Origin of the sequence: Nonomuraea sp. NPDC050153 (assembly GCF_044460125.1) — a bacterium.
Classification (GTDB): Bacteria; Actinomycetota; Actinomycetes; order Streptosporangiales; family Streptosporangiaceae; genus Nonomuraea.
Genome location: NZ_JBITJQ010000002.1, coordinates 261,882 through 489,122 on the forward strand (window position 1 = coordinate 261,882; position 227,241 = coordinate 489,122).

At 71.2% G+C, this 227,241-nt stretch carries 197 protein-coding genes and 1 tRNA gene (1 of these 198 cut by a window edge); 96 read left to right on the forward strand and 102 right to left on the reverse strand.

Annotation, left to right across the window (positions count from 1 at the left end):
* Window positions 1-21: 21 nt before the first annotated feature.
* On the forward strand, window positions 22-1,533 hold the full coding sequence (locus ACIBQ1_RS05500) for a glycosyl hydrolase family 18 protein (RefSeq protein WP_397275537.1): 1,512 nt from the start codon (window positions 22-24) through the stop codon (window positions 1,531-1,533).
* A gap of 39 nt (window positions 1,534-1,572) precedes the next feature.
* On the opposite strand, the gene ACIBQ1_RS05505 is transcribed toward ACIBQ1_RS05500, so the two are convergent.
* The 3 genes from ACIBQ1_RS05505 to ACIBQ1_RS05515 all read right to left on the reverse strand — a co-directional run bounded on the left by ACIBQ1_RS05505 (window position 1,573) and on the right by ACIBQ1_RS05515 (window position 6,909).
* Window positions 1,573-2,430 (reverse strand): aldo/keto reductase, encoded by an 858-nt coding sequence (locus ACIBQ1_RS05505; RefSeq protein WP_397274776.1) that lies wholly within the window; start codon window positions 2,428-2,430, stop codon window positions 1,573-1,575.
* 70 nt (window positions 2,431-2,500) lie between these two features.
* On the reverse strand, window positions 2,501-3,445 hold the full coding sequence (locus tag ACIBQ1_RS05510; protein WP_397274777.1) for a hypothetical protein: 945 nt from the start codon (window positions 3,443-3,445) through the stop codon (window positions 2,501-2,503).
* Window positions 3,446-3,456: 11 nt separating this feature from the next.
* Complete coding sequence (locus ACIBQ1_RS05515) at window positions 3,457-6,909, reverse strand: protein kinase (RefSeq protein WP_397274778.1); 3,453 nt, start codon at window positions 6,907-6,909, stop codon at window positions 3,457-3,459.
* Between the two features lie 228 nt (window positions 6,910-7,137).
* On the opposite strand from ACIBQ1_RS05515, the gene ACIBQ1_RS05520 reads away from it, so the two are divergent.
* The 7 genes from ACIBQ1_RS05520 to ACIBQ1_RS05550 all read left to right on the forward strand — a co-directional run bounded on the left by ACIBQ1_RS05520 (window position 7,138) and on the right by ACIBQ1_RS05550 (window position 14,841).
* On the forward strand, window positions 7,138-8,139 hold the full coding sequence (locus ACIBQ1_RS05520; protein WP_397274779.1) for a LacI family DNA-binding transcriptional regulator: 1,002 nt from the start codon (window positions 7,138-7,140) through the stop codon (window positions 8,137-8,139).
* A 16-nt stretch (window positions 8,140-8,155) separates the two neighbouring features.
* On the forward strand, window positions 8,156-9,433 hold the full coding sequence (locus tag ACIBQ1_RS05525) for an extracellular solute-binding protein (protein WP_397274780.1): 1,278 nt from the start codon (window positions 8,156-8,158) through the stop codon (window positions 9,431-9,433).
* The gene (locus ACIBQ1_RS05530) at window positions 9,430-10,302 is read left to right on the forward strand and encodes a carbohydrate ABC transporter permease (RefSeq protein ID WP_397274781.1); all 873 of its coding nucleotides are present in this window, start codon (window positions 9,430-9,432) and stop codon (window positions 10,300-10,302) included. Before ACIBQ1_RS05525 ends, ACIBQ1_RS05530 begins: the two co-directional genes overlap by 4 nt.
* Window positions 10,302-11,108 (forward strand): carbohydrate ABC transporter permease, encoded by an 807-nt coding sequence (locus tag ACIBQ1_RS05535; protein ID WP_397274782.1) that lies wholly within the window; start codon window positions 10,302-10,304, stop codon window positions 11,106-11,108. The genes ACIBQ1_RS05530 and ACIBQ1_RS05535 overlap by 1 nt, the downstream gene beginning before the upstream one ends.
* A gap of 16 nt (window positions 11,109-11,124) precedes the next feature.
* Window positions 11,125-12,486 (forward strand): sulfatase-like hydrolase/transferase, encoded by a 1,362-nt coding sequence (locus ACIBQ1_RS05540; RefSeq protein ID WP_397274783.1) that lies wholly within the window; start codon window positions 11,125-11,127, stop codon window positions 12,484-12,486.
* Between the two features lie 78 nt (window positions 12,487-12,564).
* Window positions 12,565-14,073, forward strand: a complete 1,509-nt coding sequence (locus tag ACIBQ1_RS05545; protein WP_397274784.1) for a multicopper oxidase family protein — start codon at window positions 12,565-12,567, stop codon at window positions 14,071-14,073.
* Between the two features lie 42 nt (window positions 14,074-14,115).
* Window positions 14,116-14,841: a TetR/AcrR family transcriptional regulator gene (locus tag ACIBQ1_RS05550; RefSeq protein WP_397274785.1), complete on the forward strand. Its 726-nt coding sequence runs from the start codon at window positions 14,116-14,118 to the stop codon at window positions 14,839-14,841.
* Window positions 14,842-14,916: 75 nt separating this feature from the next.
* On the opposite strand, the gene ACIBQ1_RS05555 is transcribed toward ACIBQ1_RS05550, so the two are convergent.
* Window positions 14,917-15,900, reverse strand: coding sequence for a helix-turn-helix transcriptional regulator (locus ACIBQ1_RS05555; protein WP_397274786.1), 984 nt, complete (start codon window positions 15,898-15,900; stop codon window positions 14,917-14,919).
* Between the two features lie 61 nt (window positions 15,901-15,961).
* On the opposite strand from ACIBQ1_RS05555, the gene ACIBQ1_RS05560 reads away from it, so the two are divergent.
* From ACIBQ1_RS05560 to ACIBQ1_RS05575, 4 genes are all read left to right on the forward strand, one after another.
* Window positions 15,962-16,534, forward strand: coding sequence for a DinB family protein (locus tag ACIBQ1_RS05560; RefSeq protein ID WP_397274787.1), 573 nt, complete (start codon window positions 15,962-15,964; stop codon window positions 16,532-16,534).
* Between the two features lies 1 nt (window position 16,535).
* Window positions 16,536-16,973, forward strand: coding sequence for a VOC family protein (locus ACIBQ1_RS05565; protein ID WP_397274788.1), 438 nt, complete (start codon window positions 16,536-16,538; stop codon window positions 16,971-16,973).
* A gap of 73 nt (window positions 16,974-17,046) precedes the next feature.
* Window positions 17,047-18,303, forward strand: a complete 1,257-nt coding sequence (locus tag ACIBQ1_RS05570) for a lamin tail domain-containing protein (RefSeq protein ID WP_397274789.1) — start codon at window positions 17,047-17,049, stop codon at window positions 18,301-18,303.
* Window positions 18,304-18,494: 191 nt separating this feature from the next.
* Complete coding sequence (locus ACIBQ1_RS05575; protein WP_397274790.1) at window positions 18,495-19,817, forward strand: glycoside hydrolase; 1,323 nt, start codon at window positions 18,495-18,497, stop codon at window positions 19,815-19,817.
* A gap of 67 nt (window positions 19,818-19,884) precedes the next feature.
* On the opposite strand, the gene ACIBQ1_RS05580 is transcribed toward ACIBQ1_RS05575, so the two are convergent.
* Genes ACIBQ1_RS05580 through ACIBQ1_RS05590 form a run of 3 tightly spaced genes read right to left on the reverse strand, consistent with a single transcriptional unit; the run spans window position 19,885 to window position 23,351 of the window.
* Window positions 19,885-20,997 (reverse strand): 5-methyltetrahydropteroyltriglutamate--homocysteine S-methyltransferase, encoded by a 1,113-nt coding sequence (locus tag ACIBQ1_RS05580; RefSeq protein WP_397274791.1) that lies wholly within the window; start codon window positions 20,995-20,997, stop codon window positions 19,885-19,887.
* Window positions 20,998-21,003: 6 nt separating this feature from the next.
* A complete protein-coding gene (locus tag ACIBQ1_RS05585; protein ID WP_397274792.1) occupies window positions 21,004-22,494 on the reverse strand; it encodes a long-chain fatty acid--CoA ligase in 1,491 nt (496 codons plus the stop codon).
* Window positions 22,495-22,544: 50 nt separating this feature from the next.
* Window positions 22,545-23,351, reverse strand: a complete 807-nt coding sequence (locus ACIBQ1_RS05590) for a PaaX family transcriptional regulator C-terminal domain-containing protein (protein ID WP_397274793.1) — start codon at window positions 23,349-23,351, stop codon at window positions 22,545-22,547.
* Between the two features lie 234 nt (window positions 23,352-23,585).
* Here ACIBQ1_RS05590 and ACIBQ1_RS05595 point away from each other — a divergent pair, with 234 nt between their 5' ends.
* From ACIBQ1_RS05595 to ACIBQ1_RS05630, 8 genes are all read left to right on the forward strand, one after another.
* Window positions 23,586-24,731: an ABC transporter substrate-binding protein gene (locus tag ACIBQ1_RS05595; RefSeq protein ID WP_397274794.1), complete on the forward strand. Its 1,146-nt coding sequence runs from the start codon at window positions 23,586-23,588 to the stop codon at window positions 24,729-24,731.
* Window positions 24,732-24,734: 3 nt separating this feature from the next.
* On the forward strand, window positions 24,735-25,490 hold the full coding sequence (locus ACIBQ1_RS05600) for an ABC transporter ATP-binding protein (RefSeq protein WP_397274795.1): 756 nt from the start codon (window positions 24,735-24,737) through the stop codon (window positions 25,488-25,490).
* Complete coding sequence (locus ACIBQ1_RS05605; protein WP_397274796.1) at window positions 25,487-26,146, forward strand: ABC transporter ATP-binding protein; 660 nt, start codon at window positions 25,487-25,489, stop codon at window positions 26,144-26,146. The genes ACIBQ1_RS05600 and ACIBQ1_RS05605 overlap by 4 nt, the downstream gene beginning before the upstream one ends.
* A complete protein-coding gene (locus ACIBQ1_RS05610) occupies window positions 26,143-27,003 on the forward strand; it encodes a branched-chain amino acid ABC transporter permease (protein ID WP_397274797.1) in 861 nt (286 codons plus the stop codon). The genes ACIBQ1_RS05605 and ACIBQ1_RS05610 overlap by 4 nt, the downstream gene beginning before the upstream one ends.
* A complete protein-coding gene (locus ACIBQ1_RS05615; protein ID WP_397274798.1) occupies window positions 27,000-27,971 on the forward strand; it encodes a branched-chain amino acid ABC transporter permease in 972 nt (323 codons plus the stop codon). Before ACIBQ1_RS05610 ends, ACIBQ1_RS05615 begins: the two co-directional genes overlap by 4 nt.
* Window positions 27,972-28,040: 69 nt before the next feature.
* On the forward strand, window positions 28,041-28,973 hold the full coding sequence (locus tag ACIBQ1_RS05620) for an alpha/beta fold hydrolase (protein WP_397274799.1): 933 nt from the start codon (window positions 28,041-28,043) through the stop codon (window positions 28,971-28,973).
* A 232-nt stretch (window positions 28,974-29,205) separates the two neighbouring features.
* Window positions 29,206-29,976 carry a sulfite exporter TauE/SafE family protein gene (locus tag ACIBQ1_RS05625; RefSeq protein WP_397274800.1) on the forward strand — a complete coding sequence of 257 codons (771 nt, stop codon included), beginning with the start codon at window positions 29,206-29,208 and terminating at the stop codon, window positions 29,974-29,976.
* 107 nt (window positions 29,977-30,083) lie between these two features.
* Window positions 30,084-30,581 (forward strand): S26 family signal peptidase, encoded by a 498-nt coding sequence (locus ACIBQ1_RS05630; RefSeq protein WP_397274801.1) that lies wholly within the window; start codon window positions 30,084-30,086, stop codon window positions 30,579-30,581.
* Here the strand turns inward: ACIBQ1_RS05630 and ACIBQ1_RS05635 are convergent.
* The 3 genes from ACIBQ1_RS05635 to ACIBQ1_RS05645 all read right to left on the reverse strand — a co-directional run bounded on the left by ACIBQ1_RS05635 (window position 30,488) and on the right by ACIBQ1_RS05645 (window position 33,257).
* Entirely contained in the window at window positions 30,488-32,359 is a 1,872-nt protein-coding gene (locus ACIBQ1_RS05635) for an ABC transporter ATP-binding protein (protein ID WP_397274802.1), read from the reverse strand. The genes ACIBQ1_RS05630 and ACIBQ1_RS05635 overlap by 94 nt on opposite strands.
* Before the next feature lie 62 nt (window positions 32,360-32,421).
* Window positions 32,422-32,949 (reverse strand): TlpA disulfide reductase family protein, encoded by a 528-nt coding sequence (locus ACIBQ1_RS05640; RefSeq protein WP_397274803.1) that lies wholly within the window; start codon window positions 32,947-32,949, stop codon window positions 32,422-32,424.
* A 134-nt stretch (window positions 32,950-33,083) separates the two neighbouring features.
* On the reverse strand, window positions 33,084-33,257 hold the full coding sequence (locus tag ACIBQ1_RS05645) for a hypothetical protein (RefSeq protein WP_397274804.1): 174 nt from the start codon (window positions 33,255-33,257) through the stop codon (window positions 33,084-33,086).
* A 798-nt stretch (window positions 33,258-34,055) separates the two neighbouring features.
* Between ACIBQ1_RS05645 and ACIBQ1_RS05650 the strand changes: the two genes are divergently transcribed.
* The 3 genes from ACIBQ1_RS05650 to ACIBQ1_RS05660 are packed head-to-tail and all read left to right on the forward strand — an operon-like array spanning window position 34,056 to window position 35,542.
* Entirely contained in the window at window positions 34,056-34,451 is a 396-nt protein-coding gene (locus ACIBQ1_RS05650; protein ID WP_397274805.1) for a hypothetical protein, read from the forward strand.
* A 17-nt stretch (window positions 34,452-34,468) separates the two neighbouring features.
* Window positions 34,469-35,011 carry an SMI1/KNR4 family protein gene (locus ACIBQ1_RS05655; RefSeq protein ID WP_397274806.1) on the forward strand — a complete coding sequence of 181 codons (543 nt, stop codon included), beginning with the start codon at window positions 34,469-34,471 and terminating at the stop codon, window positions 35,009-35,011.
* A 57-nt stretch (window positions 35,012-35,068) separates the two neighbouring features.
* The gene (locus tag ACIBQ1_RS05660) at window positions 35,069-35,542 is read left to right on the forward strand and encodes a hypothetical protein (protein WP_397274807.1); all 474 of its coding nucleotides are present in this window, start codon (window positions 35,069-35,071) and stop codon (window positions 35,540-35,542) included.
* A 501-nt stretch (window positions 35,543-36,043) separates the two neighbouring features.
* Here the strand turns inward: ACIBQ1_RS05660 and ACIBQ1_RS05665 are convergent.
* On the reverse strand, window positions 36,044-37,183 hold the full coding sequence (locus tag ACIBQ1_RS05665) for an acyl-CoA dehydrogenase family protein (RefSeq protein WP_397274808.1): 1,140 nt from the start codon (window positions 37,181-37,183) through the stop codon (window positions 36,044-36,046).
* Window positions 37,180-40,545, reverse strand: a complete 3,366-nt coding sequence (locus tag ACIBQ1_RS05670; protein WP_397274809.1) for an indolepyruvate ferredoxin oxidoreductase family protein — start codon at window positions 40,543-40,545, stop codon at window positions 37,180-37,182. The genes ACIBQ1_RS05665 and ACIBQ1_RS05670 overlap by 4 nt, the downstream gene beginning before the upstream one ends.
* Before the next feature lie 156 nt (window positions 40,546-40,701).
* Here ACIBQ1_RS05670 and ACIBQ1_RS05675 point away from each other — a divergent pair, with 156 nt between their 5' ends.
* Window positions 40,702-41,160 carry an Lrp/AsnC family transcriptional regulator gene (locus ACIBQ1_RS05675; RefSeq protein ID WP_397274810.1) on the forward strand — a complete coding sequence of 153 codons (459 nt, stop codon included), beginning with the start codon at window positions 40,702-40,704 and terminating at the stop codon, window positions 41,158-41,160.
* Between the two features lie 3 nt (window positions 41,161-41,163).
* Here ACIBQ1_RS05675 and ACIBQ1_RS05680 read toward each other — a convergent pair whose 3' ends face one another.
* A complete protein-coding gene (locus ACIBQ1_RS05680) occupies window positions 41,164-42,330 on the reverse strand; it encodes a hypothetical protein (RefSeq protein ID WP_397274811.1) in 1,167 nt (388 codons plus the stop codon).
* 179 nt (window positions 42,331-42,509) lie between these two features.
* Between ACIBQ1_RS05680 and ACIBQ1_RS05685 the strand changes: the two genes are divergently transcribed.
* Entirely contained in the window at window positions 42,510-43,253 is a 744-nt protein-coding gene (locus ACIBQ1_RS05685; protein WP_397274812.1) for a class I SAM-dependent methyltransferase, read from the forward strand.
* On the opposite strand, the gene ACIBQ1_RS05690 is transcribed toward ACIBQ1_RS05685, so the two are convergent.
* On the reverse strand, window positions 43,222-43,875 hold the full coding sequence (locus ACIBQ1_RS05690) for an adenylate kinase family protein (RefSeq protein WP_397274813.1): 654 nt from the start codon (window positions 43,873-43,875) through the stop codon (window positions 43,222-43,224). The genes ACIBQ1_RS05685 and ACIBQ1_RS05690 overlap by 32 nt on opposite strands.
* 323 nt (window positions 43,876-44,198) lie before the next feature.
* Here ACIBQ1_RS05690 and ACIBQ1_RS05695 point away from each other — a divergent pair, with 323 nt between their 5' ends.
* The 3 genes from ACIBQ1_RS05695 to ACIBQ1_RS05705 all read left to right on the forward strand — a co-directional run bounded on the left by ACIBQ1_RS05695 (window position 44,199) and on the right by ACIBQ1_RS05705 (window position 51,075).
* Entirely contained in the window at window positions 44,199-45,443 is a 1,245-nt protein-coding gene (locus ACIBQ1_RS05695; RefSeq protein ID WP_397274814.1) for a C39 family peptidase, read from the forward strand.
* A gap of 145 nt (window positions 45,444-45,588) precedes the next feature.
* A complete protein-coding gene (locus tag ACIBQ1_RS05700) occupies window positions 45,589-49,863 on the forward strand; it encodes a hypothetical protein (RefSeq protein WP_397274815.1) in 4,275 nt (1,424 codons plus the stop codon).
* Window positions 49,864-50,010: 147 nt separating this feature from the next.
* Entirely contained in the window at window positions 50,011-51,075 is a 1,065-nt protein-coding gene (locus ACIBQ1_RS05705) for a LacI family DNA-binding transcriptional regulator (protein WP_397274816.1), read from the forward strand.
* 409 nt (window positions 51,076-51,484) lie between these two features.
* Here the strand turns inward: ACIBQ1_RS05705 and ACIBQ1_RS05710 are convergent, their stop codons facing one another.
* From ACIBQ1_RS05710 to ACIBQ1_RS05735, 6 genes are all read right to left on the reverse strand, one after another.
* Complete coding sequence (locus tag ACIBQ1_RS05710; RefSeq protein WP_397274817.1) at window positions 51,485-51,901, reverse strand: prevent-host-death protein; 417 nt, start codon at window positions 51,899-51,901, stop codon at window positions 51,485-51,487.
* A 207-nt stretch (window positions 51,902-52,108) separates the two neighbouring features.
* Window positions 52,109-53,128: a LacI family DNA-binding transcriptional regulator gene (locus tag ACIBQ1_RS05715; RefSeq protein ID WP_397274818.1), complete on the reverse strand. Its 1,020-nt coding sequence runs from the start codon at window positions 53,126-53,128 to the stop codon at window positions 52,109-52,111.
* A gap of 368 nt (window positions 53,129-53,496) precedes the next feature.
* Complete coding sequence (locus tag ACIBQ1_RS05720; protein ID WP_397274819.1) at window positions 53,497-53,913, reverse strand: hypothetical protein; 417 nt, start codon at window positions 53,911-53,913, stop codon at window positions 53,497-53,499.
* A gap of 76 nt (window positions 53,914-53,989) precedes the next feature.
* Window positions 53,990-54,202 carry a DUF397 domain-containing protein gene (locus ACIBQ1_RS05725; protein ID WP_397274820.1) on the reverse strand — a complete coding sequence of 71 codons (213 nt, stop codon included), beginning with the start codon at window positions 54,200-54,202 and terminating at the stop codon, window positions 53,990-53,992.
* 127 nt (window positions 54,203-54,329) lie between these two features.
* Window positions 54,330-54,581 (reverse strand): hypothetical protein, encoded by a 252-nt coding sequence (locus ACIBQ1_RS05730; protein WP_397274821.1) that lies wholly within the window; start codon window positions 54,579-54,581, stop codon window positions 54,330-54,332.
* A 1,370-nt stretch (window positions 54,582-55,951) separates the two neighbouring features.
* A complete protein-coding gene (locus ACIBQ1_RS05735) occupies window positions 55,952-58,906 on the reverse strand; it encodes an endo-1,4-beta-xylanase (RefSeq protein WP_397274822.1) in 2,955 nt (984 codons plus the stop codon).
* A 433-nt stretch (window positions 58,907-59,339) separates the two neighbouring features.
* On the opposite strand from ACIBQ1_RS05735, the gene ACIBQ1_RS05740 reads away from it, so the two are divergent.
* The gene (locus ACIBQ1_RS05740) at window positions 59,340-60,062 is read left to right on the forward strand and encodes an SDR family oxidoreductase (protein WP_397274823.1); all 723 of its coding nucleotides are present in this window, start codon (window positions 59,340-59,342) and stop codon (window positions 60,060-60,062) included.
* 38 nt (window positions 60,063-60,100) lie between these two features.
* On the opposite strand, the gene ACIBQ1_RS05745 is transcribed toward ACIBQ1_RS05740, so the two are convergent.
* The gene (locus ACIBQ1_RS05745; protein WP_397274824.1) at window positions 60,101-63,340 is read right to left on the reverse strand and encodes an MGH1-like glycoside hydrolase domain-containing protein; all 3,240 of its coding nucleotides are present in this window, start codon (window positions 63,338-63,340) and stop codon (window positions 60,101-60,103) included.
* On the reverse strand, window positions 63,337-64,725 hold the full coding sequence (locus ACIBQ1_RS05750) for a glycoside hydrolase family 43 protein (protein WP_397274825.1): 1,389 nt from the start codon (window positions 64,723-64,725) through the stop codon (window positions 63,337-63,339). Before ACIBQ1_RS05750 ends, ACIBQ1_RS05745 begins: the two co-directional genes overlap by 4 nt.
* 327 nt (window positions 64,726-65,052) lie before the next feature.
* Here ACIBQ1_RS05750 and ACIBQ1_RS05755 point away from each other — a divergent pair, with 327 nt between their 5' ends.
* Both ACIBQ1_RS05755 and ACIBQ1_RS05760 read left to right on the forward strand, forming a co-directional pair.
* Window positions 65,053-65,844, forward strand: a complete 792-nt coding sequence (locus ACIBQ1_RS05755) for an intradiol ring-cleavage dioxygenase (protein WP_397274826.1) — start codon at window positions 65,053-65,055, stop codon at window positions 65,842-65,844.
* A gap of 108 nt (window positions 65,845-65,952) precedes the next feature.
* A complete protein-coding gene (locus tag ACIBQ1_RS05760; RefSeq protein ID WP_397274827.1) occupies window positions 65,953-66,837 on the forward strand; it encodes an intradiol ring-cleavage dioxygenase in 885 nt (294 codons plus the stop codon).
* Here ACIBQ1_RS05760 and ACIBQ1_RS05765 read toward each other — a convergent pair.
* The gene (locus tag ACIBQ1_RS05765; RefSeq protein ID WP_397274828.1) at window positions 66,834-68,936 is read right to left on the reverse strand and encodes a GTP-binding protein; all 2,103 of its coding nucleotides are present in this window, start codon (window positions 68,934-68,936) and stop codon (window positions 66,834-66,836) included. The two genes, ACIBQ1_RS05760 and ACIBQ1_RS05765, sit on opposite strands and share 4 nt — an antisense overlap.
* Window positions 68,937-69,226: 290 nt before the next feature.
* Here ACIBQ1_RS05765 and ACIBQ1_RS05770 point away from each other — a divergent pair, with 290 nt between their 5' ends.
* Complete coding sequence (locus ACIBQ1_RS05770) at window positions 69,227-71,209, forward strand: amino acid transporter (RefSeq protein WP_397274829.1); 1,983 nt, start codon at window positions 69,227-69,229, stop codon at window positions 71,207-71,209.
* Window positions 71,210-71,254: 45 nt separating this feature from the next.
* Here the strand turns inward: ACIBQ1_RS05770 and ACIBQ1_RS05775 are convergent, their stop codons facing one another.
* From ACIBQ1_RS05775 to ACIBQ1_RS05800, 6 genes are all read right to left on the reverse strand, one after another.
* On the reverse strand, window positions 71,255-71,389 hold the full coding sequence (locus tag ACIBQ1_RS05775) for a hypothetical protein (protein ID WP_397274830.1): 135 nt from the start codon (window positions 71,387-71,389) through the stop codon (window positions 71,255-71,257).
* A gap of 56 nt (window positions 71,390-71,445) precedes the next feature.
* Window positions 71,446-73,920, reverse strand: a complete 2,475-nt coding sequence (locus tag ACIBQ1_RS05780) for a PEP/pyruvate-binding domain-containing protein (RefSeq protein WP_397274831.1) — start codon at window positions 73,918-73,920, stop codon at window positions 71,446-71,448.
* Window position 73,921: 1 nt separating this feature from the next.
* A complete protein-coding gene (locus ACIBQ1_RS05785; protein ID WP_397274832.1) occupies window positions 73,922-74,647 on the reverse strand; it encodes a TetR/AcrR family transcriptional regulator in 726 nt (241 codons plus the stop codon).
* A 45-nt stretch (window positions 74,648-74,692) separates the two neighbouring features.
* A complete protein-coding gene (locus tag ACIBQ1_RS05790) occupies window positions 74,693-75,691 on the reverse strand; it encodes a MerR family transcriptional regulator (RefSeq protein ID WP_397274833.1) in 999 nt (332 codons plus the stop codon).
* A gap of 106 nt (window positions 75,692-75,797) precedes the next feature.
* Window positions 75,798-76,376 (reverse strand): DUF2867 domain-containing protein, encoded by a 579-nt coding sequence (locus ACIBQ1_RS05795; RefSeq protein ID WP_397274834.1) that lies wholly within the window; start codon window positions 76,374-76,376, stop codon window positions 75,798-75,800.
* A complete protein-coding gene (locus ACIBQ1_RS05800; RefSeq protein WP_397274835.1) occupies window positions 76,373-78,307 on the reverse strand; it encodes a fumarylacetoacetate hydrolase family protein in 1,935 nt (644 codons plus the stop codon). Before ACIBQ1_RS05800 ends, ACIBQ1_RS05795 begins: the two co-directional genes overlap by 4 nt.
* A 90-nt stretch (window positions 78,308-78,397) precedes the next feature.
* Here ACIBQ1_RS05800 and ACIBQ1_RS05805 point away from each other — a divergent pair, with 90 nt between their 5' ends.
* Window positions 78,398-78,970, forward strand: coding sequence for a TetR/AcrR family transcriptional regulator (locus ACIBQ1_RS05805; RefSeq protein WP_397274836.1), 573 nt, complete (start codon window positions 78,398-78,400; stop codon window positions 78,968-78,970).
* 104 nt (window positions 78,971-79,074) lie between these two features.
* On the opposite strand, the gene ACIBQ1_RS05810 is transcribed toward ACIBQ1_RS05805, so the two are convergent.
* Complete coding sequence (locus ACIBQ1_RS05810; protein ID WP_397274837.1) at window positions 79,075-79,248, reverse strand: hypothetical protein; 174 nt, start codon at window positions 79,246-79,248, stop codon at window positions 79,075-79,077.
* Between the two features lie 50 nt (window positions 79,249-79,298).
* The gene (locus tag ACIBQ1_RS05815) at window positions 79,299-84,254 is read right to left on the reverse strand and encodes a tetratricopeptide repeat protein (RefSeq protein WP_397274838.1); all 4,956 of its coding nucleotides are present in this window, start codon (window positions 84,252-84,254) and stop codon (window positions 79,299-79,301) included.
* 302 nt (window positions 84,255-84,556) lie between these two features.
* Here ACIBQ1_RS05815 and ACIBQ1_RS05820 point away from each other — a divergent pair, with 302 nt between their 5' ends.
* Window positions 84,557-85,105 (forward strand): hypothetical protein, encoded by a 549-nt coding sequence (locus tag ACIBQ1_RS05820; RefSeq protein ID WP_397274839.1) that lies wholly within the window; start codon window positions 84,557-84,559, stop codon window positions 85,103-85,105.
* On the opposite strand, the gene ACIBQ1_RS05825 is transcribed toward ACIBQ1_RS05820, so the two are convergent.
* Window positions 85,102-85,902, reverse strand: a complete 801-nt coding sequence (locus ACIBQ1_RS05825; protein WP_397274840.1) for a 1-aminocyclopropane-1-carboxylate deaminase/D-cysteine desulfhydrase — start codon at window positions 85,900-85,902, stop codon at window positions 85,102-85,104. The two genes, ACIBQ1_RS05820 and ACIBQ1_RS05825, sit on opposite strands and share 4 nt — an antisense overlap.
* A gap of 43 nt (window positions 85,903-85,945) precedes the next feature.
* Between ACIBQ1_RS05825 and galK the strand changes: the two genes are divergently transcribed.
* Window positions 85,946-87,058, forward strand: a complete 1,113-nt coding sequence (gene galK / locus ACIBQ1_RS05830; protein ID WP_397274841.1) for a galactokinase — start codon at window positions 85,946-85,948, stop codon at window positions 87,056-87,058.
* Between the two features lie 4 nt (window positions 87,059-87,062).
* Here galK and ACIBQ1_RS05835 read toward each other — a convergent pair whose 3' ends face one another.
* From ACIBQ1_RS05835 to ACIBQ1_RS05855, 5 genes are all read right to left on the reverse strand, one after another.
* Complete coding sequence (locus tag ACIBQ1_RS05835) at window positions 87,063-87,836, reverse strand: enoyl-CoA hydratase-related protein (RefSeq protein WP_397274842.1); 774 nt, start codon at window positions 87,834-87,836, stop codon at window positions 87,063-87,065.
* Window positions 87,837-87,839: 3 nt separating this feature from the next.
* A complete protein-coding gene (locus ACIBQ1_RS05840; protein WP_397274843.1) occupies window positions 87,840-89,015 on the reverse strand; it encodes a nitric oxide synthase oxygenase in 1,176 nt (391 codons plus the stop codon).
* A 213-nt stretch (window positions 89,016-89,228) separates the two neighbouring features.
* Window positions 89,229-89,633 (reverse strand): hypothetical protein, encoded by a 405-nt coding sequence (locus tag ACIBQ1_RS05845; protein WP_397274844.1) that lies wholly within the window; start codon window positions 89,631-89,633, stop codon window positions 89,229-89,231.
* Between the two features lie 140 nt (window positions 89,634-89,773).
* Window positions 89,774-90,388, reverse strand: coding sequence for a response regulator (locus tag ACIBQ1_RS05850; protein ID WP_397274845.1), 615 nt, complete (start codon window positions 90,386-90,388; stop codon window positions 89,774-89,776).
* A complete protein-coding gene (locus ACIBQ1_RS05855) occupies window positions 90,376-91,518 on the reverse strand; it encodes a sensor histidine kinase (protein ID WP_397274846.1) in 1,143 nt (380 codons plus the stop codon). Before ACIBQ1_RS05855 ends, ACIBQ1_RS05850 begins: the two co-directional genes overlap by 13 nt.
* Window positions 91,519-91,593: 75 nt before the next feature.
* Here ACIBQ1_RS05855 and ACIBQ1_RS05860 point away from each other — a divergent pair, with 75 nt between their 5' ends.
* The gene (locus ACIBQ1_RS05860; protein WP_397274847.1) at window positions 91,594-91,770 is read left to right on the forward strand and encodes a hypothetical protein; all 177 of its coding nucleotides are present in this window, start codon (window positions 91,594-91,596) and stop codon (window positions 91,768-91,770) included.
* A 16-nt stretch (window positions 91,771-91,786) separates the two neighbouring features.
* On the opposite strand, the gene ACIBQ1_RS05865 is transcribed toward ACIBQ1_RS05860, so the two are convergent.
* Together ACIBQ1_RS05865 and ACIBQ1_RS05870 are read right to left on the reverse strand one after the other, a co-directional pair.
* Complete coding sequence (locus ACIBQ1_RS05865; RefSeq protein ID WP_397274848.1) at window positions 91,787-92,395, reverse strand: flavin reductase family protein; 609 nt, start codon at window positions 92,393-92,395, stop codon at window positions 91,787-91,789.
* 116 nt (window positions 92,396-92,511) lie between these two features.
* Window positions 92,512-92,583, reverse strand: a tRNA-Asn gene (locus ACIBQ1_RS05870).
* A gap of 125 nt (window positions 92,584-92,708) precedes the next feature.
* Between ACIBQ1_RS05870 and ACIBQ1_RS05875 the strand changes: the two genes are divergently transcribed.
* Window positions 92,709-93,023 (forward strand): YtxH domain-containing protein, encoded by a 315-nt coding sequence (locus ACIBQ1_RS05875; protein WP_397274849.1) that lies wholly within the window; start codon window positions 92,709-92,711, stop codon window positions 93,021-93,023.
* A gap of 20 nt (window positions 93,024-93,043) precedes the next feature.
* Here the strand turns inward: ACIBQ1_RS05875 and ACIBQ1_RS05880 are convergent, their stop codons facing one another.
* From ACIBQ1_RS05880 to ACIBQ1_RS05890, 3 genes are read right to left on the reverse strand one after another with little or no spacing between them, the layout of a single operon-like run.
* A complete protein-coding gene (locus tag ACIBQ1_RS05880) occupies window positions 93,044-93,520 on the reverse strand; it encodes a hypothetical protein (RefSeq protein ID WP_397274850.1) in 477 nt (158 codons plus the stop codon).
* Window positions 93,517-94,791: an amylo-alpha-1,6-glucosidase gene (locus tag ACIBQ1_RS05885; RefSeq protein WP_397274851.1), complete on the reverse strand. Its 1,275-nt coding sequence runs from the start codon at window positions 94,789-94,791 to the stop codon at window positions 93,517-93,519. The genes ACIBQ1_RS05880 and ACIBQ1_RS05885 overlap by 4 nt, the downstream gene beginning before the upstream one ends.
* Window positions 94,792-94,823: 32 nt before the next feature.
* Window positions 94,824-94,982: a hypothetical protein gene (locus ACIBQ1_RS05890; RefSeq protein ID WP_350725179.1), complete on the reverse strand. Its 159-nt coding sequence runs from the start codon at window positions 94,980-94,982 to the stop codon at window positions 94,824-94,826.
* Window positions 94,983-95,161: 179 nt separating this feature from the next.
* On the opposite strand from ACIBQ1_RS05890, the gene ACIBQ1_RS05895 reads away from it, so the two are divergent.
* The 7 genes from ACIBQ1_RS05895 to ACIBQ1_RS05925 all read left to right on the forward strand — a co-directional run bounded on the left by ACIBQ1_RS05895 (window position 95,162) and on the right by ACIBQ1_RS05925 (window position 103,551).
* Window positions 95,162-96,328, forward strand: coding sequence for a hypothetical protein (locus tag ACIBQ1_RS05895; protein ID WP_397274852.1), 1,167 nt, complete (start codon window positions 95,162-95,164; stop codon window positions 96,326-96,328).
* The gene (locus ACIBQ1_RS05900) at window positions 96,325-98,475 is read left to right on the forward strand and encodes a tetratricopeptide repeat protein (RefSeq protein WP_397274853.1); all 2,151 of its coding nucleotides are present in this window, start codon (window positions 96,325-96,327) and stop codon (window positions 98,473-98,475) included. The genes ACIBQ1_RS05895 and ACIBQ1_RS05900 overlap by 4 nt, the downstream gene beginning before the upstream one ends.
* A gap of 68 nt (window positions 98,476-98,543) precedes the next feature.
* Entirely contained in the window at window positions 98,544-99,455 is a 912-nt protein-coding gene (locus ACIBQ1_RS05905) for a PP2C family serine/threonine-protein phosphatase (protein ID WP_397274854.1), read from the forward strand.
* Entirely contained in the window at window positions 99,448-100,737 is a 1,290-nt protein-coding gene (locus ACIBQ1_RS05910) for a VWA domain-containing protein (protein WP_397274855.1), read from the forward strand. Before ACIBQ1_RS05905 ends, ACIBQ1_RS05910 begins: the two co-directional genes overlap by 8 nt.
* Entirely contained in the window at window positions 100,737-101,366 is a 630-nt protein-coding gene (locus ACIBQ1_RS05915; RefSeq protein ID WP_397274856.1) for an FHA domain-containing protein, read from the forward strand. The genes ACIBQ1_RS05910 and ACIBQ1_RS05915 overlap by 1 nt, the downstream gene beginning before the upstream one ends.
* Entirely contained in the window at window positions 101,363-102,748 is a 1,386-nt protein-coding gene (locus ACIBQ1_RS05920; RefSeq protein WP_397274857.1) for a hypothetical protein, read from the forward strand. The genes ACIBQ1_RS05915 and ACIBQ1_RS05920 overlap by 4 nt, the downstream gene beginning before the upstream one ends.
* Window positions 102,745-103,551 (forward strand): transporter substrate-binding domain-containing protein, encoded by an 807-nt coding sequence (locus ACIBQ1_RS05925; RefSeq protein ID WP_397274858.1) that lies wholly within the window; start codon window positions 102,745-102,747, stop codon window positions 103,549-103,551. Before ACIBQ1_RS05920 ends, ACIBQ1_RS05925 begins: the two co-directional genes overlap by 4 nt.
* 123 nt (window positions 103,552-103,674) lie before the next feature.
* On the opposite strand, the gene rpoD is transcribed toward ACIBQ1_RS05925, so the two are convergent.
* On the reverse strand, window positions 103,675-104,778 hold the full coding sequence (gene rpoD / locus ACIBQ1_RS05930; RefSeq protein WP_364748160.1) for an RNA polymerase sigma factor RpoD: 1,104 nt from the start codon (window positions 104,776-104,778) through the stop codon (window positions 103,675-103,677).
* Window positions 104,779-105,327: 549 nt separating this feature from the next.
* On the reverse strand, window positions 105,328-107,169 hold the full coding sequence (dnaG, locus tag ACIBQ1_RS05935; RefSeq protein WP_397274859.1) for a DNA primase: 1,842 nt from the start codon (window positions 107,167-107,169) through the stop codon (window positions 105,328-105,330).
* Between the two features lie 169 nt (window positions 107,170-107,338).
* On the opposite strand from dnaG, the gene ACIBQ1_RS05940 reads away from it, so the two are divergent.
* Entirely contained in the window at window positions 107,339-108,220 is an 882-nt protein-coding gene (locus ACIBQ1_RS05940; protein ID WP_397274860.1) for a M23 family metallopeptidase, read from the forward strand.
* Here ACIBQ1_RS05940 and ACIBQ1_RS05945 read toward each other — a convergent pair.
* Together ACIBQ1_RS05945 and ACIBQ1_RS05950 are read right to left on the reverse strand one after the other, a co-directional pair.
* Window positions 108,186-109,343 carry an NAD(P)/FAD-dependent oxidoreductase gene (locus tag ACIBQ1_RS05945; protein ID WP_397274861.1) on the reverse strand — a complete coding sequence of 386 codons (1,158 nt, stop codon included), beginning with the start codon at window positions 109,341-109,343 and terminating at the stop codon, window positions 108,186-108,188. The two genes, ACIBQ1_RS05940 and ACIBQ1_RS05945, sit on opposite strands and share 35 nt — an antisense overlap.
* A gap of 66 nt (window positions 109,344-109,409) precedes the next feature.
* On the reverse strand, window positions 109,410-110,630 hold the full coding sequence (locus tag ACIBQ1_RS05950) for a deoxyguanosinetriphosphate triphosphohydrolase (RefSeq protein WP_397274862.1): 1,221 nt from the start codon (window positions 110,628-110,630) through the stop codon (window positions 109,410-109,412).
* A gap of 80 nt (window positions 110,631-110,710) precedes the next feature.
* Between ACIBQ1_RS05950 and ACIBQ1_RS05955 the strand changes: the two genes are divergently transcribed.
* Together ACIBQ1_RS05955 and ACIBQ1_RS05960 are read left to right on the forward strand one after the other, a co-directional pair.
* Entirely contained in the window at window positions 110,711-112,231 is a 1,521-nt protein-coding gene (locus ACIBQ1_RS05955) for a M48 family metallopeptidase (protein WP_397274863.1), read from the forward strand.
* Between the two features lie 89 nt (window positions 112,232-112,320).
* Entirely contained in the window at window positions 112,321-112,764 is a 444-nt protein-coding gene (locus ACIBQ1_RS05960) for a DUF6194 family protein (RefSeq protein ID WP_397274864.1), read from the forward strand.
* A 45-nt stretch (window positions 112,765-112,809) separates the two neighbouring features.
* Here ACIBQ1_RS05960 and ACIBQ1_RS05965 read toward each other — a convergent pair whose 3' ends face one another.
* Together ACIBQ1_RS05965 and ACIBQ1_RS05970 are read right to left on the reverse strand one after the other, a co-directional pair.
* On the reverse strand, window positions 112,810-113,346 hold the full coding sequence (locus ACIBQ1_RS05965) for a GNAT family N-acetyltransferase (RefSeq protein ID WP_397274865.1): 537 nt from the start codon (window positions 113,344-113,346) through the stop codon (window positions 112,810-112,812).
* Window positions 113,347-113,398: 52 nt separating this feature from the next.
* Window positions 113,399-114,304 carry a protein-L-isoaspartate O-methyltransferase gene (locus tag ACIBQ1_RS05970; protein WP_397274866.1) on the reverse strand — a complete coding sequence of 302 codons (906 nt, stop codon included), beginning with the start codon at window positions 114,302-114,304 and terminating at the stop codon, window positions 113,399-113,401.
* A gap of 246 nt (window positions 114,305-114,550) precedes the next feature.
* Between ACIBQ1_RS05970 and ACIBQ1_RS05975 the strand changes: the two genes are divergently transcribed.
* Both ACIBQ1_RS05975 and ACIBQ1_RS05980 read left to right on the forward strand, forming a co-directional pair.
* Window positions 114,551-116,368, forward strand: coding sequence for a serine/threonine-protein kinase (locus ACIBQ1_RS05975; RefSeq protein WP_397274867.1), 1,818 nt, complete (start codon window positions 114,551-114,553; stop codon window positions 116,366-116,368).
* 79 nt (window positions 116,369-116,447) lie between these two features.
* Window positions 116,448-117,221, forward strand: a complete 774-nt coding sequence (locus ACIBQ1_RS05980) for an FHA domain-containing protein (RefSeq protein WP_397274868.1) — start codon at window positions 116,448-116,450, stop codon at window positions 117,219-117,221.
* An 88-nt stretch (window positions 117,222-117,309) separates the two neighbouring features.
* Here ACIBQ1_RS05980 and ACIBQ1_RS05985 read toward each other — a convergent pair whose 3' ends face one another.
* Complete coding sequence (locus ACIBQ1_RS05985) at window positions 117,310-117,885, reverse strand: TetR/AcrR family transcriptional regulator (RefSeq protein WP_397274869.1); 576 nt, start codon at window positions 117,883-117,885, stop codon at window positions 117,310-117,312.
* A gap of 63 nt (window positions 117,886-117,948) precedes the next feature.
* On the opposite strand from ACIBQ1_RS05985, the gene ACIBQ1_RS05990 reads away from it, so the two are divergent.
* Window positions 117,949-118,992 carry an FAD-dependent monooxygenase gene (locus tag ACIBQ1_RS05990; RefSeq protein WP_397274870.1) on the forward strand — a complete coding sequence of 348 codons (1,044 nt, stop codon included), beginning with the start codon at window positions 117,949-117,951 and terminating at the stop codon, window positions 118,990-118,992.
* A 147-nt stretch (window positions 118,993-119,139) separates the two neighbouring features.
* Here ACIBQ1_RS05990 and ACIBQ1_RS05995 read toward each other — a convergent pair whose 3' ends face one another.
* Both ACIBQ1_RS05995 and ACIBQ1_RS06000 read right to left on the reverse strand, forming a co-directional pair.
* The gene (locus tag ACIBQ1_RS05995; protein ID WP_397274871.1) at window positions 119,140-119,889 is read right to left on the reverse strand and encodes an HD domain-containing protein; all 750 of its coding nucleotides are present in this window, start codon (window positions 119,887-119,889) and stop codon (window positions 119,140-119,142) included.
* A complete protein-coding gene (locus ACIBQ1_RS06000; RefSeq protein WP_397274872.1) occupies window positions 119,886-120,899 on the reverse strand; it encodes a GlxA family transcriptional regulator in 1,014 nt (337 codons plus the stop codon). Before ACIBQ1_RS06000 ends, ACIBQ1_RS05995 begins: the two co-directional genes overlap by 4 nt.
* Before the next feature lie 237 nt (window positions 120,900-121,136).
* Here ACIBQ1_RS06000 and ACIBQ1_RS06005 point away from each other — a divergent pair, with 237 nt between their 5' ends.
* From ACIBQ1_RS06005 to ACIBQ1_RS06015, 3 genes are all read left to right on the forward strand, one after another.
* The gene (locus tag ACIBQ1_RS06005) at window positions 121,137-121,928 is read left to right on the forward strand and encodes an arginase family protein (RefSeq protein ID WP_397274873.1); all 792 of its coding nucleotides are present in this window, start codon (window positions 121,137-121,139) and stop codon (window positions 121,926-121,928) included.
* Window positions 121,929-122,209: 281 nt separating this feature from the next.
* Window positions 122,210-122,575, forward strand: a complete 366-nt coding sequence (locus tag ACIBQ1_RS06010; protein WP_397274874.1) for a type II toxin-antitoxin system RelE/ParE family toxin — start codon at window positions 122,210-122,212, stop codon at window positions 122,573-122,575.
* Window positions 122,575-122,883, forward strand: a complete 309-nt coding sequence (locus ACIBQ1_RS06015; protein WP_397274875.1) for a helix-turn-helix domain-containing protein — start codon at window positions 122,575-122,577, stop codon at window positions 122,881-122,883. The genes ACIBQ1_RS06010 and ACIBQ1_RS06015 overlap by 1 nt, the downstream gene beginning before the upstream one ends.
* Before the next feature lie 287 nt (window positions 122,884-123,170).
* Here ACIBQ1_RS06015 and ppdK read toward each other — a convergent pair whose 3' ends face one another.
* Window positions 123,171-125,804 carry a pyruvate, phosphate dikinase gene (ppdK, locus tag ACIBQ1_RS06020; protein WP_397274876.1) on the reverse strand — a complete coding sequence of 878 codons (2,634 nt, stop codon included), beginning with the start codon at window positions 125,802-125,804 and terminating at the stop codon, window positions 123,171-123,173.
* 228 nt (window positions 125,805-126,032) lie between these two features.
* Between ppdK and ACIBQ1_RS06025 the strand changes: the two genes are divergently transcribed.
* Window positions 126,033-127,412, forward strand: a complete 1,380-nt coding sequence (locus ACIBQ1_RS06025) for a cytochrome bc complex cytochrome b subunit (RefSeq protein WP_397274877.1) — start codon at window positions 126,033-126,035, stop codon at window positions 127,410-127,412.
* On the opposite strand, the gene ACIBQ1_RS06030 is transcribed toward ACIBQ1_RS06025, so the two are convergent.
* The 10 genes from ACIBQ1_RS06030 to ACIBQ1_RS06075 form a co-directional block, all read right to left on the reverse strand.
* Entirely contained in the window at window positions 127,409-128,575 is a 1,167-nt protein-coding gene (locus tag ACIBQ1_RS06030) for an ATP-binding protein (protein ID WP_397274878.1), read from the reverse strand. The two genes, ACIBQ1_RS06025 and ACIBQ1_RS06030, sit on opposite strands and share 4 nt — an antisense overlap.
* A complete protein-coding gene (locus tag ACIBQ1_RS06035; RefSeq protein ID WP_397274879.1) occupies window positions 128,572-129,237 on the reverse strand; it encodes a response regulator transcription factor in 666 nt (221 codons plus the stop codon). The genes ACIBQ1_RS06030 and ACIBQ1_RS06035 overlap by 4 nt, the downstream gene beginning before the upstream one ends.
* A gap of 10 nt (window positions 129,238-129,247) precedes the next feature.
* A complete protein-coding gene (locus ACIBQ1_RS06040) occupies window positions 129,248-130,147 on the reverse strand; it encodes a S1C family serine protease (RefSeq protein ID WP_397274880.1) in 900 nt (299 codons plus the stop codon).
* On the reverse strand, window positions 130,126-131,070 hold the full coding sequence (locus tag ACIBQ1_RS06045) for a VWA domain-containing protein (protein ID WP_397274881.1): 945 nt from the start codon (window positions 131,068-131,070) through the stop codon (window positions 130,126-130,128). Before ACIBQ1_RS06045 ends, ACIBQ1_RS06040 begins: the two co-directional genes overlap by 22 nt.
* Window positions 131,067-131,999: a DUF58 domain-containing protein gene (locus tag ACIBQ1_RS06050; protein WP_397274882.1), complete on the reverse strand. Its 933-nt coding sequence runs from the start codon at window positions 131,997-131,999 to the stop codon at window positions 131,067-131,069. Before ACIBQ1_RS06050 ends, ACIBQ1_RS06045 begins: the two co-directional genes overlap by 4 nt.
* A complete protein-coding gene (locus ACIBQ1_RS06055) occupies window positions 131,996-133,003 on the reverse strand; it encodes an AAA family ATPase (protein ID WP_397274883.1) in 1,008 nt (335 codons plus the stop codon). The genes ACIBQ1_RS06050 and ACIBQ1_RS06055 overlap by 4 nt, the downstream gene beginning before the upstream one ends.
* Window positions 133,000-133,146 (reverse strand): hypothetical protein, encoded by a 147-nt coding sequence (locus tag ACIBQ1_RS06060; protein ID WP_397274884.1) that lies wholly within the window; start codon window positions 133,144-133,146, stop codon window positions 133,000-133,002. The genes ACIBQ1_RS06055 and ACIBQ1_RS06060 overlap by 4 nt, the downstream gene beginning before the upstream one ends.
* 90 nt (window positions 133,147-133,236) lie before the next feature.
* Complete coding sequence (locus tag ACIBQ1_RS06065; protein ID WP_397274885.1) at window positions 133,237-133,779, reverse strand: gluconokinase; 543 nt, start codon at window positions 133,777-133,779, stop codon at window positions 133,237-133,239.
* Window positions 133,779-134,768, reverse strand: a complete 990-nt coding sequence (locus ACIBQ1_RS06070) for a D-2-hydroxyacid dehydrogenase (RefSeq protein WP_397274886.1) — start codon at window positions 134,766-134,768, stop codon at window positions 133,779-133,781. Before ACIBQ1_RS06070 ends, ACIBQ1_RS06065 begins: the two co-directional genes overlap by 1 nt.
* Before the next feature lie 112 nt (window positions 134,769-134,880).
* A complete protein-coding gene (locus ACIBQ1_RS06075; RefSeq protein ID WP_397274887.1) occupies window positions 134,881-135,576 on the reverse strand; it encodes a FadR/GntR family transcriptional regulator in 696 nt (231 codons plus the stop codon).
* A gap of 157 nt (window positions 135,577-135,733) precedes the next feature.
* Here ACIBQ1_RS06075 and ACIBQ1_RS06080 point away from each other — a divergent pair, with 157 nt between their 5' ends.
* From ACIBQ1_RS06080 to ACIBQ1_RS06095, 4 genes are all read left to right on the forward strand, one after another.
* Window positions 135,734-137,023, forward strand: coding sequence for an ABC transporter substrate-binding protein (locus tag ACIBQ1_RS06080; protein WP_397274888.1), 1,290 nt, complete (start codon window positions 135,734-135,736; stop codon window positions 137,021-137,023).
* Between the two features lie 92 nt (window positions 137,024-137,115).
* The gene (locus ACIBQ1_RS06085; protein WP_397274889.1) at window positions 137,116-137,952 is read left to right on the forward strand and encodes a carbohydrate ABC transporter permease; all 837 of its coding nucleotides are present in this window, start codon (window positions 137,116-137,118) and stop codon (window positions 137,950-137,952) included.
* A complete protein-coding gene (locus tag ACIBQ1_RS06090) occupies window positions 137,949-138,827 on the forward strand; it encodes a carbohydrate ABC transporter permease (RefSeq protein ID WP_355373144.1) in 879 nt (292 codons plus the stop codon). The genes ACIBQ1_RS06085 and ACIBQ1_RS06090 overlap by 4 nt, the downstream gene beginning before the upstream one ends.
* Complete coding sequence (locus tag ACIBQ1_RS06095) at window positions 138,824-140,428, forward strand: alpha-amylase family glycosyl hydrolase (RefSeq protein ID WP_397274890.1); 1,605 nt, start codon at window positions 138,824-138,826, stop codon at window positions 140,426-140,428. Before ACIBQ1_RS06090 ends, ACIBQ1_RS06095 begins: the two co-directional genes overlap by 4 nt.
* A gap of 48 nt (window positions 140,429-140,476) precedes the next feature.
* Here ACIBQ1_RS06095 and ACIBQ1_RS06100 read toward each other — a convergent pair whose 3' ends face one another.
* The 3 genes from ACIBQ1_RS06100 to ACIBQ1_RS06110 form a co-directional block, all read right to left on the reverse strand.
* Window positions 140,477-143,587: a M14 family zinc carboxypeptidase gene (locus ACIBQ1_RS06100; RefSeq protein ID WP_397274891.1), complete on the reverse strand. Its 3,111-nt coding sequence runs from the start codon at window positions 143,585-143,587 to the stop codon at window positions 140,477-140,479.
* Window positions 143,588-143,929: 342 nt separating this feature from the next.
* Window positions 143,930-145,315 carry a glycine--tRNA ligase gene (locus tag ACIBQ1_RS06105; protein ID WP_397274892.1) on the reverse strand — a complete coding sequence of 462 codons (1,386 nt, stop codon included), beginning with the start codon at window positions 145,313-145,315 and terminating at the stop codon, window positions 143,930-143,932.
* Window positions 145,316-145,410: 95 nt separating this feature from the next.
* Window positions 145,411-145,698, reverse strand: a complete 288-nt coding sequence (locus ACIBQ1_RS06110; protein ID WP_397274893.1) for an antibiotic biosynthesis monooxygenase family protein — start codon at window positions 145,696-145,698, stop codon at window positions 145,411-145,413.
* A gap of 91 nt (window positions 145,699-145,789) precedes the next feature.
* Between ACIBQ1_RS06110 and ACIBQ1_RS06115 the strand changes: the two genes are divergently transcribed.
* The gene (locus tag ACIBQ1_RS06115) at window positions 145,790-146,140 is read left to right on the forward strand and encodes a DUF6703 family protein (RefSeq protein WP_397274894.1); all 351 of its coding nucleotides are present in this window, start codon (window positions 145,790-145,792) and stop codon (window positions 146,138-146,140) included.
* Here the strand turns inward: ACIBQ1_RS06115 and ACIBQ1_RS06120 are convergent.
* From ACIBQ1_RS06120 to sucC, 6 genes are read right to left on the reverse strand one after another with little or no spacing between them, the layout of a single operon-like run.
* Entirely contained in the window at window positions 146,137-147,702 is a 1,566-nt protein-coding gene (locus ACIBQ1_RS06120; RefSeq protein ID WP_397274895.1) for an aldehyde dehydrogenase family protein, read from the reverse strand. The genes ACIBQ1_RS06115 and ACIBQ1_RS06120 overlap by 4 nt on opposite strands.
* Window positions 147,703-147,712: 10 nt before the next feature.
* A complete protein-coding gene (gcl, locus tag ACIBQ1_RS06125; RefSeq protein WP_397274896.1) occupies window positions 147,713-149,416 on the reverse strand; it encodes a glyoxylate carboligase in 1,704 nt (567 codons plus the stop codon).
* 47 nt (window positions 149,417-149,463) lie between these two features.
* The gene (locus tag ACIBQ1_RS06130) at window positions 149,464-150,324 is read right to left on the reverse strand and encodes an NAD(P)-dependent oxidoreductase (protein WP_397274897.1); all 861 of its coding nucleotides are present in this window, start codon (window positions 150,322-150,324) and stop codon (window positions 149,464-149,466) included.
* On the reverse strand, window positions 150,321-151,103 hold the full coding sequence (locus tag ACIBQ1_RS06135) for a hydroxypyruvate isomerase family protein (RefSeq protein ID WP_397274898.1): 783 nt from the start codon (window positions 151,101-151,103) through the stop codon (window positions 150,321-150,323). Before ACIBQ1_RS06135 ends, ACIBQ1_RS06130 begins: the two co-directional genes overlap by 4 nt.
* Window positions 151,100-151,987, reverse strand: coding sequence for a succinate--CoA ligase subunit alpha (gene sucD / locus ACIBQ1_RS06140; RefSeq protein WP_397274899.1), 888 nt, complete (start codon window positions 151,985-151,987; stop codon window positions 151,100-151,102). Before sucD ends, ACIBQ1_RS06135 begins: the two co-directional genes overlap by 4 nt.
* A complete protein-coding gene (gene sucC / locus ACIBQ1_RS06145; RefSeq protein WP_397274900.1) occupies window positions 151,987-153,117 on the reverse strand; it encodes an ADP-forming succinate--CoA ligase subunit beta in 1,131 nt (376 codons plus the stop codon). The genes sucD and sucC overlap by 1 nt, the downstream gene beginning before the upstream one ends.
* Before the next feature lie 89 nt (window positions 153,118-153,206).
* On the opposite strand from sucC, the gene ACIBQ1_RS06150 reads away from it, so the two are divergent.
* The 3 genes from ACIBQ1_RS06150 to ACIBQ1_RS06160 all read left to right on the forward strand — a co-directional run bounded on the left by ACIBQ1_RS06150 (window position 153,207) and on the right by ACIBQ1_RS06160 (window position 155,739).
* A complete protein-coding gene (locus ACIBQ1_RS06150) occupies window positions 153,207-154,538 on the forward strand; it encodes a hypothetical protein (protein ID WP_397274901.1) in 1,332 nt (443 codons plus the stop codon).
* A 204-nt stretch (window positions 154,539-154,742) separates the two neighbouring features.
* Window positions 154,743-155,480, forward strand: a complete 738-nt coding sequence (locus tag ACIBQ1_RS06155) for a GntR family transcriptional regulator (protein ID WP_397275539.1) — start codon at window positions 154,743-154,745, stop codon at window positions 155,478-155,480.
* A 79-nt stretch (window positions 155,481-155,559) separates the two neighbouring features.
* Window positions 155,560-155,739 carry a hypothetical protein gene (locus tag ACIBQ1_RS06160; RefSeq protein ID WP_397274902.1) on the forward strand — a complete coding sequence of 60 codons (180 nt, stop codon included), beginning with the start codon at window positions 155,560-155,562 and terminating at the stop codon, window positions 155,737-155,739.
* Between the two features lie 58 nt (window positions 155,740-155,797).
* Here the strand turns inward: ACIBQ1_RS06160 and ACIBQ1_RS06165 are convergent, their stop codons facing one another.
* From ACIBQ1_RS06165 to ACIBQ1_RS06195, 7 genes are all read right to left on the reverse strand, one after another.
* Window positions 155,798-156,787 carry a TerC family protein gene (locus ACIBQ1_RS06165; protein WP_397274903.1) on the reverse strand — a complete coding sequence of 330 codons (990 nt, stop codon included), beginning with the start codon at window positions 156,785-156,787 and terminating at the stop codon, window positions 155,798-155,800.
* On the reverse strand, window positions 156,784-157,272 hold the full coding sequence (locus tag ACIBQ1_RS06170) for a hypothetical protein (protein ID WP_397274904.1): 489 nt from the start codon (window positions 157,270-157,272) through the stop codon (window positions 156,784-156,786). Before ACIBQ1_RS06170 ends, ACIBQ1_RS06165 begins: the two co-directional genes overlap by 4 nt.
* Window positions 157,272-158,762, reverse strand: coding sequence for an Nramp family divalent metal transporter (locus ACIBQ1_RS06175; RefSeq protein WP_397274905.1), 1,491 nt, complete (start codon window positions 158,760-158,762; stop codon window positions 157,272-157,274). Before ACIBQ1_RS06175 ends, ACIBQ1_RS06170 begins: the two co-directional genes overlap by 1 nt.
* Before the next feature lie 153 nt (window positions 158,763-158,915).
* Complete coding sequence (locus tag ACIBQ1_RS06180) at window positions 158,916-161,033, reverse strand: acetate--CoA ligase family protein (RefSeq protein WP_397274906.1); 2,118 nt, start codon at window positions 161,031-161,033, stop codon at window positions 158,916-158,918.
* Between the two features lie 72 nt (window positions 161,034-161,105).
* Window positions 161,106-162,329 carry a formyl-CoA transferase gene (frc, locus tag ACIBQ1_RS06185; RefSeq protein ID WP_397274907.1) on the reverse strand — a complete coding sequence of 408 codons (1,224 nt, stop codon included), beginning with the start codon at window positions 162,327-162,329 and terminating at the stop codon, window positions 161,106-161,108.
* Between the two features lie 27 nt (window positions 162,330-162,356).
* On the reverse strand, window positions 162,357-164,063 hold the full coding sequence (locus ACIBQ1_RS06190; RefSeq protein WP_397274908.1) for a thiamine pyrophosphate-binding protein: 1,707 nt from the start codon (window positions 164,061-164,063) through the stop codon (window positions 162,357-162,359).
* A 48-nt stretch (window positions 164,064-164,111) separates the two neighbouring features.
* Window positions 164,112-165,314 (reverse strand): molybdopterin-binding protein, encoded by a 1,203-nt coding sequence (locus ACIBQ1_RS06195; protein WP_397274909.1) that lies wholly within the window; start codon window positions 165,312-165,314, stop codon window positions 164,112-164,114.
* Window positions 165,315-165,381: 67 nt separating this feature from the next.
* Here ACIBQ1_RS06195 and ACIBQ1_RS06200 point away from each other — a divergent pair, with 67 nt between their 5' ends.
* The 9 genes from ACIBQ1_RS06200 (at window position 165,382) to ACIBQ1_RS06240 (ending at window position 174,936) form a co-directional block, all read left to right on the forward strand.
* The gene (locus ACIBQ1_RS06200) at window positions 165,382-166,359 is read left to right on the forward strand and encodes a 2-dehydropantoate 2-reductase (protein ID WP_397274910.1); all 978 of its coding nucleotides are present in this window, start codon (window positions 165,382-165,384) and stop codon (window positions 166,357-166,359) included.
* Window positions 166,360-166,397: 38 nt separating this feature from the next.
* The gene (locus tag ACIBQ1_RS06205; RefSeq protein ID WP_397274911.1) at window positions 166,398-168,299 is read left to right on the forward strand and encodes a molybdopterin oxidoreductase family protein; all 1,902 of its coding nucleotides are present in this window, start codon (window positions 166,398-166,400) and stop codon (window positions 168,297-168,299) included.
* Window positions 168,300-168,303: 4 nt separating this feature from the next.
* On the forward strand, window positions 168,304-170,097 hold the full coding sequence (locus ACIBQ1_RS06210) for an NAD(P)H-dependent oxidoreductase subunit E (RefSeq protein WP_397274912.1): 1,794 nt from the start codon (window positions 168,304-168,306) through the stop codon (window positions 170,095-170,097).
* Window positions 170,094-170,936 carry a 2Fe-2S iron-sulfur cluster-binding protein gene (locus tag ACIBQ1_RS06215; protein ID WP_397274913.1) on the forward strand — a complete coding sequence of 281 codons (843 nt, stop codon included), beginning with the start codon at window positions 170,094-170,096 and terminating at the stop codon, window positions 170,934-170,936. Before ACIBQ1_RS06210 ends, ACIBQ1_RS06215 begins: the two co-directional genes overlap by 4 nt.
* A 41-nt stretch (window positions 170,937-170,977) precedes the next feature.
* Window positions 170,978-171,838: a formate dehydrogenase accessory sulfurtransferase FdhD gene (gene fdhD / locus ACIBQ1_RS06220; protein ID WP_397274914.1), complete on the forward strand. Its 861-nt coding sequence runs from the start codon at window positions 170,978-170,980 to the stop codon at window positions 171,836-171,838.
* Window positions 171,839-171,993: 155 nt separating this feature from the next.
* On the forward strand, window positions 171,994-172,911 hold the full coding sequence (locus ACIBQ1_RS06225; protein ID WP_397274915.1) for a metal ABC transporter substrate-binding protein: 918 nt from the start codon (window positions 171,994-171,996) through the stop codon (window positions 172,909-172,911).
* Window positions 172,908-173,687, forward strand: a complete 780-nt coding sequence (locus tag ACIBQ1_RS06230) for a metal ABC transporter ATP-binding protein (protein WP_397274916.1) — start codon at window positions 172,908-172,910, stop codon at window positions 173,685-173,687. Before ACIBQ1_RS06225 ends, ACIBQ1_RS06230 begins: the two co-directional genes overlap by 4 nt.
* Window positions 173,688-173,689: 2 nt before the next feature.
* Window positions 173,690-174,562 (forward strand): metal ABC transporter permease, encoded by an 873-nt coding sequence (locus ACIBQ1_RS06235; protein WP_397275540.1) that lies wholly within the window; start codon window positions 173,690-173,692, stop codon window positions 174,560-174,562.
* Window positions 174,559-174,936 (forward strand): Fur family transcriptional regulator, encoded by a 378-nt coding sequence (locus ACIBQ1_RS06240; protein ID WP_397274917.1) that lies wholly within the window; start codon window positions 174,559-174,561, stop codon window positions 174,934-174,936. Before ACIBQ1_RS06235 ends, ACIBQ1_RS06240 begins: the two co-directional genes overlap by 4 nt.
* A 78-nt stretch (window positions 174,937-175,014) precedes the next feature.
* On the opposite strand, the gene ACIBQ1_RS06245 is transcribed toward ACIBQ1_RS06240, so the two are convergent.
* A complete protein-coding gene (locus ACIBQ1_RS06245) occupies window positions 175,015-175,944 on the reverse strand; it encodes a DMT family transporter (RefSeq protein ID WP_397274918.1) in 930 nt (309 codons plus the stop codon).
* Window positions 175,945-176,036: 92 nt separating this feature from the next.
* Between ACIBQ1_RS06245 and ACIBQ1_RS06250 the strand changes: the two genes are divergently transcribed.
* The 3 genes from ACIBQ1_RS06250 to ACIBQ1_RS06260 all read left to right on the forward strand — a co-directional run bounded on the left by ACIBQ1_RS06250 (window position 176,037) and on the right by ACIBQ1_RS06260 (window position 178,395).
* Entirely contained in the window at window positions 176,037-176,564 is a 528-nt protein-coding gene (locus ACIBQ1_RS06250) for a CGNR zinc finger domain-containing protein (RefSeq protein ID WP_397275542.1), read from the forward strand.
* A gap of 179 nt (window positions 176,565-176,743) precedes the next feature.
* Window positions 176,744-177,865, forward strand: coding sequence for a helix-turn-helix domain-containing protein (locus ACIBQ1_RS06255; protein WP_397274919.1), 1,122 nt, complete (start codon window positions 176,744-176,746; stop codon window positions 177,863-177,865).
* Complete coding sequence (locus tag ACIBQ1_RS06260; RefSeq protein ID WP_397274920.1) at window positions 177,862-178,395, forward strand: hypothetical protein; 534 nt, start codon at window positions 177,862-177,864, stop codon at window positions 178,393-178,395. The genes ACIBQ1_RS06255 and ACIBQ1_RS06260 overlap by 4 nt, the downstream gene beginning before the upstream one ends.
* A gap of 133 nt (window positions 178,396-178,528) precedes the next feature.
* Here ACIBQ1_RS06260 and ACIBQ1_RS06265 read toward each other — a convergent pair whose 3' ends face one another.
* Window positions 178,529-178,921 (reverse strand): nuclear transport factor 2 family protein, encoded by a 393-nt coding sequence (locus tag ACIBQ1_RS06265; RefSeq protein ID WP_397274921.1) that lies wholly within the window; start codon window positions 178,919-178,921, stop codon window positions 178,529-178,531.
* A gap of 59 nt (window positions 178,922-178,980) precedes the next feature.
* On the opposite strand from ACIBQ1_RS06265, the gene ACIBQ1_RS06270 reads away from it, so the two are divergent.
* Entirely contained in the window at window positions 178,981-179,262 is a 282-nt protein-coding gene (locus ACIBQ1_RS06270; protein WP_397274922.1) for a hypothetical protein, read from the forward strand.
* A gap of 6 nt (window positions 179,263-179,268) precedes the next feature.
* Here the strand turns inward: ACIBQ1_RS06270 and ACIBQ1_RS06275 are convergent, their stop codons facing one another.
* From ACIBQ1_RS06275 to recO, 4 genes are all read right to left on the reverse strand, one after another.
* On the reverse strand, window positions 179,269-180,030 hold the full coding sequence (locus tag ACIBQ1_RS06275; RefSeq protein ID WP_397274923.1) for a phosphotransferase family protein: 762 nt from the start codon (window positions 180,028-180,030) through the stop codon (window positions 179,269-179,271).
* Between the two features lie 42 nt (window positions 180,031-180,072).
* Window positions 180,073-181,698, reverse strand: coding sequence for an ABC transporter permease (locus ACIBQ1_RS06280; RefSeq protein ID WP_397274924.1), 1,626 nt, complete (start codon window positions 181,696-181,698; stop codon window positions 180,073-180,075).
* 217 nt (window positions 181,699-181,915) lie between these two features.
* Complete coding sequence (locus ACIBQ1_RS06285; protein ID WP_397274925.1) at window positions 181,916-182,689, reverse strand: isoprenyl transferase; 774 nt, start codon at window positions 182,687-182,689, stop codon at window positions 181,916-181,918.
* The gene (gene recO / locus ACIBQ1_RS06290) at window positions 182,686-183,420 is read right to left on the reverse strand and encodes a DNA repair protein RecO (RefSeq protein ID WP_355373055.1); all 735 of its coding nucleotides are present in this window, start codon (window positions 183,418-183,420) and stop codon (window positions 182,686-182,688) included. Before recO ends, ACIBQ1_RS06285 begins: the two co-directional genes overlap by 4 nt.
* A gap of 140 nt (window positions 183,421-183,560) precedes the next feature.
* Here recO and ACIBQ1_RS06295 point away from each other — a divergent pair, with 140 nt between their 5' ends.
* The 3 genes from ACIBQ1_RS06295 (at window position 183,561) to ACIBQ1_RS06305 (ending at window position 187,606) form a co-directional block, all read left to right on the forward strand.
* The gene (locus ACIBQ1_RS06295) at window positions 183,561-185,081 is read left to right on the forward strand and encodes a CDP-alcohol phosphatidyltransferase family protein (protein ID WP_397274926.1); all 1,521 of its coding nucleotides are present in this window, start codon (window positions 183,561-183,563) and stop codon (window positions 185,079-185,081) included.
* Window positions 185,078-185,800, forward strand: a complete 723-nt coding sequence (locus ACIBQ1_RS06300) for a DUF5941 domain-containing protein (protein ID WP_397274927.1) — start codon at window positions 185,078-185,080, stop codon at window positions 185,798-185,800. The genes ACIBQ1_RS06295 and ACIBQ1_RS06300 overlap by 4 nt, the downstream gene beginning before the upstream one ends.
* Window positions 185,801-186,220: 420 nt before the next feature.
* Window positions 186,221-187,606 carry a glycoside hydrolase family 16 protein gene (locus ACIBQ1_RS06305; protein ID WP_397274928.1) on the forward strand — a complete coding sequence of 462 codons (1,386 nt, stop codon included), beginning with the start codon at window positions 186,221-186,223 and terminating at the stop codon, window positions 187,604-187,606.
* A 5-nt stretch (window positions 187,607-187,611) separates the two neighbouring features.
* On the opposite strand, the gene ACIBQ1_RS06310 is transcribed toward ACIBQ1_RS06305, so the two are convergent.
* Together ACIBQ1_RS06310 and ACIBQ1_RS06315 are read right to left on the reverse strand one after the other, a co-directional pair.
* Window positions 187,612-188,574, reverse strand: coding sequence for an isopenicillin N synthase family dioxygenase (locus ACIBQ1_RS06310; RefSeq protein ID WP_397274929.1), 963 nt, complete (start codon window positions 188,572-188,574; stop codon window positions 187,612-187,614).
* Window positions 188,575-188,650: 76 nt separating this feature from the next.
* Complete coding sequence (locus tag ACIBQ1_RS06315; protein WP_397274930.1) at window positions 188,651-190,996, reverse strand: GH1 family beta-glucosidase; 2,346 nt, start codon at window positions 190,994-190,996, stop codon at window positions 188,651-188,653.
* Between the two features lie 92 nt (window positions 190,997-191,088).
* Here ACIBQ1_RS06315 and ACIBQ1_RS06320 point away from each other — a divergent pair, with 92 nt between their 5' ends.
* From ACIBQ1_RS06320 to rocD, 3 genes are all read left to right on the forward strand, one after another.
* The gene (locus ACIBQ1_RS06320) at window positions 191,089-191,574 is read left to right on the forward strand and encodes an Lrp/AsnC family transcriptional regulator (RefSeq protein ID WP_397274931.1); all 486 of its coding nucleotides are present in this window, start codon (window positions 191,089-191,091) and stop codon (window positions 191,572-191,574) included.
* 124 nt (window positions 191,575-191,698) lie between these two features.
* Window positions 191,699-192,496 (forward strand): dimethylargininase, encoded by a 798-nt coding sequence (ddaH, locus tag ACIBQ1_RS06325; RefSeq protein WP_397274932.1) that lies wholly within the window; start codon window positions 191,699-191,701, stop codon window positions 192,494-192,496.
* Window positions 192,497-192,498: 2 nt separating this feature from the next.
* A complete protein-coding gene (rocD, locus tag ACIBQ1_RS06330) occupies window positions 192,499-193,716 on the forward strand; it encodes an ornithine--oxo-acid transaminase (protein ID WP_397274933.1) in 1,218 nt (405 codons plus the stop codon).
* Between the two features lie 156 nt (window positions 193,717-193,872).
* Here the strand turns inward: rocD and ACIBQ1_RS06335 are convergent, their stop codons facing one another.
* The 4 genes from ACIBQ1_RS06335 to ACIBQ1_RS06350 form a co-directional block, all read right to left on the reverse strand.
* A complete protein-coding gene (locus ACIBQ1_RS06335; RefSeq protein WP_397274934.1) occupies window positions 193,873-195,168 on the reverse strand; it encodes a CU044_5270 family protein in 1,296 nt (431 codons plus the stop codon).
* The gene (locus tag ACIBQ1_RS06340) at window positions 195,161-195,739 is read right to left on the reverse strand and encodes an RNA polymerase sigma factor (protein ID WP_397274935.1); all 579 of its coding nucleotides are present in this window, start codon (window positions 195,737-195,739) and stop codon (window positions 195,161-195,163) included. The genes ACIBQ1_RS06335 and ACIBQ1_RS06340 overlap by 8 nt, the downstream gene beginning before the upstream one ends.
* Window positions 195,740-195,830: 91 nt before the next feature.
* Window positions 195,831-196,544 carry a class I SAM-dependent methyltransferase gene (locus tag ACIBQ1_RS06345; RefSeq protein WP_397274936.1) on the reverse strand — a complete coding sequence of 238 codons (714 nt, stop codon included), beginning with the start codon at window positions 196,542-196,544 and terminating at the stop codon, window positions 195,831-195,833.
* A gap of 5 nt (window positions 196,545-196,549) precedes the next feature.
* Window positions 196,550-198,097 carry an alkaline phosphatase D family protein gene (locus ACIBQ1_RS06350; protein WP_397274937.1) on the reverse strand — a complete coding sequence of 516 codons (1,548 nt, stop codon included), beginning with the start codon at window positions 198,095-198,097 and terminating at the stop codon, window positions 196,550-196,552.
* A gap of 217 nt (window positions 198,098-198,314) precedes the next feature.
* Between ACIBQ1_RS06350 and ACIBQ1_RS06355 the strand changes: the two genes are divergently transcribed.
* Complete coding sequence (locus ACIBQ1_RS06355) at window positions 198,315-199,592, forward strand: Glu/Leu/Phe/Val dehydrogenase (protein WP_397274938.1); 1,278 nt, start codon at window positions 198,315-198,317, stop codon at window positions 199,590-199,592.
* An 87-nt stretch (window positions 199,593-199,679) separates the two neighbouring features.
* On the opposite strand, the gene ACIBQ1_RS06360 is transcribed toward ACIBQ1_RS06355, so the two are convergent.
* Window positions 199,680-200,126 (reverse strand): MarR family winged helix-turn-helix transcriptional regulator, encoded by a 447-nt coding sequence (locus ACIBQ1_RS06360; RefSeq protein ID WP_397274939.1) that lies wholly within the window; start codon window positions 200,124-200,126, stop codon window positions 199,680-199,682.
* A 49-nt stretch (window positions 200,127-200,175) separates the two neighbouring features.
* Between ACIBQ1_RS06360 and ACIBQ1_RS06365 the strand changes: the two genes are divergently transcribed.
* Genes ACIBQ1_RS06365 through ACIBQ1_RS06380 form a run of 4 tightly spaced genes read left to right on the forward strand, consistent with a single transcriptional unit; the run spans window position 200,176 to window position 204,555 of the window.
* Window positions 200,176-201,255 carry a substrate-binding domain-containing protein gene (locus ACIBQ1_RS06365; protein ID WP_397274940.1) on the forward strand — a complete coding sequence of 360 codons (1,080 nt, stop codon included), beginning with the start codon at window positions 200,176-200,178 and terminating at the stop codon, window positions 201,253-201,255.
* A 52-nt stretch (window positions 201,256-201,307) separates the two neighbouring features.
* Window positions 201,308-202,675, forward strand: a complete 1,368-nt coding sequence (locus tag ACIBQ1_RS06370; RefSeq protein WP_397274941.1) for an APC family permease — start codon at window positions 201,308-201,310, stop codon at window positions 202,673-202,675.
* Complete coding sequence (locus ACIBQ1_RS06375; RefSeq protein ID WP_397274942.1) at window positions 202,672-203,676, forward strand: acetamidase/formamidase family protein; 1,005 nt, start codon at window positions 202,672-202,674, stop codon at window positions 203,674-203,676. Before ACIBQ1_RS06370 ends, ACIBQ1_RS06375 begins: the two co-directional genes overlap by 4 nt.
* Before the next feature lie 57 nt (window positions 203,677-203,733).
* Window positions 203,734-204,555, forward strand: coding sequence for a trypsin-like serine peptidase (locus ACIBQ1_RS06380; protein WP_397274943.1), 822 nt, complete (start codon window positions 203,734-203,736; stop codon window positions 204,553-204,555).
* Here ACIBQ1_RS06380 and ACIBQ1_RS06385 read toward each other — a convergent pair.
* Genes ACIBQ1_RS06385 through ACIBQ1_RS06395 form a run of 3 tightly spaced genes read right to left on the reverse strand, consistent with a single transcriptional unit; the run spans window position 204,539 to window position 206,690 of the window.
* Window positions 204,539-205,426, reverse strand: a complete 888-nt coding sequence (locus tag ACIBQ1_RS06385; protein ID WP_397274944.1) for a Gfo/Idh/MocA family protein — start codon at window positions 205,424-205,426, stop codon at window positions 204,539-204,541. The genes ACIBQ1_RS06380 and ACIBQ1_RS06385 overlap by 17 nt on opposite strands.
* Window positions 205,423-206,334, reverse strand: a complete 912-nt coding sequence (locus ACIBQ1_RS06390; RefSeq protein WP_397274945.1) for an NAD-dependent epimerase/dehydratase family protein — start codon at window positions 206,332-206,334, stop codon at window positions 205,423-205,425. Before ACIBQ1_RS06390 ends, ACIBQ1_RS06385 begins: the two co-directional genes overlap by 4 nt.
* A gap of 2 nt (window positions 206,335-206,336) precedes the next feature.
* Window positions 206,337-206,690: a YrdB family protein gene (locus ACIBQ1_RS06395; protein WP_397274946.1), complete on the reverse strand. Its 354-nt coding sequence runs from the start codon at window positions 206,688-206,690 to the stop codon at window positions 206,337-206,339.
* A 114-nt stretch (window positions 206,691-206,804) separates the two neighbouring features.
* Between ACIBQ1_RS06395 and ACIBQ1_RS06400 the strand changes: the two genes are divergently transcribed.
* A complete protein-coding gene (locus ACIBQ1_RS06400) occupies window positions 206,805-207,497 on the forward strand; it encodes a TetR/AcrR family transcriptional regulator (protein ID WP_397274947.1) in 693 nt (230 codons plus the stop codon).
* Window positions 207,498-207,874: 377 nt separating this feature from the next.
* On the opposite strand, the gene ACIBQ1_RS06405 is transcribed toward ACIBQ1_RS06400, so the two are convergent.
* Together ACIBQ1_RS06405 and ACIBQ1_RS06410 are read right to left on the reverse strand one after the other, a co-directional pair.
* On the reverse strand, window positions 207,875-209,167 hold the full coding sequence (locus ACIBQ1_RS06405; RefSeq protein ID WP_397274948.1) for an MFS transporter: 1,293 nt from the start codon (window positions 209,165-209,167) through the stop codon (window positions 207,875-207,877).
* Between the two features lie 35 nt (window positions 209,168-209,202).
* On the reverse strand, window positions 209,203-210,609 hold the full coding sequence (locus tag ACIBQ1_RS06410; protein ID WP_397274949.1) for a M20 family metallopeptidase: 1,407 nt from the start codon (window positions 210,607-210,609) through the stop codon (window positions 209,203-209,205).
* Between the two features lie 137 nt (window positions 210,610-210,746).
* On the opposite strand from ACIBQ1_RS06410, the gene ACIBQ1_RS06415 reads away from it, so the two are divergent.
* Complete coding sequence (locus tag ACIBQ1_RS06415) at window positions 210,747-211,655, forward strand: LysR family transcriptional regulator (protein ID WP_397274950.1); 909 nt, start codon at window positions 210,747-210,749, stop codon at window positions 211,653-211,655.
* A 45-nt stretch (window positions 211,656-211,700) separates the two neighbouring features.
* Here the strand turns inward: ACIBQ1_RS06415 and leuA are convergent, their stop codons facing one another.
* Together leuA and ddaH (ACIBQ1_RS06425) are read right to left on the reverse strand one after the other, a co-directional pair.
* Window positions 211,701-213,407, reverse strand: coding sequence for a 2-isopropylmalate synthase (gene leuA, locus ACIBQ1_RS06420; protein ID WP_397274951.1), 1,707 nt, complete (start codon window positions 213,405-213,407; stop codon window positions 211,701-211,703).
* A 191-nt stretch (window positions 213,408-213,598) separates the two neighbouring features.
* Entirely contained in the window at window positions 213,599-214,345 is a 747-nt protein-coding gene (gene ddaH / locus ACIBQ1_RS06425) for a dimethylargininase (RefSeq protein ID WP_397274952.1), read from the reverse strand.
* Window positions 214,346-214,527: 182 nt separating this feature from the next.
* Between ddaH (ACIBQ1_RS06425) and ACIBQ1_RS06430 the strand changes: the two genes are divergently transcribed.
* The 6 genes from ACIBQ1_RS06430 (at window position 214,528) to ACIBQ1_RS06455 (ending at window position 221,486) form a co-directional block, all read left to right on the forward strand.
* The gene (locus tag ACIBQ1_RS06430) at window positions 214,528-214,773 is read left to right on the forward strand and encodes a DUF2630 family protein (protein WP_397274953.1); all 246 of its coding nucleotides are present in this window, start codon (window positions 214,528-214,530) and stop codon (window positions 214,771-214,773) included.
* A 42-nt stretch (window positions 214,774-214,815) separates the two neighbouring features.
* A complete protein-coding gene (locus ACIBQ1_RS06435) occupies window positions 214,816-215,790 on the forward strand; it encodes a GNAT family N-acetyltransferase (protein WP_397274954.1) in 975 nt (324 codons plus the stop codon).
* Between the two features lie 34 nt (window positions 215,791-215,824).
* Window positions 215,825-218,035: a glycoside hydrolase family 6 protein gene (locus tag ACIBQ1_RS06440; protein ID WP_397274955.1), complete on the forward strand. Its 2,211-nt coding sequence runs from the start codon at window positions 215,825-215,827 to the stop codon at window positions 218,033-218,035.
* A 137-nt stretch (window positions 218,036-218,172) separates the two neighbouring features.
* A complete protein-coding gene (locus tag ACIBQ1_RS06445) occupies window positions 218,173-219,486 on the forward strand; it encodes an MFS transporter (RefSeq protein ID WP_397274956.1) in 1,314 nt (437 codons plus the stop codon).
* A gap of 9 nt (window positions 219,487-219,495) precedes the next feature.
* On the forward strand, window positions 219,496-220,161 hold the full coding sequence (locus ACIBQ1_RS06450) for a response regulator transcription factor (RefSeq protein WP_192791128.1): 666 nt from the start codon (window positions 219,496-219,498) through the stop codon (window positions 220,159-220,161).
* Complete coding sequence (locus ACIBQ1_RS06455) at window positions 220,158-221,486, forward strand: ATP-binding protein (protein WP_397274957.1); 1,329 nt, start codon at window positions 220,158-220,160, stop codon at window positions 221,484-221,486. The genes ACIBQ1_RS06450 and ACIBQ1_RS06455 overlap by 4 nt, the downstream gene beginning before the upstream one ends.
* Here the strand turns inward: ACIBQ1_RS06455 and ACIBQ1_RS06460 are convergent.
* Window positions 221,477-222,382, reverse strand: a complete 906-nt coding sequence (locus ACIBQ1_RS06460) for a TAXI family TRAP transporter solute-binding subunit (RefSeq protein ID WP_397274958.1) — start codon at window positions 222,380-222,382, stop codon at window positions 221,477-221,479. The genes ACIBQ1_RS06455 and ACIBQ1_RS06460 overlap by 10 nt on opposite strands.
* Here ACIBQ1_RS06460 and ACIBQ1_RS06465 point away from each other — a divergent pair.
* Together ACIBQ1_RS06465 and ACIBQ1_RS06470 are read left to right on the forward strand one after the other, a co-directional pair.
* Window positions 222,381-223,133 carry a Mut7-C RNAse domain-containing protein gene (locus tag ACIBQ1_RS06465; RefSeq protein WP_397274959.1) on the forward strand — a complete coding sequence of 251 codons (753 nt, stop codon included), beginning with the start codon at window positions 222,381-222,383 and terminating at the stop codon, window positions 223,131-223,133. The two genes, ACIBQ1_RS06460 and ACIBQ1_RS06465, sit on opposite strands and share 2 nt — an antisense overlap.
* A gap of 56 nt (window positions 223,134-223,189) precedes the next feature.
* Window positions 223,190-225,760: a BTAD domain-containing putative transcriptional regulator gene (locus tag ACIBQ1_RS06470; RefSeq protein WP_397274961.1), complete on the forward strand. Its 2,571-nt coding sequence runs from the start codon at window positions 223,190-223,192 to the stop codon at window positions 225,758-225,760.
* Here the strand turns inward: ACIBQ1_RS06470 and urtE are convergent.
* The 3 genes in view from urtE to urtC are tightly spaced (each overlapping or abutting the next) and all read right to left on the reverse strand, a layout consistent with a single transcriptional unit that may run on beyond the window.
* Window positions 225,757-226,446 (reverse strand): urea ABC transporter ATP-binding subunit UrtE, encoded by a 690-nt coding sequence (gene urtE, locus ACIBQ1_RS06475; RefSeq protein WP_397274963.1) that lies wholly within the window; start codon window positions 226,444-226,446, stop codon window positions 225,757-225,759. The genes ACIBQ1_RS06470 and urtE overlap by 4 nt on opposite strands.
* The gene (urtD, locus tag ACIBQ1_RS06480; RefSeq protein WP_397274964.1) at window positions 226,424-227,173 is read right to left on the reverse strand and encodes an urea ABC transporter ATP-binding protein UrtD; all 750 of its coding nucleotides are present in this window, start codon (window positions 227,171-227,173) and stop codon (window positions 226,424-226,426) included. The genes urtE and urtD overlap by 23 nt, the downstream gene beginning before the upstream one ends.
* A protein-coding gene (urtC, locus tag ACIBQ1_RS06485; protein WP_397274966.1) for an urea ABC transporter permease subunit UrtC crosses the window boundary here: on the reverse strand, window positions 227,157-227,241 show its final stretch. Its footprint extends 935 nt past the window's final position; only the last 85 of its 1,020 coding nucleotides appear in the window; the start codon falls outside the window, past its right edge — the gene reads right to left on this strand; the stop codon is at window positions 227,157-227,159. The genes urtD and urtC overlap by 17 nt, the downstream gene beginning before the upstream one ends.

Below are 227,241 nucleotides of genomic sequence, written 5' to 3' on the forward strand. Positions count from 1 at the left end.
ACCACCCACACCGACACCGGACTGGCCGCCAACACCGCCTACAGCTACACCGTCCGCGCCCGCGACGCCGCCGGCAACCGCTCCGCCAACAGCAACACCGTCACCGCCACCACGACGGGCGGCGGCGGCACCGACACCACCGCCCCATCGGTGCCCGGCAACCTGCGCTCGACCGGCGTCACCGGCAGCAGCGTCTCCCTCGCCTGGAACGCCTCCACCGACAACGTCGCCGTCACCGGCTACGAGATCTACCGAGGCGGCACCCTCATCACCACCGTCACCGGCACCACCCACACCGACACCGGACTGGCCGCCAACACCGCCTACAGCTACACCGTCCGCGCCCGCGACGCCGCCGGCAACCGCTCCGCCAACAGCAACTCCATCACCGCCACCACGACGGGCGGCGGAGGCGGCGGGAACAAGGTGCTCGGCTACTTCGTGCAGTGGGGCGTCTACCAGCGCGGATACCACGTCAAGAACATCGACACGAGCGGCTCCGCGGCCAAGCTGACCCACATCAACTACGCGTTCGGCAACGTGCAGAACGGCCAGTGCACGATCGGCGACAGCTACGCCGACTACGACCGCTTCTACCAGGCGGGCGAGAGCGTGGACGGCGTGGCCGACACGTGGGACACCGGCGCGCTGCGCGGCAGCTTCAACCAGCTGCGCAAGCTCAAGAAGAAGTACCCGAACCTGAAGGTGCTGTTCTCCTTCGGCGGCTGGACCTGGTCCGGCGGCTTCACCCAGGCCGCGCAGAACCCGACGGCCTTCGCCAACTCCTGCTACAACCTGGTCGAGGACCCGCGCTGGGCGGACGTGTTCGACGGCATCGACATCGACTGGGAGTACCCGAACGCCTGCGGCCTCACCTGCGACTCCAGCGGCCCGGCGGCGTTCAGGAACGTCATGTCGGCGCTGCGCACGCGCTTCGGCTCCGGCAACCTGGTCACCGCGGCCATCACCGCCGACGGCACGAACGGCGGCAAGATCGACGCGGCCGACTACGCCGGCGCCGCGCAGTACGTCGACTGGTACAACGTCATGACGTACGACTACTTCGGCGCCTTCGCACCGCAGGGCCCGACCGCCCCGCACTCGCCGCTCACCTCCTACACCGGGATCCCGACCCCGGGCTTCTACTCCGACGCCGCGATCCAGAAGCTCAAGAGCAAGGGCGTGCCGGCCGGCAAGCTGCTGCTCGGCATCGGCTTCTACGGCCGCGGCTGGAGCGGGGTCACGCAGGCCGCGCCCGGCGGCACGGCGACGGGGCCCGCGCCGGGCACGTACGAGCAGGGCATCGAGGACTACAAGGTGCTCAAGACCCGCTGCCCGTCCACCGGCACGGTCGCGGGCACGGCGTACGCGTACTGCGGCGGCCAGTGGTGGAGCTATGACACGCCGAGCACGATCGGCGGCAAGATGAGCTACTCGAAGAACCAGGGCCTCGGCGGCGCGTTCTTCTGGGAGCTCAGCGGCGACACCACGAACGCCGAGCTGCTCACGGCCATGAAGTCCGGCCTGGGCTGATCCGGACCCGGCGGGCCCCCTGCGCGAGCAGGGGGCCCGTCAACGGGCGGCGGCGGTCAGCTCGCCCACCTGCTCGGCCGTCAGCCTCACGGTGGAGGCGGCGAGGTTCTCCTCCAGGTGGGCCACCGAGGAGGTGCCGGGAATCGGCATCACCACCGGCGAGCGGGCCAGCAGCCAGGCCAGGCTGACCTGCGCGGGCGTGGCCCCGACGGCCTTGGCGACGTCGTCCACGGGGCTGCCGGGCACCGCCAGTGCGCCCTTGGCGATGGGGCTGAAGGGGATGAACCCGATCCCCTGCTCCTCACAGTGCACCAGCACGTCCTCCGAGAACGCGTTGGTGAGGCTGTAGCGATTCTGCACGGTGACGATCTCGACGATGCGCCGCGCCCGCTCCAACTCCTCGACGCTCACCTCCGACAGGCCGACGCTGCCGATCTTGCCCTCGTCCCGCAGCGCCTTCAGCTCGCCGAGCTGGTCCTCCAGCGGCACCTCCGGGTCGATGCGGTGCAGCTGGAGCAGGTCGATCCGCTCCACCCCGAGCCGCCGCAGGCTCATCTCGACCTCCTGCCGCAGGTACGCGGGCCGCCCCACGACCACCCACTGCCCCGGCCCCGTCCGCACGAACCCGGCCTTGGTCGCGATCAGGAGCCGCTCCGGGTACGGGTGCAGCGCCTCCCGGATGATCTCCTCGCTGACGTACGGCCCGTAGGAGTCGGCGGTGTCGATGAGATCGACGCCCAGCTCGACGGCCCGGCGCAGCACCCGCACGGCCTCGTCGTGATCGCGCGGCGGCCCCCAGACCCCGGGCCCGGTGAGACTCATGGCCCCGAAACCGAGCCGGTGGACGGTCTTGTCACCGATGGCGAACGTGCCGGTGGACTGGAGGTCTATGGACATGCGGGTTCCCCGTTTCGCTGTCATCTGAGCCGCTTACGCGCTTCCCATCTTCGCGGATCCTCGATGACGGTCACGGCGCGGGCCTGGCCGCGCTCACTGCGCCCGCCGCCAGGTTGGTGCCGAAGTACTCCACCCGCCACGCGCCCCCGTTCTTCGACCCGGTGCGGACCTCGAAGCGGCCCTTGCTGAGGATCGGGCTGTCCCGGGTCAAAGTGCTCTTGTTGACCGAGTTGAACGCTCCGGACGGCGCGCCCGGCTTGCGGTAGAAGACCCAGATGCGCTGGTTCCCCAGCCCCTGCCAGGACGAGCCCGGCTTGCCGCGCAGCCGTCCCGAGTGCACGGTGTTGCCGCCCGCCCGCAGCACCTCGTAGTCGAGTCGCGTCGCGAATTTCTGCTCGGCCGTCGCCTCCACGAACACCGGCGCGCTCAACACCCCGATCACCTCGGGACCGCTGCGGACCTCGGCCCGCCACTCGCCGCTCTCCATGACGGGCGCCTGCGCGGAGAACCGGCCGAGGTCGTCGGTGACCGCCTCGGCGAACCGGCGCCGGCCGCACGTCTCCTGCTCCTGGAACGTGATCTCGACGGGGAGGCGCGCCCCCGGACCGGAGGCGCCGTTCTTGACCAGCTCCACCCGGCCGAGGAGCCGTACCAGGTCGCCTCTGGGGACCTGGCGGGGCTCCGCGTCGAAGGACTCGAACCGCGCCTCGGCCTTCGTCCCGCGCCGGTCGACGTCGAACTCGTACCCGGCCACCGCCCGGCCGGCCCGTGCCTCGACCCGCCACGTCCCCTCCCGGTCGGCCGGCCGGAGCGTGTGCGTGGCCAGCCAGTTGCACGGCGGCGGCTGGGCTGTGAAGTCGAGCGGCACGGACGTCCCGTCCGGGCTCAGCAGCCGGCCGCGCAACCGGGTGGCGTTCACGGTGGACGCCTCGATCCGGAGCGCGACCTCGCCGGTGTCCAGGACGACCGGCTGCGGCGTCACCTCGATGGCGACGATCTCGGGTGCGGGCTGCATGTCTCCTCCTGTCAGCAGATCTCGCGGTAGGGAGTGCCGGGGATGAGCCGTTCCCAGTCGCTCCGGGAGAGCGAGCGCCCGGCCCTGGCGCACAGAGCGGCGGTCACGCCGCCGGAGGTGGCGGGCTGACCGCCGAGCGTGCCGTCGGTCCGCAGGGTGAGCAGCTCGCCGGCGTCGAAGGCCAGCGTGACCACCTCGCCCGCCGGGTACACGATGGGCGCGCCGAGCGGCGCGCGTTCGGTGACGTCCCAGAGCTGGACGCGGTTCGAGCCGCCGACGGCCAGCGTCCGCCCGTCGGGCGAGAACGCCAGCACGTCCACCGCCCCGAACCCCTTGAGCGGCAGGTGGGCCAGCTGCCGCCGGTCGGCGGCGCTCCAGAGGGTCACCCCGGCGGCCAGCGCGCCGGTGGCGACGACCCTGCTGTCCGGGCTGTACGCGATGGCCCGCACGCCGTCCGCGCTCTCTCCGAACGGCCTGGTGACGGCCGCGGCCGTGTCCAGCGACACGAGCGCGCCGTCCACGCCGTTCACCGCCAGCTCCCGCCCGTCGGGGCGGAAGACCAGGCCGGAGCCGCCGGGGACGCCCAGCGTCCGGGTCCTGACCCCGCGGCGGACGTCCCAGAGCTGGACGTCGCGCCAGTTGTTCGCGGGCGGGGTGACGGTCTCCTGGAAGGGGGCCACCGCCAGCGTCGTGCCGTCCGGGCTGAACGCGAGCCCGCCCACCTCGCTGGCGCCCTGGACGGGGATCGTCCGGTCCTTCGTGCCCGTCGTCAGGTTCCAGAGCGTCACCCGCGCGGGACCTGCCGTCCCCACGGCCAGGAGGGTGCCGCCGGGGCTCAGCGCCATGGCGGCCGGGGAGACCGGCAGGGCCGCCAGGCGTTCCAGCCCGCCCAGCTGCCAGACCTCGGCCTGTTGCCGCCGTACGATCACCGTCCGCCGCGCGGGGTCGATCAGCCCGGCCTCGACTCCGGGCGCCAGCGTGCGCGGGCGGGTGAGGTCGGAGACGTCCAGGGTCACGACCGTGCCGTCGAGCAGGCCGAAGGCGAGCGTGCCCGGACCCGGCCGGAGCCCCGGCACGAGCTCGCCGACCGGATAGGTGAGCAGCCGGGTGCCGTTCCTCGACCAGAGCGCGAGGGCCGACCCGTCGTAACCGGCCAGGAAGCGGCCGTCCTGGCTGAAGCGCAGCTCGCGGGCCGCGAACCCCTTGAGCACCGGCCCTCGCCAGCGCCGCGCGTTCAGGTCCCAGAAGCGGACGCCGTCGCCGGTTCGCACCGCGAGCTCGCGCCGCGCCGGGTCGAACGCGAGCGCCGCGCCGGGGAGCCGGGCCTGGACGCCCCGCCAGTCGCGCAGCTCGATCCGCCCGCCGGGCAAGGTGGCGGCCATCAGGCCGTCGTCGGCGGAGAACGCGACCTCGCGGGCGTCGCCGACGTCCAGCGGACGCCGGCTGGTCAGGTCCCACACCTGCGTGCGGCCCTCGGGCGTGGTGGCCGCCAGCAGCAGCCGTCTGGGGCTGAACGCCAGCCGCTGCGCGCCCGCCCCGAACTCCGCGACCCGCACCCCGCGCTCGACGTCCCAGACGGAGATCGACCGCTCGCCGGCCACGGCCAGCCTGCGGCCGTCGGCGCTGAGCGTGATCGCGCTCGTCGGCCCGCTCACCCCGCCGAAGGCGCGGCCGGGCCGCCCGGCGCTCACGTCCCACAGCGTGAACCGGCCCTCGTCCAGCACGGCCAGCCGCGTGCCGTCGTCGCCGAGGTCGAAGCGGGCCGAGCCCGAGACCGGCGCGGGGCGAAAGGCCGAGCGCTCGCGCTGGGCCAGCGAGGCGTACATGGCCGACCGCGCCTCGGACACGGGCGCGATCCGCCACGCGGCCACGCTCAGCAGCAGCGCCGTCAACGGGTCCCGGGCACGGGTCCGGTTCGCGAGCGAGGCCACCCGGCGGGCGGCCTCCGTGTCCCGCTGGCGCGTGCCCAGCACGTTCTGCGCGACCACGACCCCCACGGCGGCCAGCAGCACCGCGACGAGCGTCGCGATCGTGCCCCTGACGCGCCGGCGCCGCCTGGCCACGTCGCGGGTGCGCGCGCGGGAGGCGTCGAGGAACGCCTGCTCGCGCAGGTTCGGCCGGAGCGGCCCGCGCCCTTTGACGGCCCAGTCGAGGGTCTCGTCCAGGACCGTGCCCCGGTAGAGGTCGTCGGGGCGGCGGCCGTTCGTGTGCCACAGGGCGGTCGCCCGGTTCAGGGCGTGGTGGACGGTCAGCGCCTCGCGGTCGGCCTCGACCCAGCCCCGCAGGCGCGGCCACGCCCGCAGCAGCGCCGCCCCCGCCAGCGTGATCGACTCGCCCCTGCGGACGAGCAGGCCCGCGTCCGTGTACGCCTGGAGCACCCGCTCCACCCCGGCCGGGTCCCGGGCGCCATCGACGAGATCCCGGGTAGCCGCCTCCCTGAGCGCGCTGTCGGCGCTCTCGTCGGAGCGGACCATGCGCAGCAGGGCCGAGGGGACGAGCGCCTGGTCCTCCGGGCTGAGCCGCCCGTAGACGGCCTCGGCGAGCGCGGCGGGCGACGGCGCGGCCGCTTCGGCGGGCGGCCGGACCTCGCCGGCGGCCCGGCTCCCGCTGCTGAGCAGCCCGGAGAGCCCGCCCTGCCAGGCGTCCGATCCGTCGGCGACGGCGCTGTTCATGGCGATGAGGTCGAGCAGCAGCGAACGCGCCGGCGGGCGGGCCGCCGCGTCCGGCGACATCGCCTCGGCCACCAGCCGCCGCAGCGGCTGCGCCAGCACGCCGAAGTCGGGCCGCGCGGCGGCCACCTGGTAGCGCAGGAGGGCGAGGTCGCCCGAGAACGGCGGCCGCCCGGTGGCCGCGTACAGCATCACCGCGCCCCACGCCCACACGTCCACGGCGGATCCGCCGCGCTGCCCGGCCAGCCGCTCGGGCGCCATGTACGGCGGCGTGCCCGCCGCGAACTCCCCCTCGGTCGTCTGCGACATCTCGCCCGTCCTGGCGAGCCCGAAGTCGATCACCCGTGGCCCGTCGGGCCCGAGCAGCACGTTGCCCGGCTTCAGGTCCCGGTGCACCACGTCGGCGTCGTGGATGGCGGCCAGCGCCGTGGCCACCCCGACGGCCAGCCGGTGCAGCCGGTCGGCGTCGAACGGCCCGTGCCGCTCGACGGCCGTGCGCAGGCTAAGGCCCTCGATGTGTTCGCTCACGATGTACGGCGTGGGCCCGTCGAGGTCGGCGTCGAGGATGCGGGCCGTGCAGAACGAGGCCACCTTCCGCGCGGCCGTCACTTCCTTGACGAAGTCGGCCCGGGCCCCGGCGTGCTCCAGGAACTCCGGGCGGATGACTTTGACCGCCACGCGCCGGCCGACGTCGTTGTAGGCGTCGTACACGACCCCCTGCCCGCCCGCGCCCAGCCGGCCCGCCAGCCAGTATTCGCCCAGTTGCGCCGGGTCGCCCGGTAAGAGAGGCGTCACGGATACCCAAGCTAGCGATTGCCCTCGACCGTCCGCCACCAGGAGAGCCCTAGGGAAAACCCGAGCCGTGGGGTTGATCTGGCGGACGCCCGAGGCATACGGTGCTAATCGATTAACACGTCATCGAGCAGCCAGGTGAGAACCACCGAACCGCTGACGTCCCTATCCACATCAGAGGCCAGGGATTTCCCTTTTTCTCTATAGGGAATGCTAGGTTATACGACTAACATGAGACCTACAGCGCGACAAGTGGCCGAGCTGGCGAACGTGTCCGTGGCGACCGTCTCCTACGTGCTCAGCGGCCGGGACCGCCCCGTGGCCGCCGAGACCAGGCAGCGGGTGCTCGAGGCGGCCAGGCAGCTCGGCTACACCCCCAACCAGGCCGCCAGAAGCCTGCGCAAGCGCCGCACCCAGCGGATCTGCCTGGTGCTGAGCTCGCTCGGCGGCGTGCCGAGCGACGAGCGCCTGGCCACCGACCTGCACGAGATGGCCGACGCCCGCGGCTACTCCGTGGTGACGCTCGCCGTCTACTCGGAGGCCCGCGCGAAGGCCGCCGTCGACGTGCTGCGCGGCGGCATCGCCGACGGCGCGCTGATCAACGTCGTCGGCGACCATCTCACCCGCGACCTGCTCACCGGGCTGGCCGGCACCGGGCTGCCGATGGTGGTCCTGAGCAACGAGAGCGGGCTGGAGGGCTGCGACGTCGTCCGCACTCCGGAGACGGAGGCGTGCGCGGAGGCGGTCGAGCACCTGCTGGCCCAGGGCCGGCGGCGCATCGCGTTCCTGGCCCACCGCCACGAGCTCTACCGGGAGCGGCCCGTGGGCCGGTTGCTCGGCTACACGACCGCCCTGGACCGGCACGGCGTGAGCGAGCGGATCATCACCACGGGCGCGGACGACCGCGTGGCGGCCTACCAGACCGCCGCCGAGCTGCTGCGCTCGCCCGACCGCCCCGACGCGATCTTCGCGGCCTCGGACCGGGCCGCGATCAGCGCGATCTGGGCCGCCAGGGACGCCGGGCTCAGCGTGCCCGGCGACGTCGCGATCGTCGGCGCCGGCAACATCGACGAGGGTCTCATCAGCAATCCGCAGCTCAGCACCGTCGGCCCGCTCCGCCACGACTACACCGACGTCGCACGCCTGCTCTTCGACCGCCTCCAGGCCGAGGAGCAGCCACCCGCCCGCGAGATCGTCCGCACCTGGACCTTCCTGCGACGGGGCTCTTCGTAGAAGGGAAACCCCCGAGATGTCCTCCCCCCTGTCTCGCCGTGACCTGCTCCGCCTGACCGCCGCCACAGCCGTCACCACCGCCGCCGTGCCCGTCCTGTCGGCCTGCGCGGGCGCCCCCACCACCCAGGCCTCCACGCCCGGGACGTTCACCGTCTACTGGAACGCGGGCCACGACTACCAGGCGTACCGGAAGGTGATCGCCGAGTTCGAGCAGGCCAACAAGGTCAAGGTCAACCTGCAGAAGTACCAGTGGCCCGACCTGCGCACCAGGCTGCTCGCCGACTTCGCCTCCGGGACCGTGCCCGACCTGGTGGAGGAGCCCGGCGGGTGGGTGCAGGAGTTCGCCGTGTCCGGCAACGCCCGCTCGCTGCAGGACTACGTCGACCGCGACGGCCAGGCGATGGGCTTCCCCTCCGACTGGCAGCCCGTCACCGTGGAGCGCAACTCGTACCAGGACAAGGTGTACGGCGTGCAGCTCCACCTGACCTGCAACACGCTCTTCTACAACAAGGCCATGCTCAGGGACGCCGGGGTGGAGGCGCCGACGACCTGGGAGGAGTTCCTGGCCGCCGCCAAGAAGCTGACCAAGGACGGCGTGTACGGCGTCGCGCTCAACCAGGACCACACCTACCTCTGGCCCTGGCTGACCCAGGCCGGCGTCACCCCCTACGACCCGTCGACCGGCAAGGTCATGACGCCGGTCGCGGACGCGGTCGCCGCCCTGCAGTTCCAGGCCGACCTGGTCCACAAGCACAAAGTCGCCCCGGTGCCGGTGTCGGGCACCGACTACTCGGGCCCGCAGAAGCTGTTCTCGGCCAAGCGCGCCGCGATGATCTTCACGGGCCCCTGGGACCTGGACCCGATCAGGAAGACCAGCCCCGACATCGAGCTCGGCGTCGCGCCGCCGCTCAAGCACAGGGCGCAGGCCACCCAGGCGGCCGGGGTCAGCATGTTCGTGCCCGCCAAGGCCGCCAGGCCCGACCTGTCGTGGGACTTCATCAAGCGCATCACCGCCATCGAGGTCGAGCAGGCCGCCACCAAGGAGACCGGCATGCTCATGCCGCGCGTCTCCTGGACGAAGCTGCCCGAGGTGGAGTCGAACGAGGTCACCAAGGTCTTCGCCGACGCCCTCTCATACGCCAAGGACTCCTCCCAGCAGGTGCGGCTCACCGGGCAGCTCGGCAAGTGGGAGGAGCAGCTCAAGGTCATGTACCAGCAGGTGCTCATCCAGAACCGGCCGGCCGCCGAGGCGCTCGCGGCGTTCACCGAGTCGGCGGAGGGCTTCCTGCGGTGAGGCCCCGCACGCTCTCCGGCCGTTACGCGCGGACCGCCTACCTGTTCCTCCTGCCCGCCATCCTGTTCTTCGCGGCCTTCTTCTACCTGCCGATCGGCAACGTCGTGGCCACCAGCCTGCGCACCGGGCCGCAGGCCGACCAGTGGGCCGGGCTGGGCAACTACGCGCAGGCCCTGGCCGACCCGGCGGTGCGGCACTCGTTCCTGGTCACGGCGGCCTTCGCGGTGGCCGTGGTGGCCGGCTCGATCGTGCTCGGGCTGGCCCTGGCGATGGCGCTCGACCAGCCGCTCAAGGGGCGGGTGGCGTTCCGGGTGCTGCTGCTGGTGCCGTACCTGACGTCCGTGGCGATCGTCGGCCTGCTGTGGCGCAACATCCTCGACCCCGAGCTGGGCGTGCTGAACCGGGTGCTGCTCGCGGCCGGGCTGCCCGCGCAGCAGTGGCTCAACACCGCGCCGCTGCTCACGATCGCCGCCGTGACGCTGTGGCAGAGCGTGGGCTACACGATGGTGCTGTTCCTGGCCGGGTTGCAGGGCATCCCCGAGACGTACCACGAGGCCGCCAAGATCGACGGGGCGGACGCGTGGCGCCGGTTCTGGCGTATCACGCTGCCGCTCCTGGCGCCCACGACGCTGTTCGTGTCGGTGATGGCGGTGATCTCGGGGCTGCAGGCGTTCGGGCAGGCGTACATCATCACGGGCGGCGGGCCCGGCGACGCCACCGACCTGTCCGTCTTCCACATCTTCAACGTGGCCTTCCGCACCAGGGACTTCGGCTACTCCTCGGCGCAGTCGGTGCTGCTGCTGATCGTGATCGTGGCGTTCACGCTGGTCCAGCTCCGGGCGGGGCGGCGCGGAGAGGTCGTGTACTGATGCGCCGCACGCTGCTCTACCTCCTGCTCGGGCCGGCCTCGCTCGTCATGGTGCTGCCGCTCCTGTACATGCTGTCGCTGTCGCTCCAGACCGAGGCCGAGACGCTGTCGGCGGAGGCCGTGCTCTGGCCCGGGTCGCCGCAGTGGGGGAACTACGCCGAGCTGTTCGCCCGCGCGCCGTTCGGGAACTTCATCGTCAACAGCCTCGTCGTGGCCGGCGCCATCACGCTGGCTCACCTGATCTTCGACCCGCTGGTCGGGTACGTGTTCGCCAAGTTCCGCTTCCCGCTGCGCAACACCTTGTTCGTGGCGCTGCTGGCCACGCTCATGGTGCCGTTCTTCGTGCGGATGATCCCGCTGTACGTGCTCATGGCCAACATGGGGTGGCTCAACACGTACCAGGGGTTGATCGCGCCCTTCCTCATGGACGCGTTCGGGATCTTCCTCATGCGGCAGTTCATCCAGCCCATCCCCGACGACCTGATCAGCGCGGCCCGCATCGACGGGGCCTCCGAGCTGGGCATCTACCGGCGGATCATCCTGCCGCAGACGCGGCCCGCGCTGGCCGTGCTCGGGCTGTTCACGTTCGTCTTCCAGTGGAACGAGTTCCTCTGGCCGCTGGTCGCCACTACGACGCCCGAGATGCGGACCATCCCCGTCGGGCTCACCCTGTTCAACCAGGAGTACTTCACGTTGTGGCACCTCACGGCCGCGGGCTCGGTGATCCTCTTCGTCCCCACCGCCGTCCTGTTCGTCTTCACCCAGCGATACTTCGTGCGCGGCATCGCGCTGACCGGCCTCAAATAGCTAAGGAGCCCTTTTCTTGCGTCCGAACGTGATCGTCGTCTTCACCGACCAGCAGCGGTGGGACACCGTCGGCCCCTTCACCCCCAACCTCGACAGGATGGCCAGGCACGGCACTCAGGCCACGGTCGCGCTCACCCCGCAGCCGGTGTGCGCGCCCGCTCGCGCCGCGCTGCAGACGGGCCGCTACCCGACCACGACCGGCGTCTATCGCAACGGCCGCGTGCTGCCGCCCGAGGAGCGCACGCTGGCCCACCACTTCGGCGCGGCCGGCTACGCCACCGGCTACATCGGCAAGTGGCACCTCGGCGGCAGCGAGCCGGTCCCGCCGGACCAGCGCGGCGGCTACCGGTCGTGGCTGGCCGCGAACGCGCTGGAGCACACCTCGGACGCCTACCGCACGATCGTCTACGACGAGGCGAACGACCCCGTGCTGCTGCCCGGCTACCGCTCCGACGCCATCGTGGACGCGGCCATCAGGTACGTCGCCGACCACCACGAGGAGCCGTTCTTCCTGTTCCTGTCGTTCCTGGAGCCGCACCACCAGAACGAGGTGGACAACTACCCGGCGCCCGACGGCTACGAGGAGCGCTACCAGGGCCGCTGGATGCCGCCGGACCTGGCCGCCCTCGGCGGCACCGCCCACCAGCACATGGGCGGCTACCTGGGGCAGGTCAAGCGCCTGGACGAGGGCCTCGGGCGGCTGCTGGACGCGCTGCGCAGCATGGACCTGCTGGACGACACGATCGTGGCGTACACCTCCGACCACGGCAACCACTTCAAGACCCGCAACGGCGAGTACAAGCGCTCGTGCCACGACGCCTCGCTCCGCGTGCCGCTGGCGCTGCGCGGCCCCGGCTTCGACGGCGGCGGCGCGATCTCCCGCCCGGTCAGCACCATCGACCTGCCGCCCACGCTGCTGGAGGCCGCCGGACTGCCCGTCCCCGGCTCGATGCAGGGCCGCTCGTTCCTCCCGCTGGTCAGCGACTCCCGGGCGGCGTGGCCCGAGGAGGTGTTCTTCCAGGTGAGCGAGTCGGAGGTGGGGCGCGGCATCCGCACGTCGCGCTGGAAGTACTACGCCGTCGCCGAGGACGCCCACCCGTGGGACGACCCGGCCGCCGCCCGCTACCGGGAGCAGGCCCTGTACGACCTGGAGAACGACCCGCACGAGCTGGCCAACCTGGCCGGATTCCCCTCGCACGCCGGGGTCGCGGCCGAGCTGCGGGAGCGGCTCGTCCGCCGGATCGCGGAGGCCGAGGGAGCCGAGCCGGCCATCGAGCCGGCGGACGAGCGCCCGGCCCCGCCGCAGGCGATGACCGACCCGAAGGCGCGGCTGGGCGGCTCCAAGCCGGTCCGGTTCGGCCACCAGCGCCCCCACTAGAGATCCCCGTCGGCGTGGCGAGGGGTTTTAGCCCGTTACCCTCCGTAATCTCGCCTGGTGGACGAAGGGAGAGGTGTCGTGGGTAGTTGGTCGCGTTCGTGGGGTGCCGGCGGGCGGGTTTCCCGTCGGAGGTTCGTCACCGGGACATTCGCCAGTGCGCTGGCCGGCGCGGTCCCCCTGCTGGGCGCGCCGCCCGCGGCGGCGGCGCAGCGGGCCCGGGGGATACTGCTGCGGGCCCGGCCCACGACGGTCTCCCTGGGGAAGCGCACGGTGCGCACCTGGACCTACAACGACGAGGTCCCGGGCCCGCAGATCAGGGTCATGGCCGGCGAGCGGGTCCGCGCGCGGCTGGTCAACGAGCTGCCCGCGGCGACCACCGTGCACTGGCACGGCATCAGGCTCGACTTCCCCATGGACGGCGCGCCCGGGTTCAGCCAGGAGGCGACCCAGCCCGGCAAGACGTTCGACTACGACTTCACCGTGCCCGACGCCGGCACGTACTTCTACCATTCGCACGTCGGCACCCAGCCCGACCGCGGCCTGTACGGCACGCTGATCGTGGGCGACCCGCGGGAGCCGCTCGGGTACGACGAGGAGTTCACCGTCGTGCTCGACGACTGGCTGGACGGCATCGACGGCACTCCCGACGACGCCCTGGCGCGGCTGAACGCGTCCACCGACCACGACGACACCCTGCGCAGCGAGGCGCTCGGCGGTGTGGCCGCGGAGATGGTGCACCCGCTCTACCTGGTCAACGGCCGGACGCCCGACGCCCCCGCGAGCTTCAGCACCGCGCCGGGCCGCACGGTCAGGTTCCGGGTGATCAACGCGGCCTCCGACACCGCCTTCCGCGTGGCGCTCGGCGGGCACACCATGACCGTCACCCACACCGACGGGTTCCCGTGCCGGCCCGTGAAGGTGGACACGTTCATCATCGGCATGGGCGAGCGCTACGACTTCCTGGCCCGGCTCGACTCGGGCGCGTTCCCGCTGGTCGCGCTGGCGGAGGGGAAGCGGGGGCGGGCGTTCGCGGTCGTGCGGACGAGTCGCCGGGCGGCCCCGCCGGCCAGTGACGTCCAGGTGCCGGAGCTGACCGAACGGATGCTGGCCTATCAGGACCTGCAGGCCCCGTCGTCCCTCGATCTCCCCCGCCCGTCCAGGTCCATCACCGTGACGCTCGGCATGCGCCCGTCCGGCAACGAGTGGACGATGAACGACAAGGTCGCGAGCGACCATCTGCGACTGCGCGTGGACCGGGGGGAGACGGTCCGGCTGGTCATGGACAACCAGTCGCCCATGTGGCACCCGATGCACCTGCACGGCCACACCTTCCAGCTGCGCCTGCCCGACGGGCGCGGGCCGCGCAAGGACACCGTGAACATCAAGCCGCGCCAGCGCCTGCATCTGGACGTGTTCGCCGACAACCCCGGCGAGTGGATGTTCCACTGCCACAACCTGTACCACCAGGAGCAGGGCATGATGGGCGCCATCGGCTACGGCCCCGCCCCCACTGGCCACACCGGCCACACCGGCCACACCGGCCACCGTCCCCAGCAGCGCGACCGCAGGCGGAAGCACCGACGCTGACACCGTGCGCACATGCGTACAATGTGCGCTATGGTGAGTGACATGGCGAAAGACGAGCAGCCCATTGCCTCGGTGTGGGCGCGGCCCCGCCGCGAGCGGGAGCAGCCGGCGCTGAGCCGCGAGCAGATCGTGGCCGAGGCCGTCCGGCTGCTCGACGAGGAGGGCATCGACGCCCTGAGCATGCGCCGCCTCGGCAGCCGGCTCAACGCCGGGGCGACCTCGCTCTACCGGCACGTGGCCAACAAGGACGAGCTGATCGAGCTCGCCGTGGACGCGGTCTACGGCGAGCTGCCGCTGCCCGAGGAGGCCGACGCCACCCGGTGGCGGGCGACCATCGAGCGCGTCGCCCACGGCCTGCGCGCCACGATCCTGCGCCACCCCTGGATCGCGGCCAAGCTTGGCGAGATGGGGCTGGCCTACCTGGGGCCCAACATGCTGCGGCAGACGGAGCACATGCTCGGCGTCTTCGAGACCGCCGGCTTCCCGCTCGACGAGGCCGACCACGCGATGAGCACGCTCATCGCGTACGTGCTGGGGGTCTCCACCAGCGAGGCCGCGGTCCTGTCCATGATCGCCCGCAGCGGTCAGACCGAGCAGGAGTGGGTGGAGCGCCTGTGGCCGGCGGCCGAGCGGGCCGTCCAGGACTACCCGCGCCTGCGCGCCCGGTACGCCGCGCAGCGCGGCCAGGTCTCCTCCGAGGCCAACCAGGACGGCTTCGACTACGGACTCCAGCGGGTGCTCGACGGCCTCCAGTCCCGTCTCGGCTGAATCCCCGTTTCAGCCTCATCAAGCGAGGAACCCCTGGCGTTTGCGACTCCGTCGCGGCCTGCGGCCTCGCCGGATCTACAGCAGTCGGCGCCGGTCGTCCTCACCGGGCCCGGCCATCGCCGCGAGGCGGCGGGCGAGCCGGGCGACGGCATCCCGCAGCTCCGCCGGCTCCAGCACCACCGCCTCGAAGCCCAGCCGGGCCACGTGCACGGCGAGCCAGTCGAGGTCCTCCCCGCCGGCGACGAGCACGCACCACCCGTCGCGATCGTCCTCGACCCGCCCCACCTGGGGCGGCACCAGTTCCCGCACCTGGTCGGGCCGGGCGCGTAGCCGCACCCGGGCCACGTACCGGTACGGCGCCTCGGTCACGGACCGCTGCACGTAGGCGACCGGGTCCGGATGCTCCCGCGCCCGGAAGCGCCAGGTCGTCGCCACCACCTCGCGCATCCGGTCCAGCCGGAACGTGCGCCAGTCGTCGCGGTCGACGTCCCAGGCCATCAGATACCAGCGGCGGCCGGTGGAGACCATCCGCACCGGCTCGACCGCGCGCTCGCGCTCCCCGCCGTCGCGACCGGCGTACCGGAACCGCACCCGTACGGCGTCGCGGCAGGCCCGCGCGAGCGTCACCAGCACCTCCGCGTCGATCTCGACCCCGGGGCCGACCAGGGTCTCGGTGGCGCCGTACACCGCCCGCACCTCGGCTCGCAGCCGGGGCGGCATCACCTGGTCGAGCTTGGCCAGCGCCCGCAGCGCCGCCTCGCCCGTCCCGGCGACCGTGCCCCCCGACGCCAGCCGCAGGGACACCGCCGTCGCTATCGCCTCCTCGTCGTCGAGGAGCAGCGGCGGCAGCCGGGTGCCCGCGCCGAGCTGGTAGCCGCCGCCCACGCCCGCCGTCGCGTGCACGGGGTAGCCGAGCGCGCGCAACCGCTCCACGTCGCGGCGCACCGAACGATCGGTCACCCCCAGCTCGGCGGCCAGCTCGGTGGCGGTCCAGGACGGGCGGCGCTGCAGCAGCCCCAGCAGCCGCAGGACCCGCTCGGTCGTCGCCTCGACAGTCACGCGCTCATCGTTCCACACATCACGGAACGATCCTGTCCGCTATTCAGGCAAGACTGAACCCATGACCGACCAGACCTGGAATCCACTGCTCCGAGATCAGATCGCCTGGCACTGGACCCATCAGCTGCGCGATCGCCTCGACGGGCTCACCGATGACGAATACTTCTGGGAGCCGGCGCCCGGCTGCTGGAACGTGCGCCCGCGCGGCACCGGCGACGCACCGGTGCGGGCCGGGTCCGGCGCGATGACAATCGACTTCGCGATACCGACGCCCGACCCGCCGGCGTTCACGACGATCGCCTGGCGGCTCGCCCATGTCATCGTCGGCGTGCTCGCGATGCGCAACGCCTCGCACTTCGGCCGCACGCCCACCGACTACCGGTCGTTCGAGTACGCCGGGACCGCGGACGCGGCGCTGGCCCAGCTCGACGCGGAGTACGCCACCTGGCTGGCCGGGGTCGAGTCCCTCGGCGAAGCCGGCCTCGCCCGCCCGTGCGGGCCGGCGGAGGGTCCGTACGCCGAGTATCCGCTGGGGGCGCTCGTGCTGCACATCAACCGCGAGCTGATCCACCACCTGTCGGAGGTGTGCCTGCTCCGCGACCTCTACCTGCACACCCAAGGGAAGGCGAGCTGAGATGGCCCGCGACGTACAGATCACCTTCGACTGCGCCGACCCGGCCCGGGTGGCCGCGTTCTGGGCCGAGGCCCTCGGTTACCGGCTGCAGGACCCGCCCAAGGGCTTCGAGTCGTGGGAGCAGGCCCTGGAGGCGATGGGCGTGCCGCCCGAGCGCCGCAACGACGCCTCGGCGGTGATCGACCCCGACGGCTCCGGGCCGCGGCTGTTCTTCCAGCGGGTGCCGGAGGGCAAGCAGGTCAAGAACCGCGTGCACCTCGATGTGCGGGCCGCCCCCGGGCTGGAGGGCGACGCGCGGATGGCGGCCCTGGAGGCGGAGGCCGAGCGGCTCGTCTCCCACGGCGCCACCCGGCTCCAGCGCCACGAGCCCGCTCCCCCGCTCGGCGGCGGTCACATCATGATGGCCGACCCCGAGGGCAACGAGTTCTGCCTCGACTGACCGGCCGCACGCCCCATGGACGCCGTCCGGTGCGCGGGTTACGCTCCGCTCGCCACAAGATGGGGGGCAATCCATGACTTACACGCTTTTACGCGGGAACTTTGTGATCCGGTACGCGGATCTCCCGCGGCAGGGTCCCGAGCCCGACGGCGACACCGTGAAGTTCCTGCCCGACTCGCCCGCGCTGGTGGAGGCGCTGCCGCGGCGCTCCGGCCACCCGCCGAAGATCAACCGCCGCGGCGTCTCCGTACGCCTGGAGGCCATCGACGCGCTGGAGACCCACTTCGAGGAGACGCACCAGCAACTGGCCGGGGCCGACGCGGCCAGGGACGAGCTGCTGCGCCTCCTCGGGTTCACGAACGTGCGGTACTGGGACGACCTGCCGAACAAGGTGCGGTCGGCGGACCAGGACTCCATCCGCGGGCACGTGCTCACGAACGGGGTCGACGCGAACGGCCGGCTGATCGGGTTCGCCTACGCGGGTGACCATCCGGGGGCCGACGGGGCCTCGGTGTTCCTGGACCCGCCGCTCGCGGACGCGTCCGTCAACGGCACGCTGCTGGCCGGGGGGCTGGTCTATCCGGCGTTCTACGCGACGCTGCCGGCGGAGCTGCGGACGCACCTGGCGGAGGTGTCGCAGGCGGCCAGGCGCAAGGCCGCCGGCATCTGGCCCGGCTCGACCGCCGACCCCAACGGCGCCGCCACCGTCACCGGCCTGGCGGATGCCGAGCTCCTGGTGATGTGGCCGAAGCTGTTCCGGCGCCTCGTGCCGTACTTCGCGGCGGGTTTCACGGACTTCGACGGCTTCGACGCCTGGCTGCGCGCGGACCCGGTCAACCGGGACGACGAGGTGTTCCTGCTCGGCAAGCTCGAACGCGGCAACCTGCACGACGTGGTCAAGGGGGCCGGGCAGCAGATCCAGCTGACGGTGTGGCCGGAGGACTTCATCATCGCCCCGGACCCGGCGCCGCCGGGCACCGTCGTCAAGCCACCGCCGCTGGTCGCGGCCGGGGACCTGCTGATCGTGGCGGCCCTCCCCGACCCGGCGGGCGCCGATCGCGGCCACGAGACGGTCACCCTGCTGAACCTCACCGCGACCCCGATCGACCTGGAGGGCTGGACCCTGTCGGACGCCGCCGGCGGCCGCAATCCCTTGACCGGCAGCATCGACGGCGGCGCCGCGCTGCGGGTGACGCTGGACGGCGGGGTGCGGCTGGACAACGACGGCGACACCATCGTCCTGGTGGACCCGAAGGGCATCTCAATCGACCAGGTGACGTACCAGGCGGACCGCGTCAAACCCGGCCGCACCATCACCTTCGCCCGCTGACCCCGAACGGGCCGGGTCCCTCAGGCCCCGGCCCGCGAGCGCGGGGCGGCGGAGCACCTGGACCCCGGCCGGTCGAAGACCCGGGGGCGCTGAAGGCTGATCACCTGTTGACGGGAGGCCCCTCGACCGCTTACGGTTCCGGCGATATCGGTGAAACATATCGATACAATTCCGAAACTTTCGGAGGCGTCATGTTTCGTGGAGTCGTCGCGGTCGCCCTGCTCGGCCTCCCTGCGGTGAATCCCTCCCAGCCCCCCGCCATCACCGTGAACGAGCACGTCAGGCACCAGGAGATCGACGGCTTCGGCATCTCCCAGGCGTTCCGGCGCAACGAGCTGCTCAAAGCGCTGCCGGAGTCGCAGCAGCGCGAGGTCCTGGACCTGTGGTTCGACCGGGAGAAGGGCGCCGGGCTCAGCATCCTGCGGCTCGGCATCGGCTCCTCCCCCGCCGGAAGTCCGTACGACCACATGGTGTCGATCCAGCCCGAGGACCCCGGCGGCCCGGACGCCCCGCCCGAGTACGAGTGGGACGGCGACGACAACAGCCAGGTGTGGGTGGCCAAGGCGGCTCAGGCGTACGGCGTGAAGCGGTTCTTCGCCGACGCCTGGAGCGCGCCCGGCTACATGAAGGACAACGGCGACGACAAGGGCGGCGGCACGCTGAAGCCGGAGTGGCAGCAGGCGTACGCGAACTACCTGGTGGCCTACACGAAGTTCTACGCGAGGGAAGGCATCAAGATCACCGACCTGGGGTTCACGAACGAGCCCGACTGGACGGCCACGTACGCCTCCATGCGCTTCACCCCGGAGCAGGCCGCCCAGTTCGCCAAGGTGCTCGGCCCGGTGGCCAAGGGCGTGCACGTGGTCTGCTGCGACTCGTTCGGCTGGAACCAGGCGAAGGCGTACACGGCCGCGATCGAGGCCGACCCCGAGGCCCGCCGCTGGGTGAAGACCCACACCGGGCACACGTACGCCAGCCCCGTGGACGGCCCGCTGCCGACGACCAGGAGGACCTGGATGTCGGAGTGGAACCCGAACGGCAGCACCTGGAACGAGAACTGGGACGACGGCAGCGGCTACGACGGCTTCGCCATCGCGCGGGCCGTGCACGACGCGCTCACGCTGGGGAACGTCAGCGGCTACGTCTACTGGCTGGGCGGCTCGCGCGGCGCGACCCGGGCGCTGCTGCAGCTCGACGACGTGGCGAAGACGTATCACGTGTCGAAGCGGCTGTGGGCGCTGGCGGCGTACAGCAGGTTCATCCGGCCGGGGGCGATCCGGCTGGACGCGGCGGCGGCGGATCCGGCGCTGAAGGTCTCCGCGTTCCGCAACCCGGACGGCTCGCGGGTCGTCGAGGTGCTCAACACGGGCACCGCGCCCGTCACCTGGCAGGGCGTGCGCGGGCGGGCGACCGCGTACCTCACGGACGGCGCCAACTCGCTCTCCCCGTCCCCGGTGACGGGCCGCACGGTGACGCTGCAGCCCCGGGCGCTCACCACGATCGTCATCCGATAGCGGGACCGCGGGAGCCCGGGGCAGGTGCCGGCCCGGGCTCCCGTCACGCACGGCCCGCCGTCCCCGCTCAGCCCCAGACCTCCTGGGCCGTCTCGACGATCAGGCGGAGCTTGGCGAACTGCTCGTCGGCCGTGAGCTGGTTGCCCTCGACCGTGGAGGAGAACCCGCACTGAGGCGACAGGCAGATCTGGTCGAGGTCGACGAACTTGGCGGCCTCGTCGATCCGCCGCTTGAGCGTGTCCTTCGACTCCAGCTCGCCCCGCTTGGTCGTGACCAGCCCCAGCACCACCATCTTCCCGGGCGGCACGAAGCGCAGCGGCTCGAAGCCCCCGGACCGCTCGTCGTCGTACTCCAGGAAGAACCCGTCCACCTTCAGCTCGCCGAACAGCGCCTCCGCCACGTAGTCGTAGCCGCCCGAGGCGGCCCAGGAGGAGCGGAAGTTCCCCCGGCACATGTGCGTGGTGATGGTCATCCCGCCGGGCTTGGCGGCCAGGGCGGCGTTGATCTGCTTGATGTAGCGCAGATGCATGTGCTCGGCGTCGTCGCCACGCGAGCTCAGCTCCGCCCGCTGGGCCGGATCGTTCAGGTACGCCAGGCTCGTGTCGTCGAACTGCAGGTACGTGCACCCCAGCGCGCCGATCCTGCGCACCTGCTCGGCGTAGGCCGCGCTCAGGTCCCGCCAGAACTCCTCCACGTCCGGGTAGACCTCGGGGTCGATGGCCGCCGGCCCGCCCCGGTAGTGGACCATGCTCGGCGAGGGGATGGTCAGCTTCGGCACGACCCCGCTGTTACGGCTGGTGACGGTGTCGCGCAGGAACGTGAAGTCGTCGGCGAAGACGGGCTCGTTCAGCCGGATCCGCTCGTGCACGCGCAGCGCCGCCGGGGTGAACTCGATGTCACCCTGCTCGTTGTGGAAGCGCACCGTGATGTGCTCGTCGGTGGCCTGGCCGATGCCGCCGAGCCGGTAGATGAAGTCCATGTGCCACGAGGCCCGCCGGAACTCGCCGTCGGTGGCGCTCTGCAGCCCGATCTCCTCCTGGCGGCGTACGACCTCTCTGATGGCCGCGTCCTCAGCCTCCCGCAGCGCGTCGCCCGTGAAGGTCTCGCGGGCGCGGAGCAGCGCGGGCGGGCGGAGCAGGCTGCCGACGTGGTCCGCGCGGAACGGCGGCGAGGTGCGCATCGCAGATCATCTCCTGTGGTCGTGGAGGTTGTGCCCGTAGAGCCGTCTGAGGTGGGCTTTGAGCAGCTTGCCCGCCGCGTTCTTCGGCAGTTCAGGGACGAATTCCAGATATTTCGGGATTTTGAAACGGGCCAGGCGGCCGTCCAGGTACGCCAGCAGTTCGCCGGGCTCGACCTCGGCATCCGGCGCGGGCACGACCAGCGCCTTGCCCACCTCGCCCCACGTGTCGTCCGGCACGCCGATCACCGCGCACTCGGCGACCGCGTCGTGCCCGAACAGGACGCTCTCCACCTCGGCCGGATAGATGTTCTCGCCCCCGGAGATGATCACGTCCTTGAGCCGGTCGGAGATGCGCACGTAACCGTCCTCGTCGGCGACGCCGACGTCGCCCGAGCGGAACCAGCCGTCCGCCGACAGCACCTTCGCGGTCTCCTCCGGCCGCCGCCAGTAGCCGGCCATGACGTTGGGCCCCTGTACGTACACCTCGCCCGGCTCGCCGGGGCCCGCCGGGGCGCCGTCGGGCGCGACCAGCCGCACGTCGGAGAAGAAGCACGGCACCCCGGCCGAGCCCGCCTTGGCGATCGAGTGCTCGGGCCCGAGGAAGAGGGCGCCGGGCGCCGTCTCGGTCATGCCGTACCCCTGCAGGAACGTCAGCCCCCGATCCTGGTAGATCCGGATCAGCGGCTCGGGCACCGGCGCGCCCCCGCACAGCAGGTGCCGCAGGCTCGACAGATCGGCCCCCGCCCAGCGCGGCGAGCGCGTGAGGAAGCCGAACATCGACGGCACCCCGAACATCACCGTCACCCGCTCCGCCTCGATCAGGTCGAACGTCCGGTCCGCGTCGAAGGAGGGCTCCAGGACGACCCGGCCGCCCTTGAGCACGGTCGGCACCAGCGTCTGGGCCAGCGCCGCGATGTGGAACAGCGGCGCGCTGACCAGCGTGACCTCGTCGTGCGCGAGCGGCACGTCGACCAGCAGGTTGAAGGTGTTCCAGGTCAGGTTGGCGTGGGTGAGCATGGCCCCCTTGGGGCGTCCCGTGGTCCCGGACGTGTACATGATCAGGCACACGTCGTCCTGGCGCACCGGCTCGTCGATCGGCTCGGGCGAGCCGGAGGCGAGCAGCGCCTCGTAGTCGGCGGCCCTGATGTGCCGGCCCGGCAGCCCCTCCCCGTCCTGCTCCTCGCCCAGCACGAGGACGGACGCCTGCGCGTCCTCCAGGATGAACCGCAGCTCCGGCCTGGCCAGCCGGGCGTTGAGCGGCACGAACACGGCTCCGACCAGCCCCGCCGCGAAGAACGTCTCCACCGTCGCGGGCTGGTTGACCCCGAGGAAGGCGACCCGCTCGCCGCGCCCCACACCCAGCGCCGAGGCCAGCCGGTACGTCCGCTCGCTCAGCTCACGGTACGTGCGATCGTGTCCCCGGTACGTCACCGCCACCCGTTCGGGCGTCATGCGGGCCCGGCGCGCGGGCCACGAGCCAATCCCCTGATTCCGCATCGCGCTCCTTGACGCTCAAGCCCTCAAGTTAGGCCACTGGGCAATAGCTGTCACCGTTCTGCCCGAGTTTCGTCCGGCACAACATCAAGAAGCCGCTCCGCGATCCGCGCCGCCTCCGGCCTGAACCGCTCGTGCAGCGTGTGGCAGACGCGCTGGGCCTTCTCCGCCGGCCAGTCGTGCGGCAGGTAGCGCAGCGGCAGCCGCGGATCGGCCCTGATGATCTGCAGCCAGCCGGTCAGCAGGGTCAGCGAGCGCGCCAGGTCGTCGGGCGCGTCCGGCGCCGGGTCGGCCCGGTCCCAGTCGCGCAGGAACTCCCGGTAGCGCTCACCCAGGCCCGACAGGTCGTAGGCGTCCCCGACCAGCGCCTGCATGTCGGTCGGATGCCGGGGCTCGGCGGAGAAGACCTTCACGTTCGCGCCGAGGTCCTCGATCACGTGCGCGGCGTCCACGTCGCCGGGAGCGATCCACAGGCCGTTCTGCAGCGGCCCGAACCCGGCCCAGACCAGCCGCGAGCGCAGCTCGTGCCGCTGCCGCTGCCAGGACTCGGGCAGCGAGAAGCCGATCAGCGTCCAGCGGTCCTCGCCGGCGTCGTTGACCACGCCGCTGTGCCAGATGCGCCGCTCGCCGTCCCTGAGCACCTCGGTGCTCGTCGGGGTGAGGCCGAAGTACATGCGGCGCCCCGAGCGCTGGCGGCGCAGCAGGCCGCGGCGGACCATCCGGGTCAGCGTCGAACGCGTCGCCTCCTCCGAGATCCCGACCTTGGCGAACGCCTCGATGAAGCTGCCCGAGGACACGCAGATCCCGCGACCGTACACGTGATCGCCGAGGAACGTCAGAATCACCGACTGAGGTCGCATCGAAGCCCTCCCCGTATCTTGGGCATTGTATTGACAGCCGTAATATAACTGCCTACATTCAGGGCCACGCGAGGGAGCGCCGTCGCCTGGACTGAGGAGCGTCGGGAGCGTAGCGACCAGAGCGACGAGGGAAGGCGACGGCTCCCCAGCGACCGAGCCGCCTCCACGGAGTGGAGGCCATAAACGCAGAGGTCCTGAATGAACAGGCTTCTTCCTTCTCTGGTTTGTCTCGCGTTGGCCGCGACCGCCTGCGGCGGTGATTCCGGCGGCGGTGCCCAAGACCCGATCCAAGTCGGCCTGATCGTCTCCCTCACCGGCAACTACACGCCGCTGGGCAGCGAGGACAAGAAGGCCGTCGAGCTGGCCGTCGAGCAGGTCAACGCGCAGGGCGGGCTGCTCGGCCGCAAGGTGGAGCTGGTCACGCGCGACGACAAGACCGCCCCCGACCAGGGCATCGTGGCCTACAACCAGATCAAGGCCGACATCGACGTGCTGATCGGCCCGGTGTTCTCCAACTCGGCGCTGGCGGTCGAGCCGCTCGCGCAGCGCGACAAGATGCCGTACCTGTCGCTGGCCCCGGCCCAGGAGCAGGTGGAGCCGATCAAGTCGTACATCTTCGTCACCCCCGCCCTGTCCAGCATGTACGCCGAGCGCTACCTGCAGTACATCCAGGCCAAGGGCATCAAGACGATCGCCGTGGCCTGGGACTCCAAGAGCGCCTATTCGGTCTCCGGCCACAAGTCGATGGTCGCGCTCGCGTCCAAGTACGGCGTGAAGATCGCCGTGGACGAGCCGTACGAGACGACCACCTCCGACTTCAGCCCGCTCTTCACCCACGTGCGCGACTCCACCGCCGAGGCGCTGGTGTTCTGGGGGTCGGGCGCGCCCGGCGTGACGGCGGCCAAGCAGTACGGGGCCTCGGGGCTCAAGACGCCGCTGTTCCTGACCGCGTCGCAGGCCAGCAAGCTGTGGCTGGAGCCGATGGGCGGCGCGGCCGAGGGCATGACCGTGCAGAGCGCCATCGGCGTCGTCGGCGAATACCTGCCCGACGGCAAGCAGAAGCAGATCATCGAGCAGATGGCCAAGCCGTACCAGCAGAAACACGGCTATCCGCCGCCGCAGTTCGCGCAGGACGGTTACAGCGCGAGCCTGCTGCTGTTCGAGGCGATCAAGAAGGCGAACAGCACGGACAAGGCCAAGGTGCAGCAGGCCCTGGAGAGCATGGACCTGGTCACGCCCAACGGCCGCTTCCGCTACTCCCCCACCGACCATTCCGGGCTCTCCCCCGAGTTCATCTCGGTCAACACGGTGCAGAACGGCAAGTTCGTTCCCACCGACTGGGCCAAGGAGCAGCTCGCCAAGACCGTCGGCGCGGGGTAGCGCGTGCTGACGGTCACCGGGCTCTCCCGCTCCTTCGGGGGCGTCTACGCCGTCCGCGACGTGTCCCTGACCGTCGCGGACGGCGAAGTCTGCGGCGTCATCGGGCCGAACGGGGCGGGCAAGTCCACGCTGTTCAACCTGATCACCGGGCATCTGGCGGCCGACCACGGCCAGATCTCGTTCCTCGGGCACCGGGTGGACCGGCTCGCGCCACACCGGCGGGCCAGGCTCGGCATGTCGATCGTGTTCCAGGCGGCCAGGGTGTTCCGCGGCATGACGGTCAGGGAGAACGTCATGGTCGGGATGCACGGCCGTACCGGTGCCGGGTTCGTGTCGGCGGCGCTGCGGCTGCCGCGGCACCGGCGCGACGAGCGCGAGATCACCGCCGAGGCGGACGCCGTGCTGAGCCGCGTGGGGCTGGCCGAGTGGGCGGACCGGCCCGCCGAGCTGCTGCCCATCGGGCAGCAGCGGGCGCTCCAGCTCGGCCGCGCCCTGTGCGCGCGGCCCCGGCTGCTGCTGCTCGACGAGCCCGCCTCCGGGCTGCGCGGCCAGGAGCGCGAGCGGCTCGCGGCGCTGGTGGAGGAGCTGCGCGCGGACGGGCTGACGATCCTGCTCGTCGAGCACGACGTCGCGTTCGTGACCCGGCTGGCCGACCGCGTCGTGGTGCTCGACCTGGGCCGGGTCATCGCCGAGGGCTCGCCCGCCGAGGTGCGGGCCGATCCGCTGGTGCTCGCCGCCTATCTCGGACAGGCCTCATGATCGACGTCAAGGACCTGGTCGTCTCGTACGGCACCGCGACCGCGCTCGAACACGTCACGCTCACGGTGGGGCGGGGCGAGATGGTCGCGCTGCTCGGCCCGAACGGCGCGGGCAAGTCCACGCTGGCCAACACCCTCGCCGGGCTGCTCCGGCCCGCCTCGGGCACGGTGGAGATCGAAGGCAGGCTGGCGCTCATCCCCGAGGGCCGCCAGCTCTTCCCCGACCTGTCGGTCGCCGACAACCTGGCGCTCGGCGGGTGGCGGTCGGGCCTGCGGGATCCCTCGTCCGTGTACGAGCTGCTGCCCCGGCTGGCGGAGCTGGCCGGGCGCCGGGCCGGGGTGCTGTCGGGGGGCGAGCAGCAGATGGTGGCGTTCGGGCGGGCCCTGATGTCGCAACCTTCGGTGCTGGTGGTGGACGAGCTGTCCCTGGGGCTCGCGCCCAACGTGACCGCCGACCTGGCCGAGCACCTCGCCGAGCTGAACCGGGAGCAGGGGCTGACCGTGCTGCTCATCGAGCAGAACGCGCGGCTGGCGTTCGACCTGTGCCGGCGGGCGTACGTGCTGGAGGCAAGCCGGGTGGTGACCGAGGGCGAGTGCGCGGAGCTGGCCGACGACCCTCGGGTGGCCAGCGCGTACCTGGGCGGGGCGATCACATGAGCGCCTTCCTCACGTACCTGCTGAACGGGCTCGCGGTCGGGTGCGCGATCGCGCTCATCGCCAGCGGCCTGGTCGTGATCCACCGGGTCACGGGCGTGGTGAACTTCGCGCAGGGCACGTTCGCGGTCGTGGCCGGGCTGTGCACGTCCTCGCTGCTCGGGCTGGGGTTCCCGCACGGGCTGAGCGAGATCGCCGCCGCCCTGGTCGCGGCGCTCGCGGGGCTGCTGACCGGCCTGGCCGCCATCGGCCGCCGGGGCACCACGCAGCTGTCGTCCCTGATCGTGACGCTCGGCGTGGGCGTGCTGGCGTACTCGGTCGAGATCGTCCTGTGGGGCGACCAGCCGCGCTCGGCGCCCGGCCTGGCAGGCTCGGTGACGCTGGCGGGCGCGCGCATCCAGACGCAACACCTGCTGGTCATCGGCGTGACGGCGGCGGCCTTCGCCCTGCTGGCGCTCTTCTTCGGGCGCACCTACCTGGGCAAGGCGCTGACGGCCTGCGCCTCCAACCCGTACGCGGCCCGCGTGGTCGGGATCGACACGCGGCTGATGGGGCTGCTGGCGTTCGCGCTGGGCGGGCTGCTCGGCGGGATCGCCGGGGTGCTGGTGACGCCGCTGCGGCCGATCTCGTTCGACACCGACGTCACGCTCATCGTGAACGCCTTCGCCGCGGCCGTCTTCGGCGCGCTCACCCGGCCCGTGATCACGCTGGCCGGGGCGCTGCTGCTGGGCGTGGCCGAGACCATGGCCGCGGGCTACGGCTACGGGTCGCACCAGCTGGAGGTGGCGCTGGGTCTCATGATCGTCGTCATGATCGTACAGGCGAGCCGGCGTTCCACTCTCTCCCAGGAGCAGGCGTGATCCGCCTGGCGGCCGGGCTGACGGCCGCGGCAGCGACGCTGGCGCTGCCCCTGGTGCTCGACGACAGCGCGCTGGCCGTGTACATCCTGCTCGGGCTGGCCGCGATGGTCACGGTCGGGGTGTCGCTGCTGATGGGCTACGCCGGGCAGGTCTCGCTGGGTCAGGGCGCCTTCTACGCCGTCGGCGCCTACACCGCCGCGCTGCTGACGCTCAACGGCGTGCCGCCGCTGGCCGGGCTGGTCGCCGCGCCTCTGGTGGCGGCCGGGTCCGCGCTGGTGATCGGCGTGCCGCTGCTGCGGCTGCGCGGCCACCATCTGGCGTTCGCCACGCTGGCCATGCAGCTCATCCTGCTCTCGCTGGCCGGGCAGCTGGAGTTCACCGGCGGGGACATCGGGCTGCAGGCCATCCCGCAGTTCTCGATCGGGTCGTTCGAGGCGGGCGACGCGTCCGCGTACGCGTACCTGACCTGGATCGGGCTGGCGCTGGTCATGCTGGTGACGCGGAACGTGATCGCCTCGCGGCCGGGCCGCGCCCTGCGCGCGCTGGCCACCAGCGAGACCGCCGCCGCGTCCTCGGGGATCCCGGTCGGGCGGTACAAGCTGGTGGTCTTCGCGCTGTCGGCGGCGTTCGCGGGCCTGGCGGGCGGGATCTACTGCTTCTACACGGGGTACGTGGCGCCGGGCTCGTTCCCCGTGCTCATCTCGATCCAGTACATCGTGATGGCCGTGGTCGGCGGGCTGGGCACGATCTGGGGCGCCGTAGCGGGCGCGACCGCGATCACGCTGCTCGTGCAGGGGCTGAACAGCCTGGCCGCGCTGCCGGGGATGCCGTCGTACGCGCCCGGCGTGCTGTCGTACGCCGTGTACGCGCTCGTCCTCATCCTGGTCGTGCTCTTCCTGCCCCGCGGCCTGCTGCCCGCCGTCTCCGACCGCCTCAACCGGGACCGCCCACCCCTCGAAACCCGCTGACCCTCCGCCCCCGCCGGCCGGCGTGGAGTTCCACGGACGTGCCCGGGGCTTTCGGGGGATGATTCATCGGTGACCGTTGAAAAGGCGCCGAACGTCGGCCCGTCGGCCATCGAGGTCGCCTACGAGCGCCTCGGCGACCCCCAGGCCCCGCCCGTGCTGCTGGTGATGGGCCTCGCCGGACAGCTGATCAACTGGCCGGACGGCTTCTGCGCGGAGCTCGTCGACCGCGGCCTGCACGTCATCCGGTTCGACAACCGCGACTGCGGCCTGTCCACGCACCTCCACGACGCGCCGGAGCCCGACCTGGCGGCGGCGCTCGCGGGCGACGCGTCCTCGGCCTCGTACACGCTCTCCGACATGGCGGCCGACGCCGTCGGCCTGCTCGACGCGCTCGGCCTGGACAGCGCCCACGTCGTCGGCGCCTCGATGGGCGCGATGATCGCCCAGACGATCGCGATCGAGCATCCCGGCCGGATCCGGTCGCTGACGTCGATGATGTCCGCCACGGGCGACCCTTCCGTGGGCCAGGCCCGTCCCGAGACCATGGCCGCCTTCGCGGGGCCGCCGCCGACGACCCGCGAGGAGGCGATCGAGCGGTCGGTCACGATCTTCCGCCTGGCCGGCTCGCCCGGTTTCGAGTTCGACGAGGCCGCGCTGCGCGAACGCGCCGGTCTCACCTACGACCGCGACCACGACCGGACCGCCGTCGCCCGCCAGGCCGTCGCGGTCGTCGCCTCGGGCGACCGCACCGCCCGGCTGCGCTCCGTCGGCGTCCCCACGCTGGTGATCCACGGCGCGGAGGACGCCATGTGCGACGTCAGCGGCGGCCGCGCGACGGCCGCCGCCATCCCGGGCGCCGAGCTGGTGGTGATCGACGGCATGGGCCACGACCTGCCCCGCGCCCTCTGGCCCGACCTCGCCTCCCGCATCACCACCCTCGCCCACCACGCCGAAGCCGCGAGCCGGCCGTACGACACGCCTCAACCCCCACCCACCCGCTGAGCGACTCATCCACCCACTGAGCGGCGCCACCCACCCACTGAGCGGCGCCACCGCCGGCTCGACGGTGACACTCGGCGGACACCCACTCGACGGCAGCACCGACACTTCGCCGAGCGCCGAAGCTTTTCCCGTCTAGCGTCGGCCGCATGACGATCCCGCCGGCCATGAGCAGCCTCTCCCCGGACCGATGGGCCGGAGGTGGGCACCCGGCCCATCGGTCGGCCGGGACGGCATGACCCCCTGGGAGATGCTCGCCGTCTTCGCGACGAGCATCGGCGCCGGGGCCCTCAACACCGTCGTCGGCTCCGGCACCCTCATCACCTTCCCCCTGCTGCTCGCCATCGGCCTCCCACCCGTCACCGCCACGGTCACCAACGCGCTCGGCCTGATCCCCGGCTCCATCAGCGGGGCCGTCGGGTACCGCCGAGAGCTCCGCGGCCAGTCCCGCCGCCTGCGGAAACTGAGCGTCGCCGCCCTGCTGGGCGGCCTCGGCGGCGCCACGCTCCTGCTCGCCCTGCCCGCCACGGCGTTCGAGATGATCGTGCCCGTACTAGTGGGCCTGGCTCTCGTCCTGGTCCTCCTCCAGCCCCACCTTGCCAAGCTCCTACGCCACCGCCGCCCCGAGGCCCCCGGCACCCCGCCCCACCACGACGGCGGCCGGGGCCTCTTCGCCGGGCTGCTGCTCGCCGGCGTCTACGGCGGCTACTTCGCCGCCGCCCAGGGGATCATCTACATGTCCCTCATGGGGCTGCTCCTCGACGAAACGCCCCAACGGCTCAACGCCGCCAAGAACGTCCTGGTGGCCGTGGTCAACGCCGCCGCCGCACTCGTCTTCCTGCTCGTCGCGGACTACGACTGGACGGCCGTCGCCCTCATCGCGACCGGCTCCGCCCTGGGCGGCCACCTCGGCGCCGAGGCAGGCCGCCGCTTCCGCCCCGCGACGCTCCGCTTCCTGATCGTGGCCGTGGGCGGGGTCGCCCTCGTCCATCTGCTCGTCCGCTGAAATCCTGGCAGCCGTGCCCACGGGCGGGAGTTGAGCGGGGTGTCAGATGAAGAGATCGGGCGCTAGTGTCGGCAGTCCGGTGGTGGTGATCGATTTTGGAGGGCGCCGTGCGGCGCGTCATGATCCTGCTGGCCCCGATCGCGGCCTTGGTCGCCGGTCTGGTCGTCGCCCGGCGGCGGTTCGTCATCGTCCGGATCAGCGGGACGAGCATGCTGCCCACCTACCGCACGGGCGACCGGGTGCTCGTTCGCAGAACCACGGGGGCGGGCGTCGGGCGCGGCCAGGTCGTGGTGCTGCAGACGGCGCTGCCCGGGGGAAAGTGGCGTACGGAGCCGCTGCCGGCGCCAGGGGCGGCCAGGTGGTTCATCAAGCGGGCGGTGGCCGTGCCGGGCGATCCGGTGCCCGCCCAGGTCATGGCTCGGGTGGGGGCGTCGCCGGGCGACACCGTGCCGGCGGGCCGGCTGGTCGTCCTCGGTGACGGGCCGGTCAGCGAGGACTCTCGGGTGTGGGGTTACGTGCCCTTCGACCGCGTGCTCGGCGTCGTCGTCCGGGGGCTCGCCCCTTCCCGCGAGTCAGGAGAATCGGGGGACTCCGTCGGCTCGTAGCCTTGCGCCTGGAGGGTGAAGAGGCCCGCGTACTCCCCTCCGAGCGCCATCAGCTCCGCGTGCGAGCCGTGCTCGGCGATCCGGCCCTCGGCGAGTACGACGATCACGTCCGCCTCCCGCACCGCGCCGAGCCGGTGCGAGATCAGCAGGCTGGTCCGCCCCGCGCGGTGGCGGCGCAGGCTCTGATGGATGGCGTGCTCGGCCTGCGCGTCCAGGCCGGAGCTCGGCTCGTCGAGCACGAGCAGGTCCCGCCCCTCCCGCATCAGGGCGCGGGCCAGCGCGAGGCGCTGCCACTGCCCGCCGGACAGCACCACTCCGGCCTCGGGGCTGTCCCTGTCGCCGAAGAAGATCCGGCTCAGCAGCGTGTCGTAGCCCCGAGGCAGCCCGTCGACCGTCTCGTGGACCCCGGCCAGCCTGGCGGCGGCCTCGACCCGGTCGCGGTCGTCGAGTGCCGTGACGTCGCCGAGCCCGATGTTCTCGGCCGCGGTCAGGTCGTACGACATGTAGTCCTGGAACACCGCGCCGATGCGGCCCCGCAGCTCGGCGGGATCCATCTCCCGCAGGTCGACGCCGTCCCAGTGGATGGACCCGCGCACCGGGTCGTACAGCCGGCAGATCAGCTTGACCAGGGTGCTCTTGCCCACGCCGTTCAGCCCGACCAGGGCCAGGGAGCCGCCGCGGGGGATGAAGAGATCGACGCCGCGCAGCACCCATGGGTGCGCGTCGTCGTACCTGAACCACACGTCGCGCACCTCGATGCCCTCGCGCAGCGAGGGGACGGGGCGCGGATGCCGTGGGACGGGCAGGTCCGGCGCGTCGGCCACGACCTCGAGGTAGTGCCCGAACATCAGCAGCGCGTTGTGCGCGTCGGCCGACTGGCCGACGATCGACGCGAGCGCGGACTGCACCCCGGCGACGGCCGCCACGAACACGGCGACGTCGCCGACGCTCAGCGTGCCCGACGCGGCGGCGGTGATCGCCCAGAGCAGGCCGAGCGCGGCGACGGCCGCCCCCAGCAGCGACAACGACCCCTGGGTACGCAGCGTCCTGCGGGCCAGCCCCTGCTCGGCGGCGTTCACCGCGCGCAGCTCGCCCAGCATCCTGGCGCGCAGGAAGTCGCCGAGGCCGAACAGCCGGATCTCCTTGGCCGCGTCGGGGCTGGTGAGAAGGCTGGCGAAGAAGATCTGCCGCCTGGTCCTGGAGCTGACGCCCCACAGCATCCCGGCGCGGCGCCGGGACAGGTCGAGCTGGGCGCGGACCGAGGGGACCGCGGAGAGCGCCACGACGAGGATCATCCCCGGAGCCATCACGGCCAGCGCCGCGGTGAATCCGGCGAGGGTGACGGCTCCCTGGGCGATCCCCAGGGCGGAGCGGACGATCCGCTGCGGCGCGTTCTGGCCGGCCTCCTGCGCCAGCCGTACGCGGTCGTGGAAGACGGGGTTCTCGAAGCGGCTCAGCCCCGGGTGGGCGTTGACGGCCTGGAACAGCCGATCCTGGATCAGCACCTGGAGCGCGCGGCGCAGCTGCTCCTGGGCGTACTCCGCGACCGCGGGCAGGGCCGCGCCCGCCAGGCCGGTCACGCCGAGAGCCACGCCGTACGGGAGCAACTCAGCAGGCCCCGCCCCGGCCGCCAGGCCGTCGAGAACGAGCTTGGTCAGCCACGCGGCGACCACCGGGACCAGACCCATGAGCAGCACCGTGATCCCGGCTGCCAGTACGGCGGCCGGATGCGCCCGCCAGGCCAGCGCCGCGGCCGCGCGAAGACGCCGTCGCCGCACGGCACCGCCGTCCCCGGCGTCCCCTCCATCCCCGGCGTCTCCGGCGTCTCCGGCGGGAGAGGTCATCGGCGCGTGGCCGCCGGCAGCCTGCCCGGGGCGGTGTCGGCCGCCACGACCACCGCGTCACCGTCGACCAGGTAGAAACTGGGGAACTGGGAGACCTGCAACGCCCTGCTCACCGGGCCGCCCATCGGTTCGACCACGACGGTGGCCGCGGTCAGCTCACCGGTGAACCGCCGGGCCTCGTCGGGGTCGCCCGTGACCACGGCCAGCACGCGTTCGGGACGGGTGTCGGCCAGGTAAGACGTGAACTCGGGCAGCCGCTCGTGGCAGGACGCGCATTCGGTGGAGAACACCGCCACCACGGAGGGCCCCGAGAAGAACGCGCGCGACACGGTCTCGCCATCGACGGCGGTCGCGCTGAAGTCGCCGAGCGTCGTTCCCGGCCGCACCAACGGGGCCCGCGCCGGTGCCAGCTCGGCCAACCGCAGCGTGTGCACGCGCAGGCGGCGGATCACCGCCAGGGTCAGCACCAGGTCCACCAGGCACAACAATCCGACGACGACCACGGCGGCGACGAGATAGGGCATGGGAGCTCCTCAGGGACGGCGCGGCTGGGTGGCGAATCTGTCGCGGGGATCGCCAGCAGTACGACGACGCCTGTCGCCACCCGGCGGCCGGCCCGCCGTACTGCATGGCTGTCAGTAGGGATCGGAAGGACGGGTCAGCAGTAGTCGAAGCTGCTGCAGTTGGTCGTGTTGGTGGCGTCGTGGTAACAGCAGGTCCGGCAGAACTTGCCCTGGCAGCACCAGTCGGTCCAGCACACGGCCGAAGCGTCCGCCGACGGCAGGAGCCTCTCGAGGAGGCGGTCTCCCAGCTTGTTGAGTGCGCGGATCATGGCGACCTCCTTGCGGGGGGATCTTTACGCGCCACAGTCACCCGGCAGGAGCACCGTGTTAATGGAGAGATTGGACGACTATGCGAATCACGTTTGTCGGTTCACGATCTTGACAGAGGCCACTTGGCCAGGTGACGGCTGAGAGCTCGCAGCTCAGCTTCACCGTCGAGCGAGCCGAGAAGCCGGGACGCGTTCTCGTGGTGTCACTCCCCTGCGCCCGGCCGGACCACCGGCCGGCAGAACGAACGATCGCGATCCGTCCTGCCCTGGTCGCCGAATGCGTCCGGCGGGCCGCCGAACAAGGATGAAACCCGGGCAACCCGGCTCGGGATCCACCCTCACCGTTGCCGACGACGAACTGGCCGCCTCAATACCGGATCTGAGCTTCTCACCGAGCACCAATCAGGCACCTTCTGATCCGTGGTGAGAACACGACTGTCCACAAATGTCCGCCGAACTCTCGGACGCCTGCTCTGACGATGGGGAAGAGGGGCACCGGTCCCCAGCCGCCCATGGTTGTCCGGAGCCGTTGTCAGCACCTCCGTCAGCAGCGCCGCGAGCCTGGAGCAGGCGAAGCCCAGGAGATTCGAACTCCTGACTTCATGCTTGCAAATCGGCCAGATCGTGTGAGTGAACGGCTCCTACCTCGGCGATCGACCTACCAAGAGTGACCGCTGTTGACCGCCCTCAATGGCACGCCAATGGCAGGTGATCAGCACGATCACCGGGCGGGTCGTACGGTTCTCGCCACGCTCCAGGCTGAGATACCCGGTCGAGATCAATCGGGAGAGTTCAAGGATGGACCAGTTAGCGTCCTCGAATCGCCGCTTCGATCCGCAGGCCCAGACCAACCAGGGTCATGAGGCTGAAGACGCCAAGGACCTGCCACGGTGGCTCGCCATCCTCAAAAAGCAGCGCACCACTGCAGAGAGCGGCACCAAGGACGAGAATCACGCTGCCAAGTGTGCGTACGGTCTCAACCTCGTCGCGATCGTTGGACGCCGCCTGACGAAGTACTGGCTCTTCCGGTTCGGCCACGGCGGAGAGCCTTACACATTGGCCCAACAATGCGGAAGCCCCGCAAGGCACTTGTACTTTGCTCCGCCCGATCTTCCCGTCTGCCTCGCCCACCCGCTGGGCTCTGCCTGGACGTGGCATCGTGCGGGACAGCTCCACCTCGACCGCTTCCAGTGATCGTCTAATCTTTCGGGGTGGCGAACGTGTCTGAAGATCTCGCATTGCCCACTGCCCTGGCCGAGGTGGTCGAGGTCGGCTTCGAGTGGGAGTGGGACGAGGAAACCGACGAGGCCCGTGGCTGTGACTTCGAGCCATACGACCAGTTCGAGGAGCCCGATCGGACAGCGTGGTGGTTCCGCCTGTGGACCGGCAACCAGGAGGTCGACGGGAGCGAGTTCCGCTTCTTCGGTACGACCGGGGCGGGTGACTACACCGGCTTCTGGCTCGTACGTCCCGATGCGGCGATCACCGACCAACCCGTGGTCTACCTCGGTTCCGAGGGTGAGCGCGGTGTGATCGCCCGCGATCTCGGCGACCTCCTCTGGCTGTTCGCCGCCGGTCTGGGCCCCGCCGAGGCCTTCACGGATCCCGACTCCCCCGCACAACCGAACGAGGCCTTCCATGCCATCGCCGAGCGACACGCACCCGGCCGCCGCCGGTCCCCTATCCAAATCGTGACCGCCGCACGAGCAGAGTTCCCGCATTTCCCGGATCTCATCGACGCGATGTGCCGCTGAGCGGGAATCACCTGGCCTTTGGAATCCGGGTTCGAAGACGCCCACTACGATCGGGCCATGGGTGTCCAGCTCACGCAGTTTCGTTTATATCGGTACACGTGCGCCGAAGAATGTCAGCACAAATTGCTGGTCCGCGTGAGTCGGCCGAGCTATCCGAACTACGATCAGTCGGCCGAAGACGCGGCCGAGGATTTCGCGGATTCCACGGCCAACCACCTTCGGGCCTGGTGGCAGCGCTGGCTGTTGCCCCGTGACTGCCGCCGCGAACACGGGTCTCGGCTGATGAACGTCTTGCACGAGGTCGTTTCGGAAGAACTCGACGGCCCGGGCCTGAGAGAAATGCTGGTGTGGGAGACGGTGATCGACGACGTTCCGATCATCGGCGCGGCCGCTGCAGAAGAAGACTTCTGGCGCCAATTGAACGACTACTACGGGCCGGACGACGTACCCACCTCCAAGCGGCAGGTTGTCTCCCACTCCGTCTATTTCCTGACCGAGCAAGACGGAGCAGGTGATCTCCGCGACGCCTGACACCCAAGCCCAGCATCAGACTCCCGAGCGGGATCACGCGGTCGGCCAAGGAACGTCCGCCATCGGTTCTACCCCGCCACCGCCACACTGCGGCACGCGGGGAGCAGCCGCAAGACATGCGACCGCGCGACGCGCACACCCCGCGTGCACCTTCGCCCGCCGCCGATGCCCCGGCCGGACTCTCCTTGCGGCCGGCTCTGTAACGGTGATCATTCGCCAGACAGGCCATAGGCAGTATGAGCGGCGTTCTGGAACGTGATGGTCGGCCGTGCCTGTCGTAGCTCAGTCAGACCCCAGCGCCGACCGAACTGAAGCTGGACAGGTCCTGAACTTCCTCGTGAGGAGCCGGGTCGGCGTCGAGGCCCTCGGCGCTCATTAACGCGCTCGGTCAAACGGAGAGCCACACAGGGGATGCGCTGTGGATCGTGATGAGTTGGCCTATCTCCAGACAGCGAACCCCGCCTCCCAACATCGGGAGGCGGGGTTCGCGCACGTCAGAGGTTACTTGGCGAGGTGGCGGCTGATGACCAGGCGCTGGATCTGGTTGGTGCCCTCGAAGATCTGCATGATCTTGGCCTCGCGCATGTAGCGCTCCACCCGGAACTCGCGCGTATACCCGTACCCGCCGAACACCTGCACCGCGTCCGTCGTGACCTTCATCGCCGTGTCCGTCGCGACCAGCTTCGCGATGCTGGCCTGCTTGCTGTACGGCAGGCCCGCGTCGCGGCGGCGGGCCGCGGCGAGGTAGGTGGCGCGCGCGCTCTCCACCCCCGCCGCCATGTCCGCCAGCAGGAAGCCGAGCCCCTGGTGGTCGATGATCCGCTTGCCGAACGTCTGGCGTTCCTTCGCGTACGCCACCGCCTCGTCGAGCGCGGCCTGCGCGAGGCCGGTGGCGCAGGCGGCGATGCCGAGCCGTCCGGAGTCGAGCGCGCTGAAGGCGATCTGCAGCCCCTGGCCTTCCTCGCCGATCAGCCGGTCCTCCTCCAGGATCGCCCCGTCCCAGTGGGCGCTGGTGGTCGGTACGGCGTGCAGCCCCATCTTCTCCTCGGGCCGTCCGAACGTCAGCCCGTCGGCGGCCCCCGGCGCGAGGAAGCAGGAGATGCCCCGCGAGCCCTCCCCGGTCCGGACGAACAGCGCGTAGAAGTCGGCGAGGCCGCCGTGGGTGATCCACGCCTTGTTGCCGGTGATCCGGTAGCCGGTCTCGACCCGCTCCGCCTTGCAGGTCAGCGCCCCGGCGTCGGACCCGGCCTGGGGCTCCGACAGGCTGTAGCCGCCGATCAGGCGTCCGGCCAGCATGTCGGGCAGCCACCGTTCGCGCTGCGCCGGGGTGCCGTAGGCGGAGACGGGGAAGCAGGCGAGCGTGTGCACGCTGGTGGCGACCGCGACGGCCGCCCACCGCATCGCCAGCTCCTCGATCACCTGCAGGTAGACCTCGTACGGCTGCCCGCCACCGCCGAGCTCCTCCGGGTACGCCAGCCCGAGCAGCCCCGCCGCCCCCAGCGTGGCGAACAGCCCCTCCGGGTAGGTCTCGGCGCGCTCGTGCTCGTCGACCCGGCGCGCGAGCTCCTTGTCGGCGATCTCGCGGGTCAGCTCGATGAGATCCCTGGCGTCCTGGTCGGGCAGGAGCCGGTCAACGGTCACGATCCCTCCTGGCTCATAACGGGCTCGTCCAGCCGGGCGAGCGCGGCCTTGGCGCGGTCGCGGAACTCGGCGACCCGGGCGAGCTTGATGTCCTCGTACCCTCGGATCAGGTCGGGCAGGGCCGCGATCTCGGCGACCGTCCCGGCGCTGCCGGGGGTGAGCTTGGCCAGCGCGGTCCGCACGAGGTCGCGGTATTCGGTGACCAGCTCGCGCTCGACCTTCCGTACGTGGGCGAGGCCGAAGACGTCGAACGTCGTCCCGCGCAGCACCCTGGCGGCCCGCAGCCCGCGGAACAGGATCCCGGCGGAACGGCGTACCTTGATCTTACGCTTGAGCCCCATCGCCCGCAGCAACGGCGGGTGCAGCAGCACCGACACGACCGCGTCCGGGCCGTACTCGCGCTCCCTGCGCTCCTTCTCCACCGGGTCGAGGTGCAGGCGGGCGACCTCGTACTCGTCCTTGTAGGCCATGAGCTTGTGCAGGGCGCGGCCGTACGCGAGCCCGATCCGGGTGCCGGCCTCCTCGCCCGCCCGCTCGACCGCGGCCGCCGTCACCTGCCGCACGTCCTCCTCGTACGTACGGGCGTACGCGGCGTTCTGGTAGCCGGTCAGGTCGGCGACGCGGGTGGCCAGCACCTCGTCCAGTCCCTCGGGGACCGTGCCCTCGGGAGAAGGGGCCTCGGGGGAAGGCGCCTCGACCACGCTCGCGCGGCCCCAGCGGAAGGCGGCGAGGTTCTGCTCGACGGCGGCCCCGTTGAGCGTGATGGCCCGCTCGATGGCGGCGGCGGAGACCGGCAGGCAGCCGTGCTGGTAGGCGGCGCCGAGGAGGAGCAGGTTCACCGGCATGTGGTCGCCGAACAGGGTCTCCGACAGCCCCTGGGCGTCCATGCACTCGACGCGCCTGGTGGCGGACTCGACGCGGGTGACCGCGTCCGCGTGCCCCGGCACTGCCACGCGGCCCGTGACCATGGCGGCGGTCGGGACGACGGCGGTGTTCAGGATGGCGACGGTGCGTTCCGGCGAGGCCACGGCCAGGTTCGGCTCGGCCGCCGCGCCCAGCAGGTCGAACCCGATCAGCACGTCCACGCTCCCAGGCGTGGCCCGCACGGAGCCGTCCAGGGGCCGGGCCGAGATCCGCACGTCGCTGACCACGGGCCCGCCCTTCTGCGCCAGCCCGGTCTGCTCAAGCCCGGCCGCGTGCAGCCCGTCGAGGTGGGCCGCCATCTGCAGGATCTGCGAGACGGTGACGACGCCGGTGCCGCCGATGCCGGGCATCCGGATCAGGGCCTCGCCGGGCCTGCTCGCGGGCTCCGGCGCCTCCGCGGGCGGCGGCGGCGCCTGGCGCCGGCGCACGGTGCCCGGCTCCACCAGCAGGAACGACGGGCAGTCGCCCTTGAGGCAGCTCAGGTCGGAGTTGCAGGAGGCCTGGTGGATGCGGGTCTTGCGGCCGTACTCGGTCTCGACCGGCTGCACGGACAGGCATGTCGACGCCTCGCCGCAGTCGCCGCAGCCCTCGCAGACCCGCTCGTTGATCACGACCTTCTCGGTGGGCACGGGCAGCTTGCCGCGCTTGCGCAGCCGCCGTTCCTCGGCCGCGCACCGGTCGTCGTGGATCAGCACGGTCACGCCGTCGAGCGCGGCCAGCTCCCGCTCCACCTCGGGCAGGTCGTCGCGGTGCCGCACCGACGCGACCCCCGCCAGCCGCACGCCCCGGTACGTCTCCGGCTCCGGCGAGGTGACCACGATCCGGCGCACGCCTTCGACGGCCAGCTCGTGCGTCAGCGCGGGCACGTCCAGCCGGCCCTCGGCGCGCTGGCCGCCGGTCATGGCCACGGCGTCGTTGTAGAGCAGCTTGTACGTCATCGTCACCCCGGCGGCGACGGCGGCCCTGATCGCCAGGGAGCCGGAGTGGTGGAAGGTGCCGTCGCCGAGGTTCTGGACGAAGTGCCGGTCCTCGGTGAACGGCGCCAGCCCGATCCACTGCGCGCCCTCGCCGCCCATCTGCGTGATGCCCACCTGGGTGCCGCGGCCGTGCCCGTCCAGGGCGATCATGGCGTGGCAGCCGATGCCGACGCCGACCAGCGTGCCGTCGGAGGTGCGGGTGGAGGTGTTGTGGGGGCAGCCGGAGCAGAAGTACGGGGTGCGCGCGGCCACCAGGGGCAGCATGCGCCTGGGCCGGACCCTCTCGCGCGGGGCGAGCTCGATGCCCAGGCAGGCGGCGACCGCCTTGGCCACGTCCTCGGCCCCCAGGGTGCCGCGCGCGGTCAGCAGCTCCCGGCCCACGATCGCCGGCACGCGCTCCCGCCCGTACAGGGCCTGCTTGAGCTGCCCCTCCAGGAACGGCACCTTGTCCTCGACCACCAGCACCTTGTCCAGGTCGGCGGTCATGGCGGCCAGGTCGTCGTACGCGAGCGGGAACGGCATCCCGAGCCTGATCAGCCGGATCCCGCGCGCGTCCAGCGCCGCCTCGTCCAGGCCGAGGTCGGCCAGGGCGCGCAGGACCACCGCGTACGTGGTGCCGGAGGCCAGGATGCCCAGGGCGGTGTTGCCCGCGCCCGACATCACCCGGTTGAGGCCGTGCGTGCGGGCGTACTCGCGGGCCAGGTCGAGGCGGCGGGTGAGCAGGTCGTGCTCGGCGTCCAGCGCGGCGGGGCCGAGCAGGATGGGGACGGCGCCGCGATCCCTCTTGTCGGGCATCGGGATGCCGTCGCGGAGCGGGCCGAGGTCCACCGTGGCGGACGCGTCGGCGATGTCCGCGACGATCTTCAGCCCGGCCCAGAGCCCAGTGGCGCGCGACAGGGCCACCGCGTGCAGCCCGAACTCGACGATCTCCGCGACCGAGCCGGGCGCGAGCAGCGGCATGGACAGGCTCTGGCACATGGGCTCGCACGAGCTGGGCAGCGTGGAGGACTTGCAGCCGGGGTCGTCGCCGATCCAGGCCACCGCGCCGCCGAGGGGCGCCGTGCCAGCCGTGTTGGCGTGCCGGATGGCGTCGGCGGCGCGGTCGAGGCCGGGGTTCTTGCCGTACCAGAAACCGGTGACGCCGTCGTGCCGCCGGCCCGGCAGCTGGTCGAGCAGTTGGGTGCCGGCCACGGCCGTGGCGGCCAGCTCCTCGTTCAGGCCCGCCTGGAAGACCACGCCTGCCGGGTCCAGGAAGGGCGCCGCCCGCTTCATCTCCAGGTCCACGCCGCCCAGCGGCGAGCCCTGATAGCCGGTGACGAACACGCGCGTGTCCAGCCCGCGTTCCTCGTCCAGCCGGCGCTGCTCCAGCGTCAGGCGCACCAGGGCCTGGATACCGGAGATGAGCACCCGGCCGTCGTGCGCCGTGTACTTGTCGTCGAGCGACACTGCCGGCTCGCTCACGCTCGAACCTCCTGGCCTCGTACTTGTGTGCCAAGCACAGCAACGCGGGCATGATATGCGCAAGTATTAGATGAGAAAGTGCCCGTAAGACGCAAACTATGTGAACGCTTGGGCTTGTCGGCTGATGTTCTTTGCGCCTGACGAAGGGGTTCTCGCATGCCTGATGTGGACGACATCGATCATCGCATCCTGCGGCTGCTGCGAGAGGACGGGCGCAGGACGTTCTCGGAGATGGCCGAGCTGGTGGGGCTGTCGGTCGCGGCGGTGAAGCGGCGGGTCGACCGGCTCAGGGAGCTCGGGGTGATCACGGGGTTCACGGTGCAGATCGACTACGCCAAGCTGGGGTGGGGCATCGAGGCGTTCACGGAGCTACGTTATCCGGGCACGACTCCCGTGAGCGAGATCGTCCGCACCGCCACGGACGTGCCCGAGGTGCAGGCGGTGTTCACGATCGCGGGCGACCCCGACGCCCTGATCCACGTACGGGTACGCGATCTCGGGCATCTGCAGCAGGTCATCGACCGGCTCCGGCGGGCGGGCGACGTGACCGGGACCAAGACGCTGCTGGTGCTCGGCTCGTGGACCCGCGACGCGCTGTCCTCCCGCACTCGCTGAACCTCACCGCCCCTTGCCGGCCGGGACGCGGGGGGCCTTCTCCTGGGTTTGTTCGCGGCGGGAGAAGTGCCGTACGAGCAGGCTGATCGCCAGGAGCACGGACAGGCCCAGGCCGAGCAGCCAGCCCGACACGCCGGCCAGGGGCAGGTCGTCGCCCGCCGGCTCCGGCGTCTCGCCGCCGGACGCCGGCCGGGGCTCGCGGCGGGCGGGTCCCCCGGGGACCCCCACCTGGTATCCGCCCTCGTGGAGCCCTTCCGGGTACGGCACCTCGCCGGGCCGGGCCTTCCCGCCGGAAGCCGGCTGACCGGGGCTGGGCAGGAGCGCGCCCTGGTCGGCGCCGGGCGGGAGCGCATCCTGGCCGGGCAGCGGCGGAACGTAGCCCTCGCCGGGGACGGGCTGCGGAGGCCCGGCGTCGTCGCCCGCCGTGGGGCCCGGAGCCGGGCCCGCCTCCGCCGTGGCCGACGGCACCGGATCGGCCGTGGGCCCGGGGTCCGGATCCTTCGGGGTGTCGGGGCTCGGCGTCGGCCGGGGAGCCGGGACCGGCTCGGGTACGGCGGAGGCGCAGTCGCCCCCGGGGCCCTCCACCGGCGCGTCCTCCGAACCGCCCTTGTTGGCGGGCACGCAGTCGTCGACCGCGCCGCTGTCCGGACCCACGGCCCCTGGACGGCCCCGGACCAGCGCCCGGGTCGGGCTGATCATCCGGGTCGAGCCGCCGCCCATCCCCCAGGCGGAGACCTCGACGCGGTTGAGGACGTGCGCGCCCTCCGGGAGCCCCGGGTCGATCGTGACCGGGATCTCGTAGCTCACGCTCTGCCCCGCGGGGAGCGTCAGCCCCGGTCCGCCGCAGGCGATGGCGCCGCCGTGCCTGATGAGGGAGCAGTCGTCGGGGACCGGCCCCGGGATCGCGTTCCGGTCGAGCGTGTCGATGACCGTCACGTCCTCGGCGGGCCGGCCTCCGGTGTTCGTGACGGTCACCGAGTAGACCGACTCCCCGCCGATGACCATCGGCTCCGGGCTGACGGTCCCGGTGATCCGCAGGTCCGGGTTCCGGGGCGCGCGGGACGCGGCCGCAACGGCGCCGGTCGCCGGGGGCGAGGCGGACCCGTACGCTCCGGTCCACCCGCCCAAGGCGACGAGCGCGATGACCGCCGCGATCCCGGGCATGCCCATGTCCGTCCTCCCGCGCCGTGCCGCTTGACCAGGGATGATCCTCCTCTCACCGGCCCCGCCCCCGGGGCGGCCCGACCGGAACCATGCGCCGCCGTGGCCAACCCTTTGCCCGGCCACGCGGAAGGCGTTCCGCGCTCGACGAACACCCGCCCCTACGCGGATCGAGGAGGCGTAGCGTCATGGACATGCCCGGTGCCGCGCGCTACGACGAGATCGCCGACTTCTACGCCACCGGCTGGGCCGACGTGCTCGACGACCCGGCCTCCTTACGCCTGCTCGACCTGCTGGGGCCGGTCGCGGGCTCGCGGGTGCTGGAGCTCGCCTGCGGCCACGGCCGCGTCAGCCGCGAGCTCGCCCGACGCGGCGCCGCCGTCGTGGGCGTGGACGTCTCACAGGCTCTGGTCGCGAAGGCGAGAGCCGCCGAGCGAGCCGCGCCGCTGGGCATCCGTTACCTCCACGCGGACGCCGCCCGGTCCGACCTCGGGGAGCTGCGCGACCTTCCCCCGTTCGACGCGGTGGTCTGCAACTTCGGCCTCTCCGACATGGACGACCTCGAAGGCGCGGTCGCGACCGCCGCCCGCGCGTTGCGCCCCGGCGGTGCCTTCGCCTGCTCGATCCTGCATCCGTGCTTTCCCGGCGGCCAGGGCGTGTCCGGCTCGTGGCCGGGGGGCGCGGGTTACCACGCCGAGGGCTGGTGGCGCGCCGACGGGGAGCTTTCGGCGCTACGCCGCCAGGTGGGCGCCAACCACCGCACGCTCTCGACGTACGTCAACACCTTCCGCCGCCACGGTCTGTGGATGGACGAACTCGCCGAGCCCGAGCCGGCTCCCGAATGGGCCGCGAAGCGACCGGACGCGGCGCGGTTCCCCGTGTTCCTCGTCATGAGGTGCGTCAAAGATGGGGGGTGTAGGGCGGGAGGTTGAAGCGGGTGCGGATGGTCTGCTGGACCGTCGTCTTGTCGGCGCGGGCGTCGATGGTCATCACGTACTCCTTGCGCCGGAAGAGCTCCACCACCGGGTCGATCTTGCTGTGATAGTCGCGCAGGCGTCTGGCCAGGGCGTCCGGGGTGTCGTCCGCGCGGGTGACCAGTTCGCCGCCGCACACGTCGCACCGGCCCTCCTCCGACGGGCGGTGGGCGATCAGGTTGTAGTCCATGCCGCACCGCGAGCACAGGCGGCGGGCCAGGACGCGGCGGCGGACCTCCTCGTCCGGGAGGTCCAGGTGGATCACGCCGTCGATGTCGTAGCTCTCCAGGAAGAACTCCGCCTGGCGGCGGTTGCGGGGGAAGCCGTCGATGACGAAGCCGTAGTTCCAGTCGTGCTGCTGGAGCCGTTCCCTGACCACGGCCTCCACCAGGTCGTCCCCGACCAGTTCGCCGGCCGCGACCAGGCGGCGGACCTGGGCGCCGAGCTTGGTGTGGTGCTTGACGTGCCAGCGGAAGATGTCGCCGACGCTGATGTGCACGAGGTCGAGGTCGTCGGCGAGCAGGGTGCTCTGGGTGCCCTTGCCGCTGCCCTGGACGCCCAGGATCACGTATTTGCGCATACGTCCCAGGTTCCCACCGTCAGACCGGTCCGCCCGCCAGATCTCGTTCGGGAAGGTGTGTGGTGCGGCGGGCACCCGGAGCTCACCGCACCACACACGTCCATCACCGAGGGGGTGACTGCCAGTCTGAAGAAATGTCCGAAATATGTCAATAAATCATAGAAAAGTTTCGGCACCAGAGATTCCCATGATCTGTAATTACCTGCCATAACGTGGGAGAACTCTTACCGAAACCTTTCGTTACTCATGAAACTTGCGCAGCGGGAGTTGATACGTAGATTTCCGGATGCTTCACACAGTGGTTGTGCCAGAAGGTGGGGTTCATGCGCGCGCTGACCGTGTTCCTGTCCGGTCTCATCCTGGCCACGACGCTCTCGGCCCCCGCCGGGGCGAAACCGCTCGCCCTCACCTCCGACGTCGTCTTCCAGCGGGCCGACTTCGCCACCGGCACGTACGAGGGCACGACGGCCGGCGGCGGCCTGTCGTTCGGCACGGCCGCCGGGACCGTCTCCTACACCGACGCGCTCGGCACCAGGACCTGGGAGTACGCCCGCTGGACCGGCCCCGAGCAGGCCATCGGGTTCGAGGCCACCCAGCTGATCGCGTCCTGGACCGCCGACGTCCCCCCGGGCAGCTGGATGCAGGTCGAGGCGCGGGCCAGGAACGCCGAGGGGCTGACCAAGTGGTTCTCGCTCGGCCGCTGGGCGTACGCGGAAGGCGACATCCGCCGCACCTCCGTGCCGGGACAGGGGGACGCCGACGCGAGCGTCGCGACCGACACGCTGGTCGCGGCGGCGGGCAAGCCGATCAGCGCCTACCAGCTGCGCCTGACCCTCTACCGCGCACCCGGCTCCGCGGTCACGCCGCGCGTGCGCACGTCCGGCGTCATGGCCTCCAACGTGCCCGAGCGCAAGACCGTGCCGGTCAGCCCGGGCGGCGGCGCCTGGGGCATGGAGCTCGACGTGCCGCGCCGCTCCCAGAACGTCCACCAGGGCCACTACCCCGAATGGGACGGCGGCGGCGAGGCCTGGTGCAGCCCGACCTCGACCGCCATGGTCCTCGGCTACTGGGACAGGTGGCCGAGCGCGCAGGACACCTCCTGGGTCGACCCCTCCGACCCCAACCCCGAGGTCGACTACGCCGCCCGCTACACCTACGACCACGCCTACCGGGGCGCCGGCAACTGGCCGTTCAACACCGCCTACGCCGGACGGTACGGGATGGACGGGTTCGTGACGCGGCTGCGGTCGCTGACCGAGCTGGAGTTGCTGACCAAGGCGGGCATCCCGGTCATCACGTCGCAGTCGTTCAAGAAGGGCGAGCTGCCCGGCGCCGGGTACGGCACCAACGGGCACCTCATGGCGATCGTGGGCTTCACCTCGACGGGCGACGTGATCGCCAACGATCCGGCGTCGTCCGGCAACGCCGCCGTGCGGCACGTCTATCCCCGGGCGGCGTTCGAGAACGTGTGGCTGCGGAGCTCCAGCAGCGGCGGCGTCGCGTACATCATCCACCCGCCGGGCCACGCGCTCCCCGCCACGACGCCGGGGCTGCCCGCCAACTGGTGATCCCCGACCCGGCAAGGATCTCGACGGCGGGCGGGAAAGGTGCGTACCCTAGCAACCGGGAGTTGTCGGGGGATTACGAGGCGCACTCGGGGTGGCGCCTCTCAGCACGTGCCGCCCATCGACCTTCCACGCCGTGGAGCGCCGGATGACCGAGGACGATTCTGCGACGATCGAGCGACCGCGCCCGCACTGGAACGGTCCACCCCTGCTGTTGTCGTCCGAGGGCGCCCGCGTGCTGGTGGCGGGAACGGGGCGGCATCTGCCCGAGTCGCGGCTGCCCGAGGTGCCCGCCGTGCCGGCGACGGTCGCGGACGTCGGACGGTGCCTGGTCGAGCGCGGCGGGCTGGCGCCCGCCCACCTGACCGTGCGGCTCGACCCGGGGACCCCCGCCGAGCTGGGGCTGGCGCTGGACCGGCTGGCCCGGGAGGCGACGTCGGTCCTGATGTTCTACTACGTCGGCCACGGCCTGGTCAGCCCGGACAACGAGCTGCACCTGGCCACCCGCGCCACCGTGGACCTCACCCAAGGGGTCCCCGGCTACCAGGCGCTGCCGTACGGCATCGTGCGCCGGATCCTGTCCGCTTCGCGGGCCGAGCTCGTCGTCGTGGTCCTCGACTGCTGCTTCGCCGGCCGTGCCCACGGGGCGTCCTCGCAGGCGGTGGAGCGGGTGTTCGACTCGATGTGGCAGGGCGCGTACCTGCTCACGTCGTCGAGCAGGGAGGAGAACTCGTGGGCGCTGCCCGGCGTCCGGCACACGGCCTTCAGCGGCGCGCTCATGAGGCTGCTGCGGGAGGGCGACCCGGCGGGGCCCTCGGTGTTCACGCTGGACCACGTCTATCACAGCCTCGCCCGCAGGCTCCCCGACGCCGGTTTCCCCCGGCCCCGCCGCCAGGCCACCGACCTGGGCGACCGCCGCGCGTTCGCGCCCAACCCGGCCTACGTGGCCCCGCGCTCCCTGCCGGTCCCGCCGGTCGCGGAGGCCGGTGACGAGGTCAGCCCGTACCGGGGACTGGCCGTGTACGGGACCGAGGACGCGGAGGTGTTCTTCGGGCGGCAGGACCTGACCAGAACGCTGGTGGCCAGGGTGCGGGAGACGTTCAGGAGCGGGAGCCCGCTGATCGTGACCGGCCCATCGGGGGCGGGGAAGTCGTCGGTGCTGCGGGCCGGGCTGATCCCGGCGCTGCGGCACGAGGTGGCGGAGGAGCTGTCGTGCGTCGTGCTGGCCCCGGGGGCCGATCCGCCGGCGGAGCCGGCCCGCAGGCTGGCCCCGGGGGCCCGGCGACTGCTGCTGGTGGTGGACCAGTTCGAGGAGGTCTTCACCACCTGTCCCGATGAGCGGGTCAGGCGGCGCTTCATCGAGGAGCTGGTGGAGCTCTCCAGGTCGGCGGCCGTGGTGGTCTCCGTCCGGGCCGACTTCTTCGGGCACTGCGCGTCGTACCCGGGGCTGCTGGAGGCGATGCAGCGGCCCGCGATCGTCGGGCCCATGACCGTGACGCAGCTGCGCGCGGCGATCGAGGGCCCGGCCGCGCGGGCGGGGCTCTCGCTGGAGCCGGGGCTCACCGACCTGCTGCTCGAAGACGTCGGGGCCGGTGGCGTGGAGCACTCGGGCGGCGTGCTGCCGCTGCTCTCCCACGCGCTGCTGGCCACCTGGCAGCGCCGTACGCGGGGGACGCTGACGATGGCCGCGTACCGGGCCTCGGGCGGCATCGCGCGGGCGCTGGCGACGAGCGCCGAGGAGACCCTGCGGCGGCTCGGCGCGGACGTGCAGCCGATCGCGCGGGACCTCCTGGTACGGCTGGTGCACCTCGACGAGCAGACCGACGACACGAGGAGGCGGGTGGCCCTGGCCGACCTGGCTCCCGAGGGCGTCCCGCGGCAGGTCCTGGACGAGTTCGTGCGCGCGCGGCTCCTCACGGTGAACGAGGACGAGGCCGAGATCGCCCACGAGGCCCTCATCCGCGCCTGGCCCAGGCTCCGGAACTGGATCGACGCCAACCGGGTCGGCCTGCTGGTCCGCCAGCGCCTGGCCGAGGACGCGGATACGTGGCAGCGGCACGGCAAGGACCCGGCGTACCTGTACGCGGACAGCCGCCTGGCGGCGGCGCAGGAGGCCGGAGAGAGCGGTTGGGGCGGCGGGCTCTCGGCGACCGAACGGGAGTTCCTCGACGCGGCGCTGCGGCGGCGCAGGCGGCGGACCTGGGTCGTCCGTCAGGTGATCGCCGCCCTCACGGTCCTCCTCGTCGCCGCCGTGACGGCCGGCGTCCTGGCCCTGCGGCAGACCGGCGAGGTGACCAGGCAACGTGACCAGGCCGTCGCCACGCAGGTCTCCGACTCCGCCAACGGCGCCGCCGACGCCTCGCTCGGGGCCCAGCTCTCCCTGGTCTCCTACCGCATCGCCGACACCCCGGAATCCCGCGGCGCGCTGCTCGGCACCCTCGCGCACCCGGTCGGCGCCCGCCTGATCGGGCACCGGGGGCCGGTCGAGTGGGTGTCCTACCGCCCTGACGGCCGCATGATCGCCACCGCCTCCAGCGACGCCACCGCCCGGCTCTGGAACGTCTCCGACATCGCCCGCCCCAAGGCCGTGAGCGAGCTCAGGGGCCACACCGCGAGCCTGGTGAGGGCGGTGTTCAGCCCGGACGGGCGCGTGCTCGCGACCGCGTCCGTGGACCGGACCGCCCGGCTCTGGGACCTCTCCGACCCGGCCAGGCCACGCGCCCTGGCCACGCTCAACGGCCACACGAACAAGGTGAGCTCGGTCGCGTTCAGCCCCAAGGGCGGCTTCCTGGCCACCGTCTCCCACGACGGCACGACCCGGCTGTGGAACATCGCCGACCCCCGCCGACCGGCTCAGATCGCCCTCCTGCGGCAGAAGTACGTGCTCGACGACGTGGCCTTCAGCCCCGACGGGCGGCTGCTGGCCGCCGGGGCGGGCGACGGGAGCACCATGATCTGGGACGTGCTCGATCCGGCGCGCCCCGGCAGCCCGACGGTGCTGAACGCGCCGGACAAAGGCGGCACCTGGAGCGTGACCTTCGACCCCCGCGGCCGCCACCTCGCCACCGCCTCCACCACCGGCACGATCTACCTCTGGGACGTCACCGCGGCCAAGCGCGTCGGCACCGCGCAGGGACGCGGATACTTCGTGTACGACGTCACGTTCAGCCCCGACGGCAACCTGCTGGCCGGCGCCGCCACCGACGCCTCCGTCACCCTGTGGGACGTCTCGACCCCGGCCGCGCCGCGGCGCACGGCCGCCCTGACCGGGTTCGCGAACACGGTGACCGCGGCCGCGTTCAGCCCCGACGGCCGCACGCTGGCCACGTCGTCGGCGGACAGCATGGCCAGGCTGTGGAACGTCTCCGACCCTGCCCGCGTCTCCTACCGCGCGCGCCTCGACGAGCACACCGGCCCCGTCAACGCGCTCTCGATCTCCCCGGACGGCCGCGTCCTGGCCACGGCCTCCGGCGACAAGACCGTCAAGCTCTGGGACCTCTCCGACCCTGGCCTGGCCAGGCCGCTGTCCACGCTGTCCGGTCACACCGGCGTGGTCTATTCGGTGCGGTTCAGCGCGGACGGCCGCCTCCTCGCCAGCGGCGCCGCCGACCAGACGGCCAAGCTGTGGGACGTCTCCCGGCCGGCCGCCCCGAAGCTCGTGGCGACGCTCAAGAAGCACGTGAACGCCGTGGAGTCGGCGGCCTTCAGCCCAGACGGGCGGACGGTGGTGACGACGTCGCGGGACGGCCGAACGTACCTGTGGGACCTGGCCGACCCCCGGGCGCCCAAGCTGGTCTCCTCGCCCGGCGACGCCGACAACTGGCTGAACGCCTCCATGTTCAGCCCCGACGGGCGCGTGCTCGCCATCGGCTCGGGGACCGGGGCCATCCGGCTCTGGGACGTCTCCAAGCCCGCCGCGCCGCGCCTGCTGGCCAACTACTCCGCGCACACCAACAGCGTGCTGGGCCTGACGTACAGCAGGGACGGCAGGACGCTGGCCTCGGCGGGCTCCGACGGGACGGCCCGGCTCTGGGACCTGTCCCGTCCCGGGCGACCGGCGCAGGTGGCGGTCCTGCTGGGGCACACGGGGGCCGTGACCAGCGTGTCCTTCACCGCCGACGGGCGCCGGCTGGCCACGGGGGCGCGCGACGGCACCATCCGGATCTGGAACCTCGCCGACCGGGCCAGGCCGGCCACGTGGGCGGTGCTCGCCGGGTCCGACTGGGTCAACGGCGTGGCGTTCACGCCGGACGGGAACGTGCTGGCCAGCGTGTCGGGCAACGGGACGGCGCAGCTCTGGAGCCTGGACGTGGAGCGGGCCCGGCAGCACGTCTGCGAGGTGTCCGGCATGGCGATCACCCGGAGCGAGTGGACCCAGTACGTGCCCGGCTTCCCGTACGGCCCGCCCTGCCAGACGGGGTGATGCCGCCGGAGTCACGGAGATCGCGTCTTGCGCCCGTGGATCTCCCTGGCCATAGACTTCAGTGCGATGGCGCAATCTCCCATGCCCACTCCACCTGCCGAAAACCGTGAAGGGCCGACCTTGTCGCGAAAAGTAAGCACAAAAGGGGTGCTCACCGACGACGAGCGTGTCACCATCCGCGACGTGGCCGCCCGGGCCGGCGTCTCGGCGACCACGGTCTCCAGGGTGATCAAGGGCGACTACCCGGTCGCCCAGGCCACCAGGACGCGTGTGCTGCGGGCGATGCGCGACCTCGACTACGTGCTCAACGTGCACGCCCGCGCCCTGTCCGGGGCGAGCACGAAGATGGTGGCGTTCGTGCTGGACGACGTCACCGGGCCGTCCTTCGCGTACGTGGCCAAGGGCGTCGAGCAGCAGGCCACCGCCGAGGGGCGGCTGTGCATGGTGTGCACCACCCATGGCGACCCGGCCAGGGAGCTGGCCGTCGTGGAGGCGATGCGCGCGCAGCGGGCCGACGCGGTGATCCTGGTGGGGGGCGGTTCGCTGGACGACACGTACCGGGAGCGCATGTCCCACTTCGCCCACGCCCTGGACAAGGCGGGCTCCCGGCTGGTGCTGTGCGGGCGGCCGCCGCTCGGGGACGACGTGCCCACGACCGTCGTCGAGTACGACAACGAGGGCGGCGCCTACGCCATGACCAGCCACCTGCTGTCACAGGGCCACCGGCGCATCGCCCTGCTCGGCGCCTCGTCGCCCACCGATCGCAGCACCACCAAGGTCGACCGGGAGCGCGGGTTCGTGCGGGCGCACGAGTCCTTCGGAGTGCCGTACGACCCTGACCTGGTCATCCCGGGAGGGTTCGGCCGGGGCGACGGCTACGAGGGCACGCGCCGGCTGATCGCGCTCGGGGCGCGCTTCACCGCCGTGTTCGCGGCCACCGACATGGTGGCCATCGGCGTGCTCGCCGCGCTGCGCGAGGCCGGACTCCGGGTTCCGGATGACGTGTCGCTGGCCGGTTACGACGACATCCCGTTCGCCGCCGACCTGGAGCCCGGCCTCACGACCGTGCACATCCCGACGGAAGAGCTGGGACGTACGGCGGTGCGGCTCGCGCTCAACCGGGACGAACGCCAGCACGTCGTCCTCGGCACCCACATCGTGGTCCGCAACTCCGTCCGCCCACCCACCCGAACCCCACGCGGAAAGCCGTAGGTGGGCAGGGGCTCACCCTCCCGTCTGGGTGGTAGCCCTGCTGGACCCCGCCCCGGACCGGAACGCCTTCGGTGCCGTCGTTGACCGAGGCGCAAAGGCGAAGTTCGTGGACCGGCCGGGAGAGGCCGATCCCGTCATCCATGCGGGCGGCCGGCGAACCGCGCCTGCGCATCGAGCCTGGCGCGATCCTGAGCTTGCGTCGGGCGGGTGTGACCGTTCCTGGTGGGCGCGGTTTGGCGGCAGGTGGCGGGGCACGCGAGGACTCGGGCACCCGTCGCTCACCCTGAGAAGGGCTTCGGTTCATTCGCTTGGGACCTGCGTCGATGGATGCCCGTTCGCTCCCGTACCGGACGCCGGCCTTCGATGTGGCAGAACCGATCGTGGTCCTCGCGTATGGGCTGAGGCCAGGTCACCGCGCCTTCCCCACCAGCCATTCACGCAGCTGATCGTCATCGCTGAGGCTGATCAACTGCACCAGCCCCATGTTCTCGCGGTGGTTAGGGGCATCGAGCAGGTGGTCCTGCCAGTCTTCGGCGTAGTCGCGCAGCGCGTCGACCATCTCCGCGACGACCTCGTCGAAGGTCCGGCCGTCGGCTGCGATCGGCAGCCCGGGAATGAAGATCGACCAGCCGCCGTCCTCGGGAACCGCTTGTGCGTGAGACGGGGTGACGGCGGCGAGACAGCGACGCAATCTGGCGACATCCACGAGGGCGGTCGTGGCCGACTCGCGACGAACTGTGGCCACGCGGCCGCGTTCGGCCGCGTCCAAGAGTGCTTCGAAATGCGCACGGGCCTCGGTGTAGCTGTCGAAATGAACGCCGGTCATGGTGAACACCTCCAGTGAGCCTGCCTCAAGGAGGCCTTCCATAGCCAGCGCACTTACGATGCCCCCGACGATAGCCGGGGGCGCGCAATCGGACACCGAAGTCGCCTCGACAAGAACGCCTGAGCACGAAGCGCTTCCGTGGCGAAGACCTTTGGCCGGTGGCGGGGTCCGGTCAGGTCACCACGCAGGTGCGTCCTGGCCCGCCTACTACCGCGGAGGGGCGGTGGACTCGCGGACGATCAGGCGGGGTGGGACCAGGGAGATGTCCGGTTGCGGCTGGCCGCTCAGCTCGGCGAGCGCCGCGTGGAAGCAGGCCCGGCCCAGCCCCACGAAGTCCATGCGCACGGTCGTCAGCGCCGGGGTCCAGAAGGCCGAGCCCGGGATGTCGTCGAAGCCCACGATGCTGACGTCCCCGGGAACGTCCTTGCCCGCGTCGTAGAGCGCCCGCCGCACTCCCTGCGCGATGTCGTCGTTGCCGCACAGGATCGCCGTCACCCCGGGCGACTGTGCCAGCCGCTCCCCCGCCGCGTAGGCCGACTCGATGTCCCACCCGCACCCCAGCACCGACGGGATCTCCGCCCCCGCCTGCCGCAGCGCGTCGCGCCACCCCGCGTGCCGCCCGCCGGCCCGGCCCTCGGACGGGATGGCCACGTGGTGGACCGTACGGTGCCCCAGGTCGAGCAGGTGCTGGGTGGCGTCGGCGGCGGCCCGCCGCTCGTCCAGCGCGATCGCCACCCGCCCCAGGTCGGGCGCGACCGGCTCGGCGGCCACCACGGCCGGGATGTGCGGCGGCAGCGCCTGCACCACCGCCGTGCCCAGCGGGTCGAACGCGATCACCACCAGGCCGCCCGCGCTCGGATCGCTGACGTAGTCGACCGTCTGCCGGACCTCGGCCGACTCGACGACCCTGATCCCCAGCGCCACGCCCTCGGTCCTGGCGGCCTCCTCGATGCCCTGGAGCGTGGAGGCGTACCCGTACAGCATGGTGTTGGAGGTCACGACGGTGACGCCGCTGGCCCGGCCGAGGCCGAGCGTCCGGGCGGCCCGGTTGGGGCGGAACCCCAGCCGGTCGATCGCGGCCAGCACCGCGGCCCGGGTGTCGGGCCGCACCCGGGGTGAGTCGTTCAGCACGCGCGAGACGGTCTGATGCGAGACGCCGGCCGCGGCGGCGACGTCGCGGATGCTCGGGACGGCCCCTTTACGGACATGTCGGGGGCTCGTGGTCACGGTCACATGGTAGTCGGGCCAAGAGCGGAGGTCGGGAACGGCTTGAGCGCTCGACGCCTCCTGGTAAGTCCGCAAGTACGCCGTCCTGGCCCGGCGTCTCCCTAACGATCACCTTCCATAGGTCGAGTACGGCGAGCCTCGTCCTGCCACGGCCGGTTTCCATGACTGTGCGTTTCCCGTCGCCGTGGAGTTCTGTCCGCCGAATCAGGTACGAGCCGCCCTCTATGCAGTACTCGTACTCGACGGCTCCACGGGTGACATAGTCCCTGCCCCTCGTTCAGGTCCCCCGGGAGTTGTACGGGACCCACTGAAGGCCGGGCGTGCACGAGGCGGTCGTGGGTGACCCAGGAGGGCCCCGGCGTGCGTGTTCATGGCGTGGTGGCCCCGATGCTTCGCCGGATCGGGCAGGGATGGGGCAGGTGGCGATTCGGGCAGCAGACCACGCCGATGCTGGCGAACCGCGCACCCTGCAACCACTCGCCCCACTGGACGTCTACGCCACGCGGCAGCGCGTCAAGCGCGTACTCCAGCCGATCCTCAAGGGGGATTCCCTCGGGCAGCAGCAGCACGTCGCGTACCTTGCGGTACTCGGCTGCCAGCCACTCGCGGGCCTGCCGTACGTCGTCGAACGTGGCCGCGACCCGGGAGGCGGGCTTGGCCAGCCAGTCGCCGATCCGCATCGGCGGTAGCAGAGAGGCGGGGAAGTCGGGCGACGACGGGCGGCGCTCTGCCTCGTTGTTACGGTCTGCGCCGTTGCCCGTCCACCGGTAGGCGTGCCAATGCATGGTGGAGTGCTCCCGTAAGGTGCTGAGTGCGGCCCCTGCTTGCTTTGATCAGGCAGGGGCCGCACCTTCGGCCTCGCTAGATAGTGGTCACGCCGGCGGCGCGCAGTTCGGCGCCGGTGAACCTCAGGGTTCCGGCATCGGGGTTCTTGGAGTCACGGACGGCGTAGGCGTCGTCGATGCCCGGAATGGGAGCGACCAAGACGCAGGACTCCATGTTCTCTTCCTGTTGGTTGCCCCCGCACAGCTTGGTGAACGGCACGTCGCCAAGCTGATGCCCGTACAGATCCATGGCACGGATCTCCTCTCGTTCGGCCCTGGAACCGTGGGGCGGCTTCCCAAGCGCGGACACGCCTGGGGATCTTGCAATCCGACCTGCCGCCTGCGGCACTTGTGACAGGCGCGTCAGGGGCGGCTGATTACGGCCCGATCCAGGTCCGGCCCCCGTTGTGGATGAGATATGACTGCCAGGCCAGGGCGGATGCGAGCGCGATCGCGTCTGGTCGCCGGACGGTCTGCATGGCCCCGGCTGTCACCATTTCGACGGTGAGTTTTCGGGGTAGTCGCGCCGTCCACCACAGCTGTCCGGACAGGTCGCGTTCGCGGTCGATGTCCCACGCCGGATAGGTATTACGCAGCACCGACAATTGTCGGGTGGTCCAGTCCTGCAAGACCGCTGCTTGCGCTACGACCTGGCGTAGGTTCTGGTCTTCGACTGGAAGAGGCGCATGTTGCCCGACGTCCGTTAGTACCTCTCGCCCAGCCGTCTCATGCGCCTCGTGAAGTCGGGGTACAGGAAACACGGTGTCCTGCGCACGCGAGGCGATCGGAAGCTTGTCTGCGTACCGACCGACCGGAATGGCTCCAGGCTTTCGCATGGGAGTGTGCAGAAATAGCACCCTTCGACATCTCCATCGGCTCCTTGGGCGGCACCTCCGGCGCACTCGGATTCAGCGCTTCACCCGCCGATCCGATCAGACGTCTTCGTGACGCCCTCCGCGAAGCGACCCTCTCAGCTCAGCCGATCCCCCGTATCCATAACGTGGCTCCTTTTCGCGTCATCACTTTCCTTGCTGACCTTGGCCCAGTTGCGGAGTATGAGTGTGGCGAGCCGACTTGCCATATAGATATATATAGAGAGCGGCCATGGAAACCAAGGGGCCGGGCTCCCAGAGTTTTCGGCTGAAGCCGCGACCCGGGCCGGACACCGGGCAACCGCCCCGAACAGAGCGCCTTGCCGAAAGTACCAGACAGTGGAGCAGCGGTGGAACCGGAAGTCTCACTGCCTGCCGACCTCGGCCTGTGGGTGGTCTACAAAGGTGAGCCACCGGAGGAGGTGCTCGCGTACTTGACCGAAGGACGAAGATCGGTACGGAACGCGCTGGTTGGCACGGTTCCAGGCGCCCTGCACTCGGTGCAGAAGCGATACAGATTGGCCGTGTCGCGAGGAGTGAGTTCGCACCAGGCCTTCGGGTAAGCGGCAGCTGCGGCAAGGCAGGCGCCGCACGTACGGTAGTTCCCCACGTAGACCCAGTAACCACCAGGCGGCAGGCCCCCACAGCCCGCCATTATGGCGGTGGACGCTTCGGCGGCGGATGCGGACTGATCCGCCACCGCAGGGTAGGCCGAAACCGTTGCCGCTCCTGCGAGCACGACTGCCATGCCAAGCACAGCGCTCGTCTTCTTCCCGATTTGCGACGCATTCTTTCGCATCATGCCGTCCTTTGAACGCTGGTTTCTTGGACGTGAATATCGGGGCCGATGTCGGTGTCGTATCTTCGTCATGACCCCGTGTTGGCCATTCAACTAGATGGGCCTGCCCCCAGGCTGTCCTCGACCTGTCGCCGGAGTCAGGGGTGCGACGACCCCGGAGGCACCCGGTCCGGGGTGGGCATCAGATGGCCCACCGCTTCGCTGGTCAACGGGCGGGTTCGACGTGTCGTCGCGCCGGAGGCGCGCCCCGGGAAGGACGGCCCGAGCGAAGCGAGGCCCTTTGGCGCGGGGTGGGTGTCAGCGGGCCCACCGTCCAGACGGGCGACGCCTACCCCTGGGCCAGGCGGAGCACGCCCCAGTGGCTGGTGTCCAGGTAGCTGCGGCCGGTGTTGTCGTTCCAGGTCACCGCGCTGGTACGGGCGGGGCCCGTGGCGTCGTTGACCTGGGCGTCGAAGCCCAGCAGCGTTCCCGGTGCGAGCGTGATCGTGGGTAGGTCGATGGCCGCCTCCACGACGTATCCGCCGGGCACCGTCTTGGCCACCGCCTTCACGTGATCCTTCACTCCGCCCGCGTCGAACGTCCCGCCGACCGTGATCCGGCCCGAGAAGCTGATCCGGTACTGGCCGTCGTCGTCCTCGTAGCCCTTGGTCTTGCCGTTGCCCGGGTCCACAAAGATCTCGACGGAGTCCTGCTCCCACGGGTTCGGGGACTCCTCGCTCAGCGTCGGATCGGCGACCTGAGCCAGGACGTACAGCGTGGACCCGCTCCACAGCGAGCGCACGTTGGCGGTGGCGCCGGACGTGCCCTGGATCCAGGTCGCGGTGCGGATCTCCGGCGCGGCCGACCAGGCCCGGTCCACGACGCCGTCGAGGACGGGCGTGCGGTGGGCGGCGGAGGTGAGCTTGACCGCGGGCGTGGCGGTCACCTTCCCCGTCCAGGAGGTGCTCGCCCCGGCGGAGTCGCGTACGGCGACCTCCACGTCGCTACTGGTCGCCGGGGGCGTGGGTCCGGCATAACCGGTCCCGATCAGGGCCTCGATGCGGTACCCGGTCGCGGTCGGGCGTACCGCCGCCTTGGGGCCGCCGGTCCGTTTGACCACGTACGGGGTGCCGTCCACGGTGAACGTCACCTGGTCGCCCTTGCCGACGGTCGGGTCGGTGACCTCGGCGAGCACGTACAACCCCTTGGCCGACGAGCGCGCCTGGAAGCCGGCGGACACGTCGCCTGCCCGCGCGATCGGCGAGTCCGGCAGCAGGTCCCACTCCAGGTCCCGCCTGCCGTCCACCTTGGGCGTCCCGGCGGGCGCCTCCAGCCTGTGGACCGTCGGGGCCAGCCGCGACGGGTCCACGACGCCCCAGTAGGCGGGCTTGGCCTGCAGGTCGTCATCGAACAGCAGCGGCGCGTTCAGCCGCGGGATCGGCCACGACCGCAGCCAGCTCACGTCGTCCGACTCGCCCCAGACGGTCACGGAGCTGAGGCTGGCGGCCTGCCGCCGGAAGACGTCGAACAGCTCCTTGTAGCGGTGGCCCTGCTGGACGAGCAGCTCGGGCGGGATCGTGTCGTACGAGGAGACGAAGTCCGTATAAATGCTGACGTCCAGCTCGGTGATCTGCTGGTCCACCCCCAGCGTCGCGAAACGCTCGATCGTGGCCTCGACGGAGGAGGCGGGCGGGTGCTCGATGTTCAGGTGGAGCTGGTGGCCCACGCCGTCGATCGGCACCCCCTCCTCCTTGAGCCGCTTGACCAGCGCGTACAGGGCCTCGCGCTTGCGCGGGAACTCGGTGTTGTAGTCGTTGATGAAGAGCTTCGCATCCGGGTCGGCCTCGTGGGCGACGCGGAAAGCGGTGCGGATGAAGTCGAGCCCGGCGATCTCGTACCACTTGGAGCGGCGCAGGCCGTCGGGCTGGTTCTCGTCCACGACCTCGTTGACCACGTCCCAGGCCGCGATCTTGCCCTTGTACCTGGTCACGAGCGTGCGCACGTGCGTCTCCAGGCGCCTGAGCAGCGTCTCCTTGTCGGCGTTCTGGAAGACCCAGTCGGGGGTCTGGCTGTGCCAGGCGAGCGTGTGGCCGCGGATCGTCATGCCGTGCCGGGTGGCGAAGTCCACCAGGAAGTCGCCGTCGGTGAAGGTGAACTCGCCCTCGCGGGGCTCGGTGGCGTCCCATTTGAGCTCGTTGCCGGGGGTGACGCCGCTGAAGTGCCTGGCCAGCAGCTCGCCGTGCACGCCGAGCGCGTCAGGTCTGGTGAGCGCCGAGCCCATGACGAACGGCACCTCGTCCTTGAGCGCGGGGATGTCGGTCTGGATCGGCTTGGGCTGGATGTACTTCATGGAGAAGTCGTCCAGGTAGAAGGGGAACGTGCCGCTGTCGGACTCGACATAGACGCTGAGGAACTCGACGTCGTACGCGAGCGTGTACGTCCCGGACAGCTGCACCCACTCCCCCACCGGCACGTCCTTCGGCGCGACGACCCGCTCGTAGCTGGGGGTGCCCCCGGTCCTGCGTTCGATCGACAGGCCGAGCCGGCCCGCCGTGGCGTCCGGGCCGAGCCGCACCCACACCGACAGGGCGTACTTGTCGCCCTTGGCCATCCGGCCGAGCACGTTGAGGGCGGGGCCGTCCCAGGAGGCCGAGCGGCCGGTCACGGCCAGCGAGCGGCTGCCCGCGTGGGCGGCCTCCGCGCCCGGCTGGAGGACGGCGGCGGCCCTGGGCGCCCAGTCCTGCGCGGTGCCGTCCTCGAAGTCGCTGCTGACGGGCTCGCGCGTGGGGTCGCCCAGCGGGGTGACGACGATGTCGTCCAGATAGAACTGGCCGGTGGCGTCGGAGCTCTCGGCGTAGAGCTGCACGTCGGCGGACTCGGCGGTGAACAGGTAACTCCCCGACAACCGTGTCCACCCGCCGTCGGTCACGGTGGCCGCCGCGACCCGCTCGTACGTGGTGTCGCCTCCGGCCGGGGTGCGCTGGACGGTCAGCGCGATCGTGCCGGCCGGCTGGCCGCTCACCAGCCGCGCGTACGCGGTCACGGTGTAGCCGACGCCCCTGACGAACGGCGCGGCGATCGACGCGCCGTGCCACGTGGCGGTCCTGCCGGTGGTCAGCAGGCTGCTCGTGCCCCCGTGGGCGGCGTCCGACGTCACCGTGACGGAGACACCGCCACCGCGCGGCCCCCATCCCTGGGTGGTGCCGTTCTCGAAGTCGTATGTGAGATCCGCCGCCGCGTGCGCGGAGACCGCGGGCGCGAGGCATAACAGGGCGGCGGCCACCAGGGCTCGAAGGGTGCGCACGATGCTCCCGATGAAAGTTTCAGCGAAACACCGATAAATATCAGGCGGACTGTAGATGCGGTGTGCCCCAGCGGTCAAGATCACCCGAAATCCTGCAATCGCTTGTTGCAGGCCGGTTCAGTTTTACTGCAGAGCATTGACGAGATGAGGAGGCTGAGTCAGCGTTTCATGCAACCGATTGCCGCACACCCTCGGCGAGGTCGCCTCATGCGACTGCGTGGGCTTGCTCCAAGGTCTACGCCGAGAGCAACGCATTCGACGGCACCGCGATCACGGCGAAGGCCGGAGCGGGACGCCTTCGCTGACCCGCGAGGGTGGGAGCAGCGCGGCCACTCTGAGCAGCCCTGCCGGCCACCCTCCGCGCCTAGCCTCGAAGGCGTGAGCGGGGAGAACCCGACGCGCTCAGCGCCTACCACCAGAGGAACCCACTGATATGACGAAGATTGTCCTGGTCACCGGTGCCAGCAGCGGCATCGGGCAGGCCACCGCCGTGCGCCTCGCCCGCGAGGGCCACCACCTGGTCATCGGCGCCCGCCGCGAGGACCGGCTGGCCGCCGTCGCCGAGGCCATCAGGAACGAGGGCGGCAGCGTCGAGGTGAGCCGCCTCGACGTGACGGACCGCGAGGACGTCACGATGTTCGTCGACATGGCCGCGAAGCAGCACGGCCGGGTGGACGCGATCGTCAACAACGCGGGCGTGATGCCGCTGTCCCGGCTGGACTCGCTGCTGGTGGACGAGTGGGAGCGGATGATCGACGTGAACGTGCGTGGCCTGCTGTACGGCATCGCCGCAGCCCTGCCCCACTTCCGGCGGCAGGGCGCCGGCCACTTCGTCACCGTCGCCTCGATCGGCGCGCACCAGGTGGTGCCGACGGGCGCGGTCTACTGCGCCACCAAGTACGCCGCCTGGGCGATCACCGAGGGGCTGCGCCTGGAGCTCGACCCGAGCATCCGGGTCACCACGATCTCCCCGGGCGTCGTGGAGTCGGAACTGGCCGGCACGATCACCGAGCCGGGCGCGCAGGAGGCGATGCGCGCGTACCGGGCGGCTTCGATCCCGCCGGAGGCCATCGCCGACGCCATCGCATACGCGCTCGGCCGGCCGGCGGAGGTGGACGTGAACGAGATGATCATCCGCCCCGCCAGGCAGCGCTGACGGGGTGGGGACGCGCCAAGGCGCGCCCCCACGCGGCGTCACGGACCGTAGGCCTTGACCTCCAGGAGGCCCACGGAGTTGCTGCCGTTACCGGTGAGCAGCACCCGCAGGCGGGTCGTGCTCGTGGCGTTGAACGTGATGCTGTTGTAGGCGTTCTTGGTCAGCGTGTACGCCGAGGCGCCCGGCACGTCCACGTACGCGCTGCCGTTCCAGTACTGCAGCTTCCACGACGCGGGCATGTCGATCCCCTGGTCGTCGTCGAAGAAGTACACCTCGGCGCGGTTCAGGTTCTGCGCCGAGCCCCAGGTCAGGTCCACCCACTGCTGCCCGGTCTGCGGCCAGCAGCCCCAGCGCGGGTTGACGGTGTCGTTGGACGACGGCGGGTCGATCCCGTCGTTGACCGCGGCCACGCTCTCCCACGACGAGGTGTACGACGCCGACGGCGTGGCCGACGACGCCAGGTTGGTGGGGTTGGGCTGCTGCACCCCGCCCCGGTTGAAGACCTTGATCTCGGTGAGCCCCGTCCTGGCGCCGGAGGCGGCCGTGGCCAGCACCCGCACCCGCTGCGCGGTGATCGCGGAGAACTGCACCACGTTGTAGTTGGCCCGCGGCACGGACGGCGTCTTGGCCTGGCCGGGCACGCTGACCCAGGCGCTGCCGTTGTGGTACTGGATGTCGTACGACGCCGGCGCCCGGTAGGTGGCGCTGGCCGGGCGGCTGTCCTTGAAGTAGAGCCGCACCTCGTTGAGCGTCTTGGCGGAGCCCAGGTTCAGCTCGTACCAGTCCTGCCCGGCGGTCGTGCCGCCCCAGAACGGCTCGTTGATCGGGAACCCGTCCACCGCGCCCGCGGTGCTGCTGCCCGAGGCGGTGGTGGAGGCCGTGGCGGTGGCGCCGGCGGCCAGGTTGGTGAGGTTGGCGGTCAGGTCGACGCCGGCCTTGGCCAGCATGTCGACCATGCGGGGACTGTTCTGGGTGACCTGCGCGGGCGCCTGCAGCCCGGGCACGGCCACGTGGTAGGTGACGGACCCGCTGGTGGTGACGTCACCGGTGGCCGGGTCCCACGTGAACGGCACCAGCGACGACACCGTGGCCGCCCGGCTGCCGTTGATGTAGATCGAGTAGCCCTCGGGCACGCCGGGGTAGCGCACCACGCCGTCGGACGGGTCGTCCCAGACGATGGTCAGGTCGGCGTTGCGGTAGCGCAGGTTGTTGACCGTGAAGTGGGTCCAGCCGATGTTGATCGGCGAGAGCTCCACCTTGGCGTCGTTGCGCGGGCGCAGCCCGGCGACGTCCTCGATCACGGTCCAGTTGCTGCTGCCCAGGATGTTGTGGTGGATCCACGAGCGGTACGTGATGGACGAGCCGTTCCAGTCGGCCCAGAACTCGTTGGCGTCCGGCCACTGGGTGTTGCCGTTGATGTACTGCGCCCAGGCGTTCCAGTAGAGCAGCTTCTTGTACCAGGTCGTGTCGATCCACTCGTTGGGGTAGTTCCGCAGAACCGAGGAGAGCAGGCGGAACTGCACGGTGGAGTTGATCGTGGAGAAGTTGTTGCTGCCGGTGCCCGAGGCCGCCTTGTCGGCCTGGTTGGCGGTGTAGAAGGGGAAGATCGGGTACTGCGCCGGATCGTCGAAGAGGCGCAGGGCCTGCTTGTAGGTGGAGGTGTTGGGGATCGCGCCGACGGCGAACGGGTAGTAGTTGTTGATCTCCTTCCACGGCACCCATTCGTTGGTGGACTTCAGCCGGTGCTCGAAGAGCTGCCTGCTCGGGTTCCACAGCACGTTGACGATGGCGTTCTGGATCTGCGTGGCCAGGGTGCGCATCTCGTTGGCCTTGGCCGTGTTGCCGACGGCGTCGTACGCCTGCGCGGCGGCCAGCGCGCCGCTGTACTGGTAGGCGGCCTCGGCCCGGTCCATGCGGCCCGGCTTCCAGTGGAACGACACGGCGTCGGCGTCGTTGCCGGTCAGGGCGCCCCAGTCGTACTCGATGAGCTTGTTGTTGTCGGTGTCGTAGAACGACAGCTGGCCCTTGACGTCCTGCTCGGCGTAGCGGGCCAGGTTGGCGGCGATGGCGGGCTGGCCGCCGTGGATCTGGTAGCTCTTCCAGGCCGCCTCGCCGATGTACTGCGTGTAGCTGTTCGACCAGTTCTCCGGGTCGCCGGGGTTGTCCAGGAAGCGACCGTTCTTGGAGATCTGCCCGACGCTCAGCCAGTCGCCGTACGAGTAGATCGGGTTACGCAGGTACTTGAGGTCGTCGATGTGCATGGGCTGGGTCAGCGCGATCGCGTTGTTGTAGCCCAGCGCGCCCTCGACGGAGGTGGGGAACTGGAAGGTCTGCCCGGGGATGTCCGCGTCCAGGTTGTTGAAGCGCATCAGCCACCAGCGGTAGTAGATGTTCTTCTTGATGCCGGGCTCGGGCACGTCGATGTAGGGGACGTTGTCGGCCCACCACTTGTTGTAGGCGCGTACGTGCGTGGCGAACGCGGTGGCGGGCGTGTAGCCGGCGTAGGCGTCGTAGTCGGTGCGCGAGGCCGGGATCTCGTTGGTGACGAAGCCCATGACGACCTTGGCGGTCACCGTCGCCCCGGGGGCGATCGTGACGGACCTGTTCAGCCCGCCGCTGGAGACCGTGAACCCGTCACCGGTCAGCCTCGGGTAGAGGGTGGTGAGGTTGTTGTAGGCGTTCACCTGGCCGGTCAGCTCGCTGCCGCTGCCGGTGGTGGCGTACGGCGAGGTGGCCCGCAGCTGCAGCGTCGTCGAGGCGGAGCCGCCGTTGGTGATGGCCAGGTTGGCCACGGCCACGTTGTTGTCGGTGATGAACTTCGTCTGGTCGATCGTGATCGAGCCGCTGGTGTGCCGGCTCTTCCAGTAGCTGGGCGCCTGCCAGCGCGAGTTCACCTGTTCGGTGAACGTGCCGGGGGTCACGGCGACGGTGAAGGCATTGTTGTTGTTGATGCTCTCCCAGTACGCCACCTGCCCGGCGAAGCCGAGCGTGCCGGGCGTGTGGGTCTTCATGAACAGCGCCCGGCCGCGCGTCATGAGCCACGTGCCGGCCGGGTCGTTGCCCGAGCGGGACAGCAGCCGGTCCATCCAGAAGTCGGTGCCGGAGCTCTCGGCGTCGTAGATGGCCTGCATCGTGTTGCCCGGCGTGTACGACCCCGGCGGGGCGGGGACGGCCGGGCCGCCGAAGGTCGGGAAGCCGATGGTCTGATCCGCGTGCGCCGGAGCGCCGGCGACGACCAATCCCGCCACGAGCAGCAGGGCTAACAGGGCGCGCCTCATGAGAAGGCCCTCCATTCGAGCACACCGGTCGAGAATCCGGACTTGGAGGTGATGTTCAGCCGCAGCCGGGTCGTGCTGACCGGCGTGAACGTGGTGGTGTTGAAGGTGTTGGCGGCCACGCCGCAGCCCGACGCGCCGGGCACGTTGACGTACGCGCTGCCGTTCCAGTACTGCACCTGGCACGAGGCCGGCAGGTCGATCCCGAGGTTGTCGTCGAACCAGTACACCTCGGACCTGGAGACGGTCTGCGCGGTCGGCCAGCGGTACTCGACCCACTCGGTGCCCTGGTGGTCCCAGTTGCCGTAGGCGCCGTGGCTGTGGTCGGCCGAGTTCGCCGGGGTGTAGCCGTCATTGACCGCCCCGAGCGTCTCCCACGGCGAGACGTACGAGGTGGACGGGGTGGCGCCGGCCGCCAGGTTGCCCGGGGTGGTGGGACCGCCGGTCTGGACGACCTTCTGCATGGTGCCGTCGGCGTTGAAGTAGAGCTTGTCGATGGTCACCGAGCGGCGGAAGTTGCCTCCGCCCGGGGCGGCGGCGTTGTGGTAGACCATGTACCACTGGCCCTTGTACTCGATGATCGCCGGGTGGTTGGTGGTCGAGCTGACCTGGTCGAGCACGACGCCGCGGTGTGTCCAGGGGCCGAGCGGGTTGCCGGCGGTGGCATACCTGATGCAGGCGTAACCCGGCGCGGAGCAGGCCGAGTCGTTGGCCGAGTAGGCGAGGTAGTAGACGCCGTTGCGCTTGAACATCCAGGGGGCCTCCCAGAAGTTCGACACACCGCTCGGGGTGACGACCGAGCCGTTGAGGGAGGTCATGTTGGAGTTGAGCCTGGCCGCGCGCAGGCCGTAGTAGGAGCCCCAGTACATGTAGACCTGGCCGTCGTCGTCGGTGAAGACGGTGGGGTCGATGTTGAGCGGCGAGGAGTTGGGGGTGCTGTCGCTGATCAGCGGGCCGCCCTTGGCGTCGCGGAACGGGCCGAGCGGGCTGTCGCCGACGGCCACGCCGATGTCCATCCAGCCGGCGCCGTTGCCGTTGACGGGGACGTACCAGTAGTACTTGCCGTCGGCGCCGCGCTCGACCTCGCCCGCCCAGGCGTCGGCGCCCGCCCAGGAGAAGTTCGAGATCGCGAGCTTGGCGCCCTGGTCGGTGAAGTTGGTGGCGTCGGTCGAGGTGAAGACGTGCCAGTCGCGCATGACGAAGTTCGTGCCGCCGGTCGGGGCCTCGTCGTGGCCGGTGTAGAGGTACAGGGTGTCGCCCACGACCAGCGCGGCCGGGTCGGCCGTGTAGATCGAGGTGGTGATCGGCGCGCCCGCGTTGGCGGGCGTCGCGTTGCCGAGGATGAGCACGAGTGCCGCGGTGAGGGCCGCCGCCCAGCGTCGTCTCATGTGTTCGCCCCTTACAATCTAGCGATTGCTTGCGTTAGCGCTAACATCACGGACAGGGATCGAAGCTGTGAACCTAAAAGGTTTTCGGGAAAGTAGAACGACCGGGCGGGGGCTGTCAATCGGCCACTGCAACTGTGTGCATAGCCTTCCAACTGCGCTTATCCCGAAGAACGGTCGCTGATCAGCTCGCAAGCCGGTGGGTTACAGTTTCATATCACCGAAAAGGCTTTCGACTAGAATGTCGCGGATCGCGGGCCGCGCCTCCGCCGAAAGGCCGCCCTCCCATGAGAGGTTCGTCTGAGTGCAGGAACGCCAGAAGGAACTCCAGTGGGACACGATCACGAAGGTCAGCGGGTCAGCCGGCGGCGGCTGATCGCCGGCATCAGTTCGCTCGGGCTCGGCGCCGTCCTGTCGGCGCCCGGCGCCAGGGCCGGGGCGGCGTCGAGGCCGCCGACCGCAGATCTCACCTCGCTGTTCGCCCGTTCGAGGGTGTGCGGGCTGACCCCCGCCGCGACGCAGGGCCCCTACTACTTCGACGCCGACAAGATCCGCAGCGACATCCGGGAGGACAAGCCGGGCGTGCGGCTGCGGGTGGGCATCAGGGTGCAGGACAGCGAGACGTGCTCGCCCATGAGCAACGCCGTCGTGGAGATCTGGCACTGCGACGCCGCGGGGCTCTACTCGGGAGCGGAGAAGGAGTCGCAGGATGACGCCACCAGCGGTCCTCCCCCGGGCGGTTTCACCGACAAGGCCGTCATGAGCGACATGAAGCCGTCGGACGCGAAGCGTTACCTGCGGGGCGCGCAGGTCACCAACGGCGACGGCATCGTGGAGTTCATGACCAACTGGCCGGGCTGGTACCCGGGCCGCACGGTCCACATCCACACCATGGTCCACTTCAGCGACTGGCGCGTGCTGAACACGCAGATCATGTTCGACGAGGCGCTCAACTCCAAGGTGCTGGCGACGCCGCCCTACGCGACGCACACCGGCCGCGACACCTTCAACAGCGGCGACAACATCTTCCGGGACGGCATGCTGTTGCGGGTCGTCGAGGACGGCGACGGCTACCTGGGCACGATCATCCTGTCCGCCGACTCCGATCGGGACGGCGGCTGACCTCGTCCCGCTCTCATGAGAACTTCATCCACGGCAAAGGCGGTCCCAAGAGGTCCCGTCCTACGGTGAGGTCCGGAACATCGGAGCATCCCGGACAAGGACACCAAAGTGGGACACGATCACGAAGGTCAGCGCGTCAGCCGGAGACGGCTGTTCGCCGGCATCAGCTCGCTCGGGCTCGGCAGCCTGCTGGCGGCCTGTTCCGGCGCAGAGGGCACGGCGACCGTCACGACGTCCACGGGCGCCAGCGTGACGCCCACCGCGACCACGGCCAAGGACCTCACCTCGCTGTTCGCCGGGGCCGGCACGTGCAAGCTGACCAGCACCACGACGCAGGGCCCGTACTACTTCGACGCCGACAAGGTCCGCAGCGACATCCGCGAGGACAAGCAGGGCGTGCAGCTGCGGGTGGCCATCAAGGTGCAGGACAGCGAGACGTGCAAGCCGCTCGGCAACGCGGTCGTGGAGATCTGGCACTGCGACGCGGCCGGGCTCTACTCGGGGGCCGAGTCGGCCTCGACCGGCGGGGGCGGCAACCCGCCCGGCGGGGGCAATCCCCCGAGCGGCGCGCCCACCGGCGCCCCGCCGAGCGGCGGCCCCGGCGGTGGATCCGGCAACGGCGGGGGCGACATGGCGGATCTGACGCCCACCGACGACAAGCGGTATCTGCGGGGCGCCCAGGTCACCAACGCCGACGGCATCGTGGAGTTCACCACGATCTGGCCGGGCTGGTACCGGGGGCGGACGATCCACATCCACGCCATGGTCCACTTCAGCAACCAGCGCGTGCTGACCACGCAGATGATGTTCGACGAGAAGCTCAACAGCGCGGTCATGGCGAAGTCGCCGTACTCGGAGCACACGGGACGCGACACGTTCAACGACAACGACAACATCTACGACGACAGCATGCTCATGAAGATCACCCAGGAGGGCGACGGCTACCTCGGGGCCATCGTCTTCGCCGCCGACTCCGACAAGGACGGCGCCTAGACCCTGCGCACCACGTGCAGCAGGTACTCCCTCCGGTTGAGCGGGTTGTGGTCGGTGCGCGGGCGTTCCGGGACCTGTCCGCGTACGGGCTGATACCGGTCGAACGCGCACTCCAGCACGCCCTCGCCGCGGGTCAGCCCGGGCAGCCGCTGCTCCAGCTCGTGCACACTCGCCGCCGGGATCTCGCCCTCCACCTCGACCTCGCCTGCCGGGCCGGGCGTCCGGGTACGGGGGACGGCGCCCAGGCGGGCCAGCGCGGGCAGCACCGAGCCGAGCGTGTCGGCGGGGAGTTCGAGCCGGAAGCGGTGCGCCGGTTCGAGCACCCTGGTCCCGGCCCGCTTCAGCGCGGTCATCAGGATCAGCGGGGTGAGGTTGCGGAAATCGCCGGCCGTGCTGGACATGCTCTTGTCGAACCCGCCGCCCATGTGGCTCTGCCTGGCCCAGTAGCCGGAGTGGGTCAGGGTGACCACGCAGTCCTCGACCTGCCAGCCGTGCAGGCCCTGCCGGAGCGTTTCGCGGACCGTCTCCTCGATCGTCCTCATGAACGCGTACGGCAGCGAGCCCAGCTCCACCTCCAGCCGGAACTCCGTGCTCCCTTCGGCCCCGGCCTGGTCACGCGAGCTTCCGCGGCCGGCTCGCCGCATGCTCGGCTCGACGCGGAGCCCGACGGTCGCGAGGAACGGGTTGGAGTCCGTGCCGATCAGCTCGAACGCCTCGCCGGTGCCGATCGGGCGTTCGACGCAGATCGTGGTCGTCTCGCGGAAGGCGACGTCGAGGCCGAAGTCGTCGAGGAGCGTGGCCTGGATGACCTCCTTCTGCACCTCGCCGTAGAGGGAGACGGACACCTCCTGCCGCAGGTCGTCCTGGCGCAGGCCGATCAGCGGGTCCTGCTCGGCGAGCTGGGCCAGCGCGAGGTGGAGGGCGCCCCTGTCGGCGGGGCGGCGCGGTACCACGACCGTCTCCAGGCTCGGCGGCGCGAAGTGCCCCCGCGGCCCGGCCTTGCCCGGCAGGCCGATCGCGTCGCCGATCCGGACGTCGGCCAGGCCCCAGAGGCGGGCGATCCGGCCGGCGCCCGCCGACGGGCATCGCACCGCCCCGCCCCGGTCGAACACGCTGATCGCCGTAACCTTCCCCTCCCGGCCCACACCCGCGACAGGCCGGTCCGCACCTTCGCCAGGCCCGTCCGTCTCCGGGCCCGCACCCTCGCCGCGCCCGTCCGCCTCCCGGTCGCCGCCGAAGCGCAGGCGGTCGCGGGTGCGTACCGTGCCCGAGAACAGCCGCACGTACGCGATCTTCTCACCCGCCCGGCCGCGCTCGACCTTGAAGACGGTCCCCGAGACGGGCCCCCCGGGGTCGCCCTGGGCGGCGGGGAGCAGCTCCTCGATCCCGGCCATCAGCGCGTCCACACCCGCGCCCGTGATCGCCGAACCGAAGAACACCGGGTGCGCCAGCGCCCGCCCCGTCTGCGCCGCCAGCTCGGAGCGGAGCCTGGCGTACGGTACCTCCTCGCCGGCCACGTACGCGGCCAGCAGCGCGTCGTCCTGCTCGGCCAGCACCTCCACCAGCCGCGACGCGAAGGCCGGCGCGCCGTCGAACGGCGTGAAGGAGGCCGCGCCCGTGCCCAGGCCGGCGGTGGAGCCCATGGCCACCACCGACGGGGTGAGCCTGTCCGCGATCTCCCGCACGAGCCCGTCGTGACGGGCGCCACGGCGGTCGATCTTGTTCACGAAGACGAGCGTGGGAATGCGCAGGCGGCGCAGCGTGCGCATGAGCACGCGCGTCTGCGCCTGCACCCCCTCGACGGCCGAAACGACCAGCACGGCACCGTCGAGCACGTTGAGCACCCGCTCCACCTCGGCGATGAAGTCGGGGTGGCCGGGCGTGTCGATCAGGTTGACCGTGGTCCCGCCGATGGCGAACGAGACGACCGCGGACTTGATCGTGATGCCGCGCCGGCGTTCCAGGGCGAGTGAGTCGGTCTGGGTACTGCCGTCATCGACGCTGCCGATCTCGTCGATGGCGCCGGCGGCGTGCAGCAGCCGCTCGGTCAGGCTGGTCTTACCGGCGTCTACATGCGCCAAGATCCCCAAGTTGAGCATACGCAACGAACGTCATGTCCTTCGAATAGACGGCTCTTTCGATCCGGGGGGACATGAACGTTGCCCGCATTCGCTGCTCCTCTTGGTCGTCCTTGATTCGGGGTCAGCACATCAGAGGCCTTCGGCGGGAGGCAACCCAATTACTCGACCCCGCCGTACTTCGGCTGAGGTCCTTCAGGAGAAAGGGGAAGGCGTTCGGGGGATGTGGGGAGATTCGCCGGACCAGCCGCGTGACAGCGTGCCGCACCCCCTAGGGTGGTGTGCGTTTCTCAATGAGAGAGGAAGATCCGGTGAGCGGTACCGGTGGGCCCGCGATCCCCGCGGTCGTCGAAAGCCCGACCCCTCCAGCACCCCCGTCCAACGGGCTGGCGCGCTGGCTCCTGCAGCTTCGCGTGCAGCCGACGGGCCCGGAGACGACCGAGGCGCACGCCGAGCCGCAGGCCTGGTGGAAGGTCATGTGCCTGACGGGCGTCGACTACTTCTCGACGCTGGCCTACCTGCCCGCCATCGCCGCGCTGGCGGCCGGCGCGTTATCGCCGCTGGCCACGCTGCTCATCGTGGCGCTGACGCTGCTGGGCATGCTGCCGATGTACCGGCGGGTGGCCCGGGAGAGCCCGCACGGGCAGGGCTCCGTGGCGATGCTGGAGCGGCTGCTGCCGTTCTGGCGGGGCAAGCTGTTCGTGCTGGTGCTGCTGGGGTTCGTGGCCACGTCGTGGATCATCACGATCACGCTGTCGGCGGCCGACGCGTCGGTGCACGTCGTGGAGAACCCGTACTTCCCGAGCTTCCTGCACGGCCACGAGGTCCTGCTGACCGTGGTGCTGCTGCTGGTGCTGGGCGGGGTGTTCCTGCTCGGGTTCAGCGAGGCGGTCGGCGTGGCCATCCCGCTGGTCGCGATCTTCCTGGCGCTCAACGCGATCGTCGTCGCCGTCGGCCTGGGCGAGGTCTTCTCCGCGCCGGACGCGCTCTCCCGCTGGACGGACGCGCTGACCAGCGGCACGGGCGGCTTCGGCGGCCTCATCGGGCCGGCCGTGCTCGCCTTCCCGCTGCTCGTGCTGGGCCTGTCGGGGTTCGAGACGGGCGTCAGCATGATGCCGCTGGTGGCCGCCAGCGGCAAGACCGCCGAGGAGCGGCTCGGCTCCCGCGTCGCCAACACGCGCAAGCTGCTCACCGCTGCCGCGCTCATCATGAGCGTCTACCTGATCGCGACCAGCTTCGTGACCACGGTGCTCATCCCGGCCGAGAAGTTCCGGCCCGGCGGAGAGGCCAACGGCAGGGCGCTGGCGTACCTGGCGCACGAGCGGCTCGGCGAGGCGTTCGGCACGGTCTACGACGTCAGCACGATCCTCATCCTGTGGTTCGCCGGGGCCTCCGCGATGGCCGGCCTGATCAACATCGTGCCGCGCTACCTGCCCTCCTACGGCATGGCGCCCGACTGGGGCCGCGCCGTGCGGCCCGTGGTGCTGGTCTACACGGGCATCTGCGTGGTGCTCACCATCGCGTTCGACGCCGACGTCGACGCCCAGGCCGGCGCGTACGCCACGGGCATCCTGGCCATGATGGTCTCCGGCGCGGTCGCGGTGACGATCTCGGCCATCCGCCGCCGCCAGCGGGGCGCCACGACCGGCTTCTCCGTGCTCACCCTGGTGCTGGTGTACGCGCTGGTGGAGAACATCAGGGAGAAGCCCGACGGCATCGCCATCTCCGCCCTGTTCATCCTGGGCATCATCGCCATCTCGCTGATCTCGCGCGTCTCGCGCACGACGGAGCTGCGGGCCGACCGGATCGAGTTCGACGAGGCGGCGCGGCGGTTCGTCAGCGACTCGCTCGACTACGACGGCGCGCTCAACATCGTCGCCAACCGCCGTCAGGCGGGTGACGCGGCCGAATACTCCGAGAAGGAGGCCGAGCAGCGCGGGGTCAACCCGGTCCCTGGCCGGGCGGACATCCTGTTCCTGGAGATCGACGTCATCGACCCGTCCGGCTTCAGCGACGTGCTCCACGTGCGCGGGGTGGAGGTGGACAAATACCGCATCCTGCGGGTGGAGAGCCCGGCCGCGCCCAATGCCATCGCCGCGGTCCTGCTCGCGCTGCGCGACGCCGGGGGCGTGCGGCCGCACTGCTACTTCGCGTGGGCTGAGGGCTCGCCGCTGGTGCACCTGTTCCGCTACCTCATCCTCGGCCGCGGTGACACGGCGCCGGTCGTACGCGAGATCCTCCGCAAGAGCGAGCCCGACCCCGCCAAGCGGCCCGGCATCCACGTCGGCGGCTAGCTCTCAGCGGCCCTTCATGCGCGCGACGGGGGCGGCTCGGCGAAGTCACGCCGCCGGATCGGCCTCATCCTCCCTGTCCAGTTCCGCGTCGCCGCGATCGAGCGCCAGCTTGGCGAGCCTGAATCGGGCGCAGCGCACCTCGAGCTCGCGTTCGTCCTCCGGAGTCCACCATTCGATCATGGGCACCAAGGTCATCCCATGCCACCGATCGAAGCGGTCGACTTGGCGGAGACTTTTCACCCGAGCAACTCGACCGTGCCCCGCTCGCCGTCCACCCTGATCCGGTCGCCGTCGTGCACGCGCATGGTGGCGTTGCCGGTGCCGACCACGGCGGGGATGCCCAGCTCGCGCGCCACGATCGAGGCGTGCGACAGCGGTGCGCCCATGTCGGTCACCACGGCCGCCGCTCGGGGGAACATCGGGGTCCAGCCCACGTTCGTGAGCGTGGTGACGAGGATCTCGCCCGGCTTGAGCCGGTCCCCCTCCTCGGGGCCCGAGATCACGCGGGCGACGCCCTCCACGACGCCGGGGGCGCCGGGGAAGCCCTTCACCGTGTCACTCACCGGTGCGGCCGTGCCACGCGCGTCGTAGACGTCGACCCGCCGGGCGGGGTCGGCGGCCCAGCGCACGGGGTCGAAGTGGCCGACGATCAGCGCGGGGTAGAGCGGCAGGGCGGCGTACCGCTCGTAGGTGGCCCGCCGCACCGGCACCCGCTCCAGCGCGGACGGGTCTCCGCGCAGCAGGGCGAGCAGTTCGTCCAGGTAGAGGAAGAACACGTCGTCGCCCTGGCCCGACAGCTCCCCCGCCCGTACGGCGAAGGCCCGCAGCACCCAGAACGCCCGCATGTTCTCCGAGCGCGCGGACTCGCGGTCCCGCACGACCGCGTTCCAGCGCTGGACCCTGGCGCGCATCTTGGCCTCCTGGCGCGGATAGCGCGAGGCGAAGCGCGCCCAGGCCTCCTCCCTGGCCTTCCGCTGCCGCGCGAGCAGCGCCTCTGTGTCGGCCCGCAGGTCGCGCAGGCCCGCGAGCTGGGCGTCGATCCAGCCGTCGTCCTCGCCGGGCCGCGGGATCGACACCTCGAACTCGTGGGGGCCGCGATGCCCGTACGCGCGGGCGAACTCCTCCCTGGTGATCTCCCCGCGCGCCAGCCTGGACAGGCCCATCACCGGACCCAGGCTGGCCAGCTCGCCCTCGGTGTTCACGCCGGTCAGCATGGCCTCGGCGGCGACCTCGCCCATCATCTTGCGCAGCCGGTCGCGGGTCCAGACCAGGGTGGCGCCGCCCTGGCGGCCGGCGGCCTCCAGCATGCGGCAGGAGGTGACCAGGTGGGGCTTGATCTCGCGTTCCCACAGCCCGGCCAGCTCGGGGCCCGACCCGGTGGCGGCGATCGTGGCGCGCAGCTCCTCGCAGCGCCGCTGCGAGGTGGCCAGGAACGCGCGCATGCCCTTGAGGTTGGTACGCACGCGGCGCTGGATGCCGATCGCCATGGGCAGGACGCGCTTGATGATCTCCCAGCGCGACACCGGCACCAGCGGCACGCCGAGCCCCGGCGGCAGCTTGCCGAAGACCTGCTCCACCGCGCTCAGCCGGGCGCGCATGCCCAGGGCCCCGGCGATGGAGTGAACGACGCTCAGGTTCATGTAGAAGCGGCCGCCGATGTTGCCGACCAGGTCGAAGCCGGGCAGAGCCGAGGCGGACATGGCCTCGTGGATGAACAGCCGCACGAACGACCACGTCATCGGCGTCATCACGTCGGGGATCGCCTCGCCCAGGTTGCCGCCGGTCCACAGATATTCGCCCTTGAGGCTGTCGTTCCACTCCTCGACCTGCGCCTTGATGCCGGTGATCGGGCGCGCCTGGACGATGGCGAACTCCCCGTCGCGCCTGGCCCACTCGACGTCCATCGGCGTGCCGTACAGGGTCTGGATGCGCGCGCCGATCGCGGCCAGCTCCACGGCCTGCGCCGCGTCGAGCACGGCCGCGCGCCGCAGCTCGTCCGGGACGGGCCGCTCCTGCGTGCCGTCGGGGGTGCGGACGGTCATGACCGTCTTGTCGCTCACCTGCTCCTGGGTCACGGCGCCGCCGGACACGACGATCGTGTCGGGGGTGACCTGGCCGCCGACGACCGCCTCGCCGAGCCCCCAGGAGGCGTTGACGACGGTCTCGTCGCGGGCTCCGCTGACCGGGTTCGCGGTGAACATGATGCCGGCCGCATCCGCGTCCACCAGCTCCTGGACCACCACGGCCAGCGCCACGTCGTCATGGGGGACGCCGTTCTGGTCGCGGTAGGCGACGGCGCGCGGGTTCCACAGCGAGGCCCAGCAGCGCCTGACCGCGTCGAGCAGGGCGTCGCCTCTGATGTTGAGGTAGGTGTCCTGCTGACCGGCGAACGACATGTCCGGCAGGTCCTCTGCGGTGGCGGACGAGCGCACGGCCACCGGCACGTCGTCGCCGAGCGCGTCGTACGCCCGGCGGATCTCCGCGGCGATCTCGGCGGGCAGGTCGTGCCCGGCGAACAGCGCCCGCGGGTCCTGCGCGTGCGGGATCTCGTCGCGGAAGGCCGCCACGAACGCCCGGTAGGCGTCGGTGGTGATGTGGAATCCGGCCGGAACGGGCAGCCCCGCCCGGGTCAGCCTGGCCAGCGAGGCGCCCTTGCCGCCGACGGTCGCGAGGTCGGCCGCCGCGTCGTCGAGAGGGAGTACGGCCTTCACGTCATACGCTCCTTTGAGCCTTTTGCGTCCCGCCCATGGAGGCCGCCAGCTTCCGCTCGGCGACCTCTTCCCCGGCGGTGAGGAGATCGAGGGTGGCCCGCGCGACGGCGTCCGCGTCGTCGCGGGACAGGGGGCGGCCCGGGCTCAGGGCCCGGTCGATGGTGTCGGTCACCAGGAACGCGATCCGGTCGGCCTCCGCCTCCTTGGGCATGCCGTCCGGCACGAACAGGAACCCGTACAGGATCGCGTTGGCCACCATGGCGTGGTCCCCGGGCTCCGCGCGCACCGCGCCCCGCTTGACCAGCTCCGCCAGGTACGCGTCCAAGGGCGGGCCCATCGCCGCCGACTGGCCCGCCTGCTGCTTCTGGCGCGCGAACTTGCCCAGCAGGTCCGACTCGCCCCGCATCAGCGCCTGGAGCAGCGGCCTGCGCAGCAGCGCGCGGGCGTAACCGCCGTACAACTGGCCCAGCGTGGCCGGCGCGCCCTGACGGACCTCGGCCAGCATGAGCACCCGCTCGCGGCGCAGCAGCGCGGCGAAGAGCTCGTCGCGCGTCTTCCAGTGCAGGTAAATGGTGCCCTTGGCGACCTCTGCGCGCTTGGCCACGTCGTCGATCGTGGTCTTGCCGTAACCCCAGCGCAGGACCAGCTCGGCGGCGGCGTCGAGGATCCGGTGCGCCCGCTCCAGCTGGCGCGCCGGATCCTGCGGCGGCCGTCCTGCCTTGACCATCCGGTCTCACCTCATTTGTTTGACCAGATGAGACTAATCGGTCATTTAATTAATGTCGAGAGCCGTGGCGATCCATTCGTAGGGCACCGGGACGTCTGCCTCGTCCTCCGGCGTCGTGCCGTTGATGGTGGCCACCAGCGCCAGGTACCTCCCGTGCGTGCCGGTGAACCGGGACGCCTCGTCCGCGGCGCGCCGGAGCTCCGCGCTGTGGAGGTCCTTGGCGACCAGGAGGTTGGCGGCCAGCCGGCGCCGGAACTCGGCCGTGTCCTGATCCCCGGTGGCCTCGGCGATCGAGGCCAGGAAGCGGCCGGCGATGTCCCGAGCCTGGGGAGAGTCCGCGGACAGCCCGGCCCGCTGTGCCGCCTGGGCCTCCCGGATGATCGTCGCCCCCTTCTCGATCGAGCCCAGCGTCGCCGGTGCGGTCATGAGGCGTCCCTGGGCGGTGGAGTAGGTGTCATGGAGGTACGCGCGGACCGAACGGCGGAAGTCGTCGTCCCGCACCAGGCCGGCCAGCTCGATCCAGGCTTCGAGCTGCTCGGTGGTGGGCTCCTCCGGCAGGTCCGGCCGCATCATGCGCAACTGCTCGACGAAGGCGGGGTGGACGTCGAGGCCGTCGCTGACCTCGTCCCAGAACTCGTCGACGAGCCGGTCGCGGTCGTCGTCGGACATGGAGACCAGCTTGTGCATGAGACGCACCCGTTCGGCCGTGGTGGGCTGGTTCACGATGGCGCGCAGGACGGCCCGCCTGGCCCGCAGGCGGGCCGACTGGCGTTCGAGGAGCGCGAGATGCGCCGTGGCGAGATCGCGCAGCGTCGTCTCGCCGGCCAGCAACCGGCGGATGTCGTCCAGGCCGGCGTCCAGCTCGCGCAGGGTGCGGACGAGCTCCAGCCGGGCGATGGCCTGGACGTCGTAGAGCCGGTACCCGGCGTCCGTGCGGCCGGAGGGCGCGATGATCCCGGCGTCGGCGTAGAACCTGATGGCACTGACGCTCAGGCCGGTGCGGCGCGCCACGTCCCCGATCGGGTACAGCTCGTCGTCGTCCACGGCGTCCACTATGGGGTCTCAAGCAGCTTGAGACTCAACACCGGGGACGCCGCACGAGGCCATGTCGGTCATGGTCACCGGTACGGACCGGCCGGACGGCGGGAACTCATCGGTCGCGCCAGGCCCGTTCCCATTGCCGGGTGAGGGCCGGATAGACGATGAGGTGGCGGAAGGGGGCGATGGCGGCCAGGTAGAGCCGCCCGAACCGCCCGTTCGGCCTGACGAGGACGGCCATCCGCAGCTCGTGGTCGCCGTTCGCCCCTCGGGCCCAGCCGAGGTGCATCACGGTGTGCACGGTCTGGTTCGCCAGTTCGCGGGCGCACTCCGTGTCGAGCTCGTACACCGCTTTGAGCGGCAGGCTCTCGCTGTCCGGGCCGCGAGGGGCGGCGCGGAGGTCGGCGGGCAGGCGGTCGCGGAGCGAGGCGACCCGCGCGCCGACGCCCGCCGACGGCTGGTCCCAGCGGAAAAGCGCGCCAAGCCGCCATCGAAGGGCGAACAGGAACTTCACCGGCCGGGTCTGCTTCGCGAATCCGCCGGCGCTCCGCATCGCCGCGAGCATCGCCGGGAAGTCGCCGGGCCCGGCTCCGGGAGTGCGGAACGACCACACGTCCTCGACCGAGAAGTCGCTCGTGAACTCGTGGATGCGCCACGGGTGGGAGGTGTAGGCGGTGTTCGGCAGCCTCATGAGAGCGCCCTTTCGGCCATCATGACCATCAGCGTCATCTGGTCCAGCTGGGGTGTGGCGGCGGGGTCGAGTTCGCGGTAGCGGCGGTGGAGGTTGACCACGATCCGCTCGGCGTCCAGCCAGGTGGCGTACTCACCCAGGTCCACCGCCTCGACCGCCTCGGCGAAGGACAGGCCGCGGGCGTGGGCGGCGTCCGCCTGCTCGACCACGTGGGTGAGGTAGCCGCGCACCGCGCGGATCCCGTCGGGATCGGTGACCGGGCCGTGGCCGGGGACGATCGTGTCCGCTCCGGTGGCGATCATCTTGTCGCAGGCGCCGATCCAGTTGCCGATCGGGCCGCTCCACACGATCGGGGTGCAGCCGACGAACAGCAGGTCGCCCGCGAACAGCACGCCCGCGTCCGGCACGTGCACGACCGAGTCGGCGCCGGTGTGGGCGGGGCCGAGGTTCGTCACGCGCACCTCACGGCCGCCGACGTCCAGGGTCAGCTCGCCCTCGTAGGTCAGGTCGGGCAGCCGCAGGCGGATGCCGCTGAAGTCGAAGGCGCCGAAGCGTTCGCGGAAGTAGGGGGTCGCCGGGCCGATGTCCATGACCTGGGCGGCGGTCAGCATCTCCGGGGGCAGCTCGTGCCGCATCTCCGCGCAGGTGGCCGCCGCGGCGATGATCCGGACCGAGTCGCCCAGCAGCTGGTTGCCGTGGGTGTGGTCGCCGTTGGCGTGGGTGATGACGGCGTGGGCAAGCGGGCGCCGGTCGGTGATCCCGCGCACGGCGGCGAGCATCTCGGCCGTCAGCGGCAGGTCGAACAGGGTGTCCACCAGCAGGGAGGCGCCCTCGCCCGCGACCAGTCCCGCGTTGCTCCAGCCGTACCCGCCGTCGGGCAGCAGCCAGGCCCACACGCCCGCGGCGACCTCGTGCAGCCCGCGGGTGTAGGGCAGCTTCGACGGGGCCCGGTTGACGCGCGGGCGCGCGGGCCGGCGGTCGGGGTTGTGCCGGGGCGTGAGCGGGTACGGCGGGGCGGACGCGCGGACGGTCTGCCGGGTGCGGCCCAGCCCCTCGACCGTCAGCTCGACGACGTCGCCGTCCCGTAACCAGCCGGGGAACGCGGCCGGATCGGCGAGGGACAGGTGCTCGACGAGGCAGCAGCCGGGCACCGTGCCCGAGCCGAACACGTCGCCCGGCACCAGGTCCACGCCGCGCGAGGCGAAGGAGATGACCTCGCCGAAGCTCCAGTCCATGGCATCGGTACGACCTGAGCCGATGGTCCGGCCGTTGACGGTCGCCTCGACCCGCAGGGCGAGCCTGCCGTCGCGGCGGAAGTGCTCCAGTTCGTCCGGCGTGACCAGGTACGGGCCGAGCGTGGTCGCGCCGTCCTTGCCCTTGGCCTGGCCGATCGCCAGCGGCGACTCGCGCAGCTGCAGGTCGCGCGCCGACCAGTCGTTGAAGACGGTGTAGCCGACGATGTGCTCCTCGGCCTGCTCCGGGGTGAGGTCGCGCCCGCCCGGACCGATGACCGCGGCGATCTCCAGCTCGAAGTCGAACCAGGCGCTGCCGGGGGAGATCGTCACGTCGTCGTACGGGCCGGCGACCGTCGACGGGCAGGCGAAGTAGAAGGCCGGGAGCTCGTACCAGGTGTCGTCGAGCGTGCGGGGCGAGCCGGCCGCCTGCCGGCAGTTGCGCATGTGGTCCAGGAAGCACAGGCAGTCGCGGATCGAGGGCGGGCGCGGAATCGGCGCGCGCAGCCTGACCTCGGCCGGCGGGACCGTCCCCGCCGAGGACGCCAGGGCCGCCTCGCCCGCCGCCCGCAGCTCCTGCGCGCCCCGGGCGATCAGCTCGATCAGGCTCACACCCGGCGCGAGGGGGTGGATCCGGTCCTCCTCGCCGATCACCCCCACGCGGTCGCCGCTGTCCGTCGCATAGGTCACCCAACGCATGAGAACCTCCCCGGTTTCTATGTTGGCTAACACAGGCTATATCGACCAGCATAGGCTCTGCCATCCGGCATGCCTGGTTAGATGTTTCGCATGGCCACGCGACGTATCGAGAGGACTCAGGAGAGCCGCCGGCTGCTGGTGAGCGCCGCCGCCGAGCTCTTCGCCGAGAAGGGATACCGGCAGACGAGCTTCATCGACATCGCCGACAAGGCCGGCATCAGCCGCGGCTCCATCCCCTGGCACTTCGGCAACAAGCTCGGCCTGCTGGAAGCGGTGGTCGACGACCAGCTTCAGGCCATACTGACGGGTTTTCCCCCGCCCGCAGGGGAGCGCCCCGACGACCCGCTCGACCAGGTCGTGGGCTTCATCCGGCTGCCCGCCACGCGCCTGTTCATCACCCTGCTGGCCGAGGCCGTGGAGGTCGGCTCGCCGATCCGCGAGCACTACGCGCGGCTCCACGCGACGCTCCGGGAGGGGGTGCTGGCCCGGATCCCGGCGGACGCGCTACCCCCGGGGACCGACCCGGAGGCGTTCGCGGTCCTGCTGGTGGGGACCGTCATCGGCGTCCACGCCCAATGGCGGGTCGCCCCGGAGGCGGTGAACCTCGACGCCGTCCAGGCCGCGATCCGCGCCCTGCTGCCTGCGGGCCTCGGCCGCGTCTGACGCTCTGGGCGCCGCTACCCCGGCCCGGCGTCGTGGACGATGAGGGCCGGCTGAACCCGGTTGTCCAGGCCCGCCTTGAGCTTGCGCGTGACGCCCGGCCTGCCCTACCAAGCCGTGTTCAGCGTGGCGCTGCTGGCAGTGGTGGCCCTGCGCGAGCGGCCGTACCTGAAGCGGACGGGGGTCGTGGTGGCCGCGGTGGGGCACACCGCGTTCGGGGTGCTTGCCAACGCCGCCACCCTGGCCGACAAGCTGGAGCTGTCGGCGCTGGGGCTGGTCATGGTCGGCCTGCTGGCGCTGCTCGGCCGCCGGCGCCCAGCCCCGATGCCGATCACCCCATCTTGGCCAGCAGCGTCGAGGCGGGGGACGCGAACGACGGGTCGCCGGTCTCCACCGCCGTCACCAGCAGCTGCCGGGCCAGGTCCACCTCGCCCCGGGCGTACCGGATCTCCCCCATCCGGCAGGCGGCCTCGGCCACCAGGTCGGCCTGCTCGGTGAGCCCCAGCGTGAGCTCGTAGTAGCGCAGGGCGCCGTCGTGGTCGCCGAGCCAGTAGCACAGCTCGCCGAGGTGCGCCGCGGCCAGCCCCGACTCGGAGTCACCCGAGTCGATGACCCGCTGGTACCAGGTGAGCGCCTCGGGGAAGTCCCGGTTCCGCTTGGCCAGCGCGCCCAGGTACATCGCCGCGAGCGCGCTGTAGTGCCCCTCGGTCCGCTCGACGGCCCTCAGGTACCACTCCCGGGCCCGCTCCCCGTCCTCCTCGTGGTACGTCTGCCCCAGCGCGATCATCGCCCGCGCCGCGAGGTCGGCGTCGCCGACGTCGAGCACCCGCAGGTACGTCTCCCGCCCCTCGTCCACCAGCCCGGCCCCGACCAGCGTCTGCGCCAGCGTGGCCAGCGCGATGGGCTCGCCGCCGGCGGCCGCCTCCCGCAACGTGTCCAGGGACGCCTCGGTGTCCCCGCGGTTGTCCTGGAGCATGCCGAGCAGGCTCCCGAACACCCCGCGGATGGGGCTGTCGGCGTCGGCCGCCGCCCGCTGCGCGACGTCGAAGAACGCGTCGGCGTCCCCCTCGTCGTCGAGCAGTTCGAGCAGCCTGCCACCGGCGACGAAGCGTACGTCCGAGTCGTCGCTCCGGCTGAGCCGCTCGTAGATCGCCCGCGCCTCGGCGTGCTCGCCCAGCCCGGCCAGCCGGTCGGCGATGTCCAGCTCGGTGAACGGCCCCCGCTCGGCCAGCTCGAAGTACGCACGTACGGCGGCCGGGTCCTCGCACTGCCCGCCCAGCTCGCGCGCCACGTCGCCGGCTTCGTCGCCCGTCAGCCGGATGATCCGCACGGCCAGGTCGTGCTCGCCGCGGCCGGCCGCCTGGCGGGCGAGGACGCGCAGGTTGCCCGCCGCCACCTCGGAGCCGGCGCCCGCGGCGACCGCGAACGCCCGGGCGGCCCCCATGTGGTCGTCCTCCTCGTACTGCCAGAGACCCAGCTGCACGCCGCCCCTCTCCACCGCGTCGGGCACGCCGGACTCCATGGCCAGGCGCACCTCCCGGACGGCGCCGGCCGCGTCGCCCAGCCCGCGCAGGGCCTTGGCGAGGTCCACGCGGATGCCGGGCGAGGTGGCGGGGAAGCCGGTGTCCACGCCGCGTCCGTACATGAGGGCCGCGTTCTCCAGGTCGTCCCGCGCCTTGTACGCGTCGCCCCACGCCCAGTAGCCCATCGACACGGTCTCGGGGTCGCCGGTCCCGACGGCCCGCTCGGCCTCCTTCACCACGGCGTCGTGGTCCTCCGCGAGGAGCAGGTGGGCGACCAGGTGGCGCAGGCTTTCGAGGTCCCCGGCCGCCGCACCGGCGGTCAGCGCCGCGCGTACGCCCTCGGCGTCGCCCCGCTCGTCGAGGAGGTCGGACAGCACGACGGCGGTGGCGGGCATCGCGGCGCGGGCGGCCTCGATCGCCCCGTCGAGATCGCCGCGGCGATGGCGGAGGATGGCGATGTTGCGCCAGGCCATCTCGGACGTCTGCGGGTGTTCGGTGGCGGGCAGGGTGCTCAGCTCGGCCCGGCAGTGGTGGCCGCGCCCGGCGAGAGCGACGCCGATGTCCAGCGCGGCCTGCGCGGCGAGGTCGGGCTCGCCCAGCTCGACGACCACCCGGCAGAGCGCCGTGGCCGCGTGCTCGTCGTCCAGCCCGCGGGCCCGGTCGAGGGTCTCGGAGAGGGGTTCCCGCCGGTCCTGCGGGTCCGCCGCGGCCACCAGGCGGCGTACGGCCCTGGCGTCGTTGCCGTCGAGCGCGAGCAGCACCTCGGCCATCAGCTCCGACCCGGCGAACTCGGTCAGCGCCGCGACCGCCCCCTCCCGGTCGCCGTCGTCGGCCAGCACCCATCCGCGTTCCTTGGCCGAGGCCGTGCCGAGCCGGACGCGGGCGACGGCCGTGCACCACTCGTCGTCGTCGAGGGCGACGACCCGCTCGTAGGCGGCGCGGGCGTAGTCGTCGTCGCCCGCCTCGGCCAGCACCTTGCCCGCCGCCACCAGCGTGCCGGACGCGGACCCGGGGTCGGCGGCCACGGCACGTTCGAACGCCTCCCGCGCCCCCGCCATGTCGCCGGTCCTGGCGAGCAGCTCCCCGAGCGCCTGCTCCTCGAGCACGTCGCCCGAGCCCGGCGTCAGGAGGGACAGGGCGGCGCCCAGGTCGCCGTGGTCGCTGAGCATGGCGGCGAACCGGAGCCGCCCGGCCTCGCCGAACTCCTCCGTCATCAGCTCGCCGGCCTCCTGCGCCGCGCCGCTCGCCACGAGCACCTCGGCGAGCCGGATGGTCACGTCCTTCCTGCGCGTCTCGCCGAGCTCCCCGAGCGCCTCCCGGTAGGCGGCGGCCGCCTCCGCCGGCAGCCCGAGCTCCTGCCGCACCTGCCCGATGTCGCTCAGCGTCATGGCGGCCAGCGGCGCGTTGTCGCCGTCCGCGACCCGCTCCCACGCCTCCAGGGCGCCGCGCTTGTCCCCCACGTCGTTCCGCAGCGCGCCGAGGTAGCAGCCCGCCTCCTGCCGGTACTTGGGGTGCCCGGCGGCGAGCACCAGCGAGAGCGCCGCGTCGGCGGCGGCGAGCTCGCCGCGCCGCTGCCAGGCGTGCGCGCACTCCATGGCCAGCATGCTCACCAGGAAGGCGTTGCCCTCGTCGTCGATCTCCTCCAGCGCCCCGGCCGCGGCGTCGAGGTCACGGTCGAGCAGGAACCGGGCGAAGCGCCCCATCGCCTCCGGTTCCCCCGTCGCCAGGTCGAAGGCCGCCCGCGCGGCGGCGAGGTCGTCGACCCGCACCCGGTGCAGCCCGAGCAGCCAGGCGCCGCGCGAGCGGCCGTCCGCGGAGGTCTCCTCCTCGATCTGCCTCTCGTGCAGCCGGCAGACGGCCAGCAGGTCGCCCTGCCGCTCCAGCACCGTGAGCAGCGAGGCGGCCGCCTCGCTCCGCAGCCCGCGGTTGCCGCCGTCCAACGCCGTCGTGTACGCGGCCCGCGCCTCGCCCGGGTCGTGCTCCGCGACGAGCCCGCCCAGCGCGTACCCCACCCACGGCGCCAGCACCGGATGGCCTTCCGCCCTGGCCCGGCGCAGCAGCTCGACCGACGCCTCCTCGTCGGACAGCACCTCCTTGCAGAGCACCGCCGTGTACGACAGCGCCAGCGGGTCCCCGCTCTCGGCCGCCGACTCGAACAGCTTGGCCGCGTCCGACAGGTCGTACCCGATCGAGGCCAGCACCTGGGCGAACACGGCGGCGCCGATCGCGGCGACGGCGGGATCCGGATGGTCCATGGCCGCGCGGTAGCGGACCAGCCCCTCCTCCCTGCCCAGCCGCTGGTGGTCGAGCATCGCCGCCAGCACGGGGTGCGGCTCCTCGCCGGACTCGCGCAGCAGGTGCAGCAGGAAGGTCGCGCTGAAGCCCTGGAGCACGTCGTCGCCCTCGACAACGTACGCGAGCAGCTCGTCGGCCTGCTCCCGGTCGCCCTCGCCGATCTCCAGCTGGGCCAGCGTCGCCATGGCCCTGAGCGACTGCGTGGCCGCGCCCGAGTCGGCGGCCCCGCGCAGCAGCAGCCTGGCCCCGGCCACGTCACCGGCCTGCAGGCGGGCCAGCCCCTCGTCGGTGTCCTGGAGCGCCTGCTCCTCGACGGGGTCGGCCAGCGGCTGCTGCCTGGCGGCGTGTTCGAGCAGCAGCGTGGCCTTGAACGCGGCGTCGGGGTCGTCGTGCCCGGACGCGAACCGCGCCAGCTCCATGGCCTCGTCGTACACCTCCGGATGCTGGTCGAGCAGCAGGCCGAGCAGCGTGACGCAGATCGACGCCCACTCGTCCTCCCCCGCCTCCAGCACCGCGCGCAGCGCGGCCAGCGCCTCGGCCGTCTCGCCCGCCTCGACGTGCATCTGGGCCAGGCACGCGTGGGCCTGCACGACGTATTCGCGCTGCCCGCTGGCGATCACCCGGTGGAAGATCGCCTTGGTCTCCTCCACGTCGCCCAGCGACGCGGTCACCTTGGCCAGCTCGACCAGCGACGGCAACCGGATGCCGGGCCTCGGGTCCTCGGCGGCCATGCGGTAGGCGGCGGCGGACTCGGCGTACTCGCCCAGGTCGACCAGCACCCCGCCGAGCAGCTTGTGGGCCATGGCCAGGTGGTCGGGGTGGCCGACGGCGATGGCGTGCTCGCACACCTGCCTGGCCTGCTCGAACTCCTCCTCCTCGGCGTGGATCTGGTACAGCCGGAACGCCGACAGCGACACCACGTCGGGATCGCCGCAGGTCAGGAGCGCCCGGTAGTCGTCCTCGTCCTCGGCCGCCTCGTACAGCTCGCGGGCCGAGGCCGGGTCCTGGAGGTGGAACTCGGGCAGCTCCAGCCGCGCGGCCAGCTCGGCCACCGCCGGGCTGTCACACCTGCGGGCGCGCTCCAGCGCCGCCTGCGCGCCGTCCACGTCGCCCATCTGCGTGAGCACCAGCACCAGCGCCGTGTCGGCGAGCGCGGCCACCTCGAAGTCGGCCCCGTCCGACGCGATCGTGAGCACCCGGTGCGCCGCCGGCCACTCCTTGGCCGCGACCAGCATCATGCCCATGGCGATGGCCGAGCGCTGCCCGAACACGGGGTCGCCCGACTGGATCACCGACCTGTGCGCCGCCTCGGCGCCGTCCAGGTCCCCCTGCTCCTGCAGCAGACCTGCCAGCAGGTGGGAGGCCTCCGGGTCCCCTGTGGCCGCGATCTGCCTGAACAGCGCGGCGGCCTCGTCGAGATCTCCCGCTTTCCAGTGGCTCATGGCCGCGTCGAGCTGCTCTGACGCCATTGCTCACTCCAAAGTCATCCAACAATGTGAAAAAGCTACACATGTGTCACCTCCGTCACAGGCCATTCGGTGCTTATGGCCTCCAGTTCGTGGAGGCGGGCTCGGTCGCCCTGGAGCCGTCGCCTTCCCTCGTCGCTCCGGTCGCTCCGCTCCCTGCGCTCCTCAGTCCAGGCAACGGCGCTCCCTCGCCTGCTTATGGCCACCACTTCGTGGAGGCGGGCACGGTCGCCCCGGAGCCGTCGCGGGGCGGCGCGTACGACTTGGAGCCCCGGCGGAGCGGGTGAGGCCGTAGCGTAGTCTCCATGGGCAAGGCGTTCTGGATCGATCAAGAGTTCGACAGAGACCGTGACGGGCGCTATGCCGTACACGTGCGCAAGAATCTCGAAGAGTTCGAGTGGGGCGACATCGCGCCCGTCAGGTTCGCGTGCGCCGCGTGGCGGCTGGCCACGCCGCCGGCGCTGACCCCCGGCTACGTGCGGTGGGACCGGCGCGTGCTCGACGCCACCTGTCACCGCAACACCTGGGACGGCTCGCTCTACGCCCGCGTCAGGGTGGTCTCGCCGCTGCCCGAGGAGCTGACCCGCTCGCGGGCCTGGTGGCGCGACCGCGGCTGGCTGGGCTGGCAGGAGACCTTCGGCCAGTACGTCGAGCCGACCCAGCAGGACCTGGCCAGACTCCCCTTCCTGCGGGCCTCGCTGCTCCTGGAGGTGCCCGTGCCCCTCGACGACCTGCCGTCCGAGCCCGAAGGACCGCACGACGAGGTCGAGCAGCGCGCGCACCGGGCCATAGTGGTGCTGACCCGCGAGCTCAACGCGCTGGTGGCGCCGGTCCTCGACCAGCTCGGCGGCTAGGGTGCGCGGGTGGCAGAGGGCTGACCGGTGATCACGGCGACGACGCGGGCGCCGTCGGGGAAAGCGCCCTGCCGGGCGAGGTCGAGAATCCCGTAGAGCATCTTGGCCACATAGATGCCTTCAACACGATATTTCTGGATAAATGCGTCCAAGGCGGGGGTCGACTTGGCGTAGCCGCCGAAGTGGTAGTCCAGGTTGAGCTCCCAGTTCGCCCAGGTGCGCCCGTACGCCTCCCGCTGCAGCCTGGCCACCTCGCCCGCGAGGAAGCCCGCCCCCTTCAGCACCGCGAACCCGATCGCCCGCCTCCCATCCGGCAGCCCCGCCGAGATCCCGGCCAGCGTCCCGCCGGTGCCGACCGGGCAGCAGATGACGTCGTACTCCTCGGAGATCTCCCCCGGCAGCTCGGCGCACCCGCGCACGGCGGCCGCGTTGCTCCCGCCCTCGGGCAGGATCGCCACGTCCTCGCCCCAGCGCGCCCGCAGCCTCGCCAGCACGGCCTCGGTGTGCTTGAGCCGGTAGGAGGCCCGGTCGAGGTAGGTCAGGGTCATCCCGCACGCCTTCGCGTAGGCGAGCGAGGGGTTCAGCGGCAGGTGCTCCTCGCCCCGGATGACCCCGATGGTCTCGATCCCGTGCCGCCGCCCCGCCTCGGCCACGGCCCTGATGTGGTTGGAGTACGCGCCGCCGAAGGTCAGCAGGCGGGAATGGCCCAGGTTGTACCGGAGTTTGCGGGGTTTGTTGTCGTCATGCATCAGGAACACCCGGACCCGGCCGAGCCCGGGATCCAGCAGCTCCTCCATGGCGCTAGTCTACGGTCGGGCCTTTGTTGAGGAGTGTTCGATTATGCGCGTTGTTGAAGCTTTTCGTGCCGCCTATGGCGCGTCCCCCCAGACCGTCTGGCGTGCGCCCGGCCGGGTCAACCTGATCGGCGAGCACACCGACTACAACGACGGCTTCGTGCTCCCCTTCGCCGTGCCGTGGGGCGTCACGGCCGCGATCACGCCGCGTACGGACGACACCATCCGGCTCCTCTCCCTCCAGGCCGCCGGCGAGCCCCTCACCTTCACCGGCCACGACCAGTCGACGGGCTGGGCCCGCTACGTCGTCGGCGTCTTCGCCATGCTGGGCGACCGCGTGCGCGGCGCCGACATCGCGATCGACGGCGACGTCCCGCAGGGCGCGGGGCTCAGCTCCAGCGCCGCCCTCGAGGTGGCCGTCGCCTCGGCGCTCAACGACCTGCACGACCTGGGCATGACGCCCATGGAGATCGCCCTGCTCAGCCAGAAGGCCGAGAACGACTTCGTCGGCATGCCCTGCGGCATCATGGACCAGGCCGCCTCGGCGCTGTGCGAGGAGGGCCACGCGCTGTTCCTCGACTGCCGCTCGCTCGCCTCCCGCAACATCTCGCTCGACCTGGCCTCCCACGGGCTCAGCATGCTGATCATCGACACGCAGGTCCACCACGAGCACGCCGGCGGCGAGTACGCCAAGCGCCGCGCCGAGTGCGAGTCGGCCGCCCGCAAGCTCGGCGTCCCGGCCCTGCGCGACGTCACGGACCTGGCGGCGGCCCTCGACCGGCTCCAGGGCGACGAGCGCAAGCGCACGATGCACATCGTGACCGAGAACCACCGCGTCGAGGCCCTCATCGGCCTCCTGCGCGCGGGCGCCGTCACCGAGATCGGCGCCCTGCTGAACGCCTCGCACCTGTCGCTCCGGGACCAGTACGAGGTCTCGTCGCCGGAGCTGGACGTCGCGGTGGAGGCCGCCATCAGGGGCGGGGCGCGGGGCGCCCGGATGACGGGCGGCGGCTTCGGCGGCTCCGCCATCGCCCTGGTGCCGGTGGACCGCCTGGCCGGCGTCGAGGAGTCGGTGACCGCCGCGTACGCGGAGCACGGCTTCCAGGCTCCCCGGTTCCTGCCCGCCACCCCGGCCCGCGGCGCCCACCGCCTGGCCTGACCGTTCAGAGGGGCGGGAAGTTCGGCGGGCGTCGCTCCAGGAAACTGGCGACGCCCTCCGCGAAGTCGGGGCGGCCGAAGGAGGCCGTCATCTCCCGGACGGCCGTCGCGGCCGAGCCCTCCAGGGTGGTGTCCCAGTCGTGCCACACCTGGCGCTTGATCACCGCCATGGACGCCGGCGAGCTGTAGGCCGCCAGCTCCCGGGCGTACGCCTGCGCCTCGGCGACCACGCTCTCCCCCGCGCTGACCCGGTTGACCAGCCCGAGCTCGTACGCCTCGGCCCCGGTGAACACCCGCCCCGACAGCAGGACGTCCATGGCCCGCTGCTGCCCCATGAGCCTGGGCAGCACCCACGACAGCCCGTACTCCGCGATCAGGCCCCGGCGCGGGAACGCCGTGGTCCACTTGGCGTCCGCGGCCGTGAAGACGAGGTCGCAGACGAGCGCGTGCACCATGCCCAGCCCCGCGCAGGCCCCGTTGACGGCGGCGACGATCGGCTTGGCGATGGTGGTCGGGAACGTGTTGGGCCGCGGATCGGGCTCCTCGTCGTAGGTGCCGTTCTGGATCGCCGTCAGCGCCTTGAAGTCCGCCCCCGAGCAGAACCCCTTGCCCGCGCCCGTGACCACGACGGCCCGCACCTCCGGGTCCTTCTCGGCCTCCGCCAGCAGGTCGAAGTAGCGCCGCCCCATGGCGTCCGTCCACGCGTTGAGGGTGTCGGGACGGTTGAAGGTCAGCGTGAGTACGCCCTGGTCGAGGGATGAGAGCACGAGTTCTGCCATGCCCTAACCGAACCATGTTCTAGGCCGGGATGGCAAGGACGGCGACTGGTGCCGATGGACGAAGGCGGGGCTCAGGACGCTGGTGTCGTAGTAGCGGTGGAAGACGGGGGTGACGCCGCCCGACATCGGGGGCACGATCCACGACCAGTCCGCCGGGCAGGCGCGCCCGGCCTTCTCCTCGCGCGACAGGTGGGTGAGGAAGCGGCGAGACTCGGTGTGGTGGTCGGTCATCGTGACCCCCGCCCGCTCGAACGAGTGCAGCACCGCCACGTTCAGCTCCACCAGAGCGTGGTCCCGCCACAGGCTCCGCTCGGTCGAGGTGTCCAGCCCGAGCCGGTGCGCGACGATCTTGAGCTGGTCGTACCTGTCGGCGTCCGCGAAGTTGCGGGCGCCGATCTCGGTGCCCATGTACCAGCCGTTGAAGGGCGCGCACGGGTAGCAGATGCCGCCGATCTCCAGGCACATGTCCGAAATAGCCGGTACGGCGTGCCAGCGCAGGGCCAGCTCCTCGAACCACAGATACTCGGGATGCGCCAGCGGCACCTCCAGCACGACGTCCCCCGGCAGGTTGCACAGGAGCGGCTCGCCCAGACCCGGCTGGATGATCAGCGGCAGCACGTCGAACCGGGTGCGCCTGCCCTGCCAGCCCAGCGCCTTGGCCATGTCGGTGAGGTCCGCGTTGCGCGGGTCGCCCACGATGCGGCCGCCGCTCGTGCGGTGGCCCGCGTACCGGATGAGCTGGTCGTTCAGGATCCGGGGCCCGCGCAGCGCCGGGGTGTCGGGCGGCAGGACGGTGACGGTGGGCCTGATCTTGCCGTTCCCGGTGGCCTCGCGCAGGTGCGCGACGCACTCCAGGGCGACCCCTTCGGCCGTGGTCACCTGCCTGCGGTCGCGTACCTTCAGCGAGCGCCAGTAGAGCCGCCCGATGCACCGGTTGCTGTTGCGCCAGGCCACCCGGGCGCCGAACTCCAGTTCCTCGTACGTGTGCGTGTAGGTCCCCTGGCGGGCCACGTCCCTGGAGACGTCGCGCAGCCGGGCGTGCAGGCCGCCGGCCTTGGGGTTCTCGGCGTGGAAGAGCCTGATGAAACGCTCCGCCTCGCGGAAGTCGGTGGTTCGCTCGACCACCGTCTGCACGGTCAGGGCATCGAAGGGGCGCAGGTTCGTGATCCAGGTACGCACGCGGCAATCAGCACTTCTCCGTCATCGGAGCGCCCCGCCGATTCCGGGTCGGCGGCACGTCCTGGTGGCGGCGCCCTCTCCGCGCCCCCTTGACCTGCCCGCGGCTCCGGCCCAGAGGACCGGTAACCCATCCTTACCTGCCGCCCTCTGCTTTGTCGCGTCAAACGATGAAATGAACGCGCCCCCGGGAGGCCCCGGGGGCGCGGTGAGCGGCTAACGGCTCGCGTGGTCGTTCCACACGCACGTGAGGTGGATGACGCGGCTGCGGTGCCAGCGCTTGCCCACCTTGACCGTGCGCGGCAGCTCCCGGGCCGGGACGCTGATCGACAGCCGGTCCGCGGGCACGGTCGTCACGCCGCCCACGGTCACAGGCCGGGCGGGCTCGATGTACTCCTCGTCCACCAGTTCGGCCACCCTGGCCTTGGAGAACTTGACGACCTTGCCGTCGGTCAGCCAGCACGTCAGCGGACCGGCCGGGAAGTCCGGCTCGCCGTGCACCCTGACCAGCGCGTCGTCACGCACCTCGACCGGACCGTCGTCGGCCAGCGCGGACCCGGCCATGCCCGCCAGGGCGAGCGCGGCGGCGGTGAGGACGACGGCGGCGCGTCGCTTGAACATTGGGATCTCCTTCCCCGAGTCGATGAGACAGCCCGAGGGTGGCGCGGCGCACCTGAAGGAGGGCTTAAGGCGGCCGAAGAGATCTTCAGGAACGCCTCCCCGCCGACCCGTGGTCGCGGTCCTTCTACCGGGTGGCGGGGTCAGGGGTGACGGTGGACGAGGCCCAGGTCCAGGGCGGTCAGGACGGCCGAGGTGCGGTCGGAGACGCCCAGCTTCCCGTACACCCGCAGCAGATACGTCTTGACCGTGGCCTCCCCGATGAACAGCCGCCGGCTGATCTCCCCGTTCGTGAGCCCTTGGGCCACCAGCTCCAGGACCTCCCGCTCCCGTTCCGACAGCACGGGCGCGGCGGGCCGCCGCCCGGCCAGCCGCGTGGCCACGGACGGCGAGAGCACCATCCGGCCGCGGGCCGCCGCCCGCACGGCCGACGCCAGATCGGCCCGCGACACGTCCTTCAGCAGGTACCCGGCCGCGCCCGCGGAGACGGCCCGCAGGATCTCCCCCTCGTCCTCGTACGTCGTCAGCACGACGACCCGGTGGCCGGGCCCCAGCCGCTCGATGGCGCTGACCCCGTCCCCGCCCGGCATGCGCAGGTCCATGAGGATCACGTCGGGCCGCAGCCGGGGCACGACGGCCACGGCCTCGTCCCCCGATCCGGCCTCGCCGACCACCTCCATGTCCGGCTCGGCCAGCAACATCCCGCGCAGCCCCTCGCGGACGACGGGGTGGTCGTCGACGATCATCACCCTGAGCACGGCAGCTCCACCGCGAGCGTGGTGCCCTGGCCGGGCGAGCCGGTGATCCGGACGGTGCCGCCGAGCCGGGTCACCCGGTTGCGCATCGCGCGCAGGCCGTACCCGTCGCCGCCGGGCGAGGGCGCGAAGCCGCACCCGTCGTCGACGATCGACATCCGCACGGCCGGGCCCGGGACGTCCTCGAGCGCCAGCCGTACGGACCGGGCGCGGGCGTGCTTGCGCACGTTGGCCAGCCCTTCCTGGGCGGCCCGCACCAGCGCCTCCGCCACGAGGGCGGGCACGTCGGCGGCCCCGGCCACGCTCACCTCCACGGGCAGCTCGAACCCCTTGGCCAGCCGCCCCAGCGCCTCCTCCAGCGAGGCCCCCTCCAGTGCGGGCGGCGCCAGGGCGGCGATGAGCGCGCGGGTCTCGGAAAGGTTCTCCTTGGCCGTCTGCGCGGCCCGCCGCACGTACGGGTCGTCGCCGTCCTCCGCGGACTGCAGCAGCATCACGATGCTCGCGAACCCCTGGGCCAGCGTGTCGTGGATGTCACCGGCCAGCCGCTCGCGTTCGGCCAGCATCCCGGCCTCCTTGCTCACCTCGGCCAGTTCCTCCCGGGTGCGGTCGAGCTCTGCGATCAGCCGGGCCCGCTCGGTGTTCTGCCGCCCGAGCCGGTCGATGAACACCCCCAGCAGCGTGCTGGCCGACAGCCCGAGGACGATCGCCACCGCGATCACCAGCGGGTGCGAGCCGTTCTCCGCCATGAGCTGGATCGCGGGCCCGGTGAACAGGGCCACCGTCACGGCCACGGCCCGCGCCCGCCGCAGCGCCATGAACGTCATGGGGATCAGCGCCGACAGCGCGACGGCGGACTGCGGGGCGAGCAGGTCGGCCGCGGTGAACAGGACGAGCATCGCGGCGGCGTGCCACCAGCCCTCCTTGGTCGGCGCGACCGGCGCCCGCACGGCCGCGCGGCCCCACAGCGCGTACGAGACGGTGATCAGGAGCAGCAGGACGACGGAGACCGGCGCCCCGTCGTCCACCACGATGGTGACGATGGTCGCGACCAGCACGATCGCGAAGTACGCGTCCCAGAAGGGATAGGAACGCAACCAGGCGTTCTCTGCCCGCGCGTCGACGGGACTGCCCATGATCGGCATTTTACCGGCGGTATGTCCACCGATCGGGGGACATACCGCCGTCCCGCGCCGCGCGATCGTGTGCGTATGAACCAGAAGACGTATCTCCGCCTGATGCTCGCCCTGTCCATGATCTACGGGGTGGTGATCGCCCTGCTCGCGGTGCTCCAGACCGGCGGCCTCGGCGTCGTCGCCATCGTCGGCGGTCTCGTCGTCGCCCTCGGCTGGGCGCTCACCGGCGTGGTCGCCAAGCGCCCCTCCTGACCCCCTCCCCGGGGGATCAGCCGGCCTGCGGCTCCTCGTACGGGATGCGGTCGAGATGCAGGATCGAACCCAGCGTCCCCCACTGGTCGCCGCCGAGCTTGGCCAGCGGGCGCAGGCGCTCGGCGTCGGGCCGGCCGTCGACGAGGTAGTCCTCGTGCACCGCCGCGAGGAAGACCCTGCCGAACACCAAGGTGGAGTTGCCCATGCGCAGCGTGGTGTGCGACCGGCACTCCAGGACGACGGGAGAGGCGGCCACCCGGGGCGGCCGCACGTGCCGGCTGGCCTCGCGCTCCACTCCCGCGACGCCGAACTCGCTCACGGTCCGGGGGAAGTCGGTGGCGGTGTCGCGGATCAGGCGCAGTAGCGGCTCGGAGGAGAAGTTGACGACGAACTCGCCGGTGTCCTCGACATTGCGCAGGGAGTCCTTACGGCCGATCGAGGTGAACTGCACGATCGGCGGATCGGTGCTGGCGATGCTGAAGAAGGAGTGCGGGGCCAGGTTCTCGACCGTTCCGTCGGGGGTGACGGTGGAGACCCACGCGATCGGGCGCGGAACGACGACCGAGGTGAGGAACCGGTAGAAAGCCGGCCCGCCCATGATCTCGGGATCGAAGTCGACACGCATGCCGATCAGTATTCACCGCGCTCACCCTGTGTAGCGGTCGCCACGCGGTAGGCCCCGGAAACGACTCAGGCCCCTGTCCTTGATCCAGGAAAGGGGCCTAAGTTGTGAAAGCGAAGCTCCCGCGATAGGACTCGAACCTATAACCTGCCGGTTAACAGCCGGCTGCTCTGCCGTTGAGCTACGCGGGATCGTGCGTCTGCGCATCTTGTCGGGGCCGAGGCCCTCTTCGTCGTGCGCAGGAATAGATTAGCGCACTCCTGGAGTGCGTGTCGCATCGCAAGCGGGGTAGGCCCGGAGACAGCGGAGGTGCAAAATGCGTTATCGAGTGACATTCGCTGTGGGGCTGGCGATCGGCTACGTGCTGGGCAGCCGGGCCGGGCGCGAGCGGTACGAACAGCTCAGGCGGACGGCCCAGCGTGTCGCGGACAACCCCAGGGTGCAGGAGTTCGCCGGGGTGATGGGCGCGCAGGCGTCGAGGCTGGCCGGGATGGCCAGGTCGAGGGTGGGCGAGACGTTGCATCGCATCCCGTTCCTCAGCGCCGACGATCATCACCCCAACACGGGCACGGGCTGGCCCGAGGAGGACATCGTGGACAAGAAGGCCCGCGAGAGCGGACTCCCGTACTGACCCTCGGAGCATGGGCGGGATCACACGCCCATGCTCCGCCGCAGCCCTTCCAGGGCCTGTTCGGCCTGCGCGCGCAGGCCCGGGTCCTCGGGGTCGAGGCCGTCGTCGAAGACGAAGGTCCAGCCGCGCACCTCGCCGCCGGGCCGGCGCCTGGCCACCAGTCGCACGCCGCCCCTCCCCGGCAGCTTCACATGCTTGTTGACCACGATCGTGGAGTTGACACGCTCCCGGACGGTCTCGGGCAGCATCCGCGGCTCGGTGATCCTCTCGGCGTGCCACGTGCCGTCCATGGTGAGGACCCGCACCCCGTCCTCGTCCCACGTGGCCTTGTCGACGTCCTCGTACGGCACCCGCGTCCCGTCCGTCAGGTGGAGGGCGAGGTTCGTGGCCACCACGTAGCCGGAGACCGTGCCGGGGGCGAACGTCAGCACCCGCTCCCCGGGCTCGGTGGCCAGGGACTTGCGCACGTCGGCGGGCAGGCGGCGGAAAATGCTCATTCCTCCACGGTATCGGCGAGCAGATCGAGGGTGAGCGCCGCGCTCCACGAGAAGTCCCTGCACCCGCGCCCGCTGCCGTCGAAGGGGTCGAAGCACTCCCGGAAACCGGCCTGCCGGACCAGGCGCAGGGTGCCGTTGGTGAGCTGCTGGCCGAGGTGTTCCAGCGAGTGCACGGCCGCGGCCCGGCGCAGCAGCCAGTTGGTGTTCACCCAGGAGGGGCCGCGCCAGTAGCGCGTACGGTCGAACTGGGAGGCCCGGATCTCGCAGCTGGGCACCGGATAGCCGGTGGCTCCCATGAACCTGGCCGACTCCAGCACCTCGACCGCCGCGTGCAGGTGGTCGCTGGGCAGCCCGGGATCCAGCAACGGCCCGAACCCGCCCACCGTGCAGACCCGGATCAACCGGTCGGCCCGCAGGTCGCGGGCGTAGAAGCAGCCGTCCCACAGGCGGTCGAGCATGGCCTGCCTGATGCGGTCGGCCTGCTCGGCGTGGGGCGCGGGATCGGCGCCCGCCAGCGGCGCCAGCTCGGCCAGGGCCTGGCAGGAGGCCAGCCAGATCCCGTTGAACATCGGGTCCTCGATCGCGAACGGATGTTCGTCCCGCAGGTATTCGGCCCCGTATCCGGCGTCCCGGTAGCGCATGGCCAGCCAGACGTAGCGGTCGTGGTCGCTGTCGGGGTGGCGTTCCTCCAGCTCGACGTTGCGGTAGCCGTACCTGATCGCGGGCAGCGCGTTCAGCGCCTCGTCCCAGGACGGGCTGTCGTCCATGCCCGACTCCCAGGGGTGCACGATCGCCGCCAGGCCCGCGCCGCCGAGATCGCGGGCCGAGGAGAGGTAGGCGTGCTGGGCCACCAGCGCCGGGTACGCCTTCCTGACGAACGCGACGTCGCCGGTGTGCCGGTAGAGCCACCAGAGCGCCAGCGCGTGCAGCGGCGGCGAGGTGAGACCCGAGGTGAGCACGCGCGGCGCGGCCTCGTGCTCCTGCGAGCGCCACACGGACGGCCCCGGGAAGTACGCCTCGCGCGTGTGGAAGACGATGTGCGGCACCATCCCGGTCGCCCACTGCCCCCGCAGCAGGCTGAGCAGCTCGTCGCGGGCCCGGTCCGGCCGATGCCTGGCCAGGCCGATGACGACGAACGCGGAGTCCCAGCTCCATTGGTGCGGATAGAGACCTGGCGCGGGCACGGTGCCAGTGCCTGTCCAGTTCGCCTCGAGCACGGCGAGTGCCTCGCGCCCGAGCGCGGCATCGTCGACCGCTGGCCGCGCCTCCATCACACAACTATGCCTGGTGAAGCCTCTGGGCGCTATGTCCTCTTGACCCACTTCGACAGGAGCATGACGCCGAACGCCACGGCGCCGATGATCAGTCCCCACTTGAGCAGCGTGAGAGCGAAGCCCACAAGGGGGCCGAGGAGCACGAGTGCGGCCACGACGGCCGCGATGATCAGCAGAATTCGTCCCATGTCCGCAACGGTAAAAGATCCTTTAAGCGGATTGCAGGTGATGCAGGGTTGAATCAGGGACAAGTCAGGGGTCACCCCTACTCTTGGAACCAACCGGCCGATCCCCCCGTTGAGCCGGTAGGAGCAAGGGTTCGGGGGCGGCCTGCTTCACGGGGAGCGTGATGAGCCTGGGACCACCTATGAGCAGGGAGGGCGTCGAGCACGCATTGCGCGCTCGAGCCGACGAACGCGACCGCGTCTCCGGCGACCTGCTCGATCTCGAATCCCACACCACCTACCAAGTGCTCAAAGGGGCCTCCTTACGCGGGGAGACGCGGCGGAGGTGGGCCGCGGCGCAGGAGTCGCTGGCCACGCTGTGGTCTCTGAACGACGCGTACCGGGCGGTGCTGCGTGACGCCGAGCAGATCAGGGCCGCGCGCGCCAGACCCACCCCCGAGCAGCTGAGCCGGCTTACGGAGCTGCTCGTGGGCCCGTCCGTGGTGCTGCGGACCGGCGCCAAGCCGGTCGAGCAGCGCTCGCTGCTCCCCCAGCAGGACGAGCGGCTGACCCTCGACCAGACCCTGACGCGGATGGACGCCACGTTCCGCGAGGTCACCTCCGCCCTCAACGACATCGACGCGGTGTGGAACGCCGTGCTGCCCGGCCTCGACGGCGCCGACAGCGACCTGCGCCACATCCGCGACCTCGAACGGCGACTGGGCGAGGGCGCCGACCTGACCGCGCAGGAGGCCGAGCTGAAGCGGCTGCGCGCCTCGGCGCTCGAAGACCCGCTGGGCCCGTCCATCGAGCAGGAGCTCGACCGGCTGACCCGGCTGCTGGCCGGCTCCCGCGCGGAGCTGGAGCTGGCGCTCACCGTCAAGGACGAGTTCGCCAGGCGGCGGGAAGACCTCGTGGCCGCGCTCGACCGGGTGCGCGCGGCCGAGAGCGAGGCCAGGCTGGCCCACGGCGCGGTCGTCGTGAAGATCGCCCTGCCGCCGCAGGCCCAGCCGCGCGGCCGGGCCGAGTCCCTGGCCGCCGAGCTGGACGCGCTCGACGCCTCCGTCGACACCTGGGTGCTGCGGGCCAAGCGGCTGGCCGCCCTGGAGGAGGAGGCCCGCAAGGCCGCCGAGCAGTCGCAGACCACGGCCAAGGCGCTCTACGGCCTGGTCAGCAGGCGTGACGAGCTGCGCGGGCGGCTCGGCGCCTGCCAGGTGATGGCGGTGCGGAAGGGCTTGGCGGAGGACCCGGCGACCTCCGAGCTGTTCGAACGGGCGCGCGTGCTGCTGTGGACCGCGCCCTGCGACCTGACGAAGGCGGCGGCGGCCGTCGAGACGTACCAGCGCGCGATCCACGGAGGTAAGCCATGACCCGCTGCGCGCAGCCGGGCTGCACGGGCACGATCGAGGACGGCTACTGCGACCTGTGCGGCCACTCGGCGAGCACGCCCGCGTCCGCGCCCGTTTCCGCGCCCGTTTCTGGGCCCGTTTCTGGGCCCGTCTCCATCCCTTTGCAGACACAGCCGGTGAGCAGATCCGTCACCTCACCGGTGAGCAGCGGCAGGTCGCGGCCCGGCGAGCTGCGGACCATCGCCGACCTGCCGTCGGTGCCCTACCGCGACCCGGCCACCGCCGTGATGGCCGACCCCGCGGTGGCCGAGGACAAGCGCTACTGCGCCAACCTGGCGTGCGGACAGGAGGTCGGGCGCTCCAGGGAGGGCCGGCCGGGGCTGACGGACGGGTTCTGCCCGCACTGCCGCACGCAGTTCTCGTTCACCCCCAAGCTGGGCAAGGACGACCTGGTGAACGACCAGTACCGCGTGCTGGGCTGCCTGGCGCACGGCGGGCTGGGCTGGATCTACCTGGCCTCCGACGAGAACCTCGACGGCATGTGGGTGGTGCTCAAGGGCCTGCTCAACACCAACGACGCCGAGGCGCTGGCGGCGGCGGAGGCCGAGCGGAAGTTCCTGACCACGGTCGACCACCCCAACATCGTCAAGATCCTCAACTTCCAGCGCTCCGGCGGCTTCGGCTACATCGTCATGGAGTACGTCGGCGGCCAGTCCCTGCACGAGCTGCGCCGCCAGGGCCCGCTGCCGCTGCGCGAGGCCCTGATGTACGGCCGGGAGATCCTTCAGGCGTTCGCCTACCTGCACGAGCACGACATGGTCTACTGCGACCTCAAGCCGGCCAACGTGATCAGGGTCGGCAAGCGGCTCAAGCTCATCGACCTGGGCGCGGTGCTGCCCATCGGCGCGCCCGCGGGCTCCGGCTGGGCGACGCCCGGCTACCACGCCCCCGAGGTCGAGAGCCACCCCGCCGCCGTCACCGCCGACCTCTACACCGTGGCCAGGACGGTGGCGGTGCTGACGATCCCGGGCTTCTCCCCGTACGCGAACGGCGCGGCCACGCCGCTGCCCGAGGACTGCGGGCACCCGTCGTTCACCCGGTGGCTGCGCAAGGCCACCGCGGTCAATCCCGCCGACAGGTTCCAGAGCGCGGAGGAGATGGAGGAGCAGCTCGTCGGGGTGCTGCGGGAGGTCAGCGCCATCGAGGACAAGACCCCGTACCCGGCTCCCTCGCCGAGGTTCGGGCCCGAGCGGACCGCCGTGGGCACGACGCTGGCGGAGGAGAGCGACGTGGTGTTCGGGTCGCTGGACCCGGTGGCGGTCGCGCAGGCGCTGCCGGTGCCGCTGGTCGACCCCAACGACGCGGCGGCCGGCGCGCTGGCCGGGCTGCTGGGCAGCGACGGCAAGGAGCTGATCGACCAGCTCGCCGCGCTGCCGAAGACGCCCGAGACGAAGCTGATGCGGGCCAGGCTGCTGGCCGAGGGGGCCGCCGCCGAGGCGCCCGTCGCCCTGAACGAGCTGGACATCGAGCTGCCCCGCGACTGGCGGGTGACCTGGTATCGCGGGGTCCTGGCGCTGACCACGGGCCGGCCGGACGAGGCCGTCGCGATGTTCGACGCGTGCCTGTCGGCGCTGCCCGGCGAGCTGGCGCCGAAGCTGGCGCTGGCGTTCGCGCTGGAGTCCGCGGGCAAGCCGGCCGCCGGCTGGTACGAGGCCGTCTGGCGGACCGACCACGCGTACGTGAGCGCGGTGTTCGGGCTGGCCAGGTCGGGCCGGATGGGCGCGCTCGACGAGGTGCCCGCCCACTCGGTCTACCGGACCCGGGCGCAGGTGGCGCTGGCGGTCTCCGTCGTACGCGGGGCCGACCTGGCCCGGCTCACCACCGACGACCTGGTGGGCTCGGCCGACCGGCTGGCCAAGCAGGCCGACCTCGACCCGCGCCGCCGCGACCTGCTCACCGCCGAGCTGCTCACCTCGGCGCTGGCCTGGCTCGAGAACGGCTCGCCACCGAAGGGCGCGCAGCTGGCCGAGGCGCCGTTCACGGAGCCGGGCCTGCGCAGGCGGCTGGAGACGATCTTCCGCAAGCTGGCCGTCGCGGCCGAGTCCCGCCAGGAGCGCCACGCCCTCATCGACCAGGCAAACGCCGTGCGGCCGAGGACGTGGTTGTGATGGATCCGCAGCGGAGCGAGGACATCCATCACAACACCCCGAGCACAGCTCGGCAAAACAACACTGCGATGGATCCGCAGCGGAGCGAGGACATCCATCACAACACCCCGAGCGCAGCTCGGCAGAACAGCGCGGGCGATGTGGCGACGAACTGTCCCGTGTGCGAGGCGCCCGTGCTCGCGGGTGACACGTACTGCGAGGCGTGCGGGCACGCCTTGGGCGCGCCGAACTGCGCGTCGTGCGGTGCGGCGGCCGTGGACGCCGAGGGCTACTGCGAGCGGTGCGGCCTGCGCCAGCCCACCGGCAGGGACCACGCGGAGACCGTGCTCGACGGCGGCCCGGCGGCCGTGACCGACAGGGGCCTGCGCCGCAGCCGCAACGAGGACGCGGTGGCGCTGCTGACCGCCGGCGACGCGATCGTGACCGTGGTCTGCGACGGCGTGGGCAGCTCGCCCAGGGCCGACGAGGCGTCCGCGGTGGCCGTCGAGACCGCCTCGGCCGCGCTGGCCAGGGGGCTGCCGCAGCAGGAGGCGTTCGAGCTGGCCGGGCGGGCGGTGACCAAGCTCGCCACGTCCATGGACGACGCGCCCGCCTGCACGTACGTCGCCGCCGTGGTCGAGCGGGGCCGGATCACGCTCGGCTGGGCCGGCGACACCCGGGCCTACTGGCTGCCGGACGCGCCGGACCGGCCCGCCGACATGCTGACCGTGGACGACGCGATCGAGACCGGCGAGATCACCGGCTGGCTCGGCGCCGACGCCGAGAACGTCCCGCTCCACGTACGCGCCCTGGCCCCGGAGGAGCCGGGCCTGCTGCTCGTCTGCAGCGATGGCCTGTGGCGCTATCTGGACGGCTACACCTTCCCCCGCACCGGGACCCCCATCGACATGGCCCGCGAGATGCTGCGCCACGCGCTCGACTCCGGCGGCCAGGACAACGTGACCATCGCCTTGATCCCCCTAGGAGTGACGCATGGGTGACCAGCCCGCTTTCACCTTGACCATCGACCAGAACAAGTACCTCCCGACCGACGGCCGCGAGGTGCACGCCATCCTCACGGTCGGCTCCACGGGCGGCGTCACCACCACGCAGTCCGTCGCCTCCGAGGCCGCCGAAGTGATCATCATCGACACCTCCGGCTCGATGAGCGGCAGCAAGATCCGCGAGGCCAGGCAGGCGGCCGCGACCGCCGTCCACACCCTGCGGGACGGGGTCCACTTCGCGGTGGTCGCCGGCACCGAGCGGGCCAAGGTCGTCTACCCCGGCGGCAACACCAACCTGGTCAGGGCGAGCGCGGCCACCAGGGCCGAGGCCGAGCGGGCGATCAGCCGGTTGACCGCGCACGGCGGCACCGCCATGGGCGAGTGGCTGAAGCTGGCCGGCCATCTGCTCTCGGCGCACCCGTCGGCGATCCGGCACGCGCTGCTGATGACCGACGGCCAGAACAACGAGCGGCCCGAGGTGTTCGCCTCCGTGCTGGCGGGCTGGAGCGGCAAGTTCGTGTGCGACTCGCTGGGGATCGGCGAGGACTGGGTGCCCGCCGAGCTGCGGAAGGTCGCGGAGTCCATGCTCGGCTCGTTCGACTTCGTACGGAACCAAGGGGATCTGTCGGAGTACTTCCGCAGGCTGACCCAGACGTCGATGAGCAAGACCGTGGCCGAGCTCTCGCTGCGGGTGTGGGTGCCGCAGACCGCGACGCTGAAGTTCGTCAAGCAGGTCTCCCCCACGCTGCTCGACCTGACCGGCAAGCGCACCGACGTGAACCCGCTGACCGGCGACTATCCGACCGGCTCCTGGGGCACGGAGGAGCGCGAGTACCACATCTGCGTGGAGGTGCCGCAGGGGCAGATGGGGCACGAGATCAGGGCGGGCTGGGTCAAGCTCGTCCGCCCCGACACCCAGGAGGTCCTGGCCACCGGGAACGTGCTCGCCCAGTGGACCGACGACCTGGTGCAGTCCACCCGGATCAACAAGAAGGTCGCCCACTACACCGGCCAGGCCGAGCTGCACGAGCTCATCCAGGGCGGCCTCAGCGCCCGGGCGATGGGCGACGTCGACACCGCGACCGCCCGCCTGGCCAAGGCCCGGCAGCTGGCCGCCGAGTCGGGCCGCGAGGACACGGCCAGGTTGCTGGAGAAGGTGGTCGAGGTCGATCCGGCCACCGGCACGGCCAGGTTGCGCAGGAACGTGGACAAGGCCGACGAGCTCGAACTCGACACGGGCTCCATCCGTACCAGCAGGCTGCGCAAGGAAGGAAACTGATGGCCACCTGTCCGCAGGGGCACCCGTCAGGCGACGACGACTACTGTGACGTCTGCGGCGCCCAGATGGGGGGCGCGCCCGCGGCGGCGTCCCAGCCCCCGGCTCCGGCCCCGTCGGCCGAGGCGTGCCCGATCTGCCAGACGCCGCGTGCCGGGCAGTTCTGCGAGGTGTGCGGCCACGACTACAGCGGAGGGGGCGCGCCGGTCTCCGTCCCCGTGAGCGGGGCCCGGTTCGAGGCCGTCACGGCGTCCGACCGGACCTACTACGAGAAGGTCATCGCCGAGGGCGGGCCCGACGCGACGGCGATGGCGTTCCCGCCGTACTGCCCGGAGCGTTCGTTCGCGCTGATGGGCGAGCAGGTACGCATCGGGCGGCGCAGCAGGGCCAGGAACCTGGCCCCCGAGATCGACCTGACCGGGCCGCCCGAGGACCCGGGCGTCTCCCACCTGCACGCCGTGCTGCTGGCGCAGCCGGACGGCTCGTGGATGCTGGTCGACCCCGGCTCCGCCAACGGCACCCAGGTGAACGGCAAGCCCCTCCAGGTCAACGTGCCGGTCAGGGTCGGCGCGGGCGACAGGATCCACCTGGGCGCGTGGACCGTCATCACCATCAGGGAGGGCACGCCGTGACCCTGGCACAGCCCCAGGCGCCCCGGGCCCCCGCGGCGCGGGCGCCCGGGGTCCCGCCGCCGGCGCGCCGGAGCGTGCCGGGCAGGATCCGGGTCATCACCGGCATCACGGTCGCCTCGCTGGCGCTGCTCTTCGCGGCGCTCGCGGTCGGCAGCATGACCGCCCGCGACGGCCTGCAGGTCATCGGACGCGACGCGGGACCGCAGGTGGTCGCCACCGCCGATCTCTACCTGGCGCTGAGCGACATGGACGCGCAGGTGGCCAACGTGCTGGTGATGGGCGACCAGTACGCCCCGCAGCGCGCGCAGGCGCTCGACCGCTACGAGGCGGCGCGGTCCAGGGCCAACGAGGCGCTGATGCAGGCGCTGTCGCTGGCGGACACCGATGCCGAACGGGAGACGGTCCGCTCGGTGCTCGACCGGCTGGGCCGCTACGAGCGGCTGACCGGGCAGGCGCTGCTGCTGGACGAGCGGTCCAGGCACGCGCCGGGGCCGCCGCCCCAGGAGGTGGTGCTCACCTACCGCGAGGCCACCAAGCTGATGCGGGTCCAGCTGCTGCCCCAGGCGTACAACCTGACCTTGGAGAGCGGCACGATCGTGCGCGCCACCTATGACGAGAAGGCCGTCATGGTGCCCCTCCTGCGGGTCGCCGTGGTGCTGGCCGGGCTGCTCGCGCTGGGCTGCCTGATCTGGCTGCAGGTCTTCCTCGCGCAGCGCTTCCGCCGGGTGTTCGGCCCCGCGCTGCTGGTCGCCACCGTGACGACCGCGGTCGCGCTGATCTTCGGGATGAACGTGCTCTCGCAGGACGAGAACGCGCTGCGCACGGCGAAGTCGGCCGGGTTCGACTCGGTGCTGACGCTGGCCAAGGCGCGCTCGATCAGCAACAGCATGCAGGGTGACCAGAGCCGCTACCTGCTCGACAAGGAGTGGGCCGACACCTACGAGCACACGTTCCTGGACAAGGCGATGTCGGTCGTCTACCTCAAGGCGGGCAACCTGCGGACCTACCACGACCAGGTCGCCAAGGGCTCCGACGACGTCCTCGGGCTGCTGGGGCCCGAGCTCGTCGGCACGCAGGGCGACCAGGCCATGTCGGCGTTCCGGAGCTTCCAGGCCGCCGACGCGAGGTTCCGCGAGCTGGTGGCGGGCGGCAGGACCAACGAGGCGGTCGCCGAGCGGCTCGGGCCGGTGGCCCAGGCGTACGACGCCTACGACCGCGCGCTGGTGTCGCTGTCGGCCGAGCACCAGGCGGTGTTCAAGCGGTCGATCGAGTCCGGTGAAGGCTCGCTGGACAACCTGTGGCGGCTGCTGCCGTTCGCCATCGGCGCGATCGGCCTGCTGATGATCGCAGGGGTGTGGCCACGACTCAAGGAGTACCGGTGAAACGGGCGTTGGCGGCGGTGCTGGCCCTGTTCGCGACGGTCGTCGCGGGCTGCGGGACGGACGGGCAGGAGTCGGTCCTCGACAAGGACCAGATCGTCATCGCGGTACGGCCCGACCTGCCGTCGGTCGGGTTCCGCCGCCCGGACGGCGGGTTCGAGGGCTTCGACGTGGACGTGGCCGCCTACATCGCGCGCAAGCTGCACAAGCAGGCCTCCTACATCCCCGTGCTGGCCGCCGACCGGGCGAAGGTGCTGACGAACGGCAAGGCGGACCTGGTGCTGGCCACGTTCACGATCGACCAGGAGCGCAAGAAGGACGTGCTGTTCGCGGGGCCGTACCACATCTCCTATCAGGACATCCTGCAGCGGCCCGACGAGACGATCAAGAACGTGCGCGATCTCAAGGACCGGCGGATCTGCGCGGTCAAGGGCTCGAACGCGGCCCAGCGGGTCGTGGAGGAGCGCGAGGTGCCGGCGAAGCTGGTGCCGTTCGACGACTACAAGGGGTGCCTGACGGCGCTGAAGAGCAACCAGGTGGACGCCGTCACCACCAATGACATCATCCTGGCGGGGCTGGCCAACCAGGACGGGACGGGGCTGAAGCTGGCCAACGCGCAGTTCAACGAGCAGCGCACCGGGGTGGGCATGCGCAAGAGTGACGTGGCCGGGTGCGAGGCGGTCAACCGGGCGATCACCGACATGTACCAGGACGGGACGGCCGGGCGGCTGCTGCAGCGGTGGTTCGGCAAGTCGGGGCTGGACCTGTCGACGGTCGCGGTGCCGCAGTTCGAGGGCTGCTCCTGACTGACGGCTTGGGCCATGCGTCGGGCGTCCTGGGGGCGTGCTGCGGTCGCGCTGCGTGCGTGCTGGGGATATGGAAGGGCCCGGGCGGTGAGCCCGGGCCCGTTTCCTTGGGATCCCTCCGGATCAGTCCAGATAGTCCCTCAGCATCTGAGCCCGCGTCGGGTGGCGGAGCTTGGCCAGGGTCTTCGACTCGATCTGCCGGATGCGCTCCCGCGTGACCCCGAACTCCCTGCCCACCTCCTCCAGCGTGCGCGGATGGCCGTCGGCCAGGCCGAAGCGGAGCTGGATGATGCGCTGCTCGCGGTCGGACAGCGTGGCCAGGATGTCGTCGAGCTGGTCCTGCAGCATGATGAAGGCAGCGGCCTCCATGGGCACGACCGCGTCGGCGTCCTCGATGAAGTCTCCGAGGTCGGAGTCCTCCTCACCGATCGGCGACTGCAGCGACACGGGCTCCTGGGCGATGCGCTGGATCTCCACCACGCGATCGACAGGGAGGTCCATCTCCTTGGCGATCTCCTCGGGAATCGGCTCGCGGCCGAGGTCCTGGTGGAGCTGGCGCTGCACGCGCACGAGCTTGTTGATGGTCTCCACCATGTGCACGGGGATGCGGATCGTCCGCGCCTGGTCGGCAATGGCTCTGGTGATCGCCTGCCTGATCCACCAGGTGGCGTAGGTGGAGAACTTGTAGCCCTTCGTATAGTCGAACTTCTCGACCGCCCGGATGAGCCCGAGGTTGCCCTCCTGGATCAGGTCCAGGAACAACATGCCGCGGCCCACGTACCGTTTGGCGATCGACACCACGAGCCTGAGGTTGGCCTCGATGAGCCGCTGCTTGGCCCGGGTGCCCTGCCAGACGAGCTCCCTGAACTCCGGGAAGGCCAGGCGCGAGACCCCGCTGCCCAGCTTGTCCTCGGCGAACAGACCGGCTTCGATCGACTTTGCGAGCTCCACCTCCTCCTCTGCCGTCAGCAAAGGCACGCGGCCGATCTCCCGTAGGTAAATACGGACCAGATCGCTGGTCGGCGCCCGCTTGCCAACGTCTTCCTCATCGGCGCGGGTGGACTCCTCGTCGCCCTGGGGCTCAAGGACCTCCACGCCGTTCTCGGCGAGCATGCGCACGACGCGTTCCAGCGCGTCGGACGGCAACTCGGATCGGTCAAGCGCGGCTGCGACGTCATCGACGGTTACGCTTCCGCGCTCCCTTCCCTTCGCGACGAGGTCCGCCACCTGATCTACCGATGGCGGTCCGCTTGGCAGCACCGATGCACCCACGGGAGACAGTCTGCAGTATTGGTTCCATCAAATGGCAGACCCATTTTTGTCACCGAAGGTAAGACGATCGTGCTTACCGAATTGAGATCGTTTTTTGGTTTAGCCGGAGTTTGATCAGGAAAGTAAAGTCAATTACGCGGTGTGGATTCCCGGCGCCCGGCAACACCCCCCGGCCGGACGCAACTTTTTCGCTGCCTGGATGTCGTTGTCCATCCACTTTGTCGCGTGTTGGACCGCGCCAGGTTCCCTGGTCAACCGCTCTGGTATCCCGCTTGTCATCGCGGCCGAACTGTTATCAACCGCCCGCGTGATGCACCCGCTTCACAGGGGTTCGGCAGACCCGCGCCCCCTGCCCAGGCAATGCCCTCGGCTGAGCGCACCCCTGCCCAGGCGACGCCGCCCAAGTGCGCCGCAGACGCGGGCGACACCACCGGTCGGGCCCGACACAGGCGTGGGCAACGCAGGATGGGCGGCGCGGGATGGGCGGCGTCGTCGGTCCGGGGGTCAGCTGCCGGCGGCGCGGTCGCGGAGGACGCGGCGTTGTTGTTCGAGCGCGACCAACTCCCCGAACAGCTTGTTGTACGCCTGCTGCTCCTCCACCGGATTGAGCCGCTGCATCCGCGACTTCGCCTGCGCGATCGCCCGGTCGACCGCGATGGCCTCGATGGCCGCCAGCATGGCGCCGGCGTAGCGTTCCTCGGCGTGGGCGTCCGCCTGGATGGCCTCCACCGCGAAGCGGGTCACCAGGGCCCGTGCCCCGTCCTCGTGCGCGTGCTCCAGCAGCCGGTCGACCCACTCGCGCCCGCCGAAGGCGCCGGCGGCCACGCCGCCGGCGGCGACGATGACCTTGTGCAGGGTCACGTGATCGGGAGCCGTGAAGGCCTGCGGGTCGAGCGCGTCGAAGCGGGGCCCGAGCAGCGCGGGGCGCTGCACGGCGAGCTTGAGCAGCTCCCCCTCCACCCGCACGCCCGGGTCGACGGGCGCCGCCTGGGGCGCGCGGCGCGGGCGGCCCTGCTGCGCCCCGCCCACCTCGGCGATGCGCTGCATCACGAACCGCTCGTCCATGAACCCCAGCCACCGGTCGAGGTCGATGGCGTACCGCTTGCGCAGCCCGACGTCCTTGATCCCGGCCACGATCGGCGCGGCGGCGTCCAGTGCGGCGATCTTGCCTTCGTTGCTGCGCAGGTCGTAGCGGGAGATCGTGCTCCTGATCGCGAACTGGAAGAGCGGCTCGCGGCTCGCGATGAGGTCGCGCACGGCCGCGTCGCCCTGCTTGACCCGCAGGTCGCACGGGTCGAGCCCGTCGGGCTGCACCGCGACGTAGGTCTGGGTGACGAACTTCTGCTCGTCGGCGAACGCCCTCAGCGCCGCCTTCTGCCCGGCCGCGTCGCCGTCGAAGGTGAAGATCACCTCGCCCCGGAACTCGGCCTGGTCGAGCAGGAATCTGCGCAGGATCTTGATGTGCTCCTCGCCGAACGACGTGCCGCACGTGGCCACCGCCGTCGGAACTCCGGCCAGGTGGCAGGCCATCACGTCGGTATAGCCTTCGACGATCACGGCCTGGGAGCGCTTGGAGATCTCCCGTTTGGCGAGATCAATCCCATAAAGCACCTGGCTCTTCTTGTAAAGCGGCGAGTCAGGCGTATTCAGATATTTCGGGCCATCGTCGGAATCGAGCAACTTCCGTGCCCCGAATCCGATCACATCGCCCGTGGCGTCCCTGATAGGCCAGATCAGCCGCCCCCTGAAGCGGTCGATGGGCCCCCGCCGCCCCTCCTTGGCCAGCCCGCCCTTGACGATCTCCTCGGCGGTGAACCCGCGCCCCAGCAGATGCCGCGTCAGCGCCTCCCATTCGGCCGGCGCGTAGCCCACCCCGAACAGCTCGGCGTCGGCCCGCTCGAAGCCCCGCTCCGACAGGAACCGCCGCCCGGGCGCCGCGTCGGGCGCGAACAGCTTCTCCGCGTAGAACTCCGCCGCCGCCTTGTGCGCCTCGATCAGCCGGGCCCGCTCGCCGTGGTCGCGCCGGGGGACGTAGCCGCCCTGCTCGTACTGCAGCTGGATCCCGGCCCGCTGCGCCAGCCGCTCGACCGCCTCGCCGAACGACAGATGCTCGATCTTCTCGACGAACGTGATCACGTCGCCGCCTTCTGAGCAGCCGAAGCAGAAATACATCCCGCGCTCGGGGGTGACGTTGAACGACGGGCTCTTCTCGTCGTGGAAGGGGCACAGGCCCTTGAGGTTGCCGCCCCCGGCGTTGCGCAACTGGATGTGTTCGCCGATCACGTCGGCGATGGGTGAACGCTCGCGTACGAGCGCGATGTCGACATCACGGATCCGGCCAGCCACGCCGGTGAGTCTATTCCGCCCCACCGACGGTTCCGCCCCCTCCGGGTGCGGTACGGGATAGGCGGGCATTACCTGTCGGTTGCGAAAGGGGGAAACAGGCTCTGTAGGAGCTCCCGGTCGGCTACAAAGGTAAAGGTTGTCGGTGGAAACGGTGACACAGGTGGAGATCATGCGATCGGGGCATCTCGGACGATGGGCGGCCGTCACGGCCGCCCTGTTGCTGACCGGCGCCTGCTCCCAGGCCACCGGCCTGGCGGGGGTCAACGCGACGTCGCCGTCCGCCCCGCCGGTCACGAGCCCCCCGGCCGCCACGCCGCCCGGCGAATCGGCGGAGCCGGAGGCCGAGCACCAGGCGGCCGAGCAGCCGCCCAAGGGCGACGACCCGGTGAAGGTGCCGCCGCCGAAGCTGTCGAAGTACGAGTACACCTTCCCGGTCAAGGGCTGCAAGACGACCTACCAGCGCAAACTCCTCGTGCTGCCCAAGACGACGGTCTGGGCCGCGCAGGGGTGCGCGTTCGTGGCGCCGATCGGCGGCGTCGTGGACGAGGTGAACATCCAGAACAAGTGGCGCCCGACCACCGACGTCGGGGCCGACCGCGAGGGCAGGTTCGTCACGATCATCGGCGACGACGGCGTGCGTTACCTCGGCGGCCACCTCGACACGATCGCCGACGGCGTCAAGCCGGGCGCCCGGGTCAAGGCGGGCCAGTTGCTCGGGCGGGTGGGCCGGACGGGCAACGCCCGCGACACCGGGTCCAACCTCTACTTCGCGATCTCGTGGAAGACGGGCCCGGCCTTCTGGTGGGTTCGCAGGGGCATGGTCGAGCCGTGGGACTATCTCGACGCCTGGCAGACGGGCAACCGCACGTACTCGCCCAGGGAGAAGGCGCTGGCGCTGCGGGGCAAGCTGGGCGAGACGCCGGCCTGCGCCGTGCAGTGCGCGTCGAGGAAGGTCCCGCAGGCCGGCAAGACCCAGGGCCCGAAGCCGAAGCGCACCAACGACGGCGTGGTCGCCGTCACCCCGTCGATAGCTCCTTTTGGTCAACAATGACGCGTGATCTGATGAGCTCCTGGATCTCGTCCACGACGTCCCAGACGTTGACGTTCATGCCGGCGATCACGCGGCCCTCGCGCAGCCAGTACACGACGAACTCCAGGCTCTCGGGCTCGCCTCGGTAGACGATCTCGTCGTAGCCCTCGATGTCGCCGGAGAACTCCATGCCCAGCTCGTACTGGTCGGTGTAGAAGTACGGGATCCGGTCGTAGACCACGTCCTGGCCGAGCATGGACCGGGCGGCGGCGGGGCCGCCGTGCAGTGCGTTGGCCCAGTGCTCGACGCGCAGGCGGCGCCCGTACAGGGGGTGGAAGGGCTCGGCCGCGTCGCCGGCGGCGAACACGTCGGGGTGCGAGGTGCGCAGCGCGGCGTCGGTGAGGATGCCCTGGCCGACGTCGAGCCCGGCGTCGCGGGCGAGCCCGACCTCGGGCGCGGCGCCGATGCCGACGATGACGAAGTCGGCGGCGAGCCGCTCGCCCGAGCTGAGCCGCACGCCCGTCTCGGTGATCTCGGCGGCCGCGGTGCCGAAGCGCAGGTCCACGCCCTTGCCGGCGTGCAGGCGGGCGAACAGGTCGCCGAGCTCGTGGCCCAGCGACCGGTTGAGCGCGGTGGGCTCGGGCTCGACGACGGTGACCTCGCAGCCCGCCGCGCGGGCCGCCGCCGCGGTCTCCAGCCCGATCCAGGACGCGCCGACGATGAGCACGCTCCCAGCGCTCGCCAGGCGCTCCTTGAGCGCCTCGCTGTCCTTGACGGTACGCAGGTAGTACGCGGGCCCCGGCAGGCGCCTCGGCGTGGCACCGGTGGCGATGAGCAGCTTGTCGTACGGTTGACGCGACCCGTCTCCGAGCCTGACCAGATGGTTGTCGAGTTCGACGCGCGTCACGGGCGTGCCGAGCCGCAGATCGACGGCGTTGTCCGCGTACCACTCCGGGCCGTGGACGAAGATCTTCTCCCGTTCGCTCCTGCCCTGGAGGTAGTCCTTGGACAGGGGCGGTCGCTCGTAGGGCCGTTCGTTCTCCGCGCCGATCAGCACGATCTCGCCGTCGAAGCCTTCCTCGCGCAACGTCTCCGCGGCCTTGGCTCCCGCGAGTCCGGCACCGACGATCACATATGTGGCCATGGGCGCAGTATCCGCCTGCGGAGGTCATGGGGAAAGCCAGGTGCATCAGCCGATGGAGAAACTTGGTCAGCGGGAGAGCCTGCGGTGCCACGCCACCGCGGAGGTGTCGGTGAGCGAGGCGATCTGGTCGATCACCACGCGGACGCGGGCGGCGTCGCCGGAGGCGTTCAGGTACGCGGGCCGGAAGGCGGGCTCCAGCGTGCCCGGCGCGCCCAGCGTGATCATCGAGGCCAGCTCGGTGATCAGCTCGCGCTGCCTGGCCTGGTTGGCGTTGTGGTCCCTGGTGGCCATGACGTAGTGGGCGGTGACGCCCTTGAGCAGCGCGCACTCCAGGCGGGTGGCGTGCGGCACGACGAGGTCGGCGCGGTGGCGGGAGCCGTACACCTCCTTGGTGGCGGCCTGGGCCGAGCGGCAGAAACGGCCGATGAGGCCGCTCGTGAGAGCTTTGAGCCCGGCCAGGTCGGCGAGCGTGGCCTCGAAGCGGCGCGGCCAGAGCGGGTCGGTGATCAGCCTGGCGAAGATCTCCTCCAGCTCGTTGAGGTCGGCTTTCGGGGCGTACCAGGTGCGGGTGGTCTCGCACACCAGGGTGCGCTCGATGGGCGACCGCAGCGCCTCGGGGGTGACGTGGCCGGAGTGGAGCGCGTCCTCGAGGTCGTGCACGGAGTAGGCGACGTCGTCGGCCCAGTCCATGATCTGCGCCTCGAAGCTCACCCGCCCTTCCGGCGCGCCCTCCCTGATCCACCGGAACACCGGCAGGTCATCTTCATAGACGCCGAATTTCGCGGACTTCTCGCAGGTCCACGGATATTTGATGGAGGCGTCGAGCGCCGCCCGCGTCAGGTTGAGCCCGGCGCTGCGGCCGTCCTCGGTGAGGACCTTGGCCTCCAGCCTGGTGAGCAGGCGCAGGCTCTGCGCGTTGCCCTCGAATCCGCCGCACGAGGCCGACAGCGCGTTGAGCGCCATCTCCCCGTTGTGGCCGAACGGCGGGTGCCCCAGGTCGTGCGCCAGGCAGGCGGTCTCCACCAGGTCGGGATCGACGCCGAGGGTGGCACCCATCTCCCTGCCGACCTGACCGCATTCGAGGGAGTGGGTGAGCCTCGTGCGCGGGATGTGCTGGCCACCGCCGAGGGACTCGGCAGGGCCCACGACCTGCGTCTTCGCGGCCAGCCTGCGCAGGGCGGCACTGTGCAGCACGCGAGCGCGGTCACGCTCGAACGCGGAGCGTTCCGGATTGCCGGGAGGTTCCGGAATCCAGCGCTCCTGGTCGTGGTCATCGTAGTACGGCATCGCTTTGGTGATTTTATCCAGTTTCCCGTCTCCGCTAAGGTCGAGCCTCGCGAGAACCCCTTCCCCGGGAGCCCTCCCCCATGACGACAGCGTTCCGAGCAGTGCTGGCCTTCATCCTGCTCGCCGGCTTCTACGTTCTGATCGGCCTCTTCCTGGTGGCCGCCATATTCTTCGACGTCCTGCTCCTCGTGGACTTCCACGTCAACGCCCTCAAGGCCGCGATCGTCCTCACCCTGGTGGCCGGCGCGCTCGTACGGGCCCTGTTCGTGGTGAGCCGCCGCCAGGGCGGCGAGCAGCCGGGCGTGCCGATCGGGCGCGAGCACGAGCCCATGCTGTGGCAGACGGTCGAGGACCTCGCCCAGCGCGTGCGCACCGCGCCACCGGACGAGATCCGGCTGGTGGCGGAGGTGAACGCGGCCGTCTCGGAGGATACGCGCTGGCTGGGGATGAAGGCGACGCGGCGGCGGATGTTCATCGGGCTGCCGCTGCTGCAGACGCTGACGGTGGACGAGATGCGCGCGGTGCTGGGGCACGAGCTGGGCCACTACAGCGGCGCGCACACGCGGCTGGGCGCCCCGGTCTACCGGGGGCGGGTCTCCCTCATCGCCACCGTCCAGGGGCTGCGCAACCACCCGTTCGTCCAGCGCCTGTTCACCTGGTACGCCAAGCTCTACCTGCGGATCTCGCAGGCCGTCTCGCGCAGGCAGGAGCTGGAGGCCGACCAGTTCGCGGTCGCGATCGGCGGGCGGCAGGCCATGGCGGGGGCGCTGCGCAAGATCCAGACCACCGCGACCGGCTGGGACCTGTACGTCGCCAACTACCTGTCGCTCACCGGCGCGGGCGGCACCCGGCCGGCCTCGGTGTTCGGGGGCTTCCACGAGCTCATGAGCGACGCCGACCGGCAGGCCGAGATCGCCAAGCTGGGCGAGGAGCCGGAGGAGGTCTCGCCCTACGACTCCCATCCGAGCCTGGCCGAGCGCCTGGCCGCCATCGAGCACCTGCCGGAGCCGCCGCACGTGCCCGACCCCCGGTCCGCCCTGACGCTGCTGCGCGACGCGAACGTGGCGGTGCAGGCCGTCGAGCAGGCCATGTGGACGCCGGACGCGCTGACCGGGCTGCGGCCGGTCCCGTGGGAGGAGCTGGTGGCGCACGGCATGTACGCGGGCCGCAACGCCGACGCCCTCCACGACCTCGCGGTCGCCGGCCAGCGGGTCATGGGGGCCGCGCGGCCGTACCTGGACGCCGCCTTCGAGGCGATCGCCCGCGGCCGGCAGGCGGAGCTGGAGGCCGTCCTGCGCGAGCAGGGCTGGAACGCGTCGGAGACCCTGCTCTCCGGGGTGCTGGGGCAGGCGCTGGAGGCGGTGCTGATCCAGCTCGGCGAGGCCAAGTGGACGCTGTCGTGGTCGGGGCCGGCGCGCCTGCTGTTCGACGACGGCGAAGAGGTGGCGCTGTCGGAGTACGCGGCCCAGGTGGCGGCCGACCCGGCGGCCGTCGCCGGGCTCCGGCGATGGCTAGGTGATCACGGCATGCGCCACGACTACGTCCCGGTCGAGGAGCCCTCCCCCGGGCACCCCGCCCAGGCCGCCACGCCTTCAAGCTGAGCACCTACGCGCTTTGAGACTTTTACGCGGCCGGAAGCCCGTTTTGCGGGAAAAGTCTCACAGGGTGGTGCAATGAAACACTTGAAGGCATGACTGAGAACGACATCATCCAGTTCGTGTCCGGTTTCCCCGGAGTCGTGACCCAGACCGTCGAGGAGAACAGCGACGCTCCCGAGGTCGCCTGGGGCGACACGTTCTTCTTCTACGACCCGGAAGGCACCCTGGAGACCCACCCCCGGCAGCCGTTCGCCACGATCGTCATCAAGGACTACCCGGGCTGGGACACCGTCTCCGACCTGAACAGGCCGGGCGTGTTCCGGCTCAACATCGCCGTCGGGCGCGCCGCGATGGAGCGGCTCATCGGCGACGACCCCGACGTCGACTACACGGCCGAGGACCGCGTCGTCCCCCACCCCAAGTACGCGACCCAGGGCTGGATCGCCATCGTCAACCCGGGCGAGCAGGCGCGTCCCCTCCTGACCGAGGCCCACGCCCGCGCCGTCACCCGGCACCGCCCCCGGAAGGCCTCCTGACCCTCGCGCCTGGCCGGGTCGCGCCCCCGGCCAGGCGCGCCTGGATCAGCGGGGTTCGTCGTCCCAGTCAGGGGGTGTCACCGTGCCGGAGAGCCAGTCGCGGCGCAGGATCGCGTAGCCGACGGCGTCGTGGACCGCGCCGTCGCGGCCCGGCCACGACTGGCGGTAGTGCGATTCCTTGGCGTACCCGCTCTTGCGGAAGACCGCCCGCATCGCGTGGTTGTCCTGGCGGGTCGTGCCCTCGATCCGGGTGATGTGCGGGAGCTCGGCGAAGAGGTAGCCGGTCAGCCAGGCGACCGCCTCGGCGCCGAGGCCCCGGCCCCGCCACTCCCGCCCTATCCGCAGGTCGAACAGGGGCGTGTCGTCGGCGAGGTCCTGCAGCCGCACCAGGCCCGCGCGCTCGCCGTCGGCGAGCACCCAGAACGTCCTGGACTCCGCGTCGTCGTAACGGCCGTCCGCGGCGCGCCTCCGCACGGCCTCGGGCTCCTGGACGCCCGCGTGGAAGGGCCATTCCTGCCCGGTGAGGAAGTCGACGAGCGCTTCGACGTCGTCGGGGGAGAATCGGGAGAACTCGATGTGCACCCGCCGCATCCTGACAAGCGGCCCCGCTCCCGGGCAACCGAATTTCGGCGCGTCAGCCGACCACCCGCTCGGGGCTGTCGAGCCAGACCCGCTGCCCGCCGGGCGTGATCGTCACGCCGAACCGCTCCGGCTCCGGCTCGCCCCAGTCCGTCCACGTCCGGCACGCGTCGCGCCGCCCGGCGAGCACGTCCCCGGCGAGTACATCCATGGCGAGGACGGCCCCCGGCGGCGAGTCGAGCCCTGCCCGCTTCATGGTCGCGAGCGGGGAGAACCCGCCGCTGGCCGTGCCGTCCGGCCCGACCACGAGCCGCAGGGCGTGCCCGTCGCCGTACGGCGTGACCACCACCCCTCCCGGCTTGGTCTGCGCGATCCAGGCGTACGGCACGGTGCGCGCGGAGTACGTCGCGAGCACCCCGTCGTACGGCGCCCGCTCGGCCCAGCCCGCCGTGCCGTCGCCCACGACCAGGTGAGGGAGGGTGCCGGCGGCGGCCAGGTTCTTGGCGGCCTGCTCGGCCACGGTGGCGTCGGCCTCGATGGAGGTCACGCTCCCCGACCGCCCGGCCAGCCGGCACAGCAGGGCCGTGGTCCACCCCGTACGCGTGCCCACCTCCAGCACCCGCTGGCCCGGAGCGGGACGCAGCAGCTCCAGCAGGTCGGCGACCGCCCAGGGGGCGGGGCAGGAGCACCCGTCGTCGGCGACGATCGGACGCCCGGCGTAGACGGCGTCCCACCAGGCCGGCGGGTCGGTCTCCCGGTCGATCAGCGCGCTGCGCCCGTCGCCTTCGAGCGACTCGCCCACCGGCGGCACGAACCAGTGGCGCGGCACCGCCCGCAGCGCCTGCTCGGTCGGACGGGTGAGGTGCGGACGGTGGGCGATGATCGCCGCGATCATCGCCTCCAGCTGCCACGCGATGTGCGGGAACATCACGCCGCCCCGTTCGCGAAAGGACGCCCGCATTCGTGCCTCCCCCACAGCTCCACCCCCACGCCTCGGGAAACGCTATCCGTGACGGTACGACTACGATCCGCACGCGGCAAGGGTTTCCGACAAAGTGGCCGCTTGGGCAGGCACACTGACAGCGGGTTCGCGCGCGAGTGAAGGAAGGCCGTCATCAAAACGCTGCGTATTTCCCCGCTCACCCAGTAAATTCGGACCCAGCGCTCCGAGCGGCGAGGTTCCGTGGACCGGTGAGGGGGGATCGCGGTGCGCCAGAGCACGGCGATCGGTGGGCGTTACCAGCTGGTCAAATGCCTGATCAGCGGCAGCGCCACCGAGGTCTGGCTGGCCCTGGACCTGAGCCTCGACCGGGATGTCGTGCTCAAACGCCTGCTGGCCGACGGCCCCGGGTCCAGCCGGTTACGCGCCGAGGCGCGCGCCCTGGCCGCGTTCAACCACCGGCATGTGGTCACCCTGCACGACACGGTGGACGACCCGGAGACGGGCACGTTCTGGCTCGTGATGGAGCACGTGCCCGGCGGGAGCCTGGACGGCCGGACCATGTCGCCGGAGCGGGCGGCGCACGTCGGCGCGCAGATCGCGGACGCGCTCACCGCCATGCACGCCGAGCACATCGTGCATCTCGACGTGAAACCTGCCAACATCGTCGAATCCGACGACGGCGTCGTGAAGCTGGCCGACTTCGGCGCCGCGTACCGGGTCGGGGGGCGCGACACGATCACGGCCAACGGCGCCATCAGCTACACCGTCGCCTACGCCGCCCCCGAGGTCATCAGGGGGCAGCCCGACCCCAGGTCCGACGTGTTCTCCCTCGGGGCCACCGTCTACACGCTGGTCGCCGGGCGTCCGCCGCGCCGGGGGGCCGGCGACGCGGAGCCGGACGCCGACATCGTCGCGTGGAAGGCCGCGCATTCGGATGCCGCGCTGACGGCGGACGTGGGGCCGCTGGACGGGCTGCTGCGGGAGATGCTGCGGCTGGACCTCCGGGAGCGGCCGGCGATCGGGGAGGTGCGGCGGCGGCTGGCGGAGCTCGCCGGAACGCCCCTGCCCGCCCCTTCGCTCCCCCGGGACCGGAGCCCACGGCGGTTCCCCGCCCGCACGCTCCTCGTGGCGGCCCTGGCCGTCGCGGCGCTGCTGATCGCGGCCGGGTCCGTCCTCAAGGAGCGCGACGCGCCGCCGCCCAGGTCCTCGGCCCCGTCCACCCCCGTGAGAGCGGCGGACCTGACGCTCGGCGACCACCGCAGCGCCGATCCCTGCGCCATGACCGACGCCGCCGCACTCGGCCGTTTCGGCAGGACCGAGGTCGACCTCGACTACGGGAACTTCGACCGGTGCGACGTCCTGGTGTCCCCTCCGGGCGGCGGAGTCGTGGACGTCATGGCGGACCTCAACCACGACCCCCCTCCCGAGCAGGCCGTGGCGGCGCGGAACGTGGGCGGGATCAAGGTGGTCGACGACCCCGCCGAGAGCGGCGAGTGCTCGCGGACGCTCGTGCTGCCCGGCGTGCACGACGTCATCGTGAAGATCCGGACGCGGTGGGAGGACGACGGGGGCAAGGCCGATCTGTGCGAGATCGCCGACGCCGCCGCCACCGTCGCGGCGCAGGCGCTCGACCATGGCCCCCTCAAGCGCCGCTCGCCGCCTCTCCCGGAGACGTCGCTGGCGCAGCGGTACGCCTGCGCGCTGCTGTCCGGGAAGTCCCTGGAGGCCGTCCCGGGCATCGACGCCACCGACCCGGACGTCGGGTTCGGCGGCTGGGACTGCGAATGGGACAGCACCACCAGCGACACCTGGGTCGACCTGAGCTACGACCGGGGCCGGCCGCCCAACGCCGAGGACGGCACGGTCACCCGGATGAACGGCTACCGCGCCTTCGTCCGGCCGGACCGGGAGGACCGGACGTGCGAGCTGGAGGTGATCTTCCGCGCGTACGCCGATCAGAACGGTCAGACGGCGGTCGAGAAGGTGCTCCTCGTGGTCGGCGGCTCGCGCCCCGTCGGCCGGCTGTGCGGGATGGCCACCGCCCTCGCCCGCTCGGCCACCGCCGAGCTGCGCGGCGTCTGACGGCACGCTCCCGGGGAGGGTCCCGGAGAGGTCGGGGGACCATATGGCTGCGTCGGACAAGCACCAAGGAGGCGAACAGATGAGCGCTCCGCACAGCCTCGCTCACGGCGTGGACCCGGCCGTCCCAGGCACGCTGCACGCCCGCACCGTCATGGGCGGCATCAGGGTCGCGCCGCGCCCGGGCCGCCACGTCCGGTTCGGCCGCGACAAGCGCCCGAACGTCGATCTGCGGGTGGGCGCGGACGACCAGTCGGTGAGCCGCCTGCACGCCGAGGTGACGTACGAGGACAGCCGGTGGTGGCTGCGCAACGTGGGCCGGCAGCTCGTCCGCCTGCCGCGCGGCCAGCTGGTGCACCGGTCCACCGACCCCATCCCGCTGGCGCCGGGCTACACCCCGCTGTTCATCAGGGGCTCGGGGTACCGCCAGCACCTGGTGGAGCTCTACGTCACGGGCTCCCTCGGCGACACGCAGGCCGACCTCCACTCCGCCGAGACCAACCCGCCGAAGATCTGGGGCCTCAGCGAGGCGGAACGCCTGCTCCTGGTGGTCCTGGGCGAGCGCTATCTGCTGTACGAGGAGTCGCCGCGGCCGTTGACGTACAACCAGGCCGAGGCCCGGCTGGCCTACCTGCGTCCCGGGGAGAAATGGCGGGCGGGCATCATCGAGGACCGAATCGAGGCCGTACGGCACCGCCTCCACGCGGCCGGCTTCCCGTACCCGCTCCGCCACGACCGCTCGGAGGGCCGCCCGTACGACAACAACCTCCTGCACAACCTCCTCAGGGGCCTGGTGGAGTCGACCACCCTCGTCCCCCCGGACCTGGACCTCCTGGAGACCGACCCCGCCCAATAGGCGCCGCGACCTTTGATCGGCCACGCCTGGCGGGCGGGCCCCCGACGCCGGCCTCCGGGTGTTCCGCCGGATCGAGCGCCGGCCGGCTTCAGTGGCGAGGGTAGGCCGAGGCGATGACGCGGCTCAGGAATCGGCCGAGGTCGTCGAGCCCGTACGAGACGAGTACGTCGGGCGGCTGGGTGAGCAGGTAGGTCAGTGCGCTGTTGACGGCCAGGGTCACCACGGCGGCGCTGTGCCGGGTCGCCGGAAGACCGGCGGCCTGCTGAGCGGCCAGGTGCAGGTCCAGGTCGGCGCGGGAGAGCCGGGCCAGAGTCCGCTGCACCTCAGGGCTCCTGGCGGCCTCGGCGTGCAGTTCGATGTAGGCCAGGACTCGGGACCGGTTGACCGTCGTCGCCCGCTCGATCATCAGGCGCAACAGCGCGAGCAACTCCTCGACTGTGTGGATCTCGGCTTGCTGAAGGTCGCTCCAGTAGCGTTCGACGCACCGCTCGGCGGTGGCCTGGAGGAGGCCGTCGCGGGTCGGGAAGTAGTTCTTGGCCGTGCCTTCCGGCAGCCCGGCGGCACGGTCCACCGCACGGTGGGTCAGGCCCCTGCCGCCCTCCCCCGCCAGCACCTCGATAGCCGCGTCACGCAACCGGTCGCGACGGTCCCTGTTCTCCACCATGGCTGCCATCCTCCCGCTTTGTACAACCACCATAGCTGTGGTACCACATATGTGGTGATTGAGATGAAAAGAGCTGTCGTCGTCGGCGCCGGAGTCGGTGGGCTGACGACCGCGATCGCACTGCGCGCGATCGGCTGGGAGGTTTCGATCTTCGAGCGGTGGCCCCGGGTCGTCGCCGAAGGCACGGCGCTGGGCATCCGCCCGGACGCCCAGGCCGCCCTGGCCACTTTGGGGCTGGGCGAGCAACTGCGCGAGCGCACCGTCCCCTATCGGCGGGCGCGGATCAGCACTCCCGACGGCAGGCGGCTGGCCGACCTGCCGCTGGAACGCATCGAACGGCGTGGAGGGGCGCCGGTTCGCATGCTGTCCCGGGTCTCGCTGATCGAGATGCTGATGCAGCACGTGGACCCGGCGACGATCAGCACGGGCGTGGAGATCACCGACCCTGCCGCGCTACGCGCCGACCATGACCTGGTGGTCGGTGCCGACGGGGTGCGCAGCGCGGTGCGCCAGGCGTTCTTCGGCGCCGCGACCCGTCCCCGCTACGCGGGCATCGTCGCGTGGCGCGGCGTGATCGAGGGCTTCGAGCCGCAGGACTACGGCGAGACCTGGGGACGCGGGCAGATGTTCGGGATGACGCCGCAGGCTCCGGGGGTGACCAACTGGTACGCGCCCGTGCGCACCCCGGAAGGGGTCCGCGAGAGTCTCGACGACCTGCGCGCACGCTTCGCCGATTGGCACGATCCCATCCCGCGCGTGCTCGCGTCCGCCGAGGAGGGTGCCGTACTGCGGCACGAGGTCCACGACCTGGCGCCGCCACTGGCGTCCTACGTCACGGAGAACGTGGCCCTGATAGGAGACGCGGCCCACGCGATGACCCCTGCGCTGGGGCAGGGCGCTTGTCAGGCACTGCTCGACGCGGTCGAGCTCGCCGAATGCCTGCGCACGCACCCTGGCGACGTGGCCAGGGCGCTGCTCTCCTATGACGCGCGGCGGCGCCCGGCCGCCCAGCGGATGGTCACCGCCTCCAGCTGGATGACCCGCCTGGCCGGAGCCGGTCGCCTGGCCGGGCCGCGCAACGCTCTCATGCGGCTGCTGCCCGTCTAGCCGGATCGGGGCCCGTGGCCGGCGCCGGCTGTCCGCCGTCGGCCGGGCTGCGGTTCGTCACCGCACCGCAGCAGGCCACGAGCCCCTACTGCGGCGGCCACGGTCAACGGAATCCCCTGCCTTGGGGGGCAGGGGATGCCTGGGCCTTCAGTCGTTCCAGCCGCCGGCGTCGAGGAAGTCCTGCCAGGTGATATAGGGCGCCTCGGGATGCCGCTGGTGCAGGATCTCGCCCGGCAGGGTCATGGGCGGCGCCTTGCGCGGATCGGCCAGGCCCTGCGCGACGATGGCGTCGGTAAGAGCACGGGCGCCGCCGTGGCGCGGATGGACGGCGTGTACGCGATCGGCGTACCCGGCGGGCAGGTCGCCGGGGCCGCCGGTCAGGTCGATGCCGATGCCGGTGTGCGCGATCGCGATCTCCGGCGGGCGGCGGCGGGCGAACACCGGGGAATCGTGCAGCCCGTAGGAGGTGTGCAGGGCGATGCCGTCCCAGACGGTGTCGACGCGGGCGTCGGTGATGCCGTGCTGCTCCAGGAACCGGGCGGCGTAGTCGGCGCCGTCGACCTCGAAGCGCCTGCCGGTGTCGGCGCGGGTGGTCAGCCCCATGTCGTGCAGCACGCAGATGAGGAACATGACCTCGGCGTCGTAGTCGCGGCCCGGCAGGCGTCCGGTCTGGGCGGCGGCCGCCCGGGCGAACAGGAAGCCGCGCAGGCTGTGGTTGCGCAGGTACGGCTGCTGGGCGTCCGTCACCAGTTGCCGGGCCGCCTTGGCGACGCGGGTGGCGGGAAAGGACAGGTCGGCGGGCCCGCTCTCGGCGGCGGCGGGTGTGCCGATCGCCAGGGCCGCCGCCCCGGCCAGGCCGGCTCCCAGCACCGTGCGGCGGTCGGGGGATGAGCTCATGCGGTCTCCTTCGGGGTCATCGGGGTCATCGGGGTCGTCGGGGTCGTCGGGGTCGTCGGGGTCGTCGGGAGATGGGAAGTGCGAAAGCGCCGGCGGTAGGCGGTCGGCGTGATGCGCAGGACCTTCAGGAACGTCCTGCGCATCGTTTCGTCGGATCCGAGACCGCACCTGCGGGCGATCGAGGCCACTCCGTCGGCCGTGGTCTCCAGGAGGGCCTGGGCGGCCTCCACCCGGATCTGCTCCACGTACTGGCCGGGGGTGAGCCCGATCTCACGGCGGAACAACCGGGTCAGATGGCGCTCGCTGACCGTGACCCGGGCCGCCATCGCGGCCAGGGTGTGCTCCGCCGCCGGCTCGGCGGTGATCGCGTCCAGGAGGCGGCGCAGCGCCGGGTGGCGGACCGTGGGGACCGCCCCGCGCACGCTGAACTGCGACTGGCCGCCCGGCCGCTGCAGGAACACGACCATGTACTTGGCCACCGCACGCGCGAGGTCCGGCCCGTGATCCTCCTCGACGAGGGCCAGCGCCAGATCGATCCCGGCGGTGACGCCCGCCGAGGTCACGACCGGCCCGTCCCGGACGAAGATGGCGTCCGGCTCCACGGTGACCCGCGGGAACCGGGACTCCAGTTCGGCGCAGGCGGCCCAGTGCGTGGTGGCCCGCCGCCCGTCGAGCAGCCCGGCCTCCGCCAGCAGGAGCGCGCCCGTGCACACCGACGCCACCCGGTGCGCGCGACCTCCGAGGTCACGCAGCACGTTCAGGAACGCCTCGCCGGGGCGGTCGCCGTCGAGCGGCGCGTACCCCGGCACCAGCAGCGTGCCGATCGGCCCGTCGAGCTCGCCCAGCGCCAGGTCCGCTCCCAGCGGCACACCGACATCCGTGCGCACCGGCCGCCCGTCGACGGACGCGTGCCGGATGCGGTAACCACCGGAGCCGTGCAGCATCTGCACCGGCCCCGCCACGTCCAGCAACACCACGCCGTCATAGAGCGCCACCACCAGATCCTTCACGGTGTCAACCCTGGCGGCCCCGACGAGATGTCCACAAGGACGGCTACCCCACAGATCCGGCCATGCGGCCCTTGGCCCGCCTTGGGGCGTGCTCCTGGGGCCGGCGAGCCGGCCTCGTGGATCCGTTCCGGCAACGCCGGTGACCGACCGTCGCTCGCCAGGATGGCGCCCCGGCCGGTGTCGGCCGACATGGAAATGATCTGGACCTTGGATTCCGGCGCCTCGTATCGTCGCCGCATGACGACTGTGCTCTCCGTACCGCAATGGCAAGGCTCGGCGTCCAGCAGCGCGCCACGGCTGACGGCCGGTGCCCACCGCGCCGCCGCGCTCGTTCCGGCCGACGCGGTGGTGACCGTGCCGGTGCTTGAGACCGGCGGCGACAAGTCCGCCGGGATTCGCGCCTACGACGTCCTCGTGGAGAACCAGCGGCTGACGAGGAAGGCGCTGGCCGGCATCGACGACCGGGTGATCACCGTCGGCGGCGACTGCGCGGTCGACATCCCGCCGATCGCCGCCGCCCACGCCTGCTATGGGGACGCGTTGACCGTGCTGTGGATCGACGCGCACCCGGACGTCTACAGCCCGCAGACCCTGCCGTCGGGCGCCTTTCACGGGATGGTGGTGCGCGCGCTGCTCGGAGACGCCCCGACCGGCCTCACGCCGGAGCAGCCGCTGAGGCCGCAGCAGGTGATCATCGCAGGGGAGCGGGCGGGCGACGTGTCCGAGCACGAGTACCTCGCGAAGACCGGCCTGCGCAGGTACGGCGTCGACGACCTGGAGCGCGCGCTCGACGGGCTGCGCGGCCCCGTGTACGTCCACATCGACCTGGACGTCCTGGAGCCCACCGCCTTCGGCTCGACCTGCTACCCGGAGCCGAACGGCGTGCAACCGCAGCGACTGATCGACCTCGTCTCCCGGGTGGACGACATCGTCGGCGCCGCCATCACCGAACACGCACCGGCCGGCGACGACGCCGATCCGGCCGAGGCCGAGGTGATCCGCCTGCTGGGCACCGCGCTGACGCGCTGACGATCGGCATCGGCGATCTTGAGGTGCCGTCAGGCCGCGTGGACGTCCCCCTGCTTGGGCATGAGGTCGCCGAGACCGCCCTGGTCTCGACACCCAATTCGGCAGCGGCGCACCGGCCCGTCGTGACGTTGTACTGAGCGCGCCTCCGGTTCCGAGCGAAGCCGCAAGTCCCATCCATCATGCGCCCGAGCATCAGCGGGATAAGTAGGGCATTCCGCGAACCACATCCAGCGCAACGCGCACACTCGTTACCGTTAGTAACGAACAAGGAAGGATGGGTAATGCGAGGGCTATATGACTTCGAACTTGAACCTGAGGTACAGCAATGGCTCGGCAGGCTCAGTGATAGCGACTTCAAGAGAGTCGATGAGGTCGCGGGCATGTTGGCGGAGAAGGGCCTCGAGCTCGGCGGACCGTGGTCGGATCATTTGGAGGGACAGGTATGGGAACTGCGGCTACGGCTTCGTGACATCGCTGCTCGGGTAACGTACTGGTGTACTACGAACAGGACAATCGTGCTGCTCACGGTTTTCTGCAAGGCCAGGCAGCATGATCAAAGGCAGATCGACCGAGCAGTCCGAGCGCAGAAGCTCTGCGAGCGGGATCATTGGGGTCCGGTGACCCAGACCTTTGAAAGGCACGTGTGATGTCCGGCTACCACACTCGCTGGGTCCGCCCTTCTGAGCAGGCGGAAGATCCCGAGCGTATCGCCATCCGCGAGGCGTTGGCCTTCGGTAAGGCGCTTTACGATCGTCGCGTCGCACTCGGCCTGAGCGTGGCAGAGGTGGCCAGTCAGGCGAGGATGACCGAGGACGAGATCGAGTGCATCGAGGAAGGCGGGACGACACCGACCATCGCGCTGCTACGCCGCTTGGCCGCCGCCCTGGACGCCGACGTCCGGCTCACCTCCGGCCATGATGTCGGATCGGTCTCGTTCGAAGCTCACGCTGCTTAGCAGCGCCTTCCGACCGCCGCTCGTATTCACCCGGCTGGCGTCGCCCCCAGCGCCTACCTACTCAAGCCCTCCCCTCCTGCCCTGTTCTTGGTGACTTTTCCCGCCGCTTTGCCTTTTGAGTATTGGCTTCATGGCCCACGGCAGGCCACCTCGCCCAGGGCTCGGGGCGAAGCCGCGAGCCCCATCAGCACGCCCGAGTGTCAGCGAGGACCGCTCAGGGCGGGCTCCAGCGGGCCCACCCGGTAACCAGGTAACGGGTGGGTGCCGGCGGGCGGAGCGAGCGAGGGTCAGCGGGTGTCGGAGTCCGAGTCGGCCAGGGCGGCGCGGCCTGCTTCCAGGCGGGCCACCGGGATGCGGAACGGCGAGCAGGAGACGTAGTCCAGGCCCACGTCGTGGCAGAAGTGGACGGAGTCGGGGTCGCCCCCGTGTTCGCCGCAGATGCCCAGGTGCAGGTCCGGGCGGGTCGAGCGGCCCTCCTCGACCGCGATCTTGATCAGGCGCCCGACGCCCTCCCGGTCCAGGGTCTCGAACGGGGAGACGCCGAAGATGCCCTGGTCGAGGTAGCGGGAGAAGAACGCCGCCTCCACGTCGTCCCGCGAGAAGCCCCACGTCATCTGGGTCAGGTCGTTGGTGCCGAAGGAGAAGAACTCCGCCGCCTCCGCGATCTGGGCCGCGGTCAGGGCCGCTCTGGGGACCTCGATCATGGTGCCGATCAGGGCCTCCACGCCGGACTCCGCGAGGATCTTCGCCGCCTCCTCACGTACCGACTCCAGCTCCTGTACGGCCGCCACCAGCGGGATCATGATCTCCGGCCGCGCGCCCGGCACCTCCTTCGCCGCCTGGGCGATGGCCCGCACCTGCATGGCGAACAGACCCGGGATCACCAGGCCGAGGCGGACGCCGCGCAGGCCGAGCATCGGGTTCTGCTCGTGGAGGCGCTTCACCGCCGCCAGGAGCTTGCGGTCCTTGTCCGTGGCCCCGTCCGTGGCGACCTTGACGGACAGGTCCACGATGTCGGGGAGGAACTCGTGGAGCGGCGGGTCGATCAAACGAATTGTGACGGGATGTCCGTCCATAGCCCGAAATATCTCGGTGAAGTCGGCCTTCTGCAGCGGCTCCAGCGCGTCCAAGGCCGCCTGGCGCTCCTCGTCCGTCGACGCCAGCACCAGGTCCTCCACGAGTTGCCTGCGCTCGCCCAGGAACATGTGCTCCGTCCGGCACAGCCCGATCCCCTGCCCGCCGAACCGGCGGGACCGCGCCGCGTCCTCCGGCGTGTCCGCGTTCGCCCGCACCCCCAGCCGCCGGGCCGAGTCCGCGTGGCGCATGATCCGGTCCACGGCCTTGACCAGCTCGTCCTCCGGCTCGGCGCCCTCGAAGTACTCGACCACGGCCGAGTCCACGACCGGCACCTCGCCCAGGTAGACCTCACCGGACATCCCGTCGATCGAGATGACGTCGCCCTCCGACACCACCACCCCGCCGGGCGCGGTGAAGCGGCGCTCGCGGGTGGAGACCTCCAGTTCCTCGGCCCCGCACACGCAGGTCTTGCCCATCCCCCTGGCCACCACGGCGGCGTGGGAGGTCTTGCCGCCCCGGCTGGTCAGGATGCCTCTGGCGGCGATCATGCCGGCCAGGTCGTCGGGGTTGGTCTCGCGGCGGACGAGGATGACGTCCTCGCCCTGCGCCGACAGCTCCACCGCCCGCTCGGAGGAGAAGACGGCCTTGCCCACGGCCGCGCCTGGCGAGGCGTTCATGCCCTTGGCGATCTTCGTCTTGGCCGCGCCGCCGTCGAAACGGGGGAACATGAGCTGCGCCAGCTGGTCGCCGTTGACGCGGGTGACGGCCTCATCGATCGTGATCAGGCCCTGGTCCACGAGCTGGGTGGCGATGCAGAACGCGGCCGCCGCCGTGCGCTTGCCGACCCGCGTCTGCAGCATCCACAGCTTGCCGCGCTCGATGGTGAACTCGATGTCGCACAGGTCCCGGTAGTGGTTCTCGAGGGTCTCCATGATCCCGAGCAGCTCGTCGTACGAGCGCTTGTCGATGCGCTCGAGTTCCTCCAGCGGGATCGTGTTGCGGATGCCGGCCACCACGTCCTCGCCCTGGGCGTTCTGCAGGTAGTCGCCGTAGATGCCCTGCCTGCCGGTGCCGGGGTCGCGGGTGAAGGCGACGCCGGTGCCGGAGTCGTTGCCGACGTTGCCGAAGACCATGGCCACGATGTTCACGGCGGTGCCGAGGTCGGCGGGGATGCGCTCCTGGCGGCGGTAGAGGATGGCCCGGGGAGCGTTCCAGGAGTCGAAGACCGCCATGACGGCCAGGCGCATCTGCTCGCGCGGGTCGGTGGGGAAGTCCTTGCCGGTCTGCTCGCGGACGACGCCCTTGAACGTCTCCACGAGCCCCTGCAGCTCGCCCGCGTCGAGGTCGGTGTCCTGGCGCCTGCCCTTGAGGGCGTCGAGCGCGTGCTCGAACAGGTCACCGTCGATCCCGAGCACCGTCTTGCCGAACATCTGGATGAGCCGGCGGTAGGAGTCCCACGCGAAGCGGTCGTTGCCGCCCGCCTGCTTGGCCAGGCCGTGGACCGACTCGTCGTTGAGCCCGATGTTGAGGACGGTCTCCATCATGCCCGGCATGGAGAACTTCGCCCCCGAGCGCACGCTCACGAGCAGCGGGTCGTTGGCCTGCCCGAGCCGCCGGCCCATCTGCTTCTCGAGCGCGTCCAGGTGCTCGGCGACCTCCTGCTCAAGGCCGTCCGGCACGGCGCCCGCCGCCAGGTAGTGACGGCAGGCGTCAGTGGTGATCGTGAATCCAGGGGGAACGGGGAGCCCGAGGTTGGTCATTTCGGCAAGGTTCGCGCCCTTGCCCCCAAGAAGATCCTTGAGATTCCTGTTGCCCTCGGTGAAGTCGTAAACGTACTTGGCCACCACACGCTCCAATCAACGCCTCTGCCCGGACTCTACCGGCGAAATTGATGATGAAACTGCACTCCTCGTACAAGTCATCATTTGTGCAGGTCAAAGCCCCATGACAGGTCTAATCCAATTAAAGTTCTAGAAGGCACAAATTGGCTTAGACCAATTGGTTTACACCAATTCTTGAGAAAGGTGGCGGACGGGTGCAGAATCGGATCACACCCCCATCAGGAGGCCCTCATGGCCACTCCTACCAAGCCCAGGCGGCGTGCCCGGGTCATCGCGGGATCCGCGAAAACGGCCGTCGATTCGGCGATCTACCTTGACGATCGGCTGCCCTTCGCCCGCTGGTTCCGCCCTCAGCTGCGCAAGCTGTTCCCGAGCCACTGGTCGTTCCTGCTGGGCGAGCTGGCGCTCTACTCGTTCGCGCTGCTGGTGCTGACGGGCACGTTCCTCACGCTGTTCTACAAGCCCAACCCCGACGTGGCCTTCGCCTCGGCGGTGGAGCTCAGCCTGGACGTGCGGGGCGGACTGCTGATGCGGCAGCTCCACCACTGGTCGGCGACGGTGTTCGTGCTGGCGATCGTGGCCCACCTGTGCCGGGTCTTCTTCACCGGCGCGTTCCGGCGGCCGCGCGAGCTGACGTGGATGCTCGGGGTGGTGCTGTTCGGGCTGGTGCTGTTCGAGTCGTTCCTGGGCGTCTCGCTGCCCGGCGACCAGCTCGCGATGGCGGGGCTGCGGCAGGCGCAGGGGCTGCTGCTGTCGATCCCGCTGGTGGGCACGTACCTGTCGGCGTTCGCCTTCGACGGCGAGTTCCCCGGGCAGGTCCTTCCCCGGATCTTCGTCACCCACGTGCTGCTGGTGCCGGGGATCCTGATGGCGGTGGTGCCGCTGCACGCGCTGATCCTCACCTGGCGCCAGAAGCACACCGAGCGAAGCGGTCGCGACCATGAACACGCGCGAAGGAGGACGGCGGCCGCCGAAGGGACGGTCACCGGCGGGCCGTTCTTCCCCTACTTCGCGGTCAAGAACGGCGCGACGGCGTTGTTCACGATGGGGGCCATCGCGGCGCTGGCCACGTTCGTGCGGGTCAACCCGGTGTGGGAGCACGGCGCGTACAGCGCGGGCGGCCACGTCCCGTCGGCGCAGCCGTTCTGGTACTACGGGGTGCTGGACGGCGCGCAGCGGCTCGTCCCGCCGTGGGAGATCACGATCGGCGGGTACGTCCTGCAGCCCGGGCTCTGGATCCCGCCGCTGATCCTGACGGTCTTCTTCGGGATCCTGCTGCTCTACCCGTTCCTCGAACGGCGTTTCACCGGTGACGGCGACTACCACCACCTGCTCGACCGGCCGTCGCAGGCCCCGGTCCGCACGGCGCTGGGCGTCGCAGTCCTCGCGTTCTTCACCGTGTTGTGGGCGGGCACGTGGGTGTCGGAGGCGGCGCCGCCGATGCACTCCGCGCCCGGCTTCCCCGAGCCGCCCCCGGCCCCGGCCGCGCTGCTCACGGTGCCGCACGACACCTACGCGATGGTCGTGATCGGGCTGCGGGTGGCCGTGTTCGTGGTGCCGGTGCTGGCGTTCCTGGTCACAAGGGCGGTCTGCCGCAGGCGTTCCGCCTAGAGGGGATTGTGCTGGGGCGGCGCGCCGGGCACGCCGTCTCGCGGCGGCAGCCAGAGCACGAACGTGGCCCCCTCCCCCAGCCGCGAGAACACCGCCACCCGCCCTCCGTGCGACTCCACGATCTGGCGGACGATGGCCAGGCCGAGGCCGGTGTGGCGGTCGCGGCGGCTGGACTCGCCGCGCCAGAACCGGTCGAACACCCGCGCCTGGTCGGCCGCCTCGATCCCGGGGCCGTCGTCGCGGACCGCGACCCACAGCCAGCCCTCCGACCTGCCCGCCGCGACCCGGATCGCCCCGCCGGGCGGCGAGAGGCGCACGGCGTTGGACAGCAGGTTCGCCACGGCGCGGCGCAGCGCGTCGGCGTCGCCGGTCGCCTCCAGCCCGGAGCCCAGATCACGGCTGATCGTCAGGTCGCGCGCGGCGGCCGGGGTCGCGTACTCCTCGCACGCCTCCCGCACCACCCTGGCCAGGTCGAGGTCGGCGTCGGCGAACGCGCCGCCCTGCCGCCTGGCGCTGGCCAGCAGGTCCTCGACGAGCCTGGTCATGCGGGTGGTGGCGCGGTCCACGACGGCCACGGCCCTGGACCGCTCGTCGTCGCTGGCCTCGGGGGCGGCCAGCACGGCGTCCACGTTCGCCCGGATGATCGTCAGCGGGCTGCGCAGCTCGTGGGAGGCGTCGTCGATGAGCTGACGCTGCGCCCTGAACGCCTCCTCCAGCCGGTCCAGCATGGTGTCGATCGTGTCGGCCAGGTCCTTGAGCTCGTCACGCGGCCCGTTCAGCTTGATGCGCCGTTTGAGGTCGGTGGCCTGGATCTCCTCCGTCGTACGCGTGATCGACCTGACCGGCCGCAGCACGCGGCCCGCCAGCACCCAGCCGATGCCCAGGCTGGCGACGTAGAGGCCGGCCAGCGTGATCAGCGAGTAGTCGCGCAGCGTGGCCATCGTCCTGACGTTGACCGCGTTCTCGACCTCCTCGACGAAGACCACCTCGCGCTTGCCGAGGTAGGTGGTGCCGCTGTAGGTCTTGGCGAACTCCGTCGTGATCGGGCGCTGGTCGGTGGTCTTGGAGACGGCGTAGTAGGTGCCCCCGAGCACCAGCGCGGCCAGCACGAAGAGCAGGCCCGAGTAGAGCACCGTGAGCCGGAAGCGGATGGTGTGGATCATGCCGGTTCCTTGAGCCGGTAGCCCCGGCTGATCACGGTCTCGATCAGGCCCTCCTCCTGCAGCTTGCGGCGCAGGTTGCCGACCGTGACGCGGACGGTGCTGGTGAACGGGTCGGTGTGCTCGTCCCAGACGTGCTCCAGCAGCTCCTCGGAGGAGACCACGTGACCGGGGCGGCGCATGAGGTAGTGCAGCACCCCGTACTCCTTGGGAGTGAGCGCCAGGGACCTGCCGTGCAGCGACACCTCCAGCCTGGCGGTGTCGATCCGCAGCCCGCCCACCTCCAGCACGGACGTGCCGGCGCCGGAGTCCCTGCGCAGCAGCGCCCGCACCCGCGCCAGCAGCTCGGGGAACGCGAACGGCTTGACCAGGTAGTCGTCGGCCCCCTCGTCGAGCCCGCGCACCCGGTCGTCCAGCCGGTCGCGGGCGGTCACCATGATGATCCGCACGCCCTGCCCGGCCGCGCGCACGCTGCGGCACAGCTGGAAGCCGTCCCCGCCGGGCAGATTGAGGTCGAGCAGGACCAGGTCGTACTCGTTGACCTGCAACTTCTCGTGCGCGGAAGGCGCGTCGTAGGCGACGTCCACCGCGTATCCCGCACGGACGAGGCCGACGCGCAACGCGTCGACCAGGTCCTCCTCGTCCTCCACCACAAGCAGCCGCATGTCTCGCACCCTAGTTTCGGATGATTCGTTCCGCGATCGGCGCCGCCCGGTCGATGGGGATGGCGAACCCGATGCCGATGTTCCCGCCCCCGCGCCCGGACGCGATAGCCGTGTTCACCCCCACGACCTCGCCCCGGGCGTTGACCAGCGGGCCGCCCGAGTTGCCGGGGTTGATGGACGCGTCCGTCTGCACGGCCGTGCGCAGCGCCGCCGTCCGTGCCGAGCCCAGCCGTACCTCCCGGTCCAGGGCGCTCACGATGCCGGCGGTGACCGTGCCCGACAGGCCCAGCGGGGAGCCGATCGCCAGCACCTGGTCGCCGACGGCCAGGTCGCCGGACCTGCCGAGGGTCGCGGGCGTGAGATCCCGCGGGTAGTCCACCTCCAGCACGGCCAGGTCCTCGTCGTCGTCCTCGCCGATCACGCGGGCGGCGATCCTGCGGCCGTCGCTCAACACGACGGTCGCCCGGTCGCCGCCCCTGATCACGTGCGCGTTGGTGAGGATGTGGCCGCGTCCGTCCACCACGAACCCCGAACCGGCCCCGCTGCCCGTCTCCACCGAGACCACGCTGGGCAGCACCCGGGCCGCCGTCGCGCTCAGCCCGCCGAGACTGACCGACGGGGCGGGCGCCACCCTGGGGAGGGCGGCGGCGGGGCCCGGCTCGGCGCCTTCGGAGAGCCGCGCCCCCGCCACGCCCGCCACCGCTCCGGTGAGCGCCGCGACGAGCGCGGCGGCCACCAGCGGCAGCCCCCTGGGCGGCGCCTTCCGTGATGCGACCTGCGGCACCGCATCGGGGATCTCGACCTTCCGCGGTGCGTCCTGCGGCACCGCGCCGGGGATCCCGATCGGCGGGGTGACGAACTCCGGCCCGCGCGGGCTGCCCAGGCCCCTCATGGCAGCCTCGAGAACCACAGCATCGACGTGACCGCCGCGATCAGCGCGAAGGCCATCCCCGCCGCCACGAACCACATCCATATCTCCTGCCGCTCGGTCCGGTAGCCGACCGACGTGCCGATGTCCTCGTAGACCGCCTGCAGCTCGTCACCGCTGGCCGCCTCGTAGAAGCCGCCGCCGGCCGCCTCGGCCAGCCCGCGCAGCGCCGGACCGTCCACCGGCACGGGGATCTCGCGCCCGGAGATGTCGATCGTGCCGTCCGCCGTGCCGTACGCGATGGTCGTGACCGGCACACCCCTGGCGGAGGCCGCCGCGGCCGCGTCGCCGACCGTGCGGCCCGTGGTATTGGAGCCGTCGGACAGCAGCACGATGTGCGCGGGCGGCGTCTCCTCCTCCGAGTCGAGCGCGGCGATGGCGTCCAGCGAGGAGTAGACCGCCTCGCCGATGGCGGTGCCCGAGGCGGTGCTGAGCCGGTCGAGCGCGCTCAGCACCGCCTGCCGGTCGGTGGTCGGCGGCACGGCCACGGACGCCGACGAGGAGAACGACACCAGGCCCAGGTTGAACCGCTCGGGCAGGCCCGCCACGAACTGCCTGGCCGCCTGCTTGGCCGCCTCGAACCGGTTGGGCCGGACATCGGTGGCGCCCATGGACGCCGACACGTCGAACGCCACCATGATCGTGGCCCGTTCCCTCGGCACCCGCACCTCGGCCGTCGGCCGGGCGAAGCCGATCACGAGCAGGACGAACATGAGCAGCAACGCCGCCGCCGGCACGTGCCTGCGCCAGCCGGGCCGCCTCGGGGCGACCTTGTCGAGCAGGTCGAGGTTGGTGAACCTGACGGCGTACGCGGTCCTGCTCCGCAGGGCCATGATCACGTACGTCAGGGCCAGCAGGGCCACGGGGACGAGCAGCAGCAACCACAGGGGCGCGATCAGCGTCACGCCGCATCACCTCCTCCCCCGGAGGGGCGTGCCAGGGCGGCCAGGCGGCGCTGGCGCATGACGTGCCGGACCAGGTCGCGTACCCAGTCCCGGTCCGTGCGCAGCCGCAGGTGGGTCGCGCCGGCCCGGCGCAGCGCCTGTGTGACGGCGTCGCGCTGCTCGGCCGCCGCCTCCGCGTACCTGCGGCGCAGCCGCGCGCTCCCCGTGGCGACCTCGCGCCGCCGCCCCGTCTCCGGGTCGATCAGCGTCAGGATCCCCACGTCGGGCAGCGTCAGCTCGCGCGGGTCCAGCACCTCCACGGCCAGCACCTGGTGCCGGGCGGTGAGCCTGCGCAGCGGCGGTTCCCAGGTCTCGGGCGCGTCGAGGAAGTCGGACACGACCACGACCAGGCCGCGGCGCCGTACCACCCGGCCGAGCTGCTCGGCGGCCACGCCCAGCAGCGGCTCGGCCACCCCGGGCGGGGTGCGGGGCAGCGCGAACGCCGCCTGCAGCAGCGCCATCAGGTGCGGGCGGCCCGTCCTGGCGGGCAGCGTCCTGACGCCGCCGCCGTGCAGCAGGTGGGTGCCGATGCGGTTGCCGGTCCGCTGGGTGAGAAAGCCGACCGCCGCCAGCGCCGACACGGCCAGCTCCCGCTTCTCCATGGCCGCGGTGCCGAAGTCCATGCTGGCGGTGGCGTCGAGCAGCGCCCAGATCTCCAGCTCGCGGTCGGCGACCAGGTCCCGGACGTGGGGCTGGTCGGTGCGGGCGGTGACGTTCCAGTCCATCCGCCGCACGTCGTCGCCCACCTGGTACGGCCGCGTCTCGGCCGGCTCGCTCCCCGGCCCCGGCACCAGTCCCAGATGCTCCCCCTGCAGCAGTCCATCCAGTCTCCTGGTGATCGTCAGCTCAAGCCTGCGCAGCGCGGGCTCGGCCATCAGGTACGGCCTCATGCCACGGCTTCGTTCTGCCGTGCCAGCTGCTGGGCCTGCTGCTGGGGGGCGATGACGGGCAGCGGAACGGCCGCCAGCACGCGGTCCACGATCTGCCTGGGCGCCACCCCGTCGGCCAGGGCGTCGAAGGAGAGCACGAGCCGGTGCGCCATGACGTCGTGGGCCAGGTCCCGCACGTCCTCCGGCAGCGCGTAGTCGCGCCCCCGCAGCAGCGCCAGCGCCCGGCCCGCCGCCAGCAGGCCGAGCGTGGCCCTGGGGCTCGCCCCGAACGCCAGCAGCCGCCGCACGTCCTGCACCCCGAACCGCTCGGGGTCGCGGGTGGCGTTGACGAGGCGGACGGCGTACTCGGCCACCGCGTGGTGCACGAAGACCTCCTCGGCCCGCCGCTGGAGCGCGACGACCCGGGCGGGGTCCAGCACGGCGTGCGGCACGGGCGGGTCCACGCTCATGCGGTAGACGATCGCCAGCTCCTCCGACTCGCTGGGATAGTCCACGTCGATCTTCATGAGGAAGCGGTCCCGCTGCGCCTCGGGCAGGTGGTAGACGCCCTCGGACTCGATCGGGTTCTGGGTGGCCAGCACCAGGAACGGCCTCGGCACGTCGTGGGAGACGCCGCCGATGCTGACCTGCCGCTCGGCCATGATCTCCAGCAGCGCCGACTGCACCTTCGCGGGCGCCCGGTTGATCTCGTCGGCGAGCAGCAGGTTGACCATGACCGGGCCGAGCTCGACGTCGAAGGTCTCGGTCGACGGGCGGTAGATCCTGGTCCCCACGATGTCCGCCGGGACCAGGTCGGGTGTGAACTGGATGCGGGCGAACGTGCCGCCGACCACGGTGGCCATGGTCTCCGCGGCCAGCGTCTTGGCGATGCCCGGCACGCCCTCCAGCAGGCAGTGGCCCTTGGCGAGCACCGCCACGAGCAGCCGCTCGACCATGCGGTCCTGGCCCACGATCACCCGCTTGACCTCGAACAGCGCGCGTTCGAGCAGTAGAGGATCCGTCATGGCTGTACCACCGGGTGGTGGCAGTCGTCCACGACCACCCGCAACTCCAGCGCGGTCGGCTCGGGATCGGCGAACGCGGCGCTTCCCGTCATGAGCACGGCGCCCGCGGCCAGCAGCACAAGAGCGAAACGTGATGTACGCATAGGACGCATGTCATCAAGCGACCGCGAAAACCCGCGTAACCGTCGTCTTTACACGATTTTTCGGGCATCTCCCACGGCGGCGGCGGGAGTTCAGCCGTCCCGGAGCTTCACCTGCGACAGGAGCTCATCCACGAGGTCCGCGACCACGCGATCCGGCCCGTGGGTGCAGTCCACGCGGAATCCCGGCTCGTCCGCCTCCAGCGGTTCGAGGGTGTTCCATTGCGAGTCGAAGAGCGCCCCCGGCATGAAGTGCCCGGTGCGCGCCTCCAGGCGACGCACGATGAGGTCCGGCGCGGCATGAAGTTCGACGAACAATAAGTCCGGGGCCTCGGCGAGAATGATCTCCCGATACGTCCGTTTGAGCGCCGAGCAGGCGACGACCGCCCCACCGGCCCGCGAGCCGGCGAGAGCGCCTCCGACCGATTCGAGCCACGGGAAACGGTCGTCGTCGGTGAGCGGGACGCCCGAAGCCATCTTGGCCACGTTGGCCGGCGGATGCAGGTCGTCGCCGTCGATGAAGCTCACGCCCAATCGCTCGGCGAGCAGGCGGCCCACGGTGGTCTTCCCGGCCCCGGACACGCCCATCACCACGACAAGTGGTCGCAGCGGAGATCCCTCCCTCTCAGGTGACATCAGTAGAACTCGACCGTGTCGACGACGTTCACGAGCGCGTGTCCGTCGAGCAGCCGGGTGGCGTTGTCGGCGAACAGCTCGGCGACGGCCGCTTCCTCGTCGGCCGCCAGAGCCGCGGTGTGCGGGCTGATCAGGACGTTGGGCAAGGCCCAGAGCGGGCTCGTGGCGGGCAACGGCTCGACCTCGAACACATCGAGTGCCGCGAAACCGACCCGCCCCTCCTCCAGCGCCGCGATGAGGGCCGATTCGTCGACCACGCTGCCCCGGCCCACGTTCACGAACGTGACGCCGCGTTTGACCCGTGCGAGCAGCCGTTCGTCCACGAATCTCTCCGTCAGACCGGTGCCCGGCAGCGCGCACACGATCGCGTCCATCTCACCGATGACGTCGTCCACGTCATCGATGCTCACGAAGCGGTCGACGTCCGGGTGCTCGGTGCCGGCGCGGCGCGAGGTCGCCGTGACGCTCATGCCGAGCGCCGACAGGGATCGGGCGACGGCCCTGCCGATCCCGCCGAAGCCGAGAAGCAGCACCTTCTGGCGGGAGATCTGCCGTGACATCCACCGCTCACTCCACTGGCGCCGGCTTTTCAGCCGCATCAGCCGGGGGACGTCCTTGGCGCCGGAGAGGATGCCCAGCACCACGAACTCCGACAGCGGGGATCCGTGCACGCCGGCGGAGGTGGTGAACGTGACCCGCCGGAGGTGCGACGGGCTCAGCCCGGCCTTCCCGACCTGCTGACCGCCACCGGCGGAGGTCGTGTGCACCCACCGGAGACGCGGGTTCGATCGCACCGTCCGGGCGAGCGCCGTGGGGTCGACGTCCGGGATCCCCAGCAGCACGTCGGCCGAGTCGAGGAGGGCTTCGAATTTGCGCTGCTGCTCCGGGGTACGGCGAAACGCGGGATCGCCGGAGAAGTCCGCCCTGTGGCGGATGGGCGGCAGCAGCGAGGGGTCGACCAGCAGGGTCACGCGCGGTTCGCGTTCCATGATGCGCCGGTAGGACTCCTCGTGCAGAGGGTTGGCGACGGCTACTCTCAGGCGTTTCCGATCGGGTGGAAGTCGTTCCCCGACCGGCGTGTTGTGATCGCTCACTCGGGGGTCAGCTCTCCACGAAGAGCCGCTGAGCGCGTTTCCACGCCTCGACGGAAGTCGCCATGTGAACCTTCATCGCGTGCCGCGCCTTGTCGGGGTCGCGCTGTTCGACCGCTCGCAAGATCTCCGTGTGCTCCTTCAACGCAAGTGAGATCGCGCCAGGAAGACGATCCGTCAACTGGCGCGCGTTCAACAGAAGATCGCCCACACCTTCGAGCACGTTGCGGAAGGCCACGTTGTGGCTGGCGACCGCCAGTGCCGCGTGGAAGGCGACGTCGGCGCGGTAGGCGCCTTCGCCGTCCCGGTGGGCGCGTTCGTAGTCGTCGAGGGCGACGCCGATCGCTTCGAGGTCGGCGGGCGTCGCCTCGGTCGCCGCGCGCTCGGCGATCGCCGTCTCCAGCACGCGCCGCAGTTCATAGATGTCCCCAACGGCCTCCCCTGCCAGTAATGCGGAGATCGCCGCCGCCTCGACCGCCGCCTCGACCGGAACGGAGGTCACCCTCGCCCCGACGCGTGGGCGCACGTCGAGATAGCCCATGGTCACAAGCGACTGGACCGCCTCCCGGACGGTGTTGCGGCCGACCCCATAGGCCTCCATGAGCTCCTTCTCCCCCGGGACCTTCGAGCCCGGCGGGTACTGGCCACTCTTGATCTTGAACAGCAGGTCGTCGGCGATCGAGGCCGACAGGTTCCTCCTGGTCACCTTGACACGAGGTTCGATCATATGATCTACTCCATTCATCCTACAAATAGGATTATTCGGATCCTAGCGATAATTCGCTGCCTCAGCAAATCCCCCGGGCCTGCTCGATTCGTGGCGCTACGACGACATAGCCCAGAAGTAACCAGAGAAAGCAGCAATGATGTTCACAGCCGAACGACGTCTGCTCCGTGCCGTCACGACAATTGGAGCGTTCTCCGCTCTGGCCGTAGCGCTCACAGCGTGTTCCAACTCCGAGCAGTCGGCCACCACCGGCACGGCGCTCGATCCCGCGCTGGCCAAGTCGGCGAAGGGGAATATCACGGTCTGCGGGCCGACGGACTCGTCGGGCGTTTGGAAGGCCACGATGGAGGCCTTCAACAAGGCGCATCCCGGGACGTCGGCCAATTACGTGGAGCTGGGGGCGTCGGCCGACGACCAGTTGCAGCAGATCACGCAGCGAATGCAGACGAAGTCGACGCAGTGCGACGTCGTCCGCCTGGACGTGGTGTGGACGGCACAGCTGGCCGCCCAGGGCTGGCTCGCGGACATGAGCAAGGTCATCTCGTCCAAGCTGGACAAGCTCATTCCGTCGACGGCCGGCACCTTGCACTACAAGGACAAATACTGGGGCGTCCCGTTCTATTCGAACACGGGCCTGCTCTACTACCGCACCGACAAGGCGAAGGCTCCGCAGACCTGGCAGGAACTCTACTCGTACGGCGAGGCGGACCCCAAGAAGGGATTCCTCTATCAGGCCTCACAAAGCGAGTCCCTCACTGTGAGTTTCCTCGAATTGTTGTACAGCGCGGGCGGCCAGGTGCTGAACGACAAGGGCGAGGTCGCCATCAACTCGCCGCAGACGACCGAGGTGCTGACGTTCATGCAGAACGGCATCAACAAGGGCGCCGCGCCCAAGGCGGTGCTGACATACGACGAGGACGCCACCCGTCTCGCATTCGAGTCCGGCGCCGGGGCGACCATGCGTAATTACCCCTACGCCTACGCGGCCGGTCAGAAGTCGGCCATCGCCGGCAAGTTCGCCGTGATGCCGCTTCCCGGATGGAAGACGTCGGGCAACGGCGTCGGCGTGCTGGGCGGCAGCAACGTGGCCGTCAGCACGTTCTCCAAGAACCAGGCGGGCGCCCTCGCGATGATCGACTTCATGACCGGCGACAGCTGGCAGCAGGAGATCGCCGTCAAGAACGCGCTCGCCCCCGCCGTCACGGCGGCCTACGCGTCCGAGCCGGTCAAGAAGGCCCTGCCGTTCTCGCAGGAGCTGCTGAAGGCGCTGACGAGCGCGAAGTCGCGGCCGGTGTCGCCCGTGTACCCGCAGATCTCGCAGGCGATCTACCAGACCGTGGGGAAGGTGCTCTCCGGAGAGCTGACCCCGCAGGCGGCGACCTCTCAGATGGCGGACAAGGTCGGCACCGCCCTCAAGACGTTCTGATGGCGATGCGGTTCTCCCGATCCTCGGGGCGCCTCTCGGACGCGAACGAGAGGCGCCTCGCGGGGCGTATGGTGGCGCCCGCCCTCATCCTCATGGCCGGCGTCGCCGGCTATCCCGTGCTCTACGCGATCTGGCTTTCGCTGCACCAGTACAGCGTCATCACCCCGGGGCTCTCGCGCTTCGTCGGCCTGGGCAACTACGCCGAGCAGCTCACCTCGCAGGCGTGGTGGCAGGCCGTGCGCAACACCTTCCTGTTCACCGCGATCTCGGTCCCGCTCGAACTGGTCATCGGAATCGCGCTGGCGCTCCTGCTGAACATCGCGTTCCGGTTCAGGACGCTGCTGCGCAGCATCGTGCTGCTCCCGTACGCGATCCTGACGGTGGTGAGCGCCATCACGTGGCGGACCATCTTCGACCCGGACCTCGGTCTGGTCTCCACCCTGCTCAGCTCCCTCGGCCTCACCGACGCCGGCGTGGTCTGGCTGGGGCAGAGCGGGTACGCGATGACGGTGGTGATCCTGGCGGATGTCTGGAAGACGGCCCCCTTCGTCGCGCTCCTGGTGCTCGCCGGGCTCCAGGTGATTCCGGCGGAGCTGCGCGAGGCGTCGCAGATCGACGGCGCCGGCGCTCTGCGGCACTTCCGGAGCATCACGCTGCCCCTGCTCTGGCCCGCCATCGCGCTGGCGATGATCTTCCGGACGCTCGACGCCCTGCGCGTCTTCGACCTTCCGTTCGTTCTGACGCGCGGCGCGTACGGCACGGAGACCATGTCCGTCCTGGCCTATCAGACCTTGCGCGGCAACCAGCTGATCGGCGAAGGGTCCGCGGTGTCGATCCTCACCTTCGTCATCGTCATGCTGGTGTCTTTCCTCTACATCCGCTTCGCCGGTGGCAACATCCGATCGGTCGTCAAGGGAGGCTCACGATGACCAACGCGACCACCGGCCGCCGGCCGTCGCCACGGCGCAGGCCCCGACGGCGCGGCGCCGAGCACAACCCGCTGGTCTGGTGTGCCATCGCCGTCGTCATGGTCTTCTCGATCGTGCCGGTCTACTGGCTCGTCAACACGTCGCTGAAGACCGGGCCCGACCTCTCGACGGCGAGTCTCACCCCTCCGCGCCCCACTTTCGAGAATTACCTGGCGGTCCTCGGCGACAGCCAGTTCGTGGGCGCCCTCGTCAATTCCGTCATCGTGGCGGCGACGACGACCATTCTCGCGCTCGCCGTCGCGTCGTTCGCCGCGTATCCCCTCGCCCGGCTCCCGATGCGCGGCAAATTCCTCATCCTGAGCATCGTGCTGTCCGTGACGACCTTCCCGGGCATCGCGATCGCCGCGCCGATGTTCTCCCTGTGGAACGACCTGGGGCTCTACAACACGCTGGTCGGACTGATCATCCCCTATCTGACGTTCACGCTCCCGTTGTCGATCTACACCCTCGTGTCGTTCTTCAAAGAGATCCCCGTGGAGCTCGAGGAGGCGGCCTACATCGACGGGACGTCCCCCTTCCAGGCCTACTACAAGGTCATCCTCCCGCTCGCCGCACCCGGGATCGCCACCGTGGGAATCCTCGCGTTCATTTTCGCCTGGAACGAGTTCCTGCTCGCGGCCACGCTGACGTACAGCCCCGAGGCCCGCACCGTTCCCGTCGCCATCGCGTTCTTCACGGGCGCGAGCGAGTACGAGCAGCCGCTCGGCACGATCAGCGCCGCGTCCGTGATCATCTCGATCCCGCTCATCCTCCTGGTGCTGGTCTTCCAGAAGAAGATCGTGTCCGGCCTCACCGCGGGAGCAGTCAAAGGATGAACACCCAGAACGGACGGTGGTGGCGCGAGGGCGTCTTCTACCAGGTGTACGTGCCGTCGTTCCAGGACGGCGACGCGGACGGATTCGGCGACCTGCGGGGCGTGGAACAGCGCCTCGATCACATCGCGGCACTCGGCGTGACCGCGATCTGGCTGAGCCCGATCTACGCCTCGCCGCTGCTGGACTTCGGTTACGACGTGTCCGGTTACACCGAGGTGGGGGCGGTGTTCGGCGATCTGGCCACCTTCGATCGGATCGTCCGGGGGGCGCACGATCGAGGGCTTCGTGTCGTGCTCGACTACGTGCCCCAGCACACCTCCAGCGAGCATCCCTGGTTCCGCGACGCGCTTTCGAGCCGTGACAGCGAACACCGGGACTGGTATCTCTGGCACGATCCGAAGCCGGACGGCGGCCCGCCGAACAACTGGGCCTCCGCCTTCGGCGGCCCCGCCTGGACCTTCCACGAGCCGACCGGCCAGTACTACTATCACGCGCATCTGCCCGAGCAGCCGAGCCTGAACTGGCGCAACCCGGCCGTCAAGAAGGCCATGTTCGACGTCATGAGGTTCTGGCTCGACCGCGGGGTGGACGGGTTCCGCGTGGACGCGGTCTGGCGGCTCGTCAAGGACGCGCGACTGCGCGACAACCCGATGGACGACGGCCACGAGTCGTTCGAGATCGGTGGCGCGGCCGCCCACACCACGGTCCGGCAGATCCAGAAGTACACCGCCGACCAGCCCGAACTGCCGGGCCTGCTCGCGGAGATGCACACTGTCACCGAGGAGTACGACGACCGGATGCTGATGGGTGAGCTCCATCTCAAGCTCGAACGCGTCGCCGCTCTCGGCACGCGCGGCCTGGACCTCGCCATGAACTTCGCGCTCATCGACGCGCCCTGGAACGGCGTCGATCTGGCGAAACTCATCCAGCGCTACTACGCCGCGCTGCCGCCCGGCTCGCACCCCAACTGGGTGCTCAGCAACCACGACCGGTCCCGGCTGGCCAGCCGGATCGGAGCGGAACGCGTCCCCGGCGCGCTGGCTCTGCTGCTCACGCTCCACGGAACGCCGACGCTCTATTACGGCGACGAACTCGGCCTGCCCGACGCCCCGGTGGACGCCGGGCATGCCCGCGACTGCGCCGAGCTCCGCGCGCCCGGACTCGGACTCGGCCGGGACCCCCAGCGGATGCCCATGCCCTGGCGGGAGAGGCCGGCGCACGCCGGATTCACCCCCGATGACGTCGAGCCGTGGCTGCCCATACCCTCATGGGCGGGACGATTCAGCGTCGAGACCCAGGAACTCGCCCCTCGCTCGGTCCTCGTCCTCGTCAAAGAACTCCTGGCGCTCCGGCGGGAGCTGCCCGCCCTGCGCCAAGGGGGGATCACCGTGCTGTCCGCCCACCCGGACCAGCTCGTATACCTCCGCGGCGACGGCGAGGACTCGCTTCTGGTGGCGGTGAATCTTTCCGATCGCGACCAGGAAATCGCGTTCCACGGTTCCAGGAGAACGCTTTGGTCGTCGCACTCGGCTGTCGCCGAGCCAGACCCTCTCACCCTTGCGCCCTTCGAGGCACGGATCCTGGCGGCTGACACTCGTTGACCCGAAGGACGGCCACCTTCGACGAGGTGGCCGTCCGTCAGGCAGGGATCAGCCGATCAGGTACTTCATCACCTTCTTGATCGTCGCGTTCCTTTCGTTGTCGTTGGCGAGCTGCTCCAGCCCGAACCCCAGCAGCACCGTGTCCTTGGTGGAGACGGCGGCCGTGGTGTCCGCCTGCGCGCGGGCGAAGTCGCCCGCGCCGGTGGGGCTGCCGGCCGGAGGACCGGGGATGGCCCACGGGCCGAGGCCGGTCTCGAAGCCCTCGGAGTCGAGGGTGCCGCCGGTGGTGGTGACCCGCGTGTCGTCCACGAACGTGCCGACGCCGCCCGTGCCCGGGTCGGTCACGTAGCTGACCGACACCTCCACCTGCTGGCCGGCGTAGGCGGACAGGTCGAAGGCGACCTGCTGCCAGCCGCCGGAGTCGCCGGTGAACCGGTGCCAGGAGCCGCTGGTGCCGCCGGCCGTGCAGGGGTTGCCGCCGGTCAGGTAGTGCCCCAGCCACGGGTGCTCGTCCAGGTAGAAGCCGGCCTCGCACTCCGTCGGCACGGTGCTGTCCGTGCCGCCGTTGAGGTCGGGCAGCGTGGTCCAGTTGTCCTGGCCGACCGTGTGGGCCTCGACGATGACGTTGTCATAGCCGGGCTCGGTGTCGAAGGAGAGCTGGAAGGCCAGCCTCGGCTGCTGCGCCGCCGTCACGGATCCCAGGTTGACCGTCCTGGTCAGCCGCATGTACGAGTCGTCCGCGTGCGGCCCCCTGACGTACCACTGACCCTCGACCGGGTCGAACGGGCCGCCGGCGCCGAGCGTGTAGTCGGCCGCCGGAGTGCCCGTGAACCTTGGCAGGTCCGTGCCCATGGGCTGCAGCACGCCCGCCTCGTCCAGCGGGTTGGCCACCGTGGCCGGACCGCCGAACGTGCCGCCCGTCCCGGCCAGCGGGCCCTTCCCGGCGAAACCGGTCGGGGAACTGCGGGCGATGCGCCCGCCGACGCCCATGTAGTACTGGGTGAAGTCGTCGGCCAGCAGCAGGCACTCGTCGAACAGGCCCTGGATCGTGGTGACCACGCAGTCGCCGTCCGGGTCGCCGTCGATGCCGTAGTAGATGCCTCCGACGATCGTGTCGAGAATGCCGTAGTACGCGGCCGTCTCGCCGGTGTAGAGGAGCTTGCCCCCTTCGTTGAGGTAGTCGCGGATGGAGATGGTCAGGTCCTGCTGCGACCGCTTGACGTCGGCGTCGGGCAGGTTACCGAGCGGGGTCACGGTGACCAGGTCCTGCTGGTCCATGGACAGCCGGTTGTCACCCAGCTCCCACACGACGCCCTTGAAGTGCGACAGCACGCCCAGGTGGTGCGGCACGCCCTGCGCGTCCACGTCCCAGGTCTCGGAGGCGTACCCGGCGGCCTGGAGAGCCTTCTTGTACGCGGTGGTGTGCTTCGGCGCCGTCACCGAGGGCGGGTAGTCCGGGTTGAAGCCGGTGTAGTCCTCGTTGGCGACGATCAGGACCTTGGCCGCGGAGTCCTTGGCCAGGGTGTAGGTGAAGTGCGAGCTGGAGACGATCCCGGTTCCCGGTTTGAGGCCCTGGAACCAGACCTCGACCTTGTCGCCCGGTTTCGCGCCGCTCACGGTGCCGCGGTACTCGGCGAAGTACAGATCGTTCTCGTCGCCGTACCGCTCGCCGCCCTGCCACTCCGACAGCGGCCTGGTCTGCGCCGGACCGCCGTTGATGCGGAAGCGCAGCACCTTGCCCAGCAGCGACCTGCGGGCGGTGACCGCCACCGGCTGCGGGTCGCCGTACGACACGCTGAAGGAGTCCGGCGCGAAGTCGGGCACCGTGCGCCCGACCACGGAGACCGGGGTGTCCGGCGTCCGCACGGTCTTGGCCGCGGCCAGCGCCAGCGGGACGTTCTTGAGGAACTCGTCCTGGATCAGCGCCTCGCTGTCGGGGAAGGTGAAGCCCAGCCCGCCGACGCAGTCGGCCAGCGTCCACTCGTCGTTCGGGTTCCGCTCGACCGCGTCCTCGCAGGTGGACATCTCCGGCGTGATCGACATGACCTTCCGCAGGTTGGTCATGTGCCCGTCGGTCTCGCCGTTGGTGGTGTAGAGCTCGGCGCCGATGTCGGGGTCGTAGCCGGACACGGCCGGGTGGGCGTCGTCGCCGAGCATGGCCTCGAAGATCAGGTCGTCGGGCGACGGCGTGGCCTGCTGCCAGCCGATTCCGTACAGCAGCAGCATGGCCGCGGAGTGGTAGTTCAGCAGGTACGTGAAGTGCACCCGCTTGGTCAGGTTGTCCAGCGCCACGGTCTCCGGCTCCGACTGCGGCGACTTGCCGCGGTAGGTCTGGCTGGAGAGGACGTTGGACGAGCCCTCGTTGTCGTAGCCCCACTTGTAAGTGAAGTTGCGGTTGGGGTCGACGCCGTCGGCGCTGGTGATCTGCCCGTCGCCGTCGTTGTCGCGCAGGTTCTTGCGCCACAGCCGGTTGTCGGGGGTGAAGGTGTAGTCGTAGCCGTCGGGGTTGGCCACCGGGATGAACCACAGCTCGGTGGTGTTCACGAGTTTGGTGAGCTCGGCGTTGCCGCCGTAGCCGTCGAGGAAGTGGTGCAGCAGCCGCCGGATCATCTCGGGCGTGATCCACTCGCGGGCGTGCTGGGCGGCCATGTAGAGCATGGCCGGGCGCTTGCCGTCGGCGAGCTTGCGGGCGTCCTTGGTCACCTTGATCGCGGTGATCGGCGTGCCGTTCAGGCTGTTGCCGATGTTCACGACCTTGGCGATGCCGGGCTTGGCGTTGGCCGCGGCGATGATCTCCTCGCGGATGCCTCCGGCGCCCGCGTACCGCTTGAACACCCCGTCGCCCTTCTGCGCCAGCCGCGCCTTGTCCGCGATCTGGGCCTTCAGGGTGATGCCCTGCTTAGCGAGCGTGTCGGCCAGCGCGGCGGCGAGGATCACCTCGATGGTGACCTTGCCGTTCGCACGCTTGACGATCCGCATCTCCTCGCGGTCCACGCCGGCCGCGATGAGCCTGGCCAGCTGGTCCGCGGTGAGCTCGCCGGTGTAGACGAACACGCCGTCGGGGCCCGGAGCGGGCTTGGGCACCGCCGACGCGGGTGGGATGACGAACGAACCGAGTAACAGGAGGATGCCGGCGAACATGATTAACGCGCGCTTCATCGCGCCTCCGAGAAATCAGCCCCCGAATGTCGCTAGGGATGCCCGCAATGTCCGTGTATGCCAGGGGGCTTGTCAATCATGACGGCCACATGTGGTCAAAGTTCGAACTATGTAATCCAGGGCACATCCGGATTCGTATGCAGGCCCCACCCGCCGGTCAAGCTTGCGCGCGTCGCGGTGGCGCGGCGGTGAGGCGGAGAAGCGTCACCCTGGAGGGCCCTCGGCCCGGTGCGGCGGGTGGCGCCCACCGTGCGCAGCCGTAAAAGACCGTGGTTGTGAACGCGCAACGGGCCGCCCGCCGTAGGAACGGCGAGCGGCCCGTGAGATGAGCGCTAGACGAAATTAATCGTTCAGGTGCTGGCGCAGGTAGGACTCGACGCCCTCGATGGAGATGCGCTCCTGGGCCATCGAGTCGCGCTCGCGGATCGTCACCGCCTGGTCCTCGAGCGTGTCGAAGTCGACCGTGATGCAGAACGGCGTGCCGATCTCGTCCTGGCGCCGGTAGCGGCGGCCGATCGCGCCCGCGTCGTCGAACTCCACGTTCCACCGGCGGCGCAGCTGCGCGGCCAGGTCGCGGGCCTTCGGCGACAGGTCGGCGTTGCGCGAGAGCGGCAGCACCGCGGCCTTGACCGGCGCGAGCCGGTGGTCGAGCCGCATGACCGTGCGCTTCTCCATGACGCCCTTGGCGTTGGGGGCCTCGTCCTCGCTGTAGGCGTCGAGCAGGAACGTCAGCGTGGCGCGGTCGACACCGGCGGCCGGCTCGATGACGTAGGGGATGTAGCGCTCCCCCGTGTCCTGCTCGAAGAAGCTCAGGTCGGTGCCCGACGCCTTGGAGTGGGCGGTCAGGTCGAAGTCGGTGCGGTTGGCGACGCCCTCGAGCTCACCCCACTCGGTGCCGGTGAAGTTGAAGCGGTATTCGATGTCGACGGTGCGCTTGGAGTAATGGGACAGCTTGTCCTTCGGGTGCTCGTAAAGGCGCAGGTTGTCCTTGCTGATGCCCAGGTCGGAGTACCAGCGGTAGCGCTCGTCGATCCAGTATTGGTGCCACTCCTCGTCCGTGCCCGGCTTGACGAAGAACTCCATCTCCATCTGCTCGAACTCGCGGGTGCGGAAGATGAAGTTACCCGGCGTGATCTCGTTGCGGAACGACTTGCCGATCTGGCCGATGCCGAACGGGATCTTCCTGCGCGCCGACTGCTGCACGTTGAGGTAGTTGATGAAGATGCCCTGCGCGGTCTCGGGGCGCAGGTAGGCCAGGCCCGACTCGTCCTCGACCGGGCCGAGGTAGGTCTTGAGCAGGCCGCTGAACTGCCGGGGCTCGGTGAAGGTGCCCTTGTTGCCGCAGTTGGGGCAGGTGATGTCGGCCAGGCCGCCCTCGGGCACCTTGCCGTTCTTCTCCTCGTACGCCTCGATCAGGTGATCGGCGCGGAAGCGCTTGTGGCAGGAGAGGCACTCGGTCAGCGGGTCGGTGAAGGTCTCGACGTGGCCGCTGGCCCGCCACACCTCGGGGGCCAGCACCACGCTGGAGTCGAGGCCCACCACGTCGTCGCGCGACTGGACCATCGACAGCCACCACTGCCGCTTGACGTTGTTCTTGAGCTCGACACCCAGTGGACCGTAGTCCCACGACGCGCGCAGTCCGCCGTAGATCTCGCTCGACGGGTAGACGAGCCCGCGGCGCTTGGCGAGGCTGACGATGGTGTCCATGACGTCGGTGCGTCGTGCCATTTTGGTTGATTCTCTTTCCGGCTGGAGGTCGGCGAGTGAAATTGGTGAGATCCCAGCTTAGGGGACGCACGGACCCTCTCGCGCGCCAGTAATCGTTAAGCGCCTTCCTGTGTGTAAACGTCCTCGAACGCACTGGGTTCGTTGACCATGAGAATCATCAGTGGATACATCACCATCCGGGCGGCGGAGAGCGCTCTGCGGTAGAAACCGGCGCCCTCCCACTCCGTGACCAGTGCCCACAGATTGGGCTCATCGACCGAACGGGCCAGCCTGCCACGCTGGTAGCCCGGCTGGGCGGCGAGCGTGTCGAGGATCGTGTGGCCCTGCTTGACGAAATCTTGGGACTGGGACTCTGGAACGGTGTATCGGATCACGGCGAGCACCCGACCAGATTAAAGGCGTGACAGCGCCCGAGGCGCCCACCCCGCCAGGAGGGCCGCCCACTCGGCGCCCCGTCTCCCGTAGGCTCTGGGTGTGGCCCCTGACAGCAAGCGCCCGCTTCCCGAGGGCGAGCAGTTCTTCACGCCGGGCGCGACCGGCCTGCGCAAGGCCGTCGAGCGGCGCAGCGCCGTGCCGATGACCTACCTGTTCACGCAGGTTCCCCGATGGACGGCGCCCACGGTGCTGGTGATCCTGCTGCTGGCCGGGTTCGCCGTGGCCAATCCGCTGGGCGGCGTGGCCGTGCTGCCGGCGATCGCCTTCATCGGCTGGCTGGCGTACCTGTCGTGGCCGTCGCTGGGGATCGGCGGGAAGGTGATGCGGGTCGCCATGCTGACCTTCCTCGTGCTCCTGGCGGCGACCCGCTTCGGCCTCATCACTCCCTAGGGCAGGAGCGTGTAGTGGGGGAAGTTGCCCGGCAGGCGCTCGCCGTCCGGGCCCCCGGTGGAGGACGCCGTGGAGGACGCGGCGGAGGACGCGGTGGAGGCCCGCACCAGCAGCTCGCCGCCGACGAACGCGCCGCGCCAGGACGCCCCGAGCCCGCCGAACAGCTCCTCCCGGTCGCCCCGCGAGCGCGGCCTGTTGTGCCCCACCTTGAACGCCCGCACCTCCGGCGCCAGCCGGTGGAACGTCTCCTCCTCGCCGCACGACAGCGTGGCCACCAGGGCGCCGTTGCTGGCGTTCATGGCGGCCAGCAGCTCGGCCTCGGTGTCCACCAGCACGATGGTGTCCACGGGCCCGAACGGCTCGGCGTGGAAGAGGGGCGAGGAGCGGGGCGGGTTGAGGAGCGCCGTCGGCGCAAAATACGCCGAAATATCCTGCCCCGGCAGGAAATGTCCGGCATCGAGAGACGCCCGGTGCACCGGCACCCCGCCCCTGGCCACCGCCTCGTCCACCTGGTCGGCCAGCTCCTTGGCCTTGGAGGCGTTGATCAGTGGCCCGAAGTCCAGCTCGGGCAGCGGATCGCCGGGATCGGCCACCGCGAGCGGATGCCCGAACCGCAGCGACCCCACCGCCGCCAGGTACGCCCCCAGGAACTCGTGGAACAGCGACCGCTGCACCACGAACCGCGGATAGGCCGTGCACCGCTGCTTGCCGTAGTCGAACGACGCCCGGATCTGCCTCGTGAGCAGCTCCCAGTCGCCGTACTCCCACACGCCCCAGCAGTTCAGCCCCTCCTGCTCCAGCACGTGCCGCCGCCCGAGGTCGGCCAGCGAGGTCGCCACCTTGGCCCCCGCGTCCCGGCCGCCCACGAACGACACGCTGCCCAGCGCCCGCCCGCCGACCAGCACCGGCGACAGCTCCGCCCCTCCCCCGCTCACCAGCGTGAACGGCAGCCCCTCCCGCACCGCCAGCGCGCAGGCCAGCGTCAGGCAGCACAGGCCGCCGTCCGTGGGCGTCTTGGCGATCACCGCGTTGCCGGCCAGCGCCTGCACGAGCATCGCGTGCATGAGCACGCTCATCGGATAGTTCCAGCTCGCGATGTTGCTGACGGGGCCGGGCAGCGGCATGCGCCCGGCGACCAGGCGGTCGATCTCGTCGACGTACCAGCGCACGCCGTCCAGGCAGCGGTCCACGTCCGCGCGGGCCGTCCTCCACGGCTTGCCGATCTCCCAGACCAGCAGCAGGGCCAGCAGGTCGCGGTGGGCTGCCATCGACTCGACGGCGGCCGACACCATGGCCTTGCGCTCGGCGAGCGGCAGGTGCCGCCAGCGCCGGTGCTCCTCCACCGCGCCCGCCACCGCCCGTCCGGCGCCCGCCCGGTCGATCCTGGGCGGGCCCGCGATGGCGGTGCCGTCCAGCGGCGAGAAGCCGGGCACGGGGCGCCCGTCGCGGTGCCAGATGCCGCCCCAGTGGTTGAGCACCCGGTCGTCGTGGAATGCCTCGGGGACCGCCGAACAGCACCGTTCGTAGGCGTCCCGCCAGTCCGTACCCGGCTTGATCCGCATGCGCTCCTCCTCAGTCGGACCAGTCGGCGGTGATGAGCTCGGGCAACGGCTCGAACTCCTTGATCGCCTCCAGCGAGGGCCCCATGGCGGCGTTGGCCTCGCGCTCCACCATCACCTCCACCAGCACCGGCAGCCGCTCCCGCGCCGACTCCGCCGTCGCCCAGGCCAGCGCGTCCCGGATGTCGCCCGGCAGCTCCACTCGGCGCGCCGGGCAGCCGAACGCCTCCATGGCCTTGACATGGTCGATGCCGCCTTCTCCGTAGTGCAGGTCCACGGCGTAGTTCATGCCGTACGGGATCTCGGCCTGCCTGATGAGGCCCAGGTACTCGTTGTTGATCATGACGATGACGAACGGGATCCGGTACTGGGCGGCCACCGCCACCTCCTCCATGAGGAACTGGAAGGAGTAGTCGCCCACCACCGCCACGACCTGCCGCTCCGGATGCGCGCACTTGACGCCCATGGCCGCGGGCACCTCCCAGCCCAGCGGCCCGGCCTGGCCGCAGACCAGGTAGCGGCGCGGCAGGTAGGTCGTCTGGAACTGACCCGACCAGATCTGGTAGAGCCCGATGGCGGTGACGAACGTGGTGTCCCTGCCGAAATACTCGTTGATCTCCCTGAACACCCTGGGCGGCTTGATCGGCACGTCGTCGAAGTCGTCGCGGCGCGCCATCGTCCTGCGCAGGTCGGCGACCTTCCGTACCCACTTGCCCGGCTGCCGCGGCTCGCCGCGGCGGCGCGCCTCGTGCAGCAGCTCCGCCAGCACCGGCCGGGCGTGCCCGACGATCCCGAGGTCCGGCTCGAAGACCCGGCCGATCTGCGTGGGCTCGATGTCCACGTGCACGAACGTCCGGCCCCGGCGGTAGACGTCGAGGTCCCCGGTGTGCCGGTCGCCGAACCGGGCGCCGACGGCCAGCACCAGGTCGCTCTCCAGGAACGCGGCGTTGCCCCACCGCGTCTGGGTCTGGACGCCCGCCATGCCCGCGAACAGCGGATGGTCCTCGGGGAAGGCGCCCTTGCCCATGAGCGTCACCTGCACGGGCACCTGGAGGTGCTCGGCCAGCGCGCGCAGCTCGTCGGACGCGTCCGCGATGATCACGCCGCCGCCGGCCAGGATGATCGGCCGCCTGGCCCCGGTCAGCAGGTCCACGGCCCTGCGCAGGGCCTTGGGCAGCGGCGCGGGCTCGTCGACGGGCAGTGGCGCGTCCAGCTCCCGGTCGTACAGGCAGGTCCCGCGCTGGACGTCGACCGGCAGGTCGATGAGCACCGGGCCGGGCCGCCCCGAGCGGGCGATCCTGAACGCCTCCCTGAACACCCACGGCGCCTGCGCCGGCTCCTTGAGCTGCACCGCCCACTTGGTCACCGGCCGGGCGATCTCCACGATGTCGACCGCCTGGAACGCCTCCTGGTGCAGCTTGGACGAGACCGCCTGGCCGGTGACGCAGATCATCGGGATCGAGTCGGCCAGGGCGGTGTAGAGGCCGGTGATCATGTTCGTGCCGGCGGGGCCGGAGGTGCCGATGCACACGCCGACGTTCCCGGTCACCCTGGACCAGCCGTCGGCCGCGTGGGTGCCGCCCTCCTCGTGGCGCACGGTGACGTGCCTGATCGAGCTGTGCTGGAGCGCGGCGTAGAGCGGCAGGATGGCCGCGCCCGGGATGCCGAAGACGGTGTCCACCCCCTCCGACTCCAGCACCGCCACCACGGCCTCCATGCACGGAATCCTTTTCCCCGTGCTTCTGGTTCTCTCGCTTCGCTCGTTCACGCGTTCAGCCTTTCCACGACCTTCAGGAGGGCGGAGTGGTCGAGCGAGCCGTGGCCCTGCGCCCTGGCCGCGGCCACGAGCTGGGCGACCTGCCCGGTGAGCGGCAGGCTGACCCCGGCCTCGCGGGCGGCGGCGACGGCGATGCCCATGTCCTTGTGGTGCAGGTCGATCCGGAACCCGGGGTTGAACTCCCGCCTGACCATGGTGTGCCGCTTGAGCTCCAGGATCCTGGAGCCCGCCAGGCCGCCCGCGAGCACGTCCAGCCCCGCCAGGGGGTCCACGCCCGAGGCTTCGAGCAGCACGATCGCCTCCGACACCAGCCCGTAGATGCCGCCGACGACGAGTTGGTTGGCCGCCTTGACGGTCTGTCCCGCGCCGGCCGGGCCTACGTGCACGACGGTCGTGCCCAGGCTGCCCAGGACGGGCCCGGCCGCCTCGACGTCCTCGGCCGCCCCGCCCACCATGATCGACAGGGTGCCGTCGACGGCGCCGCGCTCGCCGCCGCTGACCGGGGCGTCCAGCGCCCGTACGCCGGCGGCCGCCGCCTCCTTGGCGACCCAGCGGGAGGTCTCGGGCTTGATGGTGCTCATGTCGATGTAGAGGAGGTTCGGGCGGCCGTACTCGATGACCAGCGGCGCGACCTCCTCCACCTGCGGCGAGTCGGGCAGCATCGTGATCACCGCCGCGGCGCCGCCGACGGCCTCGACCACGCTGGAGGCGCCCTTGCCGCCCAGGCCGACGAGTTGCTCGACCCGCTCTGTGCTCACGTCATAACCGGTCACGACATGTCCGGCTTTGAGGAGGTTGGCCGCCATCGGGCTGCCCATGATCCCCAAGCCGACGAACCCGATGTTCACGTCTGCCTCCAGTCGAAAGCGCCCGGCCCCTCGTGCCGGTACTCCAGGCCGACGTGGCCCTGATAGCCCGCCGCCGCCAGCCGGGCGAAGATCTCGTCGTACGGCATGCGCCCGCTGCCGGGGTGTCCCCTTCCGGGGTCGTCGGCGATCTGCACGTGACCGAACCTGGCGCTGTGCCGGTCGATGAGCTCCAGGACGTCCTCGCCCATCCGGTGCAGGTGGTAGAGGTCGGCCAGGAAGGCGACGTTCTCCCGGTCCACCTCGTCGATCAGCTCGAACGCCGCCCGCGACGACGTGATCGGATATTTCGGGTTCTCGTGGGAGTTGAGGGCTTCGACCACCACGGTCGCGCCGATCGAGGCCGCCGCGTCTGCCGCCCTGCGCAGGTTCGCCACGGCCAGGGCCCTGTCAGTGCCGGGGCCGGGGTCGGTGCCGGGGTCGTTGCCGTACAGGGCGTTGAGCACCCCGCAGCCGAGCTCGCCCGCCAGCCGCACCGCCACGTCGATGTTGGCCTGGAACCGGGCGGAGCCGTCCGGCCTGGCCAGCAGGCCGCGCTCGCCGGCGGCCATGTCGCCGGCGTCGAAGTTGAGGCCGGTCAGGCGCACCCCGGCGTCCTCGATCGCCTGCCGCAGCGCCCCCAGCTCCCTGTTCGAGGGCTCCGGCCCGTCGAACGGCCACCACAGCTCCACGGCGTCGAACCCCGCCTTGGCCGCCGCGGCGGGCCGCTCCAGCAGCGGCAGTTCCGTGAACAGGATGGACAGGTTGACGTCCAACCTCACGCCGCACCCCGCCGACTCAGGGCTGAGCGCATAAGGCGGGCGGTCTCGGACGGGGTGCGCCCGACGCGGACCCCGGCCGCCTCCAGCGCCTCCTTCTTGGCCTGGGCGGTGCCGGACGAGCCGGACACGATCGCGCCCGCGTGCCCCATCGTCCTGCCCTCCGGCGCGGTGAACCCGGCCACGTAGGCGACGACGGGCTTGGTGACGTTCGCGGCGATGTAGGCGGCGGCCCGCTCCTCGGCGTCGCCGCCGATCTCGCCGATCATGACGATGGCGTCCGTGCCGGGGTCGTCCTGGAACGCCTGGAGGCAGTCGATGTGGCTGGTCCCGACGACCGGGTCGCCGCCGATGCCGACCGCGGTGGAGAAGCCGAGATCGCGCAGCTCGTACATGAGCTGGTACGTCAGCGTGCCCGACTTCGACACCAGCCCGATGCGCCCGGCGGAGGTGATGTCGGCGGGGATGATCCCGGCGGAGGACCGCCCCGGGCTGATGAGCCCCGGGCAGTTCGGGCCGATGATCCGGGTACGGCCGTTCGCGAGGGCGCGGAAGCGCACCGCGTCGTGCACGGGGACGCCCTCGGTGATCACCACGCACAAGGGCACCCCGGCCTCGACCGCCTCCTCCACGGCCCGGCCGGTGAAGCGCGGCGGCACGAACACCACCGAGACGTCGGCCCCGGTCTCCCCCGCCGCCTCGGCCACGGACCCGAAGACGGGCACCGCGCGCTCGCCGAAGTCCACGGACCGGCCGCCCTTGCCGGGCGTCACCCCGGCCACGATGTCGGTGCCCGCGGCCAGCATGCGGGCGGTGTGCCTGGTGCCCTCCGCGCCGGTCATGCCCTGCACGAGCACCCGGCTGTCCTCGGTCAGAAAGATCGCCATCACGCACCTGCCGCGAGTCTGGCCGCCATCTCGGCGGCGCCGTCCATGGTGGAGACCTGCCGGACCGCCGGGTGCCGGGCGTCGCTGAGGATGCGCCTGCCCACCTCGGCGTTGTTGCCGTCCAGCCGTACGACGATGGGCCTGGCCAGGCCGCGCTCGCCGAGGAGCTCGAGTGCGGTGACGATGCCGCTGGCCACCGCGTCGCAGGCGGTGATGCCGCCGAAGACGTTGACCAGCACCGAACGCACGTCGGGGTCGGCGAGGATGATCTCCAGCCCGTCGGCCATGATCTTGGCGGACGCGCCTCCGCCGATGTCCAGGAAGTTCGCGGGGGCGGCCCCGGCGCCGGCGACCACGTCGAGCGTGCTCATGACCAGCCCGGCGCCGTTGCCGATCACGCCCACCCGGCCGTCGAGCTTGACGTAGTTCAGACCTTTGGCGCGGGCGCGGTCCTCCAGGCTGCCGGTGCCCTCCCCGTACTCCCAGGAGTGCCGGAAGGCGGAGTTGTCGTCCAGCGTGACCTTGCCGTCGAGGGCCACGATCCGCTGGTCGGTGGTGCAGATCAGCGGGTTCACCTCGACCAGCAGGGCGTCCTCCGCGACCAGGACCCGCCACAGCTTCTCCAGCACCTCGGCCGCCTGCTCGGGCAGCCCGGCCTTGGCCGCCAGCAGGCGCGCGGTGTCCGCGTCCACGCCCGTCACCGGGTCGACCGGCAGCTTCACCAGGGCGTCGGGGTCGGTGGCGGCCAGTTCCTCGATCTCCATGCCTCCCCGGCCGGACACCATCGCCAGGAAACCGCCCTCAGCCCGGTCGACGAGGAAAGCCGCGTAGTACTCCTCGAACGGCACGGTCGCCGTCTCCACCAGCACGCTGCGCGCGACGTGCCCCTTGATGTCCATCCCGATCACGCGCCCGGCCTCCGCCTCGGCGGTGACCGGCCCGGCCGCGGTCCTGATCCCGCCCGCCTTGCCGCGTCCGCCGGTCTTCACCTGGGCCTTGATGACGACGGGCGCGTTCAGCTCGGCCGCTATCGCGCGGGCCTCCGCCGGGGTGGCCGCGATCCTGCCTGCCGGGACGGGGATCCCGTGACGCCCGAAGAGCTCCTTCGCCTGGTACTCGTACAGGTCCATTCGAGCCTCCTTTGTAGACGGTATACCGTATGGAAAAACCCTCGTCTAGGGTCTCGACAGGCTCTCGTCTACTGGATATTCCATACAGTATGGAGAATGCAGTTAGAGACTGGCGCGGGCGCTCGTACCTCCCCGGACCCGTCCCCGCCGACCGCACGCGCATGTTCTGGCTGGCCTGGGGTGCCATGGCGGCGATCAGCCCGCTCCAGTACGGCTACGCCGCCCTCCTCGCCAAGGAGGCCACCGGGCTCACCCTCCTGGCCGTCTGGATCGCCTGCCAGGCCGCGGGCGCCCTCCCCGCGCTTCACCTGGTACGGCGGGGCCGCCTCGGCGTCCGTACCAGCCTGGCCGCGGGAGCCGCCCTGAGCTTCGCCGGCCTCGCCGCGGCGGCGCTCCCGTTGAGCGCCCCGGGCTCCTTCGTGGGGTACGCGCTCCTCGGCGGCCTGGGCGCGGGCCTGGTCTACGGAGTCTGCGGCGAGGTCGTCTCCTCCTGGTACCCGGAGCGGCCCGCCGCCCGGGTCGGCCTGATCACCGGCGCCTTCGGGTACGGCGCGGTGCCCCTGCTCGTCTGGGCCGGGCTCGCACCGGCGGCCACGTCCACCGCGTTCATGGTCGCCGCGGTCGTCGCCCTGGCCGTCATCGCGACCGCGGCCCGGCACCTGCGGCTGCCTCCCGCGCTGTGGTGGCCCGAGGACGTGGACCCGCGTTCGCACGCGCTGGACGCGGCGCGGCTGCGCACGACGCCGGAGGCGGCCCGGCAGTTCGGGCCGGCCCAGGCGCTGCGCACCCGCACGCTGCCGGCGCTGGCCCTGATCCTGACGTGCGCGGGCGCGGTGTCGGTCTTCGACGTGATCGTGGTGGCGGGCACCGGCTCCTGGGGCGCGCTGGCCGTCCTGGTGGCGCTGAACGGGGCCAGCCGGTCGGTGGCCGTGCGCTGCTCGGAGCTGTTCGGCCGCCGCCGCGTGCTCGCCGCCGTCCTGACCGCCCTCGCCACGGGCCAGGTGCTCCTCGCCACCGCCCTCACAACCACGCCACCGGGCTCCGCACCGGCCGGGACCGCGCTGCCGGGTTCTGGGCTGCCGGGTTCCGGGTTGTCCGGGACCCTGCCGGCTGAGCCGATGGCGGCTGGCGGGCCACTGTTGTGGCTCGGGGCCGTGGCGGCCGGGCTCGGGGGCGGGGCGTTCTACCCGCTGCTCGCCAGCCTGGTGCGGGAGTTCTTCGGGGTCGAGCGGGCGGGCGAGATCCACGCCGTCGTCTACAGCGCCAAGGCGCTGGCCGGAGCGGGGGCCGTCGCCCTGGCCCTGCTCGCCCTGAGCACCCCTGCGACCGCGCTCGCCGTAGCCGCCGCCCTGGCCGCCCTCCCTGCCCTGGCCATCCCCCGCCTGCGCATCCCCGGCCTCCCGTCCACCATCCCCGCATAACCCCCGCCTCCGGTGGCGGGGCGGTGCTTGGAGGGGCCGCGCCGGAGGTGGTGCGGGCGGGCCGTGGGGTGGGGTGACGGGTGGGGTGCGGTGGACGGGGGAAGAGGAAGCGCCTGTGATGAGACTCACGGCCAGGAGAGACCCCTGAACGGTATGCTGTAGGCAGTCGACGAAAAACCGTAACGCAGCCCTGGAGACGTGACCATGTTGCTGTCGGAACAGGCCGGTCAGGCGACGGCCGCCAAGATTCCCCGCCCTGCCACGCTCCGTGAGAGCGTTATCGAGGCTATCCAAGAGCTCATCGTCTCCGGGCAGCTCAAGCCGGGCCAGCACCTCGTGGAGAGCGAGCTGGCCGAGCTCCTCGGCGTGTCCAGGCAGCCGGTCCGCGAGGCGCTGCAGCAGCTCAGCGGCGAGGGCTGGGTCGACCTGTTCCCCGGCCAGGGCGCGTTCGTGCACGTCCCGACGGTCGAGGAGGCCGACCAGCTGCTGGCCGTGCGCACGCTGCTGGAGACCGAGTCCGCGAGGCTGGCCGCCAAGCACGCGGGCGAGGACGGCGTCAAGCGGCTGCGCGCCCTGTGCGCGCGGGGCATCGCGGCGGTGGAGGCCGACGACGTCGACTCCGCCGTGGCGACCAACTCCGAGCTGCACGCCCTGGTGACCGCCCTGTCGGGCAACCAGGTCCTCTCGGAGCTGGCCAGCCAGGTGGCCAGGCGGGTGCGGTGGTACCACACGCCGGTGGCCCGCCAGCGCGGCATGGCCTCGTGGGAGGAGCACACCTCGCTGATCGACGCCATCGAGGCGGGCGACGAGCGGCGGGCGGCCAAGATCATGCGCGAGCACACCGAGCACACCCGCGCCTCGTACATGGCTCAGCGCGAGCAGGAGCCGGTGCAGCCGGCGCCCAAGCCGGTGCGCAGGCGCCGGACGCGGCAGCCGGGTTGATCCGGCGTTCACAAGAGACCACATGCTCCGAAACACCTCGGGTAGAGGATGGAGCCGACAAATCAGGAGGTGCGTGACCATGAAGGCGTTCATCCGCTTTCTCCTCGGTGATCCCCCGGGTCAGGCAGCGGACGGCCGGACGATCGGCCTGGGCCTGAGCACAGCTCTCAAGAAGCACTACTCCGCCGACGAAGCGGACCGCTACCTGCGCGAGTGGGCCGCCGCGGAGCACGACGTACACGACAGCCCGCGTCACTGAGCAGAGCGCCCCGCTGAGGAGCCGCGGCAGGGACGATCGTCCCGATGCCGCGGCGTGGTCAGCGCTCCGCGGGTTCGGGCTCCACCTCCTCCGAGGCCGAGGCGGACGCCTTCGCGTCGCGGGCCGACTTGATGAGGCTCAGCACCGTGGTGACGGCGAGGGTGCCGACGATGACGCCGAGGGAGACCAGGATCGGGATCTCCGGCGCCCACGACACGCCGTCGTGATGCAGGGCTTCGAGGATCAGCTTCACGCCGATGAAGGCCAGCACCACCGACAGCCCCTTGCTCAGGTAGATGAGCCGGTCGAGCAGCCCGCCGATGAGGAAGAAGAGCTGGCGCAGCCCCATGAGGGCGAAGGCGTTGGCGGTGAAGACCAGGTACGGCTCCTTGGTGAGGCCGAAGATGGCCGGGATGGAGTCGAGCGCGAAGAGCAGGTCGGTGGTCCCGATGGCGACCATGACGATCAGCATCGGGGTGACCATCCTGCGGCCGAGGTGCACGGTCAGCCGGGCGCCGTGATAGGTGTCCGTGGTCGGGAGCACCCGGCGCACGGCGCGCAGGGCGATGTTCTCGGAGAACTCCGCCTCGTCGTCCTCGCCGCCCATCAGCTTCCACGCGGTGTAGACGAGGAAGGCGCCGAACACGTAGAAGAGCCAGTCGAACCTGGCCACCGCGCCCGCGCCGGCCGCGATGAACGCGCCGCGCATCCCCAGGGCCAGGATGATGCCGATGAGCAGCACCTTCTGGCGGTACTCCCGGGGCACCTGGAAGCGGCTCATGATCAGCAGGAAGACGAAGAGGTTGTCCACGCTGAGCGAGTACTCGGTGATCCAGCCGGCGAAGAACTCGCCGCCGTGCGCGGGGCCCGACAGCAGCAGGAGTCCCACGCCGAAGGCCGCGGCCAGGGCGACGTAGAACGAGACCCAGGCCACGCACTCCTTCATGGACGGCTCGTGCGGCCTCCTGGCGACGAGCCAGAAGTCCACCGCGAGCACGACCACGAAACCGGCGATCGTGGCCAGCCAGATCCAGGCGGGCAGGTTCACCGGCGGGCCCCCTTCCGCGCGCGCAGCATCCCGGCGTGCCGGACGTAGAGGCCGAGCAGGTCCTTGGCCAGCGGGTTGGCGGCGGCGCGGCGGATCAGCCAGTGCGGCATGATCCGCTCGTGCAGCCAGACGAAGCCGATCGCGAAGCCGAGGCTCACCATCGCCTGGTACGCCAGGAACGGCAGCACGCCGTCGGCCAGGCCGATCCCGACCAGGCTCTCCTGCGCGAGCCGGGACACGGGGAAGGCCGCCACCCAGTAAAGGCCGACCGGCCCGAAGGTCCCCGGGCGGAACACGCCGTGGCCGAGCAGCACGCCGTACAGGCCGCCGAAGAGGGCGAGCGGCACGGCGAGCGACAGGGCCGACAGCGCGGCCATCCCGGTGGACTGCCCCGCGAGCAGGGTCAGCCCACCGGCCATGGCTCCGGCGACGGCTCCGATAGACGCCCCTGGCAGGGCGAGTTCGAGGCTGTGCCGTCCGTCCATCAGCCCACGACCACGCCGAAGGCGAACAGGCTGTAGAACAGCATCCCCAGGTAGAACAGCGCGCCGAAGCCGATGATGACGTTCGTCCACCACTTGGGCCTGATCGGTTTGGGCAGCATGCGGTTGTTCACCAGGAGCAGGGTCACGCAGTACGCCCCCATCGCGAACGTCGACAGGAACGCCAGCGTGTCCAGGATCCCGCTCGGCCCGTCGGCCGGCCCGAACAGCAGGATCAGGATGCCGAAGAGGATCACGCCCCAGAGGAAGACCCCGTACAGGCGCGACATGCCCAGCTTCTTCGCCCTGGGCACGAAGTGGTACGTCATGTCAGCCTGGCCCCGGGAGAACGAGTCGAACAGCCCCAGGGTGGCGTTCAGGCCGATCAGCGCGATGAACCCGAGGAAGACCGCCCCGAGCACCGAGCTGCCCGCCGAGGAGACGGCGTTGGACATGGCCGTGAGCGCCACCTCGCGGTCGTCGCCCTGGATGACCGCGCGCACGCCCGGGTTGATCCGCACGGCCGACTGCGCGATCACCGTGAACGAGATCGTCACCAGCATGGTGATGCCCCAGAACAGCAGCAGCGCGTCGAACGTGACCCAGCGCCGCCACCCCTTCCACTTGGCCATCTCGGCCGGGTCCTCGGTGTCGAACATGAACCCGCGCGCGGGCATCTCCTCTTCCTGGCCTGCGTGCCGCAGCCCGCGGATCTGCGGGATGTGCGCGCCCATGCCGGCCCCGGAGTCACGCAGGTGCAGCGTGTACCACATCTGCTGCATGCCGGAGGGCCCGGCGAAGGCGCACGCCCCCACGATGACGGGGAACCAGGCCGCCGACATGGCCTCCGACGGGAAGTAGCCGAAGGAGAACATGCCCGTGAGCGTGGAGGCCACATCGGCCCAGGAGCCGACCATGGCTGCGACCACCGCCGTGCCGACCACGAGCGTGCCGATGAGCAGCGACAGCACGTTCTCCAGCACGTTGTAGATCACCTTGGCCAGGCTGAACACCACGCCGACCAGGATGAGCCCGATGATGGCGGTCACCATCCATGGAATGCCGGTGATCTCCTCGAACGCCGCCGCTCCCGCCGACAGGTGTCCCGGCCAGATGTAGACGGCGATGGCCACGACGAAGAAGAACCACATCAGCGGCTTGAACACCCGGGCCGCGCCGGAGAAGATGCTCTCCCCGGTCGCCATGGCGTAACGCGCCATCTCCAGCATCACGAAGGCCTGCAGCGTGACGCCGATCAGGAACAGCCACCTGATCTCGGGCCCGAACAGCAGCACCAGCCTGGGCCACATGTACGACTCGCCCATGCCCACGCCCAGCGCGACGAGGAAGACCGTCGGCCCGAGAATGTGCACCGACGGAGGCGCGTCGGGCAGCTTCCTGATGGGCATCGGCGCGAGCCGGCCCGCTTTCCATACTCGTTCGTCCTCGACCGGCGGCGTGGCCGTCGCCGGTGGTGTTTTCGATGTGTCCACCTACGGACCTCCTGGGGGGTTGTTACTTCCTCGTGCGCCCCGAATAGCCCCCTTCACCCGACACAGCGCTCATGGTCGCGACCGCTTCGGGACTCGTTGGCTTCGTCCCTCGCTCTCTCGCCCCGAGCGCCTTCGCTCTGCTGCGCTCGGCTCTTAGCGCAGCAGTCCGGCAGCCCTGGCCCAGCGGTATTTCGCGCCGAGGACCGCCACGGGCTTCTCCGTCGTGTACGGGTACGCGACCACGCCGTGCTCGAACAGGTATTCGCTGGCCTCCTCTACCTCGGTGTCGCCGGCGAGTGACGCCACCACCGGCTTGACGTTGCCCTTCGCCCGCTCCTCCGCCACCACGCGGGCGATGAGCTCGGCGAAGACCATCGGCGGCGTCACGATCGTGTGCCAGTAGCCCAGGACGAGGGCGTGGATGCGCTCGTCGGCCAGGCCGAGGCGGACCGTGTTCTCGTAGGTCGAGGGTGGTTCGCCGCCGGTGATGTCGATGGGGTTGCCCGCCGCGCCGAACGGCGGGATGTAGGCGCGGAAGGCCGCGTCCAGGTCGGGCGGGATGTCCATGAGCGTCAGCCCGGCGTCCACGATGGCGTCCGACAGCAGCACGCCCGAGCCACCCGCGCCGGTGATGATGACGACGTTCTCACCCTCGGGCGCGGGCATGATCGGCAACGCGCGGGCGTATTCGAGCATGTCGTTGAGCCCCGGCGCGCGCACGACCCCGGCCTGCCGCAGGATGTCGTCGTACACCTTGTCGTCGCCCGCCAGCGCGCCCGTGTGGGAGCCCGCCGCCCGCGCGCCCATCGCGGTGCGGCCGGCCTTGAGCACGATGACCGGCTTCTGCCTGACGACCCGGCGCGCGGCCTCGACGAAGCCGCGGCCGTCCTTGAGGTCCTCCAGGTGCATGGCGACGGCCTTGGTGTTGTCGTCCTGCTCGAAGAAGGTCAGCAGGTCGTCCTCGTCCACGTCGGCCTTGTTGCCGACGCCGACGATGGCCGAGACGCCCATCTTGGTGGTGCGGCTGAAGCCCAGGATGGCCATGCCGATGCCGCCGCTCTGCGAGGTCAGCGCCACGCTGCCCTTGACGTCGTACGGGGTGCAGAACGTCGCGCAGAGGTTCTCCGGCGTGTAGTAGTAGCCGTAGATGTTGGGCCCGAGCATGCGCACGCCGTGCCTGCGCGCGATCTCGACGATCTCCTTCTGGCCCTCGACGTTCCCCGTCTCGGCGAAGCCCGACGGGATCATGATCGCGCCCGCCACGCCCTTCCGCCCGGCCTCCTCCAGCGCCGGCGCCACGAACTTGGCGGGGATCGCGAACACGGCCACGTCCACGTCGCCGGGCACGTCCGAGATGCTCTTGTACGCGGTCAGCCCCATGATCTCGTCGGCCTTGGGGTTGATCGGAAGGATCTGCCCCTGGTAGCCGCCGTTGATGAGGTTGCGCATGACCGAGTTGCCGATCTTGCCGGTCTCGGCGGAGGCACCGATCACGGCCACCGCGCGCGGTTTGAAGATGCGCGTCATCTGCCGGAGGATCTCCTCCCGCGACAGGCGGGGGACCTCGGCGGGCTTGTCGCCGATGAGGATGCGCACGTCGGCGGCCACCGCCCCGTTCGCGTCGGCGAAGACGGGGTTGAGGTCCACCTCGACGATCTCGGGGAAGTCGGTGACCAGCCGGCCGACGCGCTCGATCAGCTCCGCCAGCGCATGGCGGTCGGCGGGCTCGGCCCCCCGGGCACCACGGAGCACTTCTGCCGCCCTGATGTCGTCCAGCATCCCAAGCGCATCTTCCCCCGAGACGGGGGCGAGCCGGAAGGTCACATCCTTGAGTACCTCGACCAGGACGCCGCCCAGCCCGAACGCGATGACCTTGCCGAACGTGGGGTCGGTGACGGCGCCGACGATGACCTCGTGGCCACCGCCGACGAGCTGCTGCACCTGGACGCCGTCGATGGTGGCGTCGGCGTTGTAGGCGCGGGCGTTGGCGAGGATCGTGTCGTGGCCCGCGCGGACCTCCTCCGCGTTCTTCAGGCCGACCAGCACGCCGCCCGCGTCCGTCTTGTGCAGGATGTCCGGGGAGACGATCTTCAGGACGACCGGGAGGCCGATGCGCTCGGCGATGGCGACCGCCTCGTCGGCCGAGGTGGCCAGGCCCTCGCCGGGGGTGGCGATGCCGTACTCCTCGCAGATCCTGCGACCCTCGGGAGCCGTCAGGGCCGTGCGCCCCTCGGCGAGCGCCTTCTCGATGACTTCGCGGACTGCGCCCATGGTCGCGCTCCCTACGGGCCCTGCCTGGTTACGCTGGAGGCTGCCGCTGTCGGGCCCTACTCGCCGCTCCACTTAGATGACTCCGTTCGTCTTGAGTTCGGCCAGCTCGTCCGCGCCGACGCCGAGCTCGCCGTAGATCTCCTGGTTGTGCTCGCCGAGCAGGGGCGGGGTGCGGACGTCGACCGGCGAGTCCGACAGCTGCAGCGGGCTGCCCACGGTCACGAACTCGCCGCGCTGCGGATGGTCGACCGTGACGACGATGCCCTCCTCGCGCAGGCTCTCGTCCTGGGCCAGCTCCTTGGTGGACAGGATCGGCCCGCACGGGATGTTCTCGGCGTTGAGCCGGTCGAGGACCGTCCACTTGTCGTGGCGGATCGTCCACTCCTCAATGAGCTGGAACATCTTGTCCAGCTTCGGCAGCCGCGCCTCCGGCGTCGCCCACTCGGGGTCCTCGGCCAGCTCGGGACGGCCGATGATGGCCGAGACCGGCTTCCAGCCGACCGGCTGCACGATCACGTAGATGTAGTCGTTGGGACCGCCGGGCGCGCAGCGCACCGCCCAGCCGGGCTGGCCGCCGCCGCTGGCGTTGCCCGAGCGGGGCACCTCGTCGCCGAACGTCCTGTTCGGGTACTCGCGCAGCGGCCCGTGCGTCAGGCGCTGCTGGTCGCGGAGCTTGACGCGGCACAGGTTCAGCACGGCGTGCTGCATGGCCACCTGTACGCGCTGCCCCCGGCCGCTCTGCTCGCGCTGGTAGAGGGCGGCCAGGATGCCGGCGACCGCGTGGATGCCGGTGCCCGAGTCGCCGATCTGCGCCCCGGTGGCCAGCGGCGGGCCCTCCTCGAAGCCGGTGGTGCTCATCGAGCCGCCCATGGCCTGGGCGATCACCTCGTACGCCTTGAACTTGGCGTACCTGCCGGTGCCGAAGCCCTTGATCGAGGCGTAGATCAGGCGCGGGTTGAGCTCCTGGAGGCGGTCCCAGGTGAAGCCCATGCGGTCGACCGCGCCCGGGCCGAAGTTCTCGACCAGGATGTCGGCGCTCTTCACCAGCTCAGTGAAGATCTCCTTGCCGCGCTCGCTCTTCATGTTGAGGGTGATGCTGCGCTTGTTGCAGTTGAGCATCGTGAAATAGAGGCTGTCGACGTCCGGGAGATCGCGGAGCTGCTGCCGGGTGATGTCGCCGGTCGGGGCCTCCAGCTTGACGACGTCCGCGCCCAGCCAGGCGAGCAGCTGGGTGCAGGACGGGCCCGACTGGACGTGGGTCATGTCGAGGACGCGGACACCTTCGAGAGCCTTCATCTTGGCGTATCCCCTAACTTCGTCCGCCTACTTGTACATCGTCTGATTCATGGTTCCGGGGGCGTAGACCTCGGGATCGACCCACACGTTGATCAGCGAGGGCTTGCCCGACTCCCTGGCCCGCTCCAGCGCGGGGCGGATCTCGGCCGGGTCGCGCACCTCCTCGCCGTGGCCGCCGAGCAGCTTGGCGAAGTCGCCGTAGCGGATGTCGCCGAGGGTGTTGCCGACGCGGGCGCGGTCCTCGCCGTACTTGGCGGCCTGGCCGTACCTGATCTGGTTCATGGACGAGTTGTTGCCGATGACCCCGATGAACGGCAGGTCGAAGCGGACCATGGTCTCGAAGTCCCAGCCGGTCAGGCTGAAGGCGCCGTCGCCGAACAGGCACAGCACCTCCTTGTCGCGCCGCGCCTGCTTGGCCGCCATCGCGAACGCCATGCCGACGCCGAGCGTGCCGAGCGGGCCCGGGTCCATCCAGTGGCCGGGCGACTTGGGCTGCACGACCTGGCCCGAGAAGGTGACGATGTCGCCGCCGTCGCCGATGTAGATGGAGTCCTCGGTGAGGAACTCGTTGATCTCGTGGACCAGGCGGTAGGGGTCTATGGGCTGGGCGTCGGAGAGCTGGCGCGGCAGGCGCTTCTCGTACGCCTGGGTCTCGACCGCGCGCAGCTCGTCCATCCACTCCTTGCGCCTGGCGGCCGCGTTCTCGACCCGGCCGCTGGCGGCCTGGGCGACCGCCGCGAGGACGAGGCCGGCGTCGCCCACGATCCCGAGGTCGATGTCGCGGTTCTTGCCGACGGTGCGGTAGTCGAGGTCGATCTGGACGACGGCGGCGGTCGGCGACAGGCGCTTGCCGTAGCCCATCCGGAAGTCGAACGGGGTGCCGACGATGATGATCAGGTCGGCGTTGGTGAAGGCGTACCTGCGGCTGAGCTGGAAGTGGTGCGGGTCGCCTGGCGGGAGCGTGCCGCGGCCCGAGCCGTTCATGTACGCGGGCACGTTCAGGGCGCGGACGAAGTCGATCGCGGAGTCGGTGGCCCGGCACGTCCACACCTGGCTCCCGAGCAGGATGCACGGCTTCTCCGCGTGCGCCAGCATGTCGGCCAGCCGCTCGATCGCCTCGGGGTCGCCCTGCTGGCGGGTGGAGGCCCGGTAGTGGCCCGCCTTGGGGAGGCGCGCCTTCTCCAAGGGGACCTTCGCGTCGAGCACGTCGCGCGGGATCTCCAGGAATGACGGGCCCGGCGCGCCGTGGTAGCACTCGCGGAAGGCCATCGACACGATGTCCGCCACCCGCTCCGTGCTGGGCACCGTGGCCGCGAACTTGGTGATCGGGGTCATCATGTCCACGTGCGGCAGGTCCTGCAGCGAGCCCATCTTGTGCTGGCTCAGCGCTCCCTGGCCGCCGATGAGCAGCATGGGGCTCTCCGCGCGGAAGGCGTTGGCCACGCCGGTGACCGCGTCGGTCGTGCCCGGTCCGGCGGTGACCACCGCGCAACCGGGCTTGCCGGTGATGCGCGCGTACCCGTCGGCCGCGTGCGCCGCCACCTGCTCGTGGCGTACGTCGATGACCTCGATGCCCTCATCGACGCAGCCGTCGTAGATATCGATGATGTGGCCACCGCAGAGCGTGTAGATCACGTCCACGCCCTCGGCTTTGAGTGCCTTGGCTACGAGATGACCACCAGAGATCGTTTCCGACATCATGCCACCCTTTCCGGCGTCGGCTGTCTTCCGCATACTGCATACCGTATGACCGCAATGGTTACTCCCTCCCGTTCGGCCTGTCTAGCCCCCAGGAGGCAACTCGATCAGCTCGACCTGCTCACCGGCCCACCCCGGCGGGACGACGGCCAGCGCGTCGGCCAGCGCCGCCCCCCACAGCGAACCCGGCCGGTCGTGCCCCACCGGCACCGCGCCCCGGCCCGACCTCCTGACCGGCACGAGCCGCGTGTCGCGCGGATGCGCCCGCACCGCTCCGGCCAGCGACGACGTCTCCGCGTGGACCGGGGTTCCGGCCAGCTCGCGCAGGATGGGCGCGAGCAGCGTGAGGGCCGCGCCGAGCGCCGCGAACGGGTTCCCCGGCAGCCCGACGACCGGCGGCCCGCCCGGCAGCCGGGCCAGGAGCTGCGGGTGCCCGGGCCGCACGGCGACGCCGTCGACGAGCACGTCGGCGCCGAGGTCGTCGAGCACGGCCCGGAGGTGGTCGGCGGGCCCCTTGGACGAGGCGCCGCACACGACGACCACGTCCGCCGCCGCCCCGGCCGCCAGCGCGGCGCGGAGCGCTTCCGGGCCGTCGGGGAGCCGGTCCGTGCTCGTCACCCGGCCGCCGGCCCACGCCGCCAGCCCCGGCAGGAACGGGCCGATGGCGTCGCGCACCCGGCCCGGCGCGGGAAGGCCCTCGTGCACGACCTCGTCCCCGGTGATCAGCACCGCCACGCGGGGGCGGGGCCGTACCAGCAGCTCGTCGTGGCCGAGCGCGGCGGCCAGCCCGAGCGCCGCCGGGGTCGCCGTCGCACCCGCGCCGAGCACGACCGCGCCCTCGGCGATGTCCTCGCCCCGCCGCCGGATGTGCCGCCCGGCCTCGGCGGCGCCGCTCACCTGGGCCCCGTCCACCGCCGCCCGCTCGTAGGGCAGCACCGCCGACGCCCCCGCGGGCGTCGGAGCGCCGGTGGCGATCTCGACCGCCTCCCCCGGCCGCAGCTCGTCCGCGTAGCAGGCGCCACCGGCCAGGACTCGCCCCGTCACGCGCCACGGCCCGGCGCCGGCCACCGCGTAGCCGGCCACCGCGTAGCCGTCCATCGCCGCCACGTCCACCCCGGGCACCGCCACCAGCGCCGTCAAGGGCGCGGCGAGCGGGCGGCCGAGCGCGTCGGCGAGCGGCACCCAGGCAGGCTCGAGCGGGACCACCGAGCCCGCCGCAAGGGCCCTCGCCGAGGCCCATGACATTGCTTCCACTACTGGATCATCACGCAAAACGGTCACAGGCATGCTCCTTGACCCGCGTTTTTCCATACTGTATACCGAATGCAAATCCGACGCGAGAACGGAGCGCAGCATGAAGGTCGCTGTTCTTGGCGCCGGCGCCATCGGCGCATACGTGGGTGCCGCCCTCCACCGGACGGGAGTCGAGGTGCACCTCATCGCGAGAGGCGAGCACCTGCAGGCGATACGCCGCGCCGGTGTGCGGGTGCTCACCCCCAGAGGCGACTTCACCGCCCATCCCCATGCCACCGACGACCCCACCCAGGTCGGCCCGGTGGACCACGTCTTCCTGGGCCTCAAGGCGAACAGCTACGCCTCGGCGGGCCCCATGATCAGGCCGCTCCTGCACGAGGCCACGAGCATCATCGCCGCGCAGAACGGCATCCCGTGGTGGTACTTCCACGGGCTCAAGGGCCCCCACGAGGGCTATCGCATCGAGAGCGTCGACCCGGACGGCACGGTCACGGCCGCACTGCCCCTGCACCGGGCTGTCGGCTGCGTCGTGTACGCGGCCACCGAGATCGAACGGCCCGGCGTGATCCGCCATCTGGAGGGCACCCGCTTCTCCATCGGCGAGCCGGACGGCCGGCTGACCGAGCGGTGCGCCGCCTTCAGCCAGGCCGCGATAGAAGGCGGGCTGAAGTGCCCGGTGGAGCGCGACCTGCGCAAGGACGTGTGGATCAAGCTCATGGGCAACATCGCCTTCAACCCGATCAGCGCGCTGGCCAGGGCGACGATGGCCGGGATCTGCCGCCACGACGGCGCCAGGGAGCTGGTCGTGGCCATGATGCGGGAGACCGTCGAGGTGGCCAGGAGGGTCGGCTGCGACCCGGGGATCTCGATCGAGCGCCGCCTGAAGGGAGCGGAGAAGGCCGGCGAGCACAAGACCTCCACGCTGCAGGACCTGGAGAAGGGCAAGCCGCTGGAGCTGGACGTGCTGCTCGCGGCGGTGGTCGAGCTGGCCGACCTCACCGGCGCCGAGGTGCCGACGTTGCGTGCGATCCACGCGATAAGCGATCTCCTCAACGCCAACCTTGTCCGCGCCGGTTAGTGGGGAATACCGTAGCCTGTATACAAAATGGAGGGATCATGAGCTATGACCGCCTGACCCATCCACTGGTGCGTGAGGACGGCGTGCTGCGCAGGGCGAGCTGGGAGGAGGCCCTGGAGCGGGCGGCGGAGGGCTTCCGCCGCAACCTCGCCGCGCATGGGCCCGACTCCTTCGCCATGTTGTCGTGCGCCCGGTCCACGAACGAGATGAACTATGTCGGGCAGAAGTTCACCCGCGTGGTGATCGGCACCAACAACGTGGACTCCTGCAACCGCACCTGCCACGCGCCGAGCGTGGCGGGGCTGTCGGCGGTGTTCGGCAGCGGTGGTGGCACGTCCTCCTACCAGGAGGTGGAGGACACCGACGTGATCGTGATGTGGGGCTCGGCGGCGCGCAACGCCCACCCCATCTTCTTCCAGCACGTGCTCAAGGGCATCCACAACGGCGCGCGGATGTTCGCGGTGGACCCGCGCCGCACCGGCACCGCCCAGTGGGCCGACCTGTGGCTGGGGCTGAACGTGGGCACGGACATCCCCCTCGCCCACGCGGTGGCCAGGGAGATCATCCACGCCGGGCTGCACAATGAGGCGTTCATCGAGCGGGCCACGGCCGGGTTCGAGGAGTTCAAGAAGTCCGTCGAGCCCTGGACGCTGACCACCGCCGAGCAGGTCACCGGCGTGCCCGCGCACGCCATCCGCGAGCTGGCCCACGCCTACGCCCGCGCCGACCGCGCCCAGCTGTGCTGGACGCTCGGCATCACCGAGCACCACAACGCGACGGACAACGTACGGGCCCTGATCAACCTGGCCCTGCTCACCGGCCACGTCGGCCGCTACGGCTCCGGCCTGTCGCCGCTGCGCGGCCAGAACAACGTGCAGGGCGGCGGCGACATGGGCGCCATCCCCAACCGCCTGCCCGGCTTCCAGGACATCCTCGACCCCGGCATCCGGGCGCGCTTCGAGGGCGTGTGGGGCCGGGAGATCCAGCCCCGTTACGGCCTCAACCTCACCCAGATGCTGGAGGCGATGGCCGAGGGCGAGGTGACCACCTGCTACCTCATCGGTGAGAACCCCGTGCAGTCCGAGGCCGACTCGCTGGCCTGCATCAAGCGCCTGTCCATGCTCGACCACCTGGTGGTGCAGGACATCTTCCTCACCAAGACCGCCCAGATGGCCGACGTCGTGCTGCCCGCGAGCGCCGCCTGGTGCGAGGCGGACGGCACGTTCACCAACAGCGAGCGCCGGGTCCAGCGGGTCCGCAAGGCCCTGGACCCGCCGGGCGAGGCCCGCGACGACATCTGGATCATGTGCGAGCTGGCCCGCAGGCTGGGCCACGACTGGCACTACGACGGCGCCGAAGCGGTCTGGAACGAGCTGCGCGCCGTGTCGCCCCAGCACCACGGCATGACCTACCAGCGGCTGGCCGACCTCCAGGGCATCCAGTGGCCCTGCCCGTCGGAGGACTCGCTGGAGCCGCCCTACCTGCACGGCAGGCTGTGGGAGAGCGACCCGGTCGAGCGGGGCACACCGGCGCCGTTCGCGGTGCTGCGCCACTCGCCGCCGGTGGACCTGCTGGACGAGGAGTATCCGCTGCGGCTGACGACCGGGCGGCGGCTCGACTCGTACAACACGGGCGTGCAGTCCTCCGGGTTCGCCTCTCCCCTGCGCCGGGGCGAGACGGTGGAGCTCTGCCCCGAGGACGCCGACCGGCTCGGCGTCGTCGCGGGCGAGGAGGTGCGGATCAGCTCGCGGCGCGGTTCGGTGGTCGCGCCGGTGTTCATCGACCCCGCCCTGCGGCCGGGTCTGGTGTTCATGACCATGCACTTCCCTGACGAGGTGGACACCAACTCCCTCACCATCGAGGCCACCTGCCCGATCGCGGGCACCGCCGAGTTCAAGGCGGCGGCCGTCCGTGTCGAGAAGCTCGTGAAGGCCGGGTGATCAGATGGATCTGAGGTTCCGCGACGCAGAGCCGTCCGAGGAAGAGCGCGCGGCCGTCGACGCCCTGCTCGGACCGCCCGCGTCGGCGTGGGACGGCGGGGGGCGGACCGAGGCCGACCTGCGGATGGCCGTCCGCGCCGAGTCGCAGCGCGACATGCTGCTGCCCGCGCTGCACGCGGTCAACGACCGGGTCGGGTGGATCAGCGAGGGCGCGCTCGACTACATCTGCCGCCGCCTGACCGTGCCGCCCGCCGAGGCGTACGGGGTGGCGACGTTCTATTCGCTGTTCTCGATGGAGCCGCGGCCGAAGCGGGTCCTGCACGTCTGCACCGACCTGGCCTGCCGGGCCAAGGGCGGCGCGGACGTACGCAGGCAGGTGGAGGAGCGGCTCGGCCCGCCGGGGAAGTCGTGGCACGAGAGCCCCTGCCTGGGCCTGTGCGAGCGGGCCCCCGCCGCGCTCGCCCTGGAGGCGGGCACGCCGCCCAAGGCCCAGGTGTACGCCCCGGCGAACGCCTTCCTGGCGTTGGACGGCCCCACCCCCAACGGTGCCACCCCCACCCTCGACGTCGCCGGTGACGCCCCGGTGGCGGCGGCCGTGCCGCAGGCCGGGCAGGACGGGCTGACCCTGCTCAGGCGGGTCGGCACGACCGATCCCGCGAGCCTGGACGCCTACCGGGCGGCCGGCGGCTACACCGCGCTCAGGAGGGCGTTCGAGCTGGGGCCCGCCGGGGTCATCCGGGAGGTCCTGGAGTCGGGGCTGGTCGGCAGGGGCGGCGCCGCGTTCCCGACCGGCCGCAAGTGGGACGCCACCGCCCGCCAGCCCGACCACCCGCACTACCTGGTCTGCAACGCCGACGAGAGCGAGCCGGGCACGTTCAAGGACCGCGTGATCATGGAGGGTGACCCGTACGCGCTGGTGGAGGCGATGACGATCGCCGCCTACGCCACCGGCTGCGCCAAGGGATACCTCTACATCAGGGGCGAGTACCCCAGAGCGACCGCGCGGCTCCAGCACGCCATCGCGACCGCCCGCTCGCGGGGCCTGCTCGGCGACGACATCCTCGGCAAGGGCCTGTCGTTCGACATCGAGCTGCGCAGGGGCGCAGGCGCGTACATCTGCGGCGAGGAGACCGCGATCTTCAACTCCATCGAGGGGCAGCGGGGCGAGCCGCGCAGCAAGCCGCCGTTCCCCGTGGAGAAGGGGCTGTTCGGCAAGCCGACCGTGGTCAACAACGTCGAGACGCTGGTCAACGTGCTGCCGATCCTGGAGCGCGGCGCCCGGGCGTACGCGGCGGCCGAGCCCAAGCTGTTCTGCGTCTCGGGCGCGGTCGAGCGGCCCGGCGTGTACGAGCTCACGTTCGGCACGACGCTGCGCGAACTGCTGGACCTGACCGGGACCACCGGCACGACCAGGGCGGTGCTGCTCGGCGGGGCGGCCGGGGCGTTCGTCACGGAACTCGACATCCCGCTCACCTTCGAGGGCACCAGGAACGCGGGGGCGACGCTCGGCTCCGGCGTGGTGCTCGTCATCGACGACACCGTGGACATGAAAGGGCTGCTGCTGCGCATCGCGGAGTTCTTCCGCGACGAGTCCTGCGGCCAGTGCGTGCCCTGCCGGGTGGGCACCGTACGGCAGGAGGAGGCCCTGCACCGGCTGTCGCGCCGGGTCTCGGACGAGGATCTCGTGCTGCTGCGCGAGGTCGGCCAGACCATGCGGGACGCCTCGATCTGCGGCCTCGGACAGACCGCCTGGAACGCCGTCGAATCGGCCATCGACCGTCTGGGAGTGTTCAAATGATCCCGCTCCAGCCGCCCCGGCGGCTCATCGACGTCCAGATCGACGGCGAGGACGTACGGGTACCGGAGGGCTCGACGATCCTCGACGCCTGCCACGCCGCGGGCAAGGACATCCCCACCCTCTGCTACGGCGACACGCTGACCCCGAAGAACGCCTGCCGCGTCTGCGTCGTGGAGGTGGAGGGCGCCAGGACGCTGGCGCCCGCCTGCTCCCGCAAGGCCGAGGCCGGCATGAAGGTCGGCACCGGCACCGAGCGGGCCCGGCAGAGCCGCAAGGTGGTGCTGGAGCTGCTCGGCTCCTCCGTGGACATGTCGACCACCCCGCGCGCCGCCGAGTGGGTCGAGGAGTACGGCGCCGACCCCGCGCGGTTCGGCGACGACGCGGCCACCGTGGAGCAGCCGGCCAAGGTGGACAACGACCTCTACGTGCGCGACTACAGCAAGTGCATCCTGTGCTACAAGTGCGTGGACGCCTGCGGCGACCAGTGGCAGAACACCTTCGCCATCGCCGTGGCGGGCCGGGGGTTCGACGCGACGATCTCCACGGAGTTCGAGGCGCCGCTCACCGACTCGGCCTGCGTCTACTGCGGCAACTGCGTGGAGGTGTGCCCGACGGGCGCGCTGTCGTTCAAGACCGAGTTCGACATGCGGGCCGAGGGCACCTGGGACGAGTCGCGGCAGAACGAGACCACGACGGTCTGCAGCTACTGCGGGGTCGGCTGCAACCTGACCCTGCACGTGCAGGACAACAAGATCGTCAAGGTGACCTCGCCGCACGACAACCCGGTGACCAAGGGCAACCTCTGCGTCAAGGGCCGCTTCGGGTTCGGCTATGTCTAGAGCCATGTCCAGGGCGCTCGTCCGGGCCGGAGGGAGCGCCCATGTCTAGGGTCGCCGTCAAGAGACGCATCCTGCGGGTCAAGGACACCGTCCGGATCCCCAAGATCGACTCGCTGGCCGCCGAGGAGCCGCTGGAGATCCGCCTCGACGGGACGCCGCTGACGGTCACCATGCGCACGCCCGGCGACGACTTCGACCTGGCCGCCGGGTTCCTGGTCAGCGAGGGTGCCGTGCGCGCGGCGGCCGACATCGCCACGATCCGCTACTGCGCGGGCGCGACGGCGGACGGCGGGAACACGTACAACGTGCTCGACGTGCGGCTGGCACCCGGCGTGGCGGCGCCCAAGCCGCGCAACTTCTACACCACGTCCTCCTGCGGCGTCTGCGGCAAGGCGTCGCTGGAGGCGGTACGCACGGTGGCTCGCTGGAGCGCCGGAGACGACCCGGTCGAGCTGGCGCAGCCGACCGTCGCCACCCTGCCGGACCGGCTGCGCGCGGCCCAGCGGGTGTTCGACCGGACCGGGGGCCTGCACGCGGCCGGCCTGTTCACGTCCGGCGGCGAGCCGCTGTGCGTGCGCGAGGACGTGGGCCGGCACAACGCCGTGGACAAGCTGCTCGGCTGGGCCCTGCGCAATGACCGGCTCCCCCTGCGGGGGACCGTGCTCATGGTGTCGGGCCGGGCGTCGTTCGAACTGGTGCAGAAAGCGGTCATGGGGGCCATCCCGGTGCTCGCCGCGGTCTCGGCGCCGTCGTCGCTCGCGGTCGAACTGGCCGCGGAGGAGGGGCTGACGCTCATCGGGTTCCTGCGGGGGAGCTCGATGAACGTCTATACGGGCGAGCGCCGCCTGAGCGTCACCCCGGCCGCCGGCTATGGCTCGGCCGGCACACGTCCGCCGGGGTGATGGCGGGATGCCGCACGGCGCCCCTGGCCCCCAGCCGCCGTCCGGCATCCCCTCGCGTGTTCGCGGCCTCCACTGCGCGGAGGCGGGCTCGGTGACCTTTGTGCCGCCAGGGAGGATTTTGACAACCATTTTCATTTTGGCGCATACTGACTCCCATGATGTCAGGATTTTCCCGGTCGTACGCTGCTGGTTTGCTGGCCGGCGCCACCCTCCTCACCACCGCCGCCTGCGGATCCGGCTCCGCTGAGACCGCCACAAGGGGCCGGCCCGAGGTGGTCGCCGCGTTCTACCCGCTCCAATGGCTGACCGAGCAGGTGGGAGGATCCGACGCGCACGTGACCGGCCTGACGGTCCCCGGCGTCGAGCCGCACGACCTGGAGCTGAGCATCCAGCAGGTGAGCGAGCTCCAGAAGGCGGCGCTCACCGTCTACATCAAGGGCCTCCAGCCCGCCGTGGACGACGCGGTGGAGGCCGAGACGAGCTTCGACGCCGCCACGGCCGTCACGACCCTGCCCGCGGGCGGGCACGAGGAGGAGGGTGAGGCGGATCACGGCCACGAGGTGTCCTACGACCCGCACCTCTGGCTGGACCCCGCCCGCCTGGCCACCGTCGCCACCAAGCTCGGCGAGCGCCTGGCCGTCGCCGACCCGGCGCACGCGCAGGCGTACAAGGACCGCGCCGCCAAGACCGCGGGCGCGCTTGGAACGCTCGATCGGGAGTTCGCTGAGGGTCTGAGCACGTGCAGGACGAAGTCGCTGGTCACGGCGCACGAGGCGTTCGGCTACCTGGCGGACCGTTACAAACTCAAGCAGATCGGCATCACGCTCGACCCCGAGACCGAGCCGTCGCCCGCGCGCATCTCCGAGGTGGCCAAGCTGGCCAAGGCCGAGGGCGTGACCACGATCTTCACCGAGTCCCTGGTCAGCCCCAAGGTGGCCGAGGTGCTCGCGAACGAGGTGGGCGCGAAGACCGCCGTGCTCGACCCCCTGGAGAGCCCGCCCTCCGGCGATTATCTGTCCGCCATGCGCGATAACCTCAAAACCCTACAAACTGCACTGGGGTGTACGGCATGAGCGAAACGGCCTTCTCGATGGCCGATGGTCGGGTCTCCTTTGACGGCAAGCCCGTTCTGCGAGGGATCGACCTCACCGTCTGCCCTGGGGAGGTCGTCGCCCTCCTGGGGGCCAACGGCTCGGGCAAGTCGACGCTGGTTCGCGCGCTGCTCGGTCTCACGCCGCTGACCGGCGGCTCGACGTTGATGTACGGGTCGCCGCCGGGCAGGTTCCGCGACTGGTGGCGCATCGGCTACGTGCCGCAGCGGCTCCAGGTCGGGGGCGGCGTGCCCGCCACCGTACGCGAGGTCGTGGCCTCGGGCCGGATCGCCAGGCAGAGCCGCCTCCGCAGGACCAGCTCGCACGACAAGGCCGCAGTGACCGGCGCGCTGGAGGCCGTCAGGCTGGCCGACCGCGCCAACGACCCCGTCCAGTCGCTGTCCGGCGGCCAGCAGCAGCGGGTGCTCATCGCGCGGGCGCTGGCCGGGGAGCCGGACACGTACGTGATGGACGAGCCGACCGCGGGCGTGGACGCCGGGACGCAGCAACTGCTGGCCGACACGCTGGCCGGGCTGGTGCGCGACGGCAAGACGGTGGTGCTGGTCGCGCACGAGCTGGGGCCGCTGGAGCCGATCATCACGCGCGGCGTGGTGATCCGCGAGGGCCGGGTCGCGCACGACGGCCGGCCGCCGCGCCCGGAGGGCGACTGCGCCCGGCCGGGCCACGAGCACCAGCATCCGCACGCCGCCACGCCGGCCGCGGGACCGTTGACCGGCTGGCAGGGGGAAGCGTCGTGATGATCATGGATCTGCTCCAGGAGCAGCTCTTCCAGCTCGCCCTGGTGGCCGCGCTGCTGGTGGGCCTGTGCGCGCCCGCCGTGGGGACGTTCATCGTGCAGCGCAGGCTGGCGCTGCTGGGCGACGGCATCGGCCACGTGGCGCTGACCGGCGTCGCGCTCGGCTTCCTGACCGGCACCGCGCCCGTGCTCACCGCCGTGATCGTCTCCGTCGTCGGGGCGGTGGCCATCGAACTGGTCAGGGCGCGCGGGCGGACCAGCGGCGACGTGGCGCTGGCGCTGCTGTTCTACGGCGGGATCGCGGGCGGCGTCATGCTCATGGGCATCGCGCCGGGCGGCAGCAACGCCAAGCTGAACTCGTACCTGTTCGGGGCCATCGCCAGCGTCACGGTTCAGGACATCTGGGTCATCGCCGCGCTGGCCGTGGCCGTGATCGCGGTGGTCGTGGTCTTCGGCAGGGAGCTGTTCGTGCTCTGCCAGGACGAGGAGATGGCCAGGGCGAGCGGCCTGCCGGTCCGTTTCCTCAGCCTGCTGATCGCGGTCACCGCCGCGCTGACCGTCGTGATCGCGATGCGCGTGGTGGGCCTGCTGCTGGTCAGCGCGCTGATGGTGATCCCGGTGGCCACCAGCCAGCAGCTCACCCGGGGGTTCCGCACGACGATGGGGCTGGCCATGCTGTTCGGGGTGCTCGCCGCCGTGGGCGGCCTGCTCGCCTCCACCTACTCGACCAAGGTGCCTCCCGGGGCGGCGATCGTGCTTCTTGCCCTCGCCGGCTTCGTCCTGGCCCTTGGTGTCGGTAGATTCGTACGGCGAGGCCGTACCCAGGAGTCGACAGTGAGCGAGCGATCGAAGATGCGTGTGGAGGAGGTCGCATGACGACGAGACGCGATGCCGTGCACGACACCCTCCGCCAGAGCGAGGGGTTCCGCAGCGCGCAGGACGTCTATGCCGAGATGCGCCTGCACGGAGCCAAGATCGGCCTGACCACCGTCTACCGCGCCCTGCAGGCGCTGGCCGACGGCGGGCAGGTCGACGTGCTGCGTACGGACGAGGGAGAGTCCGTCTACCGCGCGTGCGCCAGCGACGTCCATCACCACCACCTGGTCTGCCGCCGCTGCGGCCACACGGTGGAGGTCGCCGGTCCGGCGGTCGAGCGGTGGGCCGAGGCGGTGGGCGGCGAGCACGGCTTCACCGAGATCACCCACACGGTCGAGGTCTTCGGCACCTGCGCCGCCTGCTCCAAGAGCTGACCGGCGTCCCGCTCCAAGGGCTGACCGGCGCCCTGCTCCAAGAGCTGAGCGGCGCCCTGCTCCCAGGGCTGAGCGGCGTCAGCCGGTGGGGGCCTTCGGCACCTGCTGCTCGCGGGTTTCCTGCTGACGTGTCCCGCCGGGCTCCGGCGTACGGGTGCGGGAGCCGTACAGGACGCCGAGGACGATCACCCCGCACCCGGCGAGCTGCAGCGCCGACGGCCGTTCGCCCAGCGCCAGCGCGGACAGCGCCACCGTCGTCATGGGCTGGACGAGCAGCAGCAGCGCGGTGAGCGCGGCCGGCTGGCGCGGCAGCGAGAACGTGATCAGCGACCATCCCAGCACCTGCGGACCCAGCGCGAGCAGCAGCAGCCACCCGTGGGCAGGCCAGCTGGGCACGAGGTCGGCGCCCCCGAAGAGCGGGCTCAGCAGGGCGATGGCCACGGTCGCGACCACCGTCGCGTGCGCCAGCGGCCCCACGGCCCGCGCCGGCCCGGCCTTCATGAGCAGCAGGAACGCGGCGTACGAAATGGACGTGGCGATCCCGGCCAGCACCCCCATGATCGGATCGCGCCCGTACGCGGCGCTGTCGAACACCCCGGAGATGAGCACCACCCCCGCGAACACGACCGGCGTCGCGACCATCAGCCTGGAGGACGGCCGCTCCCCGAACAGCGCCCAGGCCGCGAACGCCACCAGGAACACCTGCAGGTTCCCCAGCACGGTGGCCAGCCCCGCGCCCACGTAGTCGATCGCGTGATGCCAGAACAGCAGGTCGAGCGCGAACACCACGCCCGCCGCCCAGGCCAGCGCCACCCCTTTCCACGGCAGCGGCCCCAGCCTGCGCCGCTCCAGCCAGGCCAGCACGAGCATGGGCGGCACGGCGTACGCGCAACGGAACAACGCGGACGTGGCAGGCGATACACCTGAGAGCCGAACCAAGGGGGCGGAGGTGGAAATGATGAGCGCACCGGCGATCGCGATCAGCACGATACGGCGATGTGCACTCATAGAAACCTCCGTACGGCCATGCAGGAGATACAGTGCGACCACGCTAGAACCCGGCGCGGACAGGAGTCAACATGCCGTTTGGCCATGACATGGTGCATTCTTTGGCCACCGTTGTCGAGCTGGTCAACACCTCGCCCTCCACCGGAGGCGAGGAGGGCCTCGCGGGCCTGGCCGAATTGCAGGCGTTCGTGGAGTCCCGCGAGATCAGCGGCGTCACCAAGCTGACGCCCCGCGACCTGGGCCAGGTGCGGATCGTGCGAGAGGCGTTCCACCGCGTCTTCACCGCCCCGGACCAGCCCTCGGCGGTCCGCACCCTGAACGCCCTGCTGTCCGAGACGCGCATCACCCCCCGGCTGACGGAGCACGACGGCCACCCGCTGCACGTGCACTATTTCGCCGCCGACTCCACCCTGGCGGAGCACGTGGCGGCGGACTGCGGCGTCGCGCTGGCCCATCTGCTGGTGGAGGGCGAGGTCGAACGCCTGCGCACCTGCTCGGCCCCCGACTGCGACCGCGTCTTCGTCGACGAGTCCCGCAACCGGTCCCGGGTCTACTGCGACAGCCGCACGTGCGGCAACCGCATGCACGTGGCCGCCTACCGCGCCCGCCGCCGCGCCTGACCCCCAGCAACCCTGGCAAGCCCCGACCCCTCGGGCCCCCTTGAGGCCCGGGAACTCCGGGGCTCCGGGGGGAAACGCTCGGAGCTACACCAAACCCTTTCGGAAGACTCGAACACGCCGATGACCACGCCCGGCACGATCACCTTGCGATTTTCGCAACTAGAACATAGGATCCATCCATGGCCGGGGACACGACAGCACGAGTGCGCCAACTGATAGCGGAAAGCGGCCTGACCCAAGCAGAATTCGCCGCCAAGGCGGGACTGGACGCCCCGAAAATGTCCAAGTCGCTGTCGGGCGTTCGAAGATTCACGTCGCTGGATCTCGCCAGAATCGCCGACCTGTGCGGCGTATCCGTCGATTGGCTGCTCGGGGTGGATCCAGTCACACCCGCGACAGCGGCCCGCACGGCCACCGTTCCTCTCAACTCCGCAGACTCCGCGATCCGCGAAGCCGAGCGTCTCGCACAGTTGCGGGCAGATCTTGCCTTCCTTGGATATCACCAGGAAGTGCCGCGATTCGAGATCGCCGACGCATCCGCATCGTGTGTGGATCAAGGCCGGGATCTCGCCGCTCTCGCTACGGCGCACGCGGCGCAGGAGGGAATCGCCCTGTGGCGCTGCAAAGACCTGGCCGGTGCGGTCGAAGCAGCCTTTGGCGTCGATGTGCGGGTTCATCGCCCGGTTGACGGCTTCGACGGCTTGTCGTGGTCCGATGACCACAGTTCGCTGATCGTGGTGGGCACTTCCGAAGTGCCCGCTCGCCAGAGGTTCACCATCGCCCACGAGCTTGGGCATCTCCTCGCGGGAGACGACCAGGGCCTTCATGTCGACGCGGACATTCATGACACGGACCACAGGCGCAAGCCTTCCGAGAAGCGAGCGAACACGTTCGCGGCGGAGTTGCTCTTGCCCGCGGAGATGTTGCGTGAGAAGACTCATGACATCACCTGGTCACCTGAGGTGTTCGCCGTGCTGGCGTGCGAGCTGTGGGTCTCGCCCAGCACGCTCGCCTGGAAGCTGTTCAATCTCCATCTGATCGACAAGCGACAGTGCGACGCCTTCAGAGGATTGACAGCTTGGGATGCCGCCAGGAAGGCGAACGCCGTCGAGTCACTCGGCGAATGGATTCAGCAGACCTCGCGGTCGCGCATCCCGGCCCCTCTCGTTCGTACAACATTCCAGGCATATGCCGATGGGAAGGCGACACTGCGGCCATACGCGAATCTGATCGGCGTTGACACAGATACGTTGCGGGAGGCCATCAGTGACATGAGAGAGGATTCTCCCCCCGAGTCATGAGCTGGTACTGGTTTCCCGACAACACGGTGCTCTGCAATTTCGCCTCGGTGGACAGCCTTCCGCTTCTGCGACTGATCCTTCGCGAACGAGGGCGATGGACGGATGCCATTGCGTACGAGGCGACGCGGTCTGCACGCTTCTATCCCGATCTCAGCAAGATCGCCGTTGACGGATGGCTCGGCGAGCCCATCGAGATCGATGATCCCCACGAAGCCGATCAAGTCGAGCGGATCAGGCGGGCAGTTTTCGGCGGCACCCGGCACGAGCCGTTGAAACATCTGGGAGAGGCGCAGACTTGCCACGTGATTCGCAACTGGACGGACTATGCCGGCTCGCACTGGATAACCGACGACCGCGACGCGCAGGAATACGCGCGCCGTATCGGGATCACGACCCGCGACACGGCTGATCTGATCAGCGAGGGGATCGACGAGGGCTGCTGCACCCGTGGTGACGGTTTCCACCTTCTGCAGCTCATGCGGACGAGGGGCCGCAAGCTTCGCATCCCACCGAATCAAACGCGTCTCTGACCGCTGAGGCGCTGTCGTTTCGGGGGCTGGGTGGTTGTCGATGACATCTCGCCAGCGGCCGCCACTCCCCCGGCGCACGACGTCGATGGCCGTCGCGGCGCATGCCGTCCTGCTGGGCCGCGCGAGCCGAGGATCAAGACCTGATCGTGGTGCCCTGGGCGGAGACGAGGCGCCAGGCGCCGTGGGTGTCGGCGGCGTAGACGTGGGTGTAGCGGCTTCCGGCGCTGAACGTGGTGCCGTCGGGGTTGGTGAAGTTCATGCCGGTACGCCCGACGACGATGCCCACTCTGTCGACGACCCGGACGATCGCCTCGTCCGGGAACGACTGGATCCGCGGGAACCGGAGGGTCCCGGAGGCCACCAGGTCGAGCAGGATCCCCCTGTCGGCGACGGCTCCGTCCTCGACCCCGACCAGGACGAAGTCGTCCGCCAGCAGTTCCGCCAGAGCGGTGAGATCGCTTGCCACCAGGGCGTCGAAGAAGCTCTGGTCGTGCTTGAGGAGGGTGACCCTGTCCTGGCTGCTCATGTTGCGACGGTAAGCGTTGACGCCGGTGACAAGGTCAAGCCGGCCTCGGTGACGATGCGATGAAGCCGGGCGCCGTACGTGAGGGCTGCGGCTTTCCCGCGAGAGAACCTTCGACCGGCTCCGGGGACGTCGTCACCGACGCCCGTACAGCCATGGGCGCCTATTACGAGTTCACCGGCATGGCGGACCGGATGGTCGCCGGGATGCTCACCACGCCCGGGCAGATCCGGGAGTGCGTCACGCAGTACGCGGAGCTCGGCGTGGACGAGGTCATGCTCTACTGCTACGGCCGCGATCCGGGCCAGGTGGACCGGCTGGCCGAGGTCGTCAGCGCCCTCTGAGAAGTCCTACAGCAGGGCCAGCATCCGGTCCGCCTGCGCGGGCCGGATCTCCCTGCGGCAGCGCAGCAGCCAGTACAGCGCCATCAGCCGTCGGCACTCCGTGAGCCTGGCCGCCTCCTCGGCGGTCAGCTCGAACCGGTCGAGCACGGCGGTCAACCCGGCCGGATCGTTCTCCCAGACCGCGATGTGCTCGGTGACCTCGGCCAGCTCGAACGCGCGGTCGCTGCGCCCGGAGTACTCGAAGTCGATGACCCGGACCTTGGCGCCGTCCCACAGGTAGTTGGTCAGGTTCCCGTCGCCGGTGCCGAACACCGGGGTGCCCGGCCGCGCGAACATCGGCTCCAGGCCCGGCCCGGCCACCCAGGCCGTGGCCGCGCGAAGGGCCTCGGCGGTCACGGGTTCGGGCTCAGCGGCCGCCGCCCAGTCGCGCACCATCCGGAGGAGCGCGACCGGGTGCCCGGCACGCGCCGGGACCCGGTCGAGCACCTGGGAGGGTATCAAGCGCTGGACGCCGGTGATGGCCTCGGCCAGGGCGTCGACGAGCTTGCCCGCGATCTCCCCGCTCACCGCCGCGCCGTCCAGGCGGGACATCACCACGGTCGGCGGATCGGCCTCCAGCTCGGCGGTCACCGGCTCCGGGGCAAGGCCGGGGTCGTGTTCGCCGAGCAGCTCAAGGGCGCGCCATTCGCGTTCGGGCTCGCCGTACTCCGACGATCGGTACCGCTTGATCACCACGTCGGACCGCACCTCGACGGAATGGCCGCCCATCCGCCCTCCGATCTTGTCGAATGGGAGGACATGCTAGACCAATCACCCGAAGTCGCGGCGGCGCAGAGCGGCGAGGGCGCCGCCGACGAGCAGTGCCGTGAGGGCCGTCAGCGCGAAGGTGGGGCGCACGTCGAAGGACGTTCCGATCATCGGGTTGGGGATGTAGTGGAACGGCTCCAGCGGGGTCCCGTGCCAGAGGCCGTACAGGGGGCTGACGACCTTGCCGAGCCCGGCGGTCAGGAGCCAGACGATCCAGGAGATCGCCACACTGGCCCTCGGCAGCAGCCCGTACGCGAGCACGCAGACCGCCCCCACGCACCAGGCCGCCGGTACGGTGCTCAGCGCCCCCGCCAGGAAGCGGGGCAGGTCGCGGGCGAGATCGCCGACGAGCAGCGAGTACAGCGTGCCGAACACGAGCCCGGCGACGGCCATCAGCGCCGCCGTGCCGAGCCCCGTCACGACCAGGTGGCCGGCCGCCCAGCGCAGGCGGGTCATCGGGGTGGACTGCACGGTCTCCGCGCGGCCGGAGGTCTCCTCCGAACGCAGCCGCAGCGTCATGAGCACCGGGTAGAGCGCGACGGCGTACGCGATGACGAGGATCAGGTACCACGAGTACGCGCCCAGCGTGGTGGTCATGTCGGACACGCCGAGGACGCTCGTGATGTTCTGCACCACGATGCTCGGCCGCGAGAGCAGGTCCTGGGCGAGCGGGCTGAGCCCGGCCCCGGCCACGGCGAAGCACGCGACCCCGGCCGTCCACTTCGCCAGCAGTCCGCGGTGCAGCCGCCAGGCCAGGCTGACCGGGCCGCGCAGCTCCGGCGCCGACTCCCGGCCCAGGCGCTCGGGCAGCAGGCCCTCGCCGAGGTCGCGGCGGCCGACCAGCCGGTACGCGATCACGTACAGGATCGCGCTGACCAGCACCGGAACCCCGAGCATCCACCACCGCTCGTCCTGGTACGCGCGCACCAGGTGGCTCCAGCCGATCGGGGACAGCGCCTTCAGCCAGTACTGTCCGGTCGCGTCACCGGCGTAACGCATCACGTAGGCGGCGCCGAGCGCGGACAGGCTGACGGCGGTGGCCGTACGGGCGCTGCGCGCGAGTTGCGCGGCCACCGCGGCGACGGCGCCGAACACCCAGCCCGCGACCGTGATCGCGGCACCGTACGCGACGGTGCCGACGGGCTCGAACCCGAGGCCGATGAGCACGGCCCCGGCCAGCACCCCGCCGGCCAGGCTGACCCCGCCGGCGACCAGCAGGGCGGCGGTCAGGGGCGCGTAGCGGCTCACCATGCCGGAGCGGACCAGCTCGGCCCTCCCCTCGTCCTCCTCCCTGCGGGTGTGGCGGACGATCGACATGAGGGCCGCGAACGCGCTCGCCACGTACAGGAACCCGCCGCTGCGCCACGTCGCGATCACCTCCAGCCGCGGCTCGATGAGGCCGCCGCCGAGCGCCCGCAGGAAGACGTTCCTGGCGGCGAGCTCGACGTAGGTGACCTTCAGCTCGTACGTGCCCATGGTCCGATTGACGTAGGACACCAGCGCCAGGGCCAGGGCCACGATCAGAAGGATCCACCAGGGCGCGATGCCCCGTTCGCGGCGCAACGCCAGGCGGACGAGGTGGCCGGTGCCCGCGGGAGCGCCCGCCCGGCCGTGTGGTGCGTCAGCCATTCGGCTCTCAGCTCCTACTCACCAGTACAGTCAACTGTTCCGATGAACAGCAGGCTATACCCGCGTATAGGTGCTTGCCACCACTGGGTCCAGATCGCGGAACCGGAGGCGGTGAGGAGGCCGGGCCGGGGCCCAGCGACGGTGAGACCGTCGAGCTGGGCGCGGGCGGCGTGGCGGCGAATGACCGCAGTGATGAAAGTGCTGGTGGAGCGGCCGGTCAGACCGGGTTGGGCAGCGCCCCGCCGTAGCGCCGGTCGCGCTTGGCGAAGATCTCGCAGGCCTCCCACAGATCCCGGCGGTCGAAGTCGGGCCAGAGCCGGTCGAGGAACACCATCTCGGCGTAGGCCGACTGCCACAGCAGGAAGTTCGAGAAGCGCTGCTCCCCCGACGAGCGCACGAACAGATCCACCTCGGGGATCTCCGGCTCGTCCAGGTAACGCGCGAACACCTTCTCGTTGACCTTGGACGGCTTGACCCGCCCGGCCGCGATGTCCTGGGCCAGCCTGACGGCCGCCTCGACGATCTCGGCCTGCCCGCCATAATTGACGCAGAACTGCAACGTCAGCTTGCTGTTGCCGACCGTCATCTCCTCGGCCGCCTGCAGCTCCGAGATGACGCTCTTCCACAGCCGCCCCGGCTTGCCCGCCCACCGGACGCGCACGCCCATGGCGTTGAGCTCGTCGCGCCGCCGCCGGATCACGTCGCGGTTGAACCCCATGAGGAAGCGCACCTCGTCGGGCGACCGCCGCCAGTTCTCCGTGGAGAACGCGAACGCGCTCAGATAGGGGACGCCCAGCTCAAGCGCCCCCTCGATGACGTCGAACAGCGAAGATTCGCCAGCTTTGTGCCCCTCGATGCGGGGCAGGCCGCGAGCCTTGGCCCAGCGGCCGTTGCCGTCCATGATGATGGCGACGTGCTTGGGCACCAGGTCCCGCGGGATCGGCGGCGGCGTCGCGCCCGACGGATGCGGGGTCGGAGGTCGTACGTTCACACAGGCTCCCTTTCGACGTGTCGGAGAGAGCGTATTCCGTGTTCGAGATGCCATTGCAGATATGCGGCAACGAGGCCGCTGCACTCGCTCCGGTGGCGCGACTCCGAGGCGTCGGCGGTGGCCCAGTCGCCACGCAGCAACGCCGTCATGAGCCCGATCGTCTCCCCGGCGGGCACCGCCGAGCCGGCCGGGCGGCACGCCCCGCACACCACGCCGCCCGCGACGATGGCGAACGCCCTGATCGCCGGCGCCTGGCACTTGGCGCACGCCTCGAGCGCGGGAGCGTAGCCGGCCACCGCCAGCGAGCGCAGGAAGTACGCGTCCAGCACCAGCCGGGCCTCGTGGTCGCGGTCGGCGAGCGTGCGCAGCCCGCCCACCAGCAGCAGGAACTGCCGCAGCGCCGGCTCCTTCTCCCCGTGCGTCAGCCGGTCGGCGGTCTCCAGCATCGCGCTGCCCGCGGTGTAGCGGGGATAGTCGACGGCCAGCGCCTCGCCGTAGGGTCTGATGGTCTCCGCCTGCGTGACGACGTCGAGCGTACGGCCGGTGTGCAGCTGCAGGTCGACGTGGGTGAACGGCTCCAGCCTGGCGCCGAAGCGGGACTTCGTGCGGCGCACGCCCCTCGCCACGGCCCTGATCTTGCCGGTACGCTTCGCCAGGATGGTGACGATGCGGTCGGCCTCACCGAGCTTCTGTGTGCGTAGAACTACGCCTTCGTCACGGTAGAGACTCACTCGGACATCTTACGGCCGCACCGAAGCGGCGTTACGGGCATGCTCTGGTGACGCGACTTTGCGTCACCCTCACTAGACTTTGACGTCTGTCCCCGCATTACCCGTTGTTCAACCCCCCGCTACCGCCTCGAAAGGGAGTCATGACCCGCGTGGTCCTGCTGGGTGCCTCGCCCGGCCCCGAAAACTCTCCGACCGGCCTGAGGCTGGCCGCGCTGCCCGGCAATCCCACCGTGGCCGAACGCCTGCGCGGCCAGCTCACTTCCCTGGATCCGCGGCTCGCCACGATCGAGTCAGGCGACGTGGCCACCGCCCTGCGCGCGCTGGCCGATGTGGCAGAGGCCGCCACGGAGAACCTCTTCATCATCCCGGAAAACTCCGTCGTACACGACGAGCTGATCTACCAGATCACCAAGGCCAAGCGCGGCGCGCTGGCGCTCGTCGCCAAAGAGCCGCGGCCGGAGGTGACAGAGGAGGAGGCACAGGACGCGCAGGAAGACGTCGTCCCGATCGACGAGGCCGAGCCCGAGATCGGCCTCAACCGCCTTGAAGGGCTGCCCGTCCGCTCGCGCGTCGGCAAGTCGCGCGTGGTCTCGGTGGGCACCGCGAGCCATGCCGTGACCAGGCCCAACGCCATCCTGCTCGGCCCGCTGCACGTGAGCGCGCGCAACGCGCCCATGCTGGCGCAGACCTGCCGCGAGCTGGCCGCGATGGCCGACACGTTCGGCGAGGACGACGACCTCTTGCAGCTGATCGTGTTCGGCCTGGTGCGCAACGGCGTGTCGGTCGGCATCAGGGGCCGGCGCGACCTGTTCTACCGCCGGGTCACGACCCAGGAAGAGCTCAACGAGGCCGGCGCCGAGATGGCCGGCATGAACGAGGACCGGGCCAGGCTCAACAACGCGGTCAAGGGCGCCGACGGCTTCTTCACCACGTACTTCGTCTCCACCTACTCCCGCTTCATCGCCCGCTGGGCGGCCCGGCGCGGGCTGACCCCCAACCAGGTGACGCTGATCTCGATCGTGCTCGGCGTGGCCGCGGCCGCCTGCTTCGCCACCGGCGACCGGCCGTGGATGGTGCTGGGCGGCGTGCTGATCTACTTCGCGTTCGTGTTCGACTGCGTGGACGGGCAGGTCGCCCGCTACGCGCGTAAGTTCGGCGTGCTGGGGGCCTGGCTGGACGCCACGTTCGACCGGTTCAAGGAGTACGTGGTCTTCGCCGGGCTGGCCGTCGGCTGGGTCGTCTCGGGCAACAGCGACGACATCTGGATCCTGGCGCTGGCCGCGATCGGCCTGCAGTCCGTGCGCCACCTGCTCGACTTCTCCTTCGGCGTCGCCAACCGCCGCAAGCCCCCGTCCCCGCTGCCCACGCTGGCGCTGGACGCCCCCGACGACCGTTCCCTGCGCCAGGCCCTCACGCGCCGCAAGGTCGAGCGCAGCCAGGGTCTGCGGGGCGTGCTCAAGATGTGGACCAAGGCCGGCAAGTTCCGCGCCGTCCACTGGGCCCGCAAGATGATCGTCTTCCCCATCGGCGAGCGGTTCGCGGCCATCGCGATCACCGCCGCCCTCTTCGACGCCCGGATCACCTTCCTCACGCTGGTGATCTGGGGCTCCGTCGCCGCCGCCTACACTCTCACCGGACGCCTCATGAGGTCGCTCGTATGATCACCCAACCGCAGGCCATGGCCACCCCCACGCCGGACCCCGACGAGGAACGCCGTCGCATCCAGACCGCCCGCCTGCTCGCCTACCGTGACGACGGCCCGCTCGCCCACGCCCTCGCCGGCAAGCTCGGCCGGGGCCTGCCGCCCGTGCCCGCCACGCTCGTGGCCGTGCTGGCCGTGCTCGCCTTCCTGGTCACCGGCCTGCTCGACCAGGGCGGCCCGATCCTGCTGCTGCCCGTCGTCACCACATTTCTGCTCGTGCTGCCGACCACGCCGCGCGACCACCTGGGCCGCTTCGACTGGCTCACCCCGCCGCTGCTGCGCGGCGCCGAGTTCCTCACCGTGATCTCGATCGGCCTGGCCGCCGGCGCGCCCAAGTGGCTGCTGTTCGTGCTGGTCTACGTCGTGGGCTACCACACGTACGACACCGTCTACCGGACCCGGCAGAGCATCTGGCCGCCCGCCTGGGTGTTCCACGCGGGGCTCGGCTGGGAGCTGCGCCTGCTGGTCATCGGCCTGGGCGCCGCGCTCGGCATCCTGCCGCCCGTGCTGGCGGTGCTGACGGCATACCTCTTCGTGCTGTTCGCGGTGGAGAGCGTGACGAGCTGGGTCCGCCTCGACAAGGCCTCCGCCCAGGCCGGCGCCGACGCCGAGCAGGACCTCGAGGCCTCCCCGGAGGACCAGCTCGAGCAGGCCACCGGCGAGGCGGACAAGGGGTAGGCGGACCAAGGCCACCCGCCCGTTGCCTATTCACCGAGTGGGCCCGCTGACACCCGCCCCGAGCACAAAGGGCTTCCCGAAGAAGCGCTTCGCGCTCGGGGCTCAGGCATTCTCATTGAGGCGCCTCACGGCGCGACCCCCGCGCCTGCGGCGCCATCGCAGGCCCGCCCCTTGACCGAGTAGGTGGTGGGCTCCTGCGGGAGAAGACGTCGAACCCAGACCGGTTCCCGCTGCTCGAAAGCTTCTGGAGGAAGGCCTTCGAGGCCTCCGGCGCGAGCGCGGCGGATCCCCTGTAGGAGAGCGCTCCCGCAGCGGCTCGCCGTAGCCACTACGGAACGTTGACAGCAGGTTAAGGCTGTGTTGACATCGGCTCAGAGAGCGCTCTCTCTGAGCCGATACCCCACCCCCCAGGGAGCAACGATGACAACAGCCACCCGGCACCGGCGCCGTTTGGCGGCGGTGGCCGTGGCGCTCGCGGCGCTCAGCGGCCTGCTCGTCGACGTGGCCATCAGCGCCTCGGCCGCCGTCCCGCCCACCCCGTCGGGCTGGTCGCTGGTCTGGTCGGACGACTTCGACGGCACCGCCAACACGCTGCCCTCGTCGGCCAACTGGATCGTCGACACGGGACACTCCTACCCCGGCGGCCCGGCCAACTGGGGCACCGGAGAGATCCAGAACTACACCTCCAGCACCTCCAACCTCAGCCTCGACGGCACGGGCAACCTCCGCATCACGCCGCAGCGCAGCGGCTCGGGCGAGTGGACCTCGGCCCGCATCGAGTCCAGGCGGGCCGACTTCAAGCCCGCCGACGGCCGGATCCTGCGCATCGAGGGCCGCATCCAGATGCCGAACGTGACCGGCGACGCCGCGCTGGGCTACTGGCCGGCGTTCTGGGCGCTCGGAGCGCCGTACCGGGGGAACTACTGGAACTGGCCGGGGATCGGCGAGTTCGACATCATGGAGAACGTCAACGGCATCAACGCCGTCTGGGGCGTGCTCCACTGCGGCGTCAACCCGGGCGGCCCGTGCCAGGAGACCACCGGCCTGGGCGCCAACCGCGCCTGCCCCGGCTCGACGTGCCAGGCGGCGTTCCACACGTACCGCTTCGAGTGGGACCGCGGCGTGAGCCCCAACCAGCTGCGGTGGTACGTGGACGGCCAGCAGTTCCACAGCGTCAGCCAGTCTCAGTTCGACGCGACGACCTGGTCCGACATGACGGGGCACGCGGGCTACTTCCTGCTGCTCAACGTGGCGATGGGCGGGGCGTTCCCCGACGCGCTCGGCGGCCCGACGCCCACGGCGGCGACCGTGCCGGGGCGGCCGATGCTGGTCGACTACGTGGCCGTGTGGCAGAGCGGGAGCGGCACCCCTCCGACCAACCCGCCCGGGGGCGTGGACGCCCGTTCGACGATCCAGGCCGAGCAGTACCAGGCGCAGTCGGGCACCATAGTCGAGACCACCACGGACACCGGCGGCGGTCAGAACGTCGGGGCGATCGCCAACGGCGACTGGCTCCGGTTCGACGGCGTGAACTTCGGGACGGAGGCCGCCCGCCAGTTCAAGGCCAGGGTGGCGTCCGGGGCCGCGGGCGGGGTGAGCGGGCTGGTGCAGGTCCGGCTGGACAGCCCCACCGCCGCTCCCATCGGGGACTTCGCGCTCGCCAACACGGGCGGGTGGCAGAGCTGGCGTACGGTGCCCGCCAACATCTCGGCCGTGACCGGGACGCACACCGTGTACCTGACCTTCAGCAGCGGTCAGCCGGCCGACTTCGTCAACGTCAACTGGTTCACGTTCTCGACCAGCTGAGGCTCTCAGAGGGTCCCGAAGAGGCGCGGGAAGACCTTGGAGACCTTGGACAGCAGGTACTCGCCGTAGGTGCCGGTGAAGTCCACCTGGCCGTCCCAGCGGCGGCCGGGGGCGTACGGCAGCGGCGGTACCTCGCTGTCCCAGCCGGGGTCGAAGAAGAACGGGAAGCTCAGGCGCTCGTTGCCGCTCAGGTTGCGCACCCGGTGCGGGGTCGAGCGGTACTGGCCGCCGGTGAGCTTGTCGAGCATGTCGCCGATGTTGCAGACGAACGTGTTCTCCAGGGGCGGGGCGTCCGTCCAGCCGCGCGGGGTGCGTACCTGGAGGCCGCCGTTCGCGTCCTGGAGGAGGAGGGTCAGCAGGCCGTAGTCGGTGTGCTCGCCGACACCCCAGGTGTCGGGGTCGTCCGGCGGGGCGGGCGGATAATGAAATATCCGGAAAAGCACGGTCGGCTGGGCGGTGTAGCCGGTGCGGAAGTAGTCCTCGTCCAGGCCGAGGCTCAAGGCGATGCCTGACATGACGGCCTGGGCGAGCGCGGTCATCGTGCCGAGATAGTCGAGCACGGCGTCGCGGAGCTCGGGCACCTGGGCGGGGAACAGGTTCGGGCCGTGCAGCGGCAGCGGGCCCGGCGGCTCCTCCGCGCCGAAGTAGACGCCCTCCTTCAGGTCGGGCCGCCCCGAGGTCAGCTCGTCGCCGACCGGGAAGAAGCCGCGCCAGGCCCGGCCTCCCCGTTCCATGGCGATCTCGGCCTTCACCTCTTCGGGCAGGGCGAAGAAGCGCCTGCTCGCGACGTCGAGCCGGTGCGGGAGGTCCGGCGGCACGCCGTGGCCGGAGACGTAGAAGAAGCCGCTGTCGCGGCACGCGTCCCCGATCGCCTCCGCCACGGCACGCCTGGCGGCGCGGGAGGGGTCGGTGAGGTCGGCGGGGTCGGCGAGCAGGGGCGAGACGTCGATCACCGGCAATTCGCTCACATCATCATTTTGACATTCACCCGCTCCCCGGTGCCCGGTCCGACACCCCCGGGCAGGGCCCGCCCCGGCACGAGGATCAGGTCGACTCCCTGACCACGAGCCGGGTCGGCAGCACCACGGAGGTGGTGTGGCGGCCCTCCAGCCGGGACAGCAGCAGCCGCGCGACGGCCAGCGCCTGCTCCGCCAGCGGGACCCGCACGGTGGTCAGCCCCGGCGTGGTGGCCGAGGCGGCGTCGATGTCGTCGAAGCCCACGATCGCCAGGTCCTCGGGCACGCGCCGGCCCAGCTCCCGCGCGGCCTGCAGCGCCCCGATGGCCAGCTGGTCGGTGGCCGCGAACACGGCGTCCAGCGCCGGCTCGTCCCCGAGGAGCTGCCGGGCCGCCGCCGCGCCCGAGGCGCGGGTGAGGTCGGCGAGGGCCAGCAGCGGCTGCTTGCCCGCCCGCTGCAGCGCCGCCCGGTGCCCGGCCAGGCGGTCCTGGACGGCGACCAGGTCCATGGGCCCGCAGATCATGCCGATCCGGCGGCGCCCCCGCGCGAGGAGGTGCTCGGTGGCGGCGGCCGCGCCGCCGGCGTTGTCCACGTCCACGTACGGCACCAGCGAGGTGACGGCCGGCTTGCCGAGGAGCACGATCGGCACGTCGGTACGCGAGAGCCGCTCGGCCAGCGTGTCGCCCCGGTCGGACGGCAGCAGCACGACGCCGTCCACCAGCCGGGCCTCCGCCTGCTGGACGATGCGCCGGTGGCTCTCGGCCGTGTCGGCCAGCATGAGCGTGATCTGCTTGCCCGCGCCCTCCAGCATGCTGGTGACGTACTGCACGACGGCGGCGGTCAGCGCGTCCCCCTGCCTGGGGACGGACAGGACGAGGGCGATCGCGTTGGTCCGCCGGGTGACCAGGCTGCGGGCGGCGGCGTTGGGCACGTAGCCGAGCTCCTTGACGGCCCGCATCACCGCGGTCCGGACCTCGGGGCTCACCGACGCCTCGCCGTTGACCACGCGTGAGACGGTGGCGCGGGAGACGCCGGCGCGGGCGGCGACGGTTTCGAGCGTGGGCCGCTTGGGCGGGGTCTCGGTGAGGCCGTTGCGCCGGATGACGTCGGCGTACCACCGGGCGCTGTCCTTCAGGCGTCGTTTCTGGGTGGCGAAATCGACGTGCACGAGGCCGAACTTCCGCTGGTAGCCCTCGGCCCATTCGAAGCTGTCGAGCAGGGTCCAGACGAGATATCCGCGAACGCGGGCACCGTCCGCGACGGCCGACGTCAGGGCCCGCAGATGCTCCTCGATGAAACTGATGCGCTCGACGTCGTGAATGCCGTCGCCGGTCACCACGTCGACGAAGTCGGCGCCGTTCTCGGTGACCATCAGGTCGAGCTCCGGATATTCCGCGGAAAGGCGCCGCAGCACCAGCGAAAGGCCGTTGGGCACGATCGGCCAGCCCATCGCGGTGACCGCCGTCGGAACCGTGCAGAACAGCACGCCCTCGCTCCCTGGAAAGGCCGGGTCGGCGGGTTCGCTGGGCTGGGCCTGCACCACGGAAGGCGAGTAGTAATTGACGCCGAGCAGGTCGAGGGGCTGGGCGATGATGTCGAGGTCGCCGTCGCGGACGTGGTCGAGGCCGGCGTGGCGCTCGATGATGGGCAGGAGCTCGGCGGGGTACGAGCCGCGCAGCATCGGCTCCAGGAACTGCCGGTTGGCCAGGGTGTCGATCCTGGCCACGGCCTCGGCGTCCTCCTCCGACAACGGCCTGCCGAAGTCGCTGACCTGGGCGGGCGTCAGGACGGGCGAGAGGTTGAGCACCGTTCCCACCCGGGCCGCCCCGGCGGCGCGCAGGGCCTGCGTGGCCAGCCCGTGCGCGAGCATCATGTGGTGGGCGCTCCGGAACGCCTCGGCGGCCGATTTGCGGCCCGGCGCGTGAATCCCGGCGCCGTATCCCAGGAAAGCCGCCACCCAGGGCTCGTTCAGCGTGAACCAGGTGTCGACGCGGTCCCCGATCCGGCCGTGAACGGCGGCGGCGTAGTCGGCGAAACGGTGGGCGATGTCACGGGACGGCCAGCCGCCGAGGTCCTCAAGCGCCTGCGGCAGATCCCAGTGATAAAGGGTCGCATAAGGCATGATGCCGGCCGCGAGGAGCTCGTCGAGTAACCGGTCGTAAAAGTCGAGCCCGGCCTCGTTCACCTTGCCGGAACCATCGGGGAACACCCGGGGCCAGCTCACCGAGAACCGGTACGCGGCCATTCCCAGGTCTTTCATCAACCGCACGTCTTCGGGATGGCGATGGTAATGGTCGCAGGCCTCGGCGCGGTCGGCGGAAAAGACGTCCCAAATGGACGGCCCGCGGCCGCCGGCGGACGTTGCCCCCTCGATTTGAAAGGCCGAAGTCGACACTCCCCACACGAAATCCTCGGGGAAGCTTGTGGTGCTCATTCTGGCGGATACCCTCCGATGGCTGTCTGCCCGCTCAGTCTCCCGCGTGCCGCTCGTCGCGCGCCAGCCTGGCCAGGCGGTATACAGAGCGCGTGGAACTGGACCGGCTCGATCGTGACATCATCGCGGCGCTCGTCGAGGACGCCCGCACGACCTACGCGGACATCGGGCACCTCGTGGGGCTGAGCGCGTCGGCGGTCAAGCGCCGGGTGGACCGGTTGCGCGAGGCGGGGGCGATCACCGGGTTCAGCGCGAGGGTGGCGCCGCAGGCGCTCGGCTGGACGACCGAGGCGTACGTGGAGCTGTTCTGCCAGGGCAAGACGAAGCCGTCGGACATCGCGCTGGCCGTGGCCAAGTTCCCCGAGGTGGTGGGGGCGGCCACGATCACGGGTGAGGCGGACGCGCTGCTGCACATCAGGGCCACGGACGTGCGCCACGTGGAGCGGGTGATCGAGCGCCTCGCGGCGGAGTCGTTCGTGGTGCGGACCAAGAGCTCCATCGTGCTCTCGCGGCTCGTGGACGCGCCTCCGGGCACCGCCGTTCCGGAGCCGCGCAACGGATCGCATTCGGAACTCTGAAAGACGCAACAGACCCGCGCAAACACGCAATGCCGGACGCTTGGCCTGCATAAACATGCATTCCTAGGCTGTCTCCGTCCCCTTCGAACGGGACATCCATCCACAAACCTCGACGGAGACCTGCATGCCCAAACACTTCCTGATGTGCCGTCCGGACTACTTCACGGTCGAGTACGCGATCAACCCGTGGATGCATCCCGAGGCCGGCGCGGACCGCGACCTGGCGGTCCGGCAGTGGGAGGGCCTGAAGGCGGCGTACGAGGAGCTCGGACACCAGGTCAGCCTGATCGACCCGATCGAGGGGCTGCCCGACATGGTCTTCGCCGCCAACGGCGCGCTGGTCGTGGACGGCCGCGTCTACGGCGCCCGGTTCGCCCACGCCGAGCGCGGCCCCGAGGGCCCCGCCTACCTGCGGTGGTTCACCGAGCGCGGCTACCCGGCGCACGAGCCGCGGCACGTCAACGAGGGCGAGGGCGACTTCCTCACGCTCGACGACGTCATCCTGGCCGGGACGGGCTTCCGCACGGACGTGCTGGCGCACCAGGAGGCACAGGAGTTCCTGGGCCGCCCGGTGATCTCCCTGACGCTGGTGGACCCGCGCTTCTACCACCTGGACACGGCGCTGTTCCCGCTCGACGGGCGCAACGTCGCGTACTACCCGGAGGCGTTCTCCGAGGGCAGCAGGCAGGTGCTGCGCAAGCTGTTCCCCGACGCGGTGCTCGCGGGCGCCGGGGACGCCGAGGTCCTCGGTTTGAACGCCGTCAGCGACGGCAGGAACGTCGTCATCAACGCCGAGGCGTCCGACCTCCAGTTGGAGCTGAAGCGGCGCGGCTACGAGGTCATCCCCGTCGACCTGTCGGAGCTGCGTAAGGCAGGCGGGGGTCCCAAGTGCTGCACACTGGAGATCAGGGGGGAGAACTGACCATGACCACCAGCGCAGAGCTCATCGAGATGAGCGAGCGCCGCAGCGCGCACAACTACCATCCGCTTCCCGTCGTGATCCACGAGGCGCACGGCGCCTGGGTCACCGACGTGGAGGGCAAGCGATATCTGGACTGCCTGTCCGGCTATTCCTCGCTCAACTTCGGCCACGGCCACCCGAAGATCATCGAGGCGGCCCGTAACCAGCTCGACAACCTGACCCTGACCAGCCGCGCGTTCTACCACGACCAGTTCGCGCAGTTCTGCGCCGGGCTCGGCGACCTCACGGGCAAGGACCTGATCCTGCCCATGAACACCGGCGCCGAGGCCGTCGAGACCGCCATCAAGGTGGCGCGCAAGTGGGGCTACGAGGTCAAGGGCGTCGAGCCCGGCCAGGCGAACATCATCGTCATGGAAGGCAACTTCCACGGCCGCACCACCACGATCGTGAGCTTCTCCACCGATCCGGAGGCACACGACAACTTCGGGCCCTACACGCCGGGCTTCCGGCTCGTGCCGTACGGCTCCACCGAGGCGATCAGGCGGGCCGTCGACCCCAACACGGTCGCGGTGCTGGTCGAGCCGATCCAGGGCGAGGCCGGGGTGCTGGTCCCGCCGGACGGGTACCTGAGCGAGATCCGGGAGCTCTGCACCGCGCAGGGGATCCTGATGATCGCCGACGAGGTGCAGTCGGGGCTGGGGCGCACCGGGCAGACGTTCGCGTGCGACTACGAAGGGGTCGTGCCCGACGTCTACGTCCTGGGCAAGGCGCTCGGCGGCGGCGTCGTACCGGTCTCGGCCATCGCGGCGAACCGGGACGTGCTGGGGATCATCCAGCCCGGCCAGCACGGGTCCACGTTCGGCGGCAACCCGCTGGCGTGCGCGGTGGGCATCGCGGTCATCGAGCTGCTGAACACCGGCGAGTTCCAGGCCAGGGCCGCCAAGCTCGGCGAGGTGCTGCACGCCCGGCTGCGCGAGCTGATCGGCAAGGGGGTCGTGGAGGTGCGCGGGCGCGGGTTGTGGGCCGGCGTGGACATCGACCCGGAGCTCGCCACCGGGCGCGAGGTGTCGAAGGCGCTGCTGGCGCGGAGCGTGCTCGCCAAGGACACCCACGGCTCCACGATCCGCCTCGCCCCGCCCATCGTGGTCTCCGAGGAGGACCTGGTGTGGGCCGTCAACCAACTCGCCGACGCCCTCTACGAGCTGGACACCGCCCTTTAGGACTGACCCGCCGTTCGTGGCCGGGCTTTCCAGGGCCTTTACGGCAAAGCACGGGAGGGCCCGGCCACCGCACGTGGCCGGGCCCTGTCCAGGGAGACGCTTCTCCGGTTCACGGGGCCGGGCGCCGCAACGGCGCCCGGTTGCCTGTCCGGGTGGTCACTTGCCGGCCGGGGACGCCTTCGCGGTCGCCGGCGCCGGCTGGTACGGCCCCTCGGTGACCGTCGGCGGCGCGGAGGCCGTCGGCGGCGCGACCGGCCCGTTCGACGGCTTCGTGCTGATCGCCGGCTCCGGCGGTGCGGTCGTGCCGTCCGTCGCCTCCAGCGAGACCGTCATGGTCGGCACCGGCTCCGTGACGGTCTCGTCGCTCGGCGACTCCGACGGCGCCACCGAACTCGTCTCGCCCGGGGCGGGCTCAGCGCTGGACGGGGCGCAGGCCGCCTGCCCCTCGTCCTTGGGCGTGGCCTGCGGCAGCGCGTCCACCACCGAGACCTTGAGCTGGGCGGTCAGCGCCAGCACGCTGCCCTTGGGCGCCTGGGCGATCTTGTCGTCCACGACCGTCTGCCGCTCCCCCATGAACAGGCGCGTGGCCGGGTCGAAGATGCCCTGCGTGAGGACCCCCTGCGGGTCGACCCGCCCGAGGGCGACCCCCTTGCGGCCCGCCGAATCCTCCACCCCTTCGGCCACCTGCACGCCGGGGATCGACTTGGCCGCCTCGAAGAGCGCGCCGCGCTGCGCCTTCGGCAGGTACGTCTCCCTGACCAGGTCCATCAGGTGGTCGAAGGCGGCCCGGTCGTTCTCGGCGCCCTTGGCGTCGCCCGCCGAGGCGGGCATCTTGTACAGGCGCGCCCGCATCCCGGCGACGTCCGTCGGCAGCGTGCTCAGGTAGGCGTAGTCGGTGCGGTAGTCATCCGTCCGGGGAGCGCAGGACGGCAGCGTGTGCCAGTCGGAGCCCTGCCAGTTCTTGGCGTCCTCCGGGAGCTGCCGGCCCGGCCAGGGCAGGGGCTCGCGGCCCTCGATCAGCAGCAGGCCGTTCGCGCTCCCGTCCACCGACTGCCAGATCTTCCTGTGGGTCCGGTAGAGGTGGCGGGTCGGCTCGCTGTTCTGGCCGGCCGTCATCGACCCGTACATGGTGTCGGACTCGACCAGGATGAACTGGCCGGGACGGGGGGTCAGCTCGTCGGACGACGACACGGAAACGGTCTCGGTCACCGACGTGGCGGGGCCGTCCCCTCCCGCGCCCCGGTTCGTCAGCGCCACGGCCACGCCGCCGACCAGGACGACCGTGACCCCGAACGCGGCCGCGGCCTGCCAGCCGAATCCGGGCAGGCGAAAGCGGCCCCCGCCACGCGCCTCCGCCCGCAGCCGTTCCCGCGCCCTGGCCCTCGCCTCGGCCCCGTACGGCGGCACGGCGGGCCGGCCGTCGGCGAACGTGCGGATCTCGTCCTCATCCATGCTGGGGCTCCTCTGCTGCGAAGGGATCGGTGCCGCCGAGAGCCCTGCGCACCTTGACGCGGAGCCTGTGGAGCCTGGACCTGACGGTGCCGACCGGCACGCCGAGCGCGAGCGCCGCGTCCTCGTACGTCAGGTCCGCCCATGCCACGAGCAGCAGCAGGTCGCGCTCGGCCGCGCTGAGCCGGGTGAGCGCCCTGGCCAGCCTGGGCTGGAGCTGCTCGGCGGTCACCCGGTCCGCGCTGCGGTCGTCGAACGTGCCGGGGCGCTCCACGTTCACCTTGGCCATGGCCGCGGTGCGCCGCCGCTCGGCCCTGCGGTGCTGGGCGACGACCTTGGTCGCGATGCCGTATAACCAGGGCCTGGCGTCCGGCCACGCGCGGTCGTAACGCGCCCGCCCGCGGAACGCGACGAGGAACACCTCCCCCGTCACGTCGTCGGCCAACTCCGTCCCGAGGCGCCGGGCCGCGTACCTGTGGATCTCGTCGGCGTGCCGGTCGAACACCGCCGCGAAACTCTCCGGGTCGCCCAGCGAATGCCCGATCAGCGTCGAGTCATCCAGCGTCTCAGGCACATCCTGAACACCCACCACTCTGCCGGTCCTCTCTCATGCGGTCACCCTGTTGTTGGCCGCATGCCGGAGGGCGGTTCCACTTTTCTTGTGGTTACGGGAGGCGCCACACCTCCATCCCGTCCGGCGCCGGGTCCGGGGTGAAGCCCGCGGCCTCCAGCTCCGACACCAGCCGCTCCCGGGTGGGCCAGTGGTTCGTGAGGACCACCTCGTCCTCGCTGATCACCACGCCGTGCTGCCTGATCCGGTAGACGAAGCGCGAGACGACCCTCTCCCCCTCGGCCTCCAGCACCTGCCCGGCGACCTCGTACGCGTGCCTGCCGACCTGGTACGACCCCAGGACCTCGAGATCGCCCGGCACCGGCTCGGCCCGCTCGCGCCAGTTGAACACCAGCCGCCCGCCCCGCTCCAGCTGCCTGGCCAGCACCCGCCACAGCGCGGCCCGCTCCTCCGCGTCGAAGCTCTGCAGGACGGAGATCATCACGATGGCCTCGACCGGTTCGTCCACCTCCACGTCGAGCGCCCCGTACGGCAGCACGGTCACCCGCCGCAGCGTCGAGGGGTCGGAGGCCAGGCGGTTGACCAGCACCGAGCGCATGCCCAGCGACGGCTCCAGGGCGTAGATCTCGGCGGGCGTCTCCCTGGCGATCAGCTCGGTGATCAGGCCGGTGCCCGCGCCGATCTCGAGCACGCTCCGCCGCACCTCTGTCAGCAGCGGGGGAAGGAGTCCGCGCACCGTCGGGACATGCCCGTCCTCGTGCCAGAGATCGTAGAACGGCACGGCGGCGGCGTAATCATCCTTGTGCATGCGCCTCAGCGTAGGCGGACGGAGTCGATCGGCCGGACCGCATCGCCGACCGACTCGAACCACGTGACCTCGTCGGGCAGGGTCAGCGTGGCCACCGCGTTCTGGAACCAGGGCCCCTTCGTGACCCGCCATCTGAACGGCGGCCGCGGGATGCCCGCCAGCCGCGCCAGCAGGCTGCCGACCAGCGTCGCGATCTGGAACTGGGTGAACACGTTGGCCCAGCGGAGCATGCGGCTGAGCGGGTTGCGGATCGGCGAGCAGACGATCTGGAAGATCTGCCCGGCCCCGGCCTTGGCCAGGTAGGAGTAGTGGACGTCGCCCGAGAGGATCAGCACGGGCTTGCCGACCTTCACCAGCAGCCTGGCCAGGTCCTCGAACGAACGCCGGAACGCCGCCCAGTGCTCCAGGTCGATGCGCTGCCGGAACTTCTCCGACCACCGCCGCGCGAGCCCGCCCCACTTGCCGTCGCACAGGGCCTCGTTCCAGTTCTGCACCCCGTGCACGCCCTCGGGCAGGAGGAACGGGATCGACGAGCCGATGATCAGCCGCTCGGCCGGGGCGGCGACCTGCTCTTCGAGCCAGGCCCACTCCCCCGGGTCGAGCATGCGGCGCTCGCCGGGCGTGAGCTGCCTGGCGCACCTGGTGTCCACCATGATCAGGCGGGCGTTGCCGAGGTCGCGGGCGTAGCTCCAGCGGTTGCTGCTCGGCTCGGCGTCGGCCTTCTCCGCGAACGCGTCGAGGGCCGCGCCGCCGTCGCCGTCCATCAGCGTGCGCAGCAGCGGGTCCTCCGCGCGCTCGGCCGGCGAGAGGTTGCCCAGGTGCTGATAGATCCAGTACGCCCCCAGCCCCGCGACGACGCGGCGCTGCCACCACGGCACCGTGACCATCTGCTCGCGCCAGGGCTGCGAGGTGTTCCAGTCGTCGCGCAGGTCGTGGTCGTCGAAGATCATCGCGCTCGGCACGGTGGACAGCAGCCAGCGGATCTCCTCGTCGGTCCAGGCCAGGCGGTAGAGCTCGGCGTACTCGTCGAAGTCGGCGATCTCACCCTGCGGCTCCGTGTTCCGGCGGGACCGGATGTGTTCGAGCATCGCGGGCGAGGGGTTGTCGGCGTAGACCTGGTCGCCCAGGAGCACCAGCAGGTCGGGCCACTCCTCGTCCTCCGCCGTGGGGAGGTGCTCGCCGTAGGCGCGCAGGACGTCGTCGCCGTGGGTCAGGACGTACGCGGCGTCGTGCGGAACGCTGGTGCGGCACGAGCCGAACGCCAGCTTGCGCAGCCCGTCGGCGGGCAGCAGCCGGATCCGGCTCGGCGGGCGACCCGCCAGCGGCCATACCTGGTCCCCGTCGAGCCTCACCGAATACGACCCGATATCCTGGGAGAGCTCAACGAGATCCACGATCGCGTAGTGGTGACCGTGCACGGTGAAGGTAGGCGACCGGTAAGACCTGCCGTCCGCCTCGATGGTGACCGTGCAGGGCTCGGCGGTCTCCACCCAGATCGAGGCGCTGACCGAGTCCACATATCGCAGCATCGGCCCCATCACGAGTGCGGGCATCTCACTCCCCGAGATATTTACGATTCGTCACTCTGACGGGACGCAAGCCTGCCAGAGTGGCACGGTCCATAGCACCTTGACTAACGGCACGGATTTCCTCGATCGCTAGGCAAGGTGAAACCCTCCGCCTTAGGATGATCGCGACAACAACGCCCAAAGCGGGAGGCAATGGCGCTTCCCTCGTAAAAAGGGCGTCATAGCAGGAGGATTCTCTTCCATGAGCATCATGGTGCCGTCAAAGACGCCGGCCCTGATCACCCCGGGCCGTCAGGCCCTCGACTCCGCACTCCACCAACTCGACCAGGCCGCCGAGCAGCTCGGACTCGACGACGGGCTCCGCACGATGCTGGCCACGCCCCGGCGGTCGCTGACCGTCTCGGTCCCGGTCCGGCGCGAGAACGGCCGCATGGACGTCGTGCAGGGCTTCCGCGTCCAGCACAACGTCTCGCGGGGACCCGCCAAGGGCGGGCTCCGGTTTCATCCGGACACCGACATCCACGAGGTCACCGCGCTCGCGATGTGGATGACGTGGAAGTGCGCGCTGGTCGGCATCCCGTACGGCGGCGCCAAGGGCGGCGTGGCCGTGGATCCGTTCACGCTCACCGAGCGCGAGCGGGAGCGCATGACCCGCCGCTACGTCAACGAGGTCATGCCGCTGATCGGCCCGGAGCAGGACATCCCGGCTCCGGACGTCGGCACCGACGCGCAGACCATGGCCTGGATCATGGACACCTACAGCGTCCACACCGGCTTCCCGGTGCCCGGCGTCGTCACCGGAAAGCCGAAGACGCTGGGCGGCTCGCACGGACGCATGTCCGCCACCTCGCGGGGCGTGCAGATCGCGGCGCTGGCCGCGCTCGGCCGCTCGCCCGTCGGCCGCACCGTGGCCGTGCAGGGCTTCGGCAAGGTGGGCGCGCCGGCCGCGCAGTTCCTGGCCGACGCGGGCTGCAAGGTGGTGGCCGTCTCCGACGCCACCGGCGCCGTCTACGCGCGCGGCGGCCTCGACCTCCCCGCCCTGGTCGCGTACGCGGCCGAGGCCGGGGGCGTGCGCGGCTTCCGCGAGGCCGACGAGCTGACCCATGACGAGCTGCTGGAGCTGGACGTGGACATCCTCGTCCCGGCGGCGCTCGAAGGCGCGATCACCGAGGCCAACGCGCCCAGGATCCGCGCCCGGCTGATCGTGGAGGGCGCGAACGGCCCTGTCACGCCCGAGGCCGACGAGATCCTGACGGCGAACGGCACCACGGTGGTGCCCGACATCCTCGCCAACGCGGGCGGGGTGATCGTGTCCTACCTCGAGTGGGTGCAGAACCTGCAGGCGTACTCGTGGAGCGCCGACGAGGTCGAGCGCAAGCTGCACGAGCTCATGCTGGAAGCCTTCGCCGAGGTGAAGTCGGTGGCGGCCGAACGCGACCTGACGCTCAGGCGGGCGGCGCACGTCATCGGCGTGGGCCGCGTCGTCGAGGCCCACCAGCTCCGCGGCCTCTACCCGTAACCACCGGGAAACCCGAGGTGGGCGCGCCACCATCCACCGCGCGCCCACCCTCAGGCCGAGGGCCCCTGGGCAAAGGCGGGCCGTGGGTCAGACGCGGAGTTCGGCGTGGTCGAGGGCCTCCATGAGGCTCTCCAGGTCGCGCATGAGCCGCTCCGTGCGCTCCCACCCGAACGCCCCCGCGATCAGCCCATGATGCTCGGCGACCGCCCCGTCCACCCGCGCGAGCAGCTCCGCCCCCCGGTCCGAGACGAACACCGCCACCCGCCGCCGGTCCCCCTTGGACGGCCCGCGGTAGACCAGCGCCCGGTCGATCAGCCGGTCGACCGCCTTGGTCAGCGTCGGGTGCGGCATCAGCACCGCCTCCGCCAGCTCGCCCATCGACTCGCCCCGCCCGTCGGCCAGCGCCCGCATGATGCGCCACTGCTCGACCGTGACGTCCTCGCCGGCCAGCGCCGCGGCCAGCCCGCGGTTGACGCTGCGCTCCGCACGGCTCAGCAGGTACGCGAGTGAGGACCCGAGCCCAGAGGTGGTCATGGAGAGAGGTCCTTTCGTCGGAGAGCTAGAACGGAGGATACTCGTCGGCGTGTCGGCGACCGTCGATCCGCTGGAAGCGCGGCTCATACCGTCGGAGTCGATCAGGATCGGCCTGGTCGTGCCCGTGTCGGGGGTGCTCGGCCTGATGGGCCCGTGCGCGATCAACTGCGCGGTGCTGGCCGCCGAGGAGGTCAACGCCGGGGGCGGCGTGCTGGGCAGGCCGGTCGAGCTGGTGCTCATCGACGGCGGCAGGCCCGCGGGCGAGGTGGCGGCCGAGGTGGCCCGGCTGGTCGGCTCGGAGACGGTGCAGGCCGTGGCGGGCGCCCACGCGAGCGACGTTCGGGTGGAGGTGGTGGCCGCGATCGGCGGGCGGGTCCCGTTCGTGTACGCGCCCCCGTACGAGGGCGGCGGCCACGCCCCGGGCGTCTACTTCCTCGGCGAGACCCCGGGCAGGCAGCTCGCGCCGGGCATCGAGTGGCTGACCGGCACGCGCCGGGCCCGCCGCTGGTACCTGCTGGGCAACGACTACATCTGGCCGCGCCTGGTGCACGCCAGCGCCCGCAGGCGGCTGCGCGCCCGGGGCGCCAGCGTGGTGGGCGAGAGCTTCGTCGCGTACGGCGAGGCCGTCGGCCGGCTCGACCAGGTGGCGGCCGCGCGCCCCGACGCCATCCTGCTGACGCTGATCGGCAGCGACCTCATGGCGTTCAACCGGGCCTACGCGGCCGGCGGGCTCGGCGCGGCCCGGCTGTGCGGGGCGCTGGAGGAGCACGGCCTGCTGGGCGTCGGCGGCGACGTCACCGGCGAGCTGTATGCGTCCATGGGCTACTTCCGCGACCTGCCCACCGAGGCCGGCCTCGGGTTCGCCGAGCGGTACGCGGCCAGGTTCGGCGCGGACGCCCCCATGCTGAACGCCCACGGCCACGGCTGCTACGAGGCCGTGGCGATGCTGGCCGCGCTCGCGGCGCGGGCGGGGTCGCTGGCCGTGCCCGCGCTCGACGCGGTCGCCGACGGCACCCGGATCACCAGCGCCCGGGGCACGCTCACGCTGATCGACCGCCAGGTACGCCATCCCGTGCACCTGGGCAGGGCCGACGGCCTGGGATTCTTTCTAGAGAAACCTTTTCAGTAGAAAGCTTTGGCTCTAGGGTGCGAATCGCCCCCCACGCAGCTAGGAGCCGTACATGAGCACAGTCGAGCAGTTCGGCTACCGCCAGGAACTCCAGCGTTCCCTGGGCTTCGCCGACCTGATGATCTATGGCTTGATCTTCATGGTGCCGATCGCGCCGTTCGGCATCTTCGGCCACGTCTTCGCCGTCTCCCACGGGATGGTGGCGCTCGCGTACGTCGTCGGCCTGGTGGCGATGGCGTTCACGGCGCTGTCGTATGCGCAGATGGCCCGCGCCTTCCCCATGGCCGGCTCGGTCTACACGTACGCGGGCCGGGGCGTCGCCGCGCCCGTCGGGTTCATCGCCGGATGGGCGATCCTGCTCGACTACGTGCTCGTGCCCTCGCTGCTCTATCTCGTGGCCGGCGCGGCCATGAACCAGTTCGTGCCCGGCGTGCCCGTCTGGCTGTGGCTGGTGGCCTTCGTCGTCCTCAACACGGTCGTGAACTACCTCGGCATCCAGATGACCGCCAGGATCACCCGGATCATGCTGGTGGCCGAGCTCGCGGTCCTGGCGATCTTCCTGGTGGCCGGTGGCGTCGCGCTGGCCCAGGGCAAGGCGCAGACCGGCGCGTTCACCCCGATCTTCGAGTCGGCCGGATTCAGCTGGAGCGTGGTCCTGGCCGCCACGTCGGTGGCCGTGCTGTCGTTCCTCGGCTTCGACGGCATCTCCACGCTGGCCGAGGAGAACCGCGAGGACGCCCGCCGGCTCGGCCGTTCCATGGTGGCCGCGCTGGCGCTGGCCGCGGTGCTGTTCGTGGCGCAGACCTGGGTCGCCGCGCTGCTCACCCCCGGCCGCGACGCGCTGATCGCGAACGACGACGCGGCGGGCACCGCGTTCTACACCACCGCGGAGTTCGCCGGCGGGCACTGGCTGTCGGTGCTGACCGCCGTGGCCACCGCCGTCGCGTGGGGGTTCGCCAACTCGCTGGTCGCGCAGGCGGCCACCTCGCGCCTGCTGTTCGCGATGGGCCGCGACCGCCAGCTCCCCTCGTTCCTCGCCAAGGTGGACCCCAAGCGCAAGGTGCCGGTCAACGCGACCCTGGTGGTGGCCGCGCTCTCGCTGGTCCTCGGCGTCTACATGAGCACCCGGACGACCGGCATCGGGGAGCTGACCTCGCTGGTCAACTTCGGTGCCATGACCGCGTTCCTGCTGCTGCACGTCTCCGTCGTCGTCCACTACGTCATCAGGCGGCGCAGCCGCAACTGGCTCGCGCACCTGGTCGCGCCCGTGATCGGCGTCGTCGTCCTGATGGCCGTCGTCCTCAACCAGAGCGTCTATGCCCAATGGGTCGGCGGCATCTGGCTGGCCGCCGGCCTGGTCGTCCTCGGCGTCGCCTACGCCCGCGGCCGCCGGCCCGTACTCCCCTCGGAGGTCAAGTGAACGTCGTCTCCTACCGTCCCGCCCCGGAGGACCTGAGCTACACCTTCGGAGGGCGCCCGGCCGTCGGCAAGGTACGGCCGGGCACGATCCTGGAGCTCTACACCGAGGACTGCTTCGGCGGCCGCGTCCGGACCGTGGACGACCTGCCGTCGCGGGTGTGTGAGTTCCCCTACCTGAACCCGGTGACGGGCCCCTTCCACGTGGAGGGCGCCGAGCCCGGCGACACGCTGGCCCTGCACTTCGTCAGGATCACACCGGCCAGGGACTGGGCGGTGTCCACGACGTTCCCCCACTTCGGCGCGCTGACCAGCACCCACACCACGGCCACGCTGCAGCCGCCGCTGGAGGAGCGGGTCTGGCGGTACGACATCGACCTCGGCGAGGGCGTGGCCGTCTACCACGCCCGCAACAGCGACTTCAGCGTGGCGCTGCCGCTCGACCCGATGCACGGCACGGTCGGCGTGGCCCCCGCCGCCGGCGAGGCGCGCATGACGATCACCCCGGACGCGCACGGCGGCAACATGGACACCCCGGAGCTGCGCGCGGGCGTCACCGTCTACCTGGGGGTCAACGTCGAGGGCGGGATGTTCTCGATCGGCGACGGCCACGGGTTGCAGGGGCACGGTGAGGTCTGCGGCACCGCCGTGGAGTCGGCCATGAACACCGTGGTCGCGGTCGAGCTGGTCAAGGGCGTGGCGACGCCGTGGCCGCGGCTGGAGGACGATCTGCACCTGATGTCCACGGGTTCGGCCAGGCCGCTGGAGGACGCGTACCGGATCAGCCAGCATGATCTGGTCACCTGGACGTCGGAGCTGACCGGGCTGGACACGCTGGACGCCTACCAGCTCGTCAGCCAGGCCGGGCAGGCGCCGGTCGGGAACGTGTGCGACACCAACTACACGATGGTCGCGAAGGTGCCCAAGGCGTACCTGGGCGGGCCGGCCGCGTACGAGTCGGCGCACGCCCGGCTGCGCGCGCTGGGCTCTCGGTACACAAGTTGAGGTAAAGATTGATGTCGCAGGTCAGAGCACTGATCATCGTCACCTTAAGGTGGGTGTGTGCTCAGGTTGGTGCTGTCTCTGGTCCTGCTCGACCCAACCGCCGTCGCCGAGGTGTCGCAACGCAACGTCCCCGTTCCCCGGATCCTGACGCCCGACGGTGATCGCCTGGGCTACGCGCCCGTCCCGCGCCCCTACACGGGGGCGCGGCGGCTCACCGGGGTCCTGCTCGGGCGCGACCCCGTGACGCGGACGAACGTGCTGTGCGGGGGCACGGTCATCGGCTCGCGCAGCCGCAGCCTGGTGCTGACCGCGGCGCACTGCCTGCACCAGCACGGCCGGGCGCTCCAGCAGGTGACCTTCCTGCCCGACTACGACCTGGGGCAGCCGCGGCTGGGGGTCTGGCCGGCCGTGCGCATGTGGGTGCCCGCCAGGTGGCGCAGCGAGCCGTACTCGGCGGATCTGCTGCCGTACGACGTCGGTCTGATCGGCGTGGCGCCCCACGAGCGCCCGCTGGAGGCCGTGACCGGCCGGGGCCTGCGGCCGATGCGCACCACCAGGGGCACGAAGCTGCGCGGGCTCGAACTGCTCGGCTACCCGGCGGGCAAGGGCTATCCGGGCACGAAGATGTACCGGTGCGTGGGCGACGCGGCCGAAGCCGCCGCCGAGGGGCCCGGGCTGATGATCACGCGTAACTGCCACGCCGCCGCCGGCGGGAGCGGCGGGCCCGCGCTGTACGGCGACGCGCTGGCCGGCGTCGTGTCGTCGTCCAGCCCGATGACCGACGCGCAGGGCTACACCGTGCTGACCAGGCTGGGCGGGCCCGTGTTCGAGCGGATGTTCGCCAAGGCCGACAGGGAGATGCTCAGGCGATCCGGCTGACGATCTCCTCGCAGATCGCGTGGGTGGCCAGAGCGTCGTCGGCGGCGATCCGGCGGCCGTCGCGCACGGCGGCGAGGAAGTCGAGGCAGATCTGCTCGATGCCGCGCTGCCTGGCCACCGGCACCCAGTCGGGGCGGCGGGCGAGCGTCTCACCGCCCCGGTAGTCGACGACGTCGCCGAGGTTGGCCACGCGGCGCTTGGCGCCGTCGCCCATGGCCTCGCACGTCTCCTCACTGGCCCCGCTCGCCCGGTTCATGACGCCGATGGCGGTGAAGCCGTCGCCCGTCAGCTCCAGGACGACGTGCTCCAGAAGGCCGTCCTTGACGCGGGTCCGGCTCCTGGTGCCGGTCACCGGGCCCGGGGCGAGGAACCTGAGGGTGTCCACCACGTGGATGAAGTCGTCGAAGATCACCCGGCGCGGGTCGCCGGGGTGGTTCTCGCGGTTCTTCTCCATGAGGACGAGATGGCGGGGGTGGGCGGCGAGCCCGGCGTATCCGGGGGCGTAGCGGCGGTTGAAGCCGACCATCAGGGACCTCCCCTCGGTCTCCGCGAGCCGTACGATCCGCTCCGACTCCTGGAGCGTGTAGGCGATGGGCTTGTCGACGTAGACGTGGATCCCGGCTTTGAGCAGGGGCTCCACGATCTGCGGGTGTGCTTCGGTGGCCGCGTGCACGAACGCCGCGTCGGCCCCCTCCTTGATCACCTCATCCACGCCCGTGGACCGCCCGGCGATCCGGTAGGTGTCGCCGAGCCGGTCCAGGCGAGCCTGGTTGCGCGTGCAGAGGTGCAGGTCGAGGGCAGGCTGGGCGGCGAGGACGGGAAGGTAGGCCTTCTCCGCGATGTCGCCCAGGCCGATCACGGCTATCTTCACGCGTCGAGCGTAGCCTTGAGCGCCGCCTCGATCGGGGTCGGCGCGACACCGAAAGTGGTCTGGAAGGCCGAGGAATCGAGCACGAACGGCTCCGTGAACTGGTATCTGACGTGGCCGAGCTCCCCGATCATGGGAGAGAACAGGCCGGCCGCCTTGACCAGCGGCCACGGGAGCTGCGCGAACTTGGGCGCGGGCCGCCCGAGCAGCGCGGCCATCCGCTCCCCCATCTGGCGGAAGCTCAGCGGGTCGCCGGTGGGCACGTGCCACGGCCGGCCCCAGGCCCGCTCGTCGCCGCCGGCCACGATCAGCGCCTCCGCGACGTCGGGCAGGTAGGTCCAGCTGTGCGGCACGTCCGGGGGGTAGACCAGCTGGATGGCCTTGCCGGCCCTGAGCGGCACGAGGAACCGGTCGCCCAGGTAGGACTGGTCGGTGGCGCCGGGGCCGAAGTAGTCGGAGCCGCGCACCTCGGTCGTCCTGATCCGGCCCGCCTCGTGCGCGGCCAGCGCGTCCTGCCACATCTTCGCCCGCACCTGGAACTTGGGGTCGGTGGAGGCGAGCGGCAGGTCCTCGGTCATGGGACCGGTGACGGGCCCGTACGGGTAGAGGTTGCCGAGCATCACGTACACGGCGCCGCTCGCCTCGGCGGCGGCCAGGAACGACTCGGCCATCGGCGGCCAGTCGGCGAGCCAGCGGTGGTATCGGGGATTGACGCAGTTGTAGAGGACGTCGGCGCCCTTGGCGACCTCGATCAGCCGGGCCTGGTCCGAGACGTCGGCGGCCACCCTGACCGCCCCTTCGGGGCCGCTGCCCGAGCGGGTCACGACGGTGACCTCGTGGCCCTGCGCGAGGAGCTTGTTCGCCACATGCGTGCCGACCTGGCCGGAACCTACGACGACGTGCTTGCCCATGATCAGACCTGCTTCCAGACGATGCGGAGTGCCGCATTGACCACGAAAAGGACGAAGAAAATGTATGCGGGGGTCGCCAGACCAGCGGCGTAGAGTGCGGCGGCGCCGCCGCCGAACCAGAGGATCTCCAGCGCGGCACGGGCCAGGCCGGTGAGGGGGAACGTGGCGTTGGCGCCCCCGCCCGCGCCGAACAGCGCCCACGCGGTGATGAACAGCGCCACGCCGCCCACCCCGGCCGGCACCCTGATCCACCAGGCGGCGCTCAGGGTGAAGCCCCAGTAACCCACGGAGGCCAGCACGCCGAGCTCCAGGAAGAACATCAGAGCCGCGTTGGCGCCTTTGACGATGCCGAGCATTGTGGTCCTCCGTGAACTGCCATTCGCTTACGAGAGCAATGCTCTCTCAAGAGAGCAGGGATCGTCAAGAGCAGTGCTCTCGTTTTTTGGCACCGCTCTGATAACCTGCTGTTCATGACAGCCAGCCGCACCGCCAGAGAACGCGTCAGGGCCGAGCTCACCAGGGAGATCACCGACATCGCGCGCCGCCAGCTCGCCACCGAAGGCGCCGGCGGCCTGTCGCTGCGGGCCGTCGCCCGGGAGATGGGCATGGTCTCCTCGGCCATCTACCGCTATTTCCCGAGCCGCGATGATCTGCTGACCGCGTTGATCATCGACGGCTACAACGCCCTCGGTGAGGCCGTGGAGCGCGCCGAGGCCGAGTGCCCGCAGGACGACTACCCGCGCCGGTGGATGACGGCCTGCCACGCCGTACGCGACTGGGCGGTGGCGCACCCGCACGAGTACGCGCTGCTCTACGGCTCCCCCGTGCCCGGCTACCAGGCGCCGCAGGACACGGTCGCGGCCCGGGCGCGTGACGTCACCGTGCTGGGCCGGATCGTCTCCGACGCCTGGGCCGCGGGCGCGATCCAGGCCCCCGCGGGCGAGGTCCCGGGCGAGCTGGCGGCGGAGGCGGCCAACATCCGCGGGCTCATGCCCGGCGTGCCCGACGACGTGCTCTGGCGCGGCCTCTCCGCGTGGACCGCGCTGTACGGGTGGGTCAACTTCGAGGTGTTCGGCCAGTTCAACAACACGATCGAGAACAGGCGCGCGGCGTTCGATCACTCGATGCGGCTGGCGGGTTCGGCATTCGGACTTGCTCAGTAAGACTTACTAAGTTTTGAGGAGCGCGGCTGGATCGAGCCGGTCGAGTCGGACGAGCGGCGCAAGCCGTACCGGATCACCGACAGCGGGCGCTCGGCGCTCGGCGAGCAGCTCGCCACCCTGCGCCGCATCGAGCAGGCAGGCGCCAGGCGCACGGGAGCGGCTTGGGGGCTTGCATGATGCGCGCGGTGGCCCTGGCGGTGCTCGGCCTCTACCCGAAGTGGGCCTGGAGAGGGCGTCAGGGGCGTTCGTGGTGATGGTGACGACGAGCGCGCTGGTGAGTGTGTGGATGGCCGCCCTGGTGGCGAGGAGCGCGATCAGGCATGGCAGGACCGTGATGGGCCTGCTCAGCCCCGCGTGAACAGCGCGCGAATGTCAGCTCAGCGCAGGCCGCGGGTCCGGTTCCCGCGGACCAGCGCGGCGACGCTCAGGAACGAGACGGCCAGCAGGTAGTACGCCGGCGAGACCTGCGAGCCGGTCCCCGAGACGAGCGCCGCGGCGATGGCCGGGGTGAACCCGCCGAAGATCGCGACCGCCGTGTTGTAGCTGAACGACAGGCCGGTCGCGCGGGCGTCCACCGGGAACGCGTCGGCCATCACCGACGGCAGCGCGCCGAAGTAGGCGGCCTTCAGCAGGCCGAGCACCGTCATGCAGAGCGTCAGGGTCAGGAAGGACGGCGCCGCGGTGAGCCAGAGGAACAGCGGGACTGCGCTCCCGCCGATCAGCACCGCCGCGGGGATCATGATCTTCAGCCGGCCGTACCGGTCGGCCAGCAGGCCGACGACGGGAGTCGCGACGGTCAGGGTCACCCCGGTGATGAGCAGCGCGACGAACGACAGCGAATCGTTCAGGCCCAGCTCCTCGATCCCGAAGGTCGGCATGTACTGCAGGATGAAGTTGAGCGCGGTCGAGATGACCAGCGCGCCACCGGCGATCAGCAGGCCGCCCCAGTGGTCGCGGAACACCGACCGGATCGGCGAGGCAGGCTTCCCCTCCGTCCCGGGCGCCCGCGTGATCGCCGGCGACTCCGCGACGTACCTGCGGATGTAGAGGCCGACCGGCAGGACCAGCAGGCCGAACACGAACGGCACCCGCCAGCCCCAGGCCGCCATCTGCTCCTTCGACAGCACCGCGGTCAGACCCGCGGCGAACCCGGAGGCCATCAGGGTCGCGAGCCCCTGGCTGGCGAACTGGAAACTGCCGAGGAAGCCTTTGCGGCTCTCGTCCTGCTCGACCAGGTACGAGGTGGCGGCCCCGAACTCGCCGCCGGCCGCGAACCCCTGGATCAGCCGCGCGATCACGATCCCCAGCGGCGCGAGGAGCCCGAGGGTCGCGTAGCCGGGCATGATCGCGATCAGCAACGTGCCGAGGACCATCAGCCAGATCGTCAGCACCAGCGCCTTCTTGCGCCCGTGCCGGTCGGCGTACGCGCCGATGAGCAGCCCTCCGAGCGGACGGATCAGGTACGTCACGCCGAACACCGCATACGCCTGCACCAACTGGACGCCCGGGGCACCATCGGGAAAGAACACTTTCCCGATGTAGGCCGCCATCAGCGCGTACACGGCGAGGTCGAACCACTCGAGCGCGTTGCCGATGGTCGCGGCCGCGATCGCGCGTCTGGCGGATCCGCGCGTGGCGGGCGGGGTCGAATCGGTCGGGGCGACGGCCATCGGGGGTCCTTCCGGTGGGGGTGCGGCTGACGTCGTCAGGCCGGGCGGCGAGCGGGGAGAGGATGGTCGGCCGAAGGGTTGCCGAGCGCGTGGAACAGCGTGGCGGCCAGCACGACGCCCTCACGGGCGATCGCGCCGAGCAGGTGCTCGTCGGGCGCGTGCTGGAGGCAGCCCGGGTACGAGTGCGGCAGCCACAGGGTCGGCAGGCCGAGGACGTCGGTGAAGACGAAGTTGGGCAGGGAGCCGCCGATGTTCGGCAGCAGGGCGACGGGCTCGCCGGTCGCCTGCTCCAGCGTCCCCTTGGCCCACCGCACCCACGGGTCGTCGAGCGCCGTGCGGCTGGCGGGGAAGTGGCGCAGGACGCGTACGCCGACCATCGGATAGCCGCGGGCGGCGAGATGCTCGGCGACGGCCTTCTCCGCGCCGCTCACGTCGGTCCCGGCCACGTACCGCAGCTGCAGGATCGCGCGGGCCCGGCCCGGGATCGCGTTGACGGGGTTGTCGACGTCGCCCGACCCCATCGACAGGACCTCCAGCGTGTTCCAGCCGTACAGCCGCTCGGCGGCGGTCAGGCCGGTGTCGCCCCAGCCCTCGTCGGGGATCGGGTCGCCGGGGCTGTTCGCGACGGTGACGCCGGCCAGCGCCGCGCGTACCGCGTCCGGGAGCTCCGGCGGCAGCAGGGCGGGCACCTGGACCCGCCCGTGCCCGTCGACGCAGCTCGTGATCGCGCCCGCCAGGGTGGTGGCGGGGTTGCGCAGGACGCCGCCCCAGTTGCCGGAGTGATAGGTGTTGGGGCGCAGATCGACGTCGAGCTCGATGTCGACACCGCCGCGCGACCCGAGGAACAGCGTCGGCGTCGCCGCGTCCAGGCGCGGGCCGTCCGAGGCGATCAGCACGTCCGCCCGCAGCGTCGCGCGGTGCGCGGCGGCGAACTCGGCCAGCCCCGGCGAGCCGACCTCCTCGCCGGACTCGAACAGGAAGATCAGGTTGAACCCGAGCCTCCCCTGGCCGGCGAGCAGCAGGCGCAGCGCCGCGAGGTTGATCAGGTGCTGCCCCTTGTTGTCGGCCGATCCCCGGCCGTACCAGCGGTCGCCGTCGGCGGTCAGCGTCCACGGGTCACGGCCGCTGCTCCACCGGCCGGCGTGCCCGTCGACCACGTCGGCGTGGCCGTAGCAGAGCAGCGTCGGCAGCGAGGGGGACTCGACCCGGGTGCCGACGAGGAACGGACCCCCACTGGTGTCGGGGTTGGGGTACTCGGTCACGGAGCACCCGAGATCGACCAGCGCGGGTGTCAGAACCTCGTCGAGGTATGCCTTGACGGCAACACGGCTCTCGGGTCTGGCGCTCTCGGTGGGATAGGAGACCATCGCGGCCAGGTCGGTGAAGAAGGCGCCGGAATCGACGTACTCTTCCGCCTGTTCGACGAGGTTCGCTGGGATCACGAGAGGTTCCTCCGGGGAGTCTGGGCACCGCGCTGGTCAGCAGCGTAGGGCCGTTCGTGAGCGGGGACCATTGCCGTTTGCCGCACTCAGCGTTCTATTATTGGCAAACCCGCGTTCAGGCAAGACCCGGAGGTCCGATGCAACTCCTGCCAGTTGGCCTCTCGTACTTCCTGGAGGTCGCGCGGACCGGGTCGGTGACCGAGGCGGCCCGCACGCTGACCGTCGCGCCTTCGGCGATCAGCAGGCAGATCACCAAGCTGGAGTCCGGGTGCGGGGTGCCGCTGTTCGTCCGGCATCCGCGCGGGATGGCGCTGACCGAGGCCGGGTCCCGGCTGCTCGCCCATGTCCGCCGCAGCGAGGCCGAGGCGTGCGCCCTGGTGGAGGAGTTGCGGACCGGGGGCGGGGCCGATGCCCGCAACGTCACGGTGGCCTGCTCCGAGGGGTTCGCACGCCGGATCGTCCCGCGGGCGATGGCGGCCTTCCGGCGCGACCACCCCGACGTGACCTTCCAGCTCGACGTCGTCCCCCGGCAGGAGGCCACCCGCCGGGTGGCCGAGGGGATCGCCGACGTCGCCGTCACCTATGCGATGGGGCCGCAGCACGACGTACGGGTGGAGTGCGCCGTCGTGATCCCGGTGGTCGCGATCGTCCCGCTCGGGCACGAGCTGGCCGGGCGGGATCGGGTCGGGCTGGCGGAGCTGTGCGAGCATCCCCTGGCCCTCGCCTCCACCGGGACCAGCCAGCGCGAGCTCTTCGACATCGGCGCGCAGATCGAGGGGCTGACGGTCCGCCCGGTGCTGGTCTGCGACTGGCTCGGCCCGCTGCACGAGTTCGTCCGCCGCGGGGGCGGCATCGCGCTCGTGGGGGATCTCGGCGACCTGCGCCGGGACGCGCCGGCCGAAGGGGTCGCCTACGTGCGGCTGGACCACCCGGTGTTCCGCCAGCGGGAGGCCCAGGTGCAGACCGCGCCGGGCCGGCGGTCGCCCTGGTCGGTGACGGAGTTCACGGCCTTGCTGGTGTCGTTGCTGAGCCCCGGGGAACGGTGACGGCCGGCCGCCCCTGGGGCGACCGGCCGTACCGGGAGAACGAGGTCAGCGCGAAGCGCGGTTGACCGCGGAGATGATGGCCTTGAGCGAGGCCGTCGTGGTGTTGGCGTCGACGCCGACGCCCCACAGCACCCGGCCGTCGACCTCGCACTCCAGATAGGAGGCGGCCTTGGCGTCGGAGCCTGCGCTCATCGCGTGCTCCACGTAGTCGAGGACGCGCACCTGGATGCCGACCCCCGTCAGGGCGTCGGTGAAGGCCGAGATCGGGCCGTTGCCCGTGCCCGCGATCTCGCGGATCTCCCCGTCGATCCGGACGTCGGCGCCGATGCGGTCCTTGTCGTCCACCGTGGACTCATGGCGGTGGGCCATGAGGCTGAGGCGGCCCCAGCGGTTGGCCGGGTTGGGCAGGTATTCGTCGCGGAAGATCTCGTACATCGCGGCGGGGCTGATCTCGCCGCCCTCGCTGTCGGTGCGGGCCTGCACCACCTTCGAGAACTCGATCTGCAGCCGCCGCGGCAGGTCGAGCTGGTGGTCGGCCTTCATGATGTACGCGACGCCGCCCTTGCCCGACTGGCTGTTGACGCGGATGACGGCCTCGTAGGTGCGGCCGATGTCCTTCGGGTCGATCGGCAGGTACGGCACCGCCCAGGTGAACTCGTCGACCGGCACGCCCGCCGCGGCCGCGTCGCGCTCCAGGTGCTCGAAGCCCTTCTTGATGGCGTCCTGGTGGGAGCCGGAGAAGGCGGTGTAGACCAGCTCGCCGCCCCACGGGTGGCGCGGGTGCACGGGCAGCTGGTTGCAGTATTCGGTGATCCGGCGGATCTCGTCGATGTCACTGAAGTCGATCTCGGGGTCGACGCCCTGGGAGAACAGGTTCATGCCCAGGGTGACCAGGCAGACGTTGCCGGTGCGCTCGCCGTTGCCGAACAGGCAACCCTCGATGCGGTCGGCGCCCGCCATGTAGCCCAGCTCGGCGGCGGCCACGGCGCTGCCGCGGTCGTTGTGCGGGTGGAGCGACAGGACGATCGAGTCGCGGTGCTTGAGGTTGCGGTGCATCCACTCGATCGAGTCGGCGTAGACGTTGGGGGTGGCCATCTCGACCGTGGCCGGCAGGTTGATGATGACCTTGCGGTCGGGGGTGGGCTGCCACACGTCGTTGACCGCGTCGCACACCTCGACGGCGTATTCGAGCTCGGTGCCGGTGAACGACTCGGGAGAGTACTGGAAGTGGACGTCGACGTCGGTGGCCTCGGCGAGCTTCCTGACCAGCTTGGCGCCCTCGACGGCGATGGCGGTGATGCCGTCCCTGTCCAGGCCGAACACCACGCGGCGCTGGAGGGTGGAGGTCGAGTTGTAGAGGTGGACGATGGCCTGCTTGGCGCCCTCGATGGACTCGAAGGTCCGCTCGATCAGCTCCGGCCTGGCCTGGGTCAGGACCTGGATGACCACGTCGTCGGGGATGCGGTCCTCTTCGATGATCTGGCGGATGAAGTCGAAGTCGGTCTGCGAGGCGGCCGGGAAGCCCACCTCGATCTCCTTGTAGCCCATGCGTACCAGCAGCTCGAACATCTGGAGCTTGCGGTGGGAGTCCATCGGGTCGATCAGGGCCTGGTTGCCGTCCCGCAGGTCCACCGCGCACCAGCGGGGCGCCTTGGTGATGACCTGATCGGGCCAGGTGCGGTCGGTCAGGCGGATGGGTTCGAACGCCTGATAGCGATGGATCGGCATGGAACTGGGCTGCTGGGCGGTCATGTCTGCTGGCTCCTCGTCGGTCGGAAGAAAACGGCCGACGCGCACGACTGGCTCCGCGGCGAGGGAGCCGGCCTCAGAGGCCCCCGCCGCGGCAGCTAAGAAGCAGCCCGCGCAGCATGCCATGCACGTTACCAGACGTCTCGCGATGCGCTGTCCCGGATCTCAGATCCTGAGAAGGCGGCGGGTCTCAGTCAGTCCGGGACCAGGACGCTGAGGCAGGTTACGCAGCCTTCCAGCCGCTCAAACTCCGAAATATCTACCTTCGTCACGCTAAATCCGCGTTTTTCGAGCATTATGGCGGTCTGGGGTGCTGAGGCGGCCATCAGCACGCGGTCCCCGCCCAGCAGCACCACGTGCGCCCCCGACTCCTCCGGCGGCACGAGCAGCCCCGGCAGGTCCACGCGGCGCGGGTCGCCGATGAGCGTCCCGTCGGGCAAGGCGGTCACCGCCGACTTCAGGTGCAGCACTCCGTTCAGGTCCACGGGCACGACCTCGCGCTCCGGCAGCAGGCCCGCGAGCTGCACGATCCCCTCGTCGTTGGAGCGGGCCGACCGCCCCACGTACACGGTGGGCCCGACCTGCAGCACGTCGCCCCCGTCGAGCGTGCCGGGCGGCACGATCCTGACCGCCTTGAGCCCCAGCTCCCGCACGGCCCCGGCCACGGACTCCACCTCGGGCCGCCGTTCCGGCGCCCCCGGCCTGGTCAGTACGGCGAGCCGCCCCGACACCACCACCGCGTCCTCCACGAACGGCGCATCGGGCAACTCGTCGGCGTCCGGCACGTACGTGACCCGCCACCCGGCGGCGGCCAGCGCGTCCACGTACGCGTCGTGCTGGTGGCGCGCTCGTCCGTCGTCCACCGGCTCGCGCTGGAGGTGGGTGACGATGCCCTCGGCGATCCGGGGGCCGGGTTTCCTGACGAGCGCGAGGCCGGGCATGGCCGTGTTCTATCACGCACCGCCACAGACCAGGCGGCCGGGCCTCCCACCCCCAGCCCCTCGCCGCCAGACCTCCTCGCTGAGGGAGGCGCCCCCTCCCCTCCAAAGGACCTCAGCCGAAGTGCGGCGGGGAACGTGCCCGGAGCGGGAGACCCATCGGTGGCAGTGACTAGAGTTCAGCCATGCGGGACGACGAAATTCTCACCAGAATCGGTGCCCTGGTCGACGAGGAGCACGAGCTGCGCAACCGGCTGTCCACGGGCGAAGTGACCACGGACGAGGAGCACGAGCGCATCAAGCAGCTGGAGACGGCGCTCGACCAGTGCTGGGACCTGCTCAGGCAGCGCCGGGCCAGGCGGAGCGCGGGCGAGGACCCCGACAACGCCGCCGCCCGCCCCGCCAACGAGGTCGAGAACTACAGCCAGTAAATTCGCTCGCCCCGGCCGTCGTCCGTGCGCTTTGCTGGGCACATGTGGATCCAGCCCATCGATCTCGACCGGCCGGGCGACCTGGTCACGGGCCTGCACGAGGCGTACGCGGCGGCCTACGTCGACGATCCGGGCCCTCTGATGTCGCTCGCCCACTTCCGCCACGACATCGCCAGGCACTCGCCGGGCGACCGGGCCGAGCTGTGGGTGGTCGTCGAGGACGGCGAGGTCGTCGGCGGCTACGGCCTGTCGCTCTCCCAGCTCGACAACACGCACATGGGCTGGATCTTCCCCCTTGTCGTGCGTCCCGAGCGGCGCGGCCGGGGGCTGGGCTCGGCTCTGTTCGAGCATGCGCTGGAGAGGTTGCGCCACCACGGCAGGAGCCTGCTCCTCACCGAGACGCCGACCACCGGCGTGGGCGCCCGCTTCGCGCTCGCCCACGGCATGACGGTCGCGGTCGCCGAGGCCCGCCGCGTGCTGGATCTCCGCAAGGCCGACTGGGACGCCCTGGAACGCATGCTCCCGAGCGTCGAGGGCTACCATCTCGAACGCTGGACCGGGCCGGCGGACCCCGGCCTGATCCCCGATCTCGCGGCCCTGATGAACGGCATGAACGACGCCCCGCGCGACGCCGGCATCGAGGACTTCGACTTCAGCCTCGACCGCATCCGCGACCGCGAGGAAGGCATCCGCGACCGTGGCTTCACCAGCTATTCGATGATCGCCCGCCGCGACGCCGACGGGGCTCCCGCCGGATACACGCGCGTCTACCTCGACGCCGACCGCTCGAACGGCTGGGGACACCAGGCCGACACGACGGTGCTGGCCGGGCACCGGGGCCACCGCCTCGGGCTGCTGCTCAAGATCGCCAACCTGCTCCGGCTCCGCGAGCACGAGCCGCACCTGGAGCGGATCATCACCTGGAACGCCACGTCCAACGCCCACATGCTGGCCATCAACGAGGCCATGGGTTTCGAGCTCTTCGACGAATGGAACGAGTGGCGGCTGGAGCTGTAGGCCGTTCGGGGGCGGCGGGCTAACCTGACCGTTTATGACCTTGGAGGCGTTGAGGGACGGGGATCCGCGACAGGTGGGGCCGCACGCGCTCCTGGGTCGGCTCGGCGAGGGCGGCATGGGCGTCGTCTACCTGGGCCGGGCCCCGGACGGCACGCGGGTGGCGGTCAAGCTCATCCACGCCAGGATGGACGCGCACGCCGACTTCAGGCGCCGGTTCGCCCGCGAGGTGGCCGCCGCCAAGCGGGTCGCCCGCTTCTGCACCGCTCCCGTCCTGGACGCCGACGTCGAGGGGGACGTGGCGTACCTGGTCACCGAATACGTCGAGGGGCCCAGCCTGGGGGACGCCGTCCGCGAGTCGGGGCCGCTGAAGGGCTCGGCGCTGGACGGCCTGGCCGCCGCGATGGCCATGGCCCTGCGCGCCATCCACGGGGCGGGGGTCGTGCACCGCGACCTCAAGCCGTCGAACGTGCTGCTCTCCCAGGTGGGGCCCAAGGTCATCGACTTCGGCATCGCGCAGCTCATGGACGCGGAGATGAGCAGCGCGATCGTGGGGACGCCGTCGTACATGTCGCCCGAGCAGGTGTCGGGCGTCACCATCGGCCCGGCCTCGGACATCTTCTCGTGGGGCTGCACGGTCGCCTACGCCGCGAGCGGCAAGGCGCCGTTCGGCTCGGGCTCGGTCCCCACGATCCTCCTGCGCATCGTCAACGACGCCCCGGAGCTGCACGGCCTCTCGGGCCCGCTGCGCGACCTGGTGCTCGCCTCGCTGTCGAAGAAACCGCGCGAACGCCCCACGGCCCAGGACCTCATGGACCGCCTCAGCACGGCGGCCCCGAGCGCGGACCCGGGCGGCGCCCCGCTGCCCGGTCCCAGCACGGGCGGGACTCCTGACACGGGCGCGGACGCCGCGGCCCCCACGACGGCGCCGAGCGCCCCAACCACGACCGGCCACCCGGCCCACGCCGACTCGACGATGGCGCCAACTGACGGTCCGCGAGCTCCGGGCATGGCGACGGCACCGCCCGAGGGCCCGTTACTCCCCGGCCCCGGGGTGGCGCGGGCGGCGGGCAACCGGCGAAGGGTGCTCGCCGCGGCGGCGGCGGTCGCCGTGGCCGTGGGGGGCGCGTCCGTGGCCGTCGCCTGGCGCACCCTGGGCACCTCGTCGAGCGCCCGGACCCCCGCCGCGACGACCGCCACCACCCAAGCCGCCCGCTCGAACACGCAGGCCAGGCCCCAGAACCCGCTCAGAGCCCCAGGCAAGATCACGTTCTACGCCCCGAAGGAGCCGGCCGCCGCCCGCCAGGCCGAGGAGTGGAAGAAGAGCCGCCCCCAGGACGCCGAGCTGATGAGCAAGCTGGCCGCCGTCCCCCACGCCATCCGCCTCAACGAGCCCGAGGTCAGGCCGAAGGTCGGCGGCACTCTCACCGAGGCCCAGCGGGTAGGCGGGGTCCCGGTGTTCCTGATCAACTACCTGCCGGGCAGCGAGTGCCGCGCGGCCACAGCCACCGAACTGGCGGACTACCAGGAGTGGATCAAGGGCATAGCGAGCGCGATAGGCCAGGCCGAGGCGGCGGTGATCCTCGAACCGGGCACCACCGTCAAGATCCCCGGCGTCGAGGACTGCGATCCGCAGGGCTCGGTGGAGCAGCGCTACAAGGACCTCCGCCAGGCCGTCCAGACGCTCAAGGCGAACCCGAACACGGCCGTCTACCTCGACGGCAGCCAGGACCTGTACCCGGGCACCGCGATCATGGCCGAGCGGCTGATCAAGGCGGGCATCGACCGGGCGGACGGCTTCTTCCTCAACACGGCGGCCCACCAGCCCACGGAGAAGAGCGTCGAGTACGGCAAGGCGCTGTCGGCCTGCATCACCGTCCAGCGGGCCACGGGCGCCAAGGACTGCCCCTCGGACGCGAAGGTGGACCCGGCGACGATGCCCCACTTCGTCGTCGACACCGCCAGGAACGGCCAGGGCTCGTGGCGCCCGACGAAGAAGTACCCCGACCCGCAGACGTGGTGCAACCCGCCGGGCCGGGGCGCCGGTTACCGGCCCACGACCGACACGGGTGAGGAGCTGGTGGACGCCTACCTGTGGATCGCGCGGGCGGGCTCGTCCAGCGGCCGGTGCAGGCGCGGGGAGGGCGGGGAGAAGGACCCGGAGCGCGGCGTGGTGTCCCCTGAGGCCGGCGAGTGGTGGGCGGATCTGGCGCTGGAGCGGGCCAGGAACGCCAACCCGCCATTGTGACGGGCCGGAGCGAGCCCGAGGTTGCGCCCATGTTAAGCGGACGTTAGATCTCGGCCACCTGCCCTTGTCCGAACATCCTTCTGCGGAGAGGCTCTGACCTGCACCTACTCCCCCCAGGCTCCACACAGGAGGTCTCCGTGAGCAAGGCACGCGTGCCCTGGAAGGCAGTGATCGGCGGCTCCGTCGGCAATCTGGTCGAGTGGTACGACTGGTTCGTCTACTCCAGTTTCGCCGTCTACTTCGCCGCGTCCTTCTTCCCCGAGGGCGACACCACGGCCAAGTTGCTCAACACGGCGGCCATCTTCGCCGTCGGCTTCTTCATGCGCCCGCTCGGCGGCTGGCTGCTCGGCCGCTACGCCGACAGGAAGGGCCGCAAGGCGGCGCTCACGCTCACCGTCACCCTGATGTCGGCCAGCGCCCTGCTGATCGCCATCGCCCCGACGTACGAGACGGTCGGCTACTTCGGCGCCGTGGTGCTGGTGGTGGCGCGTCTCCTGCAGGGCCTGTCGGTCGGCGGCGAGTACGCGGCCAGCGCCACGTACCTCACCGAGGCCACCCCGCGCGGCCGCCGCGGCTTCGCCTCGAGCTTCCAGTACGTGTCCATGACCGCCGGCCAGCTCGTCGGCCTCGGCCTGCAGATCATCCTGCAGAACACGATGTCCAAGGAGGCCCTCGACTCCTACGGCTGGCGCATCCCGTTCGTGATCGGCGCCCTGGGTGCCGCGGTCGTGTTCTACCTGCGCCGCAACCTCCTGGAGACGGAGGCGTACGACGAGGAGGAGCGCGACGACAAGCAGGAGAGCCGCGGCACGATCAAGCAGCTGCTCGCGCACAAGCGGGAAGCGCTGCTGGTCATCGCCCTGACCATGGGCGGCACGGTCGCGTACTACACCTACACCACCTACCTCACCAAATACCTCTCCAACACCGCCGGCCTGCCCAAGGAGACGGCCACGCTGGTGAGCTTCTGCGCGCTGTTCATCTTCATGTGCCTGCAGCCGCTGGCCGGCGGCCTGTCGGACCGGATCGGGCGGCGGCCGCTGCTGATCACGTTCGGCATCGGGTCGATGCTGGGCACGGTGCCGCTGATGACCGCGCTCGGCGGGGTGACGGGGTTCGGCGGCGGGCTCGCGCTCTCGCTGGCCGGCCTGATCATCATCACCGGCTACACCTCGATCAACGCGGTGGTGAAGGCCGAGCTGTTCCCGACGAACATCCGCGCGCTCGGCGTCGCACTCCCCTACGCCATCGCGAACGCCCTGTTCGGCGGCACCGCCGAGTACGTGGCGCTGTGGTTCAAGGACAACAAGATCGAGTCGGGCTTCTTCTGGTACGTCTCCGCCTGCGCCGCCGTGTCGCTCGTGGTCTACCTCACCATGCGCGAGACCAGGGACGTCGCCCTCTCGCGCGCCGAGCAGGCGTCGGAGGATGCGGTCGTGGCCCGCGTCTAACCTGAGGGCATGCGAGTTCTCCTGGTCGAGGACGACGATCGGCTCGCGTCCGCGCTCACCACGGCCCTCGCCCGGCACGGCCACCAGGTCACCCGTGCCGGGCTGGCCGTCGACGCCCTCCGCCTGGCGGGGGGCGTCGATTTCGTCCTGCTCGACCTGGGCCTGCCCGACATGGACGGGCTCGACGTGCTGCGCCGCCTGCGCCGGGTGTCGGCCGTGCCGCTCATCGTGGTCACGGCCCGCACGGAGGAGCGCGAGGTGCTGCGCGGGCTGCGTTCCGGGGCCGACGACTACCTGGTCAAGCCGTTCCGCACGGTGGAGCTGATGGCCCGCATGGAGGCGGTGGTGCGGCGCGGCACCAGGCCGATGCCGGCCCGCGACGACGTGGTGAGCGTGGGCGACGTCCGCATCGATCTGGAGTCCAGGCAGGTCACGGTGGCCGGTGAGCCGGTGACGCTGACGAGGCGCGAGTTCGACGTGCTGGCGATGCTGGCGCGCGAGCCGGGCGTGGTGCGCGGCAGGGAGGAGATCCTCGACGAGGTCTGGGGCGACCCGCTGCTGTCGGCGTCCCGCTCGCTCGACGTGCACGTGGCCAACCTGCGCTCCAAGACCGGCCGCCCGGGGCTGGTGGAGACGCTGCGCGGCACCGGCTACCGGCTGGGCTCGACGGCGTGAACTCCCGCCTGGTGGTCACGTTCACCACGCTGATCGTGTTCCTGATCGCGGCGCTGGCCGTGCCGCTCGGCCTCGCCTACGCCTCCCACCGCACGAACCGCCTGCTCCTCGACCGCCGCGCCGACGCCACCCGCTTCGCGGAGCTGGCCGACCAGGCGGCCAGGGAGGACGACCGCTCGGGGCTGATCGCCGAGATCGACCGGTACGCCGCGCTCTACGGGGCGGCGGTACGCGTACGCGACCGCGACGGCTCGATCCTGGCCACGGCGGGCCGTTTCGACGCCGACGACCAGGAGGCCACCCGCCTGGCGCTGTCCGGCCGCACGACCGAGGACCTGCCGACGATCAGCCCGTTCGGACCGGCCACGGTGCTGCTGGCCGAGCCCGCCGGGCGGGACGCGCAGTTGTCCGGCGTGGTGCTGCTGGAGGCCCCCACCGACCGGGCCAGGCAGGACGTGTCGCTGGTGTGGGGCGCGCTGCTGGTCGGCGCGCTGGTGGCGCTGGGCTGCTCGGCGCTGGCGGCCAGGCAGCTGGCCCGCTGGATCCTGCGGCCCGTCACCGAGCTCGACCGCACCACGCGGGCCATCGCGCAGGGCCGGCTCGATGCGCGGGCGCATCCCGGCGCCGGGCCCTCCGAGCTGCGGCAGTTGGAGGAGCGCTTCAACGCCATGGCCGACGCGGTCGCCGGCGCGATGGAGCGGCAGCGGGCGTTCGTGGCGGACGCCTCCCACGAGCTGCGTACCCCGCTCACGGTGCTCGGGCTGCGGCTGGAGAACCTGGAGCCGCACCTGCGGGGCGAGGGCACGGCCGAGTTCGAGGAGGCGATGGCTGAGCTGGACCGGCTGGCGCTGCTGGTGACCGACCTGCTGGCGCTGGCCAGGGTGGAGGCGGGCGCGGGCGTCGAGGGCAAGGAGATCCCGCTGGCGCCCCGGCTGGGGACGTGGCGGGAGGTGTACGCGGCCAAAGGGGTACAGCTCGTAACCGAAATTTCGGAGACGTCGGTCGTTTCGGAGGCGGCGGCCAGGATCGCGGACATCGCCCTCGACAACGCCCAGAAGTTCGTGCCCGAGGGCGGCGTGGTCACGGTCACCCTGGCGGACGGCGTGCTGCGGATCGCGGACGACGGGCCCGGGCTGAGCGAGGAGGAGCGCGCGGACGCGCTGGGGCGGTTCTGGCGGTCCGGGGCCCACGCGAACGTCCCGGGCAGCGGCCTGGGCCTGGCCATCGCCTCCGAGCTGGCCAGGGCGTGCGGGGCCACGTTGGCGCTGCTGCCCGCCGTGCCGCGCGGCCTGGTGGTGGAGCTGCGCCTGAAGGATCAGCCGTAGGCGGAGCGGTAATAGCGGGCGGCGCCCGGGTGGAGCGGGACGACGCCGGTGCCGATGGCGTAGCGCATGTCGAGCCGCCCGCCCGGCGCCGACGGGGCCTGGAGGCGGTCGCGGGCGCTGAAGAGGGTCTCGGTGATCGAGTACGCCAGATCGTCCGGGAGCGTGGCCCGGCACATCAGGTAGCTGGGGGTGCCGATGGTCGGCACCGGCCGCCCGCTGCCGTACACGCCGGCGGGCACCAGCCCGTGCTCGTAGAGCGGGCCGAACCGGCGGCGCAGGACCGTCACCAGCGGCTCCAGCGGCACGAGCTCGATGCCCCCCAGCGAGGTCAGGACCGGCGTGGGCACCCCGCCCGACCAGAAGAACGCCTCGATCTCACCGTCGCGCAGCGCCTTGACCGACTCGTCCAGGCCCAGCCTGCTGACCTCGGCGGGTTCGGCCGGCTCGGCCACCGCCAGCACGCGGGTGGCGGTCACGGCGGTGCCCGAGCCCTCCAGGCCGATGGAGACCGCCCGCCCCGCCAGGTCCTTGACCGCCGCGATGCCGGCGCCCCGCCGCACCACCAGATGGACGTAGTTCATGTAGACCCTGGCCAGCGCGCACACCGGCTGGTGCCGCACCCTGACGGCGTCGTCGGCGCTGTCGGCCAGCGCGAACGCCACGTCGGCCCGCCCGTCGGTCATCATCGTCAGGTTCTGCACACTGGCCGCGGTGTTCATCACCCGCACCGTGAGCCCGTCCCGCCGCAGCTCCCGCGCGAGCCCGTCGCCGAGCTGCTGGTAGATCCCGCCCGTCACTCCGGTCGCCAGCCGCAGCTCCGGCCACCCGCCCTCGGACGCCGAGCACCCGGCCGCCAGCGTGGCGAGCCCCAGGAAGGCGCGGCGGGATATCGGCATGAATTCACCGTATCCGGTCCTCCAGAATGGACATGTGAGCGAACGGGACGCACGCCTACTCATCGCCTCAGAGCTGACGATGTTCCTGCCGGTGAGCCGGCGGCAGGAGCGGCAACAGGTGACGCCGGACGGCACCTCGACGCTGGGCCACCACGTCGAGTCGCTCGGCATCCCGCTGACCGAGGTGGGGCCGATGGTCGCCGACGGCCGCGGGGTGCCTCCGTCGTACCAGCTCGTGGCCGGTGACGTGGTGGAGGTCCACCCGGTGCCCCGCCCGCAGCCGCTGCCGGAGGAGCCGCGCTTCCTGCTGGACGTGCACCTGGGCACGCTGGCGCGGCGCCTGCGGCTGCTCGGCATCGACGCGGCCTACCACAACGACATGGACGACCCCTCGCTGGTGGTGCAGGCCAACGAGGAGCGCCGGGTGCTGCTCACGCAGGACCGCGGCCTGCTGCGCCGCCGCGCCCTGTGGCTCGGCGCGTACGTGCGCGGCTCCCGCCCCGCCGACCAGCTCCGCGACCTGCTCGAACGCTTCACCCCGCCGCTGCGCCCGTGGACGCGCTGCACGACGTGCAACGGCGAGCTGGAACCGGTCGCCAAGCAGGAGGTCGCGCCGCAGCTGGAGGCGGGCACGGAGCGCAACTACGACGCGTACGGGCGGTGCGGCGAGTGCGGCCAGGTCTACTGGCGCGGCGCGCACAGCGACCACCTGGAGGAGATCGTCAGGTCGGCCCGCGCCTGGACCGCTTAGCGGACGTCATCAGTTGTGACATTCTGATCGGCGTCTCCTCCTCCAAGGAAGGTCGCGTGGAATTTCGCATCATGGGCCCCCTCGAGGTGCTCGACGCCGACGGGCAGGACCGCACTCCCACCGTGCCGAAGCACCGCGACCTGCTGGCGATGTTCCTGCTGAACGCCGGGCGCCCGCTCAAGGTCGAGCGGCTGCGCAGGCTGCTGTGGCCGCGCGAGGACGGCGACCGCTCCGACTCGCTGGTGCGCGGCTACATCGGCCAGCTCCGCCAGCTCGTCGGGAAAGACGTGATCACGACTGTGGCGGGCTCGTACGCGCTGGCGCTGGGCGACGGGCAGCTCGACGTCGACCGGTTCAGGCTGCTGGTGGACAAGGGGGCGCACGAGGAGGCCCTGGGCCTGTGGCGGGGCGAGGTCCTGGAGGACGTCGACCCCGAGGGCGAGCGGTGGGCCGAGACGCGTCGGCTGCGCGAGGAGCTGGAGGAGCTGCGATTACTGGCGCTGGAGCGCAGGGTGCAGGCCGACCTGGACGCCGGGAAGCACCGCGAGCTGCTCGCCGAGCTGCGCCGGCTGACCAGGCAGCATCCGACGTGGCAGCGCTTCCGCGGCCAGTACATGCTGGCCCTCTACCGCAGCGGCCGCCGCGTGGACGCGCTGGCCGCGTACGCGGTGCTGCGTGACCAGCTCGACGGCGGGCACGCGATCGAGCCCGACTCCGAGCTGCAGCTGCTCTACCACCGCATGCTGTACGACGACGTGTCGCTGCACGTCTCGGCGGGCCCGCCGGTGCTGCTGCCGCCCGACGTGACCGGTTTCACCGGCCGGGGCGAGCTGCTCGACGAGGTGGTGGGCGGCCACGTCGTGGTGCACGGGCAGGCCGGCGCGGGCAAGTCGGCGCTGGCCGTGCACGCCGCCTGGCGGGAGCGGGAGAGCTTCCCCGACGGCATCCTGTACGCCGACCTGCGCGAGACGACGGCGCCGTCGGCCGTGCTGGAGGACTTCCTGCGCTGGCTGGGCTGCCCGGCCCAGGCGATCCCGGCGTCGCCGGAGCAGCGCGAGCGCCTGTTCCGCACCTACACGGCCAACCGCAGGCTGCTGGTGCTGCTCGACAACGCCTCGGGCGAGGCGCAGGTGCGGCCGCTGCTGACCTCGTGCCCGACGATCGTGACCAGCCGGTCCTCGCTCGGCGGCCTGACGGGCGCGCGGCGGCTGTCGGTGGGCGTGCTCGGCGACGGCGAGGCGATCGAGCTGCTGGTGAGCAGCTCGGGCCGGCCGGCCGACGACGCCATGCGCCGGCTGGCCCGCTTCTGCGGCGGCCTGCCGATCGCGCTGCGCATCGCCGGCTCCCGGCTGGCCGCCCGGCCGGAGTGGAACGTCGACTACCTGGTGGGCCTGCTGGAGGACGAGCACGGGCGGCTCGACCGGCTGCACGCGGGCGACCAGGCGGTGCGCAGTGCGTTCGCGATCGGCTTCGAAGGGCTGCCCGAGCCCGCCCGGCTGACGCTGCGGGGGCTCGGCGCGCTGTCGGCCCCCGACTTCGCCGACTGGGTGACCGAGCAGCTCGGCGGGCAGGCCGAGGCGCTGGTGGACGCGGGCCTGCTGGAGACGCACGGCGTGGACGTGGCGGGCCAGGTCCGCTACCGGCTGCACGACCTGACCAGGCTCTTCGCCCGCGAGCAGCCCGTTCCGGGCGTGCTGGAGCGGCTGTCGGAGGTGGTGCAGGCCCGGGTGCGGGCCTCGCGGTTCTCGCTGGTGTCGGGCGATCCGGCCACGGCCGTGGCCACCAGGGACATCAGGGAGTCGGTCGAGTGGCTGGCGGCCGAGCGGGCGTTCCTGATGAGCCTGGTCACCGACCTGCACGCGGCGGGGCTCGACGACGGGTGCTGGCGGCTGGCGCACCTGCTGGCGCCTTACCTGGAGCGCCACCGGTTCCTGGACGACTGGCGGGCGGTGGCCGCGCGGGCGCTGGAGTCGGCGCGGCGGTCGGGCGACGACCGGGGCGAGGCGCTGATCCTGCTGGACCAGGGCGACCTGCACCTGGCCGAGCGGGAGTGGGAGCTCGCGCACGAGCGGCTGCGGCTGGCGCTGGGCATGTTCCTGCGGCAGGGCCGGGCCCGCGAGGTGAACCACACCAGGCGCCGGCTCGGCCGCGTGCACCTGGGGCAGGCGCGTCTGGAGGACGCCGAGCGGGCCCTGCGGACCTGCCTGGAGGGCGCGGACAACCAGCGGGACGCCGCCGACGCCGAGCACGTGCTCGGCGTCGTGCTGCGCCGCGTGGGGCGGCTCGACGAGGCCGCCGAGCACCTGCGGGTGGCCGTCAAGCACCTGGAGGAGCTGGGCGACCGGCACCGGCAGGCCGACACGCTGCTCGACCTGTCCGCGGCGCACCTGGCGCAGGCCGCCAAGGCGGACGCCAGGGCCGCCGCCGAGCAGGCCAGGAGCATCGCCGTACGCCTCGGCGACCGGCTGCTGGACGCGCACGCCCTGCTGGCCCTGGCCAGGGTGAACCGGGCCGAGGGCGCGGCGGGGCGGGCGCGCGAGCTGGCCGGGGCGGCGCTGGAGGTGTTCGAGGAGACCGGCGACCGCCAGGGCGCCGCCAACGCCCGAGCACTCCTGGCCCAGGGTTAGACCGCCAACAGGCGGCGGACGTCCTCCCGGTGCAGCTCCTCGGCGGCTCCGGTGCGCACGACGTGCCCGCCGTCGAGGATGACGAACGTGTCGGCCAGCCGCAGCGCGATGTCCAAGTACTGCTCCACGAGCAGCACGGCCAGCCCGGAGGCGTGCAGCCGCTCGATGGCCGCCTCGATCTCCAGGATGATCGAGGGCTGGATGCCCTCGGTCGGCTCGTCGAGTATGAGCATCCTGGGCCGGGTGACCAGGGCGCGGGCCATGGCGAGCTGCTGCTGCTGGCCGCCCGACAGGTGGCCGGCGCTCCGCTTGAGCAGCGGCTTGAGCGCGGGGAAGACGTCGAGGGCCTCGTCGATGGCCTCCCTGCCCACCTTGGCGGCCTCCATCGTGACCAGCAGGTTGCCCTGGACCGAGAGCTGGGGGAAGCACTGGTGGCCCTGGGGGACGTACCCCATGCCGAGCCTGACCCGCTCGTGCGGCTTCAGCCTGGTGACGTCGCGGCCGTCGAACGTGACCGTCCCGGCCGTCGCCGGGAGCACGCCCATGATGGTGTTGAGCAGCGTGGTCTTGCCGACGCCGTTGCGCCCCATGACGCACACGAGCTGTCCCGGCCCGACCTCCAGAGAGACCCCGAACAGTACGCGTGCCCTCCCGTACCCCGACTCAAGGCCGGTCACTGACAGCATCGCTGGCCCTCCTCCCCAGGTAGACCTCCTGGACGCGGGGATCGGCGCTGACCTCGTCCACCGATCCCTCCACGAGCACCCTGCCCTCGTGCAGCACGGTCACCGTCGAGGCGTGCCGCCGCAGGAACTCCATGTCGTGCTCCACCACGATCACCGTGTGGTCGTCGGCGATCTGGGTGAGCAGCTCCCCCGTGCGCTCCCGTTCGTCGCTGGACATGCCCGCCACCGGCTCGTCCAGGAGCAGCAGCCGGGGTCGCTGCGCCAGCAGCATCCCGATCTCCAGCCACTGGCGCTGGCCGTGCGAGAGAACGCCCGCCGAACGTTCGGCGAGATCTTCGAGTCCGGTCCTGGCCAGCGCCTCCTCGACGGCCTCCGACACGCCCTCGCGCCGCCTGGCCAGCGACCAGAGCGGCTTGCGGAAGCTGGCCGCGAGGTCGAGGTTCTCGATCACGGTCAGCTCCTCGAACACCACCGACGTCTGGAACGTGCGGCCGACGCCCAGCCGGACGATCTGGTGCTCCTTCCTGCCGACCAGGTCGTGCTCCCCGAACCGCACGGTGCCCGCCGCCGGCCTGGTGAGCCCGGTGATCACGTCGATCAGCGTGGTCTTGCCCGCGCCGTTGGGCCCGATGAGGAAGCGCAGCTCGCCCTCGGGCACGGTCAGATCCACACCGTCGAGCGCCCGGAAACCGTCGAACACGACCTGGACGTCACGTAGTTCGAGCACGTCGCCACCTCCCCAGCAGGCCCACGATCCCCTTCGGGGCGAGCGTCATGACCAGGATGAACAGCGCT

Coding starts and splice junctions, on each gene's coding strand:
- ACIBQ1_RS06225 (WP_397274915.1), top strand. CDS start 171,994: ATGATGTCAGGATTTTCCCGGTCGTACGCTGCTGGTTTGCTGGCCGGC.
- ACIBQ1_RS05915 (WP_397274856.1), top strand. CDS start 100,737: ATGGCCACCTGTCCGCAGGGGCACCCGTCAGGCGACGACGACTACTGT.
- ACIBQ1_RS06395 (WP_397274946.1), bottom strand. CDS start 206,690: ATGCTCGGCATCGTCAAAGGCGCCAACGCGGCTCTGATGTTCTTCCTG.
- ACIBQ1_RS05895 (WP_397274852.1), top strand. CDS start 95,162: ATGAGCAGGGAGGGCGTCGAGCACGCATTGCGCGCTCGAGCCGACGAA.
- ACIBQ1_RS06120 (WP_397274895.1), bottom strand. CDS start 147,702: ATGCGGATCAAGCCGGGTACGGACTGGCGGGACGCCTACGAACGGTGC.
- ACIBQ1_RS05945 (WP_397274861.1), bottom strand. CDS start 109,343: ATGGCCACATATGTGATCGTCGGTGCCGGACTCGCGGGAGCCAAGGCC.
- ACIBQ1_RS06315 (WP_397274930.1), bottom strand. CDS start 190,996: ATGAGCACCACAAGCTTCCCCGAGGATTTCGTGTGGGGAGTGTCGACT.
- ACIBQ1_RS06155 (WP_397275539.1), top strand. CDS start 154,743: ATGTTGCTGTCGGAACAGGCCGGTCAGGCGACGGCCGCCAAGATTCCC.
- ACIBQ1_RS06080 (WP_397274888.1), top strand. CDS start 135,734: ATGATGTTCACAGCCGAACGACGTCTGCTCCGTGCCGTCACGACAATT.
- frc (WP_397274907.1), bottom strand. CDS start 162,329: ATGAAGGCTCTCGAAGGTGTCCGCGTCCTCGACATGACCCACGTCCAG.
- ACIBQ1_RS06170 (WP_397274904.1), bottom strand. CDS start 157,272: ATGGACGGACGGCACAGCCTCGAACTCGCCCTGCCAGGGGCGTCTATC.
- ACIBQ1_RS05885 (WP_397274851.1), bottom strand. CDS start 94,791: ATGGAGGCGCGGCCAGCGGTCGACGATGCCGCGCTCGGGCGCGAGGCA.
- ACIBQ1_RS06060 (WP_397274884.1), bottom strand. CDS start 133,146: ATGCGTACATCACGTTTCGCTCTTGTGCTGCTGGCCGCGGGCGCCGTG.
- ACIBQ1_RS06230 (WP_397274916.1), top strand. CDS start 172,908: ATGAGCGAAACGGCCTTCTCGATGGCCGATGGTCGGGTCTCCTTTGAC.
- ACIBQ1_RS05940 (WP_397274860.1), top strand. CDS start 107,339: ATGCGATCGGGGCATCTCGGACGATGGGCGGCCGTCACGGCCGCCCTG.
- ACIBQ1_RS06090 (WP_355373144.1), top strand. CDS start 137,949: ATGACCAACGCGACCACCGGCCGCCGGCCGTCGCCACGGCGCAGGCCC.
- ACIBQ1_RS05805 (WP_397274836.1), top strand. CDS start 78,398: ATGGCCACGCGACGTATCGAGAGGACTCAGGAGAGCCGCCGGCTGCTG.
- ACIBQ1_RS06035 (WP_397274879.1), bottom strand. CDS start 129,237: ATGCGGCTGCTTGTGGTGGAGGACGAGGAGGACCTGGTCGACGCGTTG.
- ACIBQ1_RS05810 (WP_397274837.1), bottom strand. CDS start 79,248: ATGACCAGCCCCAGCGCCGACAGCTCCAGCTTGTCGGCCAGGGTGGCG.
- ACIBQ1_RS05675 (WP_397274810.1), top strand. CDS start 40,702: ATGCCTGATGTGGACGACATCGATCATCGCATCCTGCGGCTGCTGCGA.
- ACIBQ1_RS06335 (WP_397274934.1), bottom strand. CDS start 195,168: ATGGATGAGGACGAGATCCGCACGTTCGCCGACGGCCGGCCCGCCGTG.
- ACIBQ1_RS06025 (WP_397274877.1), top strand. CDS start 126,033: ATGGCCACTCCTACCAAGCCCAGGCGGCGTGCCCGGGTCATCGCGGGA.
- ACIBQ1_RS06360 (WP_397274939.1), bottom strand. CDS start 200,126: ATGACCACCTCTGGGCTCGGGTCCTCACTCGCGTACCTGCTGAGCCGT.
- ACIBQ1_RS05560 (WP_397274787.1), top strand. CDS start 15,962: ATGACCGACCAGACCTGGAATCCACTGCTCCGAGATCAGATCGCCTGG.
- ACIBQ1_RS06300 (WP_397274927.1), top strand. CDS start 185,078: ATGATCACCCAACCGCAGGCCATGGCCACCCCCACGCCGGACCCCGAC.
- ACIBQ1_RS05660 (WP_397274807.1), top strand. CDS start 35,069: ATGGGTGTCCAGCTCACGCAGTTTCGTTTATATCGGTACACGTGCGCC.
- ACIBQ1_RS05520 (WP_397274779.1), top strand. CDS start 7,138: ATGAGACCTACAGCGCGACAAGTGGCCGAGCTGGCGAACGTGTCCGTG.
- ACIBQ1_RS05745 (WP_397274824.1), bottom strand. CDS start 63,340: ATGAGGCGCGCCCTGTTAGCCCTGCTGCTCGTGGCGGGATTGGTCGTC.
- ACIBQ1_RS06355 (WP_397274938.1), top strand. CDS start 198,315: ATGAGCATCATGGTGCCGTCAAAGACGCCGGCCCTGATCACCCCGGGC.
- ACIBQ1_RS06370 (WP_397274941.1), top strand. CDS start 201,308: ATGAGCACAGTCGAGCAGTTCGGCTACCGCCAGGAACTCCAGCGTTCC.
- ACIBQ1_RS06305 (WP_397274928.1), top strand. CDS start 186,221: ATGACAACAGCCACCCGGCACCGGCGCCGTTTGGCGGCGGTGGCCGTG.
- ACIBQ1_RS05900 (WP_397274853.1), top strand. CDS start 96,325: ATGACCCGCTGCGCGCAGCCGGGCTGCACGGGCACGATCGAGGACGGC.
- ACIBQ1_RS05825 (WP_397274840.1), bottom strand. CDS start 85,902: ATGGAGGAGCTGCTGGATCCCGGGCTCGGCCGGGTCCGGGTGTTCCTG.
- ACIBQ1_RS06260 (WP_397274920.1), top strand. CDS start 177,862: ATGAGCTGGTACTGGTTTCCCGACAACACGGTGCTCTGCAATTTCGCC.
- ACIBQ1_RS06350 (WP_397274937.1), bottom strand. CDS start 198,097: ATGCCCGCACTCGTGATGGGGCCGATGCTGCGATATGTGGACTCGGTC.
- ACIBQ1_RS05865 (WP_397274848.1), bottom strand. CDS start 92,395: ATGCGTGTCGACTTCGATCCCGAGATCATGGGCGGGCCGGCTTTCTAC.
- ddaH (WP_397274952.1), bottom strand. CDS start 214,345: ATGCCCGGCCTCGCGCTCGTCAGGAAACCCGGCCCCCGGATCGCCGAG.
- ACIBQ1_RS06100 (WP_397274891.1), bottom strand. CDS start 143,587: ATGAAGCGCGCGTTAATCATGTTCGCCGGCATCCTCCTGTTACTCGGT.
- ACIBQ1_RS06190 (WP_397274908.1), bottom strand. CDS start 164,063: ATGCGGAAGACAGCCGACGCCGGAAAGGGTGGCATGATGTCGGAAACG.
- ACIBQ1_RS05625 (WP_397274800.1), top strand. CDS start 29,206: ATGACCCCCTGGGAGATGCTCGCCGTCTTCGCGACGAGCATCGGCGCC.
- ACIBQ1_RS06010 (WP_397274874.1), top strand. CDS start 122,210: ATGCGAGGGCTATATGACTTCGAACTTGAACCTGAGGTACAGCAATGG.
- ACIBQ1_RS05990 (WP_397274870.1), top strand. CDS start 117,949: ATGAAAAGAGCTGTCGTCGTCGGCGCCGGAGTCGGTGGGCTGACGACC.
- ACIBQ1_RS06095 (WP_397274890.1), top strand. CDS start 138,824: ATGAACACCCAGAACGGACGGTGGTGGCGCGAGGGCGTCTTCTACCAG.
- ACIBQ1_RS06440 (WP_397274955.1), top strand. CDS start 215,825: ATGACCTTGGAGGCGTTGAGGGACGGGGATCCGCGACAGGTGGGGCCG.
- ACIBQ1_RS06430 (WP_397274953.1), top strand. CDS start 214,528: ATGCGGGACGACGAAATTCTCACCAGAATCGGTGCCCTGGTCGACGAG.
- leuA (WP_397274951.1), bottom strand. CDS start 213,407: ATGACCGCCCAGCAGCCCAGTTCCATGCCGATCCATCGCTATCAGGCG.
- ACIBQ1_RS05820 (WP_397274839.1), top strand. CDS start 84,557: ATGGGCAAGGCGTTCTGGATCGATCAAGAGTTCGACAGAGACCGTGAC.
- ACIBQ1_RS05685 (WP_397274812.1), top strand. CDS start 42,510: ATGGACATGCCCGGTGCCGCGCGCTACGACGAGATCGCCGACTTCTAC.
- ACIBQ1_RS06240 (WP_397274917.1), top strand. CDS start 174,559: ATGACGACGAGACGCGATGCCGTGCACGACACCCTCCGCCAGAGCGAG.
- ACIBQ1_RS06275 (WP_397274923.1), bottom strand. CDS start 180,030: ATGGGCGGCCATTCCGTCGAGGTGCGGTCCGACGTGGTGATCAAGCGG.
- ACIBQ1_RS05640 (WP_397274803.1), bottom strand. CDS start 32,949: ATGCCCTATCTCGTCGCCGCCGTGGTCGTCGTCGGATTGTTGTGCCTG.
- ACIBQ1_RS05645 (WP_397274804.1), bottom strand. CDS start 33,257: ATGATCCGCGCACTCAACAAGCTGGGAGACCGCCTCCTCGAGAGGCTC.
- ACIBQ1_RS06415 (WP_397274950.1), top strand. CDS start 210,747: ATGCAACTCCTGCCAGTTGGCCTCTCGTACTTCCTGGAGGTCGCGCGG.
- ACIBQ1_RS05510 (WP_397274777.1), bottom strand. CDS start 3,445: ATGCAGCCCGCACCCGAGATCGTCGCCATCGAGGTGACGCCGCAGCCG.
- ACIBQ1_RS05740 (WP_397274823.1), top strand. CDS start 59,340: ATGACGAAGATTGTCCTGGTCACCGGTGCCAGCAGCGGCATCGGGCAG.
- ACIBQ1_RS05950 (WP_397274862.1), bottom strand. CDS start 110,630: ATGCCGTACTACGATGACCACGACCAGGAGCGCTGGATTCCGGAACCT.
- ACIBQ1_RS06150 (WP_397274901.1), top strand. CDS start 153,207: ATGGAGAATGCAGTTAGAGACTGGCGCGGGCGCTCGTACCTCCCCGGA.
- ACIBQ1_RS05535 (WP_397274782.1), top strand. CDS start 10,302: ATGCGCCGCACGCTGCTCTACCTCCTGCTCGGGCCGGCCTCGCTCGTC.
- ACIBQ1_RS05785 (WP_397274832.1), bottom strand. CDS start 74,647: ATGGTCAAGGCAGGACGGCCGCCGCAGGATCCGGCGCGCCAGCTGGAG.
- ACIBQ1_RS05815 (WP_397274838.1), bottom strand. CDS start 84,254: ATGGCGTCAGAGCAGCTCGACGCGGCCATGAGCCACTGGAAAGCGGGA.
- ACIBQ1_RS06245 (WP_397274918.1), bottom strand. CDS start 175,944: ATGAGTGCACATCGCCGTATCGTGCTGATCGCGATCGCCGGTGCGCTC.
- ACIBQ1_RS05880 (WP_397274850.1), bottom strand. CDS start 93,520: ATGAGCATTTTCCGCCGCCTGCCCGCCGACGTGCGCAAGTCCCTGGCC.
- ACIBQ1_RS05765 (WP_397274828.1), bottom strand. CDS start 68,936: ATGCTCAACTTGGGGATCTTGGCGCATGTAGACGCCGGTAAGACCAGC.
- ACIBQ1_RS06465 (WP_397274959.1), top strand. CDS start 222,381: ATGAATTCACCGTATCCGGTCCTCCAGAATGGACATGTGAGCGAACGG.
- ACIBQ1_RS06030 (WP_397274878.1), bottom strand. CDS start 128,575: ATGATCCACACCATCCGCTTCCGGCTCACGGTGCTCTACTCGGGCCTG.
- ACIBQ1_RS06345 (WP_397274936.1), bottom strand. CDS start 196,544: ATGCACAAGGATGATTACGCCGCCGCCGTGCCGTTCTACGATCTCTGG.
- ACIBQ1_RS05700 (WP_397274815.1), top strand. CDS start 45,589: ATGACCGAGGACGATTCTGCGACGATCGAGCGACCGCGCCCGCACTGG.
- ACIBQ1_RS05775 (WP_397274830.1), bottom strand. CDS start 71,389: ATGATCGAATGGTGGACTCCGGAGGACGAACGCGAGCTCGAGGTGCGC.
- ACIBQ1_RS05875 (WP_397274849.1), top strand. CDS start 92,709: ATGCGTTATCGAGTGACATTCGCTGTGGGGCTGGCGATCGGCTACGTG.
- ACIBQ1_RS05910 (WP_397274855.1), top strand. CDS start 99,448: ATGGGTGACCAGCCCGCTTTCACCTTGACCATCGACCAGAACAAGTAC.
- ACIBQ1_RS05750 (WP_397274825.1), bottom strand. CDS start 64,725: ATGAGACGACGCTGGGCGGCGGCCCTCACCGCGGCACTCGTGCTCATC.
- ACIBQ1_RS05690 (WP_397274813.1), bottom strand. CDS start 43,875: ATGCGCAAATACGTGATCCTGGGCGTCCAGGGCAGCGGCAAGGGCACC.
- ACIBQ1_RS05565 (WP_397274788.1), top strand. CDS start 16,536: ATGGCCCGCGACGTACAGATCACCTTCGACTGCGCCGACCCGGCCCGG.
- ACIBQ1_RS05835 (WP_397274842.1), bottom strand. CDS start 87,836: ATGGCAGAACTCGTGCTCTCATCCCTCGACCAGGGCGTACTCACGCTG.
- galK (WP_397274841.1), top strand. CDS start 85,946: ATGCGCGTTGTTGAAGCTTTTCGTGCCGCCTATGGCGCGTCCCCCCAG.
- ACIBQ1_RS06450 (WP_192791128.1), top strand. CDS start 219,496: ATGCGAGTTCTCCTGGTCGAGGACGACGATCGGCTCGCGTCCGCGCTC.
- ACIBQ1_RS06295 (WP_397274926.1), top strand. CDS start 183,561: ATGACCCGCGTGGTCCTGCTGGGTGCCTCGCCCGGCCCCGAAAACTCT.
- rocD (WP_397274933.1), top strand. CDS start 192,499: ATGACCACCAGCGCAGAGCTCATCGAGATGAGCGAGCGCCGCAGCGCG.
- sucD (WP_397274899.1), bottom strand. CDS start 151,987: ATGGCGATCTTTCTGACCGAGGACAGCCGGGTGCTCGTGCAGGGCATG.
- ACIBQ1_RS06105 (WP_397274892.1), bottom strand. CDS start 145,315: ATGGCACGACGCACCGACGTCATGGACACCATCGTCAGCCTCGCCAAG.
- ACIBQ1_RS05695 (WP_397274814.1), top strand. CDS start 44,199: ATGCGCGCGCTGACCGTGTTCCTGTCCGGTCTCATCCTGGCCACGACG.
- ACIBQ1_RS05970 (WP_397274866.1), bottom strand. CDS start 114,304: ATGCGGGCGTCCTTTCGCGAACGGGGCGGCGTGATGTTCCCGCACATC.
- ACIBQ1_RS06070 (WP_397274886.1), bottom strand. CDS start 134,768: ATGGAACGCGAACCGCGCGTGACCCTGCTGGTCGACCCCTCGCTGCTG.
- ACIBQ1_RS06160 (WP_397274902.1), top strand. CDS start 155,560: ATGAAGGCGTTCATCCGCTTTCTCCTCGGTGATCCCCCGGGTCAGGCA.
- ACIBQ1_RS05610 (WP_397274797.1), top strand. CDS start 26,143: ATGAGCGCCTTCCTCACGTACCTGCTGAACGGGCTCGCGGTCGGGTGC.
- ACIBQ1_RS05570 (WP_397274789.1), top strand. CDS start 17,047: ATGACTTACACGCTTTTACGCGGGAACTTTGTGATCCGGTACGCGGAT.
- urtE (WP_397274963.1), bottom strand. CDS start 226,446: ATGCTGTCAGTGACCGGCCTTGAGTCGGGGTACGGGAGGGCACGCGTA.
- ACIBQ1_RS06270 (WP_397274922.1), top strand. CDS start 178,981: ATGAAGCCGGGCGCCGTACGTGAGGGCTGCGGCTTTCCCGCGAGAGAA.
- sucC (WP_397274900.1), bottom strand. CDS start 153,117: ATGGACCTGTACGAGTACCAGGCGAAGGAGCTCTTCGGGCGTCACGGG.
- ACIBQ1_RS06050 (WP_397274882.1), bottom strand. CDS start 131,999: ATGAGGCCGTACCTGATGGCCGAGCCCGCGCTGCGCAGGCTTGAGCTG.
- ACIBQ1_RS06400 (WP_397274947.1), top strand. CDS start 206,805: ATGACAGCCAGCCGCACCGCCAGAGAACGCGTCAGGGCCGAGCTCACC.
- ACIBQ1_RS06405 (WP_397274948.1), bottom strand. CDS start 209,167: ATGGCCGTCGCCCCGACCGATTCGACCCCGCCCGCCACGCGCGGATCC.
- ACIBQ1_RS06200 (WP_397274910.1), top strand. CDS start 165,382: ATGAAGGTCGCTGTTCTTGGCGCCGGCGCCATCGGCGCATACGTGGGT.
- ACIBQ1_RS06255 (WP_397274919.1), top strand. CDS start 176,744: ATGGCCGGGGACACGACAGCACGAGTGCGCCAACTGATAGCGGAAAGC.
- ACIBQ1_RS05855 (WP_397274846.1), bottom strand. CDS start 91,518: ATGGGCAGTCCCGTCGACGCGCGGGCAGAGAACGCCTGGTTGCGTTCC.
- ACIBQ1_RS05845 (WP_397274844.1), bottom strand. CDS start 89,633: ATGTTCAAGCGACGCGCCGCCGTCGTCCTCACCGCCGCCGCGCTCGCC.
- ACIBQ1_RS05585 (WP_397274792.1), bottom strand. CDS start 22,494: ATGCGGAATCAGGGGATTGGCTCGTGGCCCGCGCGCCGGGCCCGCATG.
- ddaH (WP_397274932.1), top strand. CDS start 191,699: ATGCCCAAACACTTCCTGATGTGCCGTCCGGACTACTTCACGGTCGAG.
- ACIBQ1_RS05795 (WP_397274834.1), bottom strand. CDS start 76,376: ATGAGGCTGCCGAACACCGCCTACACCTCCCACCCGTGGCGCATCCAC.
- ACIBQ1_RS06055 (WP_397274883.1), bottom strand. CDS start 133,003: ATGACGGATCCTCTACTGCTCGAACGCGCGCTGTTCGAGGTCAAGCGG.
- ACIBQ1_RS05995 (WP_397274871.1), bottom strand. CDS start 119,889: ATGAGCTCATCCCCCGACCGCCGCACGGTGCTGGGAGCCGGCCTGGCC.
- ACIBQ1_RS06180 (WP_397274906.1), bottom strand. CDS start 161,033: ATGGGCGCAGTCCGCGAAGTCATCGAGAAGGCGCTCGCCGAGGGGCGC.
- ACIBQ1_RS05525 (WP_397274780.1), top strand. CDS start 8,156: ATGTCCTCCCCCCTGTCTCGCCGTGACCTGCTCCGCCTGACCGCCGCC.
- ACIBQ1_RS05725 (WP_397274820.1), bottom strand. CDS start 54,202: ATGGATCTGTACGGGCATCAGCTTGGCGACGTGCCGTTCACCAAGCTG.
- ACIBQ1_RS05960 (WP_397274864.1), top strand. CDS start 112,321: ATGACTGAGAACGACATCATCCAGTTCGTGTCCGGTTTCCCCGGAGTC.
- ACIBQ1_RS05955 (WP_397274863.1), top strand. CDS start 110,711: ATGACGACAGCGTTCCGAGCAGTGCTGGCCTTCATCCTGCTCGCCGGC.
- gcl (WP_397274896.1), bottom strand. CDS start 149,416: ATGGAGGCCGTGGTGGCGGTGCTGGAGTCGGAGGGGGTGGACACCGTC.
- ACIBQ1_RS05980 (WP_397274868.1), top strand. CDS start 116,448: ATGAGCGCTCCGCACAGCCTCGCTCACGGCGTGGACCCGGCCGTCCCA.
- ACIBQ1_RS06210 (WP_397274912.1), top strand. CDS start 168,304: ATGGATCTGAGGTTCCGCGACGCAGAGCCGTCCGAGGAAGAGCGCGCG.
- ACIBQ1_RS05605 (WP_397274796.1), top strand. CDS start 25,487: ATGATCGACGTCAAGGACCTGGTCGTCTCGTACGGCACCGCGACCGCG.
- ACIBQ1_RS05710 (WP_397274817.1), bottom strand. CDS start 51,901: ATGACCGGCGTTCATTTCGACAGCTACACCGAGGCCCGTGCGCATTTC.
- ACIBQ1_RS06435 (WP_397274954.1), top strand. CDS start 214,816: ATGTGGATCCAGCCCATCGATCTCGACCGGCCGGGCGACCTGGTCACG.
- ACIBQ1_RS06005 (WP_397274873.1), top strand. CDS start 121,137: ATGACGACTGTGCTCTCCGTACCGCAATGGCAAGGCTCGGCGTCCAGC.
- ACIBQ1_RS05800 (WP_397274835.1), bottom strand. CDS start 78,307: ATGCGTTGGGTGACCTATGCGACGGACAGCGGCGACCGCGTGGGGGTG.
- ACIBQ1_RS05650 (WP_397274805.1), top strand. CDS start 34,056: ATGGACCAGTTAGCGTCCTCGAATCGCCGCTTCGATCCGCAGGCCCAG.
- fdhD (WP_397274914.1), top strand. CDS start 170,978: ATGTCTAGGGTCGCCGTCAAGAGACGCATCCTGCGGGTCAAGGACACC.
- ACIBQ1_RS06085 (WP_397274889.1), top strand. CDS start 137,116: ATGGCCGGCGTCGCCGGCTATCCCGTGCTCTACGCGATCTGGCTTTCG.
- ACIBQ1_RS06280 (WP_397274924.1), bottom strand. CDS start 181,698: ATGGCTGACGCACCACACGGCCGGGCGGGCGCTCCCGCGGGCACCGGC.
- ACIBQ1_RS05680 (WP_397274811.1), bottom strand. CDS start 42,330: ATGGGCATGCCCGGGATCGCGGCGGTCATCGCGCTCGTCGCCTTGGGC.
- ACIBQ1_RS06195 (WP_397274909.1), bottom strand. CDS start 165,314: ATGCCTGTGACCGTTTTGCGTGATGATCCAGTAGTGGAAGCAATGTCA.
- ACIBQ1_RS06390 (WP_397274945.1), bottom strand. CDS start 206,334: ATGGGCAAGCACGTCGTCGTAGGTTCCGGCCAGGTCGGCACGCATGTG.
- ACIBQ1_RS05890 (WP_350725179.1), bottom strand. CDS start 94,982: ATGGGACGAATTCTGCTGATCATCGCGGCCGTCGTGGCCGCACTCGTG.
- ACIBQ1_RS06015 (WP_397274875.1), top strand. CDS start 122,575: ATGTCCGGCTACCACACTCGCTGGGTCCGCCCTTCTGAGCAGGCGGAA.
- ACIBQ1_RS05985 (WP_397274869.1), bottom strand. CDS start 117,885: ATGGTGGAGAACAGGGACCGTCGCGACCGGTTGCGTGACGCGGCTATC.
- ACIBQ1_RS05505 (WP_397274776.1), bottom strand. CDS start 2,430: ATGTCCATAGACCTCCAGTCCACCGGCACGTTCGCCATCGGTGACAAG.
- ACIBQ1_RS06265 (WP_397274921.1), bottom strand. CDS start 178,921: ATGAGCAGCCAGGACAGGGTCACCCTCCTCAAGCACGACCAGAGCTTC.
- ACIBQ1_RS06065 (WP_397274885.1), bottom strand. CDS start 133,779: ATGTCACCTGAGAGGGAGGGATCTCCGCTGCGACCACTTGTCGTGGTG.
- ACIBQ1_RS05550 (WP_397274785.1), top strand. CDS start 14,116: ATGGCGAAAGACGAGCAGCCCATTGCCTCGGTGTGGGCGCGGCCCCGC.
- ACIBQ1_RS05860 (WP_397274847.1), top strand. CDS start 91,594: ATGAACCAGAAGACGTATCTCCGCCTGATGCTCGCCCTGTCCATGATC.
- ACIBQ1_RS06205 (WP_397274911.1), top strand. CDS start 166,398: ATGAGCTATGACCGCCTGACCCATCCACTGGTGCGTGAGGACGGCGTG.
- ACIBQ1_RS05580 (WP_397274791.1), bottom strand. CDS start 20,997: ATGCGCACCTCGCCGCCGTTCCGCGCGGACCACGTCGGCAGCCTGCTC.
- ACIBQ1_RS05905 (WP_397274854.1), top strand. CDS start 98,544: ATGGATCCGCAGCGGAGCGAGGACATCCATCACAACACCCCGAGCGCA.
- ACIBQ1_RS05590 (WP_397274793.1), bottom strand. CDS start 23,351: ATGCGACCTCAGTCGGTGATTCTGACGTTCCTCGGCGATCACGTGTAC.
- ACIBQ1_RS05575 (WP_397274790.1), top strand. CDS start 18,495: ATGTTTCGTGGAGTCGTCGCGGTCGCCCTGCTCGGCCTCCCTGCGGTG.
- ACIBQ1_RS06460 (WP_397274958.1), bottom strand. CDS start 222,382: ATGCCGATATCCCGCCGCGCCTTCCTGGGGCTCGCCACGCTGGCGGCC.
- ACIBQ1_RS06215 (WP_397274913.1), top strand. CDS start 170,094: ATGATCCCGCTCCAGCCGCCCCGGCGGCTCATCGACGTCCAGATCGAC.
- ACIBQ1_RS05720 (WP_397274819.1), bottom strand. CDS start 53,913: ATGCATTGGCACGCCTACCGGTGGACGGGCAACGGCGCAGACCGTAAC.